The sequence below is a fragment of the Enterococcus faecalis genome (genome assembly GCF_029024925.1).
In the GTDB taxonomy this organism is placed as follows: domain Bacteria; phylum Bacillota; class Bacilli; order Lactobacillales; family Enterococcaceae; genus Enterococcus; species Enterococcus faecalis.
The window spans coordinates 2111102-2341787 of record NZ_CP118962.1; the positions used below are offsets into that span (position 1 = coordinate 2111102).

At 37.4% G+C, this 230686-nt stretch carries 216 protein-coding genes, 1 tRNA gene, 1 riboswitch and 2 other annotated features (2 of these 220 cut by a window edge); of the genes, 48 read left to right on the forward strand and 169 right to left on the reverse strand.

All coding sequences use genetic code 11. From position 1 onward, the window contains the following. Positions 1 to 147: the 5' portion of a penicillin-binding protein PBP4(5) gene (gene pbp4 / locus PYW42_RS10450; protein ID WP_002411091.1), read on the reverse strand. 1896 nt of this gene lie to the left of the window's left edge; the window shows 147 of its 2043 coding nt (coding positions 1–147); its start codon is at positions 145 to 147; its stop codon lies beyond the left edge, outside the window. A 207-nt stretch (positions 148 to 354) separates the two neighbouring features. Here pbp4 and PYW42_RS10455 point away from each other — a divergent pair, with 207 nt between their 5' ends. The 5 genes from PYW42_RS10455 (at position 355) to PYW42_RS10475 (ending at position 5630) form a co-directional block, all read left to right on the forward strand. Continuing rightward, on the forward strand, positions 355 to 1587 hold the full coding sequence (locus PYW42_RS10455) for an SPFH domain-containing protein (RefSeq protein ID WP_002381543.1): 1233 nt from the start codon (positions 355 to 357) through the stop codon (positions 1585 to 1587). Between the two features lie 103 nt (positions 1588 to 1690). Further along, positions 1691 to 2836, forward strand: coding sequence for a TFIIB-type zinc ribbon-containing protein (locus PYW42_RS10460; protein WP_002359695.1), 1146 nt, complete (start codon positions 1691 to 1693; stop codon positions 2834 to 2836). Then, positions 2833 to 3642: a TPM domain-containing protein gene (locus tag PYW42_RS10465; protein WP_002381542.1), complete on the forward strand. Its 810-nt coding sequence runs from the start codon at positions 2833 to 2835 to the stop codon at positions 3640 to 3642. The genes PYW42_RS10460 and PYW42_RS10465 overlap by 4 nt, the downstream gene beginning before the upstream one ends. A 222-nt stretch (positions 3643 to 3864) precedes the next feature. Next, positions 3865 to 4416, forward strand: coding sequence for a DUF5067 domain-containing protein (locus PYW42_RS10470; protein WP_010783600.1), 552 nt, complete (start codon positions 3865 to 3867; stop codon positions 4414 to 4416). Between the two features lie 101 nt (positions 4417 to 4517). Then, positions 4518 to 5630, forward strand: coding sequence for an SHOCT domain-containing protein (locus PYW42_RS10475; protein ID WP_002411090.1), 1113 nt, complete (start codon positions 4518 to 4520; stop codon positions 5628 to 5630). A gap of 125 nt (positions 5631 to 5755) precedes the next feature. Here PYW42_RS10475 and tnpA read toward each other — a convergent pair whose 3' ends face one another. The 18 genes from tnpA to PYW42_RS10565 form a co-directional block, all read right to left on the reverse strand. After that, entirely contained in the window at positions 5756 to 6211 is a 456-nt protein-coding gene (tnpA, locus tag PYW42_RS10480) for an IS200/IS605 family transposase (protein ID WP_002411089.1), read from the reverse strand. A gap of 176 nt (positions 6212 to 6387) precedes the next feature. Beyond that, on the reverse strand, positions 6388 to 7119 hold the full coding sequence (locus tag PYW42_RS10485) for an HAD family hydrolase (RefSeq protein ID WP_002411088.1): 732 nt from the start codon (positions 7117 to 7119) through the stop codon (positions 6388 to 6390). Positions 7120 to 7266: 147 nt separating this feature from the next. Continuing rightward, entirely contained in the window at positions 7267 to 7494 is a 228-nt protein-coding gene (locus PYW42_RS10490; RefSeq protein ID WP_002362220.1) for a hypothetical protein, read from the reverse strand. An 87-nt stretch (positions 7495 to 7581) separates the two neighbouring features. After that, positions 7582 to 8232, reverse strand: a complete 651-nt coding sequence (locus tag PYW42_RS10495; protein ID WP_002411087.1) for a Dph6-related ATP pyrophosphatase — start codon at positions 8230 to 8232, stop codon at positions 7582 to 7584. Between the two features lie 763 nt (positions 8233 to 8995). Then, positions 8996 to 9796 (reverse strand): phosphatidate cytidylyltransferase, encoded by an 801-nt coding sequence (locus PYW42_RS10500; RefSeq protein WP_002359680.1) that lies wholly within the window; start codon positions 9794 to 9796, stop codon positions 8996 to 8998. Then, on the reverse strand, positions 9793 to 10608 hold the full coding sequence (locus tag PYW42_RS10505) for an isoprenyl transferase (protein ID WP_002356646.1): 816 nt from the start codon (positions 10606 to 10608) through the stop codon (positions 9793 to 9795). The genes PYW42_RS10500 and PYW42_RS10505 overlap by 4 nt, the downstream gene beginning before the upstream one ends. 347 nt (positions 10609 to 10955) lie before the next feature. After that, on the reverse strand, positions 10956 to 11774 hold the full coding sequence (locus PYW42_RS10510) for a MetQ/NlpA family ABC transporter substrate-binding protein (protein WP_002411086.1): 819 nt from the start codon (positions 11772 to 11774) through the stop codon (positions 10956 to 10958). Between the two features lie 14 nt (positions 11775 to 11788). After that, positions 11789 to 12475, reverse strand: a complete 687-nt coding sequence (locus tag PYW42_RS10515; RefSeq protein ID WP_002356640.1) for a methionine ABC transporter permease — start codon at positions 12473 to 12475, stop codon at positions 11789 to 11791. Then, positions 12468 to 13505 carry a methionine ABC transporter ATP-binding protein gene (locus PYW42_RS10520; RefSeq protein WP_002356639.1) on the reverse strand — a complete coding sequence of 346 codons (1038 nt, stop codon included), beginning with the start codon at positions 13503 to 13505 and terminating at the stop codon, positions 12468 to 12470. Before PYW42_RS10520 ends, PYW42_RS10515 begins: the two co-directional genes overlap by 8 nt. A gap of 113 nt (positions 13506 to 13618) precedes the next feature. Further along, positions 13619 to 13866 (reverse strand) — a binding site (T-box leader). 53 nt (positions 13867 to 13919) lie between these two features. Continuing rightward, complete coding sequence (locus PYW42_RS10525; RefSeq protein ID WP_011109554.1) at positions 13920 to 14234, reverse strand: glycine cleavage system H family protein; 315 nt, start codon at positions 14232 to 14234, stop codon at positions 13920 to 13922. Between the two features lie 5 nt (positions 14235 to 14239). Next, positions 14240 to 14599, reverse strand: coding sequence for an arsenate reductase family protein (locus PYW42_RS10530; RefSeq protein WP_002381535.1), 360 nt, complete (start codon positions 14597 to 14599; stop codon positions 14240 to 14242). Positions 14600 to 14623: 24 nt separating this feature from the next. Further along, positions 14624 to 15811: an FtsW/RodA/SpoVE family cell cycle protein gene (locus PYW42_RS10535; RefSeq protein WP_002367107.1), complete on the reverse strand. Its 1188-nt coding sequence runs from the start codon at positions 15809 to 15811 to the stop codon at positions 14624 to 14626. Positions 15812 to 16019: 208 nt separating this feature from the next. After that, positions 16020 to 16463 (reverse strand): hypothetical protein, encoded by a 444-nt coding sequence (locus tag PYW42_RS10540; protein ID WP_002381534.1) that lies wholly within the window; start codon positions 16461 to 16463, stop codon positions 16020 to 16022. A gap of 366 nt (positions 16464 to 16829) precedes the next feature. After that, positions 16830 to 18266, reverse strand: coding sequence for a helix-turn-helix domain-containing protein (locus tag PYW42_RS10545; protein ID WP_002411083.1), 1437 nt, complete (start codon positions 18264 to 18266; stop codon positions 16830 to 16832). Beyond that, complete coding sequence (locus tag PYW42_RS10550) at positions 18267 to 18968, reverse strand: bacterial Ig-like domain-containing protein (protein ID WP_002381532.1); 702 nt, start codon at positions 18966 to 18968, stop codon at positions 18267 to 18269. A 198-nt stretch (positions 18969 to 19166) separates the two neighbouring features. After that, positions 19167 to 23255, reverse strand: coding sequence for a bacterial Ig-like domain-containing protein (locus PYW42_RS10555; protein WP_002411082.1), 4089 nt, complete (start codon positions 23253 to 23255; stop codon positions 19167 to 19169). 175 nt (positions 23256 to 23430) lie between these two features. Further along, positions 23431 to 24762 (reverse strand): hypothetical protein, encoded by a 1332-nt coding sequence (locus tag PYW42_RS10560; RefSeq protein WP_002359673.1) that lies wholly within the window; start codon positions 24760 to 24762, stop codon positions 23431 to 23433. A gap of 112 nt (positions 24763 to 24874) precedes the next feature. After that, a complete protein-coding gene (locus PYW42_RS10565; RefSeq protein WP_002411081.1) occupies positions 24875 to 25426 on the reverse strand; it encodes a helix-turn-helix domain-containing protein in 552 nt (183 codons plus the stop codon). 213 nt (positions 25427 to 25639) lie between these two features. Here PYW42_RS10565 and PYW42_RS10570 point away from each other — a divergent pair, with 213 nt between their 5' ends. Both PYW42_RS10570 and PYW42_RS10575 read left to right on the forward strand, forming a co-directional pair. After that, complete coding sequence (locus PYW42_RS10570; protein ID WP_002381529.1) at positions 25640 to 26347, forward strand: AzlC family ABC transporter permease; 708 nt, start codon at positions 25640 to 25642, stop codon at positions 26345 to 26347. Continuing rightward, complete coding sequence (locus tag PYW42_RS10575; RefSeq protein ID WP_002362235.1) at positions 26334 to 26660, forward strand: AzlD domain-containing protein; 327 nt, start codon at positions 26334 to 26336, stop codon at positions 26658 to 26660. Before PYW42_RS10570 ends, PYW42_RS10575 begins: the two co-directional genes overlap by 14 nt. 51 nt (positions 26661 to 26711) lie before the next feature. Here PYW42_RS10575 and PYW42_RS10580 read toward each other — a convergent pair. Continuing rightward, positions 26712 to 26784 (reverse strand) — tRNA-Thr (locus PYW42_RS10580). Between the two features lie 158 nt (positions 26785 to 26942). Here PYW42_RS10580 and PYW42_RS10585 point away from each other — a divergent pair. Further along, positions 26943 to 27179, forward strand: coding sequence for a hypothetical protein (locus PYW42_RS10585; RefSeq protein WP_002381528.1), 237 nt, complete (start codon positions 26943 to 26945; stop codon positions 27177 to 27179). A gap of 73 nt (positions 27180 to 27252) precedes the next feature. On the opposite strand, the gene PYW42_RS10590 is transcribed toward PYW42_RS10585, so the two are convergent. The 8 genes from PYW42_RS10590 to PYW42_RS10625 all read right to left on the reverse strand — a co-directional run bounded on the left by PYW42_RS10590 (position 27253) and on the right by PYW42_RS10625 (position 35010). Next, positions 27253 to 27525 carry a hypothetical protein gene (locus PYW42_RS10590; RefSeq protein WP_002381527.1) on the reverse strand — a complete coding sequence of 91 codons (273 nt, stop codon included), beginning with the start codon at positions 27523 to 27525 and terminating at the stop codon, positions 27253 to 27255. Between the two features lie 104 nt (positions 27526 to 27629). Continuing rightward, entirely contained in the window at positions 27630 to 28259 is a 630-nt protein-coding gene (gene upp, locus PYW42_RS10595; protein WP_002356624.1) for a uracil phosphoribosyltransferase, read from the reverse strand. A 131-nt stretch (positions 28260 to 28390) separates the two neighbouring features. Beyond that, complete coding sequence (gene glyA, locus PYW42_RS10600; protein WP_002356623.1) at positions 28391 to 29629, reverse strand: serine hydroxymethyltransferase; 1239 nt, start codon at positions 29627 to 29629, stop codon at positions 28391 to 28393. Between the two features lie 75 nt (positions 29630 to 29704). Next, positions 29705 to 30727 (reverse strand): L-threonylcarbamoyladenylate synthase, encoded by a 1023-nt coding sequence (locus PYW42_RS10605; protein ID WP_002400894.1) that lies wholly within the window; start codon positions 30725 to 30727, stop codon positions 29705 to 29707. A gap of 43 nt (positions 30728 to 30770) precedes the next feature. Then, positions 30771 to 31604 (reverse strand): peptide chain release factor N(5)-glutamine methyltransferase, encoded by an 834-nt coding sequence (prmC, locus tag PYW42_RS10610; RefSeq protein ID WP_002400896.1) that lies wholly within the window; start codon positions 31602 to 31604, stop codon positions 30771 to 30773. Further along, positions 31597 to 32670, reverse strand: a complete 1074-nt coding sequence (gene prfA, locus PYW42_RS10615) for a peptide chain release factor 1 (RefSeq protein WP_002356619.1) — start codon at positions 32668 to 32670, stop codon at positions 31597 to 31599. Before prfA ends, prmC begins: the two co-directional genes overlap by 8 nt. 11 nt (positions 32671 to 32681) lie before the next feature. Next, the gene (locus PYW42_RS10620) at positions 32682 to 33266 is read right to left on the reverse strand and encodes a thymidine kinase (protein ID WP_002356618.1); all 585 of its coding nucleotides are present in this window, start codon (positions 33264 to 33266) and stop codon (positions 32682 to 32684) included. A gap of 226 nt (positions 33267 to 33492) precedes the next feature. Continuing rightward, positions 33493 to 35010, reverse strand: a complete 1518-nt coding sequence (locus PYW42_RS10625; protein WP_002356617.1) for a flavocytochrome c — start codon at positions 35008 to 35010, stop codon at positions 33493 to 33495. A 369-nt stretch (positions 35011 to 35379) separates the two neighbouring features. On the opposite strand from PYW42_RS10625, the gene PYW42_RS10630 reads away from it, so the two are divergent. After that, positions 35380 to 36795, forward strand: coding sequence for a Ktr system potassium uptake protein D (locus tag PYW42_RS10630; protein WP_002385738.1), 1416 nt, complete (start codon positions 35380 to 35382; stop codon positions 36793 to 36795). Between the two features lie 36 nt (positions 36796 to 36831). On the opposite strand, the gene nifJ is transcribed toward PYW42_RS10630, so the two are convergent. The 23 genes from nifJ to ssnA all read right to left on the reverse strand — a co-directional run bounded on the left by nifJ (position 36832) and on the right by ssnA (position 65288). After that, positions 36832 to 40365 carry a pyruvate:ferredoxin (flavodoxin) oxidoreductase gene (nifJ, locus tag PYW42_RS10635; protein ID WP_002400900.1) on the reverse strand — a complete coding sequence of 1178 codons (3534 nt, stop codon included), beginning with the start codon at positions 40363 to 40365 and terminating at the stop codon, positions 36832 to 36834. 20 nt (positions 40366 to 40385) lie between these two features. Beyond that, positions 40386 to 41804: an NADPH-dependent glutamate synthase gene (gltA, locus tag PYW42_RS10640; RefSeq protein WP_002400901.1), complete on the reverse strand. Its 1419-nt coding sequence runs from the start codon at positions 41802 to 41804 to the stop codon at positions 40386 to 40388. Next, complete coding sequence (locus tag PYW42_RS10645; protein WP_002411336.1) at positions 41797 to 42654, reverse strand: sulfide/dihydroorotate dehydrogenase-like FAD/NAD-binding protein; 858 nt, start codon at positions 42652 to 42654, stop codon at positions 41797 to 41799. Before PYW42_RS10645 ends, gltA begins: the two co-directional genes overlap by 8 nt. A 37-nt stretch (positions 42655 to 42691) precedes the next feature. Next, a complete protein-coding gene (locus tag PYW42_RS10650) occupies positions 42692 to 43156 on the reverse strand; it encodes a flavodoxin (RefSeq protein ID WP_002400903.1) in 465 nt (154 codons plus the stop codon). Positions 43157 to 43392: 236 nt separating this feature from the next. Next, positions 43393 to 44223: a selenium-dependent molybdenum cofactor biosynthesis protein YqeB gene (gene yqeB, locus PYW42_RS10655; protein ID WP_002400904.1), complete on the reverse strand. Its 831-nt coding sequence runs from the start codon at positions 44221 to 44223 to the stop codon at positions 43393 to 43395. Beyond that, positions 44187 to 44942, reverse strand: a complete 756-nt coding sequence (yqeC, locus tag PYW42_RS10660; RefSeq protein ID WP_002367120.1) for a selenium cofactor biosynthesis protein YqeC — start codon at positions 44940 to 44942, stop codon at positions 44187 to 44189. The genes yqeB and yqeC overlap by 37 nt, the downstream gene beginning before the upstream one ends. Next, the gene (locus PYW42_RS10665; protein WP_002381518.1) at positions 44930 to 45187 is read right to left on the reverse strand and encodes a DUF3343 domain-containing protein; all 258 of its coding nucleotides are present in this window, start codon (positions 45185 to 45187) and stop codon (positions 44930 to 44932) included. The genes yqeC and PYW42_RS10665 overlap by 13 nt, the downstream gene beginning before the upstream one ends. Positions 45188 to 45207: 20 nt before the next feature. Continuing rightward, the gene (gene yedF, locus PYW42_RS10670) at positions 45208 to 45795 is read right to left on the reverse strand and encodes a sulfurtransferase-like selenium metabolism protein YedF (protein ID WP_002381517.1); all 588 of its coding nucleotides are present in this window, start codon (positions 45793 to 45795) and stop codon (positions 45208 to 45210) included. Between the two features lie 15 nt (positions 45796 to 45810). Next, on the reverse strand, positions 45811 to 46833 hold the full coding sequence (selD, locus tag PYW42_RS10675; protein WP_002400905.1) for a selenide, water dikinase SelD: 1023 nt from the start codon (positions 46831 to 46833) through the stop codon (positions 45811 to 45813). A 15-nt stretch (positions 46834 to 46848) separates the two neighbouring features. Further along, a complete protein-coding gene (sclA, locus tag PYW42_RS10680; protein WP_002400907.1) occupies positions 46849 to 47997 on the reverse strand; it encodes a selenocysteine lyase SclA in 1149 nt (382 codons plus the stop codon). Between the two features lie 13 nt (positions 47998 to 48010). Further along, a complete protein-coding gene (gene mocA, locus PYW42_RS10685) occupies positions 48011 to 48592 on the reverse strand; it encodes a molybdenum cofactor cytidylyltransferase (protein WP_002381515.1) in 582 nt (193 codons plus the stop codon). A 13-nt stretch (positions 48593 to 48605) separates the two neighbouring features. Further along, positions 48606 to 51179 carry a selenium-dependent xanthine dehydrogenase gene (gene xdh / locus PYW42_RS10690; RefSeq protein WP_002400909.1) on the reverse strand — a complete coding sequence of 858 codons (2574 nt, stop codon included), beginning with the start codon at positions 51177 to 51179 and terminating at the stop codon, positions 48606 to 48608. A gap of 120 nt (positions 51180 to 51299) precedes the next feature. Next, positions 51300 to 52307, reverse strand: coding sequence for an XdhC family protein (locus tag PYW42_RS10695; RefSeq protein ID WP_002381512.1), 1008 nt, complete (start codon positions 52305 to 52307; stop codon positions 51300 to 51302). Continuing rightward, complete coding sequence (locus PYW42_RS10700; protein WP_002356595.1) at positions 52304 to 52663, reverse strand: winged helix-turn-helix domain-containing protein; 360 nt, start codon at positions 52661 to 52663, stop codon at positions 52304 to 52306. Before PYW42_RS10700 ends, PYW42_RS10695 begins: the two co-directional genes overlap by 4 nt. Before the next feature lie 93 nt (positions 52664 to 52756). Next, on the reverse strand, positions 52757 to 54076 hold the full coding sequence (locus PYW42_RS10705; RefSeq protein ID WP_002356594.1) for a nucleobase:cation symporter-2 family protein: 1320 nt from the start codon (positions 54074 to 54076) through the stop codon (positions 52757 to 52759). A 93-nt stretch (positions 54077 to 54169) separates the two neighbouring features. Then, positions 54170 to 54550 (reverse strand): RidA family protein, encoded by a 381-nt coding sequence (locus PYW42_RS10710; protein ID WP_002400910.1) that lies wholly within the window; start codon positions 54548 to 54550, stop codon positions 54170 to 54172. Positions 54551 to 54564: 14 nt separating this feature from the next. Further along, the gene (arcC, locus tag PYW42_RS10715) at positions 54565 to 55509 is read right to left on the reverse strand and encodes a carbamate kinase (RefSeq protein WP_002359647.1); all 945 of its coding nucleotides are present in this window, start codon (positions 55507 to 55509) and stop codon (positions 54565 to 54567) included. A 240-nt stretch (positions 55510 to 55749) separates the two neighbouring features. Beyond that, positions 55750 to 56943 carry a knotted carbamoyltransferase YgeW gene (gene ygeW, locus PYW42_RS10720; protein WP_002359643.1) on the reverse strand — a complete coding sequence of 398 codons (1194 nt, stop codon included), beginning with the start codon at positions 56941 to 56943 and terminating at the stop codon, positions 55750 to 55752. Between the two features lie 38 nt (positions 56944 to 56981). Then, positions 56982 to 58307, reverse strand: a complete 1326-nt coding sequence (locus PYW42_RS10725; RefSeq protein ID WP_002411335.1) for a YgeY family selenium metabolism-linked hydrolase — start codon at positions 58305 to 58307, stop codon at positions 56982 to 56984. Beyond that, entirely contained in the window at positions 58298 to 59491 is a 1194-nt protein-coding gene (gene dpaL / locus PYW42_RS10730) for a diaminopropionate ammonia-lyase (protein ID WP_002397104.1), read from the reverse strand. The genes PYW42_RS10725 and dpaL overlap by 10 nt, the downstream gene beginning before the upstream one ends. Before the next feature lie 23 nt (positions 59492 to 59514). Further along, the gene (gene hydA, locus PYW42_RS10735; protein ID WP_002382662.1) at positions 59515 to 60888 is read right to left on the reverse strand and encodes a dihydropyrimidinase; all 1374 of its coding nucleotides are present in this window, start codon (positions 60886 to 60888) and stop codon (positions 59515 to 59517) included. A 29-nt stretch (positions 60889 to 60917) separates the two neighbouring features. Next, positions 60918 to 63923, reverse strand: a complete 3006-nt coding sequence (gene ygfK, locus PYW42_RS10740) for a putative selenate reductase subunit YgfK (protein WP_002411334.1) — start codon at positions 63921 to 63923, stop codon at positions 60918 to 60920. A gap of 30 nt (positions 63924 to 63953) precedes the next feature. Then, the gene (gene ssnA / locus PYW42_RS10745) at positions 63954 to 65288 is read right to left on the reverse strand and encodes a putative aminohydrolase SsnA (RefSeq protein WP_002411333.1); all 1335 of its coding nucleotides are present in this window, start codon (positions 65286 to 65288) and stop codon (positions 63954 to 63956) included. A 401-nt stretch (positions 65289 to 65689) separates the two neighbouring features. On the opposite strand from ssnA, the gene PYW42_RS10750 reads away from it, so the two are divergent. The 5 genes from PYW42_RS10750 (at position 65690) to PYW42_RS10770 (ending at position 70327) form a co-directional block, all read left to right on the forward strand. Beyond that, the gene (locus tag PYW42_RS10750; RefSeq protein WP_002411332.1) at positions 65690 to 66328 is read left to right on the forward strand and encodes a helix-turn-helix transcriptional regulator; all 639 of its coding nucleotides are present in this window, start codon (positions 65690 to 65692) and stop codon (positions 66326 to 66328) included. Between the two features lie 205 nt (positions 66329 to 66533). Then, positions 66534 to 67886 carry a Mur ligase family protein gene (locus PYW42_RS10755; protein ID WP_002362254.1) on the forward strand — a complete coding sequence of 451 codons (1353 nt, stop codon included), beginning with the start codon at positions 66534 to 66536 and terminating at the stop codon, positions 67884 to 67886. Continuing rightward, positions 67876 to 68568, forward strand: a complete 693-nt coding sequence (locus PYW42_RS10760; RefSeq protein ID WP_002356583.1) for a type 1 glutamine amidotransferase — start codon at positions 67876 to 67878, stop codon at positions 68566 to 68568. Before PYW42_RS10755 ends, PYW42_RS10760 begins: the two co-directional genes overlap by 11 nt. 114 nt (positions 68569 to 68682) lie before the next feature. Beyond that, positions 68683 to 68727, forward strand: a riboswitch (PreQ1 riboswitch). Positions 68728 to 68804: 77 nt separating this feature from the next. Beyond that, entirely contained in the window at positions 68805 to 69779 is a 975-nt protein-coding gene (locus tag PYW42_RS10765) for a nucleoside hydrolase (protein ID WP_002376589.1), read from the forward strand. A gap of 2 nt (positions 69780 to 69781) precedes the next feature. Then, entirely contained in the window at positions 69782 to 70327 is a 546-nt protein-coding gene (locus PYW42_RS10770; RefSeq protein WP_002376588.1) for an ECF transporter S component, read from the forward strand. Positions 70328 to 70382: 55 nt separating this feature from the next. On the opposite strand, the gene manA is transcribed toward PYW42_RS10770, so the two are convergent. The 10 genes from manA to licT all read right to left on the reverse strand — a co-directional run bounded on the left by manA (position 70383) and on the right by licT (position 83274). After that, positions 70383 to 71354, reverse strand: coding sequence for a mannose-6-phosphate isomerase, class I (gene manA / locus PYW42_RS10775; RefSeq protein ID WP_002356580.1), 972 nt, complete (start codon positions 71352 to 71354; stop codon positions 70383 to 70385). Positions 71355 to 71395: 41 nt separating this feature from the next. Continuing rightward, positions 71396 to 72439 (reverse strand): serine hydrolase domain-containing protein, encoded by a 1044-nt coding sequence (locus tag PYW42_RS10780; RefSeq protein WP_002411331.1) that lies wholly within the window; start codon positions 72437 to 72439, stop codon positions 71396 to 71398. A 129-nt stretch (positions 72440 to 72568) separates the two neighbouring features. Further along, complete coding sequence (locus PYW42_RS10785) at positions 72569 to 73438, reverse strand: VOC family protein (RefSeq protein WP_002411330.1); 870 nt, start codon at positions 73436 to 73438, stop codon at positions 72569 to 72571. A 291-nt stretch (positions 73439 to 73729) separates the two neighbouring features. Then, positions 73730 to 75598: an ABC transporter ATP-binding protein gene (locus tag PYW42_RS10790; RefSeq protein ID WP_002356577.1), complete on the reverse strand. Its 1869-nt coding sequence runs from the start codon at positions 75596 to 75598 to the stop codon at positions 73730 to 73732. After that, a complete protein-coding gene (locus PYW42_RS10795) occupies positions 75595 to 77322 on the reverse strand; it encodes an ABC transporter ATP-binding protein (protein ID WP_002356575.1) in 1728 nt (575 codons plus the stop codon). The genes PYW42_RS10790 and PYW42_RS10795 overlap by 4 nt, the downstream gene beginning before the upstream one ends. 20 nt (positions 77323 to 77342) lie before the next feature. Next, the gene (locus PYW42_RS10800) at positions 77343 to 78020 is read right to left on the reverse strand and encodes a TetR/AcrR family transcriptional regulator (RefSeq protein WP_002400924.1); all 678 of its coding nucleotides are present in this window, start codon (positions 78018 to 78020) and stop codon (positions 77343 to 77345) included. 147 nt (positions 78021 to 78167) lie between these two features. After that, the gene (locus tag PYW42_RS10805) at positions 78168 to 78737 is read right to left on the reverse strand and encodes a guanylate kinase (protein ID WP_002367148.1); all 570 of its coding nucleotides are present in this window, start codon (positions 78735 to 78737) and stop codon (positions 78168 to 78170) included. Between the two features lie 181 nt (positions 78738 to 78918). Then, positions 78919 to 80364, reverse strand: coding sequence for a glycoside hydrolase family 1 protein (locus PYW42_RS10810; RefSeq protein ID WP_002400927.1), 1446 nt, complete (start codon positions 80362 to 80364; stop codon positions 78919 to 78921). Positions 80365 to 80388: 24 nt separating this feature from the next. Further along, complete coding sequence (locus PYW42_RS10815) at positions 80389 to 82269, reverse strand: beta-glucoside-specific PTS transporter subunit IIABC (RefSeq protein ID WP_010816167.1); 1881 nt, start codon at positions 82267 to 82269, stop codon at positions 80389 to 80391. Positions 82270 to 82431: 162 nt separating this feature from the next. Beyond that, positions 82432 to 83274, reverse strand: a complete 843-nt coding sequence (licT, locus tag PYW42_RS10820) for a BglG family transcription antiterminator LicT (RefSeq protein WP_002359608.1) — start codon at positions 83272 to 83274, stop codon at positions 82432 to 82434. A 300-nt stretch (positions 83275 to 83574) separates the two neighbouring features. On the opposite strand from licT, the gene PYW42_RS10825 reads away from it, so the two are divergent. After that, positions 83575 to 84201 (forward strand): FMN-dependent NADH-azoreductase, encoded by a 627-nt coding sequence (locus PYW42_RS10825; RefSeq protein ID WP_002367152.1) that lies wholly within the window; start codon positions 83575 to 83577, stop codon positions 84199 to 84201. 61 nt (positions 84202 to 84262) lie between these two features. Here the strand turns inward: PYW42_RS10825 and PYW42_RS10830 are convergent, their stop codons facing one another. The 28 genes from PYW42_RS10830 to groES all read right to left on the reverse strand — a co-directional run bounded on the left by PYW42_RS10830 (position 84263) and on the right by groES (position 109981). Continuing rightward, positions 84263 to 85432, reverse strand: a complete 1170-nt coding sequence (locus PYW42_RS10830) for an AI-2E family transporter (RefSeq protein ID WP_002381494.1) — start codon at positions 85430 to 85432, stop codon at positions 84263 to 84265. Between the two features lie 4 nt (positions 85433 to 85436). Further along, the gene (locus PYW42_RS10835) at positions 85437 to 85805 is read right to left on the reverse strand and encodes a PTS glucitol/sorbitol transporter subunit IIA (RefSeq protein ID WP_002356567.1); all 369 of its coding nucleotides are present in this window, start codon (positions 85803 to 85805) and stop codon (positions 85437 to 85439) included. A gap of 127 nt (positions 85806 to 85932) precedes the next feature. Continuing rightward, on the reverse strand, positions 85933 to 86109 hold the full coding sequence (locus PYW42_RS10840; protein ID WP_002356564.1) for a DNA-directed RNA polymerase subunit beta: 177 nt from the start codon (positions 86107 to 86109) through the stop codon (positions 85933 to 85935). 13 nt (positions 86110 to 86122) lie between these two features. Then, a complete protein-coding gene (gene murA, locus PYW42_RS10845; RefSeq protein ID WP_002400933.1) occupies positions 86123 to 87424 on the reverse strand; it encodes a UDP-N-acetylglucosamine 1-carboxyvinyltransferase in 1302 nt (433 codons plus the stop codon). Positions 87425 to 87526: 102 nt separating this feature from the next. Then, the gene (locus PYW42_RS10850; RefSeq protein ID WP_002356560.1) at positions 87527 to 87763 is read right to left on the reverse strand and encodes a DUF1146 family protein; all 237 of its coding nucleotides are present in this window, start codon (positions 87761 to 87763) and stop codon (positions 87527 to 87529) included. Positions 87764 to 87951: 188 nt separating this feature from the next. Then, a complete protein-coding gene (locus tag PYW42_RS10855; RefSeq protein WP_002356559.1) occupies positions 87952 to 88371 on the reverse strand; it encodes a F0F1 ATP synthase subunit epsilon in 420 nt (139 codons plus the stop codon). 16 nt (positions 88372 to 88387) lie between these two features. Further along, entirely contained in the window at positions 88388 to 89794 is a 1407-nt protein-coding gene (gene atpD, locus PYW42_RS10860) for a F0F1 ATP synthase subunit beta (protein ID WP_002356558.1), read from the reverse strand. Between the two features lie 73 nt (positions 89795 to 89867). After that, entirely contained in the window at positions 89868 to 90776 is a 909-nt protein-coding gene (locus PYW42_RS10865; RefSeq protein ID WP_010816168.1) for a F0F1 ATP synthase subunit gamma, read from the reverse strand. A 15-nt stretch (positions 90777 to 90791) separates the two neighbouring features. Beyond that, on the reverse strand, positions 90792 to 92348 hold the full coding sequence (gene atpA, locus PYW42_RS10870) for a F0F1 ATP synthase subunit alpha (protein ID WP_002356555.1): 1557 nt from the start codon (positions 92346 to 92348) through the stop codon (positions 90792 to 90794). Between the two features lie 28 nt (positions 92349 to 92376). Next, positions 92377 to 92919 (reverse strand): ATP synthase F1 subunit delta, encoded by a 543-nt coding sequence (gene atpH, locus PYW42_RS10875; RefSeq protein WP_002356554.1) that lies wholly within the window; start codon positions 92917 to 92919, stop codon positions 92377 to 92379. Next, positions 92906 to 93436, reverse strand: a complete 531-nt coding sequence (gene atpF / locus PYW42_RS10880; RefSeq protein WP_002362573.1) for a F0F1 ATP synthase subunit B — start codon at positions 93434 to 93436, stop codon at positions 92906 to 92908. The genes atpH and atpF overlap by 14 nt, the downstream gene beginning before the upstream one ends. Before the next feature lie 137 nt (positions 93437 to 93573). Further along, on the reverse strand, positions 93574 to 93795 hold the full coding sequence (gene atpE / locus PYW42_RS10885) for an ATP synthase F0 subunit C (RefSeq protein WP_002356552.1): 222 nt from the start codon (positions 93793 to 93795) through the stop codon (positions 93574 to 93576). A 48-nt stretch (positions 93796 to 93843) separates the two neighbouring features. After that, on the reverse strand, positions 93844 to 94563 hold the full coding sequence (gene atpB, locus PYW42_RS10890; RefSeq protein ID WP_002356551.1) for a F0F1 ATP synthase subunit A: 720 nt from the start codon (positions 94561 to 94563) through the stop codon (positions 93844 to 93846). A 302-nt stretch (positions 94564 to 94865) separates the two neighbouring features. Further along, complete coding sequence (gene smpB, locus PYW42_RS10895) at positions 94866 to 95330, reverse strand: SsrA-binding protein SmpB (RefSeq protein WP_002356550.1); 465 nt, start codon at positions 95328 to 95330, stop codon at positions 94866 to 94868. Positions 95331 to 95342: 12 nt separating this feature from the next. Next, entirely contained in the window at positions 95343 to 97712 is a 2370-nt protein-coding gene (rnr, locus tag PYW42_RS10900; RefSeq protein ID WP_002356549.1) for a ribonuclease R, read from the reverse strand. Further along, entirely contained in the window at positions 97712 to 98485 is a 774-nt protein-coding gene (locus tag PYW42_RS10905) for an alpha/beta hydrolase (protein WP_002384145.1), read from the reverse strand. Before PYW42_RS10905 ends, rnr begins: the two co-directional genes overlap by 1 nt. A 145-nt stretch (positions 98486 to 98630) precedes the next feature. After that, positions 98631 to 98867, reverse strand: coding sequence for a preprotein translocase subunit SecG (gene secG / locus PYW42_RS10910; RefSeq protein ID WP_002356546.1), 237 nt, complete (start codon positions 98865 to 98867; stop codon positions 98631 to 98633). A gap of 167 nt (positions 98868 to 99034) precedes the next feature. Beyond that, positions 99035 to 99310: a GNAT family N-acetyltransferase gene (locus PYW42_RS10915; RefSeq protein WP_002356545.1), complete on the reverse strand. Its 276-nt coding sequence runs from the start codon at positions 99308 to 99310 to the stop codon at positions 99035 to 99037. Then, a complete protein-coding gene (locus tag PYW42_RS10920) occupies positions 99300 to 99584 on the reverse strand; it encodes a (4Fe-4S)-binding protein (RefSeq protein WP_002356543.1) in 285 nt (94 codons plus the stop codon). Before PYW42_RS10920 ends, PYW42_RS10915 begins: the two co-directional genes overlap by 11 nt. A gap of 91 nt (positions 99585 to 99675) precedes the next feature. After that, positions 99676 to 101505, reverse strand: a complete 1830-nt coding sequence (locus PYW42_RS10925) for a heavy metal translocating P-type ATPase (RefSeq protein ID WP_002398821.1) — start codon at positions 101503 to 101505, stop codon at positions 99676 to 99678. Between the two features lie 168 nt (positions 101506 to 101673). Further along, entirely contained in the window at positions 101674 to 102501 is an 828-nt protein-coding gene (gene nadE / locus PYW42_RS10930; RefSeq protein ID WP_002381489.1) for an ammonia-dependent NAD(+) synthetase, read from the reverse strand. A gap of 2 nt (positions 102502 to 102503) precedes the next feature. After that, positions 102504 to 103988, reverse strand: a complete 1485-nt coding sequence (locus PYW42_RS10935) for a nicotinate phosphoribosyltransferase (RefSeq protein WP_002381488.1) — start codon at positions 103986 to 103988, stop codon at positions 102504 to 102506. Positions 103989 to 104065: 77 nt separating this feature from the next. After that, positions 104066 to 104476, reverse strand: coding sequence for a GtrA family protein (locus tag PYW42_RS10940; RefSeq protein ID WP_002356537.1), 411 nt, complete (start codon positions 104474 to 104476; stop codon positions 104066 to 104068). Positions 104477 to 104694: 218 nt separating this feature from the next. Then, positions 104695 to 106242, reverse strand: coding sequence for a glucosaminidase domain-containing protein (locus PYW42_RS10945; RefSeq protein ID WP_002400942.1), 1548 nt, complete (start codon positions 106240 to 106242; stop codon positions 104695 to 104697). A 16-nt stretch (positions 106243 to 106258) separates the two neighbouring features. Then, on the reverse strand, positions 106259 to 106969 hold the full coding sequence (locus PYW42_RS10950) for a hypothetical protein (RefSeq protein ID WP_002400944.1): 711 nt from the start codon (positions 106967 to 106969) through the stop codon (positions 106259 to 106261). A 23-nt stretch (positions 106970 to 106992) separates the two neighbouring features. Further along, positions 106993 to 107712: a response regulator transcription factor gene (locus PYW42_RS10955; RefSeq protein ID WP_002356534.1), complete on the reverse strand. Its 720-nt coding sequence runs from the start codon at positions 107710 to 107712 to the stop codon at positions 106993 to 106995. A 301-nt stretch (positions 107713 to 108013) separates the two neighbouring features. Then, complete coding sequence (gene groL, locus PYW42_RS10960) at positions 108014 to 109639, reverse strand: chaperonin GroEL (RefSeq protein WP_002362559.1); 1626 nt, start codon at positions 109637 to 109639, stop codon at positions 108014 to 108016. A 57-nt stretch (positions 109640 to 109696) separates the two neighbouring features. After that, on the reverse strand, positions 109697 to 109981 hold the full coding sequence (gene groES, locus PYW42_RS10965; protein ID WP_002356531.1) for a co-chaperone GroES: 285 nt from the start codon (positions 109979 to 109981) through the stop codon (positions 109697 to 109699). 232 nt (positions 109982 to 110213) lie between these two features. Between groES and PYW42_RS10970 the strand changes: the two genes are divergently transcribed. Further along, the gene (locus tag PYW42_RS10970) at positions 110214 to 110390 is read left to right on the forward strand and encodes a hypothetical protein (RefSeq protein WP_002356530.1); all 177 of its coding nucleotides are present in this window, start codon (positions 110214 to 110216) and stop codon (positions 110388 to 110390) included. A gap of 18 nt (positions 110391 to 110408) precedes the next feature. Next, positions 110409 to 111062: a CPBP family intramembrane glutamic endopeptidase gene (locus tag PYW42_RS10975; RefSeq protein WP_002356529.1), complete on the forward strand. Its 654-nt coding sequence runs from the start codon at positions 110409 to 110411 to the stop codon at positions 111060 to 111062. A gap of 42 nt (positions 111063 to 111104) precedes the next feature. Here PYW42_RS10975 and PYW42_RS10980 read toward each other — a convergent pair whose 3' ends face one another. Next, entirely contained in the window at positions 111105 to 111755 is a 651-nt protein-coding gene (locus PYW42_RS10980) for a redox-sensing transcriptional repressor Rex (RefSeq protein WP_002356528.1), read from the reverse strand. Between the two features lie 213 nt (positions 111756 to 111968). Between PYW42_RS10980 and PYW42_RS10985 the strand changes: the two genes are divergently transcribed. From PYW42_RS10985 to PYW42_RS11000, 4 genes are all read left to right on the forward strand, one after another. After that, positions 111969 to 113915, forward strand: coding sequence for an ABC-F family ATP-binding cassette domain-containing protein (locus PYW42_RS10985; RefSeq protein ID WP_002365037.1), 1947 nt, complete (start codon positions 111969 to 111971; stop codon positions 113913 to 113915). Between the two features lie 14 nt (positions 113916 to 113929). Continuing rightward, positions 113930 to 114562: a GntR family transcriptional regulator gene (locus tag PYW42_RS10990; RefSeq protein WP_002356525.1), complete on the forward strand. Its 633-nt coding sequence runs from the start codon at positions 113930 to 113932 to the stop codon at positions 114560 to 114562. A gap of 201 nt (positions 114563 to 114763) precedes the next feature. After that, on the forward strand, positions 114764 to 115954 hold the full coding sequence (locus PYW42_RS10995) for a quaternary amine ABC transporter ATP-binding protein (protein WP_002388977.1): 1191 nt from the start codon (positions 114764 to 114766) through the stop codon (positions 115952 to 115954). After that, a complete protein-coding gene (locus tag PYW42_RS11000) occupies positions 115947 to 117656 on the forward strand; it encodes an ABC transporter permease/substrate binding protein (RefSeq protein ID WP_002356521.1) in 1710 nt (569 codons plus the stop codon). The genes PYW42_RS10995 and PYW42_RS11000 overlap by 8 nt, the downstream gene beginning before the upstream one ends. Before the next feature lie 283 nt (positions 117657 to 117939). On the opposite strand, the gene PYW42_RS11005 is transcribed toward PYW42_RS11000, so the two are convergent. From PYW42_RS11005 to PYW42_RS11055, 11 genes are all read right to left on the reverse strand, one after another. Further along, complete coding sequence (locus tag PYW42_RS11005; protein ID WP_002384134.1) at positions 117940 to 118674, reverse strand: YcjF family protein; 735 nt, start codon at positions 118672 to 118674, stop codon at positions 117940 to 117942. A gap of 119 nt (positions 118675 to 118793) precedes the next feature. Beyond that, entirely contained in the window at positions 118794 to 119696 is a 903-nt protein-coding gene (locus PYW42_RS11010; protein ID WP_002362556.1) for a diacylglycerol/lipid kinase family protein, read from the reverse strand. A 122-nt stretch (positions 119697 to 119818) separates the two neighbouring features. Next, a complete protein-coding gene (locus PYW42_RS11015; RefSeq protein WP_002362555.1) occupies positions 119819 to 120832 on the reverse strand; it encodes a CdaR family transcriptional regulator in 1014 nt (337 codons plus the stop codon). 141 nt (positions 120833 to 120973) lie between these two features. Beyond that, complete coding sequence (locus PYW42_RS11020) at positions 120974 to 122122, reverse strand: glycerate kinase (RefSeq protein ID WP_002356517.1); 1149 nt, start codon at positions 122120 to 122122, stop codon at positions 120974 to 120976. A gap of 21 nt (positions 122123 to 122143) precedes the next feature. Further along, positions 122144 to 123436 (reverse strand): GntP family permease, encoded by a 1293-nt coding sequence (locus PYW42_RS11025; RefSeq protein ID WP_002379729.1) that lies wholly within the window; start codon positions 123434 to 123436, stop codon positions 122144 to 122146. Between the two features lie 109 nt (positions 123437 to 123545). Then, the gene (locus tag PYW42_RS11030) at positions 123546 to 124229 is read right to left on the reverse strand and encodes a TVP38/TMEM64 family protein (RefSeq protein WP_002362276.1); all 684 of its coding nucleotides are present in this window, start codon (positions 124227 to 124229) and stop codon (positions 123546 to 123548) included. A 149-nt stretch (positions 124230 to 124378) separates the two neighbouring features. Then, positions 124379 to 125452 carry an ABC transporter substrate-binding protein gene (locus PYW42_RS11035; protein ID WP_002376560.1) on the reverse strand — a complete coding sequence of 358 codons (1074 nt, stop codon included), beginning with the start codon at positions 125450 to 125452 and terminating at the stop codon, positions 124379 to 124381. After that, entirely contained in the window at positions 125449 to 126285 is an 837-nt protein-coding gene (locus PYW42_RS11040; protein WP_002356512.1) for an ABC transporter permease, read from the reverse strand. The genes PYW42_RS11035 and PYW42_RS11040 overlap by 4 nt, the downstream gene beginning before the upstream one ends. Next, a complete protein-coding gene (locus PYW42_RS11045; RefSeq protein ID WP_002356510.1) occupies positions 126285 to 127091 on the reverse strand; it encodes an ABC transporter permease in 807 nt (268 codons plus the stop codon). The genes PYW42_RS11040 and PYW42_RS11045 overlap by 1 nt, the downstream gene beginning before the upstream one ends. 18 nt (positions 127092 to 127109) lie before the next feature. Beyond that, a complete protein-coding gene (locus PYW42_RS11050; RefSeq protein WP_002356508.1) occupies positions 127110 to 128195 on the reverse strand; it encodes an ABC transporter ATP-binding protein in 1086 nt (361 codons plus the stop codon). A 25-nt stretch (positions 128196 to 128220) separates the two neighbouring features. Then, complete coding sequence (locus PYW42_RS11055; protein WP_002356507.1) at positions 128221 to 128763, reverse strand: helix-turn-helix domain-containing protein; 543 nt, start codon at positions 128761 to 128763, stop codon at positions 128221 to 128223. A 263-nt stretch (positions 128764 to 129026) separates the two neighbouring features. On the opposite strand from PYW42_RS11055, the gene PYW42_RS11060 reads away from it, so the two are divergent. From PYW42_RS11060 to PYW42_RS11075, 4 genes are read left to right on the forward strand one after another with little or no spacing between them, the layout of a single operon-like run. Continuing rightward, positions 129027 to 130019, forward strand: a complete 993-nt coding sequence (locus PYW42_RS11060) for a YhdH/YhfP family quinone oxidoreductase (RefSeq protein ID WP_002356506.1) — start codon at positions 129027 to 129029, stop codon at positions 130017 to 130019. A gap of 15 nt (positions 130020 to 130034) precedes the next feature. After that, positions 130035 to 130808, forward strand: coding sequence for a phosphopantothenate--cysteine ligase (gene coaB / locus PYW42_RS11065; RefSeq protein WP_002359575.1), 774 nt, complete (start codon positions 130035 to 130037; stop codon positions 130806 to 130808). Then, a complete protein-coding gene (coaC, locus tag PYW42_RS11070; protein WP_002359573.1) occupies positions 130805 to 131359 on the forward strand; it encodes a phosphopantothenoylcysteine decarboxylase in 555 nt (184 codons plus the stop codon). The genes coaB and coaC overlap by 4 nt, the downstream gene beginning before the upstream one ends. 3 nt (positions 131360 to 131362) lie before the next feature. Beyond that, a complete protein-coding gene (locus PYW42_RS11075) occupies positions 131363 to 131998 on the forward strand; it encodes an ECF transporter S component (RefSeq protein WP_002356501.1) in 636 nt (211 codons plus the stop codon). A gap of 55 nt (positions 131999 to 132053) precedes the next feature. Here the strand turns inward: PYW42_RS11075 and PYW42_RS11080 are convergent, their stop codons facing one another. After that, entirely contained in the window at positions 132054 to 133259 is a 1206-nt protein-coding gene (locus PYW42_RS11080) for an aminoacyltransferase (RefSeq protein WP_002384107.1), read from the reverse strand. Positions 133260 to 133496: 237 nt separating this feature from the next. Further along, positions 133497 to 134003: a QueT transporter family protein gene (locus PYW42_RS11085; protein WP_002356499.1), complete on the reverse strand. Its 507-nt coding sequence runs from the start codon at positions 134001 to 134003 to the stop codon at positions 133497 to 133499. Between the two features lie 262 nt (positions 134004 to 134265). Here PYW42_RS11085 and PYW42_RS11090 point away from each other — a divergent pair, with 262 nt between their 5' ends. Then, a complete protein-coding gene (locus PYW42_RS11090) occupies positions 134266 to 135225 on the forward strand; it encodes a diacylglycerol/lipid kinase family protein (RefSeq protein WP_002356498.1) in 960 nt (319 codons plus the stop codon). Between the two features lie 66 nt (positions 135226 to 135291). On the opposite strand, the gene recD2 is transcribed toward PYW42_RS11090, so the two are convergent. The 4 genes from recD2 to PYW42_RS11110 all read right to left on the reverse strand — a co-directional run bounded on the left by recD2 (position 135292) and on the right by PYW42_RS11110 (position 140454). Continuing rightward, on the reverse strand, positions 135292 to 137901 hold the full coding sequence (gene recD2, locus PYW42_RS11095) for an SF1B family DNA helicase RecD2 (protein ID WP_002400951.1): 2610 nt from the start codon (positions 137899 to 137901) through the stop codon (positions 135292 to 135294). A gap of 26 nt (positions 137902 to 137927) precedes the next feature. Next, positions 137928 to 138572 (reverse strand): histidine phosphatase family protein, encoded by a 645-nt coding sequence (locus PYW42_RS11100; protein WP_002411327.1) that lies wholly within the window; start codon positions 138570 to 138572, stop codon positions 137928 to 137930. Positions 138573 to 138788: 216 nt separating this feature from the next. Further along, on the reverse strand, positions 138789 to 139295 hold the full coding sequence (trmL, locus tag PYW42_RS11105; protein WP_002356493.1) for a tRNA (uridine(34)/cytosine(34)/5-carboxymethylaminomethyluridine(34)-2'-O)-methyltransferase TrmL: 507 nt from the start codon (positions 139293 to 139295) through the stop codon (positions 138789 to 138791). A gap of 313 nt (positions 139296 to 139608) precedes the next feature. Beyond that, a complete protein-coding gene (locus PYW42_RS11110; RefSeq protein ID WP_002362549.1) occupies positions 139609 to 140454 on the reverse strand; it encodes a methyltransferase domain-containing protein in 846 nt (281 codons plus the stop codon). Positions 140455 to 140583: 129 nt separating this feature from the next. On the opposite strand from PYW42_RS11110, the gene cutC reads away from it, so the two are divergent. Further along, on the forward strand, positions 140584 to 141213 hold the full coding sequence (cutC, locus tag PYW42_RS11115) for a copper homeostasis protein CutC (RefSeq protein ID WP_002359565.1): 630 nt from the start codon (positions 140584 to 140586) through the stop codon (positions 141211 to 141213). A gap of 117 nt (positions 141214 to 141330) precedes the next feature. Here the strand turns inward: cutC and mgtE are convergent, their stop codons facing one another. The 4 genes from mgtE to PYW42_RS11135 are packed head-to-tail and all read right to left on the reverse strand — an operon-like array spanning position 141331 to position 145108. Beyond that, entirely contained in the window at positions 141331 to 142692 is a 1362-nt protein-coding gene (mgtE, locus tag PYW42_RS11120) for a magnesium transporter (RefSeq protein WP_002362548.1), read from the reverse strand. A gap of 30 nt (positions 142693 to 142722) precedes the next feature. Further along, positions 142723 to 143616, reverse strand: coding sequence for an RluA family pseudouridine synthase (locus tag PYW42_RS11125; protein ID WP_002362547.1), 894 nt, complete (start codon positions 143614 to 143616; stop codon positions 142723 to 142725). Between the two features lie 7 nt (positions 143617 to 143623). Continuing rightward, positions 143624 to 144421, reverse strand: a complete 798-nt coding sequence (locus tag PYW42_RS11130) for an NAD kinase (protein ID WP_002356486.1) — start codon at positions 144419 to 144421, stop codon at positions 143624 to 143626. Between the two features lie 12 nt (positions 144422 to 144433). Next, entirely contained in the window at positions 144434 to 145108 is a 675-nt protein-coding gene (locus PYW42_RS11135; protein ID WP_002356484.1) for a GTP pyrophosphokinase, read from the reverse strand. 196 nt (positions 145109 to 145304) lie between these two features. Here PYW42_RS11135 and PYW42_RS11140 point away from each other — a divergent pair, with 196 nt between their 5' ends. Further along, positions 145305 to 145883: a CYTH domain-containing protein gene (locus PYW42_RS11140; protein ID WP_002356483.1), complete on the forward strand. Its 579-nt coding sequence runs from the start codon at positions 145305 to 145307 to the stop codon at positions 145881 to 145883. 63 nt (positions 145884 to 145946) lie between these two features. Then, positions 145947 to 146606, forward strand: coding sequence for a ClpXP adapter SpxH family protein (locus tag PYW42_RS11145; protein ID WP_002362545.1), 660 nt, complete (start codon positions 145947 to 145949; stop codon positions 146604 to 146606). 282 nt (positions 146607 to 146888) lie between these two features. Here the strand turns inward: PYW42_RS11145 and PYW42_RS11150 are convergent, their stop codons facing one another. The 5 genes from PYW42_RS11150 to spxA form a co-directional block, all read right to left on the reverse strand. Beyond that, positions 146889 to 147608, reverse strand: a complete 720-nt coding sequence (locus PYW42_RS11150) for a helix-turn-helix transcriptional regulator (protein ID WP_002356481.1) — start codon at positions 147606 to 147608, stop codon at positions 146889 to 146891. Positions 147609 to 147798: 190 nt separating this feature from the next. Continuing rightward, positions 147799 to 149610 (reverse strand): oligoendopeptidase F, encoded by a 1812-nt coding sequence (pepF, locus tag PYW42_RS11155; RefSeq protein ID WP_002356480.1) that lies wholly within the window; start codon positions 149608 to 149610, stop codon positions 147799 to 147801. A gap of 47 nt (positions 149611 to 149657) precedes the next feature. Beyond that, on the reverse strand, positions 149658 to 150836 hold the full coding sequence (locus PYW42_RS11160; protein WP_002362544.1) for a competence protein CoiA: 1179 nt from the start codon (positions 150834 to 150836) through the stop codon (positions 149658 to 149660). A gap of 88 nt (positions 150837 to 150924) precedes the next feature. Continuing rightward, complete coding sequence (locus tag PYW42_RS11165; protein WP_002356478.1) at positions 150925 to 151587, reverse strand: adaptor protein MecA; 663 nt, start codon at positions 151585 to 151587, stop codon at positions 150925 to 150927. Between the two features lie 342 nt (positions 151588 to 151929). Then, complete coding sequence (gene spxA, locus PYW42_RS11170) at positions 151930 to 152328, reverse strand: transcriptional regulator SpxA (protein ID WP_002356477.1); 399 nt, start codon at positions 152326 to 152328, stop codon at positions 151930 to 151932. Positions 152329 to 152687: 359 nt separating this feature from the next. On the opposite strand from spxA, the gene trpS reads away from it, so the two are divergent. Then, positions 152688 to 153698 (forward strand): tryptophan--tRNA ligase, encoded by a 1011-nt coding sequence (gene trpS / locus PYW42_RS11175; RefSeq protein ID WP_002359559.1) that lies wholly within the window; start codon positions 152688 to 152690, stop codon positions 153696 to 153698. 43 nt (positions 153699 to 153741) lie between these two features. Here the strand turns inward: trpS and PYW42_RS11180 are convergent, their stop codons facing one another. Further along, positions 153742 to 155457: an ABC transporter ATP-binding protein gene (locus PYW42_RS11180; protein ID WP_002394119.1), complete on the reverse strand. Its 1716-nt coding sequence runs from the start codon at positions 155455 to 155457 to the stop codon at positions 153742 to 153744. 327 nt (positions 155458 to 155784) lie between these two features. Between PYW42_RS11180 and PYW42_RS11185 the strand changes: the two genes are divergently transcribed. Next, on the forward strand, positions 155785 to 156498 hold the full coding sequence (locus tag PYW42_RS11185; RefSeq protein ID WP_002356474.1) for an HAD family hydrolase: 714 nt from the start codon (positions 155785 to 155787) through the stop codon (positions 156496 to 156498). Between the two features lie 36 nt (positions 156499 to 156534). On the opposite strand, the gene PYW42_RS11190 is transcribed toward PYW42_RS11185, so the two are convergent. The 10 genes from PYW42_RS11190 to PYW42_RS11235 form a co-directional block, all read right to left on the reverse strand. After that, positions 156535 to 157482, reverse strand: coding sequence for a DUF916 and DUF3324 domain-containing protein (locus PYW42_RS11190; RefSeq protein WP_002400957.1), 948 nt, complete (start codon positions 157480 to 157482; stop codon positions 156535 to 156537). A gap of 74 nt (positions 157483 to 157556) precedes the next feature. Further along, positions 157557 to 158333, reverse strand: coding sequence for a WxL domain-containing protein ElrD (gene elrD / locus PYW42_RS11195; protein WP_002362542.1), 777 nt, complete (start codon positions 158331 to 158333; stop codon positions 157557 to 157559). Between the two features lie 39 nt (positions 158334 to 158372). After that, positions 158373 to 159155 carry a WxL domain-containing protein ElrC gene (gene elrC / locus PYW42_RS11200; protein ID WP_002362540.1) on the reverse strand — a complete coding sequence of 261 codons (783 nt, stop codon included), beginning with the start codon at positions 159153 to 159155 and terminating at the stop codon, positions 158373 to 158375. A gap of 1 nt (position 159156) precedes the next feature. Then, positions 159157 to 159525, reverse strand: a complete 369-nt coding sequence (elrB, locus tag PYW42_RS11205; protein WP_002362538.1) for an LPXTG anchor domain-containing protein ElrB — start codon at positions 159523 to 159525, stop codon at positions 159157 to 159159. Between the two features lie 3 nt (positions 159526 to 159528). After that, positions 159529 to 161700: an enterococcal leucine-rich protein ElrA gene (gene elrA / locus PYW42_RS11210; RefSeq protein ID WP_002392868.1), complete on the reverse strand. Its 2172-nt coding sequence runs from the start codon at positions 161698 to 161700 to the stop codon at positions 159529 to 159531. 189 nt (positions 161701 to 161889) lie between these two features. Next, positions 161890 to 162795 carry an Rgg family transcriptional regulator ElrR gene (elrR, locus tag PYW42_RS11215; RefSeq protein ID WP_002400960.1) on the reverse strand — a complete coding sequence of 302 codons (906 nt, stop codon included), beginning with the start codon at positions 162793 to 162795 and terminating at the stop codon, positions 161890 to 161892. Between the two features lie 67 nt (positions 162796 to 162862). Then, on the reverse strand, positions 162863 to 166060 hold the full coding sequence (locus PYW42_RS11220; protein WP_002404069.1) for a DEAD/DEAH box helicase: 3198 nt from the start codon (positions 166058 to 166060) through the stop codon (positions 162863 to 162865). Positions 166061 to 166079: 19 nt separating this feature from the next. Further along, complete coding sequence (locus PYW42_RS11225) at positions 166080 to 169217, reverse strand: SbcC/MukB-like Walker B domain-containing protein (protein ID WP_002362534.1); 3138 nt, start codon at positions 169215 to 169217, stop codon at positions 166080 to 166082. Positions 169218 to 169221: 4 nt separating this feature from the next. Next, positions 169222 to 170490 carry an exonuclease SbcCD subunit D gene (locus tag PYW42_RS11230; RefSeq protein WP_002404070.1) on the reverse strand — a complete coding sequence of 423 codons (1269 nt, stop codon included), beginning with the start codon at positions 170488 to 170490 and terminating at the stop codon, positions 169222 to 169224. A gap of 51 nt (positions 170491 to 170541) precedes the next feature. Beyond that, a complete protein-coding gene (locus tag PYW42_RS11235; RefSeq protein WP_002356461.1) occupies positions 170542 to 171168 on the reverse strand; it encodes a lysophospholipid acyltransferase family protein in 627 nt (208 codons plus the stop codon). A 188-nt stretch (positions 171169 to 171356) separates the two neighbouring features. On the opposite strand from PYW42_RS11235, the gene PYW42_RS11240 reads away from it, so the two are divergent. Further along, on the forward strand, positions 171357 to 172091 hold the full coding sequence (locus tag PYW42_RS11240) for a tRNA1(Val) (adenine(37)-N6)-methyltransferase (RefSeq protein ID WP_002356457.1): 735 nt from the start codon (positions 171357 to 171359) through the stop codon (positions 172089 to 172091). Then, entirely contained in the window at positions 172081 to 172347 is a 267-nt protein-coding gene (locus tag PYW42_RS11245; protein ID WP_002356455.1) for a GIY-YIG nuclease family protein, read from the forward strand. The genes PYW42_RS11240 and PYW42_RS11245 overlap by 11 nt, the downstream gene beginning before the upstream one ends. 66 nt (positions 172348 to 172413) lie before the next feature. On the opposite strand, the gene PYW42_RS11250 is transcribed toward PYW42_RS11245, so the two are convergent. The 3 genes from PYW42_RS11250 to PYW42_RS11260 are packed head-to-tail and all read right to left on the reverse strand — an operon-like array spanning position 172414 to position 174002. Then, the gene (locus tag PYW42_RS11250) at positions 172414 to 173109 is read right to left on the reverse strand and encodes a 5'-methylthioadenosine/adenosylhomocysteine nucleosidase (RefSeq protein ID WP_002356454.1); all 696 of its coding nucleotides are present in this window, start codon (positions 173107 to 173109) and stop codon (positions 172414 to 172416) included. A 15-nt stretch (positions 173110 to 173124) separates the two neighbouring features. Further along, positions 173125 to 173421 (reverse strand): cell wall synthase accessory phosphoprotein MacP, encoded by a 297-nt coding sequence (gene macP, locus PYW42_RS11255; protein ID WP_002356451.1) that lies wholly within the window; start codon positions 173419 to 173421, stop codon positions 173125 to 173127. Beyond that, a complete protein-coding gene (locus PYW42_RS11260; protein ID WP_002356449.1) occupies positions 173418 to 174002 on the reverse strand; it encodes an NUDIX hydrolase in 585 nt (194 codons plus the stop codon). The genes macP and PYW42_RS11260 overlap by 4 nt, the downstream gene beginning before the upstream one ends. Positions 174003 to 174404: 402 nt before the next feature. Between PYW42_RS11260 and PYW42_RS11265 the strand changes: the two genes are divergently transcribed. The 4 genes from PYW42_RS11265 to PYW42_RS11280 all read left to right on the forward strand — a co-directional run bounded on the left by PYW42_RS11265 (position 174405) and on the right by PYW42_RS11280 (position 177817). Continuing rightward, entirely contained in the window at positions 174405 to 175085 is a 681-nt protein-coding gene (locus PYW42_RS11265; RefSeq protein WP_002356448.1) for a 5-bromo-4-chloroindolyl phosphate hydrolysis family protein, read from the forward strand. A gap of 19 nt (positions 175086 to 175104) precedes the next feature. Next, positions 175105 to 176292, forward strand: a complete 1188-nt coding sequence (locus PYW42_RS11270; protein WP_002362533.1) for a toxic anion resistance protein — start codon at positions 175105 to 175107, stop codon at positions 176290 to 176292. Between the two features lie 144 nt (positions 176293 to 176436). Beyond that, a complete protein-coding gene (locus tag PYW42_RS11275) occupies positions 176437 to 177276 on the forward strand; it encodes an NUDIX domain-containing protein (RefSeq protein ID WP_002384084.1) in 840 nt (279 codons plus the stop codon). A 16-nt stretch (positions 177277 to 177292) separates the two neighbouring features. Then, complete coding sequence (locus PYW42_RS11280) at positions 177293 to 177817, forward strand: GNAT family N-acetyltransferase (protein WP_002362532.1); 525 nt, start codon at positions 177293 to 177295, stop codon at positions 177815 to 177817. Between the two features lie 44 nt (positions 177818 to 177861). On the opposite strand, the gene PYW42_RS11285 is transcribed toward PYW42_RS11280, so the two are convergent. The 4 genes from PYW42_RS11285 to recX all read right to left on the reverse strand — a co-directional run bounded on the left by PYW42_RS11285 (position 177862) and on the right by recX (position 181764). Beyond that, entirely contained in the window at positions 177862 to 178347 is a 486-nt protein-coding gene (locus PYW42_RS11285; RefSeq protein ID WP_002356444.1) for a hypothetical protein, read from the reverse strand. Between the two features lie 137 nt (positions 178348 to 178484). After that, positions 178485 to 179609, reverse strand: a complete 1125-nt coding sequence (locus PYW42_RS11290) for an LCP family protein (protein WP_002411326.1) — start codon at positions 179607 to 179609, stop codon at positions 178485 to 178487. A 180-nt stretch (positions 179610 to 179789) separates the two neighbouring features. Continuing rightward, complete coding sequence (gene mutY / locus PYW42_RS11295; RefSeq protein ID WP_002362531.1) at positions 179790 to 180974, reverse strand: A/G-specific adenine glycosylase; 1185 nt, start codon at positions 180972 to 180974, stop codon at positions 179790 to 179792. Further along, positions 180964 to 181764, reverse strand: coding sequence for a recombination regulator RecX (recX, locus tag PYW42_RS11300; RefSeq protein ID WP_002359467.1), 801 nt, complete (start codon positions 181762 to 181764; stop codon positions 180964 to 180966). The genes mutY and recX overlap by 11 nt, the downstream gene beginning before the upstream one ends. 131 nt (positions 181765 to 181895) lie before the next feature. Between recX and rlmD the strand changes: the two genes are divergently transcribed. Continuing rightward, complete coding sequence (rlmD, locus tag PYW42_RS11305; RefSeq protein WP_002359466.1) at positions 181896 to 183266, forward strand: 23S rRNA (uracil(1939)-C(5))-methyltransferase RlmD; 1371 nt, start codon at positions 181896 to 181898, stop codon at positions 183264 to 183266. A 206-nt stretch (positions 183267 to 183472) separates the two neighbouring features. Here the strand turns inward: rlmD and PYW42_RS11310 are convergent, their stop codons facing one another. The 3 genes from PYW42_RS11310 to PYW42_RS11320 form a co-directional block, all read right to left on the reverse strand. Continuing rightward, positions 183473 to 183721, reverse strand: coding sequence for a GlsB/YeaQ/YmgE family stress response membrane protein (locus tag PYW42_RS11310; protein WP_002356434.1), 249 nt, complete (start codon positions 183719 to 183721; stop codon positions 183473 to 183475). A 180-nt stretch (positions 183722 to 183901) separates the two neighbouring features. Beyond that, positions 183902 to 187024 (reverse strand): beta-galactosidase subunit alpha, encoded by a 3123-nt coding sequence (ebgA, locus tag PYW42_RS11315; protein ID WP_002411324.1) that lies wholly within the window; start codon positions 187022 to 187024, stop codon positions 183902 to 183904. Then, positions 186957 to 188456 carry an amino acid permease gene (locus tag PYW42_RS11320; protein WP_002359464.1) on the reverse strand — a complete coding sequence of 500 codons (1500 nt, stop codon included), beginning with the start codon at positions 188454 to 188456 and terminating at the stop codon, positions 186957 to 186959. Before PYW42_RS11320 ends, ebgA begins: the two co-directional genes overlap by 68 nt. Positions 188457 to 188604: 148 nt before the next feature. On the opposite strand from PYW42_RS11320, the gene PYW42_RS11325 reads away from it, so the two are divergent. After that, positions 188605 to 189435 carry an AraC family transcriptional regulator gene (locus PYW42_RS11325; RefSeq protein ID WP_002356429.1) on the forward strand — a complete coding sequence of 277 codons (831 nt, stop codon included), beginning with the start codon at positions 188605 to 188607 and terminating at the stop codon, positions 189433 to 189435. Between the two features lie 353 nt (positions 189436 to 189788). Here the strand turns inward: PYW42_RS11325 and rplL are convergent, their stop codons facing one another. The 5 genes from rplL to lsa(A) all read right to left on the reverse strand — a co-directional run bounded on the left by rplL (position 189789) and on the right by lsa(A) (position 193885). Beyond that, positions 189789 to 190157 (reverse strand): 50S ribosomal protein L7/L12, encoded by a 369-nt coding sequence (gene rplL / locus PYW42_RS11330; protein WP_002356427.1) that lies wholly within the window; start codon positions 190155 to 190157, stop codon positions 189789 to 189791. Positions 190158 to 190219: 62 nt separating this feature from the next. Next, positions 190220 to 190720: a 50S ribosomal protein L10 gene (gene rplJ / locus PYW42_RS11335; protein WP_002356426.1), complete on the reverse strand. Its 501-nt coding sequence runs from the start codon at positions 190718 to 190720 to the stop codon at positions 190220 to 190222. A gap of 130 nt (positions 190721 to 190850) precedes the next feature. Next, positions 190851 to 190980: a sequence feature (ribosomal protein L10 leader region), on the reverse strand. Positions 190981 to 191042: 62 nt separating this feature from the next. Beyond that, positions 191043 to 191732 carry a 50S ribosomal protein L1 gene (gene rplA / locus PYW42_RS11340; RefSeq protein WP_002356425.1) on the reverse strand — a complete coding sequence of 230 codons (690 nt, stop codon included), beginning with the start codon at positions 191730 to 191732 and terminating at the stop codon, positions 191043 to 191045. A 111-nt stretch (positions 191733 to 191843) separates the two neighbouring features. Beyond that, complete coding sequence (gene rplK / locus PYW42_RS11345; RefSeq protein ID WP_002356424.1) at positions 191844 to 192266, reverse strand: 50S ribosomal protein L11; 423 nt, start codon at positions 192264 to 192266, stop codon at positions 191844 to 191846. 122 nt (positions 192267 to 192388) lie between these two features. Continuing rightward, positions 192389 to 193885, reverse strand: a complete 1497-nt coding sequence (gene lsa(A) / locus PYW42_RS11350) for an ABC-F type ribosomal protection protein Lsa(A) (protein ID WP_002411322.1) — start codon at positions 193883 to 193885, stop codon at positions 192389 to 192391. 377 nt (positions 193886 to 194262) lie between these two features. Between lsa(A) and sdaAB the strand changes: the two genes are divergently transcribed. Both sdaAB and sdaAA read left to right on the forward strand, forming a co-directional pair. After that, positions 194263 to 194931 (forward strand): L-serine ammonia-lyase, iron-sulfur-dependent subunit beta, encoded by a 669-nt coding sequence (gene sdaAB / locus PYW42_RS11355; RefSeq protein ID WP_002414070.1) that lies wholly within the window; start codon positions 194263 to 194265, stop codon positions 194929 to 194931. Between the two features lie 22 nt (positions 194932 to 194953). Then, complete coding sequence (gene sdaAA, locus PYW42_RS11360) at positions 194954 to 195826, forward strand: L-serine ammonia-lyase, iron-sulfur-dependent, subunit alpha (RefSeq protein ID WP_002362308.1); 873 nt, start codon at positions 194954 to 194956, stop codon at positions 195824 to 195826. A 64-nt stretch (positions 195827 to 195890) separates the two neighbouring features. On the opposite strand, the gene PYW42_RS11365 is transcribed toward sdaAA, so the two are convergent. The 3 genes from PYW42_RS11365 to PYW42_RS11375 are packed head-to-tail and all read right to left on the reverse strand — an operon-like array spanning position 195891 to position 199478. Further along, the gene (locus tag PYW42_RS11365) at positions 195891 to 196736 is read right to left on the reverse strand and encodes a M55 family metallopeptidase (protein WP_002362525.1); all 846 of its coding nucleotides are present in this window, start codon (positions 196734 to 196736) and stop codon (positions 195891 to 195893) included. Then, positions 196733 to 197836 (reverse strand): M42 family metallopeptidase, encoded by a 1104-nt coding sequence (locus PYW42_RS11370; protein ID WP_010816170.1) that lies wholly within the window; start codon positions 197834 to 197836, stop codon positions 196733 to 196735. Before PYW42_RS11370 ends, PYW42_RS11365 begins: the two co-directional genes overlap by 4 nt. Positions 197837 to 197849: 13 nt before the next feature. After that, positions 197850 to 199478, reverse strand: coding sequence for a peptide ABC transporter substrate-binding protein (locus tag PYW42_RS11375; protein ID WP_002362523.1), 1629 nt, complete (start codon positions 199476 to 199478; stop codon positions 197850 to 197852). A gap of 77 nt (positions 199479 to 199555) precedes the next feature. Here PYW42_RS11375 and PYW42_RS11380 point away from each other — a divergent pair, with 77 nt between their 5' ends. Then, positions 199556 to 200278, forward strand: a complete 723-nt coding sequence (locus PYW42_RS11380; protein ID WP_002362522.1) for a MurR/RpiR family transcriptional regulator — start codon at positions 199556 to 199558, stop codon at positions 200276 to 200278. Positions 200279 to 200370: 92 nt separating this feature from the next. Here PYW42_RS11380 and PYW42_RS11385 read toward each other — a convergent pair whose 3' ends face one another. The 4 genes from PYW42_RS11385 to rpmG form a co-directional block, all read right to left on the reverse strand. After that, positions 200371 to 201258, reverse strand: a complete 888-nt coding sequence (locus tag PYW42_RS11385; protein ID WP_002362521.1) for an alpha/beta hydrolase — start codon at positions 201256 to 201258, stop codon at positions 200371 to 200373. A gap of 110 nt (positions 201259 to 201368) precedes the next feature. Continuing rightward, entirely contained in the window at positions 201369 to 201914 is a 546-nt protein-coding gene (nusG, locus tag PYW42_RS11390; protein WP_002384070.1) for a transcription termination/antitermination protein NusG, read from the reverse strand. Between the two features lie 124 nt (positions 201915 to 202038). Continuing rightward, positions 202039 to 202209 (reverse strand): preprotein translocase subunit SecE, encoded by a 171-nt coding sequence (gene secE, locus PYW42_RS11395; RefSeq protein ID WP_002356409.1) that lies wholly within the window; start codon positions 202207 to 202209, stop codon positions 202039 to 202041. Between the two features lie 20 nt (positions 202210 to 202229). Then, the gene (gene rpmG, locus PYW42_RS11400) at positions 202230 to 202382 is read right to left on the reverse strand and encodes a 50S ribosomal protein L33 (RefSeq protein WP_002356408.1); all 153 of its coding nucleotides are present in this window, start codon (positions 202380 to 202382) and stop codon (positions 202230 to 202232) included. Positions 202383 to 202667: 285 nt separating this feature from the next. Between rpmG and cbpA the strand changes: the two genes are divergently transcribed. After that, positions 202668 to 203306: a cyclic di-AMP binding protein CbpA gene (gene cbpA / locus PYW42_RS11405; RefSeq protein ID WP_002365057.1), complete on the forward strand. Its 639-nt coding sequence runs from the start codon at positions 202668 to 202670 to the stop codon at positions 203304 to 203306. Between the two features lie 669 nt (positions 203307 to 203975). Here the strand turns inward: cbpA and PYW42_RS11410 are convergent. From PYW42_RS11410 to PYW42_RS11420, 3 genes are all read right to left on the reverse strand, one after another. After that, positions 203976 to 204506 (reverse strand): hypothetical protein, encoded by a 531-nt coding sequence (locus PYW42_RS11410; RefSeq protein WP_010816172.1) that lies wholly within the window; start codon positions 204504 to 204506, stop codon positions 203976 to 203978. Between the two features lie 782 nt (positions 204507 to 205288). Next, positions 205289 to 206176 (reverse strand): UDP-N-acetylmuramate dehydrogenase, encoded by an 888-nt coding sequence (gene murB, locus PYW42_RS11415; RefSeq protein ID WP_002387193.1) that lies wholly within the window; start codon positions 206174 to 206176, stop codon positions 205289 to 205291. Between the two features lie 86 nt (positions 206177 to 206262). Then, positions 206263 to 207177 carry a Gfo/Idh/MocA family protein gene (locus PYW42_RS11420; RefSeq protein ID WP_002362516.1) on the reverse strand — a complete coding sequence of 305 codons (915 nt, stop codon included), beginning with the start codon at positions 207175 to 207177 and terminating at the stop codon, positions 206263 to 206265. Between the two features lie 206 nt (positions 207178 to 207383). Here PYW42_RS11420 and PYW42_RS11425 point away from each other — a divergent pair, with 206 nt between their 5' ends. The 3 genes from PYW42_RS11425 (at position 207384) to PYW42_RS11435 (ending at position 209417) form a co-directional block, all read left to right on the forward strand. Further along, positions 207384 to 208139, forward strand: coding sequence for an exodeoxyribonuclease III (locus PYW42_RS11425; RefSeq protein WP_002367205.1), 756 nt, complete (start codon positions 207384 to 207386; stop codon positions 208137 to 208139). Between the two features lie 33 nt (positions 208140 to 208172). After that, complete coding sequence (locus tag PYW42_RS11430) at positions 208173 to 208706, forward strand: 3'-5' exonuclease (protein WP_002356400.1); 534 nt, start codon at positions 208173 to 208175, stop codon at positions 208704 to 208706. Positions 208707 to 208826: 120 nt separating this feature from the next. Then, entirely contained in the window at positions 208827 to 209417 is a 591-nt protein-coding gene (locus PYW42_RS11435) for a hypothetical protein (RefSeq protein ID WP_002362508.1), read from the forward strand. Between the two features lie 99 nt (positions 209418 to 209516). Here PYW42_RS11435 and PYW42_RS11440 read toward each other — a convergent pair whose 3' ends face one another. From PYW42_RS11440 to PYW42_RS11505, 14 genes are all read right to left on the reverse strand, one after another. After that, positions 209517 to 211199, reverse strand: coding sequence for an FAD-dependent oxidoreductase (locus PYW42_RS11440; protein WP_002362507.1), 1683 nt, complete (start codon positions 211197 to 211199; stop codon positions 209517 to 209519). 96 nt (positions 211200 to 211295) lie between these two features. After that, positions 211296 to 211859 (reverse strand): alkyl hydroperoxide reductase subunit C, encoded by a 564-nt coding sequence (gene ahpC / locus PYW42_RS11445; RefSeq protein ID WP_002362506.1) that lies wholly within the window; start codon positions 211857 to 211859, stop codon positions 211296 to 211298. A 240-nt stretch (positions 211860 to 212099) separates the two neighbouring features. Further along, a complete protein-coding gene (locus PYW42_RS11450) occupies positions 212100 to 212789 on the reverse strand; it encodes an O-methyltransferase (protein ID WP_002381418.1) in 690 nt (229 codons plus the stop codon). A 612-nt stretch (positions 212790 to 213401) separates the two neighbouring features. Next, positions 213402 to 214406, reverse strand: coding sequence for a lipoate--protein ligase (locus tag PYW42_RS11455; RefSeq protein ID WP_002356394.1), 1005 nt, complete (start codon positions 214404 to 214406; stop codon positions 213402 to 213404). A gap of 32 nt (positions 214407 to 214438) precedes the next feature. After that, a complete protein-coding gene (locus tag PYW42_RS11460; RefSeq protein ID WP_002356393.1) occupies positions 214439 to 215179 on the reverse strand; it encodes an MBL fold metallo-hydrolase in 741 nt (246 codons plus the stop codon). Positions 215180 to 215324: 145 nt separating this feature from the next. Further along, entirely contained in the window at positions 215325 to 216116 is a 792-nt protein-coding gene (locus PYW42_RS11465) for a DUF975 family protein (RefSeq protein WP_002362504.1), read from the reverse strand. 20 nt (positions 216117 to 216136) lie between these two features. Then, positions 216137 to 217219, reverse strand: coding sequence for a M42 family metallopeptidase (locus PYW42_RS11470; protein WP_002367214.1), 1083 nt, complete (start codon positions 217217 to 217219; stop codon positions 216137 to 216139). A gap of 213 nt (positions 217220 to 217432) precedes the next feature. Beyond that, positions 217433 to 218707: a D-alanyl-lipoteichoic acid biosynthesis protein DltD gene (gene dltD, locus PYW42_RS11475; RefSeq protein WP_002356390.1), complete on the reverse strand. Its 1275-nt coding sequence runs from the start codon at positions 218705 to 218707 to the stop codon at positions 217433 to 217435. Further along, positions 218707 to 218943 (reverse strand): D-alanine--poly(phosphoribitol) ligase subunit DltC, encoded by a 237-nt coding sequence (dltC, locus tag PYW42_RS11480; RefSeq protein ID WP_002356389.1) that lies wholly within the window; start codon positions 218941 to 218943, stop codon positions 218707 to 218709. The genes dltD and dltC overlap by 1 nt, the downstream gene beginning before the upstream one ends. Before the next feature lie 32 nt (positions 218944 to 218975). Further along, the gene (gene dltB / locus PYW42_RS11485) at positions 218976 to 220181 is read right to left on the reverse strand and encodes a D-alanyl-lipoteichoic acid biosynthesis protein DltB (protein ID WP_002400973.1); all 1206 of its coding nucleotides are present in this window, start codon (positions 220179 to 220181) and stop codon (positions 218976 to 218978) included. Next, on the reverse strand, positions 220178 to 221698 hold the full coding sequence (gene dltA, locus PYW42_RS11490) for a D-alanine--poly(phosphoribitol) ligase subunit DltA (protein ID WP_002362499.1): 1521 nt from the start codon (positions 221696 to 221698) through the stop codon (positions 220178 to 220180). The genes dltB and dltA overlap by 4 nt, the downstream gene beginning before the upstream one ends. Before the next feature lie 14 nt (positions 221699 to 221712). Beyond that, entirely contained in the window at positions 221713 to 221862 is a 150-nt protein-coding gene (locus tag PYW42_RS11495; protein WP_002356384.1) for a teichoic acid D-Ala incorporation-associated protein DltX, read from the reverse strand. 203 nt (positions 221863 to 222065) lie between these two features. Continuing rightward, entirely contained in the window at positions 222066 to 224162 is a 2097-nt protein-coding gene (locus PYW42_RS11500; protein WP_002400974.1) for an ABC transporter permease, read from the reverse strand. Then, positions 224152 to 224919: an ABC transporter ATP-binding protein gene (locus PYW42_RS11505; protein WP_002356382.1), complete on the reverse strand. Its 768-nt coding sequence runs from the start codon at positions 224917 to 224919 to the stop codon at positions 224152 to 224154. Before PYW42_RS11505 ends, PYW42_RS11500 begins: the two co-directional genes overlap by 11 nt. Positions 224920 to 225324: 405 nt before the next feature. On the opposite strand from PYW42_RS11505, the gene nrdD reads away from it, so the two are divergent. Together nrdD and nrdG are read left to right on the forward strand one after the other, a co-directional pair. Then, positions 225325 to 227508: an anaerobic ribonucleoside-triphosphate reductase gene (gene nrdD, locus PYW42_RS11510; protein WP_002382497.1), complete on the forward strand. Its 2184-nt coding sequence runs from the start codon at positions 225325 to 225327 to the stop codon at positions 227506 to 227508. 32 nt (positions 227509 to 227540) lie between these two features. After that, positions 227541 to 228137, forward strand: coding sequence for an anaerobic ribonucleoside-triphosphate reductase activating protein (gene nrdG / locus PYW42_RS11515; RefSeq protein WP_002356379.1), 597 nt, complete (start codon positions 227541 to 227543; stop codon positions 228135 to 228137). A 44-nt stretch (positions 228138 to 228181) separates the two neighbouring features. Here nrdG and dinB read toward each other — a convergent pair whose 3' ends face one another. From dinB to PYW42_RS11530, 3 genes are all read right to left on the reverse strand, one after another. Further along, the gene (dinB, locus tag PYW42_RS11520; protein WP_023894966.1) at positions 228182 to 229297 is read right to left on the reverse strand and encodes a DNA polymerase IV; all 1116 of its coding nucleotides are present in this window, start codon (positions 229295 to 229297) and stop codon (positions 228182 to 228184) included. Between the two features lie 128 nt (positions 229298 to 229425). Beyond that, positions 229426 to 230184 carry an ABC transporter permease gene (locus PYW42_RS11525; protein WP_002356377.1) on the reverse strand — a complete coding sequence of 253 codons (759 nt, stop codon included), beginning with the start codon at positions 230182 to 230184 and terminating at the stop codon, positions 229426 to 229428. After that, positions 230168 to 230686, reverse strand: the 3' portion of a protein-coding gene (locus PYW42_RS11530) for an ABC transporter ATP-binding protein (RefSeq protein WP_002356375.1). Its footprint extends 144 nt past the window's final position; the window shows 519 of its 663 coding nt (coding positions 145–663); its start codon lies off the right edge, out of view; it ends in the stop codon at positions 230168 to 230170. The genes PYW42_RS11525 and PYW42_RS11530 overlap by 17 nt, the downstream gene beginning before the upstream one ends.

Below are 230686 nucleotides of genomic sequence, written 5' to 3' on the forward strand. Positions count from 1 at the left end.
TTTCTTCGCTTCGGCTAATTCTTGTTTGGCTTGCCATTGACTATAAGCATAATACCCGCCACCGGCAGCAGCGATTAGAACCAAGGCAGAAACACCAAGAATAAGTGGTTTTTTTGAAGATTTTTTATTACGATTGCTTCGTTCCATTCAATAATCCCCTAACTATATAATATGTCTTTTCTTCTATTATACGTAACTTTTTTTAAAATGCTTGTGTTTCACCTATACTTTTTTTAATTTCTTAATAAAGTTTGATCAATTTTTTCCATTTCATCAGGCTTTCGTTGGATTTCTCTGCATTCATTGTGTGGTATACTAGCTGTAACAATTAGTTTTTTATTAGGAGGAATGAACATGGGACTTATTAAAGCAGCAACAAGTTCAGTTGGCGGTGGCTTGGCCGATCAATGGCTAGAGGTTATTGAACCTGATAATATGGGGGACACAACCGTCATGACAAAAGGTGTTTTTGTACGTAAAGATGATAAACGTGGTTCTAATCGTAAAGGAACGGACGATGTTTTAACAGATGGTTCTGTTGTACATGTCTATCCCAACATGATGATGCTTCTTGTTGATGGTGGCAAAATCATCGATTACACTGCTGAAGAAGGCTATTATACAGTCAAAAATGATTCTGCGCCTTCAATGTTTAACGGTTCTTTAAAAGATGCGATTGCAGAGACCTTCAGTCGTTTCAAATTTGGTGGCGTAACTCCACAAAAACAACAAGTTTTTTATATTAATTTGCAAGAAATTAAAGGCATTAAATTTGGAACACCTGCGCCATTAAACTATTTTGATAATTTTTATAATGCCGAACTTTTCTTACGTGCACACGGAAATTACTCAATTAAAATTACAGATCCTTTGCTATTTTATACTAATGCGATTCCTAAAAATCAAACGCAAGTAGATATTAATGATATTAATGAACAATATTTGGCAGAGTTCATTACAGCATTGCAAGCAGCAATCAATCAAATGTCTGCTGATGGGCAACGTATTTCTTATGTTCCCTCAAAAAGTGTTGAATTAAGTAAATATATGCAAACTGCACTTGATGAGGATTGGCGCACCAATCGCGGCATGGAAATTGTTTCTGTAGCAGTTGCGAGCATTTCTTATACAGATGATTCAACTAAATTAATCAACATGCGAAATGAAGGAGCTATGCTCAGCGATCCAGGTGTTCGCGAAGGTTATGTTCAAGGTTCCTTGGCTCGTGGTATGGAGGCTGCTGGTAAAAATGAAGGTGGCGCTATGAGCGGCTTTATGGGCGTTGGTATGGGCATGAATGCAAATGGTAACTACTTTGCGCAAGCGTCTCAAACAAACCAACAACAAATGCAAGAAAAACAAAACCAGCAAAACGCACAAGGGTCTACAGACACTTGGACTTGCCCACAATGTGGGACTGAAAACACTGGGAAGTTTTGTTCAAACTGTGGTACACCAAAACCAACAAACGAGAAGCCAAAATTAGAAATGAAATGTAGTGAATGTAGCGAAATTGTTGACTTAAGTAATGGTATTCCTAAGTTCTGTCCACATTGTGGTAAACCATTCCAAGGGGTTCCTTTATAAGCAAGTAGTGAACAATTAAAGAAAAGGGTCAGGCACAAGTCTACCCTTTTTCTTTGAATCAGATTCCTGTTATTTACTCACTCTATTAGAAAGGACGGTTGCAATGGAAACAACATTTACCCATAAATGCCCCAACTGTGGCGGCCCGCTCTTATTTAATCCCAAAGATCAAAAATTTCATTGTGAATATTGTTTAAATATTTACACGGAAGAAGAAGTGACTCGTTATGAGCAACAGCAACATGAGGCACATTTAGAGAATCCCTCAACAACGACCGCCGAGGAAAATTTGACTTTCACAGCGGAAGAAGAATCCTCCGCCACGCAACAAACAGAGACCACTGAGAATGAAACAACTGCCGATGCAGGCACAATGGAAATTTTTAATTGTCCAAGCTGTGGCGCTCAAATTGTCACCGATGCAACAACAGCAGCCACATACTGTTATTATTGCCATAATCCAGTTGTCTTGGCTGGTCGATTAAGTGGCGAATTTTTACCAGAAAATGTCTTACCCTTTACAATTGAAAAAGACGAAGCGATTGAAAAATTTCTCGCTTGGACCAAGAAAAAATGGTTCATTCCCCGAGATTTTTTCAGCAAAAATCAAATTGATAAATTAACTGGGGTTTACTTCCCCTATTGGGTCGTTGATGCAGAAGTCGATGGACAACTCCAAGCTACTGGCACAAGTATTCGCATTTGGCGCGTAGGTGATATTGAATACACCGAAACAAAACGTTTCAATGTGGGACGTTCAGGAAAATTATCGTTTAAAGAATTAGTTAAAAATGCCTTGTCAAAAAACGTCCAACAAAAAATGGTGGAAGGCGTTCAACCATTTTTAATTGATCAAGCAGTGCCTTTCAAAAGCCAATACCTAGCAGGTTTTCAAGCAGAAAAACGCGATATTGAATATGAAGCAATCAAAAAACACGTCCAACAAGAATTACAAGATTATTCGGAATCATTGTTACGGGACTCTGCTTCTGGTTATACTACGTTGACAAATGTTCGCACGGATATTTCTCTAAACCAAGAAAATAATCACTATATGCTTTTACCAATTTGGTTAGTCACCTATCGCAGTCAGGAACAATCAAAAAAGGTTTATTATTACGCCATGAATGGACAAACAGGTAAAGTAAGCGGTGTACTTCCAATTAGTTACACTCGTTTAGGGCTAGCAACGTTAGGCATTTTCGCTGGACTCTTAGCACTCTTTTTATTAGGAGGTTATTTCCTATGAAAAAACGACTTTTACCTATTTTTTTCCTAATACTTCTTTCCTTTGGCCTTGCCCTACCCGTTTCGGCGGCTGAAAATTCAATTGATGATGGTGCACAATTACTGACACCTGATCAAATCAACCAACTAAAACAAGAGATACAACCTTTAGAAGAAAAGACCAAAGCCTCTGTCTTTATTGTGACCACAAATAATAATACTTATGGTGATGAACAAGACTATGCAGATCATTATCTTTTAAATAAAGTTGGTAAGGATCAAAATGCGATTCTTTTTCTCATTGATATGGACTTACGGAAAGTCTACATCTCTACTTCTGGAAACATGATTGATTATATGACGGATGCACGAATTGATGATACCTTAGATAAAGTAATGGATGGAATGAGTCAAGGAAATTATTTTGCGGCTGCTCAAACCTTTGTTCAGGAAACTCAAGCATTTGTTGATAAAGGGGTTCCTGGGGGTCACTATCGTGTGGACAGCGAAACAGGTAAAATCACTCGTTATAAAGTCATTACCCCGCTGGAAATGGTAATTGCTTTTGCTGCTGCGCTGATACTCAGCTTGGTCTTCTTAGGCATCAATATTTCTAAATATCAATTAAAATTTTCAAGTTATCAATATCCTTTTAGGGAAAAAACAACGTTAAACTTAACCTCCCGCACAGATCAGTTAACCAACTCTTTCATCACTACTCGTCGTATTCCTAAAAACAATGGTGGCAGTGGCGGAATGGGCGGTGGTGGTAGCACCACCCACTCAACTGGCGGCGGTACATTCGGTGGCGGCGGTCGAAGTTTTTAGATTTTTTATCTTTTTTAATTATTTCATAAAAATAATGGTGTTATTTTTATGGAATAATGATAAAATAAGTATACTGTGGTGTGTTATTTTTACACAGGACGGTATACTTATTTTCATTTAAACTAAGTGATTTGTAGTCCAAAGTTATTTAATTGGGGATTGTTTTCAACTATTTAGTAAGCGCTACAAATCATTAACTAAACTATGGGAGGTAAAGTGAAAATGAAAAAATTTTCTATGTTAGGATTAGTTTTAATTAGTACTCTGATTTTAGGTGCATGTGGTTCTGGAACAAACAACACTAATAAAACTAAAAAAACTTCAAGTACTGCTACCGCAACAACTGAAACAAAAGCTAAAGAAGATAAAGGGACTTATAAAGATCGAACATTGACTGTTCCTGATGGTGTATTAAAAATCACCGAATTCCAAAAAGGTACAAGTTTCGATGGTAAACCAATCTTTTATGTACTATTTGATTTGACTAATAACACTAAGGAAGCACAAGATGTACAAATGTTATACTCTAGCTTTGTTAGCGTATCACAAAATACCGGCGATACAACAGAAGATTTAACTTATGGAATTGTTAATGATTCTCCGATTAAAGATAGAATTGACATGTTAAATAAAAAAGTTAATCCTGGCGCAACTGTCCAAGCAGCATACCCTTATGAATTTGCTGATGAAACAAAACCTGTAACTTTTACTTTCAGAGACAGTATGTTCAGCATGGGAGATCCTATCGCTGTTGAAGAAATTACAATTAAATAGTCTGTAAGCAAGTAGGCACTTAGTTCTACTTGCTTTTTTGGTTTGTTCTTCATAGAGTTGAATGGTAAAATTAATTTATCTTAACCAAAAGGAGTCATCCCATGAAAAGTATGTGCGAACTGTGTGATCTAAATCCTGGTAAAATCATCACCTTTGATAATCACGGTATCTGTAAACATTGTGCAGAACATTTAGAGTTAAAACCAAAAGAAATTAAAGATCGAACAATGGAAAGTATTATAAAACGTCAAGAAGAAATTATAAAAAAGGATCAAGCAATGCAAGCAAAGGGAAATTTATGTTATCTTTGCGAAGAGGAAACTGGCAAGTACTTTACGAGTGATTTTTATCGCGTAGGAAAAAGCTGTTTAAAAAAACTTAAAGTATCCACTTGGTCCGTTGATAAAAAAAGTTTAGCTGATTTACAACAAATGCAAAAGTTAATAAACAAGCAGTCTGAAATCGCAAAAGCAAATGAAAAAAATGCTGAAGTTTATGGAAATCTATGTGCTCTTTGTCAGGATAATAAAGGAAAATATTTAACTTCAGATAATTACCAAATCTGTAAGAAATGTGCAGGTCAACTCGGTGTCCAAGGACAAGGATATACCCAAACTTGGACATTGACGGATTTAAGAAATGTCCAAGAAGACAACCGGCTATTCAATCCTACAACAACTATTGCTGGCTCGATTGAATTCGATGAACCTGAAAAAAAATTTCGACTGGTTGGTTCATCAAAAATTTTGCCCGTAAGCATTATCGCTGATTACAAAATTTTAGAGAAAAAAAATACCCATTTCACCGAAGAAAACGTACCTTATGATCGCGTCAGTAGTGTCTATATTTTGATTAATCTAGATGATTTGCAACGTCCAACCATCACTATTTCCTTTTTAAAGACACTTAGTGAGCAAACTACTGAATTTGATCGTCAATTAGCGATCGATAGAGCCCGTTTCAACGCCGAACGAGCCCTTTCATCATTAGACACTATTGTTCGTCGAATAAAAGAAAAAGAAATACCAACTCCTATAAAGAGTGATGAAAACCAACCGATTGAACCAAAGCTATCTGATTCACAAAAAAACTCATCTAGCGCTATTGAAGACGTAATGGCTGAGTTAAGAAATTTAAAACTGTTAGTTGATGAAGGAATTCTAACAGAAGAAGAATTTCAACAAAAGAAACGGCAATTGCTTCAATTAGATTAGTAAATATCCACCCGCATAGCGGGTGGCTTTTTAATAGCCCTAGAAGGGCTCGCTACCTGCTGCTCCCTTTAAGGGAGCTTTTTTTAGAGACTGCCAACCGCTACCATTCTATTCTTATCTAGTTGTTACTTCCTAAATGGATCTTTATACTCTCTTTTGTTTATACTATCCCTTACTCGATCTTCTGCTTCTTGTTCTCGTATATACTTAGCTATCGTTTTTTGGTTCAATCCTACAGTGCTCACATAATAGCCTTTTGACCAAAAGGATCGATTTCCATAATTGTATTTTAAATTCGCATGACGTTCATGAATGATTACTGCACTTCTTCCTTTTAAGAAACCCATAAAACCTGATACACTCAACTTCGGCGGAATTCTTACCAACATATGGATATGGTCGGGCATTGCATGCGCTTCAATGATTTCGACTTCTTTCATCTCACACAATTTCCTTAGTATTTTCCCTATATCTCGCCTCAATTGACCATAGATTACTTTTCTTCTATATTTTGGTGTAAACACAAGATGATACTTACAATTCCAACGAGTATGTGCTAAACTTTTATCGTCGTTCGACATTCAAAAACTCCTTTCGATTTGATAACGGTTGGTAGCCTTTATCTATTATATCGAAAGGAGTTTTTATCGCTAAAGCTCTGGCCTCCACGCGCAGTACGCGTGGTTTTTTTGTCGAAATCTCTTTAGAGATTTCGACTGACTAAAGTCATTAATAAAAAAAATCCTGAAAAGACTCGTCATCTTTTCAGGATTTTTTTCTTCTTGGTATTTTCCCATAATTCTTGATAAGGTATTTCATGGATATCACGAAAATAAGCTACTTCAAACTTTTCAAAATCAGTTGACTGGCAGTTGCCTGTTAAAACACCAATTCCTGCTTTGCCATGACAAGTTCCCATGAAAACATCCACGAGCGAATCCCCCACCATAATTACTTCTGTCGGCTTCAATTGACATGACTGACAAAAGGCTTGGAGCATGTCCGCATCTGGTTTCGGTAAGTAACGATCTCCTGTCGCAATAAAATCAAACATTTCTGTTAAACCAAGATATTCCATAATCAACATAGTCGCTGGCAAAGTATCTGAAGTTGCTAATCCAATTTTATAGTTCTTCCGTTTCAGCTCAAGAAATAACTGTTTTAAATCGCCAATTGGTTCAATCTTTTTCAGATTTTTTCGTAAATAATCATAAAAAAATTGCTCCAGCCATCGACTGCTGATTCCCTGTTCGACTAATTCCTCAAATTGCGCCAATTCCTGATACAGTTCCTGATAAAGGACTTCATCAAGTAAATGTTTTTGCAAAAAACGTTGCTCCTGAATAGCTAATATCTTTTTTATTTCTGCTGAATGATGAGGGGCTAACATACTTAGTGTTTCAAAACAAGCTTTCAAACCTGCTTGCCAAAGAGTGTCAAAACGAATACACGTACCATCTTTATCAAATAAAATTCCTCGATTTTCCATGAAAGAACACCTCAAAACGTTTGCTTTGCTTCCTATTTGTTTCTTCAAGTATACTAATCATTTATTTGATTTTGATATTCTTTTTGTATCATTTGTGTAAAAAAATATAAAAAAGCAACGAATTTAGAAAAATTCGTTGCTTTTATATTAATCGATTACTTTTTTCACTTTGAATTCTTTTGTTTCAGCAGACGGTTCTGTTTGATCAGCTAATTCAAATAAAATATGGGTACCATTTTCTTCATCTTCAACGATAATCAGTTTTCCTGGAATCTTTCGAGTATCTTTCGCAATTTGGGCTTCTTTAATTAATTCTTTTTGATCTCTTTTTGAAGCAAGGGCATTTCCTAAATTAAAAAAGACAGTTTCTTCCATAATTAACCACTCACTTTCTCTACTTTTCTTAAGTTAATTATAGCATATCCCTAGAAAAAGTGGCAGCTTGTATCCTTTTACTTTCATTTAAGCATCAATAATCAAGGAATAAGCATAAGGACTTTCATAAATTCCTGAAGTATAATAATTGAGCCTCTTTTTAAATAGCGGGCCGTCAATTACCAACGTATGGTACTCCCCGTTTTCTCCGCAAATATCTAATTGATGCTCTTTAAGGTACGTGATAAATGTTTCATTTAACGGTTCTCCTAAAAATTTTATTGGAATACCTGCCTCTTTGCTGACCGTTTTGATAATTGCTGTGTACCCTTTTGCCAAGAATTCTTTCACAAGTACTTCGCGATTTTCCTGCCAAAGAGGTAATTGTGGTTCAAGTCCAGCACTTAATGCAACTTGGCGATCCCAAGCACCATTTTGTTCAATATCTATATCGCCAAAACAAACCGTTTCTGCACCTAATTTTTGGGTTTCCTGCAGTGCCTCAACCACTTTTTCTGTGTAATTTGTTTCATTGTTATGTGAGATAACAAGTGGTAAATCTAACGCTTCAGCCGCTGCTTCTAAGACGGAGATTGGTATCCCGTGAAACCAAGAACGATTAATTTCATCACTTAGTGTTGTCACTAACGCTACTGGCTGATTTCCTGCTTGTATCAATCGATCCATCGCCAATAAACAATCTTTACCAGAGCTATAACTTAAACAAAATTTTTTCATAAACGTTCCCTCTTTTCTCTATGACTATACCTCAAAATAATACATCCGTATACATATTTATTATTTAAGTATAACTAATACTGAATAGTTATTTGAATCAAAACATGGTATAAAATAGAGGTAAAGCAAGCTTTATTCACTTCTTTATATCTCTTTTCAACGGATGATCAGCTGGCGGAAACCAGCTGATCTTTTTTTCAAAAAACACAGCTATCTTTTGCAGTTTTCTTTTCCTCATGTTATAAAGAGATAGTAGGAAGCATTTATTCACTTCTTTACAAATCTATCTTAATCTTAGACAGTCGGCGGAAAACGGCTGTCTATTTATCTGGAAAAATTATGAACTCGTCAGCTAGTGGTCAGTTGACGAGTTTTATGTTATAATAATTAGAACACGAAAAATATTTTTAAACGAACCATTCAATTGTTTTGATGATTTTATTCAAAACTGGCGTGTCTAGAGAGATACAAGGATGTATTAGAGGTAGGGAATACATCGCTTAAATGAAAAATACTTGAATACTAGAAATAGTCTGATCCAACTTTAAAATAATAATATTGATTCGTTAGATAGCCTTCTCTTTAAAGAGAAGGCTATTGTCAATTAAAGAGTAAAACCACCGTATGTTTAAAATTAAACTTATCTCAAACATACTCTGTCAGTGTTTCACGCATTATCTCAATAAACAGCAAAAATCCAGAAGAGTCTCTCTTCTGGATTTTTGCTTATTTGACGATACTTTTTTAAATTTTGTTAATCAATTTAAAATAATCCACATAAGTGCATAATTGGGAATACAAATAATAAACTATCAAAACGATCTAAAATACCGCCATGTCCTGGCAAGATGTTACCAGAGTCTTTCACGCCATAATGACGTTTGATAGAAGATTCAACCAAATCACCGAATTGCCCTACTATAGAAAATAGAACCGTCAATACGAGCATCACCGGCATCGGATAAGGAAATAGCCCTTTATTAGCTGTGAAAACTAAAAACAACGCTGCTACAACCACGGCTGATAAAATACCACCAAGTGCACCTTCTATTGTCTTGTTGGGTGAAACATCTGGCATCAATTTATGACGACCAAATCGGCGTCCAAATAGATATGCACCAATATCCGTTGCCCAGACAATGAATAAAGCAAATAACAAGACTTCAAAACCTGCGGAACGGGCACTAATAAAGTTCTGGAACCCCATCCCTACATATAAACTGACAATAACTGGAAAGCCAGCTTCTTCAATCGTATATGTATTTTTAGAAATCACCGAAGCACCTAACAACAACATTACAGTGACATAAAATAAAATGAAATTTGTTTGCATTTCCGGCAAAAAGTTTAACCATTTAATTGTCGGGATAACTAAAAAAACGGCCCCTAATGCTGATAAAACACCTTCAAAACTTAATAACGTTAATCCTTTCATACGGAATAACTCGTACACGCCGACTACTGCCAAAGCAACAGCGGCAATCTCAATTGCAAAACCACCATACCAGATAATTGGAATAAAGATGATTAATGCGACGATAGCTGTGATGACACGTTGTCTCACTGCGGATCGCTCCCTTCTGTTTCTGTAGTTTCTTTTAGACCTCCAAAACGACGATTACGATTTTGGAAAGAAGCAATCGCGGTTTCTAAAGTGTCCCCTGAAAAATCAGGCCATAATGCTTTTGTAAAAAACAACTCGCTATAAGCAATTTGCCATAACAAGAAATTACTAATTCTCTCTTCCCCACTTGTTCGAATCAACAATTCTGGATCACGAAGTTCCGTGGGTAAAAAGCCAGTCATTAAGTGATCTGCGATCGTTTCTTCTGTAATCTCATCTGCCGTATATGTTTTTTCTGAAACCTCTGCAGCAATCTGTTTCATGGCAGTTAGTAGCTCCGCACGCGCCCCATAATTTAAAGCAAAGTTCAAAACCATGCCCGTATTGTCCTTGGTTTGCTCAATGGCCCGCTTAACAGCATCTTGCGTATGGCTTGGTAGAAACTCTTGGTAGCCCATTACATTGACTTTAACATTTTCCTTAATTAATTCAGGCACGAATGTATCAAAAAAATCAACAGGCAATTGCATTAAGAAATTGACTTCATCTGTTGGTCTCTTCCAATTTTCCGTTGAAAATGCATAAAGTGTTAAAACTTTAACGCCTAAATGACTAGCATGCTTCGTTATTTTTTTGACCGTATCCATGCCTTCTTTATGTCCAGCAATTCTCGGCAGTCTTCGATTCTGTGCCCACCGGCCATTTCCGTCCATAATAATGGCAATGTGCTGCGGAATTTGGCCTTCTTTATCAAAGGCGTACTGGCTTGCTTCTTCTACATATTTATTTTTTTGCGGAAAAAAACGTAACATCTTTTTCCCTCCATTCCAAAAAATCTATCTTAATTATTATAACAATAACTAATGCAAATGCCTATGCATAGTCCCTGAATTTTCCTGATAATTAAGAAATTCCTTGTAACTTTATCATTTATGGTCCTTTTTTAAAAGAAAAAAACTTAGACTTGGCAGGTAAATCAACATGATGTATCTGCCTAGCCCTAAAATTTTAAATAAACAACGGGACAGGAGCAGCTTCTTCGGAAATAAGCTGAACGTCCTTGAGAGACAAAAAGCATCTTTCAGAACTTTCTTCTTATTTCTTGAAGCTTAACACGCCTGTCCCGACCTCAAGTTTTTGTTCTATTGTCTTTTTCTCTTTATTCATTGACTGGAACAATGGCACCGTTCCATTTTTTCGTAATCCAATCTTGGACTTCTTTGCTACGTAACACTTTGACTAATTTTTTTACATTTTCGTTGTTTTCGTCTTCTTTACGAACCGCAATAATATTGGCATAAGGTGAACTTTCTTTTTCTAAGGCAATCGCATCTTTTTTCGGATTTAATCCTTGATCCACGGCAAAGTTTGAGTTAATTAAAACCGCAGCCCCTTCTTCATTGTCATAAAGAGTGGTCATGATTGCTGGATCACTTTCATGATTGAATTTCAACTTTTTAGTATTTTTATCAATATCATCGAAAGTAGCAGTTGTCCGGTCTACCCCTTCTTTCAGCGTGATTAAACCAGCATCTTCTAAAATCGTTAAAACACGTGGCCAATCTGAAACGGAAGAGCTAACGTAAATCGTTGAACCATCAGGAATTTCTTGTAACGATTTGTATTTTTTCGAGTAAAGCCCAACTGGTTCTAAATGAATCGCACCTGCATTCACAAAGTCATAATCATTTTCTTTAACCGCTTCATTAAAGAACGGCACATGTTGGAAATAGTTGGCATCGATATCGCCACTTTCCAACGCCTTGTTAGGTAGCACGTAATCTGTATAAGTCGTCACTTCTAATTTTACGCCTTCTTTTTCTAATAAAGGTTTTACATGTTCTAAAATCTCTGCATGTGGAACTGGTGAAGCTCCAACTTTCAAGACCGAGTCATCACTCTTTTTATTGCCGCAAGCCCCTAAAATTAAGACAGCTGCTGCTACAGTAATTACTGACCATAATGTACGTTTTTTCATCTTATTCCCTCCATTTATCGTTTATCTATTTTTTTAGCGACTGTATCCCCAAGCCATTGAATCGCAAAGACAATAATTAAGATACAAATCGTTGCTACTAAGGTAACTGTATTTTGACCACGTTGGAAGCCATCTTGATACGCCAAACTTCCTAAACCGCCCGCTCCAATAGCAGCTGCCATTGCAGTGTAGCCCACTAAAGAAATGGTTGTAACGGTTAAGCCAGAAACAAGCGCTGGCAGACTTTCTGGTAATAGAACTTTCCAAATTATCTGGAAACGATTGGCCCCCATTGCTTTGGCTGCTTCAATCACGCCTTTATCGACTTCACGAAAAGCAATTTCGACCATGCGAGCATAAAAAGGTGCTGCGGAAATAATCAATGCTGGTAAGGAGCCTTTGACACCAGACATACTCCCTAAAATAATTTTTGTAAAAGGAATTAACAGAACGATTAAGATAATAAACGGAATCGAACGGAAAATATTTACAAAAATGGCCACTAGCCAATACAGTAATCGGCTCAAAATCCCTTTTCTGCCTGACGTTTCAAAAAGTAGTAGTCCTAAAATCAGCCCTAAAATGGCGACCACTATGATTGAAATCCCTGTCATATAGAGTGTTTCAATCGTTTTTTCTTGTAGTTTACTTATATCAATTTGGGAAAAATCAAAGAAACTTGCTAAGCCACGATTATTCATTTCCAATCACCTCTGTTTCTACACGAAGTTTACGTAATCCTTCAATGGCTGCTAGAATATTTTGCTCTTCGCCTAATAATTGAATATAAAGAGAACCCACTGCACCCTGCTTTGTTTGCTGAATGTTCCCTTGAATAATACTGACTTCTACTTGATATTCTTGGACAATATGCGAGATAATTGGCAATTTCGCTTGTTCGCCGTGGAAAAGTAGGCGAACAATTTTTCCATTCGGATATTGTTCCAACATTTCTTCAACAACCAGTTCCGTTTCTTCAATGTTTTTATCCGCTTCTTGTTGGATAAAGCGTTTCGCAATTTCTGTTTGAGGCTTTTTGAAAATATCGATTACTTTACCTTCTTCAACAATTTCACCATATTCCATCACGGCTACGCGATTACAAATTTTACGAATCACGTGCATTTCATGGGTAATTAATACAACCGTTAAATTTAATTCTTGGTTGATTTTTAGTAGTAATTCTAGCACCTCATCAGTTGTCTGCGGATCCAAAGCACTCGTTGCTTCATCACAAAGCAAAATGTCAGGATTGTTAGCTAAGGCACGGGCAATCCCCACTCGTTGCTTTTGCCCACCAGAGAGTTGACTTGGGTAGGCGGTTTCCCGTCCTTCTAAACCAACCAACTTGATTAACTCTTCTGCGCGGCTTTTCCGATTTTGTTTTGGAACACCAGCAATTTCCAATGGGAGCATGATATTTTCTAGGACCGTCCGTGACCATAATAAATTAAAATGTTGAAAGATCATCCCAATTTTTTTACGGAAGTTTCGTAGTTCTTTATTTGGCAACAATGCAATATCTTGTCCTTGAATTTCTACTTCACCTTCTGTAGGTGTCTCAAGCCCATTCAATAGGCGAACCAACGTACTTTTTCCTGCACCTGAATAGCCAATAATGCCATAAATATCACCTGATTCAACCGTTAAATCAATATCTTTTAAAGCCGTGACTTTACCCGCTTTACCGGAAAACTCTTTTTTTACATGACGTAATTCAATTAATGCCATTTTGTTCTCCTCTTCTTTCTGTTCTACTTTCTTATTTTGAAGGTTTCGCACTTTTTATGAAACGAATTTGCTTAATAAAAACAAAAAAACTTCCATCCTTTTGCTATTACAGCAAAAAGGACGAAAGTTTGTCATTTCGTGATACCACCTTAATTCGCTATTATTTCTCAATAATAACCTCATACGGTACTTGATTCTTCGCATACCGCTGGCTGTAACGGGCGCCCCGTAGTAAGTTCACTGCTTCGCTCACTTACTCTGCTCAAAGACCATCTTCCATCTTAAATCTGTTACCCATTCTCAGCAAACAGGGCTCTCTTCAAACGTCCTTAACATGTACTCTTCTTTTCAAAGCTTTCTTTTGATTAGATTGAGAAAATTATAGCAATAAACATTGGCCTTGTCAACGTAAGACTAAAGATTTTCAAATTCTGTTGGTTCAACATCTGCTAAAACAGCAATCCAGGCATTTTCTTCATCTAACGCACTTGGCTCTTGATCAGCCGCTTCATTAATCGCGACTACCTTACCAGATAATGGACTACTGAATTCACTGACTGCTTTTTCTGCTTCTAATTCAATTAAAGAATCACCTTTAGCTAATGTTTGTCCGACTTTTGGAAATGTTGCAAAAGTAATCTTTCCTAAATCCTCTTGGGCTTCGGCGGTTAAACCAATTTTATAACCTGCTTCTGTTGGTAAGATCCATAATTGATCAATTTGTTTCATTTCCCTCATTTTCCAAGCACTCCTTCGTAATCTGCTTCTTTAAAACCATTCGTTAGAAATGTATTGTTTTTTAAGAGAATTGGACGCTTAATCAACATGCCATCCGCAGCTAAACGCTGACTTGCTTCTTCAATAGAAAAACTGTCAACAAGATCTTTTAAGCCTTGTTCTCTATATAAAACCCCACTTGTGTTAAAAAAACGACGAACAGGCAAGCCGGTTTCTTTCATCCATTTTGCTAGTTGTTCACTACTAGGCGGTGTTGCTTTAATATCAATTGCTTGGTATTTAACGCCTTGTTGATCTAACCACGCTTTCGCTTTTTTACAAGTTGAGCATTTAGGATATTCATAAAGTGTGTACATTTCTACCCCTTCTTTCTTCTTTCTTTAACGACCACTTCTGGTACGAACCGTTTCTTGTTGGTAACGCATGGACATAATTAAGCCCACCCCAATCATGTTACCTAAAATGGAAGAACCACCTTGACTAATAAACGGTAATGGAATCCCAGTTAATGGTAGTAAACCAATATTCGCTCCAATGTTTTCAAAAACATGGAACAAAATCATCATGATAATTCCTGTGGCAATGTAGGCATAGAATTCATTATTTGTATCAAAACAAACGCGAATCATGCGGTAGATTAAAATAAAATACAACAAAATAATGAAACAGCCACCAATAAAGCCAAAGTTTTCACCAACAACTGTAAAAATCATATCTGACTCACGAACAGGGACATACACATCACTCACGTTAAAGCCTTTTCCGAAAAGGCCCCCAGAACCAATTGCTGTTAATGCTAGCGCTGGTTGGAATGAGCGATCTGGATCTGTATGGAAAGGATTTAGCCATAAATCAATCCGATCAAATTGATAAGCTTTAATGCCAATTTTAGACAATAAGTCTCTTCCTGTTTCTGTTGTTACCAAGTAGATGGTTCCAGCTCCGACTAGAGCAGCTATGATAAAGGCGGGCACAATAATTTTCCAAGTAATGCCAGACATTAAGAAAACTCCCCCAAAAATGGCTAAGAAAACTAACATCGTCCCGAAGTCTTTTTGTAAAAGTACTAAAACAATTACCGGAATCGCGACTAATAGCATTTTAGCGATTAGCCAAAAGTCGCTTTTGAGTGTTCGGTCCACATATTTAACATTATGCATGGTCACTATATAGGCCAACATCAAAATAAACGCAATCTTCATCAATTCCGATGGTTGGAATGTGGTGCCACCAAAGCGAATCCAGTTTTTAGAACCTGTTTGCTCTGCTAGCACGGGATCATAGAATTTCAGTAGTAATCCCATTAAGACTAATCCAAGTGCATAAAAAACGGGCGTTAAACGCCAGAGTAATTTTGAGCTAAAATGCATAATAATGACAATACTTAATCCTCCGACTAAATACCACAGTCCTTGTTTCATTAACAAGCTACCAATTTTAGGTTTGCTTGGATCATTGTAAAGCGCTACGTAAAGCGATAGCATACCAATTAGTGATAAAAGAAAAACTGGTAATATCACGCCGTAATCAATTCGACTATCTAAATTTGTTTTCTCTTTTCTATTCATTCGTCATCCCTTTTCCTTTGTTCATACGTTTTTTATTATATCTTTCTCACAGAAGAAAAGAAAGGAATTCTACTATATTTGAGAAAAACTTTAGAGAATTCAATAAAAATTTTTCTTTTCGATCGCCATTTATTCATGCTTAATTTTTCTACAAAAATTACGTTTCTTCCACTTCAGATAGGTATAGACTGCTTTCTTTCTAAAATAGCTATTGATTGGCTTTCGTATTTGCTTCTGAAAATTGAATGGACCAACTTCCTTCTGCTTTAATTTCTAAAATATACGTATCTGCGTCTTTAGGAATTTGAGCCATTGTTTTTCCAATGTAGTTTCCTTGTGTATCAATTAACTTTGCAATTTCTTGTCCATCACTGTCCACGATCCGAACAACTATTTTTTCCGTTCCTTTGAAAGTAATGTTTGCTATAACTGGCCCCTTTTTAAAAGCTAAGTTTGTAAATACATCATCACCACTTCCTTTTTTTGAAAACATTGTTCCAGCTAGCTTATCATCTACTTCATTAATACTAGTACTTGCCTGGGTTGTCTCACCGTAATTATCATCTCTGGCAGATTGTGGACTATTAATGTTAATTTTACAACCAGTCAAAATTAATAATGCCAGTACAGATAACCAGATATTTTTTTTCATTTTCTCACATCCTCACAATGACACAACTAGTTAGAATCAACAATAATATGACTGAGACGAGACTAATTTTTAAAAATTTTTTCATAAAAATACACTCCTTTTTCTTTTTTAAATGAGAATTACCAAAAATAAAACTCATCTATTTTTAATTATATCTATATTTTTTTTGATTCTCAATTCTTACTCGTAAAAAACGAGTGTGGAACAAAAATCCCTTTGGATTTTTGTTCCACACTCAAAACCTGATAAACGGCGGGAATAGCATCAACACTACACGCTTCGATATTTCTCTGTAAAATACGAACAGATAAAATCAGCGTACAACTTGGTCCTCGAAGCTAAACAATTCTGTCCCGCCCTCGTCTATTATTCGCTTTTTCTTTGTTTTGTTTGTTGTAGCTCTTTATTAATTCGGACAATTTCGTTGCCAAAATTTTGCCAGTCACTGGCTCGCGGGGGCGCTAGCCAAATTAAACATTTTACTGAAAATAACGTTTTTGGTAAATAATCCGAAACTACTAAATCAGTATCTGGTCGAATCGCTGAATGAAAGTGAATGCTGAAAGATTCGAATATTTTGATTTGTTCTTTGATAAACTGAGTATATTTTTCTCCTTGCGTAAAATTCACATAAAGATTGATCGTGCTTTTTTCATTCCTTTGATCATAAAGACGGGATAACACTAATAGCAAATCAAAAAATAAAGAAAGCTTACTAAACTCAAACGCCGAACAATCCAACGCAAATAAAAACTGACGACAGCTATCAAAAACAATTGGGTAGCGTTCCTGAAAAAATTCTAAATCCATAATTCGTAAGGTGATATCGATAAACGGCGTAATAAAACGATGTTGATAAATAATCGGAACAATTTCTTGATAAAATTCTTCGTCCGAAATTGTAAACGGCATATAAGAAAAGAATAATGTTTTCGTAGCCGTAATTGCCTCATTGTGAGAACTCAGCAAATGTTCCGAAATAAGTTCACTTTGATAGACCGATAAATTGCCGATAATTCCTTGAATTTCTGCGTTTTTCTCTGCACGAGTCGCCTTCATCACTTCGTTGATCCAACATTGAATTTCTTGATAAATCGAACTTTCTTCGTCAAAAACGAATGGATTTTCTTCTTGGGATAAAAAATAATTAGCTTTTCTCTGCGTTCGCTCTAACGCCACCAATACATAATGTTTAAATAAATGAAAATTAGTGATATTTTCATAAGAGCCTTTCAATTGAGCCAATAATTGGTTCACTGCGCGAAGATCTGTTTGATTATATACTTCTTCAGAATCTTTGTAAATTCGGTAATAGAGCATAGTAAAATATTGTCTAATCGCCATTTCATTGCCGCTAAGTTGTAAATTTTTGGATAACTTGATACCATATTGACCTAATTCTTTCCGGATATGGTCAACAATTTTGTATACAACCGTTCGACTCATCCCGTGCTTTTCACCATATTTTTTGATTGAGGTAAACTGATGAAAGAAAATCGTTTTTAATAGATTAAATTCTAACGAGTCTTTTAAATAATATTCTTCAATAATACTTGAAGAAATACGAAGGCTTTGAGATAACAAAATTTCATTATTTTTTTCACTGATTTCCATCTCATTAATCAGACCAAAGCGTTGCAAATCTGCATTGATTTCTGTTATGTTCCGTTCTAGCAAATAAGGAGAAATAGCTAATTGCTTACATAAACGATCTTTTCGTTCAGAAAATGAATATTGTTGCTCTAACTTTCTAATAATCGCTAATTTTAAATTTTCCCGATCATCTAATAACAAGAATTCCATTTAAACTCTCCTTGTTCCATACAAAAGTGAGCCTGACAGGAAGCTTAAAGTGGTGCCAAATTGAGAGGCCCCACTTGCCGCTCCTCCAGTAATTTCCACTGGGGCTATCGTATCTATTTTTTTCAACAACTCATCATTTAACAGCACCTTTTTATTTACTCGTTCCTGTTCAATTTTATTTTTCTTTTTCTCCTGTTTTGTTTGTTGCTCCTTGTCCTGTCTCGAGGCAATAATTGGTCTTTCTGGCCCAATCATTGCTTGACTATAAGGAAGTTCTGCAAGCATATTCCCCTCTGCAGCAAAATTAGTAGGGTTGACATACACCTTCGCAATAGAAAGGTATGACTCGTAACGGAAGGTTACAAAATAAAGGCCTACTTTTTGAGTATTTACATTATTTTCTATAATTACATTTTCTAAGTTTAAAGGGCGTCCCTCTTTATCTTTTAGAAAAACGACATTGTCTAATGGTGACCATGCTTGATTAACTCCTAAAAACGTGTCTTTTAATTTAAGTTCCGTTTGATTTTCTTTGACCGTAATGGTTGCTGTTTCAATTTTGCCATCCACTTCATAAGTCACGGTGTATTTGCCTGGTGTTGTCGCTTCGTTTGCATAGCTATTCACTGAAGCAATCAACATTCCTGAAGAAAGAAATAAGGCTGTGCCGATACTACCATAATAAATAGTTCGCTGGTTCATCTCGTTTATTATTCCTCCAAACTATTTCATAAAAATAACTATCTTAACAGAAAAACCTGCTAATAGGTGTTCTTAAAATAAAAGTCACTTGTAAAACTTCCTATTTTCCAAGGAAACAGCTACCCTCATTCATGCACTTATTCATCTTTTAAGCGTGGAACAAAAGTTACTTTAAACTTTTGCCCCACGCTCATTTAATTATTTTCGTTTCTTCTTGATGACTATACCACTAATAATCACAATAAGTAATACAACAAGTCCTAGCACACGATATAGACCATTAGTTTGTTCTCCCGTTTTGGGATAACGTCCTTGCTTGTCAGGTTTCACAATGTGTGTGACATACTGACTACGTTTTATCGTGGTTTGATTCGTTGAGGAACTAGTCTGGTTGTTCTCATTTTTATCTGGTAGTGGTGTAGGATTACGATCAATCACATGAACAGTTGCTACTGTCGTCAATTGACGAGGTGTTTCGTTTGAAAACATTGCGAAAAGTCGTGACTGCACAGCTGGTTTGGTTTCATTAACTGGCTCAGTGGTATAGGAAATCTGGTACTCTCCTGTTTTCTTTGTATCAACTTCCCCTTTTACTTGAACCTTATCAAAGGATATAGCATGACCGTCACGATCTGTTGCTGAAACGAAATTATCTTCAGGTTTCCACGAATCACCAACATAAATCGTTGTATCTTTAACCTCTAACTTAGATTGGTCGGGTTTGACGGTCACATGGGCTGTTTCTTCTTTACCTTCGTAACTGTATACGATTGGATAAACGCCTGCTTTGCTAGTATCAACTTGACCTGAAACAGTGATTTTTTCGAATGGGACATCTTGACCTGTTTTATCTGTTGCTGAAACAAAGTTCTCTTCTGCTTCCCATGAATCACCGACATAAATCGTTGAATCTTTGACCTCTAACTTAGACTGGTCGGCTTTGACGGTCACATTAGCTGTTTCTTCTTTACCTTCGTAACTGTATACGATTGGATAAACGCCTGCTTTGCTAGTATCAACTTGACCTGAAACAGTGATTTTTTCGAAGGGAACATCTTGACCTGTTTTATCTGTTGCTGAAACAAAGTTCTCTTCTGGTTTCCATGAATCGCCGACATAAATCGTTGTATCTTTGACTTGTAAACGACTGTGATCAATTGTTTTAGTTAATGGAATTTTTAGTTGATTGTCTCCTTTGACCAGCTTAATGGCTTTTCCTGTCAAATACTCTTCATCCACGGAATATTCCTGCGGTACATTCGTTACTCGCAAAGTATAATCACCTGTCATGATGGCATCAAAGGAGTATTGACCTTTTTCATCTGTTGTAAATTCGGTTGCTGTATGCGTGACATTATCAATTAGTTCAAAAGAAACCTTCGCAATTGCTTGGTTTTCATCCTCTATGTTATGCGTATAGAATGTGGCAGTTGCTAAATAAACAATGCCTTCCGCATCACCTTCTGAGAATTTCAATGTGATTGGCGCAGTGGTGACTTTTTTCTTGCTAGCAGACATCTGGTCCAATATTTCAGAGTCGATTGTTGTTTCTGTATAGATTTGGCCAGCGTTTGCAGAGACAGTATTGTATTCAATCGTAATGTTTTCTGTCAATGTATAGTCTTTAAAAATAATTTTCGCACCGTTTGTAGTCTTCTCTAATGAATAAGCATCTTCTGGCACGCCTTTCACGGTAATAGAATTCAAATCGATTTGAGCATTGGTTGTGCCTTTTGGTGTTAATTCAATCGTTGGATTTTTCACACGATGTGTTTTATTATCAATATTTTTTGTTGTTACTGTTGTTTTTGTTACATTTTTTAATGTTGGATTCGCCGCTTGTGTTGCACTCAAAATGTCTAACGCTTCATTTTGAACAGAAACCGAAGCAGACCCTTCATTATTATTCGATTGTGGTTCTTTAGCTGTCCCTGTTATATAAAGAGTTGGCACGTCGATCCAGCCATTGGCGTTTTTATACTCAATAATGTAACGTTTGTTGGTTTTTCCAAAATCAAACGTGTAACTATTGGTATTTTCGTCAAAAGTAATCGTTGGGTATCCAGGACTGTCTGGTGACATTGGTTTATCAAAATAATAGCCACGATCCCAGTATTGTGGATAAATTGAATCTACCTGATCGTTTGAAACATCATAAATGTCAAAAAGAACATCGGCGCCAGCTGGAATTTTTGTACGGACGCTTAGTGAGTCAAAAGAATCATTTCGTGCATTGACAAGGAATTGATTTTTACTACTTTGAAGTGTTCGTTCAGAACCACGCTTACTATTAGTAGTTACTGTCGTATCAACTGGAGTTAAACCTTCAGCACTCATTGTTATCGGTATCGTATCGACTGGGATACTTTTATCTTTTGGCAAACTATCTGGCACATAATTAAAACCAATTGGAATTTGGATTTCGTTGGTTATTGGCGTAGTGAACTTAATAACTGAACCATCTGACGTTGGCGTTACTGTATAATCCGTTCCTAACTTGTAATAAAAATAAATTTCTTTTGTAGCTCGCAATGAAAGATAATTAGGATGCTTTACTTTAATTTCTAAATTTTGAATCGGTGTCTCTTTGCTTCCCATAACTGAGACAGTTGTTCTTGATGAATAGGCACCATTTTGATCATAATTACCCCAAGCAGTTTCAGCATTCAAAGGATTAACAACACTAATGGGTTCAATATATTGATCGGATACTAATTGAATGGCTTTATTGGGACCAATTACAGGTGTACTTAATGATAGATTAATGTCCTTCTTGTCAAAATCCATTGTTAAATCAGAAATATTTATTCTTAAATAGCTATCTTTTGTGGCCGTTAAGATGAGCCTGCCACCTTCAGTTTTAATATCAAAATAGTCTTCCAATTTTACATTTTCATATAAAGGTCCATACGCCGTAAATTTAGGATTCTTAATTTCTTGACCGTTTGTACTCTCTAATACGATTTGTTGACCCACTTTTGTTTCTGTTAACGTGCCATAAATTGTTACATAATATTTCCCTTTGCTTTGAAAACTGATATAGGACATACTACGCATTTCACGATCAGCAATTACTTTACTTGTTTGACTCGTCTTAGCAGTAAAATCGGTTGTTTGTTTAGTTCCTGTCGTACTTTTCAAAGAAATTGACCCAATTTTTGTTGTTGGATACTGCTGCGAATATAAGTAGTTATAGTCCGAAGCACTCTCTAAATAAATTGTCCGATTAATCGATAAGGAATAGGCTTTTTGTTGATTCATGTTTGGAACAGTTACAGCAATCCGCCCTAGTGAATTATCGCTTAATGTATAATCTTTGCCAGGTGTTAACAGGGTTTGCGTTTCTGGTAAAATTTGACCATTAATGTCGACATCGTAACTGAAAACTTGAGGTTCCAAGTTATCTTGTTTTCCAAAGACAGCGCCTGGCGTCTCTGTTGTTAATAATTCTAATGTTTGATTGCCAGTTAACGTCCGGTCTAAATTATAAAAAATTTCGCCATCTAACCCTGTCGTTCTGGTTCGTTCGTTATATTGAATTGGTTCTACTTGTTCATATAAATCAAACGAGTAGGTTTTTTTATTTTTTCCTGGAGTTTCAATTTTGATTAATGGTTCCGCCTCTGTTGTTAGATAACTTTTTAGTTCTACTTTAAAGGAGGTATCCGAAACTCGCTGATTAAACGTAATACTTAATGTTTTGGTTGCCGCATCGACTGCCCAAGTTGCGCCAATGCCTGTCACTTCTCCGCTGACAGTTGAATAACCTAAATGTTCTGGTAATTGAACTGTATAAACTGATCCAGGTGCATAACCCGTGTTTCCAACAGCAAATTGGAACGTAGCGGTTACCGGTGTTGTATTTAATTCGCGGTGAACCTCTGTTTGGCTGTATTCTGTTCCACCAATCGGCGCAAGACTCATACTGTCAAGTAGTTCATCTGTAATTGGCGCTTGAACATCTGGTAGGGCTTTTTCATTAAGTGAGGTGTCCTTGCCCTCCGTTGTTTGTTGTTCAGATGGTGTAGCAGCATCACTGGAAGCTGTTGTGCTCGCCTCTGTGGTTTGCGATTCAGTTGTTGCAGTTGGTTGATTCATTTCTGAAGTAGTCGTTGTTGCTAAAGGTAAAGATGGTGTTGAGTTCGATAACTCTGCCTCTTTTTTTGCTGTATCAGTGGTCTCTGTTTGTGCTTCTGTCGTTGTTACAGCATAGGCATTTACGGCAAACCCGAAATTTTGTGCGAGAAGTATACTCAACATCACAAAAGAAAAAGTTTTTTTCTTCATACTAATCCCCTTTCAATAAAATTCATATAACCTAATAATAGCTTGTTAAAAATGAAACAATTGATTAATTTTTTTTGAATCTTCAAAAAAAAAAAACATCTTTTCATAAAAAAATACTTGGAAAATCAGCCACAATCACTGTTTTTCCAAGTATTTTTTTATTAATATTTGTAAATTATCGTTTCTTTTGACGAAAAACGACCACGAAATAAACTGCAATAAACAATAACACTAAGAGCGAGTTACTATTTTTAATAAAAGTTAAAAATTGACTTGTTTGCATTGAAATGCCTTTGCCGCCAGTCAATTCTAATAAAAATTGTGTCGTACCACCTTTGCCTACTACAGTGACTAACATAAGCGCCATCAAAATAAATTGATGGAATAAACTCCCTTTTGTTTGTGTTGTATATTTGATAAGGATGCGGCTATCTTTAGGTAAATCTGTCTCTTGATAATATCGCCTAGCTAAAAAGCTGTTCAATGTGCTTTTGAAAAAACTCAAGAGAAACAGGCCTAAAATAGTCCACGAGGTAAGAAGTAATATTCCCAAACTTCCTGCCAGACCAACCATTGGTATGTTGTTTGACCATTGTTTCGTTTTACTAGCTACAATCATTGCAAAAATCATCCCTAAAACATAAGGTAAATAGAGATAGATGCCCATATGAGCTCTGCCATAAACCCCTGCAACATAAATGGAGCCAAATAAAAATAAATAGTTCCCGACAATCCCGTTAATCAAGGTCGCAAGATTCATTTCTAATGATACTTTATACGCACCGCGTTTGCCATAATGACTAACGAAAAGGACAGCCACCACAAAGAAACAGCAGGCGCCAACAATCGCATAATCAAATTCCACCGCATTCGTTAATAAGCGACCACTTCTTAATAAAAGTAATAACACAAAAAAGATAACAAACAGAATTAATTCTTTTCGTGAAACTTCTGCTGATTCTTCTTCTAGCTCGTTTAATGAAACAGGATAGCTCTTGATTGCTACTAAAGCAACCAGAAAATAGAGCGCGTACACCAATAACGCCAGTCCAATCTCAGTCGCTTTAAAAAATAAAGCGCCAAATAAAACAGCGGTCAATAAGACTGTCGTTAAAAGATTGCTATGACTTATTTTTTGACCTTCTTCTTTTAAGAAAAAGCGAATTGATTGATTACTTGGTGGCAACAATGCCCCACTAAGTCCTAACAACATTCCTGAAATACTATAAAGCGGGAAAGAATAAGCGCCGGCGATCCCAATTAAGGAGCCTGCCAAGCCTAACAATAGAGAAATCTTTAGTAGACCTAGACTAGTTAAAGACAAATTAATTCCTCGAACCAGAAAAATGCCTGTCATACGCAATGTATAAAATAAGACAAATGGTAAAATTGTTAGAAGGTTGTGTCCATCACTCAATTGAATGTAAAGTAAATAAGGCACAACAATAATCGTATTACTTAGTAAACTTAATGCTGTATTACCAAGACTTTCAATTTTTTTATTCATTTTGACCTCTTCTTTTATCTTTCATTTTCTATTATTTTTAGGGTAGCATTGTTTACTTTTTTTGTCCATAAAATAACAGATGTAGTAATTTCCTAATGTTTATTTTCCACTGTTACGTATAATAGTTAATGACAACAGCTTGGACTTTCTCTGTTCCATCATTTATATACGTGTGTACTTGATTAGCATCAAAATACATAGCGGCGTCTTTTGGAAGAAGGTATCTCTGACCGCCCACTTCAATAGCTAATGCTCCTTGAATAACCATGACATATTCTGTCGAACGTTTTGAATCCCCAACAGCTTGATACTTTTTCCCTGGATCTAATTCAAACTGAAAGAGTTCAAAGTTTCTTTCCTGGTTGTCTGAGTAGTAATTAAAGACTCGATAGGAGTGATCTTCAGAATGTTGTGTTACCGTCTCAGTTTTTTTAACCACGGGATTTTCTTTAACATAGTCATCTTCTAATAAATACGTATATGGAACATTGAGTCCATTACTTATTTTCCAAATTGTATTTATGGTAGGATTGGTGGTTCCTTTTTCAATCTGCGAAAGCATCCCTTTACTCACTCCGGTTACCCCAGCTAGTTCATCTAACGTAAGTTTTTTTTCTTGTCTAATTTTTTTTAAATTATTGCCAATAATTGTATTAATCTCCAAAATAGTTGCTCCTTCTGTTTCTTTTTATTATCTAAAAGTTTAATATATTGAACAAAAGTATTCTTTATTGTATTATACAATATATATCTTAGTTGTTCAAAAGGAGTGGTTAATAATGAAAACGCTCATTCGCTCGTTGTGTCTCATTATCGAAGGTCTAGATTTTCAGACACACGTGTTTAAATTTTATACAGAAAGAAGGAAAAAAAGAGAATGAACCACCAATTAGATGCACCCACTGGCATTCGTGAAGCCTTGCCAACGGTTTTTGGCTATATTGGTATTGGCATTGCTTTTGGTATCGTAGGACAAGCAGCAGGTTTTTCCCCTCTTATTGTTAGTGCGATGTCGTTTTTTATTTTTGCAGGATCTGCTCAGTTTGTAACAGTTAGTATGTTGACTGGTGGCAGCCCTATTTTATCTATTGTGTTAGCGACTTTCTTAGTAAATGCGCGTATGATTCTTATGGGAATGACCATTGCGCCTTACTTTAAAGCCGAATCTCTCGGTAAAAATCTCTGGTTGGGAACCTTACTGACGGATGAAAGTTTTGCACTAGGAATGAATAAATTAAACCACACCAAAGGACGTTTAAGTTTTGAGTGGTTTAATGCTGCCAATTTGATTTCCTATGCGACTTGGGTTTTTTCGACGATCATCGGTGCCTATCTAGGGCGCTTTATTGCAAACCCTCAAGCATTAGGTCTTGAGTTTGCGGTCGTGGCTATGTTCATTGGTTTACTCTATCTGCAGATAATTAGTGATCGTTCCATGAAAATCGCTTTACAACTCATCATGGTCCTGATTACTTTTGGTTTGATGTCTATTGGTCTAATTTTTATTCCCAGTAATTTAATTGTCTTAGTTGTCACGTTAATCGGTTGTGGAATAGGAGTGATGATAAAACATGCCTTCTTCTGAGTATCTCTTTTTAACAATTTTAGGCTGTACCGTTGCAACCTGGCTTTCAAGAATACTGCCATTTTTACTTTTAAAAAAAATCAGTCTGCCACAGAAATTATTAGAATATCTAAGTTTTGTTCCCATTGTGATTATGTCCGCCTTATGGTTTAGTAGCTTATTTGAACAAAGAATTGGGCATTTACCAAGCCTCAATCTTCCTTATTTATTCGCTTCATTCCCTACCATTTTAGCCGCAATACTTACTAAAAACTTATTGCTTATTGTACTGGTAGGCATTGCTTCATTTGCACTAATCCAAAATTTTATCTAAAAAAAAACAGACAGGCACTACCATCTGGTAGTGCCTGTCTGTTTTTTTAGATGCCAGCTGCAGGGATCGAACCTGTGACCTACGCGTTACGAGTGCGTTGCTCTACCAACTGAGCTAAGCTGGCCTGAAACAAATCTATTATAGGACTTTCTACTTTATTTGTAAAGTCTGTTTGTTATTTATTTATGCAAAATCTCTTTAAAATAAGCCAAATAGCGACTTTACAAACTTTTTTCTGAAAATGTGGTATAATAGAGATATCAAGAAAGGATGGTTTTTTGTATGTCAAATTTTAATGGTATGGTTACTCCTGTTGTTCCATCGGATGCTGGTAAGGATTTCGCCGTTGACACCCATGTTACTTTTCTTGTTCACGGACAGCCACAAACAGGCGTTGTTACGAAACAATTAAAAAATGCCGCTGTCGTCGAAATTGACGAAACGCAAAAAAACAATCACTTAATGGTGCATAGCAATGGTGTAATTGTTATTAATTACAAACAATTGAAAAAGATTTAATTCTTCAAGCGTGGGAAATTTCCCCCGCTCTTTTTTATGTACAGAATTGGAATACTTTCCAATTCGTCGGAAACTATAATGCTGTAATAAACGCAAAAAACCCAAAAATAATTCCGGGCACATTAGCAAAAATAATGGACTTATCTCGTGTTTCTCCATCGTCTCCATATAACCCATGAATCGTCCAAAAAATACAATTAATCATTGCCACTAATGGTTGCGTCGGATTGCCTTTTTCCCCATGTAAATTTCCATAAATTTGTGGAATATATGAAACATACATCAAAACTGACATCATACTAGCAATCACAGCGATAGCGTGTAAGACTTTTTTATTCTTTTTCATAGCTCCTCCTTTGTTTTTTTATTTTTATTATACACCTAGAAAAGTTCTTCAAGCAAAAGAAAACCGTTAGTAACCATAATCGGTTATCTAACGGTTTTTTGTTATTATTTTGTTCCAAATAAACGGTCACCAGCATCCCCTAAACCAGGAACGATATAGCCGTCTTCGTTTAAGCGCTCATCTAAAGCTGCTGTATAAATATCTACATCTGGGTGCGCTTCTTGTAAAGCTTTCACACCTTCTGGAACGGCCACTAGACATACAAATTTAATGTTGCTAGCACCACGTTCTTTTAATGAATCGATGGCCATAATTGCGGAACCACCTGTTGCTAGCATTGGGTCAACAACAAATAATTGACGACTTGCAATGTCTTCAGGTAATTTCACGAAGTATTCATGTGGTTGCAATGTTTCTTCATCACGGTAAAGTCCAACGTGTCCAACTTTCGCTGCTGGAATTAATTCTAAAATCCCATCAACCATGCCAATGCCGGCACGTAAAATAGGAATGATTGCTACTTTTTTCCCTGAAAGTGTTTTTTGTGTTGATTTACCCATCGGTGTTTCGATAACAACATCCTCTAAAGGCATATCCCGTGATACTTCATAAGCCATTAACATAGCAATTTCGTTGACAACTTCGCGGAAAACCTTTGTCCCACAGTTCTTTTCGCGAATCATTGTTAGTTTGTGTTGAATTAGCGGATGATCAATTACTTGAAATTTTCCCATATCTATTCTCCTTCATTATTTTATTCTTTCTTATTGTAAAACAAAAGAGCCTAGGACACAAGTTGAATTCCTTAAATCCTAAGCTCCGACTCTTATTTGTACAGAGAATCGCGCTTCAGCTATCCCTGATGTTAGTTATATAATGGATATTTTTTAGTTAGCGCTGCTACAGCTGCTTTGACTTCATCATGAACTGCTGTATTTTCTGGATCTTTTAAAACTTGAACGATTAATTTAGCAACTTCTACCGCATCTTCTTCTTTAAAACCACGTGAAGTAATCGCAGGCGTTCCAATACGAATACCACTTGTTTTAAATGGACTTAATTGTTCAAACGGAATTGAATTTTTATTGACAGTAATATTTACACTATCTAAAATAGCTTCTGCTTCTTTTCCATTTAAACCAAAACCTGTCACTTCAATCAGTAATAAGTGGTTGTCTGTTGCCCCACTAATTAAACGAGCTTCTGGCGCTTGATTGAAAACTTTCGTCATCGCTTGTGCATTTGCAATCACTTGCTGACTATATTCAGCAAAACTTGGATCCAATGCTTCTTTAAAAGCTGCGGCTTTTCCGGCAATCACATGTTCCAATGGGCCACCTTGAATGCCTGGGAAAATACTACTATTTACTTTTTTCGCCAATTCTTCGCTATTTGTCAAAATTAAACCGCCACGAGGACCACGCAATGTTTTATGGGTCGTACTTGTTACGATATCAGCATACGGAACTGGATTTGGGTGCAACCCTGAAGCTACCAAGCCTGCAATATGTGCCATATCAACCATTAACTTGGCATCTACTTCATCAGCGATTTCACGGAAACGTTTGAAGTCAATCGTTCGTGAATACGCACTTGCGCCTGCAACGATTAGTTTTGGACGATGTTCTCTTGCTAAAATTCGCACGACATCGTAATCGATTACTTCTGTTGAAGGATCCACTCCATAACTGACAAAATTATAGGTTTTTCCACTAAAGTTAACGGGCGAACCATGTGTTAAGTGACCACCAGCTGATAAATCCATCCCCAAAATGGTATCACCTGGTTCAACCAATGAAAGGTATGCCGCTGTATTGGCTTGAGAACCTGAATGGGCTTGTACATTCGCGAATTTTGCACCAAATAATTCTTTGGCACGATCGATAGCTAAATTTTCTACGATATCGATAAATTCACAACCACCATAGTACCGTTTGCCAGGGTAACCTTCTGCGTATTTATTCGTTAAAATACTTCCTTGGGCAGCCATCACCGCTTTTGACACGACATTCTCAGATGCGATTAGTTCCAAGTTATTTTCTTGGCGCTCTTCTTCTCTTGCAATTGCATTCCATAAATCTGGGTCATACGTTTTGTAATCCATTCAAACAACACTCCATTTTGTTTTCTTTTGTCTGATTGTATCATACTTCTGTGTCAGCTTCGTTACAAATACCTCTTATTTTTCAAAAAATTTTTGATTAGCTGATTTTTTCAAGCGATTCATGTAAGCAGTGCCTAAACCAGTTTCTGCAAATCCTTGTGCAAAAATCGTGGTAGCTCCTTGCTCATCTAACGCTCTTAACCCTGCAAATAGTTCTTTTGTGGCATTTTCAACCGTTTCTGCACCATAAGAATAAACAAACGTATTTTCTGTATCTAGTTGTGCTGCCTGTTCATCACTTAAAAATAAGCCGATTTTTTCCTGTTGTTCTTTTGCTTGCTGAATCGCCGCTTGCCATTCTGCTGTTTGACCGCTTATAATCCAAACTTCCGCATCAGGAGAATAGTGTTTGTATTTCATCCCTGGCGCTTTGGGTGCTGCAGTTTCACTAATCAAATGTGTATCGATTTTCACTTGGGGAATAATGCTTTCCAACTGCTCTTTGGTAATTGCTCCTGGTCGTAAAATAACTGGCACACCATCTTCCGCCGTTAAATCTAAGACCGTTGACTCCACCCCAATCTGCGTTGGGCCATCATCTAATATGGCAGCAATTTTCCCCTGCAAATCATGATAAACATGCTCTGCAGATGTTGGACTAGGCTTGCCAGAAGTGTTCGCACTTGGTCCGACCAATGGAACATTGGCTTGTTCAATCAAAGCTAAGGTCGCTTGGTTATCTGGCATACGAAAAGCGACTGTCTCTAAACCACCTGTTACTGTTTTAGAAAATGTATCGCTAGGCACATTAAAAATTAAAGTTAATGGTCCCGGCCAAAAGGCAGACACCAATTTTGTAGCGACTTCTGGTAAGGTCGCTACGTATTTTTTGACCATTTCAACGTTGTTCACATGAACGATCAATGGATTATCACTGGGGCGGCCTTTTACTTGGTAAACTTTTTTTACTGCCGCTTCATTTAAGGCATCGGCACCTAAGCCATAAACAGTTTCTGTTGGAAAAGCCACTAGCTCGCCTGCTTGAATGGCTGCTGCTGCTTGGGCTATTTCTTGTTTGGTTAATTTTTTTGTTTCCATTGCAAATCGCTCCTTCTAGAAAAGTGGCGACGAAGAACCTTAGTTACTCGGCTATCGCGAGGCGATCGTTGCCAGATAAATCTTTTTCAATTTTAATTGTTTTTTGTGGATAGGCGGCGCTCAATAATTCTTGGAGGGCCGCGCCTTGTTGAAACCCTATTTCAAAATAAATTTTACCGTCTGCTTTAAGCATCGTTTGACTTTCATGAATTAATTGTTGGTATAAGGCCAAACCGTTATTTTCAGCGAATAAAGCGGTTTTAGGTTCATACGTTCGGACACTTGCATCCATTAAATGCCATTCTTGTTCACTAATATAGGGCGGATTAGAAATAAGCAGATCAATTTTTTCAGAAGCAACTGGCTGTAAGCCATTCCCATGATAAAATTCGATGTCAGCACCTAATACTTGCGCGTTTTTTTTAGCGACAGTCAACGCTTCCTCTGAAAGATCAATGGCAATAACTCGCCAGTTGGGCCGTGCCAGTTTCAAGCTAATCGCAATGGCACCTGTCCCTGTTCCGACATCCACGACCGTCAAAGGAGTATCTGGATTGGCTTTTAAGCAACGCTCGACTAATTCTTCTGTTTCTGGTCTAGGAATCAAAGTATGTTCATTAACAATAAAGGAATGTCCATAAAATTCAGCTTGTCCTAGTAAATATTGTGCTGGGTAATCTGTCAATAATTGGGCTAAATCCGTTTTTAATTGTTTCTCTTCTTCTTTGGGCATTTCTTCTTGCATATGCAGGAGCCACTGCGTTTTATCCCAACCTTTACGTTCTAAAAAAACATAGTGAATAGCATAGCCTTCTTTGCCTTGCGCCTCTAAAAAAGAAGAAGCCCAGTTAAGGACTTCAAAGTAACGTTTAGCCATTTTGCATCTCTTCTAATTTCGATGTTTGATCATATAAGACTAATGCATCAATGATTTCGTCTAATTTACCAGCAAGAATCTGGTCTAGTTTTTGGATGGTTAAACCAATACGATGATCCGTTACTCGATTTTGTGGGAAGTTATACGTTCTGATTCGTTCTGAACGATCTCCGGTCCCCACCGCCGATTTACGGTTAGCATCATATTCACTTTGTGCTTCTTGTTGAATTTGGTCATACACACGAGCACGCAAAACTTTCATTGCTTTTTCACGGTTTTTTAGCTGTGAACGTTCATCTTGCATTGCGACTACGATTCCTGTTGGTAAATGGGTTAAACGAACAGCCGAAGCGGTTTTATTGACGTGCTGTCCACCAGCGCCACTTGCATGATAAATATCGACACGGATATCTTTATCAGCTAATTCGATTTCGACTTCTTCCGCTTCCGGCATAACTACAACGGTTGCTGTCGATGTATGAATTCGTCCTTGTGATTCTGTTGAAGGAACTCGTTGCACGCGGTGAGCACCACTTTCGTATTTTAATTTTGAAAAGACGTTATCTCCTGAAATCATCATAATTACTTCTTTATATCCACCGATTCCAGTGACGTTTGCTTCTAAAACTTCCGCTTTCCACCCTTGTGCTTCTGCATATTTTTGGTACATATTAAATAAGTCGCCAGCAAAAAGTGCGGCTTCATCGCCACCGGCTGCACCACGGATTTCCATGATGATATTTTTATCATCATTTGGGTCTTTTGGTAATAATAAAATTTTAATGCGGTCTTCTAACACTTCTTTTTCTTTTTTCAAATCAGAAAGTTCTTCTTTCGCCATTTCGGCCATTTCCGCATCTAAGTTTTCACTTAAAAGTTCTTCGGCATCGCTAATCCCTTCAACAACTTGTTTATATCGGCGATAAACTTCAACCGTCTCACGTGTATTAGCTTCTTCCTTCGATAATTCCATGAAACGTTTTGTATCGCTAATGACTGCTGGGTCACTTAATAATTCGCCCAATTCCTCATAGCGATCTTCAATAGATTGTAATTGATCGTACATAGTGTCTCTCCTTACTGTTCTTCATTCACTGTTTTTGGATGAAAATAATGTTTGCGACAAACAGGATAGTAGGCTTCATTCCCACCAATTTGGACTTGATCCCCTTCATAAACGGGTTTGCCATCAATATAGTGCAAGTTCATAGTTGCTTTTTTATGACAGAACCAGCAAATCGTTTTTAATTCTTCTAATTTGTCTGCATATAAAAGTAAATACTTTGAGCCTTCAAATAATTCATTTCTAAAATCATTCTTTAGCCCAAATGCCATTACTGGAATATCTAATTCGTCAACAATTCGTGCAAATTCAATGACATGATGCTTGTTTAAAAATTGACATTCATCGACTAATACGCAAAAAGGTTTGTAAGACAAATCATTAATCAAGTCAAAGACATTGGTTTCTTCAAAAATTGGAATAGCATCTCTGCGTAATCCGATGCGACTGGATACTTTCCCAACACCATCACGTGTATCTAGTCCACTGGTCATCAAAACAACTGGTTTGTCTTGTTCTTCGTAATTGTGTGCTACTTTTAAGATTTCAATGGTTTTACCACTGTTCATTGCGCCATACTTGAAAAATAATTGAGCCATGTTCACTACACCTTTCCGTTAGTTCCTTACGTATTTTACTATATTTTCAGCAAAAAAGCAGTATTTTTAGCTAAAATGGTCGTGCATTTTTCTGAAAAAAACAGAATCTACGCCAAAGTCATTTTAGCAGGGCTGTTTATACTCCAACTAATGATCCTGCTAGTATGCAATAAAAAAGCCCGAAATTGTAGTTATTTGACTACAATTTCAGACTTTTTAATGCTAGTTATTTTTGAGCAGAGGCAAATTCTGCTGATTGCGTACCTGCTTGACGACCATAAATGATAATATCGGCGATGGCATTGCCTCCGATACGGTTTTGACCATGTAAGCCACCTGTTAATTCACCAGCAGCATATAGACCTTTAATTGGTGTGCCATCTTCACGTAAAACTTCTGTTTTCGTGTTGATTTTCACGCCACCCATTGTGTGGTGAATCCCTGGTGCAATTTTAATTGCGTAGTAAGGCGCTGTGCTTAAGTCAGCTTCCATTCCAGTTGTCCGGCCAAATTGTTTGTCATCTTTGGCATTAACATCTTGGTTCCAAGTATCAATCGTTGCTTTCAATGTATCGGCAGGCATGCCAATTTTTTCAGCTAATTCTTCAATCGTTTCACCTTTTTCCACGAAGCCTTTTTGATCATAGAAATCAATGGCTTTTGCACGGTCGCGTACGCCTTGGTCAAAGACTAAATAAGCTGATTTTTCTGGTAAGGCATTGATTGCTGCGGAAACTTTGTCGCGTGTATCTAACTCATTAACAAAACGTTCTCCTTTTTGAGAAGCCAAGATTGCGCCTTCTCCACGAACTGCTTCACCAATTAAGAAAGCATCGCTTTGTTGAACAGTTGGGTGAATTTGAATTTCTTTCATATCCACTAACGCACCGCCAACTTTTTGAATCATTTGGATACCGTCACCTGTTGTTCCTTCTTGGTTCGTTGTAACATAGTTTTTCAATTCTGGTTTGTATTGTGTAATTAATTTTTCGTTGGCACCGAAACCACCTGTTGTGACAACGACTGCTTTTGCTTTAACTGTTTTTTCTTTATCATCTTTCATTTTCACTTTTACGCCATCGATTTGACCGTTTTCTTCAACTAAGTCTGTGACGTCAGCATCAACAAACAATGGAATTTTTTCTTCGCGAACGTTACGTACTAAACCGTCAACTAGATAGCCCCCAATTGCTGATCCGTCAGCAGGTCGGTGTGTGCGTTTTTCGCTCATTCCACCTGTAATCGTTAAATTGCTCAATGTAATTCCTTTTGTATCTAACCAATCAATTGCTTCAGCTGAATGATCAACAAAATAACGTAGTAATTCTTGATCGTTGGTTCCTTTACCGCCTTTTAGTGTTTCTTCAAAGAATTTATCGTTGCTATCTTTAATGCCTTCTTTTTCTTGGAATTTTGTTTGTGAAGCATTCATTCCTGAAGACGATTTAATTGTATTCCCACCTGCAACAGGCATTTTTTCTAAAATAACTGGATTCATGCCAGCTTCTTTGGCTTGTAATGCAGCGGTCATCCCCGCACCACCTGAGCCAACAATAACAACATCATAACTGTCTTTTAGTTCACTTGGATCTGTATAACCATTAGCAGAGGCACCAGATGTTGCTTCTGTTTTTTCAGAAGATGCTTTTGTTTTACCAGCGGCTTTTTCTTGATCGCTTGTACAACCTGTTGCTGCACCTAATAATAACCCTAGGGAAAGAACTCCCATTAACACTTTTTTCATTGTTTTCCCACCTTATAAACTATTGATTTCTACCAACACAATTTCTTATTTTTCATTTGAATAAAAATAACAGTTTGTTACATAAAGTGAACACATTCACATATCAACCGAAATAAAAAAGCTACCACTACTTTTTAAAGTTGTATCGTTAGACAAACTGACCAATTAGCAATAAGTTGTTTGGGGAACAACCTATTTTTCTATTCTTTCATAAAATATCATGTTCTCGCTTGTTTGTGGATGTTTTCCAATTATTTCTAACGAATTTCTTATTTTTATTTGTCATTTCAAGGATTTTCTGGCAGAATTATTCGTTTGAGGCGAAAAGTTTTGGTATACTTAATTTAATTAGAATTGGGAGGTTATCTAGTGAACCATACACGTTTGCTGTGGCTGGCACAGCGAAAAAGCGATCGATTTATTCGCAAAAATTTTTCATCTATTCAAATCATCGTCGCTTATTACATATTAATGACGGTTATTTCTTATTTATTGTTTTGCCTCCCTATTTTCAGAGAACCTGACTCGCATGTTCCTTTTATTGATTTATTTTTCTTAGCAATCAGTACAGTCAGTGTTACTGGACTCACCACAGTCGATATTAATTCGGTTTTTAATGATCGTGGGATCGTCTTATTGGAGGTTCTTTTCCAAGTTGGTGGCTTAGGGATTATGATGATTTCAACGGTCTTTTTTATTTTATCAAAACGGCGAATCACATTAAAGCAACGTCAGTTAATTATGACTGACATGAATCAGCCGCGACTGAGCGGAATTGTTCGACTGATCCGCACTACTTTTTTGATTTTAATTTGGTTCCAAGTAATCTTCGGCTCGCTCTTTTCGCTTTATTTTTATATAAGTGGTTATTATACGAACTGGCGAGATGCGATATTTTATGGATTTTATCAAGCTATTTCTGCAGTGACTAATTCAGGCTTTGATATTTCAGGTGATTCAATTATCCCTTTTGCTCATGATTATCTCTTTTTACTGGCAATTATGTTCTTAATTTTTATCGGCGGAATTGGATTTCCCGTTTTACTGGAAATTCATGAGTGGTTACATTTTAAGAAAAAGAACTTTCGTAAGAAGAAACGAGGCTTGCCTTTCCGCTTCTCATTGTTTAGTAAAATTGCTTTGCTAGCGTTTATTGTTCTGTTTATTGGCGGGACTATTTTGATTTACTTATTAGAAAAAGATCACCTATTTTTGACAATGAATGAAAGTGGCCGTTGGGTAAGTTCGATGTTTTATTCGATGACTACACGAAACGCTGGCCTCCAAATTAATGATTTAGGGGACTTCCAAATCACAACATTGATTATTTTTTCTGTGTTAATGTTTATTGGTTGTAGTCCTAGCTCTGTTGGTGGTGGTGTTCGAACAACGACTGTTGCGATTATTGGTTTGTATTTGTTAGCCTTTTTAAAAAGTGAAGATGATATTAGCGTCTTTAGCCGTAAAATAGATGACGATGATGTCAAAAAATCGATTGTTGTCTTCATGTTATCTTTGATTATGTGCTTTTTCGCTGTCGTCTTTTTGTCAGCCACTGAAAATCTGCCCTTGATTTCAATCATTGTGGAAGTCGCTTCTGCCTTTGGGACAACCGGTCTTTCTTTAGGCATTACAGACGATTTAACAACAGTAGGTAAATTAATGATTGCCTTATTAATGTTTATTGGACGTATTGGTATGCTTTATACCTTAATGATTTTTGTACCAAAAGAAACACGTGACTTAGGCTACGAATACCCTTCAGAAAAAATTATTATTGGATAAAAAAACAAAGCCTCTCAAGTAAGAGGCTTTGTTTTTTTATTTTTTCATGTGTGTGACTAGTTTGTTATAACTTTCAGAGCGTTCAATTGCATCTTCTTTAGTTTTATCAAGTAAATGTTCGACTACTTCTTGATTTTCTTTAATTGTATGCAACGCAGAGTAACGTGTTTGTTTTTCAAGAAAATCACGCATTTTGTCAAAATCTGTTTTCTTGTAGTCAATGACCATCGGATCTTTGCCTTTCTTAACTAACTCTGGATTATAGCGATAAAGAGGCCAATAGCCAGATTCAACGGCTTCTTTGGCTTGATCTAACGTCCGAACCATTCCGCCTTTGACCCCGTGATTAATACATGGGGTATAACCGATGATAATTGATGGGCCTGGGTACCGCTCCGCTTCGTCAATTGCTTTAATCGTTTGCATTGAGTTTGCGCCTAAAGCTACTTGTGCAACGTAGACATTCCCATAAGTGATTGCCATCATCCCTAAATCTTTTTTAGAGGTATGTTTCCCACCCGCTGAGAATTTGGCAATGGCTGAAGCTGGTGTAGCTTTAGATGTTTGCCCACCTGTATTGGCATATACTTCATTATCCATAACAAAAATATTAACATCTTCCCCACTGGCAAGAACATGATCAATGCCGCTAAACCCGATATCATAGGCCCAACCATCGCCGCCGACAATCCATTGACTCGTTTTCACTAGTAAATCTTTTTGTTCGTAAATTTTTGTTAAAAGTGGATCTTCATCGGCTTCTTCACTTAATGCCGCCGCTAGTTTGGTTGCTCGCTGTTGTGTTCCTTCCCCTTCAGCCATGTGTTCCAACCAATCATTTAACAAGGCTTGAAGTGAATCTGATCCGACGTTTTTAGCAAGACTTTCTTCAACCAGACTAGCTAAATGTTGACGTTTCGTTCGATTGGCAATATACATACCATAACCATATTCCGCATTATCTTCAAACAGCGAATTACTCCAAGCTGGTCCTTGGCCACATTCGTTCGTTGTATAAGGTGTCACTGGTGACGAACCACCCCAAATTGATGAACAGCCTGTTGCGTTAGCAATCATCATTCGATCACCAAATAATTGTGTCAACAACTTAATATAAGGTGTTTCGCCACAGCCTTCACAAGCACCTGAAAATTCCATCAATGGCTGATTAAATTGGGAACCTTTAACAGAAAGTTTTTTGACTGGGTTGGCTTTTTGTTTAAGAGTCACCGCAAAGGCCCAATTCATCGCTTGCTCTTTCTGAGTTTCATAAGGTTTCATTAAAATCGCCTTGTCTTTCACGGGACATGCCTGAACACAAAGACCACAACCTGTACAGTCTTCTAAAGAAACTTGGATACGATACATCAACCCATCTGTGCCACGCATTTCGCGCATGGCAAAACCTGCAGGTGCTTCTTTCAGTTCTTCTTCATCCGCTAAAAATGGTCGAATAGCCGCATGTGGACAAACAAAGGCACATTCATTACACATCGTACACTTATCCATTTGCCACTCAGGCACTTCTAACGCAATGCCACGTTTTTCATAAGCTGCAGTGCCCATAGGAATGGCACCGCCCTTCATTCCGTTTTCAATCAAATCTGAAACGGTCAGCTGATCCCCTTCTTGACGATTGATTGGTTCTAAAATATTTGTCACAAAAGCTGGAGCTTCCGACTCTTGATTTTCTGGTTCTAAAACAATGGTGGCCCAATCTTCTGGGACTACAATTTCTTGCAGCGATTCAAAGGTAGCATCAATCGCTTGGTAATTTTTTTCAACAATTTCCATTGATTTTTTTCCATAAGTCTTTTTCACTTCTTCTTTAAGTAACGGTAAATATTGCTCTTTCGTTAAAATATCTGTTACTTCAAAAAAGGCAGTAGACATCACTGTATTGATCCGACGGCCTAAGCCTACTTTGCGAGCTAACTCAACCGCATTGATAATATAAAATTTGATTTGGTGCTCCCCAATATATTTTTTTAACTTAGCCGGTAATAAACGATGAACCTTTTCTTGATCCCAAATAGTATTCAGTAAAAACGTTCCACCATCTTTTAAACCTTTTAACAGGTCGTATTTATGCAAATAGGAAGCATTATGACAAGCGATGAAATCTGCTTGTTCAATTAAATACGTGGAAGTAATTGGCTCTTTACCAAAACGCAGATGCGAAACGGTTAAACCGCCTGATTTTTTAGAATCATAACTAAAGTAAGCTTGTGCATAAAGGTCGGTATGATCTCCGATAATTTTAATCGCTTGCTTGTTTGCTCCCACAGTTCCGTCAGAACCAAAGCCCCAAAATTTTGCTTGGAAAGTAGTATCTGGCGTTAAATCTAAAGTAGGTTCTTCTGGCAATGATTGATAAGTTACATCATCAACGATCCCCACCGTAAAGCGTTGTTTTAATTCTTTAAATGGCAATAACAAATGATCATAGATCGCTTTAATTTGATTAGGCGCTACGTCTTTAGAGCCTAACCCATAACGTCCACCAATCACAATTGGTCGATTTTCATGTTGATAAAGAGCGCTTTGAACATCTAACAATAACGGTTCCCCTTCGGCTCCTGATTCTTTTGTTCGATCTAAAACAGCAACCTTTTCTACTGTAGCTGGTAATTTTTCAAGAAGGTTTTCGGTAGGAAATGGACGATATAAATGAATATTGATAAAACCAACTTTGCGTCCTTGTTGATTGAGATAGTCAACTGTTTGTTTGATTACTGGCGAAGCCGACCCCATTGAAATAATGACTTCTGTTGCATCTTCAACCCCATAATAATCGGTTAAATCATACGTTGTTCCACGAAGATTGTTAATTTTTTTCATGTATTTTTGAACAATTTTTGGCATTTCTTCGTAATTTTTATTGACTGTTTCTCTTTGTTGAAAATGAATGTCAGGATTTTGAGCGGTCCCTGAAACAGTGGGATGATTAGGATTCATGCCTCCCATTCTAAAACGAGTTACAGCTTCCTGATTCACCATTTCTTTCAGGTCATCATAATCAATCACTTCGATTTTTTGTAGTTCATGGCTCGTTCTAAAACCATCAAAAAAGTTTACAAAAGGTAAACTACCTTCTAAGCTAGCTAAATGAGCAACTGCCGACAAATCCATCACTTCTTGAACACTCGATTCTGCTAACATACAAAAACCTGTTTGGCGGGTAGCCATCACATCGCCATGATCACCAAAAATACTCAACGCACTTGTCGTTACTGCCCGAGCCGCCACGTGGAACACAGAAGGCAGCAATTCTCCTGCGATTTTATACATATTGGGAATCATCAACAGTAAACCTTGTGAAGCAGTATAAGTAGTGGTTAACGCACCTGTTTTTAACGAACCATGAACTACTCCCGCTGCCCCAGCTTCTGATTGCATTTCAATAACTTGAACTTTTTGACCATAAATATTTTTTAAACCACTTTCCGCCCATTCATCCACCAACTCAGCCATTGTTGAACTTGGTGTGATAGGATAAATAGCGGCAACTTCTGTAAACGCATATGAAATATAAGCCGCTGCGGTGTTTCCATCCATTGTTTTTTTCATTTTTTCACCTTTTATCTTTCCTAAGCATTGCTTGTGACTGTTGTTTTTTGTGTTTTGACATACTGATCAATTGCATTAGCTGCGATTTTTCCGGCGCCCATCGCTAAAATAACGGTGGCAGCACCTGTGACTATGTCGCCCCCAGCAAAAACGCCAGGTATTGAGGTTGCTCCTGTTTTAGGATCAGCCTGAATGTACCCCCATTGGTTTAGTTCTATTTCTGGATATGTTGATAACAAGACTCGATTTGCCCCTTGGCCAATTGCCTCGATTACTGCATCAGCAGGAATGGTAAACGTGCTGTTTGGAATTGGTTCTGGCCGTCGTCTTCCAGACGCATCTGGTTCACCTAAAACCATTTTGACACATTCAACACCGGCTAGATTTCCTTGTTGGTCATCTAAATAAGCAATTGGATTCGTTAACCAATAATAGTTAATTCCTTCTTCAAGGGAATGGTGGTATTCTTCAATTCTTGCTGGTAATTCTTCTAACGAACGACGATACACAATGTTCACATTTTCAGCGCCTAATCGTTTGGCTGAACGAGCAGCATCCATTGCAACATTCCCGCCGCCAATCACAACGACATTTTTAGCACGTTTAATCGGTGTATCATATTCTGGAAACTCATAGCTATGCATTAAATTGATTCGTGTTAAAAATTCACTAGAAGAATAAACCCCGTTTAAGCTAGTTCCTGGGATTCCCATAAAGTTTGGTGCCCCTGCACCAACCGATAGATAACAGGCATCAAACTCTAACATTATTTCTTCCATCGTAATCGTTTTACCTACTACCACATTGGTTTCTATTGTTACACCTAAGGCTTCAATACTCGCAATTTCCTGTTTAACAATTTTTTTCGGTAAGCGAAATTCAGGTATGCCATAGGTTAATACGCCGCCAGCTTCATGAAGCGCTTCAAAAATAATTACTTCGTAACCGAGCTTTGCCAAATCCCCCGCAACCGTTAACCCAGAAGGACCAGAACCGACCACTGCGACTTTCCCTTTTGTTGGTTCCGCTGTTTTCTTAGGAAACTTGTGATTTTCTAATGCCCAATCGGCAACTAAACGTTCTAATTTGCCAATTGCCACTGGTTCAAAGTTTTTGGCTTTCCCTAATTTACAAACTTGTTCACATTGTTTCTCTTGCGGACAAACGCGTCCACAAATAGCAGGTAAATTTGTATATTTACTTAAAATATCGGCTGCTTGTTCCATGTTTCCTTCACGAATAGCTAAAATAAATCCAGGAATATCAATCATCACGGGGCATTTAGTAATACAAGGTGCATTTTTACATTGTAAACAGCGAACCGCTTCCTCTTGCCCTTCTGCTAATGTATAGCCTAAGCAAACCTCTTCAAAATTATTCTTTCTGATAGTAGGTGCTTGTTCCGCAATCGGTGTTTTTATACGACTTTTTCTAGCCATTTTTCTCCACCTGCTCTTTCAAACGATCTGTAAAGCAAACTGCTTCTTCTTCCTGATATTGCTTCATTCGATTAATGAATTCATCCCAATTTACTTCATTGCCTTTAAACTCAGGTCCATCAACACAGGCAAATTTCATGGTGCCATCAACAGTGACCCGACAACCACCACACATGCCTGTTCCGTCAATCATAATAGGATTCAAGGAAACATAAATTGGTAATTGATGTTTTTCAGCTGTCAAGGTACAAAATTTCATCATGATGCTGGGCCCAATCGCCCAACTGTAGGCTACAGATTCACGTGCAATAACTTCTTCCATCGCTTCTGTTACTAAGCCCTTTTTACCTAATGAACCATCATCCGTTGTAATGATTAGCTCATCCGAATAACAACGGCATTCTTCTTGTAACAGAACTAACTCAGCTGTTCGTGCCCCCAAAATCGTAATCACTCGGTTGCCTGCTTCTTTTAAAGCCTTGATAATTGGATAAATAGCCGCGATACCAACCCCGCCACCGACAACCATCACCGTTCCATATTGCTTCACTTCTGTGGGCATACCTAAAGGTCCAGTGATATCTAACAAAGAGTCGGAAGTTTTAAGTTGGGAAAGTGCAGCTGTTGTCTTACCGATTACTTGGAAAATAATTCGAATACTGCCTGCTTGTGGATTTGTCTCCGCAATCGTTAAGGGGATCCGTTCTCCCTTTTCGTCAATTCTTAAAATAACAAACTGTCCAGCCTGAGCATGTGTCGCTATTCTTGGCGCTTCCAGCCAAAAATCAAATGTATTACTAGATAATTGAGTCGACTGAAGAATATTAAACATTGAAATACCTACCTTCATCATTCCTTTTCATTCTGACTCCTACTTTCTTAAATCCTTAGGCAACGCTATCAGATAAAGTGGTGGCGACACTTTGAACAAATGTTTTTAGCAGTTCGATGTCTTCTTCTTCTGCATTGTTTTCAATTTCAACTGTTTCAGCTACTTTTTTAGCACCAGCTTTTTCAAAAGCTCCTACAAAATCATGCGCTGATTTACAGAAAAATTCACCATATTCACGATCACCGGAACCAACAACGCCAAATGGCTTACCTGCTAAATCCTTTTCAGTTAATTCATCAAAGAAATCTTCAAATTCAAAAGGCAGTTCCCCATCACCATAAGTATACGTTGCGATAATACAAGCATCTGCATCATCAAAGAAGTCTACATCAACTTCTGAACATTCTTCACGTTCTACTTCAACTCCAGCTTCTTGAAACTGTTCTTCCAAAATCTCGGAAATTTCTTCTGTGTTTCCAGTCATACTTGCATAAACAATTTTTACTAGTGCCATCTTCATTCATTTCCTTTCTGTTGTCCTAAATATTTCAATGCATTCAAATGCAATTGTAACCCCTTACATTAATTCCTAAAAAAATAACTTTTACAAATGATTTTATTCACAAACTAATCTAACTAAGTATGTACTCTTCTCCTTTCGAGATAGAGTATTTTTTACTACGTCTTTACTATACCACACTCCAAACCTTTTTAACAATATTTTTAAGGTAAAAAAAATATTATTTAGGTTCTTTTTTATAAAATGTTTTTCCTTCTTCCAATCATAAAAATTGCTTCTAAAACCGCTCCCCCTAATGCACGAGCTTTGTCGGAGATCGTCAAGCAATCGACTTTCTCAACCGGTCGAGGATCTACATCCGCACACTTCAACCCTTGATAACAGGTTACCTTTTCTGAAATCAATCCTCTCAAAGTCCCTGTCAGAGGCGAATAAACTGGAACCTGATCGATAAAAAATAATACTTCCCCTTTCAACACGAGATCCCCTATGTTTTTAAGGTGGGTAACTTGTCCGGAAGCAGGGGCATGGACAACTCGTTCCGCACTTTTTCCGCCAATTTCACCTGGAATACCTGTATTAGGTAAAGCTGTTCCTTCAAAGTATAAACGTCCCAGCCTATGGCCACGCATTGTCTCAATCACAACATCGACATCTTGCGGTGCTGAAAAACCTGGTCCTAAAGCAATCGTAATCGGTGCCATTCCTCGATGCGTACCTAAATTTTTCTTAGCCAAAATCGCATCGATAACAATCAGTGGTTTCAATTGTTGAATAGCACTTGCTGTTTGATCGACAAAAACAGGCAGCTTATTTTGCTGCCAACATTTCGCGCAATCCTTTAATGAAGTAATTCGAACAGCAATCAAATCTTCCACTCTTTGTTCTTTCTGAAAAATAGCATCACAAACTGAAACAGTCCTCCGAATGGCCAGAGGACATTCTGTTTCTAATACTAGTATTTTAAAGCCAACGTGCCATAATTTTTGGATAACGCCTGTCGCTAGATCGCCCCCTCCGCGAACAATCACTAATTTTTCTTGGATGTTTTGACTGATTTCTCCCATAAAATAAGTCCTTTCTCTAATTCCATATTGCAAGCAATAATTTTGTCTAATTTTTCAAAACAGCTTTTGGGTAACTGAAGACAGACATTCATCGCTTGAACGAACTCTCTTCGCGTATGGGTTTGATTTAAACACAAAATTCGTTTGCCTTGGCTCTCTTTAAACAATCCTTTTGGATGAGCAATCAGTTGAGCTAACAATGTTTCTGTGATTGGTTCTTGTTGTTGCGCATCGGTTAATTCCAAAAAAAGCGGCAACCGATGAATGGTCGTTTCATCTATCTTTTGACCAATCACAGAAATCGGAAGCACACCAATTGTGGTGGTTGTTTCTTTTAATATCACGGGTTCATAAGAGGACCAGCCTTTCAAAGGTCGTTGTTTGGAACCATCCGCTTCTAAAAAAACTTTCGTGAAGTGCTGAAACAATATTTGAAGCGAGGTCATTGCAGGCATCGTTAGTTTTGTTTGATTGTTGATAGCGGTTCCTGCTAAAGTGATTCCGCAGATATTCGGCGTTATTTTTTCAAAATGGTTTGTATAAAAATAATCATACAATTGACGTTGGGGAAACCCAATTTTTGTGGTTGTACTAACCAGAACAGCTTCCTTTCGATATGTTTTTGCTAGCGCCCACATTAAGCTTGTTTTCCCACCACTACCAACAATCGACACAATTTCCTTTCCTTGTAAATCAAAACACTTTTTTAAGGACTCCACAGTTGGTACCTCCTTTCCCCAAGGTCATTTTTCACAGAAAAAATAGAGGCTACGCGTACTTTTGCTTCTTCTAAAAAACATACAATGTGAGTTATTTCCGCTTCATTAATGAGTAAACCGATCCCACAGCCATCCGTCAATGATGGTGGCAAAGTAAAGACGCGAACAGCCACCTTTCTTGTCAACAGTACTTGTTCTGCCTGAACAGCATAATGTGTATTCGGAAAGGTTAGCAAATACTCCATCTTTTCACCTTCTTTTTTTGTTAAAGCGTAATTACTTTAGCCGCTTGATTCATTGTTTCAACAATTTCGTACATATTAGTAATAGATCCGATAGCTAAGGTGTCTGTTAAATGATAAAAATCTAAACAGGCCCCACACGTTTGAATCGTGGTTCCCTTCTCCGCTAATTGTTGCAAATCATCTAAGGTATTCGCTGCTTGATTCGTTAAAAACGCCCCTCGATTAAAGAATAATAGCTGTGTAGGAACAGTTTCTGCTTCTGATAAGGATTGAAGATAACTTTTCATTAATAGTCGTCCTAGCTGCTCGTCTCCAGTACCTAATTGATCGGAGCCAATCGTAATTACTAAATCTGTTGCTGACTGACTTGTTTGTTGAGTCGCTTCTTTAGGTACCGTAATTTTGACAGAGAAAACCGTGGCTTCTATCTGCTTCGCAGTCAAAGTGGCTTGTTTTTTAGTAGCTAATTTTTTTAAATTTTCAATGGCTACTTCGTTATCGACTAAAACCTCGATAGTGCCTCCAGCCAAACCTAGCTCCGCCAAGGCTTTTTTCGTTTCAATCACAGGTATTGGGCAAGGTTTTCCCAATGCATCTACTAATTTCATATTTGGCCCTTCTCTCTATAAAAGTACTACTGCTTGTTGTTCTTTTGGCAGAACCTCGCCAATAATTTTGGCAACAGGGTCCTCTTTTTGAATAGCTGCTAAACAGGCTGCCGCTTCATCAGCAGCGACACTAATTAACAGTCCGCCAGATGTTTGTGGATCAAACAAAAGTTCTTGCATTTCCATAGAAATTTTTGAATAATCGATTGTCGTTCCGATTGTTTGTCGGTTTCTTTGCCCAGCTGCAGTGACTAAACATTCTCCGGCGTAGGCCAACGCTCCTGTAATGGTTGGTAACGCTTCTGTATCAATCAGTAATGTTACCTGATTATCAGCCATTTCTTTTGCATGAATTAATAGACCAAACCCAGTCACATCAGTACAAGCATGTACTGCGTAAGATCGAGCATTCACAGCGGCATATTTATTTAAACGTTCCATCGAATCTTGCGCGATTTTTTGTTCCCTCTGCTTCGCTAATTGCCCCCGAACAGCCGCTTGAATAATTCCTACACCTAATGCTTTAGTTAAAATCAAGACATCCCCCACCTGTGGCGTATTATTATGCCACAAATTTTCTGGATGAACTTCTCCAGTTACCGCTAAGCCATACTTGGGTTCATGGTCATAAATCGAATGACCTCCCGCCAGTAAAGCGCCCGCTTCCTTTAATTTTAAGCTGCCACCCAAGAGCATTTGTTCCAACCATTCTTTTGACATCTTTTGTGGAAAACAAACAAGATTTAGCGCATAAAGGACTGTTCCGCCCATGGCATAGACATCACTTAAAGCATTAGCGACCGCAATTTTTCCAAATGATAACGGATCATTGACCATTGGTGAAAAAAAATCAACCGTTGAAATCAAAGCTTTTTCAGGCGTTATTTGGTAAACCGCGGCGTCGTCGGCATGTTCAAACCCGACGAGTAGCCGCTCATTTGCCGGTGTTTCGGGTAAGTGTTGCAACAATTGGTTCAGTACACGGGATTCAATTTTTGCCCCGCAGCCGCCTGATGTACATTGTGATAAAAAATCCATGCTGTCCGCTCCTTCTCAAATTAGTAGTTCTTGTAAAGCGTGAATTGTCCAAGTAATTTCTTCAGGCGTTGTCTGCCAACCAAAGCTAAAACGTAAGGTGCCAGTTGCTAAAGTCCCAGCTGTTTCATGGGCTAATGGTGCACAATGCAAACCTGCGCGCGTCATAATGCCATATTGTTCTGCTAGTTGCTGTGCCACCACTGTTTCTTCCTGATTCCATAGTGTGATAGAAACAACAGGGACAGTTTGTGCCACGTCCTTGGTTCCTAAAATTGTGACAGGTAACCCTGATAAACCATTAAAAAAATTCTGCATTAAGGTTCGTTCGTGCTTTTGAATCGCTGCTAAACCAATTTTATTCAACTCTTTAACAGAACTATTTAAGCTTAGAATACCTAAATTGTTTAACGTACCAGCTTCAAATTTATCTGGTAAAAAAGAGGGTTGATCAAAGGAATTAGAATGGCTACCAGTGCCGCCCGTCATCAGTGGTTTGACCGCTTCAGCCCCTCGCTCACTAAAAGCTAACCCACCAATACCTGCTAATCCATATAAGCTTTTATGTCCAGTAAAGGCTAACACATCAATGGCCATCTGGGTCATTTTTATTGGTAAAAATCCCGCCGTTTGAGCCGCATCCAAAATAGTTAGTAATCCTTTCTGTTGAGCCCATTGAAAACATTCTTCAATGGGTAAAATGGTGCCTAAGACATTGGATGCGTGTGTCATCACCAAGGCTTTTGTATTCGTTCGCCAGGCTCGCTGAATATCTTCTATATCTAATAGGCCAGTTTTTTGACAAGCAACATACGTCACTGAAATGCCTCGTTCTTTCTCAAGCAAGTGAAGAGGTCTGGCTACTGCATGATGTTCTAACATGGTCGTAATTACATGGTCGCCAGGTTGTAAAAGTCCTGCTAATGCAAGATTTAAGGAAGTTGTTGCGTTATTTGTAAACGTAATCTGAGCCGCACTGGGTGCCTGAAAAAAGTCTGCTAACAATTGACGTGTCTCTAAAAGAGGAAGCCCCTCTCTAAGCAAAGGGGCATTTCTTCCGTAATTCATGAACTGATTTTCTGCTAAATAGGCAGTCAAAGCCTCAATGGTTGCTGGAAATTTTTTATAGGAAGTCGCTGCATAATTTAAATAAACCAAGTCCTTCATACGTTTTTCCTCTCTAACTATTGGTTTCTTGAATTAATTTTCTGTACTCTTCTGGCGTATCGATATCTTTTAAACGGCCAGGAGTCGCTATTCTCAGCATCTGAACTGCTTCTGGAAAGCGTTCACAAATCATGCGTCCGCCTGTTTCACCAGTCAATGTTAATAGTTCTTGTCGAAATTGATTACCGAATAATACTGGACTACTAGGACAACCATCTTTTTGTAATGGCACTACAATTTTATTTCTCTGACATTTATCTAACACGGGTTGTAGCATTTTAGGTGTTAACAATGGTTGATCACTAGGTAAGTATAAATAGCCAGCTCCCCGAGCTTGTTCGGTTCCTAAACGAATACTGCTACTTTGCCCTTCTTGCCATTGATGATTGAGAATCACCTGAATGTTCTTAGGTAAAGGAAACGCTGGCTGATTCTCAGGCGAAACAACTAAAATCCGTTCTAATACGTCTAATTGATTCACTAAGGTTAACGTGTGCTCTAAAAATGTTTTTCCTTGATATTTTAAGAACAATTTATTTTGGCCCATCCGTTGTGAATTGCCCGATGCTAGAATAATGACACTAACGAGTGACATGAGTTGTCTCCTTTTATCTTTTTTTCTTTTGATAAGGGGTATTTTCTAAAGGCAGACTTGGTCGGAGCTGACCATCCAAGGCAAAATATGCGCCTGCTAAAGCTGGTGCGGTAGGGATCGTTGCTAACTCACCTACGCCTTTAATTCCATAAGCTAAACCTTCGTGAAGATTGTCAGCATGAACCAAAATTGTTTCAATTGGTGGTACTTGAGTGGCGTTCACTAATCCTAGCGTTGCATATTTTGCTTTAACATAGCCTTCTTCTAAGGCAAATTTTTCAGTTAAAGCATACCCCATGCCCATCGCAATCCCACCTTCAATTTGACCTTCAGCAGCTCGTGGATTCACCACTTGCCCCATATCATACGCAGCCACAAATTTAGCTACTTTTCCTTTGTCATCTAGAATAGCTACTTCAGCAGCATAACCATAACCAGCATGACTAACTGGACTTTTTTTATCATTGATTAATGGATCCGTTTTCGCTGAATATTCCCCATAAAATTCTTCGCCTTCCAAATCACTTAAAGCACGTCCCATATCAAGCTCATACCGTAATTGCATTGCCGCTCTTCTAGTAGCTTCTCCTGTGAAGAGTGACTGCCTCGAAGCCGTTGTTGTTCCTGAATTCGGCGTTCTTCTCGTATCAGGTGCTTCCGCAACAATCATTTCTGGTGGTAAATTTAATGTTTCACAGGCAATTTGCGTCGTAACGGTTGCCATCCCTTGACCGATACAAGCAGCACTTGTGCGGACATGTATTTTTCCTTCTTCAACAGAAATAATACAACGCCCTGTATCAGGTAGCCCCACACCCACGCCACTATTTTTAAAGAAACTAGAAATTCCAGCAACTTCCGCTTGTTCATAGACGTCTTTAACCGCTAACAAGGCTTCTTTTAACGCCGCATTTTTCGAGACCAATTGTCCATTCGGTAAAGTATCTCCTGGGGCGACGGCATTTTTAAAGCGTATTTCCCATGGTGATAGTCCGACTTTTTCTGCTAACAAGTTTAAATTACTTTCAATTGCAAAAGCCGTTTGGCAAACACCAAATCCACGAAATGCACCTGCTGGCGGATTATTAGTATATACAGCAAACCCTTCCACATCAATCGTTTGATACTTGTAGGGACCTGCCGCATGTGTACAAGCCCGTTGCAATACTGGTCCTCCTAAAGAAGCATAGGCCCCAGTATCCGCATAAATCACTGCTTTCATTGCAGTTAAATTGCCTTCTTCATCACAGCCGGTCGTAAAGTCCATTTCCATGCCATGGCGTTTGGGATGAACCATCAAACTTTCTTCACGGCTTAGCAGTACTTTTACTGGTTTCTTCAATAACCAAGCGGCTAAGGATGCATGATGCTGAACACTCATGTCTTCTTTCCCACCAAAACCGCCACCAACAAGTTTTGATTGAACATGAATTTTTTCCTTATCCAGTCCTAACATCCGAGCCACTTCCCGTTGTTCATCATAGATACTTTGACCCGCACTAAAGAGTAAAATGCCCTCACCTTCAGGCTGTGCAATCGCACACTCGGGTTCCATAAAGGCATGTTCGTTAATTGGTACGGAATAATGTTCTGTCACTACAAACGCAGAATTTGCTAATACTTCATCTGCGTTGCCACGTACCAAGTGTTCATGAGACAAGATATTGCCCTTTTCATGAATAGCTGGTGCACCTTCTGCTAAAGCAGCTTCACAAGAAGTAAGCGGTATCATTCCTTCGTAATCAACTTCCACTAAATTTTTTATCTCTGGTAAGGTTTCTTTTCTTTTTGAAACAACGAGTGCCACTGCATCCCCAACATACCGTGTTATTTCTCCTTCTGGAATCATTACATCCCAATCGGAAATAAATTCTAAATGACCAATTTTATTATTTCCTGGAACGTCTTTAGCTGTGAACACAGCCACACAGTCAGGATGCGCCAATGCTTGGGTACTATCGATTGATAGAACTTTTGCGCGAGGATAGGCACTCCGCAAAGCAGATGCATGAAGCATTCCTTCTATGTCAATGTCATCTACATAAATCCCTGTTCCTAAGGTTTTCTCCACTGCATCGACCCGTTGGAAGTCTTCCCCTAATTTACCATTTGAATGTTCTTCCGGAATGCTCGTTTCTTCACAAAACATTTTAGCAGCTAACTGAATGGCTTCTATTATTTTCACATATCCTGTACAACGACAAATGTTCCCGCGTAAAGCTTTCTGAATGTCTTCTTTTGTGGGTTCGGGTTTCTTGTTCAATAATCCTTGTGCCGAAATAACCATCCCAGGGATGCAATATCCGCACTGAACTGCACCCGTTTTTGCAAACGCATAGGCGTAGACATCTTTTTGCCGTTGGCTTAAACCTTCGATTGTCGTGACTTCTTTACCAGCTAATTTTTCTAAAGTAAACAAACACGCTTTGGAAGCCTTTCCATTTACTAGCACCGTACATGCGCCGCAAGAGCCCTGGTTACAACCATCTTTTGTTCCAGTTAAGCCCAGATCCTCCCGCAAAAAGTCCATTAATTTTTTGTTTGTTTCACAGGTTTCACTTTGACCATTTACAATAATTGAATACATTTCTTGCACCTCGATTTCTGATATAGTTTAGTGTTCAATCACCTAGATTATACCACAAATCTTCGTTCTAAAAATTATTTTTTAGCGAAAAAACTTTTTTATTTAACTTAAAGGTCCTCATTATTGATAGCGTTGTTGAATTAATTCTCCCGCGATGCTAATCGCTAACTCTTCTGGTGTTTCGGCTGCAATATCTAAGCCAATTGGCATGAAAATTCTTTCAATTTCAGTCATTGTATAACCGACCTCTTTTAACCGTCGAACTTGTGAAGCAATTTTGTGTTTGCTCCCCATCACACCAATATATTTGGCTGGTGTTTCCAATAACTGTTTGGCAACGATGAAATCAAAATTGTGTCCTCTGGTAATCACTATACCATAATCGTCCGCCGTTATTTCAATAAACGCAGCTAAATTTTCTAAAGGAATAACCCGTAGTTCCTCAGCTTGTGGAAAGGCTTGTGCCGTCAAAAATTCTGGACGATCGTCCACTACAACGCAATAAAACGATAAATAGTTTAAAATAGGTACCAATGCGCGTGCGACATGACCACTTCCAAAAATATACACTTTCCCTACTTGGAGGATCGCTTCTGTTAAAAAAGTGATTTCCTCTTTTTGCTCACAATGGATACCTTTAGGTAGCAAACTTAATTCCCCCTCCCAAGAAGTGGAACCAATCAATTCGCCTGTTTCACTATAAAAGGATACTTTTCCTAAATTGTTTTGATCTAGTTCAGTCATTAACCAACCTTGTTGATTATTTTGAAAATGCGTTTCTATGGACTCACACAACTCTTTTAAAAATGGCGTTTCCCATGAAAGATAATGGAAAAAAATCGTGACATTTCCGCCACAGACCATGCCTAAATCAGCAATATTATTCGGGGCTAAAATAAATTGACGTTGTGCATTTTCTTTCTCAAGAAGTAGCTTTTTTGCCACTTGTTCAGCCTGAAATTCAACCGCCCCACCACCAACAGTTCCGGCTATTCTACCTTCGGCGGAAACCAGCATTCTAGCCCCTTGACTTCGTGGTGTAGATCCTGAACTTGTACCAATCGTTAATAACATCGTGTCTTGCTTTTCCAATATTGCCTGTTTCAAACGCTGAAATACTTCTCTCATTTCAGTTCCTCCGATACTACATCCTGTTCTTTAAAGATTTCTTCAAAGCATGCCTCTACCTGTTGATACACTTTTTTCTCAAATAAAAGATATTGATCAATCAACTCTTTTCCTTGATCCGTAACAATTGACCCGCCACCATTACAACCACCAACACTTTTGATAATTAATGGAAAAGATAGCTCTTCTTCAGCTACCCGCACAATCCGCCATGCCTTATTATAAGACATTTTCATCTCTTTTGCCGCTAAGTTTAGTGACCCAGTTTGCTGAATTTTTTGTAAAACTTCGACAACGCCAGGACCAAAAAAGTTCCGATCTGTTTTTAATTTTAAGTTTAGGGAATACGTAAACATCTTCTCCTCCTTTATTCGTTCATTTTTTTATAGATAACGTAAGGGAAAAAGGATACGAAAGCTTACTCACTTTCGTATCAAAAAAAGCAATCTTCACTCAAGTGCTACACGCTTTTTTGGTTTTAAAATGACATTTAAAAGGACTGCTACCAAAGTGGTTAAGATAACTTCCGAATTACCGAAAATCGTTGTTACCCAAGTTGGAAAACCAGCTAAGCTTCCAGTAGACAATGTGACACCAATTCCAAATGCTAGAGCTGTTCCGACAACCCCAGTATTTCGAGGAGTCATTTCCTGCGAAGCAATCATCCGAATACCTGTCATAGAAATAGAAGCAAAAACTGAAATCGTTGCGCCACCAATTACCGCGTAAGGAATCGTAGTTAATAACGCAGCTACTTTCGGAACAAAACCAGCAATTAATAATATAACTGAAGCGAAAACCAGAACATACTTATTAATCACTTTTGTTACCGTAACCAGACCAACATTTTGTCCAAAAGTTGCCACTGGGATTGATCCAAATAAACTGCCAATAAAGTTAGTGAATCCACTTCCCATAATTCCGCCAGATAATTCTTCATCCGTTGCATCTCGATCCATTGCTCCAACCGTTGTTGCTGTAAATTGACCGATGGCTTGAACAGCATCAACAATAAACATCACCACAAGCGTAAAGATTGGTACCAGTTGAAAATCCAGTCCAAAATGAAACGGGGTAATTACCTGAACGATTTTAGCATTTTGAACTGGCTCAAAACTAACCATCCCTAAAGCTAAAGAAATCAAATAGCCAATAACCATTCCGTTTAAAATTGCTGATAACTTCAAAAATCCTTTTGCAAAATAATTGAAGTAAAAGACAATCGCAAAGGTTAATAATGCAACTAACCAATTCCGGGCTGAACCAAAATCAGCACTACCAGCTCCTCCTGCCATATACTTAATCGCAACAGGAAACAGGGATAGGCCAATACTTAAAATAACCGTTCCTGTTACTAAAGGCGGAAACAACACACGGATTTTTTTAATGAACAAACCAACAATAATAACAAGAATACTGCCAACTAATTGTGAACCAAAAATTGCTGCAATCCCAAAATCAGCTCCGATGGCCATCAAAATCGGTACATACGCAAAACTTGCCCCCATCATAACTGGTAACCGTGAACCCACTTTTCCAAAAATAGGGAAAAGTTGAATTAACGTTGCAACTGCTGAAAAAATCAATGATGTTTGAATCAAAATAGTCGTATCACTAGGACTTAATTGGCAAACTTTGGCAATCATGATTCCCGGTGTGACAATCCCTACTACTGCTGCGACAACGTGTTGCAATCCCATCGGAATTGCTTCAGAAATTGATAGTTTCGCATCATATTCAAATAATGCTTGCTCTTTTTTTTCATTCATAGGATCGTTTCCTTCTTCTTTTTATTCTAAAAGGATTGTTCCCCTTAATCAGTAAAGAATGCAATCCTTTTTCCCTCAGAAACATCTTAAAAATTATCCTTTGGCAGCAACTGCTTCAATTTCAAATAAACCATCTTTTGGCAACTTGGCTACTTCTACACAAGAACGTGCAGGCAAAACTTCTGAAAAGTAATTCCCATAGATTTCGTTAATTTTGCTAAAATCAGACATATGTTGTAAAAACACCGTTGTTTTCACAACATTATCATAGGTCATCTCGACCTCTTTTAAAATCGAACCTAAATTGATAAAAGCTTGTTTTGCTTGTTCTTCCACTGTAGCCTTCATTTCACCCGATTGCGGATCTAATCCTAGTTGTCCAGAAATGTACAACGTATTTCCCGCTAAGACAGAATGTGAATAAGGTCCTACAGCAGCTGGTGCCTGTGCAGAATTAATCATTTTGTTTGTCATCGTTTTCCTCCATTCTATGATTCTTTATTTTCAATTAAAGTCCCTGTTTTTCCAGATAATCCTTCTTTGGCTTTTTCTAATAACGTAATCAATGTTTTTCGACCTGGCTTAGATTCAGCAAACTTAATCGCTGCTTCAACTTTTGGTAACATTGAACCTGGAGCAAACTGACCTTCTTGCGCATATTGTTTCATTTTTTCTGTTGAAATATTCCCTAGGGCTTCTTGATTTTCTTTACCAAAATTAATACAAACTTTTTCAACTGCTGTTAAAATCACGAGCAGATCAGCATCTACTTGTTCAGCTAGTCGTTCACTACAAAAATCTTTGTCGATGACTGCATTTACACCTTTTAGTCGGTTCCCTTCTTGAATGACTGGGATGCCACCACCGCCGCCAGCAATGACTGTTTGGCCAGCATCAACCAATGTTTGAATCGTGAGAAGTTCGACAATATTTTTTGGTTTAGGAGAAGCGACGACTTGGCGATAACCACGGCCAGCATCTTCCATCACTTGTATATTTTTTTCTTTGACTAATTGTTCTGCTTCTTCTTTTGTCATGAAGCGGCCAATTGGTTTCGTTGGTTTTTTGAACGCCGGATCATTTTCATCCACGACCACTTGAGTGACTATGGTGGTGACGGCTTTACTTATATTTCGCTGACGCAACTCTTCTTGTAGCGCATTCTCTAAATCATAGCCAATGTAACTTTGACTCATGGCTACGCACATGGATAACGGAACAACTGGATATTGTGGATTATTAAAGGAAAATTCTTCCATAGCTAATTGAATCATCCCCACTTGAGGACCATTGCCATGAGATAAAATAACTTCATATCCTGCTTCAATCAAATCTGCAATCGCTTTGGAAGTCTGTTTTACAGCAGTCATCTGCTCCGTCAAATTATTTCCTAAAGCATTGCCACCTAAAGCTACTACGACGCGTTTGCCCATTGCTTCACCTCATTTTCTGTTTTATAAAAAGGACGATGCTTTTTCTTTTTCACAACGAGTTTTCGTATTAACTGTCTGTTGTCGTTGCATGAAGTCAACGCACATGACTAAGCGTTCTTGACTCGAGACAATCACACATTCATGAATAGACTTGGGAAGGTCTTATTTGTTCATGTTGAAGAGGCAACTTCTAATGATTCATTGTGTAAAGAAAAAGCATCTGTCTTCATGCCAAATTCATTATTTTACTTCTCTTGGTGTCGCTTTATCCGCTAAGTCTGTTAAGGTTTTTTGCGGATTTTTTACTTTACTTAAGAAAATCATAGCCGCAATAACATACGGTTTGTAGCTAGCTTCTTTGTAAAGTTCGACCCGATAACGATCGAAAACAGAAGCTTCCACTTCACCTTCTTCACAACTTACACCAGTAATATCAGCTGGTAGACAATGCATATACAAAGCTTTGCCGTCTTTCGTTGTTTTCATCAATTCTTCTGTACATTCCCAATCTTTGTGCTTTTTATTTTGAGAAAGTAATTCTTGTTCTAATTGATCAATTCCTGCTTGGTCACCATTGCCATATAATTCAGTTCGCTTTTCCATTGCCGCAAAAGGTGCCCAGCTTTTCGGATAAACAACATCCGCATCTTTGAATGCTTCTGCCATACTATTCGTTTTAGTAAAGTTTCCACCAAATTCTGCTGCATTTTTCTTCGCAACTTCTTCTACTTCTGGCATAATTTCATAACCTTCTGGATGTGCTAAGACGACATCCATTCCTAAACGGGTCATTAGACCAACAATTCCTTGAGGAACAGATAATGGTTTTCCATAAGATGGTGAATACGCCCAAGTCATGGCAACTTTTTTCCCTTTCAGGTTTTCAATACCACCAAATTCATGAATTAAATGCAACGCATCCGCCATTGCTTGCGTCGGATGGTCAATATCACATTGTAAATTCACTAACGTTGGGCGTTGTTCTAATACCCCATCTTTATATCCTTCTTGGACAGATTCTGATACTTCGTGCATGTAAGCATTGCCTTTACCAATGTACATGTCATCACGAATACCAATGATATCAGCCATAAAAGAAATCATGTTTGCTGTCTCACGAACAGTTTCTCCGTGAGAAATTTGACTTTTTCCTTCGTCTAAATCTTGAACTTCTAAGCCCAAAAGATTACACGCTGAAGCGAAACTAAAACGTGTTCTTGTAGAGTTGTCGCGGAATAAAGAAATTCCCAAGCCACTATCAAAGATTTTAGTTGAAATATTATTTTCTCTTAAATAGCGTAATGTATCGGCAACTGTGAAAACAGCTTCTAATTCATCTCTTGTTTTTTCCCAAGTTAGGAAAAAGTCATTTTCGTACATTTTTTCAAATTCTAATTTATCTAATTTCTCAATATATTCTTTAAACGTTTCCATTCCATCTGCTCCTTTTTTCTTGTCTAATAATCCTTTACTTAACCACAATAGACCGTTGGTAATGCCGCATAAACGGCTGCACAACGAACCAAATCATCTTTCCAAGTTTTTTCATTTGGTGCATGTGCTTGTGCTTCCGCCCCTGGCCCGAAACCAATACAAGGAATACCATTACGTCCCATAATTGAAACGCCATTTGTTGAGAAGGTCCACTTATCTAACAATGGGCGTTCTTCACGCATTTCCACTGTTTCTACAGAGCCTTTCCGTGTTTCTCCATAGAGATTTTTATGCGTTTCCATCAAGGCTTTTGTTACATCATGATTTTCTGGAATTACCCACGTTGGGAAATAACATTCAATTTCATAAGTTAAATCCGTATAAGAAGGACGATCATAGTTGTACATTGAAACCGTCACATCATCTCCATATTTTTTAACAGCTGGTAAATTACGAATTTCTTCTAAACAACTTTCCCAAGTTTCTCCAGCAGTCATTCGACGGTCTAGTGAAACGGTACAGCCATCCGCAACAGCACACCGACTTGGTGAAGAATGGAAAATTTGCGAAACAGTCACCGTACCACGACCTAAGAAACGGGCTTCTTGCCACTCTGGATTGTACTTAGGATCTAACATACGAACTAAACTACGAATCGCTGTGCTTTCTGTATCTCCATTGTTGTTTAAGGCACGAACATCTTGTAAGATATCCGCCATTTTGTAAATGGCATTATCTCCACGTTCTGGTGCTGAGCCATGACACGAAACGCCTTTGACATCAACTTTAATTTCCATTCGGCCTCGTTGACCACGATAAATCCCACCATCTGTTGGCTCTGTTGAAACAACAAATTCTGGACGGATACCGTCTTCTTTGATAATGTACTGCCAACATAAGCCGTCACAGTCTTCTTCTTGGACAGTAACTGTTACTAAAGCAGTATATTTTTCTGATAATAGACCTAAATCTTTCATGATTTTAGCGCCATAAATAGCCGAAACAATCCCGCCTTCTTGGTCAGATGTACCGCGACCACCGATCTCAGTTTCTGTTTCATAACCATCGTAAGGATCAAATTTCCAGTTACTCATTTCACCAATTCCGACAGTATCCATGTGCCCATCAAAAGCAATTAATTTTTCACCAGACCCCATATAACCAAGTAAATTCCCTTGAGGATCAATGTCAATTTTATCGAAACCTAATTTTTCCATTTCGGCTTTTGCTCGCGCAATTTTGTTGCCTTCTTCTGCACTTTCTCCTGGAATTTTGACAAGGTCTCTTAAAAATTTGACCATATCTTCTCTGTAACCTTCTGCTGCTGCATTTACTGCATTAAAATCCATTCCTTTTACCTCCATAAAATTTTTTTATAATTGTCTGGATCAGTGTCCCCTTCGGTAGAAAACATTAAAACGTTTGACGTCTCATCCAGTTGCAATGCCTCACGTAATTCTTGATAGTCGGGATCTTGCATCACTGTAGCTACTAAGCCCATTGCTACTGCCCCAGATTCGCCTGATACAACTTGCGGATCCCCTTTTAATGGCGCTCCCAACATACGCATTCCCTTTTCAGAAACCCAATCTGGTGCTGAAACAAAGAAGGATGTATGATTTTTTAGAATATCAAAAGAAATCGTATTAGGTTCTCCACATGCTAGGCCAGCCATAATTGTCTGTAAATCACCATCGACAAAGCGAATTTCTCCGTCTTTTTTAATTGCTGATTGATATAAACAGTCAGCCGCCTGTGCCTCAACTACGACCATAATCGGTGGGTTTTCTGGAAAAGCATTAGCAAAATAACCAATCACCGCCCCAGCTAAACTGCCGACACCAGCTTGAACAAAAACATGACTAGGTCGTTCAGAGCCAAATTTTCTTAATTGTTGAGAGGCTTCTAACGCCATCGTTCCGTATCCTTGCATAATCCAAGTCGGAATTTTTTCATATCCGTCCCAAGCGGTGTCTTGAACCATGACACCGTTTTCAGTTTCTTCGGCCATTTTATTAGCCATTCGTACACATTCATCGTAATTAACTTCTTCGATTGTGACGGTTGCGCCTTCTTTTTCAATATTTTCTTTTCTCGTCTGTGTTGAACCCTTCGGCATGAGTACAACTGATTTTTGGCCTAATTTATTCGCAGCCCAAGCGACTCCTCGTCCATGGTTGCCATCAGTTGCTGTAAAAAACGTAGCTTGTCCAAAAGCTGATCGTAATTGATCAGAAGTTAATTCATCATATGTTAGTTCCAAAACATCTTTCTTTAATTTTTCGGCAATATAGTTAGCCATGGCAAACGAACCACCTAATACTTTAAAAGCATTTAAACCAAAGCGATAAGATTCATCTTTAACAAAGAAATCATTTAACCCCAGATACGCGGCCATATGATTCAATTCTGCTAATGGTGTTTCTGAATACTGTGGAAAACTTTTGTGAAAAGCCAAAGCTTTCTCAATTTTTTCTTTAGACATCAGAGGTAAGTACTTATCCTCCGTCTTCGGCATTTCATTTGCTGTCCATTTAATTTTTTCCAAAAATACTTCTCCTCCTTCTATTTTTAAGTTGCTTTACGAAAAACAAATTTTCCTTGATTTGCCAAGATGACTTGCCCAGCTTCAGCAACTTTTTGACCTCTTAAATAAACCATTCGAGCCTGTCCTTGTGTTTCAAATCCTTCATACGGCGTATAATCGACATTTTGTAACTGCGTTCTCGCAGCAATCACGCCGGTTGTTCTAGGATCCCAAACAACTAAATCGGCATCACTGCCTTCTTGCACCACACCTTTTTGTGGATACATCGAGAATTGTTTAGCAATATTTTCAGAAAGCAGAGCAACCATTTTTTCCAAGGTGATTCGGCCCTTCGCCACGCCTTCCGTGTAAATTAATTCTGGTCTCGTTTCAACACCTGGCATCCCATTGGGAATTTTACTAAAATCATCTTTGCCAACTGTTTTTTGTCCGTGAAAATTAAAACTACAGTGATCTGTCGATATTGTATTGATTGCCCCCTCTTTAATCCCTTGCCACAAAGCCTGTTGATCCTCTCGTTTGCGTAGTGGCGGTGAGCAGACATATTTTGCTGCTTCAAAATTAGGCGCATCATACAAGTGATCATCTAGTAAAAGATATTGAGGGCAAGTTTCTACATAGACTGATTGTCCTCTTTGACGAGCCCGTTCCACCGCTTCTAACGATCGTTTTGTGCTTAAATGCACAATATTAACCGGCAAATCAGCCATTTCCGCTATCATCAAATATCTTGCTACCGCTTCTGCTTCAACAGCTGCCGGTCTTGATAACGGATGATAGTGCGGGGTTAGCTTTCCTTGAGAAACATATGATTGGATTAATTCATCTACTAAATCACCATTTTCACAATGAACGCCTAACATTCCATTAACTTTTTTTATTTCCTTCATCGCTTCAAAAATTTCCGCATCTGTGGTCCGTAAGTTATCATAAGCCATATACATTTTGAAGGAAGTAATACCTGCAGCAATCATTTCCTGAATTTCAGCAGCTATCGTTGGGTTCCATTCAATCATGGACATATGGTAAGTATAATCACATGAACTCTTGCCTTCAGCCAATTGATTCCAAGTAGCTAAACAGTCTTTCAATGAGCCACCTTTATTAGGTGTAGCCATATCAATAACCGTAGTCGTACCTTTGGCCACCGCCGCTTGGCTTCCAGTAGTAAAGTTATCCGCCGTACTTAACGAACCTTTGCCATTATTTAATTCCAGATGCGTGTGCGCATCAATAAAACCTGGTAATACATAACACCCCGTAACATCCTCAATCTGAGAATTTTCTACTGGTAAATTTGCCCCCATCTCTACAATTTGCTCGCCGTCAATTCGAATATCCAATTGACGACGATTATATGCAGATACGACGGTTCCACCTTTGAGCAGAATAGACATTTATTTATCCCCCAGTCGTAAATTTCCTTTTATGCTTGCATACAATAAGCATATTCTTCAATCATAGTTACCATTAATGCGATTAAATCTTCTGGTACATCTAATCCTTGATCCGTTAATTGAATTGTTGACACCGTTCCCCATAAACGCAGTAAACAAATTTTATCCACAGGATTTTGAACATAGAAACCTGAATTAGTACTGTCATAAAAATCAGATTCACTGTTAAATAAGGTAAATTTGTCTTTGTAAGGGGCACTTGCATAAGGGCAAAATGTTTCACAGTTACCACATTCGTTACACATCCGATCAACATGAACAATTTGTGGTTTTCCTTCGACGTACACAACAATATTTGCTCGGTTTGGACAGACATCCATACAAGATTCACAAATTGTGGAGCATTCTAAGCAACGACTAGCTTGACTACAAGACATCTCGTCTGTCACAAGGATACCTCGTTTGTTTCTAACAAATGCAACATCACTATTTAAATTATCTTTTTCATAGTGATGATTGTGGACAAGACAAATATTATTGGCCGCTTTGGTTGCATCAGCGATTGCTTCAACAATTGTGGCTGGTCCTAAGTTAGCGTCACCAATGACATAGACGCCTGGTATATTTGTTTCCAATGTGTCTTGATTTGAAACGACTTTCCCATAGTTGTCCGTGTGAATGCCTAATGATTGGTAAAACTCTGTATCTACTTTTTCACCAACAGCGGCAATCACTGTATCAGCAGGAATATCAATCATTTCTCCTGTACCAACTGGACGACGGCGTCCAGAAGCATCTCGTTCACCTAGGACCATTTTTTCACAAGTTAATTGTTGATTTTCATGTTTAATTGGCGAAAGTAATTCTAAAAAGTCGACACCATCTTCTAAGGCTAAATAAAGTTCTTCTTCATCTGCTGGCATATTGCGTTTATTCCGACGATAAACCACTGAGACTTTTTTAACACCAGGTAATGTTGTGGCTGCACGAGCACAGTCCATGGCTGTATTTCCGCCACCAACGACGACAATCTGTTCTCCGTAAGGATTAATCGTTGGATTTTCTCGGTTTGCTTTTAAAAATTCTAACGAGTTCAATGCTCGACCAGATTCTAAACGAAGGACCCCATGTTTCCATGCACCAATGGCATAAATAACATTCGTATAGCCTTGGTTTTTCAATTCTGCCAATGATGGCGCCTCTTGTCCTGTACGGAATTCAGCTCCCATAAATTCCGCTAACTGAACGTCTTTTTGAACAGATTCCATAGAAATTCGAAATTCTGGTACAATCTGGCTACAAACGCCCCCAATTGTCTTGGATTTTTCAAACACAGTAACAGGCATGCCTTCACGTGCTAATAAATACCCAGCAGAGATCCCTGCAGGACCTCCACCCACAACAGCTGTTTTAGGTGCATTTTCTTTTGGCTGTGGCTTTTCTAGTGTCGTCAATAATTCATCATAAGCATGTTCAGCTGCTTCTAACTTCACTTCCCGAATATGAATAGATTCTTCATAAAATTGACGTGTGCATTTGGTCATACAAGGATGTGCACAAATGGTTCCAGTAATAAAAGGCAACGGATTTTTATCGACAATTACTTGCAAGGCCTTTAAATAATTGCCTTCACTTACATAACGAAGGTAAGCAGGAATATCCTGATTGATTGGACAACCACCGTCACTTCGACAAGGAGCGATATAACAATCTGTTAGTGGAACTGTTTTTCTTAGTTTGGTACTTTCTGGTAATTTAATTGATTTTTGGTAACGCGCTTGTGTTTTAGCTTTCTCAACAACTTGGGCTAATTTATCCAAGTTGACATGAACCATCTGAGGATATTCTGCTGCGCCCAATACATTAGCAACTTGATTCATTCGTTGATAGCCACCAGGTTTCAACAGCGTCGTTGCCATAGTGATTGGCCAAATCCCAGCATCAAATATTTCTTTACTATTGAAAATATCTGCACCGCCAGAATAAGAAATTTGTAGTTTCCCATCAAATGCTTCTGATAATTTTTGTGCCAATGAAATACTAAGAGGAAATAGCGAACGTCCTGACATGTACATTTCATCACCAGGTAATTCATTTGCTGCAATCGTTACCGGGAAAGTGTTCGTAATTTTAACTCCGAAGCTTAGATTTTTACTATTGGCTAATAATTGTAGACGTTGTAACATCGGTACTGCTTCTTCAAATTGTAAATCTTCTTTAAAATGGTGATCGTCAAAAACCATATAATCAAACCCTAGCTCATCCATCGTTTGACGCGCATATTCATAACCTAACATGGTTGGATTACATTTAATAAAGGAATGGAGCCCTTTTTCACTTAATAAATAGGCCGCAATTCGTTCAATTTCGTCTGATGGACAACCGTGTAAAGTCGACAGCGTAATAGAATGACAGACTTTAGGACTAATTGCTTCGATATATAAGTCATCTACTTTTTTAAAATAAAATAGATATTTTTTGGCAGCTGCTTGGCATTCCGCCCAAATCGGCGTTCCTTCTGCGTTCTGCATTTCGTTAATATAACGATCAATTTTTGGTGATTGAATCCCTGCCAAATCATAGCCAACACTCATGTTAAAAATGAAACCATTCGGGTCACCTAGCTCAAACTCTTTACTCAGTAACTTCAAAACAAACCATGCTTTGACGTATTCATCATAAGCTTGGGGAACGCGCAATTCTGTGGACCACTCAACGTTGTAACATTCATCCGCTGCTGCGATACATGGTTTACTCACTGGTAAATCTTCTCCATCCAGTATCTGGACTGTCTTAACTTCAAAAAAACGAGAACCTGTTAAATAGGCCGCAATAATATTTTGTGCTAATTGTGTATGAGGACCTGCTGCTGGACCACAAGGGGTTTCCATTTTTTCTCCAAATAACGGAATCGTTTTTGTAGGATCCGCATGATAAAATTTACGAATGCCAAAAATTGTGCCATCTTGTTGATACTCACTAAAAATCCAATTTAATAAAGCCTCAATTGAGATGGGATGCATAATATCACTCATTAACGTCACTCCTTTTATTTATAATGAAAGCTATTGATTTACTCGTTTCCAGAAAGATTGTGCTTGCGTTTGCGCATCATGCCAAACTTTCTCTTCGTCAATTCCTTGAACTTCACGATTACGCATCCGAATTTCTCCATTAATCACCGTGTCAGTAACCATCCCACCATTCATGCCGAATAAAATGTGCATGTTATAATTCTCTTTTGTCATTGGTGTCGGGCCATGATAATCAACAATAATGACGTCTGCTGCTGCATTAGGTTCTAAAACGCCTAGCTTTGTTTTAAAATAGCGATTAGCCATTTGCGGATTATTATCAAACAGCATTGTGGGAATTTCTGCCCAAGCCGCATTTGGATCAGCTAAATGATGTTTGTGGATAACATTTCCTACCTTATAAGATTCCGTCACATCATTCGTATAACCATCTGTGCCAAGACCCATCAAAATACCATACTCATTAAACATGCGCATCGCAGGTGGGCAACCGACCGCATTCCCCATATTCGACTCTGGATTCGTGACCACCATTGTGTCTGTATCTCTTAGTAATTCCATCTCATGAGGTCCAATATGGATGCAATGGCCTGCCATTGTCTGTTTTCCTAAAATTCCTAAATCAAATAATCGGTTCACAATCGGCTTCCCATATTTTTTCAAAGAATCATGAACATCGGCTAAATCCTCTGCAATATGAATATGATAACCAATCCCATCTGGCGTATTGGCTGCACATAATTCTAAAGAAGCATCTGATAAAGTAAAGGCTGCATGCATACCCATCATCGCTTTTTGCATATCATCCTTTCTTAAGGAACTGGCTTTAATAAAGGCGGCATTTTCTTGAACTGCTTCTCGCATTTTCTGCTCACCATCGCGATCAGAAACTTCATAACAAAGGCAGGTCCGAATCCCTAACTCGTCCGCTGCATTAGATAATTGGGTTAAACTCCCTGTAATTTCTCCGTAACTAGCATGATGATCAAAGACAGTTGTAACACCGTTGCGAATACTATCTAAATAAGCAACCTTACCACTTTGATAAGTGTCTTCTAATGTCAAGGCACGATCAATTCGCCACCATTGATCTACCAAAATATCCATGAAATTTTTAGGATGATAATTCGTTAAACTTAACCCACGTGCAAAGGTACTATAAATATGATTGTGCATGTTAATAAAGCCTGGCATAATCACTCCACCTTTAGCATCAATAAATGTCGCTTCTGGATAAGCTTGTTTTAAATCTTCTGTCGTTCCGACTTGTTTCACAACTTGACCATCAATCGCCACACACCCATTTTCAAAAAAATGATTCTGCGCATCCCGAGTGATTAAACGCCCATTTCCAATTAATAACATGTATTCTCCTCCTATTTTTCAACCTATTCCCCACAAGTGGCAAACGCTTACAAATATATCGCTCAATCATTCACGAATATAGCTTGACTAGCTTGGCTAATCTATATCCCTACGAAAAGCATTTGAAGCGCTTGCATTTTTTACTAACGAACTCATTAACTTGATTAAAGTATATCACCTTACCTTAAAAAAAACAATGCTACCTAAAAAATATTTTTTAGAATTTTGACAGCCGTTATCTTGTATTATTATTTTTATCATGCTATCATTATTTTTCAGAACAGGTAGTACGCGACATTAAAGGATTTAGCCCTGCCTATTCCATTTAAAAATATTATGTTAAATTTGACACAATCTTATAAAAACTGTTTGTGCCAGGCACATTAGAAAGGAGCTTATTTATGTTATCCGACGAAAAACTTACTTTTTTAACACAAATTGCTAAAGGTTTAGCTGGTCAATTTGGGGAAAACTGCGAAGTCGTTATCCACCAAATCAATGAAGACAATATTAACAATTCTATTGTTTCCATTGAAAATGGTCATGTCTCTTCTCGTCATCTGGGCGATGGACCTTCTCAAGTAGTCTTAGAAGCCTTAAAAAAAGACCCTAGTGAGTTGAATGATCATATTAACTATCTGACCCGCACCCATGATGGTCGTATTTTAAAATCTAGTACAATGTATTTTAAAGATAAGAATGGTCAACTCGATGGTATTTTTGCTATTAACTACGACATCACTACATTGATTGCTGCAGAGTCAAACTTAAAATCTTTGATTTCCACTGCAGAACCTGAAGAAGATAAAGACCCTGATTACATTCCTCAGGATGTTAATGAGTTGTTAGACGATTTAATTCATGAATCAGTCAAATTAGTTGGCAAGCCGGTCCCATTAATGACGAAGGACGATAAAATCAAGTGTATTCAATTTTTAAACAATAAAGGCGCCTTCTTAGTCACTAAATCTGGGGACAAAGTTTCTAACTTCTTCAATATTTCTAAATATACGCTATACAGTTATATTGATGCGAAATAAAAATGGAAATCGATGGACGATTTGTTGTTAAGACAAGTCGTCTATTCTCTTTTTTCCTTCACTATTCTACTTTTTCTAAAAGACTTTTTAAATAATAGTAAGAAAAAGTAAAAGGAATTAATTTTTTATTTTAGTTATGGTATGATAGATTGAGTTTAATTTAAAATAACGAAAAATTAAAGATATAGAAATTGGGGGACAACAAATGGGGATTCGAAGTCATTTAGCAATTGCTGCAGGAAAAACTTCGCAATGGGTTTTACAAACATTTTTTAAAGGCGGCAGTAGCTACCCAGGGAAATTAGCCCTAAAAATCGATCCTAAAATTTTAGATACATTGGCAAAAGACTATGAAATTGTCGTAGTCACTGGAACGAACGGCAAAACATTGACAACTGCTTTAACTGTTAACATTTTACGCCAAGAATTTGATGAGGTATTAACAAATCCAACTGGTGCTAACATGGAGCAAGGAATTGTCTCTACTTTTTTAAATGCCAAGGCGAAAAAAGGACAAAAGAAATTTGCGGTTTTAGAAATTGATGAAGCAAGTTTAAGCCGTGTCACTAAATATATTCAACCAAAATTATTTGTTTTTACGAATATTTTCCGCGACCAAATGGATCGCTATGGTGAAATTTATACGACGTATCGCTTAATTATGGAAGGCGCCGCCGCTGCTCCTGAAGCAACTATTTTGTGCAATGGTGATTCGCCAATTTTTAATTCAAAAGAAACTGTAAATCCTCGCAAATACTATGGATTTAATCATTTACCACCAAAAGAGCAATTGGCTCATTACAATACAGATGGGGTTTTATGTCCAAAATGCAATCATATTCTTCATTATAAAATGATTACGTATGCTAATTTAGGTGATTACTATTGCCCAAATTGTGGCTTCAAACGCCCTGAATTGGATGTGCAGTTAACGGAAATGGTCCGGATGGATAATACATCTGCTGATTTTGTGATTGATGGCGAAGAATACGGCATTGCTGTTGGTGGGATGTATAATGTTTATAATGCGCTAGCGGCCACAGCGGTAGCAGAATACTATCAGGTGGCACCAGATAAAATCCGAGCAGGTTTAGCTTATGATGAAAAAGTTTTTGGGCGTCAAGAAACCATTAAAGTTGGCGATAAAGAATGTACGTTAGTTTTAGTAAAAAATCCCGTTGGTTTAAATCAGGTCATTGATATGATGGGCTTAGCCCCTTACTCTTTCTCGCTGGTTTCATTATTAAATGCTAATTATGCAGATGGAATTGATGTCAGTTGGATTTGGGATGGTAATCATGAAGCCTTTGCTGATATGGACATTCCAAAAGTAATTGCTGGCGGTGATCGCCATGAAGATATGGCCTTGCGTTTAAAAGTTGCGGGTATTCCTGAAGAAAAATTACTAGAAATTCCTGATTTGGAGCAAGTAATTTCAGAAATTAAAACGTTGCCGACAGATCATGTCTATATTTTGGCAACCTATACTGCTGTTTTGCAATTAAGAAAATCATTAACAGCCCAAGGGTATATTCAAGGGGGAATGAATGGTGTCTAAAGAATTAGTCGTTTGTCATTTATATGGCAACTTATTAAATACTTACGGAGATAACGGAAATTTATTGATGCTTAAATATTTAACCGAAAAAATGGGCGTTACCTTCCGATCAGAAATTATCAGTATCTACGAACCGTTTGATCCCGAAAAATATGATTTAGTCTTTGTTGGTGGCGGTCAAGACTTCGAGCAATTGATCATCTCAGAAGACATTCAGAATAAAAAAGAAGCTTTGACTTCTTATATTGAAAATGACGGCGTCTTGTTAGCTATCTGTGGTGGTTATCAACTTCTAGGACATTACTATGTCGGCGCACAAGGCGAAAAAATTAAAGGAATCGGTGCATTAGATCATTACACTTTGAGCCAAGACAACAATCGTTTCATTGGTGATATCGAAATTTATAATGAAGAATTTGATGAAACGTATTATGGTTTTGAAAATCATAATGGCATGACTTTTTTAGGCGAAGGTGAACGACCTTTAGGAACAGTCAAACAAGGCAAAGGCAATAACGGTCAAGATAATGGCGAAGGCGTTGTCTATAAAAATGTGTTTGGCTCCTACTTCCACGGTCCAATCTTAGCACGCAACAAAAATCTAGGGATCCGGTTAATTCGGACCGCTTTAGAGAAAAAATATGGTGAACCGATCGCTATTCCTGAAACGCTTTATAAATAAAAGAAGAATCTAGTTCCTACATATAGGGCTAGATTCTTTTTCATTTCTCCGACAACTATTTACATCTTTACAAAATATAGTAAGATAAAGAGGTGCATTTAAAATCGAGAATTTCTCGGACTGGTTCGGAAACTTCCCAGAATAAAAAACTAAGTATCTCTCAATACTAACTCAAGTCATAGCTTTTTTAACAAGAGTTATCATTTGCAGTTAACGAAAAAGGAGGATTGGAAAAAATGCAAAAAGTAATTATTGATTGTGATCCTGGAATTGATGACACGCTTGCTCTCTTGTATGCACTTGCTTCACCAGAGCTAGATGTCCAAGCGATTACAGTTGTTTGCGGAAACGTCCCTGTGGAGATTGGCGTGGAAAATGTTTTTAAATGTTTGGAAAAAGTTAATCGCTTAGATATTCCTGTCTACCAAGGGGCTGCTAGCCCTTTAAAACGGCCATTTGTTAGTGCACAAGATACACATGGCATGGATGGTTTAGGTGAAACATATTTCCCCAGAACTAGCAAAATCCAAGCACAAGCGCTTTCCGCTGCTGACTATTTAGCACAAACCTTTCAACAAGCTACCGATTGCTCAATCATTGCCCTTGGTCCTTTAACAAATATTGCTTTGGCTTTAAAAAAAGAACCTCTTCTGGGGCGAAATCTTCAACGTTTTGTCTCAATGGGTGGTACCTTTAAAAGCCACGGCAATTGCTCTCCTGTTGCAGAATTTAATTATTGGTGTGATCCTGATGCAGCAGCTTGGGTTTTTGAGGAATTAGGTGCAAAAATCGAGATGGTCGGCTTAGATGTCACACGAGAAATTGTTTTTACACCAACAATTCTCAATTATTGTCAACGACTCAACCCCAAAATGGGGAATTACCTCGCTGAGATTACTCAATTTTATTTTGATTTTCATTGGAAATATGAACGTATTTTAGGGTGTGTTATCAACGATCCCTTAGCGGTTGCTTATTTTATTGATCCTACGCTCTGCCAAGGCTTTTCCAGTTACGGACAAATTGTTCCTGACGGCATTGCTATGGGGCAATCAATGATCGATCAGTATCATTTCCAGCAGCAACCAGCTAATTGTCATGTCTTGACTACGGTTGATAGTCAACAGTTTTTCGTGAAGTTTCTATCCATTCTTTTAAATGTACAAATAGATGAGATCGAAAGAGATTTCAAAAATTTAAGGATGGGATAACCATGAAAAAAATAACACCACGAATCATTACAATTATCGCTTTTAGTGTTGCTTTAAATTACCTTGGCAGTACCATTGCGTTACTCCTTCGTTTACCAATTTATCTTGATAGCGCGGGAACTATTTTTACAGGTGCGTTATTAGGCCCACTCTTTGGTGCACTGACAGGTATTTTAACAAGTCTAGTAACTGGATTGACAACGGATATCTTTTCTCTGTATTATTCACCTGTCCAACTCTGCACAGGAATTTTAGCAGGCTTGCTCCTTCATCAGCAGTTAAAAGTAACCAAATTACCATTTAAAACGTTGTGGTTAACGATACCAGGAACAGTAATTTCTTCCTTGATTACAGTTTGTTTATTTGGTGGAATAACTTCTGCTGGCTCCAGTATAATTGTCCAATTTTTATATGGTTTAGGCTTAAATCAGTTAGCAAGCGTCCTGTTGGTTCAATTGATAACAGATTACGGGGATCGTCTGCTATCAGTCATCATCGTCACAGCTGTTATCGCTGCCTTACCTAAACGTTCCTTTATAACAAAATAAACTGTTTTAATGCCAAAAAAAAGAGGAAATCATCTGTTGATGATCCCCTCTTTTTTTAGCGACTACCAGGTTCTGAAGCTATAATCGTTAGATCACCTTCAAAACGCCAGCTCGGAATATCTGTTGGAAAGATAAAGCTATCGCCTTTTTTCAAATCAAAAGTAGCCACATCTGCTTTTGCAGCATCTTCTGTAATCAATCGACCAACACCTTCAATAACTGTTGCTAATGTATAAGGTGCTTGTTTTTTAACTTTTAGAATCCCACTGACACGCCACTCATAGACATTAAAGAAATCTGTTTTTACATAAGTAACAATGCTTGATTGTCCTTGATTTTCTTGTTGAATAGAGAGGTCAGGATCCTTCGCCGGAACGGTTGTCACATCAATGGATTGTTGAATATGCAATTCCCGGGTCTTTCCTTGATCATCTGTTCGATCATAATCATAAACCCGATACGTAGTATCACTGCTTTGTTGCGTTTCTAAAATTAAAATACCCGAGCCGATGGCATGAATAGTGCCGCTTGGTACATAATAAAAATCGCCTTTTTTCACTGGTACTTTTCTTAAAAGATCGTCCCAACGACCTTCTTCAATCATTTCTGCAAGTTCTTCTTTTGTTTTCGCGTGATGTCCATAAATGATTTCAGCGCCAGGTTCTGCATCAATAATGTACCAACATTCAGTTTTGCCTAGCTCGCCTTCATGTTTTTGGCCATATGCATCATCGGGATGAACTTGCACGGATAAATCATCTTCAGCATCTAAAATTTTCGTTAATAATGGAAAGACAGCACCACCTGCATGGCCGAATAGCTCTTGATGGTCTGCCCACAATTCATCTAATTTTTTTCCTTTAAATTCGCCATTTAAAACAGTACTAACGCCATGTGGATGTGCACTGATGGCCCAATCTTCACCAATTTTATCGCTCGGTAAATCGAAACCAAATAGCGTGTGTAGACGATTGCCGCCCCAAATTTTTTCTTGAAAAACAGGTTGTAAAAATAATGGTTCTTGCATTGACTGTGACCTCCCAAATTGAATTCGCTCTCATTATATCACTAAAAACTAGTCATTTCATCTGAAACTGATGATTTCTCTTTTAAATAGGTTGCCAACAACTGATCTCTTTCTTCGATATAAGTGTTCCGGTGGTCCTCTGGATGGACTCGATTAGATAAAAAGATAAACGCTGATTGTTGTTGCACATCAATTAGCAAAAAAGTGCCTGTATAGCCTGTATGGAATAATAATGGCCGTTGCGTAGCTACATCATATTTAAAATCCCAGCCTAGAGAACGTGGTTTATCTGCAGCTGGCACTTGGTTAAATAGTAACAAATCAATCGTCTCTTTTTTTAAGAATTGGAGATTGTGATAACTGCCTCGATTTAAATACATTCGAACAAATTTTGTTAAATCATAGACATTGCTAAACAAGCCAGCATTCCCTGCATGTTCCCGTAAAACGAATGCCTTAGGATCATGGGTTGCACCTCGAATCAACCCTCTTTGTTCATGTAATTCTGTTGGCACACAGTCTAAAGGATTCTTTGGTAGAAACGTACTTTCGTTCATCCCTAAAGGAAGCAATACTCGCTCAGATAAAATTTCTATCATTGATTTTTGGAACATTTCTTCTAACATAAAGCCTAATAAAATAGTCCCTGCATCTGTATAGACGACTTTTTTACCTATTGCTTTGCCTGCGTGAAATGAATGATTGTAGGCGTCTTTTAATTCTTGGGCATTCAGCTGATCACGATTAGGAATATAGCCTTGTAAATTTGCCGTATGTGTCAACAAATGCCGGATTGTAATATTAGAATCTTGAAAAGAGGGATAATAAGTTTGTAATGATTGATCTAGAATAATTTTTCCTTCTTCCACTAATTGCAAAATAACGGTGGTGGTGCCGACTACTTTGGTTAAAGAAGCCACATCAAACAGCATGGCCGAGGTTAATTGTTCTTTGGTGGGTTTTACTTGTGCGAGTCCCCAACAATTGCTCTCCTCTTTTTCACCTTCAATGAAACAAAAACTAGCGCCCGAAAAAACACCTTTTTTCATCATTTTTTGAATTTTCCACTTTGTTTTTTCGTACATTTTTTCACCTTCTATTTTTAATATTAAAGGAAAAGTCTAGAATAAGTCCCGAACAAAAGTAGCGTTAAACTTTTATTCCGACTTTATTCCAGACTTGCTAAAACAAGCTTATTTTGTCTGTCTAAGCGTTTATTTTAAGACAAACCACCATTCCAAGCCAATTGGATCAAACACAGTGACAATCGCTTTTTTCTGGTCAATAAAGAACTCTTGATTTTTTGCCGTTAATTGTTGCTCCATTGCTAAAATATGGTCTTGATCAGAGAGCTTAATGGTAAAGAAATCTAAACCTAAGTGTGGATCAGGTAATTGATCCACTTCACTTGTTTCAGGTTTTTGGAATCCAATAGTTGCTTTGCCATCTTCTAAAACAAATTGATCTTTTTCATTGTGTTTTAAACCTAGAACTTCCTCATAGTATGCTTTTATTTCTTTTTGATTGTTTGTTTTTAATTGCACATGCGCTAAATATGACCCAGCGGCTAACCCTTGATGTGGCTCTAAGTCCTCACTGATAAGATCTTTAAGCACAATCGGTTGCTTTTCAGAAGTCGAATTTGCTGTTGCTTCATCGTGAAAAATCTCAAATTGATTGCCTTCAAGATCAGTAATGAACATGCTTTGACGTGTGCCAATTTGGAAACTTTCATCAATTGGATAGTCTTGTTCAAGCACTCGTTGAGCAATTTGTAAAAATTCTTTTTCCGTAGGAACTTTAATTGAAAAATAAGCCATTTGCTTTTCTTCATTATGAAAATCTTCGGCTTTTCTAGTTTCTTCTAAAATTAATAATTGCGTTCCTGCTTCACGTGTACCCCAGATAGACAGGTTATTTTCTTCTGACTTTAAAACAAAACCCATTACTTTTTTATAAAAGTCGACCATTTCGCCAACTTTTTTCGCACGAATGGCAATTGTTTTTAATGTCGCAGCTTTTTCTAATTGAAATTCAGTCATTTTTTCTGTTACCTCCATTTTCTTCTCTCCCATTTTATACATCTCTTGCTATTTCATCAAGTAATATCCTGTTTTTCTCAAAAGAAAATAGAAATTTTTCAATTTCGCTAACTTTTTGTTAAAAAAATAAGACCGTGGTTCAAAAATCACTTTGGATTTTTGCTACACGCTCAAAAACTGATAAACGGCGGGAACAGAAGCAACTCCTTCGGAAATAAGCCGAAATTCTCCAAAAATTAAAGAACAATTTTCGGAAATTCCTTCTTATTTCTCGGAGTTAAACGCTTCTGTCCCGACCTCCCATCATGAATTACTATTTTTTTGCTTCGCCTTTTAGGCTACTTCTTCTGAAAACTGACTGTTATATAAGTCAGCATAAAAACCATTTTTCGCCATTAATTCATCGTGGGTTCCTGTTTCCACAATTGAACCTTCTGCCATAACGATAATCGTATCGGCATCACGAATAGTCGACAAGCGATGAGCAACTACAAAGCTAGTCCGATTTTCCAATAAACGATTCATTGCTGCTTGAATCAGTATTTCTGTTCGAGTGTCCACACTTGAGGTGGCTTCATCCAAAATTAAAACGTCTGGATTTGCTAAGAATGCTCGAGCAATTGTAATTAATTGTCGTTGACCTTGAGAAATATTGCTGGCTTCTTCATTTAAAATCGTTTGATAGCCTTCTGGTAATTTTCTGACAAAATCATCCACATGGGCTGCTTTCGCCGCACGGATCACTTCTTCTTCGCTCGCTTGGTCATTACCATAATGAATATTGTCATAGATACTTCCAGTGAACAACCAAGTATCTTGAAGAACCATTGAAAAGTGTGCTCGCAACTCTTCGCGAGACAAATCGCGCGTATCTACGCCATCATATTTGATGCTGCCGCTACTAATATCATAGAAGCGTTCCAATAAGTTAATTAGGGTCGTTTTCCCAGCACCTGTTGGGCCCACGATTGCTACCATTTCCCCAGGTTTAACATTTAAATTGAAATCTTTCATTAATAATTTCTCTGGTGAATAGCCAAAAGCAACATGTTCAAAAGAAACACGATAAGGACTATCTGTTTCCACTGGTACGCCAGAAGGTTCATCCACCATTTCTTCTTCATCTAATACTTCAAAGACACGTTCTGCCGAAGCCACCGTAGCTTGGATTGTATTCATTAAATTAGCGATTTGAGTAATCGGTTGTGAAAATTGATTGGTATATTGAAGAAATGCTTGGACATCCCCTAAATCCATCATACCATTCGCTACTTTTACGCCACCAAGGACTGCAACAAACACATAGCCTAGATTTTTGATAAAGTTCATTAAAGGCATAATGATCGCTGAAATAAATTGTGCTTTGCGACCAGCATGATATAATTTTTCATTTTCTTTTTCAAATACTTCTTGATCACTTTCTTCGTGGTTGAAACTTTTTACTACTACGTGACCACCGTAGGTTTCTTCGACTTGGTTATTCAATAATCCTAAGCTTTTTTGTTGAGCCGCAAAATGTTTTTGCGAGCGAGGCGCCACAACCATCACAACAATTAAACTTAATGGCACTGTTGCTAAGGCAATTAGTGTTAACTGCCAGCTAATGGTCAGCATCATCCAAAGTACACCCACAAATGTCACGATACTGGTAATTAATTGGGTTAAGTTTTGTTGTAAAGTACTCGCAATATTATCCATGTCGTTAATTGCCCGCGACATGATGTCCCCATTACTATGAGTATCATAATAGGAAATTGGAACTTTGTTCATTTTCGCTTCTAATTCTTGACGTAATTCATAAACTGTTCGCTGTGAAACACGTGTCATAATTACTTGCTGCAAGAAATTAAAGACAGCAGAAATAAGGTACATGGCAATAACAATTAATAAAATTTGACCGATTTTGTCAAAATCAATTGGAAAAGATGTTATTTTTAAGCCTTGTTTCATTTCAGCAGCGCCTTTCATGACGCCTTTAAAAATTTCAGTTGTTGCCTGTCCTAATACTTTTGGTGTTTGAATTTGGAAAACGACGGCTGCGATTGCTAACACTAAGACAGCAATAATTGACAGCATTCGTTTAGACATGTACCGAAATAAACGTTTCACTGTTTTCCAGAAATTTTTTGGTTTTGGCCCTTTTGCGCCAATGTTGCGTCCTGGTCCACCGCCCATTGGTCCGCCTTTTGGTCGACTACTCATGCAAGGTCCTCCTCTCTCAATTGAGAATGTACAATTTCTTGATACGTTTGGTTATTCGCTAATAACTCTTCATGCGTTCCTTTACCAACTAATTTTCCTTCGTCTAATACTAAAATTGTCGATGCTTCCATAACCGTACTTACACGTTGGGCCACTAAAACGACAATTGCATCCGTCATCTGCTCTTTTAAGGCTTTTCTTAAATTAGCATCTGTTTTGAAATCCAATGCAGAAAAGGAATCATCAAAAACATAGACATCTGCTGGTTTTACTAAAGCACGAGCAATAGCCAACCGCTGGCGTTGTCCGCCAGAAAAATTACCGCCGCCTTGTTCGACATGACTATCCAAACCTTCTGCCAATTCTGAAACAAACGCCTTCGCCTGCGCAATTTCTAAAGCTTGCCAAATTTCTTCATCGGTCGCATTTGGGGCGCCGTATTGCATATTTTCACGAATCGTTCCTGTAAATAAAACAGCCTTTTGCGGTACAAAGCCAATCATTTCTCGTAAATTATGCTGTGACGTATCTTTAATGTTTTTACCATTTAGCAAAATCTTGCCAGATTCAACATCATAAAAGCGTGGTAAAAGATTAACCAGCGTTGTTTTCCCAGAACCAGTCCCACCAATAATCGCGACCGTCTCCCCAGATTTTGCTGAAAAATCTATATCTTCCAGTGCTAAGTTTTCAGCATGCTGGTAACGATAATTAACATGTTCAAACGCCAATGTTGCTTTGTCGCCTTTTAGAGAGAGTAGTTCTGGATTGGGTACATCTTTGATTTCTGAATCAGTATTTAGCACCTCATTAATCCGATCAGCAGAAGCTTGCGCCCGCGGTACCATGACAAAAATCATGGATAGCATCATGAAACTCATCAGAATTTGCATGGCATAAGTCATAAAGGCGATTAAGTTCCCTACTTCTAGTTGCATTTCCGCAATATAATGACCGCCAAACCAGGTGATTGCAATATTGGTACCACTCATAATGAGTGTCATTAAAGGAATCATCAAAGCGACAATCGTATTCACTTTAATCGCCGTTTGTGTATAATCCTTATTGGCTTCATCAAAACGTTGTTCTTCATAGTTTGCTTTGCCAAAGGCCCGAATTACACGAACCCCTGTCAGTCCTTCACGAAAAACTAAATTTAAACGGTCGGTTTTCTTTTGCATGCTCTTAAATAACGGAACCGCTAAAAACATGATACCGCCCACTAAAACAGCCATAATTGGTAAAACATATAGAAAAATTTTCGTTAATTGTGGGTCCTTGTTATACGCCATAAAACTTGCACCAATTAACGTTAAAGGTGCGTTAATCATTAAACGTAAAAACATTTGCATAACCATTTGAATCTGATTGACATCATTGGTTGTTCGTGTAATTAGCGAAGCTGTCCCAAATTTGTCAAATTCATTATTAGAAAAATTTTCAACTTTTCGATAAATATCAGTCCGTAATTTTTTACCTAAACTTTGTGATTCTTTGGTGGCAAAAAAGGTATTTCCAATAGAAGCGACAATGCTAATCAAAGAAAAGCCTAACATGACAACTCCTGTACTCCAAATATAGTTAATATCTCCTTTAGCGACACCGTCATTAATGATATTAGATGTTAATGTGGGCAGATATAAATCTGCGATAATTTGCACGATCATAAATAAAACCGCTGCAAAGACCGACCATAACGACATCCGTTTGACTAGTTTAATCAACTAACTTCTCCTCCTTTTTGCTACTTATAAGCGCCATTTTTCAACCAATTTAATTTCATTTTTAATTGTTTGACTGCTTCAGTTGAATCATAGGCGGTATTTTCTCTTTGTTGACGATACCCATCAACAATTGTTGAGAAAACGGCATGCATCGTCGTCTGCATGAACCATGTGAATTCTTTTGGCGTTTCAATGGTTAATTTCGAACGATCAATTATTTGATAAAGATGTTCTGCATAGGCAGCATGGCCTTTTCTTCCTCTATGCTTATGACAGTGCTGTTTCCTATTTTTTTCCTCTTCTCCAGTCGCTAAATTATCCGTCACCCGACGTGAAGCACGATAATCCATGTTGACAAATAAATTCCGATAGAAAGAAGCATTCTCTCCAGTTAGCACTTCGACAATCATTTTGGAGAAATAGACATCCATGGCTTCGATTAAATCACCATTTTCCGCAATAATTTGTTTCTCTAAATCTCGTTCACTATTTTTTCTTAATGTCGCAAAGTAATAAAAATACAAATCTTCTTTGTTCTCAAAATATTGATAAAAGCTACCGCGAGGAATTTCCGCTAATTTAACAATATTTGCAATTGACGCTTCTTGTAAAGAATGGCGCGAAAATTCAATTTGCGCAGCATCTAATAAGCGTTGTTGCTTTTCTTCTGGCAAATGAAAAAACGTATTCGTAGGCATATTTGTGTTCCTCCCTTTTATGACACATTGTCATATGACACCATGTCATTATAGCACTCTCTATTCAGAATGCAAGTTTTTTACAAAAAAAATCAAGCACCTAGCAAGACAAAATTGATGTTAGATTCTGTCTCACCAGTTGCTTGATTAATAATAGTGTTTGATGCATTCTTGTAACAAGCCAGCGACCTCTTTTATAGGTCCATTGGCATCTATTCGTTGATAATTAGGATATTGTTCCAATTGGTTTTTGATAAGAATTTCTTGATCATAAAGGTTTAAACGTTCTTCAATAATTTTAGGATCAGATTCTCGTTGTTTTAAACGTTGATAAATGTTTTCTTTTGAAACGTCAAAAAAAACTGGAATGACGGACTCGCCGAAACGCTCAAAGACCGCTTGAAAGCCTGGAAAAGTTAACGCATTATAGGCTGGATGCTCTTTCGTTGTTTCAACGATGGCAGCTACACCGACACCGTAATAGTTTCCATGGTAAAAATCATACTCCACTAACTGATTGGTTTCAATCAAGGTTTGAAAACTTGCTTTTGTTTCAAAATAGTAATCCACACCATCCACTTCATCCAACCGTTTTTTCCTCGTAGTATGCGAGATAACTTTATAGTTTTTCGGAAAAACCTTACTTGTAATTGCGGTCTTGCCAGAACCACTAGGACCCATAATAACAAAAAATGGATGTTGTAATTGCTTAATCATTAGAAACGCTCCTCTCAGTTGTTTCTATTATAACGTATTGTGCACTATTTTGAAAAATTGACAAAAAAGAGCTTGGGCCAAAAATCACTTTAGATTTTTGGCCCAAGCTTAAAAATTAATAGACGGCGGGAACAGAAGCAACAACCTGCTACGCTTATCTTGTTTTGTTTAATTACAATAACTAGTCTAAGTTTTGTCCATTAGTTTCGATAACTTGTTTGTACCAATTAAACGATTTTTTTTCATAACGGTTTTTAGTACCATTTCCTTCATCGTCTAAATCAACGTAAATAAACCCATACCGTTTACTCATTTCACCTGTGGAAGCACTGACTAAATCAATACAGCCCCACGGCGTATAGCCCATTAAATCGACGCCATCTGCAACTGCTTCTGCCATTGCTTCAATATGACGACGTAAATAATCAATCCGATAGTCGTCTGCCACATAGAAATTTTCGTCTACTTTATCAATTGCACCTAAGCCGTTTTCCACAATAAATAAAGGTTTTTGATAACGATTATATAATTCATTTAGGGCAATTCGTAAGCCTTCGGGATCAATTTGCCAACCCCATTCACTTGCTTCTAAGAAGGGATTTTTAACGCCACCTAAAAGATTCCCATTTGCTGTATCGTTGGTAGTACCAGTAACATCGACAGCAGTCGACATATAATAACTAAAGCCAATGTAATCCACTGGGTATTCTTTTAATAATTCTAAATCGCCTTCTTCAATGACTAAGTCTTTCACAGCATATTTTTGATATATGCGTTCTGCGTATGCTGGATATTCACCACGAACTTGAACATCTGTACAATAATAATTAAACTCTTGGTTTTCAATCATTGTAGCAACTTGATTGACTGGATTCGAATCAATGCCATACGTTGTTGCGTAAATAATCATACATCCAATTTGTAATTCTGGATTTAATTCATGGCCAATTTTTACAGCTTTACTACTTGCAACAAATTGATTATGCCAGGCTTGGAAAATATTTTGATAATCATTGGCCCCATTGCTTTTCACCAATCCTTGACTAAGTGCTGGGAAATGAAAAGCTGAATTAATTTCATTGAATGTCATCCAATAGTTAACTTTTTGGTGGTAACGTGTTAAAACAGTTTCCGCAAAACGTTCATAAAAGTCAACTAATTGACGATTTTTCCACCCGCCGTATTCTTTCGCTAAATGCAGTGGCATTTCATAATGAGAAATCGTAATTACTGGTTCAATGTTATAGTTTAAGCATTCATCGATAACCGCATCATAAAATTTCAAGCCGGCTTCATTCGGTTGTGTTTCATCTCCTTGTGGAAAAATACGCGACCACGCAATTGAAAAGCGATAACATTTGAAGCCCATTTTAGCAAACAACGCAATGTCCTCTTTAAAGCGATCATAGTGATCAATTCCTGTATGATTAGGGTAGCGATATTTCGTTTCGTCAATCGTCCAATCAAACGCTTCATCTCCTAAAATAGCGAAACGTTGTTTTCCTCCCGGCATCGCATCTGCCACAGATAACCCTTTACCATCGGCTAAGTAAGCCCCTTCTAATTGATTGGCTGCGGTCGCACCGCCCCATAAAAATCCTTTTGGAAATTTTGTCGTTGTTGTCATACTTGTTCCTCCTCCAATTGTCTTTTATTTAATAATGGCTAAAAAGTCTTCACCATGTAACACGTCTGTTTGGTTCATATCCAAAACATCTAAATAATCATTCGTATTCGTTACCACAATCGGTGTAACTACTGGATAACCAGCTTCTTTAATGGCAGCAATATCAAAAGTAACCAGCAAATCTCCTTTTTTAACAGAATCACCTTGTTTCACTGATAATTCAAAGCCTTTACCATCTAATTCGACCGTATCCATGCCAATATGCATTAATAATTCAACGCCCTCTGTTGTCGTCAAGCCAACAGCATGTCCTGTCGGAAATAATGTGGTGATTTCACCATCTGCGGGTGCATATAGTTTGCCTTCAGTCGGCTCAATTGCAACACCTTTTCCTAAAGCACCTGAAGCAAAAACAGGGTCTTGTACTTTTTCTAGCGGTAAAATTTCACCTTGAAGTGGACTTGCTAAAATAATTTTGTCTTCTTGATTCGTTTTTACAGGTGCCACCATCTTATCAGTTGCTGTTTTTTCAGTTGCTGTTTCTGGATTAGGTTGATCTTCAAAACGTAAGACAAACGTTAAGACAAACGCAATGATAAAGGCAATACCGGCACCAATTGCACCAGTAATCATCGGTGCAGTATCTTTTGTCTCTGCAGGAATAAACCCAGGTAAGCTCAACATACTAACCAAGCCAAACGTAAAGTTTTTCACGTGATTCATAGCCACAAATGCACCACCGATACCGCCACCAATACAAGCTGCAATAAATGGTTTTTTCAATGGTAAAGTCACGCCATATACAGTTGGTTCAGTAATTCCAAAAATAGTTGTAATGCTTGAAGACAAAGCCAAACCTTTTAGTTTCACATTTTTTGTTAGGAAAAAGACAGCTAAAGCAGCCCCGCCTTGTGCAATAACGGCTGGTAATAACATTGGTACCATCGTATCGCCACCTTGTGTTAAGTTTAACATCATAATTGGTACAAAGCCCCAATGCATACCAAACATTACCAAGACTTGCCACAACGAACCCATTAATAACCCTGCGATAATTGGACTAAAAACATAAATTGCGTTGTATCCTTGTCCCAACCAATCGCCGATGACCGTCCCGATAGGACCAATAGCTAAGAAGGTAACAGGTGCCATAATAAGGAAAACAGCTAACGGAACGCAGATAATTTGTAGAAAACTCGGAATTACTTTTTTGAAGAAACGTTCCACATAACTTTGTGCAAAAACAGCCAAAATAATTGGTAAAACCGAAGAAGTATAGCCACTTGGCCCAATAATCACTGGAAGACCAGCAAAGCTAATTGTTTTGCCTGCTAAAGCAGTAATGCTGGGATGAACTAAGGCCATCGCCAAAGCAACCGCTAAAAAGGGATTAGTATTGAATTTTTTAGCAGCCGTAAACGCTAACATAATTGGTAAGAAAGTAAATAAACCATCTGCAATCGAAAAGAGAACAAGATATACGCCTGAAGTGTCAGCTAACCAGCCCATAGTTACAGCCAATGTTAAGAAGCCTTTTAGAACCCCAGCGCCGGCCATTGCACCTAAAAACGGTGTAAAAATAGAAGAAATAATATCAATTAAACGGTTAAAGATATTTCCGCCACTTTCTTTTTCTCTATTATCAGAATCATTACCTAGTCCACTGTTGGCCATCAAATCCTTATAGACATCACTAACGTGACTGCCAATAACCACTTGATATTGTCCTGCACTTTGAACTACCTGAATAACATCTGGGTCAGCATTCAATGCAGCTGTATCTGCTTTATTTTCATCTTTTAATTTAAAACGTAAGCGTGTAGCACAGTGAACAACACTATTAACGTTGCCTTCGCCCCCAACAGCTTTTAACACACGTACTGCAATTTCTTGATTTTTACTCATCTCTAGATCCTCATTTCCATTAATTTTTAATATCAAAAAAACCTACATTGAAAAAGAGCCAGATCCTTCTCTTCACAGCTGCGCAGTCTGCGAAAATCGTTATCGGTTTTTTCAATCTAGGTTTTGCCTGCATTATCAGTAACAATCCGCGATTATTGGTTGTTATGCTTTTTTATCATTGACCACTCTTTGGATATGAATGGTTAAATAAATCATTTCCGCTTGATCAATTGGTCGATCATAGCTTTTTAATAAATACTCATTAATACGTTGGACCGCTTGAAACGCCTTAGGATACTTTCCTTGGACCAATGCAAAAAGAAATTCGTCCTCCTCATCATGCGCTTCTTGTTTTAAATAACGTTGCGCAAAATATTGAAGATGTGTAACAATTCGTTGATAGTTCAATGAATCTTCATCAAACACCTGTCCAAAGTAGCGACTAATAATCGTTAAAATATCACGAACCATCTTGGTTGCTTCCATGGTAACTTCCATATTGCCATTTCCTTGTTCAGCATTCACAATATGAAAAGCAATGAAGCCCGCTTCATTTTCTGAAAATTGAACCCCTAGCTTTTCAGCAATAATCGCTAATGCTTGCTTTGCGATTTCAAATTCTTTAGGATAAAATTTGCGTGTTTCGAATACAAGAGGATTCGGAATATCAATTCCTTCTTTGGCTCGAAGTAACGCATAGTGAATATGATCCGTTAAAGTTAAATAAATATTTGATGAAAGCTCAATCGCTAGCGTTGTTTCTGCTAAATCAACGATTTGTTTAACGACTTCTACTTCTTTGGTGGGGACGTCTTCAAACAGCTGCTGGAATTGCCCTGCCATAGCGGAGTCCTTTAACACGAATTCCTTTTCAACATAATCTGGATTGATCGTGTCTCCAATCTTCTTTTGAAAGGCTAAGCCGCGTCCCATATAAACAATTTCTTCGCCTTGCTCATTTCTTGAAAGCACGACATTATTATTTAAAACTTTTTCAATCCTCATGATGAATGCAACCTCACTTTTTTATAAAAAAAGCCCAGAATCCCTCCACTGATTGTGTTAATGGAAGACTCTGGTTTTGCCTGCAAAGCAGTAACAATCCTTATTTACAAAGTAATAATAGCATGCTTTTTTTTAATATGCAAGCCTTTCCAAAAAAATATTTTTATTTATTTTTTACTCAGTTGATCCATTTTAAAAAAAGTTTACTAAAAGTAAAAAAAAGACTTGCTTTCTCTTACTTTTTATTAGTAAAATAGAGATGTTGAATTTTTAAACTATTTATTTTAAGGAGATTACACAATGTCAAAATTATTAGTTGTTAAAGCACATCCATTAACAAAAGAAGAATCACGCTCAGTTCGTGCGTTAGAAACATTTTTAGCTTCATACCGCGAAACAAATCCATCAGACGAAATCGAAATTTTAGATGTTTATGCACCAGAAACAAACATGCCGGAAATCGATGAAGAATTATTATCTGCTTGGGGTGCACTTCGCGCTGGTGCAGCATTTGAAACATTAAGCGAAAACCAACAACAAAAAGTGGCTCGTTTTAATGAATTAACTGATCAATTTTTATCTGCAGACAAAGTAGTAATTGCTAATCCAATGTGGAACTTAAACGTACCAACACGCTTAAAAGCTTGGGTAGATACAATCAACGTTGCTGGAAAAACATTCCAATATACTGCAGAAGGACCAAAACCTCTAACAAGTGGCAAAAAAGCCTTACACATCCAATCAAATGGCGGCTTCTACGAAGGAAAAGATTTTGCTTCTCAATACATTAAAGCGATTCTAAACTTTATTGGTGTTGATCAAGTCGACGGATTATTCATCGAAGGAATCGATCATTTCCCTGATCGTGCGGAAGAACTTTTAAATACTGCTATGACCAAAGCAACTGAATACGGTAAAACATTCTAAATTTTCCGAGTGATTTACATCAAAAAGAGACAAGCAGTTCATTCACTGCTTGTCTCTTTTGTTACGTAGATTCTTGTTGATCTGGCTTATCTTCATCATACAAACCAGAAACAATTTGGTACCACTCAAAAATGTGTGTAATTATCACCTTAGCTGCGGCATAAACAGGAATTCCTAAAATTACCCCGACAATCCCAAATAGTTTACCAGACGTTAATAAAACAACCAAAATGGTGACTGGATGAATGGATAACTGACTGCCTAGGACAAGTGGTGAAATAAACCGACCTTCGACCGTTTGCTCAATGGCAAAAACAATCAAGACTTTAATTAACAAAGCTGGCCCACTGACAATTCCTAAAAAGACTGCTGGAATCATGGCTAAAAATGACCCTAAATAAGGGATTAAATTTAAAAAGCCTGCTGCAATACCTAAAGTGACTGCATAATCTAAGCCAATGACAGAAAAACCAATCATAAACATAATTGCCACTGCGAAAGCGACAGTTAACTGTCCTCTAATATAAGAAGAGACTTGATCATTGACTTCTGCAAGAACTTTTAAGGTTGGTTTACGCATCTTCACTGGTAAAAACTTCATTAAATATGGCGCTAAGTTTTTGCCATCTTTCAGTAAATAAAATAGAATAAAGGGCATCGTAATGATGGCGACAAAGATCGTAGCCACCGCCCCAAAGAAATTACCAATTCCTTGTACTGTGAACGTTGAGACGTTTTTAATGATGGTACCTAACGAACTGACAACTTTATCGCCTGCCGCTTCAAGTTGTTCTCTAAATTGCGCGAAAAGTGGATCACTTAATATTTCCTGCGATTTTTGATCAATTGTATCAATATATTGAGGAAAATGATTTACAAAGCTGACAGATTGCTCACGAATTTTAGGAACGATTACAATACCACCCCAAATGAGTAGTGCCACAATTAAAATAAATAGGCCGATAATACTCCAGACACGTGAGATTTGTTTTTTCTCTAAATAATCGACAATCGGATTTAATAAATAATATAAAATCCCCGCCATAATTACTGGTAAGCCGACAACGCCGAAAAACTGCCAGACGGGCTTAAATAAATAAGAAACTTTCGTAAAAGTTAGAATAATTAACAGCACCAATAAGACAATCAGTAAGGCTGTTACTACTTGATTATTTAAAAACCAACGCCAAAACCAAGACAGGCGTTTATCAGTCGTTTGTTTTTTATCCATTGATTCACGCTCCATTTACTAAATAATCAATTGTTGTTCCAATAGTTATCTTTGGTAACTGATGGGGCGTTAAATAAACACCATTCCGGATAACATCATCCTCATCGGTTGGTGCATCAGCAAAGATTAAAGTGCTGTGAGCGATACTTTGCAAGTTACTATTGGCAAAAGAACCCACTTTTGTAATTGTATAGTTTGTATCGCCAATTTTCAGATGATCTCCTTCTGCCAAGGTAACTTGGTCTTTTTCTGGGAATGATTGAATAACTGCATGTTGCTTCAAGGTATCGGTAGCAGTTTCTCCAAAAAGAATAATCATTTTTTCTGAATCATCGATTGCATGTTTGCCTATTTCTGTTACGGTTGCTTGCATCTTCCATCCCACTCCTTCATTATCTTACTTCTATTATTATAGCATAGAATAAAATAGATATTCAGGAAAAAGAAAAGGCGGTGAACAATCGTCAATTGACTTTTGTTCACCGCCTTAAAATAAGTTTTTATTTAAAGAAGTTCATAATATGAGTCCAAATTTTTTCATCAAAGACATCCATTGGATTCCCATTTCCAATCAAACCATAACCAATCATTGTTCCCACAACAAATAAGATAATGACTAACGAAATGACCACTAGAATTTTCAATAATGTTACTAAAATATAACGAAATGAACTCATACGTTTGACTCCTTTAGATTACTGTCGTTGCTTGTTTTTCTTCAATTTTTTCATCATTGACGCGTTCAACGTTCGCGCCTAATTTTTGAAGTTTTTTATGGAACTCATAATAGCCACGATCTAAATATTTCAAATTAGAGACACGTGTAATGCCATTTGCACGTAACCCTACTAAAATCAATGCGGCAGCTGCCCGTAAATCAGTGGCTTCCACTGCTGCTCCTTGTAACTCGTTGCCACCATTAATAATCGCAATGTTGCCGTCAATTTTTAAGTCAGCGTTCATTCGACGCATTTCCTCTAAGTGTTGGTAACGATTTTCAAAGACTGTTTCTGTCACGATGCTTGTTCCTTCAGCAAACATTTGGATCGCTGTCATTTGTGCTTGCATGTCTGTTGGGAAACCAGGATGCGGCATTGTCTTAACATCTGTTGGTTTTAGATGTTTTGGTCCAATTACACGGATGCCGTTTTCTTCTTCTTCAATGATTGCACCCATTTCAGTTAATTTAGAAATTAGCGGACGATTATGTTCAGAAATTGCTTCTTCAATTAAAACATTGCCCTCAGTCATTGCTGCAGCTACCATGAACGTACCTGCTTCAATTCGATCTTGAACGATTGAATGCTCTACGGCATGTAATTTATCGACGCCTTCGATACGCATCGTTTCTGTCCCAGCACCGATAACATTGGCACCCATTTTGTTTAAAATGTTTGCTAAGTCAACGATTTCAGGTTCACGAGCAACGTTTTCAATGATGGTTGTTCCTTTCGCACGAACAGCAGCCATCATAATATTTTGCGTAGCGCCGACACTTGGGAAGTCTAAGTAAATAGTGTTACCGATTAGTTCATCCGCAATTGCTTCAATGTAACCATTTTTTTGGATGATTTTTGCACCTAATGCTTGGAAGCCTTTTAAGTGTAAGTCAATTGGTCGTTTGCCAATGGCACAGCCACCTGGCATTGCCACTTTGGCATGACCATTACGAGCCAATAAAGGTCCCATTACAACGATAGAAGCACGCATTTTACTAACGTACTCATAGTTTGCTTCGATCCCTAAAGGTTGTGTTGCGTCTATTGTTACTTCATTCGCGTCTTCATCAAAATCAATGGCTACATTCAAATGCTTAATTACTTGATTCATTGTAAATACATCAGATAAAATTGGTACATTTTTTAAAGTAGTAACGCCTTCTTCAGCTAAAAGAGTAGCTGCTAAAATTGGTAAAACAGCGTTTTTGGCGCCTTCAATTTTTACAGTTCCTTCTAATTTTGTATTACCACCATGAACAATAATTTGTTCCATTTTGTTCCCCCCAAAAAAATGAGAATAGGTATTCCTATTCAAAATCTTTACTATTATACCATTATTCAACTAAAAATTGTACCTTTTTTTATTTTTCAATTTTTAAGGAAAATACACAATGAAAAGATTTCGACAAAGCGCAATCAATTCTAAAGCAAACGAGCTAACTGTGTATCCGATAGCGATGGCGAAAAATACCATCAGCATTCTAATTTGCGGTGTAAATTGGGTTTTGAAAAATTGCTCAATACGCAATGATTGCAACGCCCAAAAACTTATGTAAATGAACATAAGATGACTAACGATTCGAACAATAGCATCTACTCCATAGTATTGCATAAGGAGCCTCCTTTTTTCTAACGTAGGAACATTTTATCACAAAATAATAAAAACCGATAATTAATCCACTTGAAATGCCAAAATTTGACACTATTTATTAAAAAATACGAAGAAATAGAGTTTAAGGCACCTGACTCAATAGCAAGCGCCTTAAACTCTACAAAAGTGACTGAATCCTTCAGCCTTTTTTACCCATGTTTCGATACGTTGATCCGGTTGATTGCACGATGCAAAGCAACAGTCGCACGACGTAGTTGATCGCGGTCGTCTTTTGCTTTGGCTTCTTCAATTAAACGTTCTGCTCGTTGTTTTGCTCGTTCAGCACGAGGTACATCGATATCTCGTTCACGTTCGGCACTATCGGCAATAATAGAAACGACATTATCACGGACTTCCATGATACCACCATTTACAGCTACCCAGTCAACATGTGTATCTGAATCGGTCCGTTTGATGCGGACTTCATCAATCGCTAGCGGAACGATGATTGGCGCATGTTTTGGTAAAATACCAATTTCACCATCTGTTGTTTTCGCCACAACGATTTTTGCATGGTGGTCATAAACTAGACCATTAGGCGTTACTACATTCACAGTAAGACTATCCATTGTGTTTGCCGCCTTTCTAGTAGTTTAATTGTTTCGCTTTTTCGATGGCATCTTCAATTTTACCGACACTCCGGAAGGCTTCTTCTGGCAGATTGTCATGTTTACCTTCAAGAATTTCTTTAAAGCCACGAACTGTTTCCGCAACTGGTACATAAGAACCAGGTTGACCTGTAAATTGTTCAGCAACGTTAAAGTTTTGAGATAAGAAGAATTGAACACGGCGTGCGCGACCAACAAGTACTTTTTCGTCATCTGATAATTCGTCCATCCCTAAAATAGCGATGATATCTTGTAATTCACGGTAACGTTGTAAAATATGTTGCACTTCGGTAGCCACTTCGTAGTGTTCTTCTCCAACAATTTCAGGAGCCAAGGCACTAGAAGATGAAGCTAACGGATCTACCGCTGGATAAATCCCTTGTTCGGTTAATTTACGTTCCAAGTTAGTTGTTGCATCCAAATGGGCAAACGCTGTTGCTGGCGCTGGATCGGTATAGTCATCGGCTGGAACATAGATTGCTTGAATAGAGGTAATTGATCCTTTTTTCGTTGAAGTAATCCGTTCTTGTAATTGTCCCATTTCAGTCGCTAAGGTTGGTTGATAACCAACGGCTGACGGCATCCGACCTAAAAGGGCAGAAACTTCTGAACCGGCTTGGGTGAAACGGAAAATGTTATCAATAAATAATAGCACGTCTTGTCCTTCCACATCACGGAAATATTCAGCAATCGTTAACCCAGTTAAGGCCACACGCATCCGTGCACCTGGTGGTTCGTTCATTTGACCAAAAACCATGGCTGTTTTTTCAATAACGCCTGAATCTTTCATTTCATAGTACAGGTCGTTCCCTTCACGTGTCCGTTCACCAACACCAGTAAAGACGGAAATCCCTCCATGTTCTTGGGCAATATTATGAATTAATTCTTGAATTAAGACGGTTTTACCAACACCGGCACCACCGAAAAGTCCGACTTTACCACCTTTTAGATAAGGTGCTAATAAGTCAATAACTTTAATCCCTGTTTCTAAAATTTCATTACTGGTACTTAATTCATCAAATGCTGGCGCTTTTTTATGAATCCCACTACGTTCAGCATCTGCAGGGAATGGTGCTTCTAAGTCAATTGTGTCTCCTAAAACGTTAAACACACGACCCAATGTATCTTTACCAACAGGAACTGAAATTGATTTTCCTGTATCGATAACTTCCATTCCACGTTGTAAACCATCTGTCGATTCCATAGCGATAGAACGAATCACTCCATCACCTAGTTCTAAAGCGACTTCAAGTACTACTTTTTGTTTTGCTTCGCCATTTTTATAAACGACTAAAGCGTTGTTAATATCGGGTAAGGATTGATCTAATGAAAATTCCACGTCAACAACGGGACCGATTACTTGAACAATCTTTCCTGAACTCATAATTTCTTTCCTCCAGTCTTCATAAAGTCACACGCTTTGAACGTTTTTATAAACGTTCAAACGTAAGACTAGATTATTCTAGTGCAGCTGCACCAGCAACAATTTCTGTAATTTCTTGGGTAATCGCCCCTTGACGAGCACGGTTATAAGAAATTGTTAAATCGCTAATAATATTTTGCGCATTGTCAGTGGCTGTTTTCATGGCGGTCATCCCAGCAGCATGTTCTGCTGTTTTCGCATCAATGATCGCCCCATAAATTAAGCTTTCTGCATATTGTGGTAATAATTGATCCAAGATTGCTTCAGGTGAAGGCTCTAAAAGATATTCTTGTTCGTAAGAGGTCGCCTCTGATGGATCTAAATCAGTAATTGGCAACATTTTTTTCACACGAAACTGACTCGTTAGTGAGTTAACGTGGTGATTATAACAAACATACAATTCATCAAACACTTCGTTTTGGTACATAGTCGTTGCCGTTGTCACAATCTTACGGACTTCTTCAAACGTTGGTTGATCCGTTAAGCCTCTTAGCTCATAGGAAACATCGATTCCGCGTGCTTTAAAGAAATCCGCCCCTGTACCACCAATGGCGATTAAGGCATATTCTTTATTAGAATCATGGTCTTCTTGAATCATACTCATGGTTTGTTTTAAGATTGAGCTATTGTAGCCACCAACTAACCCTTTGTCAGAAGTGATAACGATATAGCCTGTTTTTTTGACAGGTCGTTGTGCTAACATCACATGATAGTTCCCTTCACTAAGAGAAGATTGTTCTGTTTCACGTAATTCACTTAACTGAGCAGCTACTAAATGCGTAACGACACTACGAATTTTTGAAGAATATTCTTGAAAGCTTTTAGAGGCGCCTTCTGACTTGGTCAATTTGGCTGCAGAAACCATTTGCATCGCTTTGGTAATTTGGCTTGTCTTTTTTGTTGATGCAATGCGTTGTTTGATTTCGTTTAATGAAGCACCCAATGTCGCTCACCTCTCTTATGCGTTATCGATTTTTTCTAAAGCTTCTTTGGCTGAATCTCCGCTATTGTTTGCCGCTGCAAACATTTCAGAAAACTCTGTAATCGCTGCATCTAATGCATCAGTATCTGGTAAGTCTTTCGTAGTACGAATGGTTTCCAATAAGTCTGCATGTTTGCCATCAAAATAATCGAATAAATCTTGTTCAAAGTGTAAAATTTTATCTACGCTCACGCTATCTAAAAAGCCGTGTGTTAACGCATATAAAATTAAGACTTGTTTTTCTACAGGCAGTGGCGCATGTAGTTTTTGTTTTAAAATTTCTACCGTACGACGACCACGGTTTAATTTAGCTTGTGTTGCCGCATCTAAATCAGAACCAAATTGTGTAAAGGCTTCTAACTCACGGTAACTAGCTAAGTCTAAACGAAGCGTTCCGGCAACTTTTTTCATTGCTTTGATTTGCGCTGATCCTCCGACACGAGAAACAGATAACCCAGCATCAACGGCTGGACGAGTGCCTGCATAGAACAAGTCGCTTTCTAAGAAAATTTGTCCATCAGTGATTGAAATAACGTTTGTTGGAATATAAGCAGAAATATCGCCTGCTTGTGTTTCAACGAATGGTAAGGCTGTCATTGAACCGCCACCTAATTCATCACTTAATTTAGCTGCACGTTCTAATAAACGTGAGTGTAAATAGAAGACATCCCCTGGATAAGCTTCACGACCTGGTGGACGGCGTAATAGTAGAGAAAGTTCACGATAAGCCACGGCTTGTTTTGATAAGTCATCAAAAATTATTAAGACATGTTTGCCGTTATACATGAATTCTTCACCCATTGCAGTTCCTGCATACGGTGCAATGTAAAGTAATGGTGCTGGTTGTGAAGCCCCTGCAGTCACAACGATTGTATAATCTAAGGCACCAAATTTACGAAGTGTCTCTACTTGGTTACGAACAGTAGATTCTTTTTGACCAATCGCTACATAAATACAAATTACATCTTGTCCTTTTTGGTTAATAATTGTATCAATTGCAATCGATGTTTTCCCTGTTTTACGGTCTCCAATAACTAATTCCCGTTGTCCACGACCAATTGGTACGAGGGCATCAATGGCTTTTAAGCCAGTTTGCATTGGTTCAGCAACAGATTGACGTTGCATAACACCGGGAGCTGTTGCTTCCACAGGACGTGTTTTGTCTGTTTTAATTTCGCCTAAACCATCTAATGGTTGACCTAATGGATTAACAACACGGCCAATCAAAGCTTCCCCAACGGGTACTTCCATGATTTTGCCTGTGCGTTGTACTTTATCTCCTTCACGAATGGTTTCAAAATCGCCAAGGATAATAATCCCTACATCATTTGTTTCTAAGTTTTGTGCCATTCCGTATGAACCGTTTGAAAATTCAACAAGTTCTCCACTCATGGCATTTTCTAAACCGTGGGCGCGGGCAATTCCGTCACCGACGTAAGTGACTGTTCCAACTTCTTCAACAGCAAGCTGTTGTTGATAGTTTTCGATTTGTTCTTTAATCAAGGCACTGATTTCTTCTGCTTTGATAGCCATTCAATTCACCTCTTTGTAGTCCTAAAGATTATTTTAATAACTTCTGCTGCATATGTTCTAATTGTTTGCGGATGCTGCCATCGATTACTTGATGGTTTGCTTCAATAACCACTCCGCCGACAATTGACGGGTCAATTAAATTGACTAAATGCGCTTGTTCATACCCTAATAATTGGGCAGCTTTTTCTTCCATTGCTTGATGTTGTTCTTTTGATAAAGGAATGGCTGTTGTCACTGAACCCAAAATTAGTCCTTGGTGCTCATCATAACGTCGTTCATATTCATCAATCATCAAGAGCAGATCGTACATGCGACGATATTCGTAAACCACTCGCAAAAAGTTTTGCATCATTTCACTAAAACCTGTTACTAGTTTTTCCATGATGCTGTCTTTTTCATAAGGCTCTAAGCGATCATCACTTAAAATATCGCCAATACCAGGTACTTGGTGATAGACTTCGCGAAGCGTCAATAATTCTTGATAAATTGCTTCAGCTTGGTTCTTTTCAACTGCCAACTCAAACAAAGCCTTGCCGTAGCGTTTACCAACTGTATATTTATCTAGTTTCATTTGCTTTACCTAAACTTTCAATATAAGAATCAATCAATGCTTCATGTGCATCTGGTGTTAATTCTTTATTTAAAATTTTGGCTGCAATTTGAAGAGAAAGATCTGCCACTTCATTTTTTACTGAAGACAATGCTTCTTCACGTTCTTGAGAAATATCTGTCCGAGCTTTTTCGCGTAAGCGAGTAACTTCCGCAGTTGTTTCTTTTAATGTTTTTTGGCGAGTCTGTTCTCCACTTTCTTTCGCGTTTTTAATAATTTCAGCTGCTTCTGATCTGGAAGAAAGTAATTGTTGTTGACGTTCTTTTTCCATTTTCGCTGCTGCTACGCGAGATTGTTCTGCAGAGTCTAAATCGTTGGCAATTTTTTCTTCACGTTGTGTCAAAATATCTACGATTGCTCCCCATGCATATTTCTTTAATAAGAGCATCAAGATTAAAAATGCACCACTGACAACAATCATCGTGCCTAGTGTGGTACTAGGAGCCGTTTCACCGACTACCAATATAGTAAGTAGCATGAAGTCTCAACTTCCTTTCTTGCAAAAATCGATTTAGCTTCTTCAACTGCTTTATCACTAGCTATTGAAAAGGCTAAAGATAGAAGAAAGCAGTGACGGTCCCGATAATAATCAGCGTCCTGCCTCCATTTTATTGCTTATCTGAATAAAAGTAATAAAGAAACAACGACACCTAAAATTGGCACAGCTTCGATTAAAGCGACCCCGATAAACATTGTTGTTCTTAATTGACCAGACATTTCTGGTTGACGAGTCATTGACTCGATTGTTTTTGAAATAACTTGTCCGTTACCGATAGCGGCTCCGATAGCTGAACCGAAAATTGCAATTGCTGCTGCGATAAAATTTAATCCTTCCATTGTGTAAAATCCTCCTAAAAGATAATTTTTGTCCTTCGTATTTCTTGATTATTCTTCTGTTTCAATTTTGTGTGACATATAAACCATTGAAAGTGTCACAAAGATAAACGCTTGGATACATCCAATAAAGATTGAGAATGCTACCCAAATCATTTCTAGCGGAATTGCTAGTGGGATAACCCATAATCCGACGCTTGCTACGGTTCCAGCAATTAAGCCCAATAGAACTTCGCCGGCAAAAATGTTTCCGTACAAACGCAAGCCTAATGTTAATAGATTCGTGAATTCTTCCATTAATTTTACCGGTAGTAAGAAACCAACGGGTCTTAAATAACTATTAACTAGATAGCCTTTAAAACCAAAGCGTTTCATACCAAAGAAGTGTGTTAAGACAATCATCATCATCGCTAACGTTAAGGTTACGATTGGATCGGCGGTTGGACTTTTCCAAACGCTGAGATCGTCGCCCACAACGATTTTTGTAACGAGACCCAAGATGTTTGAAACAAGTACAAACATGAACAGGGTAAACGCCATTAAATGAAAATTGCTCACTTCTTTACGAGGTAAATTGTCTGTAATGATTCCACGAATAAAATCCACTAACCATTCGATGACCGTTTGTTTGCCTTTAGGTCGTAGCTTCATATTTCTCGTACAAGCATAGACAAAGGCGAAAACAATGATACACGTCAACAGCACCATCAAAACAATGGTTCCATCAAACCAAATTGGTCCGATATTGAAGAGTAATTTCTTCTCTTCCAAATCAATTCACCTCTTTTCCAACAATCTTTCAGAAGTTTCATCCTACTCCTGAGTGATAATCCCTGGCAAAGCTATCGTACCACCACTTGTTGATAATTTACAAATAGTTTACTTTTAAAATTTCATGTGTTGAAAATTGGTTGGAAAACCTTTTCCATAAACCAATCTAATGCAGGGTGGTACTGCTTTCCGAAGCGATTAAAAAATGAATCATTTACATTCATTTACTCAACACTTACCAGATTTTACACCTAATCCGAAGAAAGGCAAGCAAATATGCGAAAAAGAATAAATTTACATTTTTAACGTCGGTTATTTTTTAATGTTCGACTGATTTGTCGGTCAACTTCCTTACGTTTCAAGTCTTCACGCTTGTCGTACTGCTTTTTCCCTTTAGCTAAACCAATCAAAACTTTGGCATAGCCGTCTTTAATATAGACCTTCAAAGGTACTAATGTGATACCTGTATTTTTGGTTTCGCCGATTAACTTATTAATTTGTTTTTTGTGTAATAATAATTTTCTGGTACGTAATGGGTCATGATTAAAAATATTGCCCTGTTCATATGGACTAATATGAACATTATACAAAAAGGCTTCTCCGTTTCGAATTCGTGCAAAACCATCTTTTAAATTGATACGACCATTTCGAATAGATTTGATTTCTGTTCCTTGTAAAACAAGACCTGCTTCAACCGTATCGATAATTGAATAATCATGTCTAGCTTTGCGGTTTTGTGCGATTAATTTTCCTTCCCCTTTTGGCATAAGCGACCTCCTCTACTTCTTCTTTTTTCCTTTTTTATTTTTTTGTTTCATTGCTTCTTTATAAAAAGGTTGTTTTTTGCCTTTGCCTTTTTTCTTATTTTTCTTTTTCTTACCATCAAATGATTCATCTTTTTTATTTCTTCGTTGATTATTTGAACGAGTTGAAGAATTGGCTTTACCTTTTTTACGTCCTTTTGGTCCTTCTACTGGCGCAACTTCTTCAGCTGAAATCAATTCAAAATCAACTTCTCTTGTTTCTGGATCAGCTTTTTCAACACGGATTTGAACTTTCTGACCAATTTTCAAAGTCATTCCCGTCCGTTCACCAACTAACGCCATATGATTTTCAATAAAGTGGAAATAATCTTGTTTTAAGTTGTTCACGTGAATCAAGCCTTCTATTGTATTAGGCAGTTCCACAAAGATACCAAATTTTGTGACTGAGCTGATAATCCCGTCATACGTTTCTCCCACTTTATCTACCATAAATTCGGCTTTCTTCATGGCGTCCACTTCACGCTCTGCATCAACTGCGCGACGTTCCATACTTGAACTATGATTGGCAATTTCTGGTAATGCTTCGTTCCATTTTTCTTGATTTTTTTCAGATTGATCTTGGCTATAGCTGCGAATCAAACGATGCACAATTAAATCTGGATAACGACGTATTGGTGAAGTGAAATGCGTATAATATTCAGCAGCCAACCCATAGTGTCCGTAGTTGTCTTCTGAGTATTTCGCTTGTTGCATACTTCTTAGCAACATCGTATTGATAACCACTTCTTCCGGCTTATTTTCAACTTGCTCTAAAACTTTTTGTAAATCTTTCGGTGAAATGTTTTCTTTTGTTCCTTTAACAAGAATGCCAAGTACTGCAGCAAAGTCAAAGAAACGTTGCATTTTTTCTTCTTTTGGTTGTTCATGAATCCGATAAATGAATGGCAGTTTTAAGTCATGATAATGACGCGCCACAGTTTCATTCGCTGCCAACATAAAGGATTCAATTAATCGTTCACCCACGCCACGCGTGCGTAAAAGAATATCTTGGGGATGACCATTTTCATCAACTAGGACTTTGGCTTCACGATCTTCAAAAGAAATCGCACCACGGCGCATACGCATCTCTTCTAATATATGGTGCAGCTCGCCCATCTCTTTAAACATGGGAACTAGCTCTTTGTAGCGTTCTAACGTTTCAGGTTTTTGCTCTTCTAAAATTTCATTGACTGCTGTATAGGTCATTCGCTCCGTTGTTTGGATTACACTTTGGAAAATTTCATGCGAAATAACTTCTCCTTCTGGTGTAATTTCCATCTCACAACTCATGGTTAAACGTGGAACATGTGGGTTTAGCGAACAAATCCCATTTGATAATCGCTGCGGAATCATTGGCACAACTCGGTCTGTCAAATAGACACTTGTGCCACGTTCATACGCTTCCATATCCAATTGACTTCCTTCAGTTACATAATAAGAAACATCTGCAATATGCACCCCTAAAAAGAAATTGCCATTTGCTAACTTTTGTACCGTTACTGCATCATCTAAATCTTTCGCATCTTCTCCATCAATCGTCACAATCAACTGATCACGTAAATCCCGACGACCGACTAAATCGCTTTCTGCAATAGTTTCTGGTACTTGGTCCGCTTCAGCCAAAACTTCATCAGGAAATGCTGTGGGAATTCCATGAGCCACCACGATTGATAAAATATCCATTCCTGGATCATTTTTATGACCAATCACTTGTTTGACTAGTCCTTCCATACTCGTTGGATATTCTTGATCTGGATAATAGGTAATTTCAGCAATGACAATGCTACCATCTACTGGCTTAATCCCTTCAGGTGCAATTGATACAGTATACTGATTCAATTTCTTATCTTTGGGAATCATGTAGCCATACAGTCCCATTTCTGCCATTTCTTCTTCACTATATGCCACAAATTCTCCGACAACTTGGCTCACTGCTCGCTCTTTAATTTCTTTTACTTTACCTTCTGCGCCGCGATCTGAAAAAGGATCCGCATGTTGGATCACGTCGATTAAAACCGTGTCCCCATCCATTGCAAAGTTCGTTGCCTCTTTAGGAATGTAAACATCTGGTTCTTCAGGATCGATGGTCACGAAACCAAAGCCTCGTTCATTTGCACGAAACGTTCCTTCTATTAATAAGTCTTTCATTGGTAACAGGACTTTGCCTTTTTTGTTGAAACTAACTGACTTTTCTCGTTCCATTTGTGCAATGGTTTGCACTAAAATTTTAAAATCTGAACTTTTTTCTAAATTCAAGCCTTGTGCAATTTCTTCCATTGAAAAGCTTTTCTTTTTTTGGCTTTCCATGAAATGTAAAATTTGCTCTTTAATTGTTTGTTTTGTCATTATTTCTCCTCATTCCAAGGTAGTGTTGCTAAAAATTGCACCACATCTTGCTCTAATTGTTTGTGTTCTCCACTCACCGTAATGACATGTCCGCTGTTTGGGTACCATTGTAAGGTCACACGTGCTTGTGTTAGCGCTTGGGCCGTTTGATAGACGCCCATTGGCTCAATCATTTCATCTTTGCCAGCTTGCGCTAAGAAAAGAGGTGCGTGGATTTTGTTTAGTTTGTCAGCCGTCTGACTAGCAATCGTTTCAATCGCTCCTAATTGTTGTTTGACTCGTTGCTCAATCGATTGCAACCGGCTTTGTTGTTCCTCTGCAGGAACTTCTGCGATTTTCATCACATTTTCTGCGTATAATACGAAATTTTCTGGGACTTTATTTTCGACAGGGTAAATCGGTGAACAGAAAAATCCACCACCAATTAATCCTGTTAATTGTTCCGTTAATGCATGCATACTGAAAATCCCGCCCATTGATAAACCAAAAATGGCAATTTCTTGGTAACCTCTTTCTCTCAAAAAAGCGACTGCTTCTTGTGTATCTTGCCACCATTGTTCCGTTGTTTGATCTAAAATATCTTCAGGAACTAGCGTGCCATGTCCTGAAAAATTAGGCGAATAGACAGTATAATTTTCTTTTTCTAAACGTCTGCTTAACATCCGTACATCATTACTGCTGCCAGAATAAGCGTGTAATAAAAGGACCGCCCGTTTTCCTTTTTCTGAAAATAACGGCTTTGGTAAATTGATTTTTTTTGCCACTTCGCTCACCTCAGCTTCATTCTATCATATTCTCAAAAGAAAACCTTCCGAAATGATAAGTTTCAAAGACTTTTTCAGAAAGAAAAAGAACAGAAAAATAAGTGTCCGCACTCATCTCTCTGTTCTAAACTTGTCATTTTAAAAGATTACGTACTTATTTTGAAGATAAGAACGCCAAAACAAATAATAAAATCATCCAAATTGCGCCAAGAACTGCTGTTGAGCGTTGCATAACAGCTTCAAAACCGCGCGCTTTTTGCTTCCCAAATAATTTATCTGCACCGCCAGTGAAGGCACTTGCTGCACTGTTTTGTTTGCTTGGTTGCATCATAACAGTAATGACGATTAAAACAGATAAAATGATGACCAACGTTAAGATTAGATTATACATGCGTTAATTCTCCTTTTTATACAAATATGCGAAATTCATCTACTTTAATGTAGCATATTTTATCTGTAAACACCAGTGAAATTTAATGTCTTTCCCTATTTGTCTCTAATAGCAACAGCCGCAAGTAGGAATCAGATTTCTACTTGCGGCTGTTGCTAACTTCTTCTTTATTTTCTCAATACGTCTCCGTATTCAGGTTTAGTATCAAATTCTTTTTTGGCAAATGGACATAGCGGAATAATTTTTTTATGCTCTTTTCTCGCTTTTTCAACACCGGCTAAAACAAGTTTTTCAGCTAATTTTTGTCCACGATAAGTTGGATCAACAAACGTATGATCAATAATCATCATGCTTTCGCCAGCATCTGACCAAGTCATTTCACCAATTTCTTGGTTTTCATCGTTATATAGAGCAAAACGATTGTTTTCTTCTTTAATTTGCATATTCGTTCCCTGCTTTCCGAATATATTTTAGAGCACCACTTGGACATGAATCTACCACAATCATGTCATTTTCAACACTTCCGTTATCTGGAATAATCCATGGTTTCCGACCAACTTCAAAGACTTCTGGATTTCCACGAACACAATTACCAATATGTTCACAAATATCTTTATTATAAAAGATATCAATTCCTTCCCCAGTATATTTACGGTAGCCTTCTTTTAATAGTTGTTCTTCCGTGACTGGTTGCCCATCTATTTGGTTTCCTTTCATTGCACAATCTCTCCCCTGTAACTTATTAATATTAAAAACGTACCTTTATTTTACCACTAAGCTGGACATTCAGGCAATTAATTGTTCCACCTTACTGGCCAATTCGACGAGCACGCAAAGCAGATAAGATTGACACAGTGTCCACGACTTCTTGTAGCATAGCCCCGATTAGCGCCGGAATGATCCCGGTACTAGCAATTAGCATTAGTAAAACGCAGATAAAAATTCCGATTAATACAGATTGTTTGGCAATTTTCATGGTATCTTGGGCAATTTCGACCGCTTGACTGACTTTACTTAAGTCATCTTTTAAAATAACAACGTCAGCAGTTTCACTAGCCGCAGTAGCTCCATGAGCGCCCATAGCAATACCTACGTCTGCAGCGGCAAGCGAAGGTGCATCATTTACACCATCTCCTACCATGATGACTGGATGGTTTTCTTTGGGCAATTCTTTTAGAATAGTTAATTTATCTTGTGGTAAACATTCCCCATGTACTTCGGTAATTCCTACTTCTGCAGCAATCGTTTCTGCGACGGATTCTTGATCCCCCGTCAGCATTAAAATTCGTTGAAGATGTAATTGGTGTAATTTTTCCATAGTCTCTTTTGCTTCTGGACGTACAGTGTCTGTAAAAGTAATTCGGCCTAAATATGTGCCATTACGTGAAATATGAATAGTCGTTTTATCAATTTGTTCAGTTGCTTGAGACTCTTGTGTCACAAAATTCTTTTTACCTACCCGTATCTCAGCACCATCCACAAATGCCTTCACGCCAGCACCAGAAACTTCCGCTAGATCTGTAATATTTTTTAATGGGACATCTTGCTTTCTGGCATAAGCAACAATTGATCTAGCTAAAATATGACTTGATTCTTGTTCCACGCTTGCTGCCAATCCCACTAATTCAGCAGCAGTTATTCCAGCATTGATTGGTTGGACTTGATCAACAGAAAGTTGTCCTTGCGTAATCGTGCCTGTTTTATCAAACGCAATCGTTTTTGCAGAAGCTAATTTTTCGACCATCGTTCCCGATTTAATAACGACCCCATGACGACTTGAACGACCCATCCCTGCCACTAAAGCAATTGGGGCAGATAGAATTAAAGGACACGGCGAAGCAACAACTAAGACTTCCGCAAAACGTGTCGGACTTTTTGAAACAAACCAAGCAACACCTGCAATTAAGTAGGCAATTAGTGTAAAAGGTACCGCATAGCGGTCTGCTAAACGTACAAAATGAGCTGGACGCGCCGCAGATTCTTTCACTAAGTTCACAATTGTTTGATATTGACTGTCGGCTACAGTTTTTTCAGCAACCATTTTCAAAGAGCCATCACCATTCACGGAACCCGACATTAATTCATCCCCAGGATTTTTTTCAATTGGTTTTGATTCTCCTGTTAATGAAGATTCATCGACTGTTGATGTCCCGGTTTTTACCAAGCCATCAACTGGAACTAGTTCCCCTGGTTTTACTACTAATTCATCGCCAACATTGATTTCCTCAACAGAAACATCTTCTAAATTTTCGCCATTCAAGCGATGAGCTTTTTGTGGCGAGTTATCCAATAATGACTTCAGCTCTTGGTTAGCTTTTCCAGCGGCATAGTCTTCTAATGAATCACCACCAGTCAACATAATTAAAATCATCAAACTGGCCCAGTATTCTCCCACAGCTAAGGTTGCAACGATAGCGGTAATCGCTAAAATATCGACACCATATTTTCCTTCACGTAAGGTTTGAATCATTTCCCAGAACATCATTAACGCCATTACTGAACCTGTTATTAAAATAATGCCATACGCCCAATTCGGCTGATGTAAAATAAATTCAAATAATAATGCCAAAACTCCTGTTATAATTGTAATCCCCAATTTTGTTACATGCTTCATCTCTTTTTCTCTCCCATCATTCACTTTACATTATTGAGCGTACCTTTTCTGTTTTGAAAAAGAAAGTGAAAACGCCTAAATGAAAACGACTTTCATTATCATAGGATAGTTGCTGTAGCAACGTTTACTTTCTGAAAAGTAGTTATGTAAAAAAAACACAGACCATCGTTCATTCGCCGATGGTCTGTGTTTTTATTTCCAAAAATCATCAAAAATTGTAATGGGTAAATGCCGTTTGTGTTGTCCTTTTTTATACCAGTTTTCAATTGTTTGTTGATCTGTTTCCGAGACTTTTTTGCCTTCCAAATAGTCATCAATGGCATCATACGTGACACCTAAGGCAACTTCATCTGCAACTAACGGTTTGTCATCTTCTAGATCAGCTGTTGGTATTTTTAGATACAAGGCTTCTGGTGCCCCAAGTTCTTTCAGCAAAGCTTTTCCTTGGCGCTTATTTAAACGAAATAACGGTAAAATATCCGCTCCGCCATCGCCATATTTGGTGAAGAAAGCTGTCACATTTTCGGCTGCGTGGTCTGTGCCAATTACTGCGCCAGCATTTTCGCCAGCTACTGCATATTGTGTAATCATACGTTGACGTGCTTTCATGTTCCCTTTATTAAAATCGCTAATTTGAACACCAGCGTTTTCTAGCGAACCAACCATTGCATCCACTGCTGGTTTAATATCCACTCGTAAAGAAACATCTGGCTGGATAAAGGCTAGCGCGGCTTGTGCATCAGCTTCATCTGCTTGCTCACCGTATGGAAGGCGAATCGCAATAAATTGATACGACATATCTCCTGTTTCTTCGCGCATTTCAGTCATCGCTAATTGTGCTAAGCGACCAGCTAATGTTGAATCTTGTCCGCCACTAATTCCCAAGACAAAGTTTTTTAAAAAAGGATGTTTAGTTAAATAAGCTTTCAGAAAATCAATACTTTTACGAACTTCTTCTTTTGGATCAATTGTCGGTAAAACACCTAACTCTTGAATGATTTTTTCTTGAAGTGTTGTCATTTCTAGGCCTCCTTATTCACCGTTTCCGTTAAATGTTTAACGTCTTTACGCACTTTTTCCAATAAATTCATTTTGTGATTCCAACAATCTGTTGAAAGGTCCACTGGATATTTCTGCGGATTCAAGTCCCGCTTGTATTCTTCCCAAAGTGAATCTAAATTTTCTTTTGCATATTGTTTAATTTCATCTAAAGTTGGTAATTCGTACACACGTTTTCCTTCAACGAAAATATCTTGGAGTACTGGCCGTGCTTCAAAATCACGGACATACTTATTAATAAAGGTATGAACGGGATGGAACATATAAATTTCTTCTTCTTGGCGAGGATCTTCATTCCAAAGTGTCACATAGTCTCCTTCTGACTTTTTATCAGATTTACGTGTAATGCGCCAGACTTGTTTTTTCCCTGGTGTTGTCACTTTTTCAGCATTGCTAGATAGTTTAATGGTATCTTTCATTTGACCATCTTCACCTTCAATTGAAACTAATTTAAACACCGCTCCTAAAGCCGGTTGATCATAGGCGGTAATCAGCTTGGTGCCCACGCCCCATACATCAATTTTTGATTTTTGCATTTTTAGATTCAAAATCGTATTTTCATCTAAATCGTTCGATGCATAAATTTTTGCCTCAGTAAAGCCAGCTTCGTCCAGTTGTTCACGAACTCGTTTAGAAATATAAGCCATATCGCCACTATCAATTCGCACACCTAGAAAATTAATTTTATCCCCCATTTCTCGGGCTACTCGAATTGCGCTTGGCACTCCCGCTTTCAAAGTATCATACGTATCAACAAGGAAAACACAATCCCGATGTGTTTTGGCATACGCCATGAATGCATCATAATCATTTCCATACGACTGAACCAATGAATGAGCATGAGTCCCACTAACCGGAATACCAAAAATTTTACCAGCACGAACATTACTTGTCGCGTCCGCCCCACCAATATAGGCGGCTCTTGTGCCCCAAATGGCAGCATCTAATTCTTGTGCCCGGCGTGTTCCAAATTCCAATAAAGGATCATCGCCTATCACGGATTTAATTCGAGCCGCTTTTGTCGCAATTAATGTTTGGAAATTCACCATATTTAGCAAGGCAGTTTCTACCAATTGACATTGTGCCAAAGGACCTTCAATTTGAATTAACGGTTCGTTATTAAAAACCAAATCCCCTTCTAAAGCAGAGCGTACAGTACATTTAAATTCAAAATTTGCTAAATACGTCAAGAAATCTTCTGGATATTCTTCAACTTCTCGGAGATATGCAATATCAGATTCTGTAAACGTTAAATTTTCGAGATAATTGACTAAACGTTCTAAACCTGCAAAAATTGCGTAGCCATGATTAAAGGGCATCTCTCTAAAGTAACATTCAAAAACAGCATGTAAATCTGCTCTCCCTAATTCCCAGTATGTTTGCATCATATTGATTTGATACATATCTGTATGCAATGTCAAACTATCATCTGCATATGTATAGTCCATCGTTTTCTACCTCTATTCTTTGTATTAAAAACTTGTTTATATTATAACAAAAAAATTTTTTTTAGCCTAAAATCTGCTTAGACCTCTTTTTCTTTAAAAATGAAAAATTTACTGAAGAAATAATTTAAAATCACTACTACAACTTGTGTAATCATTTTCGCCCAAAACGATGAAAAATGAATGCCATCAATTAGGAGAATCATTAAACCCATATCAGCCACAAAAGATAAAATTCGGTACCAATAAAATAAGCCCATTTCTTTAAAAAAACCAGCTATGCTTTCATGCTTACTTGCGAATACCCAATATTTATTCGTGAAAAAGGCAAATAGAACAGATAAAAACCAACTAATTGTGTTACTTATCTTGTAATCCAGCCCTAACACATTTTGACAAACAAAAAACACAACTAAGTTGACGACCGTCGTTGCACCACCAAAAAATAAATAAGCCAGTACTTCTCGGTATTTACGAAATAATTCTTTCAATTTTCACGCATCCTTTCAACTAATCATTTTATCAAACTTCGGCAAGAAAACCTATCTATTTTGTGTAAAGACACAATTCTCTTGCTAATTTTACTATTTATTAAGTATTTATGAAAAACATAGTAAGAGTAGAGGAAAAGTTAATCCATGAATGAACTTACCCTCTACTCTTACTCTAATAATATATTGACTCTATCGACCAATAAGTTAAATCAGCATTAGTCCTTTAGCTTAGGAAGTGCTATCGTTTGTCCTTCGGTTAATACAGAATACGTTAAGTCATTTGCCTGCTTGAGGGCGGTTAAGGAATAGCCCGTTTTTTTTGCAATTTTTGCGAGTGTCTCTCCTCTTTTTACTTCATAATACTCAGTAGACTCTGTTTTTGAGTCATTCGCTGTACCATTTGATTGCTCTGCTGTTTCCAAAGCATTAGTCACCGATTTACTGATTATTAGTGATTGAAGTAACGCTTGTTCTTTCGGTTCTAGAGAAGTCGCCGCTGTATGCTGAGGAATCGTGATTTTTTGGCCAATATAAAACATTTCTTGAGTCTTTGAATTTTGTTTTAATATGGCTGTTGCTGACACACCAAACGTCTGGCTAATGGTGGCGAGAGAATCTCCTTTGCTTACTTCATAGATGACTGCTTCTTTTTTTAGCTGTTCTTTGACTGCTTCCTTATCAAACGAAGGTTTCTTTTCTTCTGCCAAATTAGTCACTACTGGTTTCTTCTTTTCTTGATCGTATTCAGTTAATTGATAGGTTTCAATCAACGCGTTTAATTTTTTATCGTAATATGTATCCGTTGCATAACGACCTGTTAAAAATTTTGTTGCCTGCTGATAATTCGTCGTGTTTGCTTTCAAAACACCGTGATAAAACGTCGGATTACCCGCCAGCCCATTGATAATTAATTTACTATAGTCTGTTAATGACTCTTTATAAGATGGATACTGACGAAAATCGGCATGAATGGTGGTCATCTTCCCTTTACCATCATCTTCTTGTGTGGGAAAGCTGACACTTTGACCATGGTAAGCGCCTTTAATGCCAAACAAATTATAATTTGGCGCCGCCGCTAACGCACTATTGCCCGAGCCACTTTCTAAAATAGCTTGAGCTATCATGACAGAAGCGTATAGATCATGTTGCTGACCAATAACTCGTGCTTCTTCACCAATTTTTCTAATAAACTCAGAAGTAGAAGCATTCCCTTGGACAACAAAATTTGCCTCGGCTTGTTGTTGAATTCCTGCTTGCTTTTCCTTTTCTTGACTATTGTCTATCTCTGAATGTACCAACGGCTCTTTGGTCTTTTCAGTTAATGTAGAATTTTGTGGTTCCTGATTATGAGGCGGCTTTTCAGTGAGTGCTTTACGCTCTTCAGACGCTGGTTGCTCACTTTGTAACGATTCGGTTAGTTTAGTACTAGCAATTGGCTTTTCTTGTGGCGGTAAACTATTTTCAGATTCTGAAGGTTCCACATTATTTTCCTGATGGTCACCGCTGTCATTTTGTGTTGAACTTTCTTGTTGTTCAGACGAACTTATTATTGTTTCGTTCAGCGTTGAAGAAGTAAGGGTTCCTTGATCTTGATTGGCTTGGTCCGCTCTTTTTTCTTCCAGCGATAGCTGTCGACTTTCGTCCCTCGTTTCGGTCTCTTCTTGAGCGATTAATGGTTCCGAATTGTAGTAACTGGCTCCCGCATAAATCCCTAAAATTCCAATACATACCAACTTCAAATATCTTGCCTTTCTTTTTTTCATCGCATTTCTCCTTCATTTACCTCTTTATTTCTGCTAATAACTGCTCTATCTGTTGGTACGTTCCTGTTGATTCATTCTTGATTGTCAGCATTTGTTCACAATAAGCTTGGTACTCTCTTGCCACTTGCTTCATGCGTGTTAAAGTTGCTAAACGTTGTTCCATTTCTTCATGAACTGTTGCAACTTGTTGTTTGGCTTGACTAATTGTTTCTTTTGCTTGACGTTTGGCTTCCAATAACACTTCGCCAATTTCTTTTTGAGAAAGCGTAACGGCTGTGTCTAAATTCTCTTCACTGGTCTGTCTCTGTTGCATCTTTTCTTCAGACAATTGTTTCTGTAAAGAAGTGATAGTTGTTTCTTTATCACTTAATGTTTCTTTAACATGTTTAAGTTGAACATCTTTTTCGACTACTTGTTTTTGTAATGCTTCCACTTCATTGGTTTGCATTAATAATTGCTCCGTTAGCTTTTTAATGGATTGCTGATATAGTTGATTTTCTTCTTCTAGTTTTTCAACAAAAGAAAATGACTCTTCTGACAGTTCAGTCGGCACTTGTTGCTGGACCTGTTTTACTTTTGCGGATTGCTCTTTTGCATAAACGAACTCGTCATCAAAGATTGCTTCTTCTGTTACCGTTGGTTGTGCTTTCATCGATTGTTCATTTTCAAAATCCGGCATCTTCTCATACTCCTCATCTTCATTGTTTTTAGTCAAAAATTGCCACATTTGTTTCTCCTCCTTCGTACCTTTTACACCGTTAACATATAGCCTTTTGAGCGAATTGTTTTGATATATTGTGGTTTGTTCACATCTTGTTCAATTTTTTTACGCAAATGGAAAATCACATTAGCGACACGATATTTTCGTTCATTCGCAGTATCTTTCCAGACATTTTTGTAGAGTTCTTCATATGTAATTGTTTGTCCTGCGTGTTTGTATAAATACTCTATTGTGAAAAATTCCAATTTTGTTAAAAGAATTTCTTCTCCACTTCCCAAGCAAACACTCAAATTTGGCGCAATTAAATACAATCTCTCAGAAAGATTCTTAGTAACTGTTTGTTCCTCGTTTGCAATAGCTAATTTAGGATAAAAACGTCTTTTTACACGTTGCAATAAATTACTCATGCTTAACATGCATTCTTGACGATCATAAGAATGATCAAAAACGCCATCTGCACCTAATTGTAAATAAATAATTCGATTGACTTTACTAATTACTTCTGTCCGAGAAAATAACCAAATCGGTAAATCTGACTGCTTGCGAATCGTCATTAATAACTCACAACAAGTATTTACTTGCTGGTGGTCAGTAACTTCAATCACTAATCCATCAATATGGTGCAAATGAAGAAGTATATTTGTTCCTTGGATGATCTGACATTCTACTTGATTACTAACAAACCAATTTTGACAGTATTCTTTTGTTTCAATTGTCAAAGGAACGACACCAATTGTATATTTTTCCATTTTTCCACCTCAATCTTCCTAATATTCCCCTTCAAAATATAATAATTTTTATTTATATTCTATTAATAAATAAAAATTACCAACTACTAGTTTTCAAAAAATGATTGTTATTACTAAATTTTATCGAATAAAAACAAGGCTGTCTAGCTAAAACGAAGCCTTTAAATTATCATCTTTTTTGTTAAATGAGTAAATATTTGAGAAAATACTATAAGCAAAGATATTATTTAGATTATTTATTCTTTATGTAAAAAAAGCTTACGATTTTTCAATCGTAAGCTTTTAGAATACTTTTTTATTTTTACATCATACCGCCCATGCCCATTGATGGATCCATCATAGGAGCTGGTGCAGCTGGTTCTGGTTTGTCTGCAACAACTGCTTCAGTTGTTAATAATAAAGCTGACACAGAAGCTGCATTTTGTAAGGCAGAACGAGTTACTTTTGTTGGGTCAACAATACCGGCTTCAACCATGTTTACCCATTCACCGTTAGCTGCATTGAATCCGATACCTAAGTCAACATTTTTTAGTTTGTCAACAATCACTGATCCTTCATAACCAGCATTTTCAGCGATTTGACGGATTGGTTCTTCTAATGCACGAACGACAATCTTGATCCCTGTTGCCACATCGCCTTCAGCTTCTAGCGCAGCGACTTTACCAATTACATTGACCAGTGCGGTACCACCACCAGAAACCATGCCTTCTTCTACAGCGGCACGTGTTGCGTTTAATGCATCTTCAATTCGTAATTTTAATTCTTTTAATTCTGTTTCAGTAGCAGCACCGACTTTAACGACAGCAACCCCGCCAGCTAATTTAGCTAAACGTTCTTGTAATTTTTCACGATCAAAATCAGACGTTGTTTCGCCGATTTGGTTTTTAATTAAATGAACGCGGGCATCAATGGCTTCTTTTGAACCAGCACCTTCAACAATTGTTGTGTTATCTTTGTCGACAACTACTTTGCTAGCATTTCCTAAGTTTTCAATAGTTGTGTCTTTTAATTCTAATCCTAAGTCGTCAGTGATTACTGTACCACCTGTTAAAATAGCAATATCTTCAAGCATCGCTTTGCGGCGGTCACCAAATCCTGGCGCTTTTACTGCGACAACATTAAATGTACCACGGATTTTGTTCAATACTAATGTTGGTAGAGCTTCCCCATCAACATCATCCGCAATGATCAATAGTGGACGGCTTTGTTGTAGAATTTGTTCTAATAAAGGTAAGATATCTTGAATATTTGAGATTTTTTTGTCGGTAATTAAGATATATGGATTTTCTAAAACAGCTTCCATTTTATCGTTGTCAGTAACCATGTATTGAGATAAATAACCGCGGTCGAATTGCATTCCTTCAACCACATCTAATTCTGTTTCAATCCCTTTTGATTCTTCAATGGTAATTACGCCGTCGTTACCAACTTTTTCCATTGCATCGGCAATTAATTGGCCGACTTTTTCAGAACCTGATGAAACAGCAGCGACTTGTGCAATCGCTTCTTTTGAATCAACTACAGATGAAATATTGTGTAATTCTTCTACTGCTGTTTTTGTTGCTAATTCAATCCCACGACGAATACCTAATGGGTTAGCTCCAGCAGTTACGTTTTTTAAGCCTTCACGAACAATGGCTTGTGTCAAAACAGTCGCTGTTGTTGTTCCGTCACCAGCAATATCATTCGTTTTAGAAGCAACTTCTGAAACTAATTTTGCGCCCATGTTTTCAAAATGATCTTCTAATTCAATTTCCTTAGCAATTGTTACTCCATCGTTAGTAATCAATGGTGAACCAAATGATTTTTCTAAAACAACGTTACGACCTTTAGGGCCTAATGTCACTTTCACTGTATCTGCTAATACATCTACTCCGCGTAGCATTGCTGCACGTGCATCTTCTGCAAATTTAATCTCTTTTGCCATGATTTCTTCACCTCATAATTTTTTTCTTCTATTATATTATTCTGTAAAAGTTGTTTATTATTCAACAGTGGCAATAATGTCTTTGGCTGATACAATTAAGTATTCTACGCCTTCGTATTTCACTTCTGTTCCTGAATATTTTTCAAACATTACTGTGTCACCAATTTTTACTTCCATCGGAACTTTTGTGCCATTTTCAAGCACACGACCTTCACCTACTGCGATAACTTCACCTGTTTGTGGTTTTTCTTTTGCAACGGATGCAAGAACAATTCCTCCAACAGTTTTTTCTTCTTCTTTCGCGACTCTAATTACGACGCGATCGCCTAATGGTTTTAACACAATAAATCCCTCCAAATAAAAAGTTTTCGCTTATTTTAGCACTCGATACATAAGAGTGCTAACTCACACTATTTATAATACTCATTTCACTCTAAAAATGCAAGTCTTTTCTCTCTTTTTCTTGTCAATTATAAGATACGCATTTTTTATTGAGTATTCTTTTTTCATGGAATGTTTTTCCAATCCTTTAATTCATGGTAAAATAAATTGACTACGATTGGAGGCGAATAAAATGAAACAACGTTTACTTACAGCACTAATAGCAACATTCGTTTATTTTGTGATAGCGAATTTAGGAAATCTTGTTTTCAGTGTCACAGAAGGAATTGTTTCGACACTTTGGGAATCTCTTTTCTTTTTCTTATTCGTTTTTCTTTTATTAGGATATCGCAATAATCGTAAAAAATAATTATAGAAAGGATTAACCATGACCTTAAGAAAATCAAGTTTATTTATTTTAGTCACATACATTATCGCTTTTTTCGGGCCGTTACTTTTTTCGGGTATTTCCCCCAATGCAGCGATTAATGTGACAACTGCTCTCTACATTATTGGCGCCCTTGTAATGATTGGCATCTTTTTAAAAACAACAGAACCTTCTCCTTTAGAGGAAACAGCAACCTTGAAATCACCTATTTTTATTTTTTTACTAGGTGTTAGTGGGATTTTCATTGCCATGCTGATTCAAGGGGTTACTTTTGCCATTGAAGTAGCCATCACAGGAGAACAAGCTACTTCTCAAAATACACAAGCTATTGTAGCGGTGATTTTGGCAAATCCTTTATTTATTTTGGCAACTACTATCGGTGGTCCGATTATGGAAGAATTCGTCTTTCGTTATGCATTTATCCATTTAATCCAGCCTTTTACAAATTTCTGGATTGCGGCTACTGTTAGTTCGGCGATTTTTTCACTCGCACATGCCGATGGTCACTTTTTTGTTTATTTCTTTATGGGATTTTTCTTTGCTCTTTTGTACAAGCAAACTGGAAAAATTTGGACCTCAATTATTGCCCATTGCGGCATGAATACGATTGTGATTATTGTTCAACTACTTTTGCATAATGGTGCAATTCAATAAGAAAAGGGCCTTCGTCTAAACGACTAGGCCCTTTTCTTTTGCTTATTCTTCTTCGTCAATCAATTCATTGTCATGATGTAAGAAATAAATTAATGTTTGTAATTCGTTGGTTAAGTCAACATTTTGAATTAATACTTCAGGTGGCGCTACTAAACGCGCAGCCGTAAAGTTTAGAATTCCTTTAACCCCTGCTTCGGCAAGTTTGTTCACAACTTCTTGCGCTTTGCGAGCTGGAATAGTTAAAATAGCTACTTCGATTTGTTGAACACGGATTTGTTCCATCATATCTTCCATTGGATAAACCGGAATACCGTCAACAATGCGTCCCACAATATCTTCATTCACATCAAATGCGCAACTTACACGAATACTGTTGCTTTGATGGAATTTGTACTTTAATAAAGCACTTCCTAAATTACCAACCCCGATTAATGCGACATTGGTTAACTCATCTTCATTCAATGTTTTTGCAAAAAAGTTCATTAAGTTTTCAACATCATAGCCGTACCCACGTTTACCTAATTCACCAAAATATGAAAAGTCACGACGAATAGTCGCACTGTCTACTTGTACCGCTTCACTTAATTCAGTTGATGAGACTTTATTTTTTCCTGTATCATGTAACATTCTTAAGTAGCGATAATATAAAGGAAGGCGTCGCGCCGTTGCTTTTGGAATAACTTGATCTTTCACAATTGGACCTCCAATACTTTCACTTAAATCTTATCCATTAACATAATAGCAGTTTTTCACAATAAAAAGCAATTCTATGGCTCAAAAATAGCATTTTTCTTCAAAAGTTTGTGATAAAAGGTATAAACCTTCACAAAGCATTTTTTGATACGTGCTATTTTAGCAGATTTTATGCTACACTAAGGGCAATGAATTTAGAAATGAGGACTACTGATGATTTTATTACAAGCAAATCAAGTTGCCCGGCATTTTGGCTCGGAAACATTGTTTGAAAACATACATTTAGAAATTGCAACAAAAAGTCGGATTGCCTTAGTTGGTCGTAATGGTGCTGGAAAATCGACTTTTTTAAAAATCATTGCAGGCATTGATGCTCCCGATAGCGGAACCATTGCCAAAAATAAAACTGCTACGTTAGGTTATTTAGCTCAAAATACCGGCTTAGAATCAGATAAAACCGTTTGGGAAGAAATGACAAAAGCCTTCGCTGACATCCTAGAAATGGAACAGCGTATGCGAGAATTAGAAACCAAAATTAGTGAAATGGAGCCAACCACCTCCGTTTATGAAGGAATTTTAAAAGAGTACGATCAATTGCAACATACGTTTTCTGAAAAAAATGGCTACGGCTATGAAAATGAAATTCGCTCAGTCCTTCACGGCTTTGGCTTTGATGAATCCTTTTACACGAAAGATATTCAAACCTTATCTGGTGGTCAAAAAACCCGGCTTGCATTAGCGAGAATGCTTTTACAAAAACCAGACATTTTAATTCTGGACGAGCCTACAAACCACTTAGATATCGAGACGCTTTCTTGGCTGGAATCTTATTTGCCAAGTTATGCCGGCGCCCTATTAATTGTTTCCCACGATCGTTATTTTTTAGATAAGGTAGTTAATGAAGTTTATGAACTGAGCCGCAAAAAAATGACTCACTACAAAGGAAACTATTCCAAATACTTAGAGTTAAAAGCAGAACAATTAGCCAGTGAATGGAAAGCGTATGAAAAGCAACAAGAAGAAATCAATAAGTTAGAAGATTTCGTTGCCAAAAATCTGGTTCGTGCATCTACAACGAAACGTGCACAAAGTCGCCGAAAAGTATTAGAAAAAATGGACCGTTTAGACCGACCTCAAGGAGATGAAAAATCGGCGCATTTTCTTTTCGATAGTGAAAAAGTTTCGGGAAATGTTGTTTTACAAGTCGAAGATGCCGCCATTGGTTACGACCAAGAACATATTTTATCCGAACCTATTCACTTGGATATTCGTCGCAAAGAAGCCATTGCCTTAGTCGGACCGAACGGAATTGGTAAATCCACTCTCTTGAAATCAATTATTGACCGCATTCCTTTCATTAAAGGAAGTAAAACTTTTGGCACCAATGTTTCTGTAGGTTACTATGACCAAGAGCAAGCCAATTTACATGGCAATAAAACGGTCTTAGCGGAATTATGGGATGAACACCCAACCACACCTGAAAAAGAGATTCGAAGTATTTTAGGCGGCTTTCTCTTCAGTGGAGATGATGTTGAAAAAACGATTCCTTTATTAAGCGGTGGCGAAAAAGCACGTGTGGCATTAGCAAAATTAGCGATGGATCGTGACAATTTCTTGATTCTCGATGAGCCAACCAACCACTTGGATATCGATAATAAAGAAGTTTTAGAAAATGCGCTGATTGATTATGAAGGAACCATCCTCTTCGTTTCCCATGACCGTTACTTTATCAATCGAATTGCAACAAAAGTTGTTGAGCTTTCTGAAAAAGGCAGCAAACTTTATTTAGGCGACTATGATTATTATTTAGAAAAGAAACAAGAGGAAGAAGAAATCGCTGCCCTCTTAGCTAATGAAGAAGCGGCGAAAAAACCCGAACCAGTTACAGCCAAAAATACCTTTTATCAAAACAAGGAGCAACAAAAATTACTCCGTACTTTGCAAAGAAAAATAACACAAGTCGAAGAAAATCTTGCTCAGTTAGATACGACAATTGCACAATTAGAAGCACAAATGAGTCAACCAGACATTCTAGAAAATCATGTTGAATTGCTGGCTTTAAACCAACAATTAGATGACGCTCGTCAGCAACAAGATGAACTACTTGAGCAATGGGAAAATTTCAGTTTAGAATTAGAAGAAATGGAAAATAACAATTAACGGAGGGATTCACTATGGCTTCCAAAAAAATCAGTTTAACGAAGCCCAAATATCAACAAATCGCCGTTGATGTTGCGGAAAAAATTGCAGAAGGCAAATTACATGTTGGAGATAAAATCCATGCCCGTTCCACCCTAGCTAACCAATACCAAGTGTCGCCAGAAACAGCCCGCAAAGCCATTATCGTTTTAGTCGATTTAGAAATCGTTAAAGCCAAACACGGCAGCGGCTTCTATGTGGCATCAAAAGAAAAAGCGCAGGACTTTGTGACACAATATCAAGACGTTCAAACGATTGCTGAAATTAAAGAAGAATTGCTAGATAGCGTAGCGAAACAAAAAGAAGAACTTACTCATTTTTCTAGCATTCTAGATACTCTTGTTGAACAAACAAAGCGTTTTGATTCTTTCAATCCAATGAATCCTTATTCATTAGTTTTAACAGAAGAAGCTGCTTATCTTGAGGCGACGATTAGCGAAATGAATTTTTGGCAAAACACTTCGGCAACGATTATCGCCATCAAACACAAAGAAGAGCTTCTGGTCTCACCTGGTCCATATGCAAAGATTTCGTTGAACGACACACTTTATTTTGTTGGACATGACGAATCAACCTTACAACGAGTGCAGAATTTCTTTTATCCTTAAACAAAAAAGTGACTACTTATCTTGCGGTAAATAGTCACTTTTTTTATTTATTATTTCTATTTTTCATAAAAAACCACTATAAAACCTAGTTAAAATACTGTTTTTCTTCATTTTCAGAAAGATTTTCATCTAATTTGACAAAGTGACAACTTTATAGTAGTCTGATGTAGTCACTTTTTTTTAATGAGGAGGAACAATGATTTGCCAAAAGTAAAAGTAAATCACCTTACCAAGATCTTTGGTAAGAAAACCAAACCGGCACTTGAAATGATTCGTGCCAACAAAAGCAAAACAGAAATTTTAGAAAAAACGGGTGCCACAGTCGGTGTTTATGATGTAAATTTCGAAGTTGAAGAAGGCGAAATTTTCGTTATTATGGGGTTATCAGGAAGTGGGAAATCAACATTAATTCGTTTATTAAATCGTTTGATTGAACCAACTTCAGGAAATATTTATATTGATGGACAAGATATTTCTTCTTTAGATAAAGAAGGATTACGTGAAGTACGTCGAAATAAAATGAGCATGGTTTTCCAAAACTTTGGTCTTTTCCCCCATCGAACTATCTTAGAAAATACGGAATATGGTTTAGAAATTCGTGGTGTTCCTAAAGAAGAACGCCAAGCAAAAGCTGAAAAAGCCTTAGAAAATTCTAGCTTAATTGCTTTTAAAGACCAATTACCAAGTCAATTATCTGGTGGGATGCAACAACGTGTCGGCCTTGCTCGTGCCTTGGCTAACGATCCAGAAATTTTATTAATGGACGAAGCGTTCTCTGCTCTTGATCCGTTAATTCGTCGTGAAATGCAAGACGAACTATTAGATTTACAAGAAAATGTCAAAAAAACCATTATCTTTATCACACATGATTTGAATGAAGCTTTACGAATCGGCGACCGGATTGCTTTGATGAAAGATGGTCAAATTATGCAAATTGGGACTGGAGAAGAAATTTTAACCAACCCAGCCAACGAATATGTGCGAACCTTCGTGGAAGATGTGGATCGTTCAAAAGTCTTAACTGCCCAAAATATTATGGTACCTGCTTTAACTACTAACATTGAAATTGATGGCCCAACTGTTGCTTTAAAACGGATGCGTCAAGAAGAAGTGAGTATGTTACTTGCCGTGGATAAAAAACGCCAACTAAAAGGCGTTGTACGCGCAGAAAAAGCTTTAGAAGCGCGTAAAAACGGGACTTCTCTTGTAGAATGTGTGGATCCAGAAATTCAAACAATCGACAAAGATATGTTAGTGAATGATATTTTCCCACTGATTTATGATGCACAAACGCCTCTTGCCGTGACTGATAACGGCAAACTATTAGGCGTGGTCATCCGTGGTAGCGTACTTGAAGCACTTGCAGAAACAGAGGTGAACGAACATGAATAAGTATCAATTACCTGTCGCGTCTTGGGTTGAAAGTTTTACTGATTGGTTAACTTCAACATTTGCTGGATTATTCAGCTTTTTACAAACAATTGGTCAAAGTGTAATGGACAACATTACTGCCTTACTAACAGCCGTACCACCACTTGTGCTGATTGTGCTATTAACGATTGCTGCTTTCTTTATTTCTAATAAAAAAATCGGCTTAAGTTTATTCACGTTTATCGGCTTAATGTTTATCTATAATCAAAACTTATGGAACGATTTAATGAGTACCGTTACGTTAGTTTTACTTTCTAGTGTTATTTCCATTATCATTGGTGTGCCACTAGGGATTTTAATGGCGAAAAGTGAAAAAGCCAAGAGTATTATTACACCGATTTTGGACTTCATGCAAACAATGCCTGGTTTCGTTTACTTGATTCCAGCCGTTGCATTCTTCGGAATTGGTATGGTTCCTGGGGTCTTCGCCTCTGTTATCTTCGCTTTACCACCAACCGTGCGCTTTACGAACTTAGGAATTCGACAAGTGCCAAATGAACTTGTTGAAGCAGCTGATTCTTACGGTAGTACTGGCTGGCAAAAATTATTCAAACTAGAATTACCTTTAGCCAAAAACACGATTATGGCTGGTGTTAACCAAACAACCATGCTAGCCCTATCAATGGTAGTTATTGCTTCAATGATTGGTGCGCCTGGATTAGGACGTGGCGTCCTTTCCGCTTTACAACGTGCACAAGTCGGGAACGGTTTCGTAAATGGTGTGGCTTTAGTTATTTTAGCGATTATCATTGACCGTTTTACTCAACATTTAAATAATAAAAAAGCAGCCCCTAAAGCAGCTGGTGCCACCTCTAAAAAGAAAAAATATGGGATTATTGCAGCGGTTGTTGTAATTGTCGCTGGCTTAGTTGGTGCTTCAATTTTTACAACAACAAATGATAAGCAAATTTCCCTTTCTTATGTGGAATGGGATACCGAAGTAGCCTCCACACATGTGGTTGCCGAAGTCTTAAAAGATATGGGGTATGATGTTAAAACGACTCCTTTAGATAACGCAATTATGTGGGAATCTGTAGCTAAAGGTGAAACAGATGCCATGGTTGGTGCGTGGCTGCCAGGAACTCACGCAGAGCAATATAAACAATATAAAGATAAATTAGACGACCTTGGTGAAAACCTTAAAGGTGCGAAGCTAGGAATTGTCGTCCCTTCTTATATGGATGTTGATTCTATCGAAGATTTATCTGATCAAGCTGGGAAAAAGATTACTGGAATTGAACCTGGGGCTGGTGTTGTTGCAGCAGCAGAGAAAACTAAAGAAGCTTATCCTAATTTGAAAGATTGGTCTGTTGAAACTTCTTCATCAGGTGCCATGACTGTCGCCTTAGGACAAGCAATTAAAAACAACGAAGACATCGTTATTACTGGCTGGTCTCCTCACTGGATGTTTGCAAAATATGATTTAAAATATTTAGCTGATCCAAAAGGCACTATGGGCGGCGAAGAAGCGATTCACACAATGGCTCGCCAAGGCCTAAAAGAAGATCAACCAGAAGCTTACAAAGTGTTAGATAATTTCCATTGGACAACTAAGGATATGGAATCTGTCATGTTAGAAATTAACGAAGGCAAAGACCCACAAGAAGCTGCACGCGATTGGGTTGATTCACATAAAGACCAAGTAGCAGAATGGAAAAAATAATTCTTAACAAATGACTTCCCCATCTATTAAAAGAGGGCGTTGAACAAATTGTTCAACGCCCTCTTTTTTCGCAAAAAAAACCACTCAGTTGGGTAGACTGAGTGGAAAGGAGTTATTTTTACTTGAGGAGTAAAAATGAAAAGTGTTTATGTTGGGTGTTTTGTTGGTATGCTTATATATTAACGAGAACCTGTGAATAATTTGTGACGAAAACCTTGGAAATTTGCTACGAATTACTTAAAAAAGTTTAAATCTGTCTCACCCTAGTTAATCAATACAGCGATTATTTCTTTTTAGCATTTTGGATGGCTTTAAATAATGTTGAAAATTGTCCTTTGAAAGACATCACATCATCAAAGATATCAACACCATCGTTTAACATTTTGACGGTAACCCAGCCAAGCGCTTCCGTAATTGCTACCGCAACTGAAGCATTGACCATGCCACCAGTCACAGTTCCGACAACAGGAATCACTTTTAGAATATTCCCGACTGCACTCTTACCTAAACTAACCACTACTAATTCTTTGGTTAAACTTTTCCCTAAGCTTTCGGACCAAGACTGACCAAAAATTTTATGCAGCCGTGACATCATAGTTAATTGAACAGGTACCAGTAAAAAAGCATCCGAAAACGGAATTGGCGAAAACCCAATAATTGCTGCTGACAATGCAGCAAAATGAATCGTTTGATGACTTTTCTTTTTCACGTCAGGTGAAACACCAGCCAAAAATTCATCAAATACTTTGTCGAGTTGTGTTTGACTGTTCGTCACTAATTGTTCTGCTTTACCTTTAGAAGTTGCGAAAGCATTCATTATGGCCGTAGACGTTTTTTGTGGAAATTTTTTCAAGACATCTTGAAAAAAAGAACGAAATTCTGGGTCTTCGATTTCTTCATTCAATTGCTTAGTTTCTTGTTCTGCTAATTCTTGTTTTTCAATCTCTTCAAAAAGTTCTTGTTTCTTTTTGTTTTTATGTTTTTTTCTTCTCATCTCATTAACTCCCTTATCTATCAATATGTAGAAACAAAGTATAGCATAGCCCCTGATTGACTCTCTTTTAGATGATTTGAAAAGCCAGAACTTATCTGTTTTTTAAACAAATAGAAATGTTCTAGCTTTTCTCAAAAAATCAGCTATTTTGTTTGTTCTTCACCGCAATACACCGTCAAGTGTTTAGGTAAAATTTCCAGCGTAATTGGCAAAGCAGCTCCTTCATCACCATCCACATTAGTGGTTAATTCTTCTTGGTTTTCTAAGGAGATTGTTCCTTCTTTAAAGGTTAGGTAAACTAAATTATCAGTGGACTGGTCGACGCCTTTTAACAAATCTGGGACTGCTTTTACTGCATCCCACAATGATTGATCTTTTAAATAAACTAAATGAAGTTTGCCATCATCCACTTGGGCCTCTGGTAATAATGTTTCAAACCCACCGATTGAATTTGTTAAGCCAACTAAAACGGTACTACTTTCAATGGTTTGTTCTTTTTGATCCAATCTTAAATGAAAAGGATACGTTTGAGCATTCGCTAAATGTTTGGCACCTGAAATAAAATAAGCGAGTTTTCCTAACTTCGTTTTTTGTTCAACGTCCACGTCGTTAATTGACTCTGGAATCGTCCCAATCGCAACGACATTCATAAAGTAGTCGTCATTGATTTTCCCCACATCTAAAGCACTGGTTTTTTCTAAATCTAATTGTTGAATCGCTTCTTCAGGGTCCATCGGTAAATTCAAGGCTCGCGCTAAATCGTTCACCGTTCCTAAAGGAAAAAAGCCAAATTTTGGGCGGTAAGCTTGTTCTGCCAACCCGCTAATTCCTTCATTAACGGTTCCATCTCCCCCCATTACGAAAACACTGTCGAAGTGACTTTCCGCAGCTTCACGGGCAAATTGTTCTGCATCGCCGCCTTTTTCTGTTTGTTTCACTACAACTTCATCAAATAACTGCTTTAATTTTTCTTCTGCTAACGTTTCAAATTCTTTGGCTTTTTCACCACCAGAACTGGGGTTAACAATTAAAACTGCTTTTTTCACTGGCACCACTCCTCATTGATATCTAAATCGTTTGATTCCTTACAATTATTATAAAAGATATTTTTAATTCTGGCGAAAAATATGCTGACACTTGCTTAACAAACAAGCATTCCTGCTCCTCACTACTTTTCAAAACGTTCTTTAAAGCAATAGGCAAAATAATAGAACAATTTCCAAAAATCTTGCCAAACTTTTGGATCCATCCCCGTCAATTCATGAATTCGTTTCAAACGGTAATTCAATGTATTTCGATGGATATGTAATACTTGTGAGGTTTCATTGATGTTTAAGTTATGATTGGAGAAAAAAATAACGGTTTCATAGTATTCATCATAAATCGTCTGGATGGTTTCAAAAAAATCCAATTCAATATGAAAAGGAAAATTAAAAATTCCTTGAATGAAAAAATCTTCTGCTTGGTAAAACTTAGCCTTTTCTAATTGAAGAAACGATAGAAGTAAATACGTGTTTTGTGCCTCTTGGACCATTTGTTGAATCGTGGCTTTTTCCGAACTTATCACAAGGTATTCTGTTACTGGCTTTGTTATCTGAGGTGGTTCAGAAGTAATCACCAGATAACAATTTTCCCATTCAAATATTTCATGGCCAGGATAATAACTGGATAATAAGCGCTTATCCTTGGTCAGTACACAATGATTCTGGTCATCTAATTGAAGGTTATATAGTTCCAACGCTTCAAGTTTTAAGGCTTCTGAGTAAGCAGAATCAACATGCATTAAGTGCTGGATAAACTGATTTTTTTGTTTTTTCTTTTTTTCGCGTTCTTGTTGTGTATTTAATTCTTCTGTCAGTAAAAGAACAATCGAGCGCACAAGCTTGGTAAATTTGCGCACCTCGTCTGGTTCTCCTGAAATGCCTACGACACCTAAAATGTGATCATTCAAAATAATCGGTTCATTGGTGCCTTTTTTCTCTAAAGAAGTATCTTTATAAATTTCAATATTTTTTCGTTCATTGATGGCTCTTTCTGCGCCACGATGGCGCTCCCCAATTCGAGCAGAATCTCCACTCGCAATAATTTTTCCTCGTTCATCCATAATATTGATGTTATAAGGAATATCCGCCATTAACTTTTCAACAATTTTATTTGCTTGGATTTTGTCTAATTTTAACATTGCTATCGCCAACTTTCTAAAAAGCGAGTAGCGTTTGGGACATAAGCCGCAATGACTTATGTCCCAAACGCTTAATTCTTCAGATCAACGACTGAACATTTTTATTTCAGCTTTCATTACTGATGATACCATGGTTAGTTCTTAGTCACAAGGCACCAGCTGTAATGTACGAGCAATATTTTCAACGGTTCTTTCTAAGTTAACTGGTCCATTTTTCAATGCTGCTTCCAATGGTTCGGCTTTGGCCAAAATTCCAAAAATAGCCGTCATCCCTTCTTCATAGAGGACATCCACATCTTTGCCGATATAGCCAGCACAAGCGAAAACCGGTTTTTGATACTTCTTGGCCAAACGCGAGACGCCATAAGGGGCTTTGCCGAATTTTGTTTGAAAATCCATCCCGCCTTCACCAGTAAAGACATAATCAGCAGCTTTTATTTTTTCTTCTAATTGATTCACTTCTACGACAATATCAATCCCTGGGCGTAACTGAGCTTTTGTGAATGCTAGTAACCCTGCACCCAAACCACCAGCAGCTCCTGCGCCTGGCATCATCTCAACATCAATGCCGACCTCTTTTTTGATGATTGCTGCATAATGGGCTAAGTTTTTATCTAATTGAGCCACCATTTCTTCTGTCGCACCTTTTTGCGGACCAAAGACATGAGACGCCCCTGTTGGCCCTGTTAGTGGGTTATTCACATCACTAGCTACTAGAACTTCGGTAGCAAAAATACGTTGATCAAACTGTGTTAAATCGATCTGCGCCAGTTTATCTAATGCACCACCGCCACGTGTCAATTCTTGCCCTTCCTTGTCTAACAAACGCGCACCAAGTGCCTGAATCATACCTGCACCCCCATCATTTGTCACGCTACCACCAATGCCGATAATGATTTTTTTTGCCCCATGATTGAGCGCATGTTGAATCATCTCTCCTGTACCATAAGTAGAAGTGATCAAGGGATTACGTTCTGCTGCTTTAACCAATTCAATTCCGTTGGCTTTCGCCATTTCAATGACCACCGTTTCTTGGTCACCTAATAAGCCGTAATAGGTTTCAACGATTTGATCAGGAAGCGGTCCTGCCACGCGCACTGGTACTCTTGTACCTCCTGTTGCATCCACTAAGGAATCCACCGTTCCTTCCCCGCCGTCTGCCATCGGGACATGTTGAATGTCTGCATCTTTAAATACAGCTAAAATCCCTTTTTCCATTGCCAGACAGGCTTCTTTTGCACTCATACTTTCTTTAAATGAGTCTGGAGCCAAAACAAATTTTTTCGTCATCTTTTCGCGCCTACTTTCCAACTAGTTTAAAATAAAGCCATATAAAATGGTTGCAACAATCGTCATTACCCCACCGACACACATTTCATAAGGAATCACTCGAATTCTTTCTTTAATCGTCATATTCATACTTTGTGCCGTAATATGGAAATAATTGCCTTGAGGAACACTATCAATCACAGTTGCACCAGTATGCACCATGACTGCTGCTGAAAGTGAAGATGTGCCCATATCTAAAATCGCTGGTCCAAAAGAACCTGTCGCTAAAATAACCGCTGTGGATGTTGAACCAACTGCTAAGCCCATTAAAATACCAGAAATCGGTGCCAAGAAGGTTCCAGAAATTCCCATAACAGAAATTAAGTGGACAATTTGTGTTGATAAATCAGAAACAGAAATTAATCCAGCAATTGCACCTGCACCAATTAAAATTAAAACGGTATCGGTTACTCTCTTCAAGCCAGAAGATGCATAAAAGGCCAGTTGTTTTGTTTGCCCAATCGCAATTGTCCCAACAACTGAGGCGAACGGCAAAATATACAGAGCATCAATATTCAAACTTTTGATGAAAGAAATATTTAAAACGGCGCCAATCGGATTAAGTAATAATAAGACAATCGCTAACACTGGCGCGATCAACGCCTTTTTCAAAGGTAATAATTCTTTTGTTTGTTCCTCTACAAGATCCGTTTCTTTGACCATTGATCCTTTGTTTCTCATGATATTTGCAAGAACAACAGCTGTAATTAAGCCAAATACGGCTGGAATAAAGCCAGCAATCATAACGTCACTTAGAGGTAAATCAAAGCCATTCGCCGCTGCAATAGTATTTGGATTAGGCGAAATAATATTGCCCGCTTTGCCGCCACCTGATAAGGCAATCAATAATGATAACTTACTGATACCCGTACTTTTCCCAACAGATAGAGCAATCGGGGCAACAATCAACACTGCAACAGGAATGAATACGCCCACTGCTGTAATTACCATTGTGGATAATGCCAAAGATAAAATAGCTTTTTTCTCGCCAAGCTTTTGTACAATGGCGTTGGCAATTGATTCTGCCGCACCAGATTCCATCATCACACCCGCCAACATGCCGGCTGCTAAGACACGGATTGCGGTTCCCATAATACTTTGTGTTCCGTTTAATAGAACAGCGACTGTATCTGACAGGGAAGCGCCTCCAATAAGACAACCAACAATTGCACCAAAAAACAAGGAATACACAGGATTAAATTTTTTCAAAATTAATACTATCGCTACAACTAATCCTAAAATTGCAGCAACCCAAGATATTGTAATATCTGGCATTCAAAATCAGCTCCTTAAATTGTTTACGCTTTCATTCTATCAAAGTCCTTTCTTTTTAAAATTGTAAATTTAACAGGATTTATTGTTCAAATGCACAAAAAAACCGTTCTTAAAGAACAGTTTTTTGAAATCTTTTTCTATCTTTCTCAATAATGACCACCAATCCAACGAACAAAAGAACACTCACAATTAACAATACTGCCGTTTTATTATATCCATGAAATAGCGCTTCGCCTCCACATGCGTAAAGTATTGAGGAAGGAATTACACCAATGAATATAGCGGCTATTAAATTTTTTAATGGCAACTGCATAGTATCTGCAGCAAAATTAATCACAGAAGAAGGAATAATTGGAATCATGTAGCCCACCATAATCCCAATTTTTGGATGCTTCATCCGTCGAATGGACTGGACCCAATGATTGGTCTCCGTTTTTTTATCTAAAAATTTTATATGATGCATCAAAAAGATTGCAACCAAATTTCCCATACTATTCCCTAAAACGTTAATGAGTGTGCCGCTGAAGGGACCAAAACTCAATCCTGCAATCACACCAATTACTGAGGTCGGAATCCCTGGTACTGCACACATGATCGCGGTCAAAAAAACCAACAATAGCGCTGCTGAAAAACCATGTGAACGAATTCGCTCTAATAATTGTGTCTTACTGGCTTTAGGATTCAAAAATAATTGAATATCTGTTTGATATTCTAGATACAAACGGTAACCTACCAGCAGGATTAAAATAAGCCCGCTACTGATTAGTAGTATTCGGATTGTTTTCCTCTTCATTTTCTTTGCTCCTTTTATGCTTTATACAAAGTGTAGCACAGGATTCTTTGTGCCTCAATTAGAAGCTTGTATGAATAAAAGCCGCCCCTAAAAGTTAGACTAAAAATCTAACTTTTAGGGGCGATTCGAAAGTTACGAAGATACTTTTTTTATTTCCGATACATCTTAAACTCCAAGAACAGATCGTTATAAATTCCTAAGTATTCTTGACCTAAGTCTTGGTAAACTTCTAAATGTTTGATAGTTTCATCATCTGGATAAAATTGTTTATCTTCGGCAACTTCTTTTGGTAATAGTTTTTTAGCTTCTTTATTTGGTGTGGAATAACCAATATATTCTGCATTTTGTGCCGCATTTTCTGGTCGTAACATAAAGTTCATAAATGCATAGGCACCCTCTTTATTTTTGGCTGTCTTAGGCATCACAATGTTATCAAACCAGAGATTAGAGCCTTCACTGGGAATCACATAATGTAGATGTTCATTGTTTTCTAGCATTTCAGCAGCTTCACCAGAGAAAGTTACAGCAACTGCACTTTCTTCATTAGCCATGTACATTTTGATTTCATCGGCAACAATTGCTTTGACATTGTTCGTTAATCGGTTTAACTTATCGGTAGCCTGACGTAATTGTTGGTCGTTTTTACTGTTTAACGAATAGCCTAAACTGTTCAAAGATAATCCTAACACTTCGCGAGCGCCATCAATCAGCATGACATTATTTTTTAATTCCGGGCGCCATAAATCATCCCAATGTTGGATCTGACGGCCGTCAATAAATTTATCATTATAAATAATCCCCAACGTGCCCCAGAAGTACGGAACGGAAAACTTATTTTTGGGATCAAAGGATTGATCTAAAAAGCGTGCATCAATGTTTTCTAAGCCTTTTAATTTGCTGTGATCAAGTGGTAAAAGCATCTTCGCTTTCATCATTTTTTGAATCATATATTCAGAAGGAATGGCAATATCATAGGCTGTACCACCTTGCTGAATTTTTGTATACATAGCTTCATTAGAATCAAAGGTTTCGTAATTGACTTTATAGCCTGTTTCTTTTTCAAATTTCTTAATCAAGGCTGGATCTATATAGTCCCCCCAATTGTAAATGGTCAAGGTATCTGCTCCTGCCATGCCACTTGCTTTCTCCAATTGGCGGACGCCAAAAAACAAGATGACAATAATAGCGATAATTCCAATAAAAAGTGACTGTAATTTTTTCATTTTAACTTGGCCACCTCACTTTGTTCCCGACGCATTTTCTTTAAACGTTTTGGCGTATTGTCTTTACTGATAAAGTAATAACCGACAACTAGAATCATTGAGAATAGGAATACTAACGCACTTAAGGCATTGATTTCTAAACTAATTCCCTGACGTGCTCGTGAATAAATTTCAACAGATAATGTTGAAAAACCATTGCCTGTCACAAAGAATGTTACGGCAAAATCGTCCAACGAATAAGTAAAGGCCATAAAGTAGCCAGCAATAATTCCTGGCGCTAAAAAAGGCAAAATAATATTTTTAATCACTTGAACATTATTGGCCCCTAAATCCCGTGCCGCATCTACCATAGAATCGTTCATCTCTTGTAGTTTTGGTAAAACCATTAAAACAACAATTGGAATACTAAAGGCAATATGCGACAATAACACACTTGTAAAACCTAAACTGATAAACCCTACTGCCGTGAAGAAAATTAAGAAACTGGCTCCAATAATAACATCTGGTGAAACGAGTAAAATGTTATTAAAGCTAAGCAACGTGTTCCGGTTTTTACGACGTTTTGTATAATAAATCCCCATCGCGCCAAATGTTCCAATGATGGTTGCTATTAAAGCCGATAAGAAAGCTAGCAAAAACGTATTCAGAACAATGGTTAACAAGCGTGTGTCTTCGAAAACGTTCCGATAATTATCTAACGTAAAACCAGTAAACTGATTCATCGTTTGCGTGTCGTTAAACGAATAAAAAATCAAATAAAAGATTGGTGCGTACAGTAGCGCAAAGACAACGAATAAATACACATAAGACCATTTAAACTTTTTCTTTTGCATTATTTGCCACGCCCTTTCTTCTTCTCACCCGTCAGCAACATCACAATAAACATGGCAACAATTAAAATCACACCAATTGTTGAACCCATGCCCCAGTTTTGCGTTACTAAGAAGTGTTCCTCAATCGCCGTTCCCAACGTAATCACCCGATTGCCGCCAATTAAACGCGTTAACATAAAGAGCGAGAGCGAAGGAATAAAGACAGCTTGAACGCCACTTTTCACACCGTTTAGGGAGAGAGGAAAAATGACACGGCGGAACGTCTCCGCACTGCTAGCTCCTAAGTCCCGACTAGCACTAATCAATGAAGGATTCATCTCTTCTAAAGCATTAAAAATCGGCATAATCATAAATGGAATTTCTATATACGTTGCGACAAATAAAAAACTGAAATCTGTAAACAGAATCTGGTGCGTACCCAAACCCATAAAACTCATAAACTGATTGATACTCCCATGAATACTGAAAATCCCAATAAAGGCATAAGCTTTTAATAATAAATTCACCCACGTTGGTAAAATAACGAGCATTAACCATAACTGTTTATGCTTGAGCTTTGTCAAAAAATAAGCCGTAGGATAACTTACCAATAACGTAAAAATGGTAATCAGAAAAGCATACCACACTGAATTAATGGTCATACTTAAATACGTTCCTGATGTAAAATACGTTTGGTAATTCGCCAAAGTAAACTGGCCATTCATATCGAAAAATGATTGATAAATAATCATTAGCACTGGCGCAATGACGAATAAAAGTAACCACATTACATAGGGAATCGAATAAATTCGACGCATTGTTTTCATTTTATTTTCCCCTTTCGTTTACTCGTCGTAACTTTCTAAACGGGCATCAAAGTCTTCTTCTGATTCATTGAAGCGCATCACGTGAATATCTTCTGGCTCAAAAGAGAGACCTACTTGAGCACCTTCTTTGGCTTTTCGAGTGGAATGCACCATCCATTCGTTTCCTTGTTCATCAAAACAAATAATTTCATAATGAACGCCGCGGAATAACTGTGTATCCACCGTTACGGTTAGCTTGCCTTTTTCAAGCGTGGTAATCGTTAAGTCTTCTGGACGTAAAACGACTTCTACAGGTTCATTTTTCCGCATGCCGCCATCGACACATTCAAACTTTTTTCCCACAAATGAAACTAAATTATCTTCCAGCATCACGCCATCCACAATATTACTTTCCCCTACAAAGTCAGCAACAAAGTGATTAATCGGTTCATCATAAATATCGACTGGTGTGCCACTTTGCACGATATGACCTTTATTCATGACAAAAATTTCATCGCTCATCGCTAATGCTTCTTCTTGATCATGGGTCACAAAAATAAAAGTAATTCCTAAACGTTGTTGTAAATCACGTAGTTCATATTGCATCGCTGTGCGTAATTTCAAATCTAAAGCGGATAACGGCTCATCTAAAAGCAATACTTTTGGCTCATTGACAATCGCTCGTGCAATTGCGACCCGCTGACGTTGGCCCCCAGACATTTCACTAATTTCACGTGTTTCGTAGCCGGGTAATTGAACCAAACGTAATGCCTCTTTCACTTTTTTTTCAATTTCTGCTTTGGATAGTTTTTTGATTTTTAAACCAAACGCAACATTATCAAAAACATTCATGTGAGGAAACAAAGCATAATCCTGAAACACGGTATTGACTTGGCGTTTATTGGCAGGTACATCATTTATTCTTTTACCATCAAAATAAACATCGCCAGAAGTCACGTCATTGAATCCCGCAATAATACGCAAAATCGTTGTTTTGCCACATCCTGAAGGTCCTAATAACGTATAAAATTTTCCTTCTTCAATTTCAAAGCTGACATTTTTTAATACTGGTTCATCGTCAAATTGTTTGACAACATTTTCAAATGAAATCACATGGTTTCTCACTGGATAAACTCCTCCATTTCGTCCTTTATAAATACGATTCTGTCGCCACAATTAACGCACGACTTTTTCCTCGACCATTGTTGCTAATTTGGTGAGGTTCTGTTGCTTGGTAATACATGGTTTGACCTTTTTTAGCAATATACGTGGCTTCCCCTAATGTCAAACGAATGGAGCCATCAATCACATAAATAAATGTTTCTGATAGAGAAGGTTCAAACGTTTTGTATTCGCCATTTTTATCAAAAGTAATAATGACAGGTTCCATTTCTTTTTCATTTGAGGCTGGAATTAACCATTTTAGTTCATAGCCATGTTCTTCATCATAATAGAGGGTACTTTCTTCTTCATTGTAGACAATTTTCTGTTCAAGCGGTTGCTGACTAAAAAACTGCTCTGGCGTCACGCCTAGTACTTCTAAAATTGAGAAAAATGTTTCCATTGATGGTGAGCTTAAATCCCGCTCCAATTGGGAAATATAGCCTTTGGATAAATCCGTTCTTTCGCCTAATTCTTCTTGTGTTAAATTTTTCTGAATGCGTAAATTTCTCAACTTCTCACCAATTTCCATGGCACACCTCGTTTCTATTTTCAGCTAATCTTTTCAACAAAAGTTTTGTAATACTAAACTTACAGTTTAGTTTTACCTTTTTTAGTATACGAACTTTTTGAAAAATTTCAACCATTTTTCTTTATTTTTCTAGTCTAATTGTCACACAATCTTTCTTTTCTGTATAACTTACTGTTTATAAGAAGAAAAATGATACGAAAAAATCAGAATATGATAAAATAAGACGAGTTGCTTTTTTACATAATTGGAAGGAGAGTTTTTATATGAATTCATTTCAAGCATTTACGTTAAGAGAACAAGATACATCTGTTATTGGTCAACTAGAAACCATTACTTTAGACGATTTATCAGAAGGCACTGTAGTAATCAAAGCAGCCTACTCCTCAGTTAACTTTAAAGACTCTTTAGCTTCAAAAAAAGACGGCGGTGTGATTCGCAATTATCCAATGATTCCAGGAATTGATGTCAGTGGCACTGTTGTCACATCGGAAGATCCTCGTTTCAAAGAAGGCGATAAAGTGATCGTAACAGGCTATCAATTAGGGGTTAGTCATACTGGTGGTTATTCTGAATATGTGCGTGTTCCTGGCGATTGGGTAGTTCCACTTCCTGAAAAAATGAGTCTCAAAGAAGCAATGATTTTCGGAACTGCTGGCTTTACGGCCGGATTATCTGTCACAGCTTTAGAAGACGATGGCTTACGCGACGACAAAGAAGCCCCCATTATTGTAACTGGTGCGACAGGCGGTGTTGCGACATTGTCTATTGCGATGTTGCATCAATTAGGCTACACTTCAATCACTGCATTAACTAGAAAGCCAGATTCTTTTGAGCTTTTAAAAGAGTTAGGTGTTAGTGAATGCTTATTAGTAGAAGATTTCTTAGCAACTCCTGTTAAAGCATTAATGAAACAGCGTTTTGCTTTTGCAATTGATACCACTGGTGGGGAAATTACTTCTGCTGTTTTACCACAACTTCGTTATGATGGCCGTTCAGCCATTTGTGGCCGCGCTGCTGGAATTACATTAGAGACAACCGTTTTACCCTTTATTTTACGGGGCGTTCATTTATTGGGCATTGATTCGGTTAATGTTGGTATGGACAAACGAAAAATAGTTTGGCAACGTCTTGCCACTGATTTAGACATCACTGAAAAAGCTGTGTATCAAGAGATTACTTTAGAAGAACTTCCCCCTGTTTTTGAAGCATTACAAGCAGGCCAACATATTGGACGGACCATTGTCCGAATTTCTTAAGGAGGCGTTTTGATTATGGATGTTTTAGTTACTGCTGGCGGAACGTCAGAACCGATTGATAATGTTCGTTCGATTACCAATCATTCTTCTGGCGGACTAGGAAAAGCAATTGCTGAAAGTTTTTTAGCTGCTGGACACACCGTAACCTACGTAACAACCAAACATGCATTACGTCCAACCCAACAATTGGACTTATCAATTAAAGAAATAGAAACAACGGTTGAATTAGCCACTACGTTAGAACAACTCTTTGCTGAAAAGCAATTTGATGCGATTGTTCACGCAATGGCAGTCAGTGATTTTACGACGGAAACTGCGCAAACGGAAGAACAATTTATTGATTCTTTTGCTCAACAATTAAGCGAACAAACATTGCCAAAGACCAAAGAAGCCTTGGTAACTATCGTTCAAAACACATTGAATCAGATTGCTGATATTCCTCAAACAGCAACAAAAATTTCATCTGATACGGACCGATTATTAATTTTTCTAAAGAAAAATCCTAAAGTCATCCAAATGATTCGTGACAAGCAACCCCAAACTGTTTTAGTGGGCTTTAAATTACTTGTCGACGTTTCACAAGAAGAACTTGTCCAGGTTGCACAAGCCGCTTTGGTTAAAAATCGGTGTGACTTTGTCTTAGCCAATGACTTGATGAACGTTCATGAAACAGAACACGAAGGATTATTAATTAACGAAACGGGCATTGTCCAAGAAGCTTGTTCAAAACAAGGGATTGGTTCAATGATCGTTAAAAATGTTGAAAAGAAATGGAGAGAACAACAATGAAAACTATTTTATTAGGCGTCTCTGGCAGCATTTCTGCATATAAAGCAGCAGATATTACAAGTCAACTAGCTAAGCTTGGCTACAATGTGGAAATTTTAATGACTAAAAGCAGCACAGCGTTCATCACTCCGCTGACGTTACAATCACTTTCTAAGAATCCAGTGCATACGGATGTCATGATGGAAATTGATCCCAGTAAAATTAATCACATTGAGTTAGCTAAAAAAGCGGATTTATTTTTAGTAGCACCTGCTTCGGCCAATACAATTGGGAAATTAGCCCATGGGATTGCCGACGACTTATTATCAACAGTTGCTTTGGCACTTTATCCTGAAACACCCAAAATTATTGCGCCCGCGATGAATACGTATATGTACCAAAACCCCATTGTCCAACGAAATATTGGCATTTTAAAAGAAGTCGGCTATCAAGAAATAATCCCACGTGAAGCTCTATTAGCTTGTGGCGATTATGGTCGTGGCGCACTTGCCACTGTTGAAGATATCCTTCAAACAGTGATGAAAATTTTAGCATCTGATAACAAGGAGTAATTTATGAATAACACGAAAAAATTTACGTTAACAGCAATGTTCTTAGCTATCTTACTTTTACTGGCTTTAACCCCGCTAGGATTTATCACATTAGGTCCTTTAAATTCGACCACGATGCATATTCCTGTAATTATTGGTTCCATTGTTTTAGGGCCAAAAATCGGTAGTATGTTGGGCGGCACGTTTGGGATCATTAGCTTAATTAAAAATACGACAGCACCAACACCTTTGTCGTTTGTTTTTTCTCCATTTATTCCTGTGATCGGTACCGATCATGGTAGTTGGAAGGCACTTTTAATTGTGCTCATTCCGCGGATTTTAATTGGGGTCGTTCCTTATTTCGCTTACAAATGGCTAAATAAATTAACGAAGGAAAAAGCGCAACCTGTCTCCTTATTTGTGGCTGGTGTTTTAGGCTCAGCAACGAATACCATTTTAGTCATGAACATGATTTATTTTCTTTTTAATTCAGCTTATGCTGAAATTATTGGTAAAGCTGGAACTGCTGTTTACCTAGCTATTATTGCGACGATTTTCAGTTCTGGTGTGCCAGAAGCTCTTGTTGCTGGTGTAGCTGCTTCAGCAATTGCTAGCGTTTTGCTTCGCTTAATGAAACGGAATGCAACACAAAAACTATAGAAAAAAACACATGGACTAAAAATCAAGTTTGATTTTTAGTCCATGTGTTTTTTATTTATTTTTTTTGTTTTCGTAATTTATAGGCATATTCACTGGCTTTAAATAATAATTTATTAACCGGTAAATCGAATTCCCCAATAAATTCATTAATCGTTGGGTTGAAGTTCGCTTTAAACTTAATTAAGCCATCATTTAAACTACCTTCTAAGCCGCCCATATTACAGCTTTCGCAGCCACGGTTAAAACATTCTTGAATGGCATCTCGCCAAGTCACATATGTTGGCATGTAGCGTTTATAACGATCATCTAAGCCAGCATAAAGGATTTCACTTGTTGGACCAAATGTCACAGCCAAAGCGCCAGCAACCGTGACGATTTCACCAGCTTCTGCGATATTTTCTTCTAATTCTTTTAGTTCCCGAGTCAAGGAAGCATCTAATTCTTCTAAATTATGGCGCTTTTTCACTTGATTTTCTTTCAAATTACTCAAGTCTTTTTGATTTTTGTCATAGCGTTGTCGCGTGCTATCTAAGCGTTCCTTTAAATTGACTTGCGCCAGCATAATAAAGGAGTCTTCTGGGTAAATGTTCAACAGCTTCTTAAAGTAATCACTATTCCGTAAAGAAATATGTTGGCGTTCCATGGTTGATTGAATGACTTTTTCAAATTCATCAACAAAGTCAACATGCCCTTGCTGCACAACGACCCCTTTTTTTTCAGCTGTTTTAATCATTTTCTTGGTGCTTTTTGACAATTGTTCCTCACTAAAATCTTCACGATAAATATTCGCTTGGAAGCGGGGCTGGATGGTGGCCCCCATATCCATTGTCAGTCCTTGATATTTGGCCCCTGCTTCTTTCAAGGTCTCAATAATAGCTGTCGCTTCAGCATGCGGTTGATGTTCTTCTCCCAAATGAAAATCTTGATAGTGAACCGCTGGATCCATTTTTATAAATAAAGCTCGTTTTTTCTTGCCAAATTTTTTCAATTCAGCCATAAAGTAGCTGACCAAACGTTCATTTGTATAGTCCATTACTGGACCTCTTGGTGTATATAACATCGTAAAACCGGCTGGTAATGGTTTGATTAAAACTAAACTTGATGCGACTAATGTATCCTTTTCATAAACCCCAACAATTTCAGAACCCCAGTTATCCTTGACTTTTGCCCATGAAGATGACTGTAGTAAATTACATAATGGGTGATTTTTAACAAATGTATCGTGTACTTCTGCCGGAATACCGATTTTAAATGTGTACATGTTCAAACTCCTCTGCTGTGACTTTCCAATAGTCCGTTTATCTTACACTATCATAGTGTATTCCAACAGACTAGTAAAGTTTTACATGAAAATTTTTAGAAAAAATGTAGATCTTATTCTTTATGTAAAAAAGACGAGGTAGAAACAGTTCATTCTATCACTTAGCTCACTAATAGCAACGACACTTTTCTTCACTGCCATTCAAAGGATGAATCATTTCTATCCACATCTTTTCAATTAAATACGTGTTTCAAATTTTAATGACTTGTTGATAAAATACATGATTGGTGCTGAAATCGTCATAATAATCGCTTCACTTAATGCTAACCAACCATAAGTTGTCCAAAATGCTTGACCGCCACTTGGTACTAGCATAAAGGCAATAAAAAACATACTTACAGTAAAAAATAGACTATTTAGACACATTCTAACAGGAATACTTGGTACCTTTTTTTGTAAAAAAGCTGTTAAGCTCAACGCAAATAATGTTTGCGCTCCACCAAACAGAGCATCCATTACACCGAAACCAAAAAATAAGTTAAAAAAGATAACGCCGCCTAAAACACCCCACATCAATTTGCGATTGAAAACGACTAGGTGATTCAAACTTTCTGAAATTCTAAATTGAATCATACCAGAAGAAACTGGCCGAACCAATAAAGAGAGGACAATATATAAGCCCATAATGATACCATTGGCTAAGACTGTTCTTAGCTTTCGATTGGCTTGAAACGAATTTTGCATACTTTTTCCTTCTTTCTCCGAGTTTTTTTACAAGGGATGGTTGATGAACCTTGGTTACAATTGCAACAGTTCACATTCTAATATGGAAAGTCAAAATAGTCAATGAAAGCCCTGTTTTACTTTGCACTTATTTGCAGTTTTCACCTCTCATGCATTGTTTCGTGCCTTTTTCTAGTCATTTTTTACTTTTTTAAGCAATCTTTATTCGCAGAAGTTCCTCCCTCTGGTATAATGGACAATAGCGATTCAAAGGAGGAGCTCAATGAACATTCACTACTATCTTATTATCAACGAGCAGGCAAGTAGCGGCAATGGCCGAAAAGTCGCTAGAAAAGTGATTCAACAACTCAAGCAACAAGAACTTAAATATACGGCTCTTTACACTGATTACGCTGGACATGAAAAAGAATTGACGAAGGAACTTGCAGAAACAACTTTACTTCCTTGGTCTGAAGACTTAGACGTTTCAACTTTTCCAATCCTAGTCGTGCTAGGCGGCGATGGCACACTACATAATGTCATTAATTCATTACTTCCATATGATTCAGCTATTCCTTTAAGCTATATTCCATGCGGCTCTGGAAATGATTTTGCACGAGGGGTGGGATTATCAAGAAATATTGATAAAGCATTGCATCAAATCCTGCGCACCAGACGACCAAAAGAAATTCAAACAATTCATTATGTAGAAGCCAACCAAGAAGAAATCGGCTTAGCCACCAATAATGTTGGCTTAGGATTAGATGCGGCAATCGTGGAAAAAACCAACGAATCGTCATCAAAAAAAGCCTTAAATAAATTTAAGCTTGGCTCGCTTTCCTATATTTCTTCAATCATTCATGTCTTTTTTAAACAAAAAGGCTTTCCAATTTTAGTTGAAATGAATGGTAAACAATACACATTTAATCGTGCTTTCCTATGTACGGTCACAAATCATCCTTATTTTGGCGGGGGCGTATCAATTATGCCGACGGCCAATCCTCGCAAAGCAGTCGTGGACTTAGTTGTCGTGGAACGAATCAATATTTTTAAAATTTTGTGGCTTATTTTCCTATTGCTTCGCCAAAAACAAGGGAAATCTAAGCATTTTCATCATTTTCAATCAAGCAAAATTCGAATTGTTTCGACGATTCCACAAACCATTCACGCAGATGGCGAGATTTTAGGCAAACGAAGTATTGATATGGTTTATACCACACAAAAACGTTTGTTTTGGTTTTAACTGAGTCCCTTAAGGTTGAAAAAGAGTGCCATAAGTCAAAACGACTTATGGCACTCTTTCCTTTTCTCACATAAATTGATAAGGCGTCGTATCCTTCATTCCAATCATTGGATCAACAGCATTTGTTTGAATAATTTCAACTGTTAGTCGTGGTTCTTTTGGTAATGGTTCTTCGACAACTTTTGTCGCTTTATTTGCTGTTTCTGGGGTTGACTCTTCCCCTTCATCAGCAAATAGTGAAACTTCTTGTACCGTTGTGTCAACTAATTGCTCGTCTGTGTCTTTGATCTGATTGGCTTTCGTTGATTGCTGTTCAGTTTCATAAGAGACAGCTTTTGTTTCCTTTTCAGTAAATGGATGGTCTGCCGTTAAACCTTCTTCATAGGCTTCTAACTGAGTTCTAGTCGTTAAGTTCATTTGTTCTGCGTTCACGATTCGTTCTTTTAGCATCGTCATGCGACTAGCCGATTCGTTTTTGACACATGTTTCAAAAGCAGAAACCTCACCTAATAGAATTAATAATTCTTTACTACGTGTCACTGCTGTATACAACAAATTTCGTTGCAGCATTCGGCTATACTGATGAACCATTGGCAGTAACACCATGCGGAATTCACTACCTTGCGCTTTATGAATCGAACAACAATACGATAGCGTAATTTTATTCCATTCATTTCTTTTATACGTTACTTCATTATTATCAAACTGTAAAACCAACTCGTCCACTTTGTCCTCTGAGTCTTTGGCTAAAGTAATTCCGACGATTTCTCCCATATCTCCATTGAACACATTTAATTCTGGCGTATTGACTAGTTGCAAAACTTTGTCCCCGATCCGATAGACGGTGTCATTCCACTTGACTTCTTTTTTCTTCCCCTCATTTGGATTGAAGATTTCTTGCATCATCTTATTCAAGGCATCAATGCCAGCTGCGCCACGATACATTGGCGCTAAAACTTGGATATCTTGTGGCGTAAACCCTTTTGCTTTTGCCTTTGTGACGATTTGTCGAATGTATTCTTCAATATGACCAATATCACTTGCAAAGAACGAGCGATCCTTTTGATTTTTTTGAAAATCAGCAGGCAACTTTCCTTCTTTAATTTCATGGGCAAGAGGAATAATACTTGAACCGTCTCCTTGACGATAAATTTCGTTTAGCTCACATTTGGGAATTTCGTTAATTTGCAATAAGTCATGTAAGACTTGACCTGGACCGACAGACGGTAGCTGATCCTTATCACCAACAAAAATCACTTGCATGTTTGTCGGAATAGCTTTTAATAACGTATTGGCTAACCAAGTATCCACCATTGACATTTCATCTACAATTAGCAAACCACCTTCTAATTCTTTGGCGGTTAAACTCGGATTTTTTTCACGACCTGTCAAGCCTAACAAACGATGGATGGTACTTGCAGGTAAACCTGTCGTTTCGTTCATACGTTTCGCTGCTCGCCCAGTTGGCGCCGCTAGCAAGATTGGAAACATCTCCTGCGTATAGTCTTTGAGATCTAATGAAAGACCATTTAGTTCCGCAAACAACGAGACAATCCCATTAATAACAGTTGTTTTCCCTGTTCCGGGCCCTCCAGTTAAAATAAATAACGGCGATTTAATCGCTTCTTCAATCGCTGCTTGTTGCGAGTCGCCATACTGAATATTTAAACGTTTCTCAATCATTCGGATATTTTTTTGGACTTCTTCTTCCTCATAATGAATTTCTTTTTTACGAGAAAGTAAACGCTGAATCGAAGTACCAATGCCCCATTCAGAAAAATAGAGACTGTTCTCAAAAAGTTTAGTCTCTTCTTGTTGGATTTTTCCATGTTCGACTAACGTAATGATTTCATTAGCCACTTGATCAGGTGAGATTTCCACTGGGCGACTTGCTTCCAAGGTCCGAATCGCTTCTTCTAACAAAACATCTGCTTGAACATACGTATTGCCTGAGCGAATGGAGTGCTCAAACACTTCATGTAAAATCGCCGCTCGAATTCGAACAGCAGAATCCGCCTGAATGCCGATTTGTTCAGCAATATTGTCCGCTCGTTTAAATCCGACTCCCTCAATATCTTCAACTAACTGATAAGGATTTTCTTGAATCACAGAAAGGGTTTCTTCTTGATAGGTTTGATAAATTGAAAAAGCTAACTGACTACCGAAGCCGTATCGATTTAGTCCCACAATCACTTGCTCCATCCCGTGATTCAAGCGAATTGTTTCGACGATTACTTGTCGTTTTTTTTCATTTAAAACAGTAACTTCTTCCAAAACACTCGGGTCATCAATAATTCGGTCAATCGCACTTTCCCCTAATACTTCAACAATTTTTTCAGCAGTTCGTTTACCAATGCCAGGAAATTTGTCACTTGATAAATAGTTAACCACCCCACTAGCCGAAGTCGGTCTTTCTTGCTGATAACTATCCACCTGAAACTGTCTGCCATAACGAGGATGGTCCACAAAATGACCAAAGAAACGATAGGGTTCCTCTTCTTGAACTTGGCCAAAACTTCCAGTTACTACAATTTCTTTTTCTAAATAATCTGTATTTGTATCGGTCACATTTACAAGAACGACTTTATAAAAATTACTGGGATTTTCAAAAAAGATTGCTTGTACAGTTCCAACAATAAAGGCTTTTTCTTCGTCCTCACCAAAAAGTGTTACCACTACAAGCCCTCCTTTCTGTTGTGTGCTTATTGTGCTTTTTCTTTAGCTAAAAAAGACGTATCATTCCATAACGTTAAGTCGTACGGCATGTTCCTTGATGCCTCTTTGGTTTCAAGGATTGAAAGGCTATTGTTTAACAGCCCGCCCATTGTCCGTAATTCTGATAATGGTTTACCAGCCATCGCTTGGATTGCCGCTGTCAGGGCTGCTCCGTGTCCGACAAATAGAACTGGACCTTCGTGTTGCTTCGCCGCTTCAGCAACTGTTTCTGAAATCCGTTGAATCGCTTGCTCGATTGGTTCACCATCAAAAATTGTTGGATCATACAAATCTAAACGATGCCGTAAATGATCTAATTCTTCTCCATAAAAATTACGCATTTCTTCAATATATTGTCCTTCTAGACGACCTAAACCTAATTCTTTTAAGGTATCTGTATAAACAATTTCAACTGGATGAGTCAATTCTTGTTGAATTCCCCGCGCAGTATTTTTGGCACGTAATAGCGGACTAGAATAAATTTTTTCAAACGGAATATCTTGTAAATATCGGCCTAATTGTTTAATTTCGTCATAACTAGTTGGTAATAACGGCGAATCTCCTGTCATTCCTTGAAATCGTTTCTGTTGATTCCATTCAGTTTTTCCATGTCGTGTAAAATATAATTTCATGTAACTTCTCCAAACTTCTTTATCTCTTCATATGTCTTTCTAGTTTATCACTTCCCTGCGAAAATATCCATGGAAGTTTCTAGTAATCCAAGCAAAATAAGCCTAGAACAAAAATCTAAATTGTTTTTTGTTCTAGGCTTGAAAATTGGGCAACAGTAAAAATAAAACCACTTTCTTCTGACATTTTTGAAAAAAGCGCTACTGTCTTAACTTTTTTTAATCCAATTTATCATTTTCATAATGATGCGTCAGTTCTAAGTTCGGAAAATTTTGCTGACGTAAGGCTTCATAAACAATTAGTGCGGCAGTGTTAGAAAGATTCAATGAGCGCACATGTTCATCATTCATAGGAATTCGGATACACTTTTCTTCGTTTTCTCGCATAAACGTTTCTGGTAAGCCCGTTGTTTCTTTTCCAAAAAGGAAATAATGGTCCTCGCCATCATTATAATTGACCTCGCTGTATGTTTGGTGAGCAAATTTGGTTACTAAATGCAAGTGTTTGCCTGCCACATGGGCTAAAAAGGCAGCCAAATCTTTATGATACGTAATATTTACATCATTCCAATAATCTAATCCGGCACGTTTTAAGTGTTTATCATCTGTTGAAAATCCTAAAGGTTCAATTAAATGCAACGGTGTATTCGTCGCTGCACATGTCCGTGCAATATTTCCAGTATTTGCTGGAATTTGTGGTTCAAATAAAACAATATGGTTCGTCAACTATCTTCAGCTCCTCAAATATCAATCGTGTTCATTTTAGCATAAATTCAAAATAAATAGCGCCCACAATACTTATTTTCAAAAAAAAACCGCATGACGCGATGATGTCAGGCGGCAGCTATTCTAACCAATAAAAAAAAACGTACCGTCTCGGTGTCTAGCACGGCGAGTCGTTACGTTAGTGAAGGTCTCTTCACTAACTTTTATCAGAACAGGACCCTGATAAAAACCAATGAAAAAACAACTTGTAAGTAATATAACACCAATGTCACTTTATTGCAAGACTTTTTTAGGATTTTCTTCACAAAAAAGTCTATCTTTTACGACCTACTAACAAGCGGACGTCAATCGTGATTTTTTCCAATGGTCGCTGTTGTAGTTTGGCTTTAACTTCTTGAGAAACTTGCCACTCTAATGGCGACATTTCTAATAAATCCAACCGTCTTTCCTCGGGAATGTCAAAGCAATAAGTTATTCGTTCATCTACTTCCACTGCTAATTCCTCGGCAAAACGTTGGACTACTTTTTGATTGGAATAACTTTGTTTCTTTTCGTCATTGGGATAAAAAGCCGCTCGTAATTCCTTTAAGTAATTCTCTTCAGGAATAATTTTAATCACAGTCCCGTCAGCTTTTAGTACTCGCCGAAATTCTTGATAATGTGAAGGGGAAAAAATATTTAAAATCGTATCAAGCCCTTCATTCGCAAATGGCAAATTCGTTAAATCCGCCACACACCAAAACGCATCAATTGGCTGATTACTTGCTAAATAGATTCCTTCCTTTGATAAATCAAACCCGATTTTCAGTCCAGATAAGCCTGCTTGACTTAACTCAGCTAGAAAACTCCCTTCACCACAACCAACATCGACTACTGTTTTATTTTGAGGAAGATAGTACATAATTTTGTTTAAAACAGGCGCGTACATGCCACTTTGAATCATTTTTCCTCGAGAAGTAAACATTTTTTTATTATATTCTGTCTGAACGCCATGATTTAGAAAGTATAGCGTGCCTTTCTTGGATAAATCAAATTGATGCCTCTGTTGACAAATCAGACCAACCCCTTCTACATGCATTGGTTCATGACAAGTTGGACAGCGAAATACGGCTGCTTCTTTTTTCAATAATTGTTGTGCTCGTTCAATTTTCTTTAACATTTAAAACTCCTTACGTTCATTAAATGAACATTTTCTCTTATAAAAAGTTGCACTCTTTTTTTCAGGGCTATGGTAGTAAGCAGAATTATGGTACAATGCCTGTGAAGAAAAAGCAAGGAGCGATAAGAAATGATTAAAGAATTCTGTGCCGAAAATTTCACTAAGATTCCCCAAGCCATTCAAAAAGGTGCGAATCGCATCGAATTATGCGATAACTTAGCCGTGGGTGGAACGACGCCAAGTACTGGTGTTATTGAAGAAGTCTTAGCATACGCTGGCGAACATTCTGTACCAGTGATGACAATCATTCGTCCTCGTGGCGGCAATTTTGTCTATAATGATATTGAATTAAAAATTATGCATACCGATTTAATCGAAGCAAAGAAATTAGGAACCGACGGCATTGTTATTGGCTGTTTAACTGAGGACGGTTGGTTAGATGAAGAAGCTTTGGACTTATTCATTGAAACAGCTGAAGGCTTGCAAATCACTTTCCATATGGCTTTTGATGCCTTGTCGAAAGAAAACCAATTTAAGGCGATTGACTGGTTAGCTGAGCGTGGTGTGACGCGTATTTTAACTCATGGCGGGCCGGCTGGTACCCCTATCGAAGACAACTTTGATCATTTAAAAGAATTAATTGCCTACGCAGATCAACGGATTCTTATTTTACCAGGTGGCGGTATTTCCACAGAAAACGTTCAAACTGTGATGGACACTTTAAAAGTCACAGAAGTCCATGGCACAAAAATTGTTTAATTTCTTGTATCTAAAAAAGTGAGGTAGCCGTCGTATTAACGGCTATCTCACTTTTTTGATTTCAAACAAACCAACGAATCCTTTTACCTCAGTCTTATGATAAATAAGTGCAATTTTTTAAACAAAATAACGCATAAACATGCTGGCAATATTGAAATAAATTAATACACTGGTTAAATCACTTAAGGTAGTAATAAACGGGCCACTGGCAACTGCGGGATCAAACCCTAATTTATCCATTAACATTGGGATTAAACTCCCTGCTAAATTCGCCACAGTAATTGCACAGAGCATTGCCATCCCAATCACAAATCCAAGCGGAAGATTATGTTGCCACACGCCAACCACAATCATAATGGTTAAACCTGTCACAGCACCCGTCACTAGTCCCGTGAGCACTTCACTTAAGATTAAGCGACCAAAATTACTATCCTTTTCATCTTTCATAGCCAAACGGCGTACCGCGACCGCCAATGATTGTGTCCCGGCATTGCCGGCTGTTCCGGTAATTAAAGAAATAAAAACGGCTAAAATACTCGCTTCGCTAACTAACGACTCATAATTACTGATTAACGAGGCCGTAGACATCCCTAAAAACAGCAGCGTAATTAACCAAGGTAATCGTTTAGAAGCGGCTTTTAAAGGGTTCTCACTAACTTCTTCAACGTCGACCCCGGCTAAACCAGAGTAGTCGCTAGCGGCCTCATCATCGATAACATCAATAATATCATCAACTGTTACAATCCCCAACAAATGATCATCATAATCTGTAACTGGCACAGCTAAGAAGTCATAGTCACGAATTGTTTGCGCGACATCTTCTTGGTCATCGCCAACATGAACTGAAATAACCCGTTCATTCAAAATATCAGCAATCAAGGTATCATCATCATTAACAATTAAATCCCGCAACGAAATAACGCCGACTAAATGATTTTCTTGGTCGACTACGTAAACGTAATAGATTGTTTCCGCCATGTCCGCTTGATTCTTTAAGACGTACATCGCAGAACGCACTGTTTGATTCGCCACAATCGAAACAAATTCGGTGGTCATAATCGCCCCAGCAGTTTCATCTTCGTAATGAAGTAACTCTTTAATTTCGCCTGCTTCTTCACTACTTAACAAACTAAGATATTTCGCCTTTTGACTTTTGTCTAACATATTTAGTAAATCCACCGCATTATCGGTATACATCTCAGCTAACATATCTGCTGCATAACTTGGACGCATTTCAGCTAAATAATCTTTCATATTCTCATTATCTTCTTCGATAACATCAAACATATCCGCTAGTTCTTTCGGAGATAGGTAATTGTATAAATGTTGTCGGTCTTTTTCATCTAACGATTGGTAAAATTGTCCTTGTTCATAAATGTGTAACGCTAAAAATAGCTCACGAAATTCGTTCATTTGTTGATTTTTTAGCGTTTCTAAAAGAAGGGCAAATTGCTCTTCCATTTCTTGGCCTTCATTCATCTTACACTTTCCCCTCCTGCCTCTTTATTATTATAACGTATCATCTACACTTTTCATATCCTCCGCTAGTGGGGAAATCAGATGAACCGTTTCTTTGGTAAAAGGATGAGTAAAAATTAGTTCCATGCAATGCAACGCTTGCCGCTCAATTCCTTGATCCATCTCTCCATGATACATCTCATCCCCTAACAATGAACAGCCAATTGCTTCAAAATGTACCCGAATTTGGTGTGTTCGTCCTGTATGGAGCTGAATGCGCACAGCTGCTGCTTGGGCTCCTCTTTTTGCGAGCCAATATTCTGTACTAGCAAATTGACCTGTTTCGATAACTTGGCGTTTTAATAAAGAGGACAAGTCGCGCCCAATTGGCTTTTCAATCAATTGATGCTCGTTTAACTGCTCAATCGCTCCACCAACAAGGGCATAATAAATTTTTGTCACCTTTTTTTCTCGTAATTCTTGATCAATTAAAGCATGAGCAAAGCCGTGTTTCGCAAATAACATCAGCCCAGAAGTATCTCGATCTAAACGAGTCACGACATGAATAACTTGATTCACGTAATTTTGACGCTTGTAATAGCCCTTAACACGATTCGCCATCGTTCCTGAAGGATGATACTGAGCAGGTATCGAGGCAATGCCAGCGGGCTTATTAACTACTAAAAAATGATCATCTTCAAACACAATTTCAATCGGTTCATCATCTGTTAATAATGTCTCATGTTCCGCTTCATCTGGAATCGTCATTTTAACGACATCGCCAGTTTGTAAAGGATAGATGGCATTTTGAACGGTCCCATTCACTTGAATTTTACCACCCTGAAATTTCACCTTAGCTAATAACCCTTTTGAAACGCCTTGTTCCTTTAAAAAATATTTCACTTGTTGTGTTGTTTCTTTGTCGTATGTCCATTGAAATTCCATCGTTTAATTAATCCTCACCAATAAAGGCATCTTTCACTCGATGCCAAAAATGCATGTGCCGATAAGAGGCAAAATGAATCCGTTCGTCTGCAATTCGATAGCAGACGGAAGCGATATTTTCTTGATAAATATCTAATTGGTCCACCGTGACAAAATAATCATCACTTTCCTGTAATTTAATCTCCAGCCACTCCGTATGTGCGATTACAATCGGTGACCCCAATGTTCGAAAGACACGATTGTTTAAGGAGGCGATTTCGGTTAACTGAAACGCATTAATGCTAGGATGCAAAACAGCTCCACCAATACTTTTATTATACGCAGTAGAGCCGGTTGGGGTCGAAATCGACAACCCATCACCACGAAATCGTTCAAACAGTTCGTCTTTAATAAACACATCGCCCACCATCGTCCGGTTTCCTCGTTTAATTGTTGATTCATTTAATGCTAAAAAATGTTTATCTGGTTTCCCATCTCTAAACCGAATCCGCACATCTAATAATGGATAACTCGTACTTTTTTCACGATGAATACACAAACTCTCAACTAGTTCTTTTAATTCATAATCACGCCAATCTGTATAGAAACCCAAGTGTCCGGTATGTACACCTAAGAAACTTACTTCGTTTAACAGATGATTAAATCGATGAAAAGCGGAAAGAAGCGTACCATCTCCACCGACTGAAATCACAAGTTCAGGTTGACGATTGTCTATTTGAATTTGGTTTTGCTCTAATAGTGTTGTCAGTTGTTTTGTGACTTGTTTCGATTTTTCTTCCGAGTTATGAACAATCGCCACTTTCATAAGCAGACTCCTTTACTGATTTTCTGGTGTTTCGTTTTTAATTTGCTTATAGTATTCGTTTTCTAGCAATCCACGGCCATGAGAGAAGTAATGTTGTGCTTCTTGAATTTCTTCACGGATAGATGACATCTCTTCATCTAATAAATAGGCTGCCTCTGCCGCTCGCTGAAGGCGTTCTTTCATTTCTTCAGGAAAGACACCTTGATATTTATAATTCAAAGAATGTTCAATCGTTGCCCAAAAATTCATGGAAAGTGTCCGAATTTGGATTTCGGCCAAAATAATCTTTTCCCCGGTGACTAATTGCACAGGATATTCCACCACCACATGGTACGAACGATAGCCACTTTCTTTTTTATTTTCAATGTAGTCACGTTCTTCCACAATTTTTAAGTCTTTACGATTTCTTAAAAGTGCGACTACCTGGTAAATGTCTTCCACAAATTGGCACATAATCCGCAAACCAGCAATGTCTTGCATTTCTTCTTCAATCCGATTTAAAGGAATATGCCGAATTGCCGTCTTTGTCAAAATACTATCTACTGGTTTCACACGTCCTGTAACGAATTCAATTGGTATGTGTTTATCTTGCTCCCGAAATTGTTTACGAATACCTCGTAGTTTTACTTTTAATTCGCTGACCGCCTGTTCATATGGCGCTAAAAACAGCTCCCACTCTCGTTCCATGGTAGATCCCTCAATTTCCTTGAATTTCATTCACTGATTATTTTACCACAGTCCTCCCTAAAATAGGGTGTTATTCGCTATTTGATTTCCAAACGCCTTTCATTAGAAAAAATTTTCACAGAGAAGACCACTTTTCTTGACGGAAACCTATATAATATGTGAAAATTGGAGTGATTTAAGAAAGAGAGAGAACCCCATGAGTGAGCACTTAGAAATTGAATTTAAAACATTAGTTAGTCCGCAAGATTTCAAACGATTAATCGACCATTTTGCTATTCAAAAAACGGACTTTTTTACGCAAACAAATCATTATTTTGATACGGACGATTTTCAATTAAAAGCACAACGAATGGGCTTAAGAATTCGCGTATTAGCAGATCGTGGTGAGTTAACCTTAAAAGTTCCTGCGCCAGAAGGATTATTAGAAATCAATGACCCTTTATCGCTTGAGACGGCGAACCACTTTATCAAGAGGAATCACCTCCCTACTGAGGGGGCTGTGGCGAAGAAATTACAAGAATTAGGTATTGAAATCGCCTCGATCCATTTAATTGGTTCATTAAAAACAGCACGTGCAGAAAAACAAATTCCTCAAGGACTACTTGCGTTAGACGAAAGTTGGTATAACCAACAGCACGATTTTGAATTAGAGTTAGAAGTTACTGAAGCTGAAAGCGGCAAGCAAGCGTTTCAAACATTAATGGCTGATTTGAACATTCCCATTACGCTTGCACCTAACAAGATTCAACGCATGATGCGGACCACTGCCCCTTAGTATTCGAAGCACTGACGTTCTGGCACCTGTATTTGAAAAAGCATGGCATTGGAGGAAGTATGAATGGTTGAAATTTATTTGTTCGTCAATCCTTTAGGCGGCGTCTGTTTAGAAATTGAAAAAGAAATTATACAATTGTCTGTTAACGACAAGAAGAAAATACAATTGCGCTTTATTCCTTTATTAAACATGAAAACGATCAATGAATTTTTGAGTCGTCAACATATTCCGATTAATGACATTAAACGACGGAATCGAATTTTTGAAGATTTATACTCAGCCGCTCTTGACTATAAAGCAGCACAGTTACAAGGCCGAAAAAAAGGCCGACAATTGTTGATTGGCTTACAAAAAGCAGTAGCTGAAGACGGTCTAGCTTACTCTCCTGAGTTATCAGAAGAACTACTTCTAGCGGCCGGCGGGGATATTGATATGTATCGTAAAGACCGACAATCAGATTTTGTCAAAGAGTCTTTCCAAACCGACCAAAAAGTTGCTCGAGAAATGGGGATTAAACAACATCCTACCGCAGTCGTTTACAACTATACTTGCGAGAACGATTTCGGCATTTTAGTCGAAAATTTTGAAAACATGGATGAAATTAAACAACTGTGTCGTGTCCATCCACATAACGAACCGTTGCTGAGCCAAGATGACGCAACCTTTGAATTTAAACGTCGCTCCAATTATCATTTTCCAAATGGACATTTACATTTATTATAAAAAAGAAGGACCAGTTGACTGGCCCTTCTTTTACTATTTTCACCATGTTCTATAATAATAGATAAAGTCTAATACTGCTACATTTGATGATTTGTTCTTATAAAAGACAGCTATGGAATGGGGCCATGTATATATTATGTACTTTTAAATATTAACACCGAAATTTGTATCGACCACCAATATTTATTTCAGTTCATCGACTAACCTCTTGGAACGCTATCAGACAATACTCGCCGATACTAACTCAAAAAATCGAGGAAATTTTATTCGGTTTAACACAAGCTAATTTATTTCTTCCCATTTATTTTTAGTCTGCTTATATAATATGGTTAGTTCTTTTTTATCCTTATCTAAATTTTTATTTATTAATTCCTGAATCTCATAAGAAAATTTATTTCTTTGATTTACATTGTCAAAGATGAATTCTTTATCAAAAGATAACTCTAAGCCATTTAATGCTCCTGTTGTCCAGTAAATTTTTATATTCGAATCATCACCGCTATAATACATATTAAACTTTTCGTTTTCAGAGATATACGAACTCATTAATTCCAATTCTTCTGGAATTGTAAACAGATTATAATTATCAATTTTAACCACATGATATTGAATGTTATCTTCTATTAAATTATAAGTTTGACCATTTTGATTCCATTCTTTGACACCGCTATAAAAATTATTCAGACGAAGTTGTAAAATAGTAAAATATCCACCTATACATAGTACTATAATTAATAATATTAAAAATAATTTTTTGTACTTCTGTCCCTCTCTAATATCTTTCGAAAGTTTCTCCACCATCGTATTGTCCTCCTTCAATAATCGATCCAAGGTCATTTCATAAAGATTACTTAGTTCAATTAAACAATCAATATTAGGATATGATTTATTATTCTCCCAGTTAGAAATTGTTTGCCTAGTAACGTATAATTTCTCAGCAACCTCTGATTGTGTCAATCCTAATTCATTTCTTCTCATTTTTAATGAATTCCCTATGTTCAAAAAAAAACCTCCTTTTATTACTCTAAAGATAATAGAAGCTTGATATAAAAGAAAGCAAAGAATCTTTGCTTTCTTTTATATCACAGCAACAATCTATTTAATTATATAACTAAACCTGGTTTTACACAGATATATTTACTATTCTGTGTAAAACCAGGTTTATATTTTATGTTTACTAAGAAGTTACGACTTATAATTTTTCAACCAAAGCTTCTAATTCCGTTAAACGTTCTTCAAAAACTTTCATTGCATCTTCGATATACGCGGCTTGTGTCATATCCACGCCCGCTTTTTTCATCACTTCAATTGGGAAGTCACTACTTCCTGCTTTCAAGTAGTTAAGGTAGTTCTCTAAAGCTCCCTCTTCTCCAGCTAAAATATGTTTAGACAATGCCGAAGCGGCTGAGAAGCCAGTTGCATATTGATAAACATAGTAATTGTAATAAAAATGGGGAATTCTCGCCCATTCGTAACTGATTTCTTCGTCTCTAACTACTTCTGGTCCATAATATTTAGCATTGAGCTCGCCATAATACTCACTCAAATATTCACTCGTTAATGGCGTGCCTTTAGCATCTTCCGTGTGAATAAAATGTTCAAATTCCGCAAATTGTGTTTGACGGAAAATGGTTCCCTTAAAGCCGTCTAAATAGTGATTTAAGACATACGCACGTACTTTAGGATCTGTTTCTGTTTGTAATAAATATTCTGTTAAAATATTTTCATTTGTGGTTGAAGCAATCTCAGCTAAGAAAATTGAATAGTCGCCATAAACATACGGCTGATTATTTCTTGTATAGTAACTATGAACACTATGACCCATCTCATGGACTAATGTAAATAGTTGATCCAAACTATCATGCCAATTCATTAAAATGTATGGGGCTGTATCATAAGCTCCGGAAGAATATGCGCCGCTTCGTTTTCCTTGATTTTCAATCACATCAATCCAGCGACTTGAAAAAGCTTCTTTAACAATAGATAAATAGTCTTCACCTAGTGGTTTTAAAGCCTCAATTGCTTTTTCTTTTGCTTCTTCATAGCTGTAACGAATTGGTGCTTCACCTAGCAAAGGCGCATACAAGTCGTACATGTGTAATTCTTCTACGTTTAATAATTTTTTTCTTAATTTTACATAACGATGTAGCAAAGGTAAATGTTTATTTACTACAGCTACTAATGTTTCGTGAACACTTTCAGGGATATGATTACTTGCTAAAGAGGCTGCCCGAGCAGAATCATAATTTCTAATTTTTGCTTTATAATTATGCGTTTTAACATGTGCACCTAAAGTTGAGGCTAATGTATTTCTAAATTGTTTGTACACTTTGTACAACCCTTTAAATGCTGCTTCACGAACAGATGGATCGACACTCTCCATTAATTGACCATAAACGCCATGAGAAAGTTGAATTGTTTCGCCTTCAGCATTTTGCACAGTTGGAAATTCTAAATCTGCATTATTTAAAATTGAAAATGTATTACTTGAGGCACCAAAAATTTCACTAGCCCCCGCCAGTAAAGCTTCTTGTTCCATCGATAAAACATGGGGACGTTCATCTAAAATATTTTGAATATAGTGACGATAAACAGCTAATTTGGGCTGCTCTTCAAAATATCCCCAGATTTGTTCATCACTTAATGTTAAAACCTCTGGGTCAAACCAAGAAACAGCTTCACTAACTTGTGCATATAGAGAACTAGCTCTGGCATATAAAGCTTGGTAAGCTGTATTTGTAGTGTCTTGATCATTTTTTAAATGAGAATAGACATATAATGTTTCCACTTTTCGATAGACATCTAAAACGTATTCTAACGCAGCTAGAAAAGCTTCTGCGCCATTCCCTAAGGTACCTTTAAATGACTCTGCTTGATTTAGCTCCTCTGTCAACTGATTATACGCAACATCAAAAGCAGCATCATCTTTAAAAATTTTGGTTAAATCCCAAGTCAATGGAGTTGGAACTTCATCACGTGTTGGTAATTGTTTAATTTCGCTCATAGTTTACTCTCCTTTAAGAAACGTTTTACTCATTATACTATCATAATTTAACACGTGTGACTAAAAAAATGTTGTTTTTTCACTTTTTTTAGCCAATGAATGAGCTTTTCAGGATCTTCTCTTAGGAAAATACTAGTTATTAGGTACTTATTGTTTACTTTAATTAACACATAACATTCTTGTAACCATCTCAATAAGTTATTTCCCACAATTTTAAAAAGCTTTTTTAAGCCAATATTCGGCAGTGGCTGCCAAACAAAGTTCCCTTCTTCCAAAAAAACAGCTTCCAAGATACGCCATAGTTCCTGTTTGGTCACTAAACGCTCTTCTTCGGTTTTTAGTGCTTCCCAAACAAGCATTTTTAAATGAATATCTTCTTCAGAAGAAGGTATTAGCTTCAATCCAGGATAGTAAAACCAAGGAGGTAACTGGAGAAGGTGACAACCTTTCGTGTATAAAAAGCTTTGTGTTCTAAGTAACTGAGCATTTCTGTAACCAAGTTGTTGCGTCAATTTTTGATAATAATCATGCATCAATTGGCCAGTGTGCCGTCTATCTGGCAGTAAATTTAAATTAGCGGTCGGTAGTCGGAAGATTTCTAGTAATTTTTTTTCGTAAAAAGCCCATGATTGTTTTCTTCTATAAAATTGTTGACATTGACTCTCTTCAATATGACAAAGTAATTCTATTCGTTCTTGCTTCTTATTGGCCGTCCATAAATAAAATCCCAAGGACTCCGAAAAGTAAAGGAATTGTTTCGTTAATTGCGTGAGCTTGTCTTTAGGCACTAATCGTTCACCTAAAATCCAAACAACTTGATAGCCATGAGCTTGATAAGTCTCCGTCCGTTCCACCAAACGTTTAATTGGCAACGGACTACATTGAATTTCAATGGCTATCTTCCCAATGAGTAAATCTGGGCGTTGCTTCAAGGCGGGTAAGTATGCCTCAACTTGAAAAGACAGCTTTTCACGCAAACACTTTTCCGCAAAAAGCTGCTTCAAGCGGAGGTGTTCTTCTGTTTCAGCTTCTGCTTCGTACCAACAACTATTCTTTTTGCGATGAGCAAAATGGGGTATTTTAATGGGGCCTGCCTTCAAAATGACCGATTGATGACACATTGGACACACAAAAGCTTGTTCGCTTCGTATCTGTGTTAATTCATCAATCGAGCAATCGATTAAAGAAAATAATTCTTGGTTGTCTGCCGTTAAAGCTGTTAACATGATTTTCACCTCTCATAAATAAACTACGCAAAGTTTCTTAATTTTCATCAAAAAAAAAGCAAAAACTCGAAAGTTTTTGCTTTTTTGCTTAATCATTAAAGTAATAACGTGTTAATTCCAACGCACTGCGTTCCATAATACAAGTGCCATATTCGACTAAAGTATCCTGAGTGACAGTTGTTTTATGAGCAAATTCTAAAATCTGTGCAATTTCATTGTCAACATTTGTTTTTTCTAATTCATCGGTTAAGAACAAAACTTGTAAGTAATAACGATCGTTGTACGTGTATAAGTTAGTCAAAACAGATTGCATGAAGACTTCTTTGGATAATTGGATCATCGCTTCAAAATTATCTAATTCAAAGATTACATTTCTGTTTGTTTCATCTGTGGCTTCCATCTCATCAAGTTCATCGGCGGCTGCTTTGTCTGCTTCAATTTGTTTGCGAATTAATTCGCTAACATCTGCATTGACTTCGCTCAGACCTTCTAAGGAAGACAAGTCGTCCATAGCGACATTTTTACTAATAAACAGTTCTAAACCATCATTTTTAGGCAAGACTTGGAAAGTGACTGCTTCACTGCCTTGGAATTCATCTTCGACATCAACTTCTTCTAAAATACTATAAAAGAAATTTTCAACATCTTTGTGGTTTCCTAGTAAGTCAAGAAAAGTAATCCCTCTATCCGCCAGGTCTTCGTTGCCAATTAACACACGAATCGTATTTTCATTAATATGTTCCATTTCCATAGCGCTACACCTCTCTTTGCTTCAATCAGGAAACTTCTTACGTTCATTGTAGCGAAAACTACACAAAAGTAAAGTGGAAAGTCTATAAATCCTCGAAAACTAGCGAACGTTTTATAAACTTTGAACTTTTTTAACGATTGGTTTTTCGCTCCTTCTACCTCTTCATCTTAACGCAGTCTCTCCAAAAAAGATACTATTTTTCCTTGACCACGTTCTGCCAAATCAAATGAATACAAGTTCTAAATATGTATTAAAAAGCCAGAGATAAAAATCCCTGGCCCTAAATTCATATGAATCGTTCTTTATTACAATTAACAAATAAAGAACAAAATTTTATATTTTTTATAAACCTGCCATTAATTGTGCTTGGCGCAATTCCAGTTGTCGAACATCTCTTGGTAAGAATCGGCGAATTTCATCTTCGTTAAAACCGACTTGTAATCTTTTCTCATCAATCATAATTGGCCGACGCAACAATCCAGGGTTTTCTTGAACCAACTCTAATAAATCTTGAAGTGGAAGCTCGTCCAAATCCATATTTAATTTTTGGAAAACTTTAGAGCGAGTAGAGATAATCTCTTCTGTTCCATCTTCGGTCATGATTAAAATTGCTTTTAATTCCTCAATATTTAAAGGTTCAGAAAAAATATTTCTTTCTTTAAAAGGAATTTCGTGCTCTTGCAACCAGGCTCTAGCCTTACGACATGACGTGCAACTTGGGGAAGTATAAAGTGTCAACATTGTGCATCACTCCTTTTCGCGAATCATCGCGTTTCTGAAACAGGGAACTGTACTGTTCCTCTATTTAAAACCAGTATACCTAATTTCTAATAAAAATACTAGGGGTTTTTAAACATTTTTTATTAACTTTGTTTATTTTTCCTTCATTACATCCGTGTAAAATTAGGGTTAATTTTTATGAAATTTTATGGATATTCGTTATGATTCTGTAAAAAAGTAATACAGTTTTCTATTTTTATGGTTGCTGTTATAATTTACTTCTCTTGGTGATTTTTCAAGAAGTTCCCATGTATTTTTTTCTAATAAAATGTATAATAGAACTATTCACTATCTTAAGTCTAAAGTCAGGTGGTTATTTAATGAAAACAATTTTTTCTGGTATTCAGCCCAGTGGTACTCCGACAATCGGAAATTACATTGGTGCAATGAAACAATTTATCGAATTACAAAATGAATACAATTGTTATTTTTGTATTGTGGATGAACATGCCATTACCGTTCCCCAAGAACCGCAAAAGCTACGTCAACAAATTCGTAGCTTAGCAGCTCTTTACCTAGCGGTTGGTTTAGACCCACAAAAAGCAACAATTTTCATACAGTCTGAAGTGAGTGCCCATGCAGAAGCTGGTTGGATCATTCAGTGCAATACTTCTATTGGTGAGTTAGAGCGAATGACACAATTTAAAGATAAATCGCAAAAAAATGGTCGTGCTGGCGTAAGCGCTGGTCTTTTAACATACCCTCCATTAATGGTTGGTGATATCGTGTTGTACAATGCTGACTTAGTGCCAGTCGGAGATGATCAAAAACAACATTTAGAATTAACACGTGATTTTGTGGAACGCTTCAATAAACGTTATGCCCAAAAAAATCAAGAAATTTTAACGATGCCTGAAGTAAAAATCGCTGAGCAAGGTAGTCGAATTATGAGCTTACAAGAACCAACGAAAAAGATGAGTAAGTCTGATACAAATGTGAAGGGCTTTATTTCAATGCTTGATGAGCCAGCAGTGATTCGCAAAAAAATCCGCTCTGCTGTAACTGATTCAACTGGTGTAATTGAATATAATAAAGAAGAAAAGCCTGGTATTACTAACTTACTAAATATTTATTCTGCTGCGACAGGTCAAACTGTTGAGGAACTTGTTCAAGCATACGAAGGCAAAGGCTATGGAGACTTCAAAGCAGATTTAGCAGAAGCAGTAGTTGCCTTATTAGAACCTATTCAAGTGCGCTACCAAGAGCTTCTAGCTTCAGAAGAATTAGATATGATTTTAGATGAGGGCGCAGAAAACGCTCGCCAGGTAGCCAACAAAACACTTCAACGAATGAAAAATGCTGTTGGTTTGGGAAGAAAAGTTCGGCGCTAACTAAACATAATAAAAACCCGCGAAGTTTTATTCGCGGGTTTTTTTATGTTCTAAATTGAGCATCGTATAAGCGACGATAGTGGCCTCTTTGCGCGTACAAAGTTTCATGTGTTCCATCTTCTAAAATTCCTTGGTCACTCACTACGATTATTCGATCAGCATGTTTAATCGTTGCCAGTCTGTGGGCAATAATTAATGTTGTTCGCCCGTCAGCTAACGAGTTTAATGACTCTTGAATCACTTGCTCTGTTTCTGTATCTAATGCAGAAGTCGCTTCATCTAGAATTAAAATCGGCGGGTTCTTCAAGAACATTCGCGCAATTGCCACTCGCTGCTTTTGACCGCCCGATAATTTCACGCCACGTTCGCCAATAATTGTGTCTAAGCCATCTGGCATTAGCTGAATTACATGTTCTAAATGTGCTAATTTCACCGCTTGTTGAATGTCTATTTCTGTAGCATTTAAATTCCCATAAGCAATATTTTCTCGTAATGTTCCAGGGAATAAAAACACATCTTGTTGAACAATTCCAATTTGCTTACGTAATGAAGCCAAGGTCATTTGCTGGATATTTCTACCGTCAATCGTAATTTCACCACTACTAACTTCATAAAAACGAGGCAACAGATTGCACAAGGTCGTTTTTCCTGAACCACTTTGGCCAACGAAAGCAACGGTTTCACCAGGTTGAATTTTTAAATTGATATGGTCTAAAACTTTTGTGCCATCTTCATAAGCAAATGAAACATCTTTATAGGCAATCGTTCCTTCTAAATGTGAAACAGCAACAGCTCCTGGCAAATCTTTGATGGACGGTTGTTTGTCCATTTCTTCCGTAAAACGTTTAAAGCCAGCAAATCCTTTGGGATAGCTTTCAATCATATTGTTGACTTTTTCAATCGGCCGAATAAAAATATTGGCTAATAAAATAAATCCTACAAACTGACCTTCTGTAATTTCTCCTTTAATTGTATAGTACGCACCAAAAATTAATGAAAATAAATTTATCAGACGAATTAATAAGTAATTATAGGCGGAACTGACACCCATCACCTTATAAAAATATAATTTCGATTTTCGATACATTTGATTTAAATAATTAAACTGTTTTCGTTCAAATGGTTCATTTGCAAAAGATTGCGTGACACGTATCCCACTTACTGACGCTTCAATCCCAGCATTAAATTCACCTAAATTATCGTAAATATCCGTATTCGCTTTTGTCATTTTTTTATTAAAATAGCCTAGCGCAATCGTGATAAATGGCAATAAAATAAACGTAGCGATGGCTAATTTCACGTGAATGGTTAACATTAATAAAAAAGAACCTGCTAACGTCATAATCGTAATAAAGACGTCTTCTGGACCATGATGCGCCACTTCCGAAATTTCAAAAAGATCAGTGGTCAAACGGCTCATTAATTTCCCTGTTTTTTGATTATCATAATACTCAAACGGTTGTGTTTGAAGATGTTGATATAATTCTTCACGCATATCTGTTTCAATATTCACGCCTAACATATGACCAAAATAAACCACAATAAATTGTAAAAACGTATTGATTATATAAAATGCAAATAAGCCCGCACTAGCTAATGCAATGAGGCGAAAATCTCCTTTTGGCATAATCTTATCAATTACTTGGTTGACTGCTACTGGAAAAGCCAACTCTAACAGCCCCGCAAAAACGGCACACCCAAAATCCAAAATAAATAATCGACGATAAGGTCGATAATACCCAAAAAAACGCTTTAACATAACTCCCTAACTCTCCCCCTTCATTCTCATTCATTATACGGAAAAAGACTGTCTCTTGCAAAATTCTAACTTCTTTCAGAACACGTGTTATTTAAGTAACTTTGACTCAAAATCATTTTCACAAACTTTTCATTATCAGAATATTTTTTCATTTATCGTTTCCATTTTTTCGGTAAAAATAACTATAATTGTCTTTTCCCGCAAGGCTTTGATTTCTGTACAAAACCTTGAAATACAGTGAAAAATACTCTATTTATTTGTGAAAATATCGGCTACAATATAACATATGAAAAGTTTTGTAAAAAAGTTAAGAGGTGCACTTGTTAAATGAGAACCATTGTTTTTGATGTTGATGACACGCTGTACGATCAGCAACAACCCTTTCGAAATGCGATGACTAAAATTTTCCCGAACGTTGCGACAGAGGATATGCATGAATTGTATCTTCGTTTTAGACACCACAGCGATGAAACGTTTCCGAAAGTTTTAGCCAATGAATGGTCCCTAGATTTCATGCGGTTTTTCCGGATGAATGAAACATTAAAGGATCTAAACTATCCAGGAATTTCACAAGAAGAAGGAAAAATTTTCCAACAAGTTTATGAAGAAGAATTGGATAATATTACGATGCATCCAGAAGTTACTAAGCTTCTTGATACTTTACAAGAGAAAGAAATTCCGATGGGGATTATTACAAATGGTCCAACAGACCATCAATTTAAAAAAGTTAAACAATTGAATCTTGAAAAATGGGTTCCAAGCCAAAATATCATTATTTCTCAAAGTACGGGTTTTCAAAAACCTGAAAAGGAAATTTTTGATTTAGCCTGTAATCAATTTTGTATGGAACCTGAACATACTTTATATGTTGGTGATAGTTATGACAATGATATTGTAGGCGCACGTAATGGTGGCTGGCATTCTCTTTGGTTTAACCACCGCTCTCGTGAACTACCAAGTTGCCAACCTGCATCACACCTTGCAGAAGTCACTTGTTTCACCGAACTTTGTCCGACTGTGGAGAAATTATTTAATCTTTAAAAAAAAGCCGCTCTTCAAATTGAAGAACGGCTTTTTTTATTTATTTTTTTGTTTTTTCAGACGTAAAATGATGAACAGGCAGATTATCAGTAAAAGGAGCAATAAACCGATTAAGAGATAAATAAGTTTAGATTCCGTTTTTTTGACGGTTACATCTTTCTCATTAAATGTTTTTGCTTCCTCTTTTGAGATTGTAAATTCTTTCGTAAATTGCCATTTTTTTCCTGAGCCTTCCACAGTCATTGCCAATACATACGTTCCAGCTTCCATTTCATTTTCTTCATAAGGAATAGGGAAATTAAAAATTGAATTGAGCGCCATTTGCATATCTTCTTGTTCTTTCTCTAAAATAACGTTATTTGTTTTCTTATTTTTAACATTTGCCGTTACTTTCATTGATTGAAGATAGGCTGCTTCATGGTTTAACAGTGTTGCAGAAATAACACTGCGCGCATTTCTTTGTGTCGGTTCAACTTTCTCTAAAGACAATTCTGGTTGTACAACTGTTTCATTTTCTCGAAGTAAAACAGCTACTGTATAGGCATAGCGATTTTCAATTGCTAAGCCGTTTGTATTTTCTTTTTGCTTGTCTTTCGTTTCATCGACTTTTTCACTTTTAGCAGGCAATTCAACACTCTCACCGCCGTCTTTCAGTTGAATGATTTCTGATAAATCTGCTGGTGCAGATTTATCTAATGCTGTCAACGACTCGCCATATTCAATCACTCCGTTGCTGTTTGTTGTGGCCGACTTCACACTAACATCAATCACTAAATTTTCATCTGTACTATTGGCCGCTCGAACTTTCAAAATTTGTTCTTGGTCTGGTTTCATCATTAAATCAAAATATGTTTTTGTTTTATCTATTTGGTTTTCTGGAATTTCTGTTTCAACACTAAATCGTAATTCTGCTGCTGAGGTTTCAATCCCAAAAGCAAAGAAATAAAAACTTAGGATCATCAGAATAAAATATCTATTTTTCATTTCGCTCTACACTCCATTTCTATGTAAAGGAGAAAGGCTGAGTTCCCCTCTTCCTTTCTCCAAAAAGGTTCTTTTTATACTGGCGTATTAGCTAATGTCCAAGTAATTGTTGTTTTGTAGGCATCATTTAATTTAACTGATTTACCTGGCACTTTTAATTGAACATCTTTCATTACTTGACGGCCGTCAACTTCAGCAATTGAACTAGCATTGCCGTATAAGTATGACCATTTCCCAGCACCTTGATCTGTTGCAGCTACCATCACGTTATGACTTTCACCAACTGTACCAAAAGTTACGCTCGCTAAACTTGTTGGTGCAGCGCTTTGTCCTGCTGTCACAGCTGAAGCGTTTTGAAAGACAATTTCAGTTCCTTCAAGCGTCTGACCTTTTGTAGCAGAAGTAAATGCAGAATTTTGTTTTGCAGATAAAGTCCAGCCTTCTAAAGTTCCACGATTATCTGTAATTTGAGCAAATAATGGACCCGTTTTTTCAACATTATTTTTATCTTTTAAAACTTGTGCTGATGCAAAATAGATTTCATCTTTTGTGCTGATGATATTTTCACCAAAGTTTAAACTTGAAGCATAGTCCAAGGTTAAGGGGCCTGTAGAACCTTCATCAACTGGTTTGTCAGGATTTACTGGGTCGATAGGTGTCACAGGATCTTTGCCGTCTTTGTCTTCTGGATCCACTACAGGATTTTTGCTGTTGGGATCCTTTTCATCTGGTGCTTTAAATTTTACAATAGCATCTGTGTCGCGATTAGCCACTTCCTCTGCTTGAACTGGTAGTGTGCCTACCGCGATGGTTGCTAAAATTAAGCTGCTTGCGATGGTCATTTTTTTCATGTTAGTGCTCCTTCTCTTCTATTGTTATAGTTTCAATAATTATACGCTTGGTAAATCAGCGATTGTCCATGTTAAAACAGTTTTGTATTGAACAGCATCTTTTGGTGTTGCTCCTGGTACAGTTAATGTGATCGCTGTATTTTTATCTACGCTTTCACCGTCAACTTCCACTTTTTCAATCCCACCGAACGCACTAAGCCAAGTTCCAGAACCTTGACCTTCAGCGGCAGACATCACATTTGATGAATCGCCAGCTACTAAAGTTACTTCATGCGCAGTTGGTGTGACTGCTTTGGAATTAGACACTGCTTTGTTTTGACTTAATTTAATTTCTGAACCGTCTAAAACTTTATTTAATGTTTCTTTTGTCGCTGTTAATTGTGTTTCTTGTTTAACTGTTAAGGCCCAACCGGCATTCGTTCCGCGTTTGTCGGAAATTTGTACATAATTTGGTTTAGGATTAGTCAAATCAGGACCAGAACCGTCTGCCAAGAAAAAGTATTGTGGATTTGCATAATATTTTTCATCTTTATTTGAAATTTTATTTTTGCCAAAGTCTAAACTAGAAGCATAATCGATACTTAGTGGACCAGTTGTTCCTTCATTTGGCTTATTGCCTGTGTCTGGTGTCGTTGGGTCAAAGGGTTCAACAGGTTTTTCGGTATCTGGATTCACTGGATCGACTGGTTTGTTGATAGAGGTGTCCGGCGTAAATTCTACGATGGCATTTGATTCATAGTTTTTTTCTTCTGCATTCACTTCTGGTGCAATAGCCACGCCTAAAGTGATAGCGGGGATTGTTGATAAGATAATTTTTTTCATTTTATTGTTCCTTCTTTCTTTTTTTTAAAATAAAACTAGCCATAAAGATGACTATTATTCCGAGATAATTAAACATTTGTTGCTGTTTAGTACCAGTTCGAGGTAAGAAGCCTGAGCCTTTTTGATCAACCGTTTTACTTGTTGAGTGCTTCAATGATTCTCCACTCACTGCTGGTATTGCTTCCGATTGCTTGGGGAAACGCTGTGGTATCTTACCATCTGGTTTTTCTTTGTTGGCTGGTGATTCATACTCGCCATAAAAAGAAACTTCTGTATTTGTCGGATAGGCATTTGTTTCAGCAAATACATCAACTGATGAAATCAATCCTAATAGCAATACACCGCTAACTATTTTTTTGATAAGACTCACCCCCTATTTTGCACTGCCATCAGGTACGTCCATCAAGTGCCAAGTTAGTTTTGCTTCGTATTCTTCTGCTTTGGCCGTCCCTCCAGGAACAGATAATAACAACTCTTGGTCATTTTCTTTCCATTGATCAGAAATATTTGTTTCTTGATGTCCATTGACTTGGTTGTGAACAAGAATCGATTGGCCTTCTGGAATGTCCTGTAAGCGATGGTTGGTTCTAAATTTTAAAATATTCGGCAACGTAGCACCTGATTCAGATTTGAAATCAGAAGTAACGGTTAGTGCAAGCGACCAATTATTCCCTGTTTGACGAGTATCCCGTATCACTAATGGTTGATCCATGGAAACAATTGGATATTGGGTCGTGCTACTAGCGATTTGCAGCTCATTCCCAAAGGAAATCGCTGTGGGTACCGTTTTGAACCTGACAGAGCCAACCACAGTGACTGTTAGCGCTAATTCATCAATCTTGTAGCCTTTATCATAGACTTCCACGACCAACTGCTGTTTTCCATAAGTTAGTTCTGGTAATAACAAGGCTTTTTCCTTAAATGTTTTAGAATTAGTGGTTGTTTCATCTGCTAATTTCTGGATTTCTTGGCCCTCTTTTTTGACAATAAATTGTAATCTATTCCCAGCATCGACATCTTGCCAATAAAAAGGCAGGGCTGTTTTTTGAAAGTCATCAATATCGATTGTTTTTTCCATCGACTTTTCTATACGCTCTTTTGACCAAGATAGTTTCGTTTCACTTAAGAAAACTTCTTTGACAGGTTGGACGACTGTTCCAGAAAAGTTCCCTAAGTATGCTTTATCTGTTGATTCCCAGATATAAGAAACGCCTTCATGAGCTTTGGGTAAATTCCATTCAAACAGTCCTTTTGTGGCATCGTAACTTCCATAAGGGCTAATCGTCAGCGGTGGAAATAGTTGACCATCACGAGATACCACCTTATTTTTTAATTGCAGTGGTTTCCCAGCAATATAATCGACAGAAGATAAGATAATCATTTGATTAGATACATCTAGCCCTGTAATGGCCGTTAAGCCTTTTAACGGACTGATATCTGAAATTTGATTTTCTCCCACATCTAAAACTGTTAGATTGAGTGTTTTCTCTAACGGTGCCAAGGAAGAAATTTGATTGTTTCTTGCATACAGTACACGCAGATTAGGAACAGTGCTTAAAGCTTCCAGACTAGCAATCGTTTGATTCATAATACTCAACTCTTCTAGACGTGGCTTATTCGCCAAGGGCGCAATTGTTTTTAATTGATTATTTTCCACATAAAGACGGAGTAGGTTATTTGCTTCCGTAAGCCCATCTAAAGTAGCAATCTGATTATTGGCAGCCCAAATGGTTTCTAAATTACGAAGAGAACGAAGCGGGTCGAATGAAGTTACTCGATTATTCGGCGTGATTTTTGACGGATGATCTGTCGTATTTTGGATACTTAAATTTTTTAAAGCAGCCATTCCTTCAAGTCCATTTAATGTCGTTAATTGATTGTTCTCAACATACAAGCCTTCTAAATTAATTAATCCTGCTTGACCTAACGGACTAAGATCAGCTATTTTATTGTTTCTCATATATAAAAAACGTAATAGCTTAAATTCACCTTTAGCAAAAGGACTCAAATCTGTTACATTGAGTGAATCTTGAAAAGATAATTCTTCTAAGTTTCTTAGGTATTGAACTCCTTCCACATTAGAAACAACGACATTTTCTAAAATAACTTTATTCAATTTATCCAATTCTGCTTGGGTGACAGTATTAGAGGTCCGAGATTTGCTTAACTGTTTTCTGATATTTTCCGCAAAGGCTGGATCAGGAAATAGTGTACTGATAGGCGTCGCTTTATCTAAGACAGCACCTGCGTATAATTGGGGCATCATCAGTTGTGCTTCCGTTATCGCTAGTGCTTCATTTGGCGGCTCTTCACTTGTTTCAACAGTCGTTAACTCTTCTGATTGGGGAATCTCCGAACTACTGGTTGCTGAATTTTGCTCTTCTGCCGATGAAGTTTCTGGAATCTTTTCTTCTGAAACAGATGAAACATTTTCTTCACTGGAGGATGCAATTGTTTCGGTCGTTTCGGCGAAAGTTGTTACAGGAAGTAGCAAACTATTACCCAAAAGTAAGGCACTAACTGCGGAGATGCACATTTTTTTCATAAACTTCACCTCCTGATATTTTCTTAATTATAGTGAATATCAACTGAAAATGGGTTCAATTACGACAAACTGTCCAAATTAATTTGTATAGACAAGACAAAGAGCGCCAAATAGGGTTTTCTACCCCTATTTGGCGCTCTTTGTCGCTAAACACAACCAGAATGTATTATGACAAATTCTCAATTATGCCTAGTTTTCTTTTATTTCTTTTAAACTATCCTCTATTTTTTCCAATTGCCCAGCAAAAAATTCTTGTTTGGCTTTTGGTAAAAACAATGTGATAGATAAAAGGATCTGTTCTTTAAAGATTGACCAATCTGCGAATATTTCTTCATTGGTTAAAATCATTTCTATTTTTTCTGCTATTTTTTTCCAGAGGATCATTCGCCAGTTATTTTCACCCACTTCATATTCTTTAAACATGCTTAATACATGAAGAATATGGGGAACATTTTGGCTGACAATCGCCGCAAATAAAAAATCAATAATTACTTGCTCGATAATTTCTAGCGAGCGAATATCAATAATTTCCCGCTCATTGACAGATTGTAGTACACGAAAAAGTAACGAAGTTGGAAACGGCTGCAAGCCAACGTTTTTTTGTAATGCTATAAATTTCAAATTAAAAATAGTATACACATCGGCATTAATTAATCGTTCCAGAATCTGATTTTCTAATGCAATAATTTCCTCTTTTGTCACAACCGTTTGAGGGTTAAAAAGATATTCCAACGCCAACATCGAATACATTACTTCTTGCTTTCCTAAAGCAAAAGACGATTTATCATAATACGCCCGATAATCTGCAACGATTCGACTACTTTCTTGAAAATTTTTACTAAAGATTGCTTGATTAAACTGCTCCTTAGCTAAAACCGTTTTGGACATTGGCGTTAATTTTTCTGTCATTTCCATCGGCGAAATAGACAAGATTTCGACAATAATGGCTAAATCCGAAATACGCAATTCACTATTTCCTTGGACAAAGCGTTGATAACTTCGACTAGAAACACCATTTTCATCAAAGACACGCAGAGGAATATTTTTCCCTTTACGAATCCGTTCAATTTCTTCACCTAGTGGCCGATATTCCATATATTCTTTTTGTTTCAAACGAATTACTCCATTTCTCTTTAAATAAGATAGCAACTAAGTTGAACGGCTATTCCCCAATGCTTAAAATTGTGCGAATATCTTCTTCCGTCATTTTCGCTAATTGCTCTTCATTTCCTTGAATCACTTTTTGGAACAGCTCGCGTTTTTCTTGCTGTAAGGAATTCATTTTTTCTTCAACCGTTCCTTCTGCAATCATCCGCCACACTTCAACAACTTTTTTTTGTCCCATGCGGTGCGCCCGACCAGCCGCTTGTTCTTCGACTGCGGGATTCCACCATAAATCGTATAAAATAACTGTATCTGCACCAGTTAAATTTAGTCCGGTTCCCCCTGCTTTCAATGAAATTAAGAAGACATCTTTTTCTCCTTCATTGAAGGCATTCGCCATCGTTAACCGATCTTGAGGCTTCGTACTTCCTCGTAAATAGAACGTCTCTAAACCTAATTCATTCAATTCTTTTTCTAAGATAGAAAGCATGCTTGTGAACTGAGAAAATAATAGAACACGACGATTGTTTTCTTTGGCAGCCACTAAAAAGTCTTTGACTTGTTCCACTTTGCCAGAACCTCCCGTGTAATCCTCAATAAACAAACGCGGATCGCAACAGATTTGTCGTAAACGGGTCAAGCCTGCTAAAATACTCATGCGATTTTTCTTGAAGGTCGCCTGATCCATTTGACTGACATCTGCTTGCATTTGTTTTAGATAGGCCAAATAAACCGTTTTTTGTTCTTCTGTTAAGACACTGTACATATTATTTTCAATTTTTTCTGGTAAGTCTGCGAGCACCGTTTTCTTGTCTCGTCGTAAAATGAATGGTTGAATCATTTTGGCAATTTCTTCCGGCTTAATTTCTCGAAAGGCTTTTTTGCCTGGGAACAATCCCGGTAAGATCATTTGGAAAATTGACCACAGTTCATCTAAATTATTTTCAATTGGTGTGCCACTTAATGCAAAACGTTGCGGTACTTTTAAACTTTTTAAGGCTTGCGCCGTTTTAGTTCCACTATTTTTAACCATTTGGGCCTCATCTAAAATCAAATAGCCGACACGCATTTCCTGATAAAGCTGAACATCTTGTCGCATACTTGCATAAGAAGTAATCAGAATATCTTCGGTGCTATTTTGTAAAAGCGCTGCTCGTTCTTGGCGGTTGCCAGAAACCACTTGAACATTTAAGGTTGGCGCAAAACGTTTGACTTCGGCTAACCAGTTATAGGTTAAACTTGCAGGAGCGACAATCAAAGCTGTCCCTTTCAAGCACTCTTCTTCTTTTTCCGAAAGTAAATAGGTAATGGTTTGCAGTGTCTTCCCTAAACCCATTTCATCAGCTAAAATACCGCCAAATTGATAATGGCTAAGCATTTTCAGCCATTTATACCCTGTTTCTTGGTAATGGCGTAACGTTGCTTGTAAGGTTTTGGGGACTTGCGCTTCAAAGTTTTCTGGATGTGTTAAATCCGTGACCATTTTTTTAAAGGAATCTGAAAAATGTGCCCGCTCGTTGTCTTCTAATAAACTTTCGATCATGAGACCTTGATTTTTGGGCACATGAATGACATTGTCTTCTTGATGCATATTTTTTCGCAGCTTCGTTAAAATTGCACTTGTATGGAAAAATTCCTCTGAGTCAAAAGCAAGAATTTCACCACTTTTTAACGTATAAAAAGCATCATTACGTAGCAGACTAGTCAATACTGCATCGATTTCGGTTTCATCAATGCCAGTGACATCAAACCGAATATCCAACCAAGAATCCCCTTCCGCAACTTCAATCGTTGGTTGATGATGCTGGGCATCTAAATACAATTCCCGTAATTTCCGTCCCATCCGAACTTCTCCTAATTGACGGAAAGCTGGTACTTCGGCTTTAAAGAAATAATACAAGGACTCCCCAGCAGGTAAGACTTTTTCAAAGCCTGTGGTTGTTTGCTGATAGGCAAACTGTTGAAATTGTTGCTTAATTGCTGTTTCTTTTGCTTTATCTCGAACGATTTCTTGATTGACTTCAGGTAATTGAGCATATTTCGGGTTTGTCGAGAAAATGACTTCTCCATAGTGATAGTCAATTCGAGCATTAATCCGACCTTTAATTTTCTTAAAAATAAAGACTGCTTTTAAAGGATGATGGACGACTAATTCTTCAACTGATTCTTCAACAGACACTCGACCAATTTTTTCCAATAATGGTAACACTTCACTAAATAAATCAGAAACTGTTTCTTTTTCATAAATAATTGACGGCTCTTCCAAGCGTTTCATTAATTGAAGTAACGTGGTGTAGATGGCTTCCTGCTCTTCTGTTAGTAAATAAACCGTTTGATCCGCAATCGCCCAGTGATAGTGGGCTAGAAACGTTGTAATAGGATTCTGAATAGTTAATTTGAAGCTTTGTTCCTCGGTTTTTTGCACTGTAAACGTAAGTGGCAAACTGGTTTCTTTGAACGTTAGATAGCGATACTTATGAGTTTGATTGGTCAATATAAACTGACCCGTTCGATTCATTTTTTCAACTAACGATTGACTGCGATCAATTGGTAATAATAGATAACGTTTGTCGATTTTCCCTTTAACTTGAATACCGTTTGCACCTAATAATTGGCTGGTATGATAAATTGCCGCAAGTTCTGTTAAAATTTCTTGAATCTCCATTGAAAAAGAATCATGTAGCAAGGTAAATTGGTGTTGTTTATTCACCATAAAGGTCATTTCTTTTTCATATGCTTGTAAAAAATCACCAATATTTTTCACAATATATGTTTTAGGTTTGGTGCCTTCCAAACCAATTTTTAAAGAAAGACCAATCGTTGATAATTCTGGATAGTAATTATTCGTTTCGATCACATCTAAATGAAATTCTAAACGTAAAGGCTGCAAGGGAACTTCGGCAGAAGCTTTGCTTAATTTGGCAAAGCCTTTGGTAAACATTTCAGCTGTTGATCGATTTGTTTTCTCAAAACTGACTGTTTGATTCGCTTGAATAATTCTTGACACGCCTCGTTGTTTCAGTGCCAGTTCAACTGCCACTGTATGCTTGCAATAGCCATGTTCCATCCAATATTGACATTCACAAACATCTTGTTCTTTGGCGGTACCATCCAATTCAACAAGATAAAGTTCTTCCCCTAAAACCTCAGACAACCAGATCCTTTTTTCTGGATTTTGAACGATAGATAAGACCCGGCCTTCTTGCATATATTCGCGCCCTTGTTCAACGATTCGCTCTGGAATACTCCATTTCATCGACTCACCTCCTCTTCTACTAAGCTAGCTGATAGTGAACGGTACTTTGACCATTCCCATTGCTTTTTATTTGTAATTGTTGTGGAATTCGTGCTTTTAATTCGCCAATATGACTAATAATCCCAATCATGCGGCCTTCATTTTCAATCGTTTCTAACGCCTCCATTGCCATTTCCAATGCTTCTTCATCTAAGGAACCAAAGCCTTCATCAATAAACAACGCATCAATTAAGACTCCGCCGGCTTGTTCTTGAATCACTTCTGCTAAAGAAAGTGCCAAAGCTAACGCTGCTATAAAACTTTCCCCGCCTGATAACGTGTGAGCACTGCGCACCGTCCCTGAATTGTCATCATAAATATTGATTTCTAGCCCCGTTTGATTCCGATAACTGCCTGCTTCGTGATTCAATTCAAATTGATAACGACTATTGGTCAGGCGGTCTAAACGCTGATTAGCGACTGTCAGCACTCTTTCTAAATACGTTTGTAACATATACCGTTCAAAACTAATTTTTTTAGGATTATTGCCATTCACCGTATCTGCCAACTGTTGTAGTGCAGCAACTTCCTCAAACTTGTCTTCAATTGTTGTTCTTTGCGCATTAATTTCTTGAACCAACTGTTGGTTATTCAGCATTTTTTCATGCAGTTGATAGTATTTTTTTTCTTGTTCTTCAATTTGTTGTGTTATTTGTTCAATTTCTGTGGTGATTAAAGATAATTCTGGGAACGTATCACTAGATAATTTTTTCTCAATTTCAGCGAGTTGGATAGTCAGTTGGGTTTGCTCTTGTTCAAATAAAGCAATTTGTTCTTGCTGACTTTCTAGTGTCGGTACCTCTTTCAACCACTCCGTCAATTGGTCCTCTGTCACTCCTTGTTCCGTTAAAACTGCGTTTAACTGACTCTCAAGTTGTGCGACTGTTTGTTGAAGTGTTTGTTGTTCTTTCTCCAAATGAGTCAACGTACTTTCAAGGATCATTTCTTCTTTCTTCAAGGTTTCTCCTTGTGTCGTCACGTTTTCTTTTTGACGTTCAAATGCAGAGAGTTCTTCTTGAAGCAAAGCTTGTTGTTTGGTCATTTCTTCGTATGTGACGGTTGCATCCAATAATTGGCTAGCAATCATTTGCTGCTGGATAGTGATTCTTTCCAGACTTTGTTGCATTGTTTCTACTTGTTGTCGGAGCACTTCAAAGCGTTGAGAATTTTCAGCTACTTGTTCTTCTAGTTCCGCCAGACGGTCCTTTTCGACTGAAATTTCCGTTAGTTTTTGTGCTATTTGTTGTTTTTCTTTAGCTAATTGCGACTCAACTTCCGCAATTTCTGCAGGTGTTACTTGTGAAAAAGTTAGTCCTGTTAACGGCAACTGCAAGTCAGCAAACTGCGCTGCTAATTGTTCTTGTTCCTCAGTATACGCAGCTTCCTGTTCTTGTAATTGGCTTTCTTTCTGTTGCTTTTCCGCCCCTAATGCAGAGAGCGTTTCAGTAAATCGTTGAACCGTTTTTTCAACTTCCGTTAATTCCCGTTCCGCTTGATCAATCTCTTCTAAGGAAACTTCTTGATGTGTTTGTTGCTTTGGATGTTCTAAAGAGCCACAAACTGGGCAAGGTTCTCCCTCTTCAAGTAACAAGCTTAATCGTTGGATTTGTAAAGAGGCCCATTGACTTTTCTTTGTCTGCAACTTCGCTTCTTCGGCGCTTTTTTGTTGCTGTTCAACAGCAAACCGTTGTGTCAACTCGTGCAATTCCACTTGGTTTTGACTAATTTTTTGCCAAGCTTTTTGATTTTTTTGCCAACGTTCTACAAAATTTTGCCAATGATCTGCTACACTAGAACATTCAAAATTTGCTTTTTCAAGTGTTCCTTCTTGTTCAATAAATTGTTTGGCTGTCGCCACTTTATCCGCTAATGTTATTTTTTCCTGTTGGCAAGATTCATACTCTTTTTGAATGGCTTGATAATTGGCTTGTTCTGCTATTTGTTGTTGGGCTAACTGTTCATATTCTTGGTATTGTGGTAATTGACGTTGAATCGTTTGAAGACGTTCTTGTTTTTCAGCAATCAATGGTTGTTGTTCTTCCAACTCACTCATGATTGCTTGCCAATCTGTCAATGCTTGTTGCGTTTCCATAAGAGCTTGTTGTTTGGACTTTGTTTCTTGCTCTTTTTGTTGTTTTTCGCTTCGTTTTTCAAAGACTTTTTCAGCTAAAGATTGCTGTTTTTGGCTCCATTTTAATTGCTGAATCTGTTCCTTTAACCGCTCAATGACGGTTTCCTGTTCAACTTGTTTTGCTTTCTTTTCCAGTAATTCTTCTTTTTGCTGTTGCAAGTTTTGTCGTTCTTCAATAGCATAACGAACTTGCTCTTTTGCTTGTTTGGCTTGTTTTAAGGTTGCAATTTGTTCTCTTTCAACTAATAGTTGTTGCTGAGCCTCTTGTTGTTGGCTTTCTAATAATTGAAGTTTTTCAAAAAGTGTCATTGTCGGTTCAGGTTCTTCTGACCAATGCAACTGTTCTGTTTTCAGTTCAATTTTTTGCTGGGTTTCTTGAATCTCTTGATTGGCAATTTTTAAGCGTTCTTTTAAATTTTCGCTGAACAACTGATACAATTCTGTTCCGAATAAATTACGCAAAACCTTTTCTTTTTCATCACTTTTAGCAATTAAAAAAGTCCGAAACTCTCCTTGTGGTAACAATACAATTTGAGCAAATTGATTGGCATTTAAATGCAATAATTCTTGAATGAGTTCGTCCACTTCGCGTCTTTTAGAATAGGATCGTAGTTCTTTCCCTTGAGCATCTTTGACAATTAAAGAAATTTTGGCACTTTGTTTACGGACTCCTGTGCCACGTTTTTTAAAAAGTTCTTGTTCGGGAAGGCGGTTCAGTTCATAGAGATACTCGTTATGTTTAAAAAGCAAAGTAACTTCAGTGGCTTCTGAGGGGTCAGCAAATGTGGAACGCATTTCTTTGCCTAAACGTAATTTCCCAGAACTTTCACCAAACAAAGCATAGCTCATTCCATCAAAAATCGTTGTTTTCCCAGACCCTGTTTTTCCACTAATTAGAAAAAGTGAAGAATCTTCAAACTTCGTAAAATCAATGATTTCATTAATATACGGTCCGAAGTTTTTCAATGTTAAAGATAATGGTTTCATCCTGTTACTTCCCTCTTTCTAATTGATTAAGTGTACTCAGTTCTTCTTGGACCCATTGTGCTTGTTGTTCTGTCAAGGCCTCTCCTGTCACATCGTTAAAAAAGTCATGCAGATGTTCTTCTGGTGAACGTTGTTCTATTTGTACCACTTTTTTCTGATTTCCGTTGCTTGTTTCTCGACCATTCAAACGTTCCAACCCAATAATTTTGGGGTAAATTTTTCGCAATTGATTCATCATGTTGGGAATGATCGCTCGGTCAGTTAATTGGACATGTAAATAATTTTCCCGATTCACTTCTTGATAAAAAGCGGGATCCGTTAACTGCTGAAACGAGCCCGTCAATTGTTGAATGTCTCGCAATGGTTTCAAAGCACGGAATTGAAAATGAACTTCAGCTTCTGTTTCAACAAGCCAAACACCCTTTTCTTGTGTCATTTCTGATAAAGAAAATTTTACAGGCGAGCCACTGTATCGAGCATTAGGTGCCTGCAACGCATTTTTTCCATGTAAGTGGCCCAACGCGACGTAATCAAAAGGCTCTAACAAAGCCGTCGGTACAACATCCAAACCACCCACTGTTAATTTTGTTTCAGAATCAGTTTTTTCACTGCCAGCGACAAAAAAATGACTAACTAACACCTGTTTTTTGTTGGGAAGAAAAGATTCCTGCATTTTCGCGACAACTTTTTCCATCGCCGCCTGAATCGTTCGAATCGTTTCATCTTCAAAATATAAGCGAGCCGCAATCGGTTCAAAATAAGGCAACAAATAAAATTGGGTATTGTCGATTTCAATTGGTTGAAAGGCTTGTTCTAAACGCGTATTCAAATGAAATTGCGTTTGGTTAAACCAAGGGCCTCCTGTTTCTAAACGAGTGCTGCTATCATGGTTTCCCGAAATAGCTAACACGGGGAAATGCTCTTTGAGATTCATTTGAATCATCATTTCATTAAAAATCTCGACTGCTTCAACCGCTGGAACAGAGCGATCATACAAATCTCCAGCGATCACAACAGCATCCACTTGCTCTTCTTTCGCAATTGCTAAGATTTGTTTAAAGGCTTCCCTTTGTTCTGCCAATAAATCAAAACCATGTAATTTTTTGCCAATATGCCAATCTGCTGTATGTAAAAATTTCATTTTTTCACCGCCTAAAAAAGTCCTTCTTATTATTATAACAAATTTCTGGTATTTTTTAAGAAAATCGGACAGAAGAATTAGATTTTTAACAAACTTTTTTCTTAACACAAGAAAAAAGACAGGGAGCATCATCTTTTGATGAGACTACCTGCCAGTAACATTCCTATTTTGTAGCGGTTTGTTTTATTCTTTTTCTGTTGATTCATATTTAAAAGTTGGATCAATTTCTTTATCTAACTGATCAAATGCTTCTTGCATCCGACGTTCCACTTCAGCTAAACCGTCTTTATCCATTTTTTTAATATCGCTAATATCGATTGGCTCCCCAAAACGAACCGTTACTTTTTTACGTTTAAACAACTCTTTTAAAGTTAACGGACCTTGATAAACAGATGGCACGATAGGTACTCGCCCCATTTTAGCAATCAAGGCTACCCCACCTTTTAATTCTGAGGAATGACGCGTGCCACTAGGGAACATAATCAAACTTAAATCAGAATTTTTTAAAATTTTGACAGGTGTTTTAATCGCGCTGGGACCGGGCTTCTCACGATCCACCGGAAACGCATTCGCATGTTTTAAAATGAAACGTAAAACAGGATTTTTAAACAACTCTTTTTTTGCCATAAAACTAAACTTCTTAGGACTGCCAGCAACAGCTAAATACAGCGGTTCCCACCATGTTCGATGCGGCGCAACTAAGACATAGTTTTGGTCTTTTGGTAATTTTTCTTTATTTTCATAATGTGCATTTCCATTAATCACAAATAAAATGACGCGAACCACGCCACGCATAAATGTAAAAAACATAATTTTCTTCCTTTCTTCTCTCCGCTTTCTAGTATGCCGAAAGCTCTACCTTTTGACAAGCTTTTTTTACGTCTATCAATCAGAGAAATAACATGTCCCTACTAATCTAGGGAACAGATTTTGTCATACGGGTTTAAAAGTAGTATAATACATGAACAATCAGATGAAAAGTTGGAGGTTCTTAATCTATGTTATTATCCGGCGAACGGATTGATCAATTATATGCGGATGATATTCAAATTATTCAAAGCAAAGAAGTCTTTTCTTTTTCCATTGATGCAGTCTTATTGGCTAATTTTCCGCAACTACCAAAAAAAGGCAAGATTGTCGATTTGTGTGCTGGCAATGGCGCGGTCGGCCTCTTCGTTAGTCGGAAAACAGCTGCAAAGATCGACCAAATCGAATTACAACCTCGTTTGGCAGATATGGGTCAACGAAGTATTCTATTAAATAAATTGGAAAAACAAGTAACGATGTATGAACGTGATTTAAAACAAGCGACAGAGGTCATCAAAAAAGATTCTGTTGATTTAGTACTATGTAATCCCCCATACTTTAAAGAACGACCAACTAGCCAAAAAAATCCAAACCCGCATTTAGCGATTGCCCGTCATGAAATTCACACGTCTCTTCAAGAAGTGGTCACTGTGTCGGCGGATTTATTAAAAACAAATGGTCGCCTCGCAATGGTTCATCGTCCTGATCGTTTCCTGGATATTTTACATGCCATGGAAAACGCCAATATTGCGCCGAAAAAAGCTCGGTTTGTTTATCCGAAGCCAGGCAAAGAAGCCAATGTTTTACTAATTGAAGGCATTAAGCAAGGCAAAAAAGACGGTTTTCGTGTGTTACCACCTCTTTTTACATACAATGAGAAGAACGAATACGAAGCAGAAATGAAGGCTATGCTGTATGGAGAATAAGAAATCCCATTATTTTTATGTTTTACTTTGCCAAGATGGTTCCTTTTACGGTGGCTATACAACTGAGCCAGAACGTCGATTAACCGAACATAATAGCGGAACTGGTGCAAAATATACACGATTAGCCAAACGACGGCCAGTCAAAATGATTCATACAGAGAAATTTGAAACACGTAGCGCGGCCACTAAAGCCGAAGCCGCCTTTAAAAAATTAACGCGCAAACAAAAAGAGCAGTATTTAAAAACCTTTCATTAAATGACAACAAGCAAAAAGAAACAGCCATCATTTCATTGATGAAATGATGGCTGTTTCTTTCTCTTTTTAAACTAAGTTCTCGACAAAATGAATAACCATTTCGGCTGATTTTTTCCCAGCTTCATCGATGAATTCGTCAAAGCTTTGAGTTGCTTCGCCATCTGCTGTATCACTCATTGCCCGTACAACTAAGAATGGAATATTGAACTGTGAAGCCGCTTGGCCAATTGCTGCGCCTTCCATTTCACAAGCTAAGGCTTCAGGAAACTCTTTCTTAATTTTGGCGATTTTCTCAGCGCTATCCACAAAAGTATCTCCAGTAACAATCAATCCTTTACGAATAGCTAAACCAGTTTTTTCAGCAGCTTTCGCAATTTCCATCCGCAAGTATTCACTTGTTTCAAAATACAAAGGCACACCACCAGGCAATTGTCCATAGGCATAACCAAAACCAGTGACATCAACATCAAAGTAAGCTAATTTATCTGCAATGACTAAATCGCCGACTTTTAGTCCTTCACCGATACCACCAGCAGAACCTGTATTAATCACCATATTTACGCCATATTGATGAATCAATAAAGTCGTGGTCACAGCTGAGGCCACTTTACCAATTCCTGAACGAACCACAATCACCTCATGTCTTCCTAACGAACCAGAAACAAATAAAGCGCCTGCTCGTTCCCATGACATCGTGTCTGTCAATTTTTCTTTTAGAATTTTGACCTCTTGATCCATTGCTCCAATAATTCCAATTTTCATAGTGATTCCTCTTTTCTATAAATTCAAAACGATATATGCCACAACGGCTAATAAAATCGCTACAATAATAATTGCCTTGTTTAACCAAGTACTCCGTTCTCGACGCTTCGAGTATTCTCCTACTCGTGACTTGTTGATCGGTTTTTGTTTTTTCTTTTCTTTACGATAAAACGTCGAAATTTCTTTTTCTTTTCGCTTATACGCTTTTTCCGCCAGCTTCTGTTCTTCCTGCTGACGACGTTCTGCTTCTTTTTCTTCTGCTTCTCTGCGTTTGCGAAGTTCTGTCCGAGTGACTAACGGACCTTTGCTCATTGCGTGTCCTCCTTAAACTGTCTCTGCAGTAAATACAATTCCCAGTATTGTATAGCAAAAAGTGTTTTGGCATCACAAATCGTGCCCTTTGCCACTTCTGCTTTGGCTTCAGCTATTGTTAGCTCGTAAAGTTCCAAGATTTCATCTTCATCTTGAGGACGCGGATTTTCGACTTTCTGCAAATCCGTTGCCAAATAGAGAGCCAATTTTTCATTAGCAAATCCTGGTGACAGATACATTGAATTTATGTAGGTGAGCTGACCCGCACGATACCCAGTTTCTTCTTCCAATTCCCGCATAGCCGTCGTTTCCAGTTGATTTTCTTCTCCAGGATCAATTTTTCCCGCTGGAATTTCTAAAATCACTTGTTCCAAGGGTTTTCTAAATTGTTTAACTAAGACGATTTTTCCTTCTGCGGTTAACGGAATCATAGCTACTGCGCCTGAATGAAAAACCAATTCGCGTTTAGCAGTGCCGCCTGTCGGTAAAGCCACGTCATCCAAAAAAACATCAATAATCTTTCCTTTAAAAATTTCTCGACGTTGAAGTGTTTTTTCTTCGAAGTCCTCATAATTTAACATATCTTTCACCAACCTTTCTTGTTTATCATACCCTAAAATGATAAAAATCGCACCCCTTCTTCTCTAGTTAAACCCTTTTCAAAGAAAAAAATTTATTGCTTTAGAAAAAAATTACATTTTCGAAAAAAAATAGACATAAAAAATTCACAACTTCCTTGTATTATTTAAGCATACCAACAAACAACCCTAACAAAACACTTTTTCATTTTTAACTCCTTTCCCGTCCTACCCCCAATTAGGACGGGTCTTTTTTTGCGTTTTATACTTTTTTTCTTAGGATTTCACTAAATCATAAAATACATCTTCCGCTGTATGTCTTTTCTCTCACAGAGTATGCTAAAATAACTATTGTAACGAGAGCTGACTCTTTCGAGGATTAGATAGATAGGAGGAACTATATAAATGAACAAATTAAATACAAAATTACTGATTGGCTATATTCTTTTAGGAGCCTTAATCATTGCTGTCGCTAGAGAATATGGCTTCTTCGCTTTTGTGATTCTGGTAGGCTTTTTAGTATTCGTTCTCTATCGAAAAAAGAAAAATGCCGCCGACAAGAGCGATCAAATGCCTTACTTAACAAAAGATAAAGAAGCCCATTATCGTGAATTGGGGTTATCTCCACAAGAAATTGATTTTTTCAGAAGTACAATGAGCACAGCCAAAAAACAAATCATACAATTACAAGAAAACATGAATCGTTCAACTAAATTACGGGCGATTGACTTACGTAATGATACAACGAAGGTTTCTAAAGCTCTGTTTAAAGAGTTAGTGAAAGAACCTAAAAAGTTACACTTAGCCAATCACTTTCTCTATACACATTTACCAAATATCGTTGACTTAACAAGTAAGCATTTAGAAATCGAACAACATGAAGTAAAAAACAAACAAACGTATGAAAAATTAGAAGAAAGCGCACAAATCATTGACCAATTGTCAAAATTAGTTAAAAATGATTATGAGGAAATCGTTTCCGATGACTTAGACGATTTAGATGTCGAAATGTCGATCGCTAAAAGCAGCTTGTCGCAAAAAGCTGCAACTGAGGAATCACCTCAAGTAAACGAAGACCAGCAATAATCATTAGGGAGGAAAAAAAATGACTGAGCAACAACCCAAAGAAACAACATCTGCAACCAATACATTGGACGATTTATTAAGTAATCCATTTTCATCAATGGATGAACTAACACCAACGCAACAAAATGAACTATCTGAGTTAAAAGAACAGCAATCAGCTCCTCGTTTAATTGATAAATTACCACAAGAACGTCAAGCCCAAGCAAAAGAATTAGCTTCAAAAATTGATGTCCAAGATTCACAAGCAGTAATTACCTATGGTTCAAATGCCCAAATCAAACTTGGCGAATTTTCGCAAGCGATGTTAAACCACGTTCAAGCACAAGACATTGGTCCTGTTGGTGATTCACTGACCGATCTAATGTTTCGTTTAAATGAAGCCAATCCCAATGAATTACGTGCTGGCGAAGGCAACTTTATTCAAAAAATGTTAGGTAAAGTCAAACAATCCGTTTACGAAATTACCGCCAAATATCAAAAAATTGGTGCGCAAATTGACAAAATTGCTGTCAAATTAACCCATGAAAAAGATGGTCTTTTAAAAGATAATGCCATGTTAGATCAATTGTATCAAAAAAATAAAGATTATTTTGATGCCTTAAACATCTATATTGCCGCTGGGGAATTAAAAGCAGAAGAACTACGGACGCAAATTATTCCTGAAGCCATGAAAAAAGCGGAAGAATCTGGAGATCAAATGGATGTCCAAATTGTTAATGATTATAACCAATTCCTAGACCGTTTAGAAAAAAGAACCCATGATTTACGCTTGGCTCGTCAAATTACGATTCAACAAGCCCCACAAATTCGTTTAATTCAAAATACTAACCAAGCTTTGGCTGAGAAAATTCAATCATCGGTGAATACGGCGATTCCGTTATGGAAAAACCAAGTAGTCATCGCCTTGACCTTACTCCGTCAAAAAGATGCTGTGACTGCTCAACGTCAAGTCTCTGAAACCACCAATGACTTACTGAAGAAAAATTCAGAAATGCTAAAAATTTCTGCAATTGAAACAGCAAAAGAAAACGAACGTGGCCTAGTCGATATTGAAACATTACAAAAAACACAAAATGATTTAATTGAAACTATCCAAGAAACATTACGTATTCAACAAGAAGGAAAAGAAAAACGCCAAGCTGCCGAAATCGAACTTGGCCATATGGAAGAAGATTTGAAAAATAAATTATTAGAATTAACACAATAAATAACGTCTAGAACAAACTTCTTATAGTACAAGCCTGGGACAAAAATCACTTTGGATTTTTGTCCCAGGCTTGCTTTTCTTTTTACGCTTGAATATTGTATTTCAGCCACTTAATGATACAATAAAAGAAAATCATGTTTCTTTTTGAAAGGAGGAGCAATTGTGCCACAATTTGCTTCTAAAGCCGAAGAAAAAAATTATTATGAACGCCAAGCTAGCTTAGCAGAGTTTTTAACTTGGTATCATCAACAAGAATTACCTGAATATGAAAAACCCTCTTTAACCGTTGATATGGTTCTTCTTTGTTACAACAAGGAAGCTGATCAATTAAAAGTCTTACTGATTCAACGTAAAGGTCACCCCTTTAGAAACTCATGGGCGCTTCCTGGCGGTTTTGTTAATCGCAACGAATCTACTGAAGATAGTGTTTTAAGAGAAACAAAAGAGGAAACTGGTGTGGTGATTTCTCAAGAAAATATTGAACAATTACACAGCTTTAGTCGCCCAGATCGAGATCCTCGTGGTTGGGTCGTGACAGTCAGCTATTTAGCCTTTATTGGTGAAGAACCTTTAATTGCTGGCGACGATGCCAAAGAAGTCCATTGGTTCAATCTTGAACGGCATGGTCAACACATCACGTTATCTCATGAAGATGTGGAAATTACTTTAGACTTGAAAACAGCGGCCTCTCTTGGTAAAGATACATTAGCCTTCGACCATAGTGAAATTATAATTAAGGCGTTTAATCGTGTTGTTGATAAAATGGAACATGAACCGCAAGTGCTTCAAGTCTTAGGAAAAGATTTCACCATTACGGAAGCCCGTAAAGTTTTTGCGAAGTTCCTCGGCGTTGATTATCGTAGCATTGACCATTCAAATTTTAAAAAAGCCATGACACAATATTTTGAAGAGTTAGGTGAACGTCCCGTTGGCATTGGCCGCCCTTCAAAAATTTACCAATTGAAAACAACAACAGGTTTCTAAGAGGAGGGAATATTTTTTGACTGTTTACTTAAGAAAAGCAGAACCTTCTGATTTGCCTGACATCCTTGCTATCATTGAAGATGGACGCCGCACCTTACAAAAAAGTGGCATTCCCCAATGGCAAAATGGCGATGGCCCGAATCAAGAAATTTTAGCAAAAGATATCGACCAGCAAACTTGCTATATTTTAATGGTTGAGGATGCCTTGGCAGGCGTTGGTGTTTTATGTTCGGAGATTGATCCTGCTTATGAAGCGATTTTTAATGGTTCTTGGCAACCTCATTCTCAAACTACGTATACGGCGATTCATCGTGTTGCTCTAAAAAGTTCCTTTCAAGGTCAAGGACTGGCCTTGGTGCTTTTGCGCTCACTGGTTACAGCCGCTCGTTTGCAAGGTGCTACTGATATTCGAATTGATACACATCCACAAAATCTCGCTATGCAGCACCTGATTAAAAAAGCTGGCTTTGTTTATCAAGGTGACGTGATTTTAGATGTTAACGATGGCGAACGTTATGCTTATCAGATGATATTGAAATAAAAAAGTTAGGGATAACTGCCAGATTGACAGCTATCCCTAACTTTTTACATCTTATGAACACTATGAGCGCTTTGAATGCCCTCACAGGCTTCTTTACAAGCTTGATTAATTAATAAATAAGAGGATTCTTTTTGGCGGATTCCTAATTGATATTTCAATTCATCTGTCACCTGGCAAGATTCACTTAATGCCTCTAACCAGAAAAATACTCCTTCTTTATACGTATCTAATCCTTCTAGCAAGATTTTCGTTGCTTCTTTATCATAATACGGCTCTAAATTTTTACGAAACATCATTTCTTCTGTAAAAAAACGATTCACATTATTTCGGCAAAACATATAAGTGTCACGGCCTCTCCGATGTGCAGCCTGATTACAACCGTATTCTTGAACTTCTTTAGAGATGGCTTTGAAAATTTCGTTGTATACTTCAATTCTTTGCATAATTGACAAAATGGTATCTGTATAACTAAACATAACTCCTTGCTCCCTTCCCCTTCTAAGTAACAAAAATTTGCTTGTTACTTTCATTATAAAGGGAATGTTGGGTTTATATCAAATGATACGCTGTTTCCTTGCTAAAATCCTTCGTTTTTTTCTTAGAAGAATAAGAAGTAAGCGGATTACTTAATCTGTTATGTTCGGATTTTCTACACTTGGAAAATAAATTATTTTATAAAGCCATTTCCCGTTTTAACTGATGGCAACGGGCCGGTCTGTGTATTGCCAGGAACACCAATATACGTATTGCCGTTGATGGAAGTCAATTCGTTTTCCTCAGCTGCTTCATCTTGAACGGTATAATCACTTTGATATAAAAATTCACCGTTCGTATGGAAGACATAGCCGTCTTGATCTCGTTCATCTGGCTTTTCTAAATTTAAAGACACACGTAATTGATGACGGACATTTTCAATACTATCTGGATATAGTTCAACCATACTGCGCCCTTCATTACTAAAAGTGCGCCAGTCAAAAGAAAGCTGTTGTTTATCATAATTGGTCCAAGTCAAACCTTCTTTGACTAAATGAGTCAATTCATTGGAATCCACATCAGTTTGAATGTTTCCATTTAACGAATCAATAATGTCCATTATTTTCATGATTGATTGACCAGATTTCAACTTGTCTTCAACTGCTTGAATAATTTCTTGTTGTCGGAATCCACGCATAATATCGTTATCGCTATGTCTTTCACGGGCATAAGATAAAGCTTTCGTACCATCTAAATGCTGTTTCCCTGCATCAAAATGAATGGATCCTGGCCCGTCTTTGGTGACACCATCAAACGCCTGCTTGACATTGACATCTATGCCGCCAACTGCATCAATTAACTTAATAAAAGATAAAAAGTTAAACACAACGTAATGATTGATTGGAATATTCAATAATTTCTCAACTGTGTTAACAGAAGCTGTTGGTCCATCGTAGGTATAGGCGGCTTCAATTCGCTGCATCCCTTGGTAATTTTTCGCATCAATTTGCACAAAACTATCCCGTGGCAAACTTAAATAGGTTATTTTCTTCGTCTTGTTATTCACGGTAATCACCATCATAGCATCAGTCCTAGTTGTGCCTAATTTCCGTTCAATTGTATTGTCTAGCCCCATAATCAAAAACGATTGACTATCTTTATTTTGCGCTTCATTATAATCATTTTTTATGGGAACATAGCCTTTATCAATTGTTTTCTTTAAATAGCTACCCGCTACAGCAAAGTATGCTGAGCCGACTGTGACAAAAACCAAAATGATGACTAAACTAATTAAGCTGATTTTTCGCTTCCTACTCATTGGCTGTACTTCCTCTCTCTTAAAAAGTCTCCACCATCATTACTACTCCTCTAAGCAGACAAGAGACAAGTCTATCTTACCAGTCCCCTTCAAAACTAAACATAGCAGAATTTATATAGGGGTATAACCTAGAGGAAACAAAAAAGAGGGGCTTGTTTGTTTAAAAGCCTCTCTTTTTTGTTATTTATTTTTGTGTTCTTTTTTGAACAATTCCACCATTTTTTGCTGTGGTTTTGGAAAAACATAGTCCGAAAATTGTTGTGCTGCCACCCATCGCTGCGACTCTAGTGTGGCTAATTCGCCTGTATTTCGGCCATAAAAGACTAAGATATGCCATTTTAAATGACTGAAAATATGAACGACTTCGCCTAAGGCACGTTTTTGCCAGACAACTGTTTCATAGTCCGTAAAAAAGCTGACAGGTTCTTCAGCGACCAAAGGCTCTGTTACAGGCGCTAACTCTAAAGTTAATTGTTTTTCCGTTTCTACTGGTTGCGCCAGTTTTTGCAATTGTTGAAATTGTTTTTTGCTAATTTCTTCAATCGGAAACAGCCACATATTGGCTAACAAACCTGTTTCAGGTCGTTGTTCTAATAAAAATTCTTGCTTGTTATTTTCAATAATAGTGCCGACATAATACACATCTTTCGGCTTAACTTTTTTTGATTTGACTGGATAAGCGGTCATTTTATCTGCCTGATAGGCCGCACAATATTGCTGAAGCGGACAGCTTTCACACTTAGGTGAAGTTGGGGTGCAGACGGCTGAGCCTAGATCCATTAAAGCTTGATTAAAATCCCCTGGACGCTCACGATCGATGATTTTAAGCATCGCCGCTTCAAATACTTTACGACTACTCGCTTTTGCAATATCTGCATCAATTTCAAATAAACGGCTCACTACCCGCATGACGTTACCGTCAATTGCTGGTTCGGGGAGATTAAAGGCAATACTGCCAATCGCACCAGCCGTATAGGGGCCGATTCCTTTTAAACTCCGAATATCTTCGATTGTGTCAGGCATTTTCCCACCAAATTCTGAAACAATCTGTTGCGCTGCCACTTTTAAATTACGCGCTCGTGAATAGTAACCTAACCCTTCCCAAGCTTTCAACAACTTATCATCTGGCGCTTCCGCTAAATCTTGAATCGTCGGAAACCATTCCATAAATCGATAAAAATAATCAATGACTGTATCTACGCGAGTTTGTTGTAGCATAATTTCAGAAATCCAAATACGATATGCATCTGTATTCGCTCGCCAAGGTAAATTGCGTTTTTCTCGTTCATACCAAGCTAAAAAATCTTCCTGGAATGAACTAACTTTTTCGGGACTCCACGCCTCCCAAGGCTCTTTATTCGTCATGTTCTACTTCCTTTTCGCTAATAAATTGCTGAATCAAATCATAGTCAAACCCTTTTTGGAATAAGCTTTGTTTGACTTTTTGAACTTTTTTAGAAAAATCAAATCGCTGATTGGCACGCCATAAACGTTCGCCTTCCTTGTTTAACGCTTGTTGTTCTTGTTCTTCGTCCTTTTCAAAAGCTAAAGATTCCAAAGCTAGATCAATGATTTCATTTGTAAAGCCCTTTTGCATCAGATGCAGACGCGTTTTCTGAAGTGCATCTTTAAAACTTTTAGTTCGATAGCGTTTCATGGCTTTTTCTGCAGTTGCTGTGGCAACATTAAGCTGTTCATCTAACGTATAAAAGGTCAAACCATGCTGAATATCTTCTTCACTAATGCCTTTTTGCTTTAATTGTTGTGCCACATTTCGTGGTCCTTTATCACTGGTTCGCATAGCTGTCCGTACGTAACTTTCACTAAAAATTGCATCATCTAACAACCGTAGCTCTTCTAAACGTTGAACGATTTTTACTCGATCTTCAGGTTCAATTTCTTTCTCTTTTAAATAAGTAAAAATCTCTTTCTTTGAACGTAATTGATAGCTTAAGTAATTCATCGCCATTTGTAACCCGACATCATAAGAACTGGCTTTTTTTATTTCTTCTATTAAAGTATCTGATAACTCTTGACCTTTTAGCAGACGCTGCCGTACTAAAATATCTTCCGAGACACGCAGTTTTTCGCCTGAAGATAGCCAAAGTAGATAAAATTCACCTTTATCTTTACTAATTCGTGTGATTGTTGTCATCTTATTCTCCTGCCCCTCTAAATCAGAACATATATTCTACTATACCATAGAATCCTTGGAAGCCAAATAAATAAAAATGTGCTAAAATGGGAGGAAGTGAAAAATGTGAGATGACTAAAGGATGAAAGAATATGACCCAACAACTAGTAAAAAAAGGCCAACAAATTTCTTTAAAAATTAAACGATTAGGAATTAATGGCGAAGGTATCGGCTATTATAAAAAATTAATTATTTTCGTTCCTGGGGCGCTACCGAAAGAAGAAGTGACTGCCACGATCACAAATGTTACACCCAAATTTGCTGAAGGAACCCTTCAATCTGTCAAAAAAGCTGCTAAAGATCGCGTGGTCCCTCCTTGTCCTGTCTATGAAACATGTGGCGGCTGCCAACTACAACATTTAGCCTACAAAGCACAATTAGACTTTAAAAAAGATTTATTAAAGCAGGCACTTAACAAATTTAAACCAGCCAATTATCAAAACTATGAACTACGAAAAACAATTGGGATGGAGAATCCTTGGAATTATCGAAATAAAGCCCAATTCCAATTACGCCAAATCGATGGCCAAGTAGAAGCTGGTCTCTATCAAGCTGATTCACATCAATTAGTACCGATTGATAACTGTTTGGTCCAACAGCCTGCGACAACCAAGGTGATGAATACATTAGTTGATTTATTGAATGACTTTCAATTACCAATTTATGATGAACGTAAAAATAGTGGTATCTTTCGAACATTAATGGTTCGAGTGGGCATCCAAACTGGCGAAGTCCAAGTAGTGTTCATTACACAATCGCAGAAATTTCCACAAAAAGAAAAAATGGTTCGCGCAATTAATGAACAATTACCAGAAGTTGTTTCTATTATGCAAAATGTCCAAAATAAAAAAACCTCTCTAGTAATGGGTGATGATACCCTTCACTTATGGGGCAAAGAAAGCATTGAAGAACACATTAACGACGTTGTCTTTGATTTATCGCCGCGAGCATTTTTCCAATTGAATCCAGAACAAACGGAAGTTTTATATAATGAAGGAATCAAGGCCTTAGATTTACAACCAAACGAAACTGTTGTTGATGCTTATTGTGGCGTCGGGACCATTGGCTTAAGTTTAGCGAAACAAGCGCATCAAGTTCGTGGTATGGATACCATTCCCGCCGCAATTGACGATGCTAGATTCAATGCAAAACGACTTGGTGTTACGAACACACATTATGCTGTTGGAACAGCTGAAGACTTATTACCTAAATGGTTCAAAGAAGGCTTTAAACCTGATGCCATTGTAGTTGATCCCCCACGGACTGGTTTGGATCGTAAATTATTAACGGCCCTTTTGAAACAACCACCTAAGAAAATGGTGTATATTTCTTGTAATGTATCCACGTTAGCACGTGATTTAGTTCAATTAGCCAAAGTATATCAAGTAGACTATTTACAATCTGTTGATATGTTTCCACAAACCGCTCGTTGTGAAGTTGTCGTAAAATTAACGAGAAAATAAAAAAAGGAGCGTGGGACAAAAATCACTTTGGATTTTTGCTCCACGCTCAAAAACTGATAAACGGCGGGAACAGAACCAACTCCTTCGGAAATAAGCCGAAATTATCCAAAAATTAAAAAGCAATTTTCGGAAATTTCTTCTTATTTCTCGGAGCTAAACGGTTCTGTCCCGACCTCCTTTAACTAATCAAACAATTATTTACTTAATTAGCTATTTTTTCGTCCGAAGAAGAATGAAACCACAGCAACTAAAATTACTGCCCCAATAATTGATGGCACAATTGCCATACCTGCTACGTGAGGACCCCAGCTACCTAAGATTTTTTCTCCGATAAATGAACCAACTAAACCGGCAACGATATTCGCAATCCAACCCATTGATTGACCTTTGCTTGTAAGTGCGCCAGCGATAGCACCGATAACAGCACCAACGATTAAAACCCATAAAGTATGCATAAAATAATTCCTCCTAAATGCTTTATCTAGCGAATAATTCGCTATGTTACTATTATGGACTACTTTTATTAGATAACAAAATAGTTTGCTTGTTTCCGTGAAAAAAAAGCAATAATTTCTGATAATTTCATTAAAAAAGCTCAGAACAGGAGAAAGAAGTGCACTGTTCTGAGCTTTTATTTAAGAAATTGTTGGTCGTTTTACTCGTTCATGTGCGACATCCGCTGCTTGAATCTCTTTATTATTAAAAGGTGTTAAGCGGAATGCCAATTGGAATTCTTCAAACGTAGTCCGGTATTTTTCTAATTGCCACTGGCCACAAGAGTAGCTACCTAGGGCGTTTTGTTTGTAATCGATATTTAAAACAACATACTCACTTTCTTGTAATTCATTGGTATGCTTAGCAACATCTAGCGCTTGTTCTTCAAAATAAGAAACACTAAAATTATATGAATCAGCCGCTGTTGCTACTACCCCTTGGCCGCGATCATCCGTGAATGCGGACCATTTAGTCGCCATGTGGTTACCATTGGCTTGTGGAACAACATAATTAGTGAACATTTCCGCCACTGTAGCATCATAAACACCAAGTAAACCAGCTTCTTGTGAATCTACATAGTTTTCTCTCGGCCCTTTACCGAAATATTTTACTTCTGATAGAGACTTGTCTAAATGGAGAGTCACACCCAAACGTGGTAACATATCTGGCGCATTTTCAATTTTACCAGCAGGACTACCTTTTAAGTCGAAGAAAATTTCGCCATTTGGTGCAATTAAATACTGATAGGTACATTGATAATGCCAAGCACTGTTAGTCGTTCCGTTAATTGTTTTTACGATGACTTGGATAAAATCATCAACTTTTTTCCACTCAAAAGAACGGACAATTTCATGCTCTAAATGTAAGAAATATTTCTTCTTCATTTCATCAATAATTTCCATATCATTACTGATCGGTGCCCGCCAAAATGTAAATTTCGGCCCTTTATGCAATAATTTTTTACCATCTCGTGTCACATTCGTTAAGGCGCCCTTCACTTTATCAAAATTAATTGAAAAGTTTGGTCCTTCAATGTATAAATGAGGGCCAATTTCCTTTGCCATCATCGTGCCAACTGGTGTGATCTCGATCCCTGGCGTTGCAATTGGCAACTCAAACTGTGCGGTAGCTAATTCATGACCAGCAGATGCATAGGCGGTCGTTTCTTTCAATTGATATGAAAGAGTTAAATAATAGGCGGCTCCTGCCTTTTTAGGAAAATCTAAATGATAAGGTAAGTGCAGTCTTCCTTCTGCTCTAGCAGCAATTGCTGGCACTGCTACTGTCCCTGATTGAATCACTGTTTGATCTTCAGTAATTGTATAAACCAGCTTAAAGATAGCCAAGTTTTCAAAGTCAAACCGACTCAATAATGAGAATTCACCTGACAGAACGTCAATAGCGCTAGTTGTAATGGGTTCAATGACTTTTTTGTATTCATACAAGCTAGGAGATGGCGTACGGTCAGGCATCAACATCCCATCAATACAAAAATCTTTGTTACTTGGATCATCGCCGAAATCGCCGCCATAACGATAATAAACTTCACCGCTATCTGTCACCGATTCAATGCCATGGTCAAACCATTCCCAAATAAAGCCACCTTGTAATTTATCATGAGCATAAAATAGCTCTTGGTATTCTTTTAAATTCCCAGGGCCATTCCCCATCGCATGACAATATTCACATAAAATATGCGGTTTTTTTGAATTTTCAATAATCGTATTCATCAGTAATTCTCTAGTTGGGTGTTCCAACCACGTATACATTGTAGAATAGACATCCGTGACCTCTGCCTCAAAATCACCTTCATAATGAACCAAACGTGTTGGATCCATTTCTTTTGCAATACGGGCCATTTCAATAAAGTTATGACCAAACGCAGATTCATTTCCTAACGACCAAAAGAGAATTGATGGATGGTTTTTATCCCGTTGAATCATCCGTACCATCCGAGAAACATAAGCCGTTTCCCATTCTGGATCGTTGCTAATCCAATCATATTCTCCGGTTAATTCAAAGCCATGACATTCCAAATCAGTTTCATCAATCACATACATTCCATATTCATCGCATAAATCATAGAAATAAGCAGATGCTGGATAATGACTGGTTCGAATGGCATTAATATTAAATTGTTTCATTAAACGAATATCTTTTTCAATTTCTTCACGACTAACCACTCGACCATTTTTCGGATTATAATCATGACGATTCATTCCTTTTAGTTTAATGGCCACACCGTTGACTAAGAAAGTCTCACCAGATACATGAATATTTCTGAAACCAACTTTTTGCGGAATAACTTCGACGACTTCCCCTTCAGAAAAAACAGTGATAAATAGTTGATACAAGTATGGTTTTTCAGCTGACCAAGCAGTGACAGACGGTAAACTTGCTGAAAATTCAACCTTACCTTGATTTCCTGCGACAGTCTCTTTAAGAACCGTTTTTCCCTGCTGATCCATCAACTCCAATTGAACTTGTTGTCCTTTGTCTTGCCAAAATTTACCCGTAATTGCCAAGTGGCCATTTTGATACGAATCATCTAAATCGGAAATAATAAAGAAATCTTCCAGCCCATTTTCTGGTACACCGAGTAATTCAACATCACGAAAAATACCACTTAACCACCACATATCTTGATCCTCTAAATACGTACCATCTGACCATTGATAGACTCGCACCGTTAAATCATTTGTTTCACCAATTTTAGCGTAAGACGTAATGTCAAATTCTGCTTCATTTCGTGCACCTTTACTGTAGCCAACTTCATGGCCGTTCACCCAAACATGATAAGCTGAATCTACGCCACAAAAACGTAAAATGATTTTTTTATCGTGAAATGTTTCATCTATAGCAAATGTCCGTTTATAAATACCTGTTGGATTTTCCGTTGGTACATACGGCGGATTAATGGGAAAATTGTACCATAAATCAGAGTAATGCATTTTGCCATATCCTTGGACTTGCCAATTTCCAGGAACAGTGATTTGATCCATTTGGCTTGTATCAAAGTCCGTCGCAAAAAAGTTTTCTGGGCTGTATTCTGGCGCTTCTAAAAAAAGAAAATGCCAGCGTCCGTTTAAATTTTTGTATGCTTGTGTATATTTATTTTCATTTAATAACGCTGTTTTTTTCGAAGGAAAGCTCGAAAAGTGTGCTCGTCCAGGCAACCGATTAATACTATCTACTTTATAATTTTCCCAAGTCTTCATAATCCATTTCTCCTTTACCAACTTCATTTTTTTCTTTTGTTTCATATCGTTTCCAACAAATCCAAGCAAAGCCCATAAAGACAATTAAACCAATGATGTTATACGCCAACATGCCCAGTGGACTAGCGGTTCCTTTCGGTAACGTGCCATTGATTTCTTCCATGATTAATTTTGGATCCGGCACAGTTGACATAAAGAATACAAAGATAAAAATGGCTAATAAGAAAATTCCCGCAATTAAGCCAAAGGTTCGATTACCAAAGCGGAAACTTCTCGGCATTGTTTCTTTTTTCCAACGAAGCCCAATATAGGCGATTAACAAGAACAAGACAGGCACTAATGACGTAGAAGCTGTCATATTAATTAACGTTTCTAAAAAGCTATCCATATTTCCAATTCCTAATGCTGGAATGGCAACTAAAATCGTCACAATAATTCCTTGAACTAACAAAGCATTGGTTGGATTTCCCTCTTCGTTCGTTTTCACTAGCCACTTACCGAAGACCCCATCAGGAATTTCTGAGAAAAATACTTTAACTGGTGCTGCCGTCCACAGAGCCAAAGAACCAAGACTTCCGACAAATAAGATAATTCCTACTAAGCGCACCATCATTGCTGCGGGAATATGGAAATACGTACCTAAAATTTTAAAAATATCAAAAATACCATTTGAAAAATTTCCTTTTAAGACGTCCGTTGGCACTACCAAACCTACAGCAACGGCACCAAGAATATACATGATACCGACCGCAATCGTTGCACCAATCATCGTGCGGACAAACGTTTTATTGCCGCCTTTAACATCCTTAATATATACACCGATACTTTCACCACCGCCAACAGCTTGTAAAATCCACGCCATCGTCATGAAAAAAGTCCAATTAAAAGTTGGCATAATTGACGTCGTGGTAAACTCTTGTGCTGGTTCATTGCCAAAACCAAACACGACGACAAAGGCTAAAACCACAAAAGCTACGCCCATAAATAAACGTGCACCACCCGCTAAGCTAGTCACTTTCGAAATCCACGAGACCCCTTTAATACAAACCCATGTCATTAACCAAAATAACAGAATAGAAATCACTGCAATTATTTTAGTACTATGGTTTCCTTGAAAAACGTTTTGACCTAAAAAAGCGTATGAACCATAAATCAATGTATTCGGTAGTAATGAACAGAAGAAAAACAAGTTGACAAAGAAATACGACCAAGCACCTAAAAATGCCCATTTAGGTCCTAACACAGATTCCAACCAACTGTGAACACCTGACTCATTTTCAGAATTAGCAGAAGCAAATTCTGCAATCATTAGAATAAATGGTAAAAAGTAAAAAATAGAGCCGAATAAATAGCCTGGAATAGTTGCTAGGCCAATCTGAATACTGTTGTTAACAATGCTGGGAAAGGCAAAAACCGCTGAAAAAGTCATGAGCATCAATGCGACAGAACCTAATCGTTCCCGTGAATGTGTTGCCATTTTACTACATCCTCTCTTTATCAAATTAATTAGTACTCACACATTGTAAAACGCTTACAGTTTTTTAAAAATAAAAAATGTTGCCTATTTCTTGTAAAGATGTTGACTTTTAGAAAGCCTTTACATACTCTTATAAAGAGGTGATAGCATGCAAAATGTTTTTACAAATAATGTCAGCATCCTGATTAATGATCAACCTATTAGCCAAGAATTTCATCTTTATGAAGCTGGCTATGAAAAATGCCGCCCGACAAAACCAACTGAGTTTGCCCCTATTAATTATTGGGTTTTGCATTATTGTAGTGATGGTGAAGGCTATTTTTCAACACCCTTTATGGAAAAACAACACATTACCGCTGGCGATTTGTTTATGATTCCAGCCAATTGTCGCAATATTTATTATCCTAATCGGCAAAATCCTTGGACCTATCATTGGGTCGGTTTTGTTGGAGATCTTTCGTCTCAGTATTTAGAAAAAATAGGCCTGACTACCGAAAATTGTATTTTAAAAGGAACTGTTGATAAGAAATTAGAAAGTTTATTTAAAAATATTTACCAAGAAGCGAAGAAACATAATCATTTTGGCAGTTTAAGTGAAAGCTTTCAATTGTTGAATTATCTAGAGCATCATTCCGTTACACAGCACGAAAACCAAAGCCAACAATTATTTAACCAAATTAAAATGGCTATTCACGAAAATTTTTCAAACAATCTTTCAATTAGTCAATTAGCTTCTGAGTATAACATTGATCGTAGCTATTTATTTAAGCTATTTCAGCGTTATGAACAAACAAATCCTAGTATTTATGTACAAAACTTAAAATTGCAAAAAGCCTGTTCTCTGTTAAGAAAAAGTTCCTTAACCATCACGGAAATCAGTTTTGAAGCAGGTTTTTCTTCACCTTCTTATTTTTCAAAATTTTTCTTCCAGAAAAAAGAGATGACGCCTCGACAATATCGTCAACAGTTTTTGACTTAAAATAAATTGTTGCTTATCTGTAGTTAAAGAAAAAACAATTTATTTAATAATTTTCAAATTTAGGTAGTTCTTATAATTTATCTATTTTATAATTAATTAGGGTTTTATTATAGGTGGGAGTGTGATATATAGATTAATCAAAACCAATAAATAATTTACAAGTTTTAGCAAATAAACAATATTGGAGAGAAAGTGGTAGATGATTGTATTGTTGTTAATTTGTCAAAGTAGACAATTAAATTTTATAGATATTTTACTAGCGGTAGTTGTTTTAGCAAAAGACAACTACCGTTTGCTATAAAAAAAGAACCCTTGCAACACAAGGGTTCTCGAACATTCAAAAGTTGAATGAATTATTTTACTGTTACTGAAGCGCCAACTTCTTCTAAAGCAGCTTTTAAAGCTTCTGCTTCTTCTTTAGAAACAGCTTCTTTAACTGGTGCAGGAGCGCCATCAACTACAGCTTTAGCTTCTTTCAAGCCTAAGCCAGTTGCTTCACGAACTGCTTTGATAACTTTAACTTTTTGATCGCCAGCTGCTGTTAATTCAACAGTGAATTCAGTTTGTTCTTCTGCTGCTCCACCTGCTGCTGGTCCAGCTACTGCTACAGGAGCTGCTGCTGATACGTCAAATTTTTCTTCGATAGCTTTAACTAATTCGCTTAGTTCTAAGATAGTTGCTGTTTCTAACTCAGCAACGATGTTTTCAATGTTTAATGCCATTTTGAATTTCCTCCATTTAAATTAAAATTGTTTGTTTTTTATTTGTTTGAATTAGACTGCAATTAAGCAACTTCTTCGTTTTTCTCTGCCACTGCTTTGACAGCGTAAGCCACGTTGCGGACTGGCGCTTGTAATACAGATAATAGCATAGATAGTAAACCTTCGCGGTTTGGTAGTTTTGCCAACGCAGTAATTTGTTCCACTGAAGAAACTTTTCCTTCGATGACGCCACCTTTGATTTCTAATGCTTTTGCATCTTTAGCAAATTCGTCGATGATTTTAGCTGGTGCTACTACATCGTCGTTGCTGAATGCGACAGCAGTTGGGCCTGTAAAGACTTCGTCTAAGCCGTCTAAACCAACTTTTTTAGCTGCACGAGAAAGGATTGAGTTTTTGATGACTTTCATTTCTACGCCTGCATCACGTAATTGTTTACGTAAGTTAGTGACTTCTTCAACTGTTAAACCACGGTAGTCCACGATTACAACTGATGCTGCTGATTCAAATTTCTCAGCGGCTGCTTGAACTAGGGTTTCTTTTTTAGCGATTGCTGCTTCACTCATTTATTTCACCTCCTGATTTTGATGGTGGAGTTGGACTTGGTTTACGATATGTAAAGTAGAAGAATCAAATGAAACTTCGCTCACTTCGTTCGCCAAGTATTGTTTTACATCGGCTTTTTTTCAAAAAGTCGTGTAAAACAACAAAACTCCATGCCACCGTAGACATAGAGGGACCGAATTGTATATAACTCAACAATTGTCCTCGGTAGGAAATTAAGACTTGCGTCACCTACTGTCTTCGGTACAGTTAATTATTAACCTCACTCACTTTACCATAGGGTAAGTGAGTGAGTCAAGAATTTTTTAATTATTTTCTTTCAAATTAGAAAGAAGCTTGGTCAACGTGGATTCCAGGTCCAAATGTTGTTGTTACTGAAATGTTTTTGATGTATTGACCTTTAGCAGTTGATGGTTTAGCTTTTAATAATACGTCGTTAATTGTATTGAAGTTTTCAACCAATTTTTCGTTATCAAATGAAACTTTACCGATTGGTACGTGGATGTTACCAGCTTTGTCAACGCGGTAAGTTACTTTACCAGCTTTAACTTCTTCAACAGCTTTTGTAACGTCCATTGTTACAGTACCAGTTTTAGGGTTTGGCATTAAACCTTTTGGTCCTAAGACACGGCCTAATTTACCAACTGTAGCCATCATGTCAGGAGTCGCAACAACTACGTCAAAGTCGAACCATCCACCTTGGATTTTTGCAACCATGTCGTCGTCGCCTACGAAATCTGCACCAGCAGCTTCAGCTTCTTTAGCTTTTTCGCCTTTAGCGAATACTAAAACAGTTTGTGTTTTACCAGTTCCGTTTGGAAGCACAACTGCTCCACGGATTTGTTGGTCTGCTTTTTTAGGGTCAACGTTCAATTTGTAAGCAACTTCAACTGTTGCGTCAAATTTCGCGATGTTTGTATCTTTTGCTAAAGCTACTGCTTCTTCAACTGAGTAAGCTTTTGTAGCATCAACTTTTTTCAATGCTTCTTGCATTTTTTTGCTCTTTTTAGCCATTTTGTTTCCTCCTTGATTGTGGTTATAACGGTTGTACCTCCCACGTCTTTCATATCTTTAAATATGAAACGAACTGAGAAGCTACTTCTTTGAGTAAGTGTGGAATAAAAATTATTCTACGATGATACCCATGCTTCGTGCAGTTCCTGCAACCATGCGCATTGCTGCTTCAACGTCAGCGGCGTTTAGGTCTGCCATTTTAAGTTCAGCGATTTCTTTCACTTGATCGCTTGAAACTGTTGCAACTTTAGTTTTGTTTGGTTCACCTGAACCTTTTTCGATTTTTGCAGCTTTTTTCAATAAGACTGCAGCAGGTGGTGTTTTAGTAATGAATGTAAATGAACGATCTTCATATACAGAGATTACTACTGGAATAATCAAGCCTGCTTGGTCAGCTGTACGAGCATTGAATTCTTTAGTGAATCCCATGATGTTGATACCTGCTTGACCTAACGCTGGACCTACTGGTGGAGCTGGTGTTGCTTTCCCCGCAGGAATTTGTAATTTAACGATTTTTTCTACTTTTTTAGCCACGAAAATACCTCCTTAAGTTCTCGTGCGTGGTTAATGGGGTTGAGATTTCCCCTCCCACTCAACGTACATTTAAAACATACCCTATTACTATACATGATTCCCTTTACTTTTTCAAGATGTTTTTATGATTTCAAGACAATTTTTTTATCTGTTATTTTCTTCATGAAATGTGCATCATGCTCAATCACTAGCATTGCAGGCTTCACAGATAAGATTAGCGCTTCTAATTGTTGATGATTAAACACATCCAAGTAATTAAGGGGTTCATCCCAAATATAAAGTTCAGCTGATTGAGACAATGATTTGGCTACTTCGACTTTTTTCCGTTGCCCCATACTCATTTGTTCAATTCGATTAGTGAAAACGGCGCGCTCCATCCCAAGTTTTCGTAAGTTATTTAAAAATTGGGTGTAATCTAACTGATTTTTCTCTGCAAATTCGGATAAAGTTCCTTGATTGTCTTCATAATCTTGGCGCACATAAGAAATGGTTAATTGGTGAGCCAAAGTGGCTTCGCCTTCTGAATCTCCAGAAAAATCCCCCAACAAATACTGAATCAAGCTCGATTTTCCTGAGCCATTTTTTCCTGTTATTCCAACAATTTCTCCCGCGTTTATTGAAAAAGAAATTGGCGCAAACAGCCAATTTTTCTCGTAGCCTAGACGAAGCTCTTCCACCGTCAATAATGTTTTGTGATGCGTTGGCTGATAATCCATTGACAAAGGATCAATATACTCAAGATCTTTTAATAGTTTTTCTTTTTCTGCTAATTGTGTTTCGGCACGTTGTTGAATGTGTTTCGAGCGCTTCATTACGCGCGTTGCCCGGGCACCAATGGCTCCTGTATCAAAAATCGCCCCGCTTCCTTTTTCTTTAGCATTGCCGTACTTATCACCTTCACGGTTCATCGACCATTCCGCTTTTTTACGAGCGGTTTCTTTCAAGCGATTGACTTCTTTTTTGATTTTTTCATTTTCTGCTAGTTCAAAAGCATCTCTTAATTTTTTTTGCTCTTCATAAATAGAAAAATTCCCTTGATACAGCGTCAATTGACTTTTTTCAATCGCCAAAATATGATCAACCACTTCATCAACAAATGCCCGATCGTGGCTGACTAAAATAAACCCGTGTTTCTTTTTCTTCAAATATTCAGCCACTTGTTGTCTGCCAGCTAGATCTAAATGATTTGTTGGCTCGTCAATTAAAGGAAAGGCCTTTTCTTCAATAAAAAGAAGACCTAATAAAACTTTCGTCTTTTCGCCGCCTGATAAAGAAGAAAAGGGCCGCCATAAAACTTCAGGATCAACGTTTAAAAGCGTTAATTCTCGTTCTAATTCCCACTGTTCAAAAGAAGTCACCTCTTGTAAGACATAATAAGTGAGCTGTTGTTCTTCTGCAACTGTTTGTGGAAAATAGACGAAATCGACTTGATGAAGAATCTCTCCTTGGTAATCCAACTGCTTTTGTAACAATCTTAATAAGGTTGTTTTCCCACGGCCATTGCGGCCAATCAATCCTAATTTCCAATTGGTATCCATCGTGATATTTGCCTGATCAAAAAGCAACGCTTCTTGATTATCATAGGCAAAAGATAGTTGTTTTAGTTCAATTTTCGACATAAATATACCTCTCCATAAAGCAAAATTGATGCAGCTTTACGGAAATCAGCGGCATCAATCCAAGGTATACAAAAAGACCCGTGGCTGAATTCTTTAAGCTAATTTCCGAAAATCCGCACACTCCACCCGTTATATTCAGGCAAAGTTATACAGTTTCTCTAAAAAATTAACTTAAATTTTCAACGCACGAATCCCTCTTTTCGTCTTTTATTATCTAGAATTTAGCATCTCTTCACTGATTTGTCAACGAAGGCCCCTTGCTTTCATTCTGATAAAAATTTAAATTATTCGCTAAAACACAAGCGATTGCCTAGTTCCCCGCCATTTTTTGTGTTAGACTTCCAATGAAAACATATTCTAATGAAGAAGGTGCTGAAATGGAAGAGTTACGCTTTAATAGTGTTTTTGATATTATCGGACCCGTTATGATTGGTCCAAGCAGTTCTCATACAGCTGGAGCGGCAAGAATTGGAAAAGTGGTTCGGAGTATTTTTGGACAGCAACCTGATAGCGTTGACATTTATTTATATGAGTCTTTTGCCAAAACTTATCGTGGTCACGGAACAGATATCGCCTTAGTTGGCGGCCTTTTAGGTATGGAACCAGATGATGAGCAATTAGCCAATTCTTTGGAAATTGCTTATGAACAAGGAATGGAAGTTTGTTTTATTCCTAAAAGTGAAAAAGCAGACCACCCTAATTCCGTTAAAATTGTGGTTTCTTCTGGCGACCGAAAACTATCTGTGACAGGAATTTCAATTGGTGGTGGAAACATTCAAATTTCTGAATTAAATGGCTTCAAATTGTCTTTAAGTATGGGCACGCCAACATTTATCGTTGTTCATCAAGATGTTCCTGGCATGATTGCTAAGGTGACCAACATCCTTTCAGCTAGCGATATCAATATTAGTACAATGACCGTTACCCGAGAATCTAAAGGGGAAAAAGCGATTATGATTATTGAAGTTGATCAAGCCGAAGTCGGTGACATTGTCATGCAATTAGCTGAAATCCCTCATATATATAGCGTTAACTATTTTGACTAAATGAACGTAAAGGAGTAATACGATGTTTTATTCAATTGAAGATTTGGTAGCTCAAGCGAAAGATTACCCTTCTGTGAGCGAATTAATGATTGCAACAGAAATGGCTCATGGCGGGTATTCTCGTGAACGAATTATTGAAACAATGGAAAAAAATCTAGCCGTTATGAAACAATCCGTCGCTGAAGGAATCGCTGGTGTTACCTCAGTAACAGGGCTAACTGGTGGCGATGCAACCCGCTTAAATGATTACATACATTCAGGCAACTTTTTAAGCGGTGAGACCATTTTACAAGCCGTGCGAAATGCGATTGCTGTTAATGAAGTTAATGCAAAAATGGGCTTGATTTGTGCTACACCAACCGCAGGCAGTGCCGGAGTAGTTTCTGGCGTCTTGTTGGCAGTTATTGATCGCTTAAAGTTAACGCATCAGCAACAATTGGATTTTCTATTTACAGCTGGGGCTTTTGGCTTAGTGATTGCCAACAATGCCTCAATCAGTGGTGCCGAAGGTGGTTGTCAAGCTGAAGTCGGCTCTGCTAGTGCAATGGCCAGTGCCGCTTTAGTTGCGGCTTCTGGCGGTACGCCTGATCAATCTGCGCAAGCTGTGGCCATTACGATAAAAAATATGATGGGCCTCATTTGTGATCCTGTTGCGGGACTTGTTGAAGTTCCTTGCGTGAAGCGAAATGCATTAGGTTCTTCTCAAGCCTTCATCTCAGCTGATATGGCTTTAGCGGGGATTCGAAGTGTCATTCCACCAGATGAAGTCATCCACGCAATGTACCAAGTGGGTCGCCAAATGCCACAAATTTTCAAGGAAACAGCTGAAGGCGGTCTTGCGGTGACACCAACTGCACAACGTTTAAGCAAAGAAATTCTAGAGAAACAAAAATAGAAATAACTATAGCAAGAAGCTTACAGAAAAAAACGTCCATTCGTTTTTTCCGTAAGCTTCTTCTTTAATAACTTGTTCCGCCTAAACCAACCACAGCGACAATTCCATTCATGACATCTTTCATCGTTTCACCTACAAATGAAACAGTTCTACCATCAATGCGTTTAATCATTGGTAACATTTCAATACGATCTGCTTGTGCTGTCGTCACACATTGCAATTTTACAGTTGCTGGTGTTTGCAAGGTATATCGGGGTAATTCAGACAACGCAAAGGAAGTTAACACCTGACTTGTAGTCGCTACGATAGCTTCCCGAACTTGTTGCATGGGTCTATTTTTGATTGCATAACGTCCCAGAGATTCTTTGGTGGAAACAAAGGGAACTTTGGACATCATTTTTTCTTGAAAAAGTTGTTCCTCTAAGCCTGATTCACCGATAATTAAACCAACAGGGACACCTAATTCGCTAGCGTAAGCTGCATTAATTGTCGTTTCATTCATCGCTAAGTCGTTTATTTTTAAATCATAAGCAACACTAGCGCTATACCCATGATCCATATTCCCTTTTTGTTTACCAATACCGGCATGATAACCTAAGAAAAAGACTACATCATAGCTACTATCCAAGCCACTCATCATATAATCCATGCGAGGAAAGCCGCTCACTAAGGAAATTCGTTCATCCATTTCTGCCAAGCGCGCATAAGCTAAATTCAATCCACGGCTATGCGAATCGGCAATAGTAATTTCTGTAATTTGTTCATTTTTGGCACTCTGTTGAATCCCTTCAATCAACCAAGCCACATGTTGGTGATATAATTCTCGGAATAAAACGGTGTCTTCTTTTTCCATATCAAATGTCGCAATACCTGCTAATCCTTCAATATCGCATGACACATAAATCTTCATTTGTTCCACTCCTTTGACAATGGCTGAACCAGTGCTTGAATTTTGTCAGCATCTAAATTTTTGATTAATTGAATGACTAATTCTTTCGCCGCTTGGTAATCTTGAAAGTCCACATAGCAATGGGGTGTGTGAGCGTAACGGACAGGAATTCCTACAACAATCGTCGGGGCTCCTTGAACTTGTGTAATCGCCATGCCATTGGTTCCACCACCACTTCGAACAGAAACTTGAACAGGAATTTTGTGTATTTTAGCAATCTCTAGTGCATACTCTTGAAATTCTGGATTCGTAATCATAGAAACATCAAAATAGCGTAACATCGGTCCTTTTCCCATTGCTGATTGAATCATCTCTGGCGTTTCTGCCGTATCATCAGCCGGGCAGCCTTCGAAAACAATAGCTAAATCAGGATTGACTTGCTTTGCGGCAATAAGTGCTCCTCTTTCGCCAACTTCTTCTTGTGCAGTTACTGTCGCAACTAACTTGAATGGAAGTGTCTCTTCTTTCAACTCCTCCATGACATCCACTAAGCAAGCACAGCCAATGCGACAATCAAAAGCTTTTCCTAAAAAAAGATCTGTCTGTTCGTTGTAACAGCACGTCACATCTGGAATGACCGGTGCACCAAGATCGATTTTGTACGTTTCAATTACTTCTTCTTTTGAGGTAGCGCCAATGTCGATCGACAAATCAGCAATGGTTAATGGCCGCTGACGTTCCTCTGGTGTCATAAAATGAGGGGGCCGACTAGTAACTACGCCTGGCAGATAGGTACCTTCCCGGTTACGAATCCGAACTTTTTGTGCAGAAATCGTATTAGGGACCCAGCCACCTAACGGAAGAAAACGCAACAAGCCGTTTTCTTTAATTGCTTGAATCATAAAACCCACTTCGTCACTATGAGCATCAAAAAGCACTATTGGACCTTCACTTATATTATTTTTCTTCTCAAGATATAAATTTTTAATGGCATCTAGCCGTTGAATAGTAAAATCCGCAGTTGCGTGTTGAAGGATTCTAACGACTTCTGTTTCAAAGCCTGAAACACCATTAGCATTTGAAAGTTCCTGAATTAATTGAACAGCTTGACTTTTTTTCATTTTTTCCCAACCTTTACTTGTCACTGATAGAGACTGATTTGTAATAGCCTGAACCTAATGGACCATAGACTAAATTTTGGACAGAATCGGCCACTAAGCGTGCTTCTGTTAATTGATAAAGAGGAACTAGGGGTGCTTCTTCCGCAACCAATTGATCCGCTTTTTGTAATGTTTTCCAACGTTCTTCATATTTATTTGCATAAGTTACGTTTGCTTCTTGAAGCAACTGATCAAAGGTCTTATTAGACCATTTACCAAAATTATTGGAATTTTTTGATTGCAGTAAGTTTAAGAAATCGATTGGATCAGCATATACTGGCGTCCAGCCACCAACCACAATGTCGAAATCTCCGCTGCGACTTTTTTCTAAACGATTATTAAAAGGAACTGGTGAAACATTGACTGTTAAATTTTCTAAATTATCTGCTAAAGCTCCTTGAACATACTCACTGATTTTTTTAGCATTTTCTGTATCCGAACTCAAAATGGTTAGCTCCGCTTTTTCAATTCCTAATTCTTTTTTAGCCGTTTGCCATAACTCTTTCGCTTTTTCTGGTTCACTAGGATTTAAATCTCCTAATTCCTCTGCAAAATCTTTTTGCGTTTCTTGATTAGTGAAACCTGTTGGCACGAAGCCAAGTGCTTTTTTTGAGCCATCATTTAAAACATTTTTAGCTAAACGCTCAGAATTCAATGATAATGCTATTGCTCGACGTGCATTCTTATTTGCCAAAAGATCTTTTTGGGTATTTAATTGGATATAATACGTTCCAGGAATTTCACGAATTTTCAAAGCTGCATTGCCTTGTTCTTGTGCAACAATTTCTCCAGAAATTTTTACAACATCTAATTCTTTCCCTTCGAAAAGATTTTTCCCAGTATTGACTTCTTTAACTACTTGGACATCCACCTTATCTAGCGAAACATTCGCTTGATCCCAATAATTTTTATTCTTCACATAGGACCAAGTATTATTCGTGCCATCCCAACCTTCTAATGTGAAGGCGCCATTGTAAAGTGTTGACTCAGCTGATGTACCATAGTTTTTGCCCGTTTTTTCGACAAATGCTTCATTTAAAGGATAAAAAGCTGGTACCGCCAATAATTGTTGAAAATAACTCATAGGATAGCTTAGCTCTACTTCCAAGGTATGGTCATCAATGGCTGTTACTCCTAACTCTTCTTTAGATTTGCCACCGTCAACAATAGCACGATAATTTTTTAGCCCTTCAAAGTAATACGCTTGCGGGGAAGCTGTTTTTGGGTCCACTGTGCGCTTCCAAGAGTATTCAAAATCATTGGCTGTGATTGGCTCGCCGTTACTCCATTTTGCATCTTTTCGAATCGTAAAAGTATAGCTTAAACCATCATTGGAGGGCTGTACTTTTTCAGTTGCCAATGCTGGTTTCGCTTCTCCTTTTTCGTCAAAGGAGAAAAGTCCCTCTCCTACTTGACTCATTACATCTGCTGCGGTATTATCCATTGCCAACGACACGTCTGCCGTTGATAATTCCGAATCAATCCCGACCCGTAATACCTGTTGTTCTTGCTTTTTGGTTTCTTTCCCAACACTTCCACAGCCCGAGAGAAGTAGAACCATGATTGCTGCCAAAGACAGCCTTTGCTTTGTTGCCCTTTTCATAAAAACACCTCATTTTTTTATTTTTTGATACCTTTTTCCCACAAAATTATTTATAATCTGATAAAGGAGGTTTGCTCATGAACTTAGATTACTTAAAAGAAACGTATCATTTAACGAAAACAGAAAGTCAGATTTTGTATTATTTGGATCAACAAAGTACGAACGCGGCCGATTTGAGTATTCGAGAAGTTGCCAAACACTGCTTTTCTTCGCCTAGTTCCATCATTCGTTTAGCCAAAAAATTAAATTTATCAGGTTATAATGAACTTATTTACAAATTAAAAGAAGCCCATTTTTCTCAGCCAATCCCTTTTGAAACAGCGCCTTCATTTGAAACAACCAACGAGTTTTGTCAACTGCTTGCCAAACACAAAAGTCATTTATTTGTTATTTTAGGTCATGACTTTTCACGACATTTGGCGGCTTACATTAGTGAAGTTTTCAATTTTCATGGCATCCCCAGTATCACAACAGCCCATACTCATTCGATAAATAGTCAAAATAATCAGAATTTTCTTTTTATCATCCTTTCACATTCTGGTGAAGAAAAATACTTAAAAGAAACAGCTCTGCTTGCGAAAGAGAAAAAACATTCTATCATTTCTTTTGTTGGCGCCAAAAATTCAACTCTTGGTCGACTGGCAGATCTCGTTTTTTCAACTGACTCTTACAGCCCGTTTTCAACAAGTGTCGCTCAGCCACAAATGTTTTTTGGCCAAACATTAATCACCTTTGAAGCCTTGATTTGTGCTTATTTAAATCATGAGGATTCCATTCCAATATCTCCTAAAAATAAATAATTTTATTTATTATAGCTGAAAAAAGCTATTTCGCTAGCCAAAGTATAGAAAAAGGCACATGTTCCATTTTTTATGGAACATGTGCCTTTTTGCTATTTTTTACTCGGCCATAGAAATTCGATTAGCAATTGATCTACTTCAGGATTTTCATGTAATTGACTATGTTGTGCATTTTCTCCTTTAATAATCTGGCTAGTGACTTGAGTTCCTCGCTGTCTTAGCAAGGCGTTGACTGCTAAGGCACTAGATAACGGTACCGTTCCATCACTTAAATCTGTTGCACTTAATTGACCACCAATTAATAAAATGGGCAGTTTTTCTGGAACAACATTAATCATCTCTTGATAATCCAAATAGCGGCTACTTTTTTCTGTGGGGCCGTTCTCTAGTTCCGTTTCGATGGTTTGCTGTTGACTCGTATCAATAAAATCATTGAAAGGTGCTCCAATGCTGACGAATTTTTCAATTTTAGGTAACGATGTATCTTGCCCATAGGTTCCTAAATAACGTAAACCACTAACACCACCCATAGAGTGCCCGACAATATTGGCTTTGTTCACTTGATAATTTTTTTGTAAATAGAGTAATGTGTTTTTTATCCATTCTGTTTGATTCCATTCATTGTTTTTATTATCTTCAAATAGAACTTGAACACTGGGATTCGTCGCTTTGCCACTTAAAGCTCCTCGCTCTTTAACCACGGTCCCATCAGGTTTAACGAGTAGCACTAATTCTTGAGTTGTGGCTCCTTGTTTCTCCAAGCGATGCAGTAACGAGCCAAACGAATTTTTAGTTCCTGCGTAACCATGAAAAAAAAGCGTTGGTGTTGTTGTGCGGTTTAACTCAACAGTTGCTTCTTTTGTGGCGGCTTGATTGTCATTCTTCATGGTTGCCCCAATTTGGCAAGCACTTAATAATAGAACAAGACCCATTAGCAAAGAAAAATAACAATATTTTTGGGCATGTTTCATTTTTTTCATTCCTTTCTGCGATGAAATAAAAAAGGGCTTGGAAAAGAAGTCAGTTGACTGCTTTTCCAGACCCTACAATCTGTATCAATCAGCTGAACAATAGTTTGTCAGCTTGTTTATTAATCAATGTTATCGACTTGTTCAAAGTCTAATTCTGTACTTGTTTCACGACCAAACATATCGATGTTTACTTTTAATTTTTGTTTTTCTTCATCGATTTCTGTCACAACACCTTCAAGACCAGAAAAGGCACCTTCGATAATTTTCACTGTATCGCCTAGCGCTACTTCTAAGTCTGATTGACGGGTGCTCATGCCAATTGAACGTAAAATGTGGTTAATTTCTTCTTGTAATAAAGGAGCGGGTTTACTACCGGCACCATGTGAGCCTACAAAACCAGTTACGCCTGGCGTGTTACGAACAATATACCAAGAATCATCGGTCATAATCATTTCCACTAACACATAACCAGGGAAAGTTTTATGAACGATTTCTTTTTCTTTACCATTTTTGACTTCTTTTTCTGTTTCTTCTGGTACAACGACACGAAAAATATAATCGCCCATCCCCATGCTTTGTGCACGTGATTCAATGTTTGCTTTTACTTTATTTTCATAGCCTGAATAGGTGTGCAATACGTACCAATTTCTTTCAAAAGTTTCCATTACTGATTCGGCTCCTTTAAATGTTTTAGTTTATTTTTTTCGAGCAAATAAAAAAAGCTCAGTTTCCCGAAGCTTTTTCTCGAATACTATTATAGCACCCCTCGTCGGGAAATACTAGAATTAATTATTTTAAAATCCAGCCAAATGCCGTTTGGATAACAGTATCCATGATAAAGAACAATGCTGCAAATAAAATAGATGTTTCAATTACAACTAATGTATCTTTACGCAATTGTTTTTTTGTTGGCCAAGTTACTTGCTTCATCTCATCAGCAACGCTGCGGAAAAATTTCATGTTGATACCCTCCTCTAAATCTATTTCGTTTCTTTATGTAACGTGTATTGATTACAATATTTACAGAATTTATTGATTTCTAAGCGTTCGCCACGTTTACCTTCACTAACGGATTTAGAATAGTTGCGAGAGCCACAAACGGAACAAGCAAGAGCTGCTTTCTTTGTTGCCATGTTCTTCGACCTCCTCTATTCACAAATTTACTTCTTAACAGTACCATTATTCGAAAAAGTTGTCAAAGTTTAATTTACTTTTTAAAGAAGCGCTGTGCCGATTCTTACGTAATTTTTTACCATTATCGCGAATACGTGCTTGATTTCTTTTATAAAATATCTGATTTTTCTTTATTTTCTATTTATTTTAACAAAATTGCTTTTATTCTGAGGTCTCAGCTATTGTTTTCTGCTAAGTTATGATATGATAAATTTATTAAAAATGAACCCTTAGGAGGCCTGTTTATGTTATTAAAATCTGTAGTTATTAAAAAAGATAATTTAACAACCGTCAATGAATCTTGTACTCTAGAAGAAGCTCTTTCTATTTTAGAAGACTCAGGTTACCGTTGTGTCCCAATTTTAGACGAATCTGGAAAAATTTTCCGAGGAAATATTTATAAAATGCATATTTACCGCCATAAAGCAAACGGTGGCGATATGAGTTTACCTGTTACCTATTTGTTAAAAAATGCCACAAAATTTATTTATGTCAACACTTCATTTTTCAAGGTATTTTTTACTATTAAAGAACTACCTTACATTGCTGTTCTAGATGAAAATAATTATTTTTACGGCATTTTAACACACAGCACCTTATTAAATATTTTAGCGCAATCTTGGAATGTAAAACAAGGGAGCTATGTTTTAACGATTGCTTCAGTTGGTCAACAAGGCGACTTAGCAGCCATTTCAAAAATCATTGCCAAATATAGCAGCATCGCCAGCTGTATTACATTGGATGTCGATAGTGAAGAATTTGTTCGTCGCACACTTATTACTTTACCTGCCGGCACAACTGCCGAAACGTGTACAGCCATTGTAGAACATTTAGAGCGGAAAAACTTTAAAGTTGTAGAATTGGAAAATTTAGAAGACGAGTAAAAGAGATGACTCACTTATCTTGATACAAATAAAAAGAAATGGAACAGATGACAATACACAATCTGCTCCATTTCTTTTTACGTTTGTCTTTTAATATATTTTTGGAAAAAAATTAGTATCAGTATGCCGAACAGCACTATAAAATAGTTTGCTACCGAAATCTTTAACAAAGGTATATTTAGATAATCTACTATTTTTTTAGGAACATACATCAACAGAAAAGTTGTTAGCAAAAAGAACATCCTATTACTCTTTTTATTGGCGTAATACGCACTCATAAAAGATATACCAAAAATGATACCAAAAAAAGTTGTATAAAAAGTGATTTCTGATTCTTTTTTAACAGCTAACTGAACAACTCCTAGAATAACCATCACTATAAATAGAATTAGTAATGTGTAATTAATCCAATAAAAAAACAATCGTCGCATTTAATCACTTCTTTTCCTAAAATTTAAAAAGTACGATGCTGATAACCAATCAAAGGGGCACCTTTGTAACGATAAACTCCTCGCTTATAGAGCGCTACCCAACCGTTTCCATTACTATCAAAAATTTTTGCCAACCTTTCTCCGGCAGAAATTCCACGAGCACCCATATATCCGAAAACGAAATCAGCAGCAGCTCTCGAAATTCTAAAAAGAGAAGCAAAGTAACCTATCCAAGAACCTAATCCCATATATCAACAATTGTTGCAAAAACATTTCTACCTACTGCCAAATGGGTATAAGTCCACGGACCATTATAGATTCTTTGCAAAGGATTATAATCTTGTATTTTTTCTTTTTCACTATCAAAACTACCAATAATTGGTGACGTCTCTGTTTCAACCTGGTACGTTCCGTCTTCTAATAAAATACTTTTTTGTACAATAATATTTTCTCCTGTATTAACGACTGATAGAGTTTGATTATTTTCGGTATCATTAATTTTTGTAGCCAGAACAACGTCATCTTCCCCAATAACTGTTTTTACTTCTTCGCCGGAACCTGTATCTTCATACGAGCTTATATTAATAACCTCCGTACTCTTTTCAACAAAAGTATCAAAAACAGGAGCTGATTCATTTGAAGAAAAAGTTTCTCCTTCAGTAATTCCATCGCTGCTTACACTTGAAGTATCCTCTGCCAGAACTGTTACACTAGGAACTATTATCGTGCCAAATAAAATCAGGGTTGCTAAACAAATCAATTTTTTCATAATAAACATCTTCTTCTATCAATCTTATATATACAACAAGTATATAAGTTCATTGTATCACATTCATTTTAAAAAAAATAAGTTTTTTCTCGTTATTATCAAATCAAAAACTAATTGTTTTATCCCTTAAAACAAATAATCTTTATTTAATAAGTATAATTTTCTATCGAATATTTAGAGCGCAAAAACTTTAAAGTTGTTGAATTAGAAAACTTAATAGTAACCTAAAAAAGAAGTAATGGTCTGTGAAGTAGGAAACAGACCTGAAAAACATCTGTCAATCAGCTTGTTATATTTAGCTCTTGGCATCTCACTCCAAAATAAATTGTTTATCGCATATAATAGGTACGTCTTATGATGAACTTACTTTGGAAATCATTCGAGAAGCAACAATCCAAATCGTTCCAATTGTGCGGGTATTATTATTGGCGATTTACTTAGGACTTTTGCTACCTTTTCAATCCCAGAATTATCTCCATTCACTTGAACATTTTAAAAATCAAAAGAGCCTGGGACAAAAATCACTGTGGATTTTTGTTCCAGGCTCAAAACCTGATAAACGGTGGGAACAGAAGCAACACTATGCATCGCTTCGATCTCAACAACTTCTAAGATGTTTTCTCGACATGCGTCTCGTCACAGTATAGCCTTCAAAAGAGCTACAGCTCTAAGAGTTGTGATGTTTAACTGTGAGACATGAACAGATGACAACATCGTGCCTACTTAGTTCTTGGAGTTAAACACTTCTGTCCCGTCCTCTTTGGGCAACTAATGAAGTACTTCTAGACTTCTTCACCAATAATTCGAACTTCCGTTTGTAATTCAACATCAAATTTTTCTTTAATCACTTCTTGGATATGTGCAATTAATTCCACATAATCTGTTGCGGTTGCATGATCGATGTTAACAATAAATCCCGCATGCTTTTCGGAAATTTGAGCACCGCCCCATTTTAAGCCTTGTAAGCCAGCGTCTTGGATTAATTTCCCTGTAAAATGACCAACAGGGCGTTTAAAGACACTGCCACAAGAGGGATACTCTAGCGGTTGCTTCAGTTCACGAAGTTCCGTTAATTCATCCATTTGGGCTTTAATTTCTGCATGATTCCCTTTTTCTAAAGCAAACGTAGCTTGCAAGACAATACAATGTAATTCTTGAATTTCACTATGACGATAACGGAAATTCAGGTCTTCTTTCGTCATTGTTTGGATAGTTCCATCTGCCAACAGCACTTCTGCAGATTGGAAAACATCTTTAATTTCCCCGCCGTATGCTCCAGCATTCATATAAACAGCACCACCGACACTTCCCGGAATGCCACAAGCAAATTCAAAACCAGTTAAATCAGCTGCTAAGGCTTCGTAGGTTGTATCAATCAGCTTGGCACCAGCATCCACAATCATGGTGGTACCGGCTACTTTGATTTCTTTCATTTCTGTTAGCATAATCACGACATCGCGAATACCGCCATCACGAACAATCAAGTTGCTAGCATTGCCTAATACTAACCATGAAAGTCCTTGTTCTCGGCAATACGCCACAATCTCTTCGACTTCTTTTTTTGTTTTGGGTAAGGCCAACACATCAGCTGGGCCGCCTGTTTTAGTAAAGGTTACGTTTTTTAATGGTTCATCTACTAATAAAGTAATTTCGTTTAATGTTTCTAACATAGCTTTAGTGTTCACGAAAGTTAGTCCTTTCTTTTCAAAATATCTGTCTTATTCTAGCATGATAGAAAGAAAGTTGCTAGTCCTCTTTAAAGAACATGCCGTTGTTGTTGGCGTAGCATTTCTTCACATAACGCATGACTTTCATAGACTTTTTCTTGTTTTAACTCTTGCTCTTGCGGTTTTTGAATGGCCTGAATGAAAGCAGTAACCATTTGGTAAAAACCTCTTTTTTCCAATGTTGGCGTCCAATCTCCCATCTCTTTTACTTGGTATTCTTCTTCTGTTTGGATGGTCAAATGCGTTAAATTTTCCAAGCGATAAGTACCTGTGGGGCTGGTGACTTCAAAAGTTTCTGTATTGGCCCCAGAGTGTAAATCCATGGAACAAACAATCGTTGTCTGTTCGGTTTCTAATTGTAAAATTGCTCGTTTTAAATGACCGTTTTCTTCCACTAATTTTGACTGCACCACGTGGAGCGGTCCTTCCGCTAAATAAACTGCGGTATCAACGACATGTAAAAATAAATCATACATCATAAAACTTGTTTCTCTCGTTGTATTGATGCGGTTCTTTTTAATAAAAATTGTTTGTTTTTCAGGAATATTTTTCAATACTTCCGTATAAGGGGCAAAACGACGATTGAAACCAACCATCAGGCGCAGATTTTTTGCTACTGCCAATGCTTGTAATTCTTTGACTTCAGCAAGCTCTTCACTTAAAGGTTTGTCCACAAAGACGTGAATACCAGCCTGTAATAATTGGCGAACGACTGCACCATGCACTTTTGTGGCTACATGGACAAAGCAAGCATCAATCTTTGCTTCAATCAATTCTTCTATGGTCCCAACGGTTTCTGTAAAGCCATACTGATCAGCGATTTTTTGTCGTGTTTCTGGGTTCCTAGTTGCTAATACAAACTCTGCCAAGTGGCGGCATTCACTATAAGTTGGCAAATACGCTTTTTGTGCAATATTTCCTAAACCAATGACTCCAATTTTCATTCGTTTGTCCTCATTTCTGCTCTTTTTACTATTTTATCATAGACTACTTCTTTCCAAAAATCAGTCATTTTCTCTTTTTCTTTTCAAGTATTTAAAACTTCTTTAAAAAGTATTAGAATAGAAGAAAGCACCAAGCGACCTTTTCTTTGGTTCTGGTTTGCACTGAAACGAGCAAAAGCGTTTCTTATTTGAAAGGAGTTTCAACAATGAAATGTATTTCTTGGAATGTCAACGGCTTACGAGCGGTTGTTAAAAAGAATTTTATGGATGTTTTTAATGAATTAGATGCAGATTTTTTCTGTTTACAAGAAACAAAATTACAAGCTGGGCAAATTGATTTAGAACTTCCTGGCTATCATCAGTATTGGAATTATGCCGAAAAAAAAGGCTATTCTGGCACAGCAATTTTCGCTAAAGAAGAAGCGTTAAGTGTTCGCTATGGCTTAGGTATCGAGGCTCACGATCAAGAAGGCCGCGTGATCACTTTAGAATATCCAGAATTTTTCATGGTCACTTGCTACACACCAAACTCACAAGCTGAACTAAAGCGTTTAGCTTATCGAATGACATGGGAAGATGCGTTTCGTGCCTATTTAAACGAATTAAATCAAGAAAAACCCGTCATTCTTTGCGGTGATTTAAACGTAGCTCATCAAAAGATTGATTTAAAAAATTGGAAAACCAATCAAAAAAATGCGGGGTTCACGCCTGAAGAACGGCAAAAATTTACTGAGTTATTAGACAGTGGTTTCACTGATACATTCCGTTATTTTTATCCAGAAGCTGAAGGCATCTACTCATGGTGGAGTTATCGCTTTAACGCACGAAAAAATAACGCAGGATGGCGGATTGACTATTTCGTTGTGTCAGAATCCTTGAATGAACGTTTAGTCAGTGCTAAAATCCATACAGATATTCTTGGTAGTGATCATTGTCCAGTGGAAGTTGTACTTGATTTTTAAGTGTTACTCAACGCGTTGAAAGGAGTTTTTTTAATGAACTTTTACGCTTTTGACTTTGAAACAGCTAGTTATGATAAACATAGTGCCTGTTCCATTGCAATTGTTAAAGTAGAAAATAGTCGGATTGTGGATGAATTTTACACGTTAATCAAACCAGAAACACCTTTTTTCTGGCGGAATACGCAAATTCACGGCATTCATGAATCAGATGTTGTCAATGCGCCCAAATTCCCTGAAGTATGGCAACAAATTCAGCATTGTTTTCAACCAAATCGGTTAGTGGTCGCTCACAATGCAAGTTTTGATTGTAGTGTTTTGGCTGGCTGTTTAGATTACTATGGCTTAGAACAACCTAATTACCTTTCTTTATGTACAGTCAAAACGAGTCGCAAACTGTTTCCTGAATTTCCTAATCATAAATTAAATACCGTTTGTGAAAACCTCAATATCACTTTAAATAATCATCATGATGCTTTAGAAGATAGCCGTGCTTGTGCCGAAATTCTTTTACAGCAAGAACAACGATTTGGGGTTGAACCTTTAAAAAAATTAGTATTGGTGAAATAATCCAGTTCTTGTTTCCAGCGAAGGCGTTATCTCTTTCAGTGGCTAGTTGGCAGGAGATAACGTCTTTTCTTTTACATAACTTTTCCGCTAAAACAAAAATTTTTCAGAAAGGACGCGATGATGTATTCGATTCTTTACTTATTCACAGACTCTCTCAAAAATGCGTGGCGCTCAAAAAACCAATTTAGTACGTTGATTCTTATCTTTATTATTAGTTTTCTGACTTTTTCTGCTCTATTATTGACTTTGTTGTTTTCTCGATGGCTTTCACAAATGATTCTTCTTGATAATTATGCAGTGATTCCTCCCTTGACAATTTTCAGAGGTTTGGCTGGAATCAGCGCTGGAACACTCTTTTTCTTCCTGATTAGTTATATTTGCCGAACTTTCTTCCTAACTTTTTTAGAGCAAAAAAACGACTTACTGATCTTAGCTCTTTTAGGTACGACAAAATTACAAATTTTAATTAGCTATGCCTTACAACCCATCTATTATTTGATTTTTATTTTGCCTTTAGCTGCTTTTCTAGCCAATAAGCTCATTCAACAGTTTATCCATGATTTTTTCAGCGAGGTACCTGGTTTAATGCATATCGATAGCTACATGCAAGGTATCTTTTTACCACTAACAGGAAGCCTATTGTTCATTTGCTGTTGTGTCTTTTTAATTCTTTTTAGGAAACTCAATAGCCTAATCAAAAGAGATACTTGACTAACTATGCGAAAAAAGTGAGAAATACGTCATCTCGACGTATTTCTCACTTTTTTGAATGGCTTAGGTCTTTAGGCTAATTACTTTTTTCCGCCTCTTTTAAGCCAAGGCTTCAATAATTTCGGTCATTGTTTTTGAACCAAAAATCATTTGTTCTCCATCAATTAGCATTGCTGGAACGCTCATAATTTTCTTTTCTTTTTTCAACTCTGGAAATAGACTAATGTCCACCATTTCTGCTTCCACATGAGGATTAATTGATGCAATACGTTGGCAAGCCGCCACGACATCGGGACAGAAATGACATGTTAGTGAAACAAAGATTTCTATTTTTCTTTTTGGCAATGCAAGTATGTTCTTTTGCAGACTTGCTTCTAACGGCTGCCCCTCGCTGCCGACATTATAAACCGCCAAAACCAACGAGTTTACTTCATGGCCACTAGGAATACCACTAAATTTAATTCCTGTATAGTTTCCTGCCGCATCTAAGAGCACAACGCTAGGCATTTTTTCAATCCCATACAGCAATTCTTTGGCTGGCTCAGTATCTTTCAAAATCGTTTCTAAAGTAATCTTCTGATCCAGACTTGCAAATTCTGTTAAGAATGACTGAAGTTCCAATGATTTTTCATCACTTGCATCCAAAAACTGAAGCAATGTCACTTTTTTGGTTAGTTTAGCGAAAATACCGCTTAATTGTTGGCGCATACTTTCTGGGAACCACTGATGCTTACCAGTAACTTTCGCTGGCTGTTTTTCTTTTGGTTGCTGACTGCTTGTTTCAGGGGCAGATTGATTAGCTAATCGTTCAGTCATTCGCTTCGTTACAATCGATTGGCCCGCCTGTGTTTTTTGTTCTGTCACGTAACGTTGCGCATGAGTGGCGGCAATTGCACCGTCTGCAACCGCCGTCACAATTTGACGTAATTCTTTTATTCGTAAATCTCCTGCTGCATAAACTCCGGGAATATTGGTTTCCATATTTTCAGTTGTTGGCACATACCCACGGTCTAAGGCAATTTTTCCTTCAAAAATTTCTGTACTTGGTTTATTTCCAGCAAAAACAAACAGACCAAATGTACTGTCTTTTGGCGCTTCATAAACCGTTTCTTCTCCCGTCTGGTTATTGACAAACACAGCTTTTCGGACAAAATCATCTCCCGTAATTTCTTTCACTTCTGTGTTATAAACAATCTTAATTTTCGGGTGATTTTTAGCCGCCTCCGCAGTTAATTTTGCACATGTAAAATCAGGTTCTCGGATAATCATCGTTACTGATTTACCGTAACGTGTCAAATAAACGGCCTCTTCCGCTGCTGCATAACCGCCACCAATCACAAAAATATCTAGGCCTTGGAAAAACTCCCCATCACAAGTAGAACAATAGGCCACGCCGCGTCCTGTAAATTCACTTTCACCAGGGAAACCAATTTTACGAGCAGAGGCCCCTGTCGCAATCAATACTGCATATGCTTGGTAGGTTTGACTCGCCGATTGAACAGTTTTTATCGTTTGACTAAAATCAACATCAATAATCTCGTCTTTTGTAAAAGCTACACCGAAGTCTTGTGCTTGAATGCGCATTTCTTCCATTAGTTCTGGACCTGTTGTGTGACGAATCGCTGGATAGTTCACAATTTCAGAAGTCGTCGTTACTTGTCCACCAATTTTGTCTTTTTCAATAATTAAGGTATCCATCATTGCGCGACCTGCATAGATACCTGCAGATAAAGCAGCTGAGCCGCCACCAATAATAATCAAATCGTAGATTTCTTCTGTCACTTGCTTCTCCTCTTTCTTCTGTGTTTCAGAAAAAGAGCTGAACAAAACATTTTCTCTGTTTTATCCAACTCTTTGACCTCTATTTACAAAGCGAATTTAAATTTTACCAACTAAATCTAAGCTTGGCGCAATTGTTTCTTCTCCTGGTTGCCAATTGGCTGGACAAACTTTATCACCATGTTCTGCTACAAATTGAGAAGCTTCTAATTTACGAACAAGTTCTTCAGCATTACGACCAATACCCATGTCGTTGATTTCATAAGATTTGATCTCACCTTCTGGACTCACAATAAATGAAGCACGGTAAGCCATTCCAGAAGCTTCATCTAAAACGCCAAAGAAACGAGCAAGTTGACCGTTGGGATCGGCTAACATTGGATATTTAATTTTTCCAATCGTTTCTGTAGCGTCAGCCCATGCTTTATGCACATAATGACTATCTTCTGAAACAGAGTAAACCTCACAATTTAATTCCTGTAAATGCGCATAATGCTCTTGCATATCCCCTAATTCCGTAGGACACACGAAAGAAAAATCAGCTGGATAAAAGAAGAAAATACTCCATTTTCCTAAAATATCTTCTGTTGATACTCGTGTAAATTCACCATCGTGATAGGCATCACATTCAAAGTCAAAAATTTTTTGATTAATTAAATTCATTGTCGTTCCTCCTCTGTTTTTTTACTCTTTAAGGATAACAGTTTATAATTATTCCGTCAATAGAATAATTATAAACAAACGAGGTTTTATTAACACATAACACTGTCCTATTGAGAATTATATGATTATCATTCTCAATTAGAAATAGCGAGATAACTTTTTAAATAACATAAAAAAGAAAGCGAATCATTAAAAGAACTTGCTTTTTAATGATTCGCTTTCTTTTTGTGAATACATTCTTTAACTATCTAAAATAATCGTTTCTTTCTCTTTGGTAATTAAAATAACTCCATCACCAAGAGGAACTAAAGTAGAAGTTAAATCAGGGTGCGCCATGACTACATCTAAAAATTGGTTTAATTTACGATGAATCGCTCGATTTTTTTTCGGTACTTCCTCAGCAGGGTCTAAAATTGTCCCAGCTTGAAATACATCATCCACCATCAAAACGCCGCCAACTGGTAGCAACCGTAAACATTCAGGTAAAAATTCAATGTATTTTGATTTGGCACTATCCATAAAAATAAAGTCATAAGGTCCTTCCAACGTTGGTAGAATCTCAGCTGCTTGTCCTTCTAAAAGAGTGACCTTTTCTTCTAAGTCCAGGCGTTGGTAAGTTTTCTTCGCTTTTTTTATCATTACGTCAAAACGATCAATCGTGGTCACGTGACCATCTTCACCGACAAATTGGGCCATCAAGCTTGAAGAAAAACCAATTGCTGCCCCGATTTCTAAAATATTTTTGGGCTTTAGTTGTCCTAGCAAAAATTGTAGAAAAACTACTGTTTCGTGCGGAATAATCGGCACCCCTGCTTCATTGGCTTCCGCCTCCACTGCACCTAATTCTCCGGGAAGTTTCTTTTGTTTTGTACGCATATACTCAACCAGTTCTGGTTTAACGACTGGTCGATGCATCATTTCGTTTCTCATCACTTTCGCTCCTTTTCGTCCCTTTATTATACGAAGTCCTTGTTCCTCTGTAAAGGATTGAAATAGGATTCTTATTATTTGTTTGAAAATAACATTCACATTCTTAACTTCCTAGCTAAGTGCGGATTACTTCTTGTAAGCACATTTTTTCTTTGTTTCTGCTATTTTTTATTAAGTTTTATTCAGAAAACGTCAAAAAGTAGCCCTCAAGAACATACCTATTGATTTTTTCTCGTTATTTCTTATAAAAATATTTCTACATATGTTAATATTTTCCCTTAAATCACTATTAATTCTTGCTAATTCAAGCCCCAAAACAAGCCTATAACCTTGCTAAAATAAGAAACGTCAAATTTTACTACTTTGTCTGTAAAAATTTGATATCACAAAAGAAAGGAAATCTTGTATACTCTTTACAGATAGTGATTTATAGTGAAGCACATAACCAAATTCCCGGACTTGACTTGGTTCAAGTACATATGCAGGCGAGCTATTTGATAGTTCCCTGATAAAAATCGTTTCGACGATTTTGCACATAGCACTACCTTTCTAAAAGCTAAAAATTATTTTTAGCTAGAAAAAAGACAACCGTTTGAAACGGCTGTCTTTTTTTTAATAAATTAACCCAAGCAAATCTTCTTTTTCGATATTGCCAAAGTATTTTTTAACGTCAATTTGATCAATAGCTTCTTCTAAAGAAGCTTTATCATATTTCACGCCGGTTAAAATATCTTCAACATCTTTAATTTCACCAAGCCCAAAGAAGTCCCCAAAAATTTTAATTTCTTGAATGGCACCATCCGCCACATTCATTTTCATTTCAATTGAACCAATTGGAAAACGATGGCGACGTTCTAAGTTAAATGCAGGTGATTTACCATAATTCCAATCCCAATTGCGATAGTATTGCTCTGAAATTTTGTTAATAGCCGCCCAGTCTTGATCAGTTAATTCATACGTTTTAACTTGGTCGATCGAATCTACGCCGAAAATTTTCAAAAGAATTTCTTGGCGGAATTCTTCCGTTGTCATCTCTTGTTTATCTTCAGATAAAAATGGTTTAATGTTTGTTACCCGTGAACGAACAGACTTGATACCTTTAGATTCGATTTTATCTTTCCGTACTTTCAATGTATTTACAACTTCATCAATATCACTATCAAACATTAAGGTTCCATGTGCAAACATGCGGCCGTTGGTAGCGTACATCGCATTTCCTGAAAACTTCATATCATTAATCACTAGGTCATTGCGCCCTTTTAATTCGGCACCTTCAACGCCTAAGTCGTGCAATGCTTGAATAATTGGTTGGGTAACTTTCGCAAAATCACGGAAAGAGTTGCCGTCATCTGGCATAATAAAACTAAAATTCAAATTACCATGATCATGATAAACGGCGCCGCCGCCACTTAAGCGACGAACAACATGAATGCCGTGCTCATCTACATATTCTTTGTTAATTTCTTCAATTGTATTTTGGTTACGGCCAATAATGATTGACGGCTCGTTAATGTAAAATAAAAGAATGGGCTCATCTAAAGGCATTTCTGTTAACAAATATGTTTCAATTGCTAAGTTCACTCGTGGGTCATTATTTTCATTCGGTACAAAAATCACAATCGGTTCTCTCCCTTGGTATAGTTACTTTTTTAAATCTCAACTGTTAAATCTGGTTGGGCTAATGTCACTGGAATTTCCGTTCCAGCATAGTTTTGCGCTTCTTCACGTAGTTGTTCCAATGACCCATGTTGTGGTAAATGGGTCAACATCAATTGTTTGACTTGTGCTGCTTTGGCAATTTCACCTGCTTCTCTTGACGTAAAATGTGCATGATGTCGTTCATTACCTTCAAATAAGTACGTATCCGCTAAGAATAAATCAGCGTCTTTTGCAAAGTCTTCAAAACTTGCTAAGTAACCAGAGTCTCCTGTAAAGACAAAGACTTTGCCGGTCGCTTTTTCAACAATCCGCATCGCGTAACAAGTGACAGGATGAATCGTTTCCATGAAAGTAATTAAAAATGGTCCTACTGCCAACTCTTCTGCTTCAAAATACTCTTTCCCTTCGGAAACGTTAGGAAGCGTTAGTTCTTTGAAATGCATTTGATCTTGTGTATGGCCATATATTGGCAAAATAGGCGTCGGTTCCAGCGTTGGATAAAGCTGACGATAATATTGTAAAACACCTAAATCTGCGATATGGTCATGATGGTAATGCGACAGAATGACAGCATCTAATTTCAATGGATCTAGATAGTTTTCTAAACGCACTAATGTCGTACTGCCTGCATCAATAAGCAAATGAAAGCCTTCAGATTCTAACAAATAGGAACTCGTTCCTTCTCCTTTGTATGGATAAGCACCTAAACAGCCTAAGACAGTCAATTTCATGTGTGGACAACCTCCTTCAATACGATACTTCCATGTTACCATAAAATAACGGAAAAACGAGGTTAAAACGCTTAAATTTTCACAAAAAGACCAAAGAAAAAACCTGAACCCTTTGTCGAGATAACGAAGGATTCAAGCTTCTTTTTTATTCTTCGGCTAAACCTTTTTCTTCTAAGGCAGTTTGATAAAAACTAGCTAACGCTACATAGTTATAAGGAATCACCCATAATAGACCGATACCAATAGCTAAAAAGCCCACAATATACCAACCAATAAAAGAAAATTGTAAACATAAATATTGCCAAAAACGATTTTTCATTAAATATAACGCCTGTTTCAACGCCATCATAATTGGCAGTTCTGGATTATCAAAACGTAGCCACACAGCAAATTGAAAAACGCCACTCACAAATAAACCAATTAAAAAGATCAAGATAGTGGCAACACCAAACGCTAGGAAAAAGGAAAAATCATTTAAGAAAAAGGTCTGAATTTCCTCTGGTGTAACTGTATTAAACATCAATTTGAAATACAAGGTTGTCCCTGCCCCAAATAAAATTGGTAACAAAAATAACAAACCAATTACACGTTCAAGTACTTTTTGAAGTAGGTTGACCACAAATAGCGGACCATAATATTTTCCTTGAAAAACACTCATTAAAATATTGACCCGCACCTTTTCACCACGTAACACCTTCAAGGCTGCGTAATATAGCGCATAACTTAACGCGAATAAAACAAAAATTTGCAGTAATACTGCGGCAAAACTACTTTGAAAAACTTGATTTTCACCAGAAAATAAATTTTGCACAATCGATGTTAAAAAGCTCTGTAAAACCACTCCTAAGAAAGTTAACCAAGCCATGATCCCCCATTGCCCATCAAGGGCTCTGCGAGCATTGGCACGATGTTGCGAATTTGTTACTAAACTTTTCATTCATTCCATCCTTTCTGAAACTAATAACTAGTCAATTTAGCGACTGTTTCTTTATCTAGACGTTTCACCACTTCTGTGACTAATTTGACTGTGTTGAAATAATCATCTTCATGAATAACTGAGGTATGTGAATGCAGATATCTAACAGGCACCGTGATGGCTAATGATGGAATCCCGTTGCGCGTTAAATGCATGCGGCCAGCATCCGTACCTCCCCCTGTAATCACTGTATATTGGAAGGGAATGTTATTTTCTTCCGCCACTTGAATAACAAAATCACGTAATTTTTTATGCGGAATCATTGATGCATCATAAATCAAAATTTGTGGCCCTTCACCTAAAACAGAGTCGGCTTCTTTAGGTGTCATTCCTGGTGTGTCACCAGCTGTTCCTGTGTCTAAAGCAAACGCTATGTCTGGATTCACAAGATGCGTACTTGTTTGCGCACCGCGTAGCCCCACTTCTTCTTGCACATCACTGCCTGCAAATAAAATATTGGGGTGCCCTTCTGTCGCTAAATTTTCTAAAACTTTTAATGAAACGGCCGTACCAATTCGGTTATCCCACGCTTTTGCCAATAAAAATTTTGTATCATTCATGCGACGATAGTCAATATATGGTGTCACCATATCCCCTGGATGAATCCCCCATTCTGCAACTTGTTGATCGCTACTTGCACCAATATCAATAAACATATCTGCAATCTCATAGGGTTTGTTACGAACTTCCGCTGTTAACACATGCGGTGGTTTAGACCCAATGACACCATGGTAAACCTTACCAGTCGTAGTTTTAATCTGAACTTGTTGGGCCAACATCACTTGCCCCCACCAACCACCAACGGTTTGAAATTTTAAAAAGCCTTTTTCTGTGATTTGGGTAACCATGAAACCGACTTCATCCATATGCCCAGAAATGTAGACTTTTGGTCCTTCTTTATCACCAACATTTTTTGCAATAATACTGCCAAGGCCATCATATAAAAATTTATCCGCATACGGTGCTGCATACTTTTTAAATAACGAACGTACTTCGTCTTCATTCCCAGCAATCCCTTTAGCACTTGTTAAATCAATTAACATTTTTTCTTCTTTTGCATCCATAAAAATAACTCCCCTCAAAAACCAATTTTATCCATTATACCACGAACTAAAAAAATACTTACAAAAAAATAAATCGAGCAACGTTCTCCACTAAAAATAAACGAAAAAACAGCCTGCACGCTCGTTATTCAACGGCAGGTACAGGCTATTTTCATTGTTACGAAGCGTTTCTAGTCCGCTTCAGATAATTGGTACTTGATCCATCTTGCCTTCTTAAAATTGAGGTAAGACCAATGGATTTTGTTGTTGCCAATCTGTCTGATAAAAACGATCATCAATTTGATACGCTAACTTTTTAGACGCAGGTTGTTTCATAAATTCATCTACTTGACGATCAACAGCGAGCCAACCACGCCAACCTAAATGAATCGTGTCCGCCATAAAGTAGCGTTCATTACTACATGTTGAGAAGTCAGCAATGTTAGTAAACCCTTGCTCTTGAAGTTGATATTTCAGCTTGCGTGCTACTTGTTGCAACATATCTTGTGACAAGCCCGTATAGTCCGACCAACGTTTGTTAACAGGTGGGATTACAAATAAAACATCGACATTTTTTTCTGCTAACTGTTCTAACGCAGCTTGAAAATCACCATATTCAGGAGAAAAACGATAATCCCATTTCTTTTGTGAATGAGCTAATTTCGGTAAAACTGGTTTAATCCGTTGGCGATAAAAACCGTTACTAATTTCAAATTTATTATTATTAATGGCTTTTGCCGCAATTTTTCCAGCTAGCTGATCTAATTCATTAAAATTATAAGTGGCAGGTAATTGTTTCATATCTTTTTCAACAATTGGTTCTCTGCTAACCATGCCAATTTGGCTAAACAATTCATCTTCACGATTCAAGAAACGGAGATTCATTATAAAATAATCTCGTTGAGAGCGTTGGGGAAGTTGCCCTGCCTGCAGATTTGCCAAGGTTTCCATTAAGACTTTGTCTTTTTGAACAACTGGAAATTTAGTCAAACGTTGTGCTAGATATTGGTCACCGCTGGTTAATTCGGTTAAATTAGCTAACCATTGATAGGTTTGTAATTGTGAATAGTGTGCACCAAAACTATCATTAGGTACACCCTTTTTGACAAACCATTGCGGAGATAAAATAAAGACCGCTTTCTTATTGGCAATCGCATCGCCCATCGAATGAATGACCATTGCTTGGGTTAATGACTGTGTGCCCGCTTCTCCTAGTAAAAACGGTCGGTAGTTCCGTTGATACTTTTCAGAGAGCACACTAGGGTGGAAAGCACTAAATCGACTTAATTCAGAAGAGCCAAAAAAAGGAACATATTTACCAGAAGCCACTGCTTTGTTTTTAATCACATTGCCTTTTAAAACGTTCGGTGCCATTGACGTTGATGCTTCCTTCAACGTTTTTTCGGAAGTTAAATTGATTCTGAACGGTGCAAAAAAGAACACTGCAACCAAGACCGCTGAACAAAGCACTGGACCTAAGATTCTGATTAGTCGTTTTTTTCTAGACATTATTGTAAAGCTTCCACTTGTTGAATGATTTGTTTTGGTGTTCCCCATACTTCACGGTCAAAGTCTGATACAGGAACTTGGATTCCTAATTGTCCTTCAATTTCTACTAATAATTGAACCGTTGCTAAAGAGTCCAATAATCCTTCTTCAAATAATTGAATGTCTTGATTGTTCACAACTTCGTCTGTTCCTGTAATATCTTCTAAAATGTTTAATACTGTTTCTTGAATGTTCATTGTAAATTGCCCCTTTATATTTTTATTTTTGTTTATTTAAACCATAGTTTGTCTAAAAATCCTGAGAAAATCAGGAAGCTGACACAAACCGCTTGGAAAGTTAAAAAGACTGCAAATGCATGTGTAAATTTGTTTGATGGTATCTTGTCTTTATGTTTTTTCTTAAAACGTAGCCAAGCATCTGTTACACAAATTAGTGTTGCATGGTAGAGCCCATAAGCGATGTAGAACCACGTTAATCCATGCCAAATGCCCATGATTAAGAACAACGCAAAGTAACCAATATTAGAAGTCACAATCCGACTTTTAAAGACTTTCTTTTTCATTAAGAAAAACATTAAGCGCATGTAAATGTAATCACGGAACCAAAAAGATAAGGTCATGTGCCAACGATTCCAGAATTCTTTAATATTCCAACTTAGGAACGGTTTGTTAAAGTTCATTGGTGTATCATAGCCCATTAAATAACTTGTGCCAACGGCCAGTAAACTATAGCCTGCGAAATCAAAGAATAGATACAAACTGTAATTATACATATAGCCGACTGTCCACCAGGATAAACCACCTTGTGCCAAGGCCATTTTTTCCACATGTGGTAAAAAGACACCACCAAGATAATGACTGATAATAAACTTATATAAAAATCCTAGAAATAAATAAAAAATTCCTTTTTCTAAAAAGTCTAAATATTTCTCCGCACTCGGCGGGTTTTTCAAATCTTTTTCAAAGCGCCGATAACGATCGATGGGTCCTGAAGAAATAGTCGGGAAAAACAAGAGAAACTGAATGTAACGAAACGGATGATATTCTTTCATTACGCCATCCCGTAAATCCATGACCACTTGGACCGCTTTAAAGGTTAAATAAGAAATCCCTAAAAAGCCAAGTAAGGTTGTTTTGCCTGTCATGAATGGAGAAACTTTCACCCAAACAAGCGGTAATATAGCTAAAAAGACAGCCAGATAAAAGACCCAACCTGCATTTTTATTTTTTCGATAAGCCGCATAGCCCCACGTTAGTAACGTCTGATAAATAACATATACAATCAGAGCGACTCCTTGTTGCCAAAATTCGCCACCAAAACTGATATATAGAAAGACCAGTGTCACGAGTGTTTGGTACCAAGGCCAACGTGTCCCTTTAATGGCTAAAGTTAAAATCATTGGCAACAGAGCCGCAATTAGCAGAACAAAGTAATGCGGTGCATTATAGGGAATCATATGAGGAAAATTCATCATGTGGCATTCACCTCATTCATCAACCCTTTCCGATCAATTTTGCCATTACTTGTCAAAGGTAATTGTTCAACATATACAAATTTTTGCGGAATCATATAGTCCATTGTCAACGTGGCTAATTCTTGTTTAATTGCCTTAGTTAATTGAAAATCACTTGAAAATTCATGTGCTTGCGGAACGACATAGGCAATTAATTGTTGGACTTTATTTCCTTGATATTTCGGCACAACGACTGCTTGTTTCACGTAGGAAACATTCGTTAAGTGATGATCCACTTCTTCTAACTCAATGCGGTAGCCATGCAATTTAATTTGAAAATCTAAGCGTCCCTCATACTGCAATAGGTTATCGACTAACTTTCCAGCATCGCCTGTGCGATAAGCTGGTACGCCATCTAATTGGAAAAAAGCTTCAGCTGTTTTCGCAGGATTATTTAGATATCCTTTGGAAACACTTGGTCCAGCAATGACGATTTCACCAATTTCACCTGCAGGTAATTTTGACATGCCTTCCATAATATAAATTTGCGTATCCTCTTTCACATACCCGATTGGTAAACGTTGAACACTTTTTAAAACTTCTTGAGTGATTTCAATGGCACTAATCGCTACAGTCGCTTCTGTCGGCCCATACGTATTATAAATATGCGCAGTTGGGAAACGAGCGGCTAATTTCTCAGCCGTTGGTTTTGGTAATTCTTCTCCACAGAATAAAAACGTGCGCAGTGCTGGTAGATGTTCACCATCGAAGCTTGGTTCCATTAGACACAATTCAATAAAGGACGGTGTTGAAACCCAGACGTCGATTGTTAATTGTGGCAAACGCGTAAATAATTGTTTAAAATCGTTAATGATTTCATTGGGTAACGGAGTTAATGAGCCGCCTAACGCCAATGCGGGATAAATAGACATCACCGATAAATCAAACGAATAAGGTGCCTGTGCTAAAAAGCGGGCCCCTTCTTCTAAACCAAAATCTTGCAACAACCAATTCGTAAAGCTAACTAAATTATCATGGCTGATTTGCACACCCTTTGGTACGCCAGTTGTCCCTGAAGTGAAAATGATATAGTAATTACTTGCTCCTGTGACAGGCGTCAACTCAGGCGCATATCGGGGTGCATGCATCATCATTTCTGTTAATTCTTCCGCCGTAATTACTGGCACTTCGGTGGCTAATTCAGGCCATTCATGCACAGCAATCACTGCGGTTGGTTTGGCTACGTTTAGAATTAGTTCAATGCGTTCTTTTGGTGTATGTGCATCAATGGGGATATAGCTAAAACCAGCTTTCGATGCGCCTAAAAAACTCACAATCATTTCAAAATCTAATTCTCCATATACGACAATCGCTGACTTGTCCGTTTTCAGCTCAGCTAAATAAGCGGCTAGATTGTCTGACTTTTCTTTTAACTCTCCATACGTAGAGACTTTTTCTTCGGTTAAATAAACAGGACGTTGGGGTTCTTTACGTGCCCATTCATCAATCGTTTGAATCATATTAATTACTTTTTCCATGTATAGCCGCCTCCTTAAAACTCGTTATAAATGAAGGTTCCTCCATTGATATTCTTGTAATGATAAAGATAAATTAATGCAATGACAATGAAAGAATAAAATAACGTTTTACCGATGAATTTAAGACTTTCGTTATTGAGAATTTTCTGAAAAGTTGTTTTCATTATCATTCACCTCCTAAGGTTAATCGCTATCCATTATTTTATGCTATATTTCAGCAAAGTCCATTGAAATTTCTTACAATTTAATAAAAAAACTAACAATTTCGTCACTTCTTAAATTTTCATGATTTTCATAAACGGAACTCTCATAATTTTTTCGCATAAAGAAACTGTAAAAACCGCTTCACAACGGCTTTTACAGTTTTTTAAAAATGGATGTGTCGAATCATCCGCGCATAAATGGCAGACGTTAAAATATAAAAAATTAGATAAACAATTATTAAGATTCCACAAGAAAGATATACTAACAAATATCCTGGACTCTTAATAAATTGGCTTAGCAAATAAATGGCAAAGGTGGTATGCAAAATCCCAATGACCATCGGCGGAAAGAAAATCAAACTATTCTGTCGATAAATTTGCTTAGTTATCGCTTTACTAGAAACACCCATCCGTTTTAAAGTCACGTAATCTTGACGCTCACTTACAGCTGAAAAGAGTTGTCGTAACATCAAAATACTGCCCGTAATAAACAACGCTAAAATTGCCACAAACATGGAGACATATAAAGTCAAGCCGTTAATTTTTCGTTCATAGCGTAAAGAGGCGTAGCGATCATTCATATTTAGCCGCCAAGTTTCTGTGACATCATCTTGCGTATTCTTTACCTCTTCGTTAGGCATTTGTTTGGCAAAACCACTCAACTGCTGGTTATTTTTTTCATACTTATACAAAATTGGCGCTTGCCATTCTGTGGCAATCTGTTTATTTACGGCTTCATAAAGTTTTTCACGGCTTTTCGTGTCAACATTTACGGCGTTAATCTGATACTGAATGGAATTTTTTGTCACTTTCTGATAAAGGGCATCGGAAACGACAATCGTTGGTAAGGAATATTGCAATAAAAAATTACCTAGATAGTTAGGCAGCACTTGTTGCAGTTGTGCCTTCTCTCCTTCAACAAATTGCAGTTTCGATTCATAACGAGACATACCACTTAAAATATTGATAAAGCTATCCATATAGATAACACTTTGGTCATTTTTTAAATGTAAATCGTTTAAATAAGGATTAATTTTTTGATAGTTGCGGTAGTTGGAGAAAGATAAAACATTAACTGCTTCAATCGTTTCTTGTTCCTCTTGCGCTTGACCAATTCGCAAACTGCGTTCAATTCCAGTAATTTTATAAGAAAGTGTCACTTCATTTTTTATTTTGGTGTCCTTCGCTTCATCAAGAACTTTCTTCAATTTAGGATAGCTTTCCTGTGAAACTAAAAAGTCCACGGGGCCATCACTGTTGACCGTGTGCATACTAATCGTATACACAAAAACCATCACGCCGATCCCACTCAAGGCCGTCGCAATTAACAAGGTCAAACCAGTGAGTGTTTTGCTACTTTTAAATAAGTAGCGTTTGGCATTGCCTAAAGTAATCATGCGTAAATCTTGGTAATACCATTTTTTTCTATGATTAAATAAGCGAATGATAAAATACATGGTATAACGGAAAAATAAATAAGTTCCCACCACACAGAGACCCAAAATGATAAAAGGCGTCAATGTAATAATCATCGGAATCGAGATATCCAATGAATCATTTAATTGTTTATACACAATACCTGTCGCTAAATTCCGAAAATCAAACGCAATAAAATAACCAGCCAGTAAACAAATAGGTCCTAAAATACCTAGAAACTGCCGCCGTTTCGTTAAACGACTATAATTAATTTGACCAATTTTTTCTTGGTGCATAAGCTGCGACAATGGATAACGATAAATCATCCAAATACTTCTTAAGCAGACAATCAAAATCATAAATGCAAAAGCTACACCGGTTTCAATAACGGAACGCCAAGAAATATAGAAGAAACTGGGGACTTCTAAAAACATAACTTTGGCTAAAATCATTGAAAACAACTTGGTGAAAATCACTCCTAAAATAATTCCATTAATTAGTGAAACAAAGCCTAAAACTAAATTTTCTACTAAAAAAATTAGTGAAACTTGGCTCTTTCTCAAGCCAATTAATCGATACAAGCCAATTTCTTGGCTACGTTTTCCTATAAAAAAACGATTTGCTGCCAACATAAAGCCCAAAATAATAATGGTGACTAAGGTACTACCGAGTCCTAAAGATCGCTTAATTTCGATATCACGGCCTGCACCTGCGACAAGAGGCTGGTTGTAAGCAATCGCACGGAAACAATAATAAACGACCGCTGCAAAAGTCATACTAATGTAATAAACCAGATAATTAGGTACATGAGCTTTTAAATTTTTTAATGATAGTTTAAAAATCATTTGCGCGCCCGCCTCCACCAATCGTTGCTTGCATATCTATCACACGATTAAAAAATTCCTTACGTGATCCTTGACGAACAACTTCTGAGAAAATCGCACCGTCTTTAATGAATAAGATGCGATTGCAAAAACTGGCCGTGTACGGGTCATGTGTCACCATCAAAATTGTGGCATCATCATGTAGATTAATTTCAGCTAAATATTTCAACAATTCTGTTGCTGATTTTGAATCCAGCGAGCCAGTTGGTTCATCTGCAAAAATAATTTTAGGGTTCGTAATCAAAGCACGAGCAGCTGCTACCCGTTGTTTTTGTCCCACAGATATCTCTGGTGGATAAGCAGATAAAAGCTCCTGAATCCCCAAAATCGAAGTCACATGTAACAAACGTTTATCCATTTCTTCTAATGAAACTTTTTCTACAGCTAAAGGCAACAGAATATTGTCCTTCACATTTAACGTATCAATTAGGTTAAACGATTGAAAAATAAACCCCATTTCGTTTCTTCGAAAATCACTTAATTGATTATCTCGCATTTTTAAAATATCTTGTCCGGCGATGCGCACGATTCCTGCGGTTGGCAAAATAATCGAGGATAAGACATTCAACAGTGTCGATTTCCCAGCACCGCTGGGACCCATAATCCCCACAAATTCGCCTTCATCAACGGTAAACGAAATATTATCTAATACTTCTGTTTTATTATTTAAACGACCATATGTCTTGCTGACATGGTTTACTTCTACAATTTTTTTCATTTTTCTCGCTCCAACGTTTTGTTATTACTCTTATTTTACCAAGAAAAAATCTGAATGAACATCGTTTTATCTTACAATATCGTTCGGTAGTCAAAGAATAATTGGCATTTCGTGAATAAATCCGCAAACAATTATTATTTAATAATTGTTATTTTTTAGTGTTGCTTTTAGCAATTTGGCAAAAAAATCTTTGCTGTTTTTTAATTTGGACAAAGAATTTTTTTCACGCAAAAAAATTTGCTCAATCCTTTTCTTCATTTGTTTTCATATTTTTTCAAAACAGTGCAAGCACAATATATAGTGTTTGTCTAGTGATATTTTACTAAAAATACGCAATATATCGATTGAATTTAGCCGACCTTTGTATTAGGATAGTTACTAACGAGATATAAGGAGCTGGATAAAATGATGAAGATTACTGATGAAAAAGCCGAGGATGTTAATCTCTCAACAATTAAAGTCGTCAAACGGGATGGTCGTTTAGTGACTTTCGATGATCAAAAAATATACGATGCTTTGATCAAAGCTGAACAAAAAATACATGACCAAGTCACTCCTTTGACACATCAAAAAGTCCAATCGATTGTTGCCGATGTCAATCGAGAAATTGCCGAACGTTTTACCAATAACGTAAAAATTTATGAAATTCAAAATATTGTGGAACATACTCTGCTATCCAACAACGAATATGCCTTAGCCGAAGAATACATTCATTACAGAACCCAACGTGATTTTGAGCGTAGTAAAGCGACTGATATTAATGTATCTATCGGCAAATTAATTAATAAAGATCAGACTGTCGTGAACGAAAATGCCAACAAAGACAGTGACGTTTTTAATACGCAACGTGATCTAACCGCTGGGATTGTTGGAAAATCAATTGGTTTAAAGATGTTGCCTTCACACGTGGCTAATGCCCATCAAAAAGGCGACATTCATTACCACGATTTAGATTATCATCCATATACGCCCATGACAAACTGCTGTTTAATTGATTTTAAAGGCATGCTAAACAATGGCTTTAAAATTGGGAACGCTGATGTCGAATCACCAAAATCAATTCAAACGGCCACTGCACAAATTTCTCAAATTATTGCCAATGTAGCTTCCAGTCAATATGGTGGATGCTCTGCCGATCGGATTGATGAATTATTAGCGCCTTTTGCAGAACGTAATTATGAAAAACATTTAGCAGATGCGCAAGAATGGATTGAAGGAGAAGAACGCCAAAAAGCATTCGCTCAGAAGAAAACGAAAAAAGATATTTTTGATGCCATGCAAAGTCTTGAGTATGAAATTAATACTTTATTTACTTCCAATGGACAAACCCCTTTTACTTCTCTGGGATTTGGTTTAGGTACCAACTGGTTTGAGCGAGAAATTCAACGGGCGATTTTACAAATCCGAATTAATGGCTTAGGGATTGAAAAACGAACAGCTATTTTCCCAAAACTGATTTTCACAATTAAACGCGGCGTCAATGCGCAACCTACTGATCCAAACTACGATATTAAACAACTGGCACTGGAATGCGCAACGAAACGCATGTATCCTGATGTTTTAAACTATGATAAAATCGTTGAACTAACAGGTAGTTTTAAGGTACCAATGGGCTGTCGTTCCTTTTTACAAGGCTGGAAAGACGAACAAGGTGAAGAAGTAAATGTTGGCCGAATGAATTTAGGCGTTGTGACCTTGAACTTACCAAGAATCGCTTTAGAAGCGCAAGGAAGTCAAGAAAAGTTCTGGCAAATTTTAAATGAACGTTTAGCGATCGTTAAAGATGCTTTGGTTTATCGGGTTGAACGTGTTAAAGAAGCTAAACCAGCGAATGCACCGATTTTATACATGTATGGTGCATTTGGAAAACGTTTAGCTACACAGGATGCCGTAGATGAACTGTTTAAAAACAAACGTGCCACGGTTTCGCTTGGCTATATTGGCTTGTATGAAGTGGCTTCTGCCTTTTACGGCGGTGCTTGGGAGGACAATCAAGAGGCCAAAAACTTTACACTGGATATTTTAAAAGAACTGAAAAAAAATGCCGACAACTGGGGCAATGAATACGGCTATCATTTTAGTGTCTACTCTACACCGAGCGAAAGCTTGACTGACCGTTTTTGCCGTTTAGATACTGAAAAATTTGGCATCGTCGAAAATATTACAGATAAAGAATATTACACAAATAGTTTCCATTATGATGTACGCAAAAATCCAACGCCTTTTGAAAAACTTGATTTTGAAAAGGATTATCCAAAATACTGTTCTGGTGGTTTTATCCACTACTGTGAATACCCCATGTTACAGCAAAATCCCAAAGCACTTGAAGCTGTCTGGGATTACGCTTATGACAAAGTTGGCTATTTAGGAACCAATACGCCAATTGATCATTGTTATGCCTGTGGTTTTGAAGGGGACTTCCATCCAACTGAACGTGGCTTTGAATGTCCAGAATGTGGCAATCATGATCCTAAGACTTGTGATGTCGTTAAACGGACTTGTGGTTATTTAGGTAACCCGCAAGCTCGCCCAATGGTACACGGTCGTCACAAAGAAATTTCCTCTCGTGTGAAACATTTAAAAAATTAAACTCGATTATTCTATAGAAAGAAGTTTTGCTGATGCGTAATCCGAAACCACAAGAATGGAAAACCGAAGACTACAGCCAAAAAAAGATTGCCGATTACAAAGCGTTCAACTTTGTTGATGGCGAAGGTGTACGCAATAGTTTATATGTGAGCGGCTGTCTCTTTGCTTGTGAAGGTTGTTTTAACAAAGCTGTCCAAAATTTCAATTACGGTACGCCGTTTACAGAATCTTTAATGAATCAAATTATTGAAGATTTGTCCCATGACTATGTCCAAGGTTTGACTCTTTTGGGTGGTGAACCTTTTCTGAATACAGATGTTTGTCTTAGTGTAGTCAAACGTGTGCGGGAAACATTTGGCTCAGCCAAAGATATCTGGTCTTGGTCTGGGTATACCTTTGAAGAACTACTTTTAGAAACGCCTGATAAGCTTGAACTACTCCATTCAATTGACATTTTAGTTGATGGGCGCTTTGAACTGGCAAAACGTAATTTAAATTTACAATTTCGTGGCAGTAGTAATCAACGGATTATTGATGTACCCAAATCACTTGCTGCTGGCAAAGCTGTTATTTGGGAAAAATGTCATGACGCCGAAACGTCTTATGAACAAATCAAAAAATCAATTTAAAAAAGTTAGCCCTTTAGACACATCCTCAAGAGATGGCTAAAGGGCTAACTTTTTTCCCATAAAGGTAAAACAATGTTTTCATACGCTAGTGGATCTAAATTCGTTAAAGTAATGCCTAATAAACGGATTCCTTGTTCTAAACCTAAAATATCTTCCCAAATTAAATTCGCTTGATAGAAAAGTTCTTCTTTTTTAGAAATATATTCAGGTAATGTCACACGTTTCGTAATCGTCGTATAGTCAGTATAACGAACTTTCAGGACTACTGTTTTGCCATGTTTTTGCACTCGTTGCAATGCACGCTCAACACCTGCTGCTAATTGTCTCAATTGAGCCGTAACCTGCTCTTCCGTCGTTAAAGGGGTGCCGTAAGTATGTTCCTTGCCTACCGACTTACGATCTCTAGTCACTTGAACTGGCGCATCATGGATACCGCGGACTTTACGATACAATGAATAACCCATTTTACCGAATAACCGAATCAACGTCATCTCATCTTGCTTGTATAAATCTGCTCCAGTAAAAATCCCTAGTTCATGCATTTTAGGCACTGTTTTTTTGCCGATTCCGTGGAAATCTTCAATCGGTAATGCTTTCAAAAAATCTTCGGCCTCTTCTGGTAAGACAACCGTCAGACCCTTTGGTTTCTGAAAATCTGATGCTAACTTGGCTAAAAACTTATTGTAACTAACACCTGCCGAGCAAGTTAACTGCAATTCATGCCAAATATCATATTGGATCATTTTCGCAATTTTAATAGCCGACTTACTGTTGACCTTATTTTCAGTTACATCTAAATACGCTTCGTCAATAGATACCGGTTCAATCACATCTGTATAGCGGCGAAAAATTTCACGGATTTCTTGAGAAATTTCACTATATTTCTGATAATTACCTGGCTTAAAAATGGCACTTGGACATAGTTCATACGCCTTTTGAGCACTCATAGCCGAGTGAATACCGTACTGTCGAGCAATATAATTCGCTGTGGTCACCACTCCTTTGCCCCCAGTATCACTTGGATGGCGCGCAATAACTAACGGATGTCCTACTAGCTCTGGATGATCTCGTTCTTCAACTGAAGCAAAAAACGCGTCCATATCTATATGTATAATTTTTCTCGACGTATCTTTTTTTAAGGGAAAACGTAATTCGCTCATCATTTTGATTCGCCTCCTCCCTCTATTATATACGAACGTCCGTTCTTTTTCAAATTGAAACTTCTTTATTTCAACCAGAAAAAGCTGAAAATCCGTGAAGTTATAAACACAGATTTCCAGCTTTTTAATTAAACGACCAATTGTTTTTGTTGATTATAGTAGCCTTTATAGGCAAGATAAGTTGCAATCACTGAACCAATACTTGTTGCTGATAGCAACATAAAAGTCACCATAATCTGATATTTTATCGCATGGACAGGATCAACGCCCGCAAAAATTAAGCCTGACATCATCCCAGGTAAACTAACAATTCCGACAGTTTTGGCAGAATCAATCGTCGGCGCCATCCCGGTTTTCACACTTTGTTGGATGATTGGTAAAGAGGCGAGTTTGATAGTTGCACCTAATGCTAGTTTCTCCATTACCGCTTGCCGTTGGTTTTGAAAAAGAGTATCTAAATTGCGATAGCATAAACCAATTGCCACCATCGAATTGCTGGCAATCATCCCACTGATAGGAATGATTTGAGAAGGAATAAATTTAATAGAACCAGAAAAAATCAAAATACCAATGGTAATTCCTGTACTACAACCAATTGCAATGAAAGAAATCAAAAAGCCCTTTTGTAATTGCTGGCTGCGTTTTTTTGCATTAAAGGCTGCGTTGGAAACAATCACCAAAACCATGATGAGCGTTAAAATCAGGTTATTGACTTGAAAAACATATTTTAATAAATAGCCGACTGCGACTAATTGAATGACTGCTCGAATCACACTAATAATAATATCTTTGGTAAAACCTAATTTTTCTTTAGTACTAATAATTAATGCGACCACCACTAGCATGGCTGAAAAAAATAAGGATAAATTATTAACTGCTAAATCCATCTGTCGGCGCCACCTTTCCTGCTACAATACGAATCACTTGCTGTGCTTGCTGAATTTCTTCGGTATCATGCGTGACACGAACCAGCGTGACTCCTTGCTCTTTGTTTAATTGGTTTAACAATTGATTGACAATCTGTTTGCTTTCTTCATCTAATCCCGTTGTAACTTCGTCTAATAATAAAACATCTGGTACAAAAATAATGTTTCGTAGCAAAGCAACCCGTTGTCGCTCACCACCAGAGAGTTCGGCTATTTTCTTTTCAAGATAAGCAGCGGGCAATTTCACTTGTTGGAGTAATGCCACGACTTTTTCCTGATTAAACGCTTCTTGTCTGACGGTAAATGGAAATAACAAATTATCATACACGGTTTCACCAAATAAAGTTGGCTGCTGAAAACAATAAGAAACCTTTTGGCGGTATGTTTCGATTGGCATTGTAGTAATTGGCGCTTCTTGATAAAAAATTTCGCCTTCTGTAGGACTTAATAATGAAGATAAAAT

Bases quoted from the DNA above. Each gene is read 5' to 3' on its own strand.
- PYW42_RS10455 (WP_002381543.1), top strand. From the start codon at position 355: ATGGGACTTATTAAAGCAGCAACAAGTTCAGTTGGCGGTGGCTTGGCC.
- PYW42_RS10460 (WP_002359695.1), top strand. From the start codon at position 1,691: ATGGAAACAACATTTACCCATAAATGCCCCAACTGTGGCGGCCCGCTC.
- PYW42_RS10465 (WP_002381542.1), top strand. From the start codon at position 2,833: ATGAAAAAACGACTTTTACCTATTTTTTTCCTAATACTTCTTTCCTTT.
- PYW42_RS10470 (WP_010783600.1), top strand. From the start codon at position 3,865: ATGAAAAAATTTTCTATGTTAGGATTAGTTTTAATTAGTACTCTGATT.
- PYW42_RS10475 (WP_002411090.1), top strand. From the start codon at position 4,518: ATGAAAAGTATGTGCGAACTGTGTGATCTAAATCCTGGTAAAATCATC.
- tnpA (WP_002411089.1), bottom strand. From the start codon at position 6,211: ATGTCGAACGACGATAAAAGTTTAGCACATACTCGTTGGAATTGTAAG.
- PYW42_RS10485 (WP_002411088.1), bottom strand. From the start codon at position 7,119: ATGGAAAATCGAGGAATTTTATTTGATAAAGATGGTACGTGTATTCGT.
- PYW42_RS10490 (WP_002362220.1), bottom strand. From the start codon at position 7,494: ATGGAAGAAACTGTCTTTTTTAATTTAGGAAATGCCCTTGCTTCAAAA.
- PYW42_RS10495 (WP_002411087.1), bottom strand. From the start codon at position 8,232: ATGAAAAAATTTTGTTTAAGTTATAGCTCTGGTAAAGATTGTTTATTG.
- PYW42_RS10505 (WP_002356646.1), bottom strand. From the start codon at position 10,608: ATGTTACGTTTTTTTCCGCAAAAAAATAAATATGTAGAAGAAGCAAGC.
- PYW42_RS10510 (WP_002411086.1), bottom strand. From the start codon at position 11,774: ATGAAAAAACGTACATTATGGTCAGTAATTACTGTAGCAGCAGCTGTC.
- PYW42_RS10515 (WP_002356640.1), bottom strand. From the start codon at position 12,475: ATGAATAATCGTGGCTTAGCAAGTTTCTTTGATTTTTCCCAAATTGAT.
- PYW42_RS10520 (WP_002356639.1), bottom strand. From the start codon at position 13,505: ATGGCATTAATTGAATTACGTCATGTAAAAAAAGAGTTTTCCGGTAAA.
- PYW42_RS10525 (WP_011109554.1), bottom strand. From the start codon at position 14,234: ATGAAACAAATTGATCAATTATGGATCTTACCAACAGAAGCAGGTTAT.
- PYW42_RS10530 (WP_002381535.1), bottom strand. From the start codon at position 14,599: ATGTACACACTTTATGAATATCCTAAATGCTCAACTTGTAAAAAAGCG.
- PYW42_RS10535 (WP_002367107.1), bottom strand. From the start codon at position 15,811: ATGAATAGAAAAGAGAAAACAAATTTAGATAGTCGAATTGATTACGGC.
- PYW42_RS10540 (WP_002381534.1), bottom strand. From the start codon at position 16,463: ATGAAAAAAAATATCTGGTTATCTGTACTGGCATTATTAATTTTGACT.
- PYW42_RS10545 (WP_002411083.1), bottom strand. From the start codon at position 18,266: ATGGAATTCTTGTTATTAGATGATCGGGAAAATTTAAAATTAGCGATT.
- PYW42_RS10550 (WP_002381532.1), bottom strand. From the start codon at position 18,968: ATGAACCAGCGAACTATTTATTATGGTAGTATCGGCACAGCCTTATTT.
- PYW42_RS10555 (WP_002411082.1), bottom strand. From the start codon at position 23,255: ATGAAGAAAAAAACTTTTTCTTTTGTGATGTTGAGTATACTTCTCGCA.
- PYW42_RS10560 (WP_002359673.1), bottom strand. From the start codon at position 24,762: ATGAATAAAAAAATTGAAAGTCTTGGTAATACAGCATTAAGTTTACTA.
- PYW42_RS10570 (WP_002381529.1), top strand. From the start codon at position 25,640: ATGAACCACCAATTAGATGCACCCACTGGCATTCGTGAAGCCTTGCCA.
- PYW42_RS10575 (WP_002362235.1), top strand. From the start codon at position 26,334: ATGCCTTCTTCTGAGTATCTCTTTTTAACAATTTTAGGCTGTACCGTT.
- PYW42_RS10585 (WP_002381528.1), top strand. From the start codon at position 26,943: ATGTCAAATTTTAATGGTATGGTTACTCCTGTTGTTCCATCGGATGCT.
- PYW42_RS10590 (WP_002381527.1), bottom strand. From the start codon at position 27,525: ATGAAAAAGAATAAAAAAGTCTTACACGCTATCGCTGTGATTGCTAGT.
- upp (WP_002356624.1), bottom strand. From the start codon at position 28,259: ATGGGAAAATTTCAAGTAATTGATCATCCGCTAATTCAACACAAACTA.
- glyA (WP_002356623.1), bottom strand. From the start codon at position 29,629: ATGGATTACAAAACGTATGACCCAGATTTATGGAATGCAATTGCAAGA.
- PYW42_RS10605 (WP_002400894.1), bottom strand. From the start codon at position 30,727: ATGGAAACAAAAAAATTAACCAAACAAGAAATAGCCCAAGCAGCAGCA.
- prmC (WP_002400896.1), bottom strand. From the start codon at position 31,604: ATGGCTAAACGTTACTTTGAAGTCCTTAACTGGGCTTCTTCTTTTTTA.
- prfA (WP_002356619.1), bottom strand. From the start codon at position 32,670: ATGTACGATCAATTACAATCTATTGAAGATCGCTATGAGGAATTGGGC.
- PYW42_RS10620 (WP_002356618.1), bottom strand. From the start codon at position 33,266: ATGGCTCAATTATTTTTCAAGTATGGCGCAATGAACAGTGGTAAAACC.
- PYW42_RS10625 (WP_002356617.1), bottom strand. From the start codon at position 35,010: ATGAAAAAAGTGTTAATGGGAGTTCTTTCCCTAGGGTTATTATTAGGT.
- nifJ (WP_002400900.1), bottom strand. From the start codon at position 40,365: ATGAAAAAAACAATGGATGGAAACACCGCAGCGGCTTATATTTCATAT.
- gltA (WP_002400901.1), bottom strand. From the start codon at position 41,804: ATGGCTAGAAAAAGTCGTATAAAAACACCGATTGCGGAACAAGCACCT.
- PYW42_RS10645 (WP_002411336.1), bottom strand. From the start codon at position 42,654: ATGAAGGTAGGTATTTCAATGTTTAATATTCTTCAGTCGACTCAATTA.
- PYW42_RS10650 (WP_002400903.1), bottom strand. From the start codon at position 43,156: ATGAAGATGGCACTAGTAAAAATTGTTTATGCAAGTATGACTGGAAAC.
- yqeB (WP_002400904.1), bottom strand. From the start codon at position 44,223: ATGGGAGAAATCAGTCAAAACATCCAAGAAAAATTAGTGATTGTTCGC.
- PYW42_RS10665 (WP_002381518.1), bottom strand. From the start codon at position 45,187: ATGGAGTATTTGCTAACCTTTCCGAATACACATTATGCTGTTCAGGCA.
- yedF (WP_002381517.1), bottom strand. From the start codon at position 45,795: ATGAAATTAGTAGATGCATTGGGAAAACCTTGCCCAATACCTGTGATT.
- selD (WP_002400905.1), bottom strand. From the start codon at position 46,833: ATGGATTTTTTATCACAATGTACATCAGGCGGCTGCGGGGCAAAAATT.
- sclA (WP_002400907.1), bottom strand. From the start codon at position 47,997: ATGAAGGACTTGGTTTATTTAAATTATGCAGCGACTTCCTATAAAAAA.
- mocA (WP_002381515.1), bottom strand. From the start codon at position 48,592: ATGTCACTCGTTAGTGTCATTATTCTAGCATCGGGCAATTCACAACGG.
- xdh (WP_002400909.1), bottom strand. From the start codon at position 51,179: ATGTATTCAATTATTGTAAATGGTCAAAGTGAAACCTGTGAAACAAAC.
- PYW42_RS10695 (WP_002381512.1), bottom strand. From the start codon at position 52,307: ATGAGAGAAGTATTTCAGCGTTTGAAACAGGCAATATTGGAAAAGCAA.
- PYW42_RS10700 (WP_002356595.1), bottom strand. From the start codon at position 52,663: ATGTTTACGTATTCCCTAAACTTAAAATTAAAAACAGATCGGAACTTT.
- PYW42_RS10705 (WP_002356594.1), bottom strand. From the start codon at position 54,076: ATGAATGAAAAAAAAGAGCAAGCATTATTTGAATATGATGCGAAACTA.
- PYW42_RS10710 (WP_002400910.1), bottom strand. From the start codon at position 54,550: ATGACAAACAAAATGATTAATTCTGCACAGGCACCAGCTGCTGTAGGA.
- arcC (WP_002359647.1), bottom strand. From the start codon at position 55,509: ATGGGCAAACGCGTCGTAGTAGCTTTAGGTGGCAATGCTTTAGGAAAT.
- ygeW (WP_002359643.1), bottom strand. From the start codon at position 56,943: ATGGAAACGTTTAAAGAATATATTGAGAAATTAGATAAATTAGAATTT.
- PYW42_RS10725 (WP_002411335.1), bottom strand. From the start codon at position 58,307: ATGGAGGTAAAAGGAATGGATTTTAATGCAGTAAATGCAGCAGCAGAA.
- hydA (WP_002382662.1), bottom strand. From the start codon at position 60,888: ATGTCTATTCTGCTCAAAGGTGGAACCGTCGTATCTGCATATAATCGT.
- ygfK (WP_002411334.1), bottom strand. From the start codon at position 63,923: ATGAGTGATATTATGCATCCCATCTCAATTGAGGCTTTATTAAATTGG.
- ssnA (WP_002411333.1), bottom strand. From the start codon at position 65,288: ATGTTATTAATTGGAAATGGGCGTTTAATCACTCGGGATGCGCAGAAT.
- PYW42_RS10750 (WP_002411332.1), top strand. From the start codon at position 65,690: ATGTTATCCGACGAAAAACTTACTTTTTTAACACAAATTGCTAAAGGT.
- PYW42_RS10755 (WP_002362254.1), top strand. From the start codon at position 66,534: ATGGGGATTCGAAGTCATTTAGCAATTGCTGCAGGAAAAACTTCGCAA.
- PYW42_RS10760 (WP_002356583.1), top strand. From the start codon at position 67,876: ATGGTGTCTAAAGAATTAGTCGTTTGTCATTTATATGGCAACTTATTA.
- PYW42_RS10765 (WP_002376589.1), top strand. From the start codon at position 68,805: ATGCAAAAAGTAATTATTGATTGTGATCCTGGAATTGATGACACGCTT.
- PYW42_RS10770 (WP_002376588.1), top strand. From the start codon at position 69,782: ATGAAAAAAATAACACCACGAATCATTACAATTATCGCTTTTAGTGTT.
- manA (WP_002356580.1), bottom strand. From the start codon at position 71,354: ATGCAAGAACCATTATTTTTACAACCTGTTTTTCAAGAAAAAATTTGG.
- PYW42_RS10780 (WP_002411331.1), bottom strand. From the start codon at position 72,439: ATGTACGAAAAAACAAAGTGGAAAATTCAAAAAATGATGAAAAAAGGT.
- PYW42_RS10785 (WP_002411330.1), bottom strand. From the start codon at position 73,438: ATGTATAAAATGGGAGAGAAGAAAATGGAGGTAACAGAAAAAATGACT.
- PYW42_RS10790 (WP_002356577.1), bottom strand. From the start codon at position 75,598: ATGAGTAGTCGACCAAAAGGCGGACCAATGGGCGGTGGACCAGGACGC.
- PYW42_RS10800 (WP_002400924.1), bottom strand. From the start codon at position 78,020: ATGCCTACGAATACGTTTTTTCATTTGCCAGAAGAAAAGCAACAACGC.
- PYW42_RS10805 (WP_002367148.1), bottom strand. From the start codon at position 78,737: ATGATTAAGCAATTACAACATCCATTTTTTGTTATTATGGGTCCTAGT.
- PYW42_RS10810 (WP_002400927.1), bottom strand. From the start codon at position 80,364: ATGACAACAACGACAAAATTTCCAAAAGGATTTTTATGGGGCGGTGCG.
- PYW42_RS10815 (WP_010816167.1), bottom strand. From the start codon at position 82,269: ATGAGTAAAAATCAAGAAATTGCAGTACGTGTGTTAAAAGCTGTTGGG.
- licT (WP_002359608.1), bottom strand. From the start codon at position 83,274: ATGAGGATTGAAAAAGTTTTAAATAATAATGTCGTGCTTTCAAGAAAT.
- PYW42_RS10825 (WP_002367152.1), top strand. From the start codon at position 83,575: ATGTCAAAATTATTAGTTGTTAAAGCACATCCATTAACAAAAGAAGAA.
- PYW42_RS10830 (WP_002381494.1), bottom strand. From the start codon at position 85,432: ATGGATAAAAAACAAACGACTGATAAACGCCTGTCTTGGTTTTGGCGT.
- PYW42_RS10835 (WP_002356567.1), bottom strand. From the start codon at position 85,805: ATGCAAGCAACCGTAACAGAAATAGGCAAACATGCAATCGATGATTCA.
- PYW42_RS10840 (WP_002356564.1), bottom strand. From the start codon at position 86,109: ATGAGTTCATTTCGTTATATTTTAGTAACATTATTGAAAATTCTAGTG.
- murA (WP_002400933.1), bottom strand. From the start codon at position 87,424: ATGGAACAAATTATTGTTCATGGTGGTAATACAAAATTAGAAGGAACT.
- PYW42_RS10850 (WP_002356560.1), bottom strand. From the start codon at position 87,763: ATGCAATACTATGGAGTAGATGCTATTGTTCGAATCGTTAGTCATCTT.
- PYW42_RS10855 (WP_002356559.1), bottom strand. From the start codon at position 88,371: ATGGATAGTCTTACTGTGAATGTAGTAACGCCTAATGGTCTAGTTTAT.
- atpD (WP_002356558.1), bottom strand. From the start codon at position 89,794: ATGAGTTCAGGAAAGATTGTTCAAGTAATCGGTCCCGTTGTTGACGTG.
- atpA (WP_002356555.1), bottom strand. From the start codon at position 92,348: ATGGCTATCAAAGCAGAAGAAATCAGTGCCTTGATTAAAGAACAAATC.
- atpH (WP_002356554.1), bottom strand. From the start codon at position 92,919: ATGAAACTAGATAAATATACAGTTGGTAAACGCTACGGCAAGGCTTTG.
- atpF (WP_002362573.1), bottom strand. From the start codon at position 93,436: ATGCTACTTACTATATTGGTAGTCGGTGAAACGGCTCCTAGTACCACA.
- atpE (WP_002356552.1), bottom strand. From the start codon at position 93,795: ATGGAAGGATTAAATTTTATCGCAGCAGCAATTGCAATTTTCGGTTCA.
- smpB (WP_002356550.1), bottom strand. From the start codon at position 95,330: ATGCCAAAAGGGGAAGGAAAATTAATCGCACAAAACCGCAAAGCTAGA.
- rnr (WP_002356549.1), bottom strand. From the start codon at position 97,712: ATGACAAAACAAACAATTAAAGAGCAAATTTTACATTTCATGGAAAGC.
- secG (WP_002356546.1), bottom strand. From the start codon at position 98,867: ATGTATAATCTAATCTTAACGTTGGTCATCATTTTATCTGTTTTAATC.
- PYW42_RS10915 (WP_002356545.1), bottom strand. From the start codon at position 99,310: ATGCAAATTAAAGAAGAAAACAATCGTTTTGCTCTATATAACGATGAA.
- PYW42_RS10920 (WP_002356543.1), bottom strand. From the start codon at position 99,584: ATGAAAGGAAACCAAATAGATGGGCAACCAGTCACGGAAGAACAACTA.
- nadE (WP_002381489.1), bottom strand. From the start codon at position 102,501: ATGACAACACTTCAAGAAAAAATCATTCAAGAGTTAGGTGTTTTACCG.
- PYW42_RS10935 (WP_002381488.1), bottom strand. From the start codon at position 103,988: ATGGACTATACATATGCAGATGATAGTTTGACATTGCATACAGATATG.
- PYW42_RS10945 (WP_002400942.1), bottom strand. From the start codon at position 106,242: ATGAAAAAAAGAAAGGCAAGATATTTGAAGTTGGTATGTATTGGAATT.
- PYW42_RS10950 (WP_002400944.1), bottom strand. From the start codon at position 106,969: ATGTGGCAATTTTTGACTAAAAACAATGAAGATGAGGAGTATGAGAAG.
- PYW42_RS10955 (WP_002356534.1), bottom strand. From the start codon at position 107,712: ATGGAAAAATATACAATTGGTGTCGTTCCTTTGACAATTGAAACAAAA.
- groL (WP_002362559.1), bottom strand. From the start codon at position 109,639: ATGGCAAAAGAGATTAAATTTGCAGAAGATGCACGTGCAGCAATGCTA.
- PYW42_RS10970 (WP_002356530.1), top strand. From the start codon at position 110,214: ATGAAACAACGTTTACTTACAGCACTAATAGCAACATTCGTTTATTTT.
- PYW42_RS10975 (WP_002356529.1), top strand. From the start codon at position 110,409: ATGACCTTAAGAAAATCAAGTTTATTTATTTTAGTCACATACATTATC.
- PYW42_RS10985 (WP_002365037.1), top strand. From the start codon at position 111,969: ATGATTTTATTACAAGCAAATCAAGTTGCCCGGCATTTTGGCTCGGAA.
- PYW42_RS10990 (WP_002356525.1), top strand. From the start codon at position 113,930: ATGGCTTCCAAAAAAATCAGTTTAACGAAGCCCAAATATCAACAAATC.
- PYW42_RS11000 (WP_002356521.1), top strand. From the start codon at position 115,947: ATGAATAAGTATCAATTACCTGTCGCGTCTTGGGTTGAAAGTTTTACT.
- PYW42_RS11015 (WP_002362555.1), bottom strand. From the start codon at position 120,832: ATGTTAAAATTAGACAAAATCCAAGCAAATAAAATTGTTGAAAAGTTA.
- PYW42_RS11020 (WP_002356517.1), bottom strand. From the start codon at position 122,122: ATGACGAAAAAATTTGTTTTGGCTCCAGACTCATTTAAAGAAAGTATG.
- PYW42_RS11025 (WP_002379729.1), bottom strand. From the start codon at position 123,436: ATGCCAGATATTACAATATCTTGGGTTGCTGCAATTTTAGGATTAGTT.
- PYW42_RS11030 (WP_002362276.1), bottom strand. From the start codon at position 124,229: ATGAAGAGGAAAACAATCCGAATACTACTAATCAGTAGCGGGCTTATT.
- PYW42_RS11035 (WP_002376560.1), bottom strand. From the start codon at position 125,452: ATGAAAAAATTACAGTCACTTTTTATTGGAATTATCGCTATTATTGTC.
- PYW42_RS11040 (WP_002356512.1), bottom strand. From the start codon at position 126,285: ATGCAAAAGAAAAAGTTTAAATGGTCTTATGTGTATTTATTCGTTGTC.
- PYW42_RS11045 (WP_002356510.1), bottom strand. From the start codon at position 127,091: ATGAAAACAATGCGTCGAATTTATTCGATTCCCTATGTAATGTGGTTA.
- PYW42_RS11055 (WP_002356507.1), bottom strand. From the start codon at position 128,763: ATGGAAATTGGTGAGAAGTTGAGAAATTTACGCATTCAGAAAAATTTA.
- PYW42_RS11060 (WP_002356506.1), top strand. From the start codon at position 129,027: ATGAATTCATTTCAAGCATTTACGTTAAGAGAACAAGATACATCTGTT.
- coaB (WP_002359575.1), top strand. From the start codon at position 130,035: ATGGATGTTTTAGTTACTGCTGGCGGAACGTCAGAACCGATTGATAAT.
- coaC (WP_002359573.1), top strand. From the start codon at position 130,805: ATGAAAACTATTTTATTAGGCGTCTCTGGCAGCATTTCTGCATATAAA.
- PYW42_RS11075 (WP_002356501.1), top strand. From the start codon at position 131,363: ATGAATAACACGAAAAAATTTACGTTAACAGCAATGTTCTTAGCTATC.
- PYW42_RS11080 (WP_002384107.1), bottom strand. From the start codon at position 133,259: ATGTACACATTTAAAATCGGTATTCCGGCAGAAGTACACGATACATTT.
- PYW42_RS11085 (WP_002356499.1), bottom strand. From the start codon at position 134,003: ATGCAAAATTCGTTTCAAGCCAATCGAAAGCTAAGAACAGTCTTAGCC.
- PYW42_RS11090 (WP_002356498.1), top strand. From the start codon at position 134,266: ATGAACATTCACTACTATCTTATTATCAACGAGCAGGCAAGTAGCGGC.
- PYW42_RS11100 (WP_002411327.1), bottom strand. From the start codon at position 138,572: ATGAAATTATATTTTACACGACATGGAAAAACTGAATGGAATCAACAG.
- PYW42_RS11110 (WP_002362549.1), bottom strand. From the start codon at position 140,454: ATGTTAAAGAAAATTGAACGAGCACAACAATTATTGAAAAAAGAAGCA.
- cutC (WP_002359565.1), top strand. From the start codon at position 140,584: ATGATTAAAGAATTCTGTGCCGAAAATTTCACTAAGATTCCCCAAGCC.
- mgtE (WP_002362548.1), bottom strand. From the start codon at position 142,692: ATGAATGAAGGCCAAGAAATGGAAGAGCAATTTGCCCTTCTTTTAGAA.
- PYW42_RS11125 (WP_002362547.1), bottom strand. From the start codon at position 143,616: ATGGAATTTCAATGGACATACGACAAAGAAACAACACAACAAGTGAAA.
- PYW42_RS11130 (WP_002356486.1), bottom strand. From the start codon at position 144,421: ATGAAAGTGGCGATTGTTCATAACTCGGAAGAAAAATCGAAACAAGTC.
- PYW42_RS11135 (WP_002356484.1), bottom strand. From the start codon at position 145,108: ATGGAACGAGAGTGGGAGCTGTTTTTAGCGCCATATGAACAGGCGGTC.
- PYW42_RS11140 (WP_002356483.1), top strand. From the start codon at position 145,305: ATGAGTGAGCACTTAGAAATTGAATTTAAAACATTAGTTAGTCCGCAA.
- PYW42_RS11145 (WP_002362545.1), top strand. From the start codon at position 145,947: ATGGTTGAAATTTATTTGTTCGTCAATCCTTTAGGCGGCGTCTGTTTA.
- pepF (WP_002356480.1), bottom strand. From the start codon at position 149,610: ATGAGCGAAATTAAACAATTACCAACACGTGATGAAGTTCCAACTCCA.
- PYW42_RS11160 (WP_002362544.1), bottom strand. From the start codon at position 150,836: ATGTTAACAGCTTTAACGGCAGACAACCAAGAATTATTTTCTTTAATC.
- PYW42_RS11165 (WP_002356478.1), bottom strand. From the start codon at position 151,587: ATGGAAATGGAACATATTAATGAAAATACGATTCGTGTGTTAATTGGC.
- spxA (WP_002356477.1), bottom strand. From the start codon at position 152,328: ATGTTGACACTTTATACTTCCCCAAGTTGCACGTCATGTCGTAAGGCT.
- trpS (WP_002359559.1), top strand. From the start codon at position 152,688: ATGAAAACAATTTTTTCTGGTATTCAGCCCAGTGGTACTCCGACAATC.
- PYW42_RS11180 (WP_002394119.1), bottom strand. From the start codon at position 155,457: ATGTTAAAGCGTTTTTTTGGGTATTATCGACCTTATCGTCGATTATTT.
- PYW42_RS11185 (WP_002356474.1), top strand. From the start codon at position 155,785: ATGAGAACCATTGTTTTTGATGTTGATGACACGCTGTACGATCAGCAA.
- PYW42_RS11190 (WP_002400957.1), bottom strand. From the start codon at position 157,482: ATGAAAAATAGATATTTTATTCTGATGATCCTAAGTTTTTATTTCTTT.
- elrD (WP_002362542.1), bottom strand. From the start codon at position 158,333: ATGAAAAAAATGACCATCGCAAGCAGCTTAATTTTAGCAACCATCGCG.
- elrC (WP_002362540.1), bottom strand. From the start codon at position 159,155: ATGAAAAAAATTATCTTATCAACAATCCCCGCTATCACTTTAGGCGTG.
- elrA (WP_002392868.1), bottom strand. From the start codon at position 161,700: ATGAAAAAAATGTGCATCTCCGCAGTTAGTGCCTTACTTTTGGGTAAT.
- elrR (WP_002400960.1), bottom strand. From the start codon at position 162,795: ATGGAATATCGGCCACTAGGTGAAGAAATTGAACGGATTCGTAAAGGG.
- PYW42_RS11220 (WP_002404069.1), bottom strand. From the start codon at position 166,060: ATGAAATGGAGTATTCCAGAGCGAATCGTTGAACAAGGGCGCGAATAT.
- PYW42_RS11225 (WP_002362534.1), bottom strand. From the start codon at position 169,217: ATGAAACCATTATCTTTAACATTGAAAAACTTCGGACCGTATATTAAT.
- PYW42_RS11230 (WP_002404070.1), bottom strand. From the start codon at position 170,490: ATGATGCTCCCTGTCTTTTTTCTTGTGTTAAGAAAAAAGTTTGTTAAA.
- PYW42_RS11235 (WP_002356461.1), bottom strand. From the start codon at position 171,168: ATGTTTTTTACATTTATGCGTGGCGTGGTTCGCGTCATTTTATTTGTG.
- PYW42_RS11240 (WP_002356457.1), top strand. From the start codon at position 171,357: ATGTTATTATCCGGCGAACGGATTGATCAATTATATGCGGATGATATT.
- PYW42_RS11245 (WP_002356455.1), top strand. From the start codon at position 172,081: ATGGAGAATAAGAAATCCCATTATTTTTATGTTTTACTTTGCCAAGAT.
- PYW42_RS11250 (WP_002356454.1), bottom strand. From the start codon at position 173,109: ATGAAAATTGGAATTATTGGAGCAATGGATCAAGAGGTCAAAATTCTA.
- macP (WP_002356451.1), bottom strand. From the start codon at position 173,421: ATGAGCAAAGGTCCGTTAGTCACTCGGACAGAACTTCGCAAACGCAGA.
- PYW42_RS11260 (WP_002356449.1), bottom strand. From the start codon at position 174,002: ATGTTAAATTATGAGGACTTCGAAGAAAAAACACTTCAACGTCGAGAA.
- PYW42_RS11265 (WP_002356448.1), top strand. From the start codon at position 174,405: ATGAACAAATTAAATACAAAATTACTGATTGGCTATATTCTTTTAGGA.
- PYW42_RS11270 (WP_002362533.1), top strand. From the start codon at position 175,105: ATGACTGAGCAACAACCCAAAGAAACAACATCTGCAACCAATACATTG.
- PYW42_RS11285 (WP_002356444.1), bottom strand. From the start codon at position 178,347: ATGAAAGTAACAAGCAAATTTTTGTTACTTAGAAGGGGAAGGGAGCAA.
- PYW42_RS11290 (WP_002411326.1), bottom strand. From the start codon at position 179,609: ATGAGTAGGAAGCGAAAAATCAGCTTAATTAGTTTAGTCATCATTTTG.
- mutY (WP_002362531.1), bottom strand. From the start codon at position 180,974: ATGACGAATAAAGAGCCTTGGGAGGCGTGGAGTCCCGAAAAAGTTAGT.
- recX (WP_002359467.1), bottom strand. From the start codon at position 181,764: ATGACAACAATCACACGAATTAGTAAAGATAAAGGTGAATTTTATCTA.
- rlmD (WP_002359466.1), top strand. From the start codon at position 181,896: ATGACCCAACAACTAGTAAAAAAAGGCCAACAAATTTCTTTAAAAATT.
- PYW42_RS11310 (WP_002356434.1), bottom strand. From the start codon at position 183,721: ATGCATACTTTATGGGTTTTAATCGTTGGTGCTGTTATCGGTGCTATC.
- ebgA (WP_002411324.1), bottom strand. From the start codon at position 187,024: ATGAAACAAAAGAAAAAAATGAAGTTGGTAAAGGAGAAATGGATTATG.
- PYW42_RS11320 (WP_002359464.1), bottom strand. From the start codon at position 188,456: ATGGCAACACATTCACGGGAACGATTAGGTTCTGTCGCATTGATGCTC.
- PYW42_RS11325 (WP_002356429.1), top strand. From the start codon at position 188,605: ATGCAAAATGTTTTTACAAATAATGTCAGCATCCTGATTAATGATCAA.
- rplL (WP_002356427.1), bottom strand. From the start codon at position 190,157: ATGGCATTAAACATTGAAAACATCGTTGCTGAGTTAGAAACAGCAACT.
- rplJ (WP_002356426.1), bottom strand. From the start codon at position 190,720: ATGAGTGAAGCAGCAATCGCTAAAAAAGAAACCCTAGTTCAAGCAGCC.
- rplA (WP_002356425.1), bottom strand. From the start codon at position 191,732: ATGGCTAAAAAGAGCAAAAAAATGCAAGAAGCATTGAAAAAAGTTGAT.
- sdaAB (WP_002414070.1), top strand. From the start codon at position 194,263: ATGGAAGAGTTACGCTTTAATAGTGTTTTTGATATTATCGGACCCGTT.
- sdaAA (WP_002362308.1), top strand. From the start codon at position 194,954: ATGTTTTATTCAATTGAAGATTTGGTAGCTCAAGCGAAAGATTACCCT.
- PYW42_RS11365 (WP_002362525.1), bottom strand. From the start codon at position 196,736: ATGAAGATTTATGTGTCATGCGATATTGAAGGATTAGCAGGTATTGCG.
- PYW42_RS11370 (WP_010816170.1), bottom strand. From the start codon at position 197,836: ATGAAAAAAAGTCAAGCTGTTCAATTAATTCAGGAACTTTCAAATGCT.
- PYW42_RS11375 (WP_002362523.1), bottom strand. From the start codon at position 199,478: ATGAAAAGGGCAACAAAGCAAAGGCTGTCTTTGGCAGCAATCATGGTT.
- PYW42_RS11380 (WP_002362522.1), top strand. From the start codon at position 199,556: ATGAACTTAGATTACTTAAAAGAAACGTATCATTTAACGAAAACAGAA.
- PYW42_RS11385 (WP_002362521.1), bottom strand. From the start codon at position 201,258: ATGAAAAAAATGAAACATGCCCAAAAATATTGTTATTTTTCTTTGCTA.
- nusG (WP_002384070.1), bottom strand. From the start codon at position 201,914: ATGGAAACTTTTGAAAGAAATTGGTACGTATTGCACACCTATTCAGGC.
- secE (WP_002356409.1), bottom strand. From the start codon at position 202,209: ATGAAATTTTTCCGCAGCGTTGCTGATGAGATGAAGCAAGTAACTTGG.
- rpmG (WP_002356408.1), bottom strand. From the start codon at position 202,382: ATGGCAACAAAGAAAGCAGCTCTTGCTTGTTCCGTTTGTGGCTCTCGC.
- cbpA (WP_002365057.1), top strand. From the start codon at position 202,668: ATGTTATTAAAATCTGTAGTTATTAAAAAAGATAATTTAACAACCGTC.
- PYW42_RS11410 (WP_010816172.1), bottom strand. From the start codon at position 204,506: ATGAAAAAATTGATTTGTTTAGCAACCCTGATTTTATTTGGCACGATA.
- murB (WP_002387193.1), bottom strand. From the start codon at position 206,176: ATGTTAGAAACATTAAACGAAATTACTTTATTAGTAGATGAACCATTA.
- PYW42_RS11420 (WP_002362516.1), bottom strand. From the start codon at position 207,177: ATGAAAATTGGAGTCATTGGTTTAGGAAATATTGCACAAAAAGCGTAT.
- PYW42_RS11425 (WP_002367205.1), top strand. From the start codon at position 207,384: ATGAAATGTATTTCTTGGAATGTCAACGGCTTACGAGCGGTTGTTAAA.
- PYW42_RS11430 (WP_002356400.1), top strand. From the start codon at position 208,173: ATGAACTTTTACGCTTTTGACTTTGAAACAGCTAGTTATGATAAACAT.
- PYW42_RS11435 (WP_002362508.1), top strand. From the start codon at position 208,827: ATGTATTCGATTCTTTACTTATTCACAGACTCTCTCAAAAATGCGTGG.
- ahpC (WP_002362506.1), bottom strand. From the start codon at position 211,859: ATGAATTTAATTAATCAAAAAATTTTTGACTTTGAATGTGATGCCTAT.
- PYW42_RS11450 (WP_002381418.1), bottom strand. From the start codon at position 212,789: ATGAGAAACGAAATGATGCATCGACCAGTCGTTAAACCAGAACTGGTT.
- PYW42_RS11460 (WP_002356393.1), bottom strand. From the start codon at position 215,179: ATGAAATTGACTGTCTTAGGCTGTTTAGGTGCTTATCCATACAAAGGA.
- PYW42_RS11465 (WP_002362504.1), bottom strand. From the start codon at position 216,116: ATGAAAAGTTTAGTAACAAATTCGCAACATCGTGCCAATGCTCGCAGA.
- PYW42_RS11470 (WP_002367214.1), bottom strand. From the start codon at position 217,219: ATGGATGCAAAAGAAGAAAAAATGTTAATTGATTTAACAAGTGCTAAA.
- dltD (WP_002356390.1), bottom strand. From the start codon at position 218,707: ATGTCTAGAAAAAAACGACTAATCAGAATCTTAGGTCCAGTGCTTTGT.
- dltC (WP_002356389.1), bottom strand. From the start codon at position 218,943: ATGAACATTCAAGAAACAGTATTAAACATTTTAGAAGATATTACAGGA.
- dltB (WP_002400973.1), bottom strand. From the start codon at position 220,181: ATGATGAATTTTCCTCATATGATTCCCTATAATGCACCGCATTACTTT.
- dltA (WP_002362499.1), bottom strand. From the start codon at position 221,698: ATGGAAAAAGTAATTAATATGATTCAAACGATTGATGAATGGGCACGT.
- PYW42_RS11495 (WP_002356384.1), bottom strand. From the start codon at position 221,862: ATGAAAACAACTTTTCAGAAAATTCTCAATAACGAAAGTCTTAAATTC.
- PYW42_RS11500 (WP_002400974.1), bottom strand. From the start codon at position 224,162: ATGATTTTTAAACTATCATTAAAAAATTTAAAAGCTCATGTACCTAAT.
- PYW42_RS11505 (WP_002356382.1), bottom strand. From the start codon at position 224,919: ATGAAAAAAATTGTAGAAGTAAACCATGTCAGCAAGACATATGGTCGT.
- nrdD (WP_002382497.1), top strand. From the start codon at position 225,325: ATGATGAAGATTACTGATGAAAAAGCCGAGGATGTTAATCTCTCAACA.
- nrdG (WP_002356379.1), top strand. From the start codon at position 227,541: ATGCGTAATCCGAAACCACAAGAATGGAAAACCGAAGACTACAGCCAA.
- dinB (WP_023894966.1), bottom strand. From the start codon at position 229,297: ATGAGCGAATTACGTTTTCCCTTAAAAAAAGATACGTCGAGAAAAATT.
- PYW42_RS11525 (WP_002356377.1), bottom strand. From the start codon at position 230,184: ATGGATTTAGCAGTTAATAATTTATCCTTATTTTTTTCAGCCATGCTA.